This window comes from Polaromonas sp. 39-63-25, from assembly GCF_002278925.1.
Lineage (GTDB): Bacteria > Pseudomonadota > Gammaproteobacteria > Burkholderiales > Burkholderiaceae_C > Polaromonas.
Genome location: NZ_NCJH01000006.1, coordinates 226,612 through 453,102, shown reverse-complemented (window position 1 = coordinate 453,102; position 226,491 = coordinate 226,612). Strand labels below are relative to the sequence as shown.

Here is a 226,491-nt window from a genome sequence, read left to right as displayed (position 1 = left end):
AGGCAGAATTTGCCATATTTCTTCATGATTCTCCTGGGAGTTCTAGTTATCTCGCTGCTGCAATCTGAATTTCTTTTCAAGATATTTAAAAAAATCAGATTTTGCAGCAGCATCAATTAACAAAATTTCTTCTTCTTCTTCTTCTTCTTCTTCTTCTTCTTCTTCTTCTTCTTCTTCTTCTTTGTGATAGATGCAACCCCCATCCCTAAAAGCCATGCGAATTATTAATATGGATTTCTAATTTTATACAAGCAGGTCAAATCAACTGCAATGAATGCTCATTTTTGCAGTCAAATAAAAAAACGCCGCTTCTGCATATAAAAATTATTACGCATTTCGAATAGGTGAAAATTGTCAAAAAAATTATTCAAATTCAGTCTCGTTTTTGTCATCTGCCTGTTCACGGCAGCACTGATCATCACAGGGGCAAATAACTATCCCGGGTCGAAGCTGCTTTATATGCTTTTCTCGGTGGTCTTTTGGTTGATGCTGTTGAGTTCAATTGGGAAGCGCACGCATTACGGCTATCTCTTTTTATCTGTGGCGTTGTGGTTAGGTTTTTGGGGGAAAATAACCGCGCATTTGCTTCTTGACTATCCTTATTTGGAACCGACAGGTGGTTTTGACGGATCTTCAACTGCATGGAACAGCGTATTATGGGTTGCCATCTCGGCGAGTGCAGGTGTCATGCTTGGCAAATTATTACTTTCGCCCTTCCGGAAAAACTACTCCAGAGCGGTTACGGCAGATGAAGCGAAAGCACCAGTTTGGTACCCAGCTGCCAGGAGGTGGCTCTGGCCAGTCTCTTTATTCGGAATAATTGCTATTGCCGCATTGAATTTAATATTGGGAATACAGCAAATCGGCTTAGTTCCACGCACGATATTGCCTTGGCCGTTGAATGCATTAATCGCGTGGCAAGTGAGTATAGGCGGCGCCCTTCTGCTGACGATCCTGCTTTGGTGGGAGATATTGTTGAAGAAGGGAATTTCAGCGTCTATTTATGCGCTGCTTATTGAAGCAGTAACCTCCACGGGCAGCCTGTTAAGTCGGGGAATATATATTTTTCACACCATTCCACAGTTATTTGCATTATTTGAAAATAGGAAATTACTTGTAAAAGCGTCACGAATAAAACTTGCTGCGCTCTTTTTGGCATTCACCGCCCTGATGGTGATTTCCATATCTGGTGTTACGACCTTCCGTGCTTATATGTATCCGCATGCTGGTGGATTCACCACAGAAGAACAAAAACGAGTGACCCGCCTGGAAGTTGTTGAAGGTGGAATAGCTAGGGCAAAGAGGTTAATTTTAAAAGGGGAACCCCATGAGGGACATCTTCTTGAACTGTTTGCCGAGAAAGCTCAACTGGAACGACAAAAAAAGCAGTCCCGACTGGAGGTTCTCGAAGGCGGAATAGCGCGCGTAAAAAAACTAATCCTGCAAGGAGATCGACAGGAAGGGCATCTGCAAGATTTACTCACTGAAAAAGCGCAGCTAGAGAAGCTCTTATTAAAAGAAAATCTGCAAGAATTCTATTCTCATGAATGGCTTGCTGAGAAAACTCAATTGGAGCGTATTTTGTTGAGCGGAGGGCCACAGAAGAAACTTCTTGGTGAATGGCTTGCTGATCAAATACCACTTGAAAAAGTTCTATCAAAAAATGAAATCAAAAGTGATGATTTGGTAGTTCGAGACAAAGTTGTTAATGTCAAAAATGCTGCGCCGCCGCCTTCACCTCCTCCCAATCTGTTAGAAAGTAAAAGTAAGCTAATCAGCGAACTTTATTATCAAATCGGTACGGGCGCATTCTCACGCATACTGACTTTGGCCGTCGACCGATGGATTGGCTTGGAGGGCGTGATGGCTGTGCATGCATATCCAGACAAGAGCAGTAAATTACTACTCGATGCCGCCAAGGAAAAAAGAGAAATTGGCAAGACCACCAAATTTCAGGAAATCAGCAACTCGCATTACCGACGGATGGATTCCACCATCTGGCAATTCGCCAGCTTGCCGGGTGCTGCAGCCTTCTTTTATTTCAGTGGCTCACTGTGGGTGGTTGTGTTAGGTATGGCGATATTGGCTTTGATTTTGCAAGTCTGTGAGCAATTGATTTTTAAACTGACATCCAATCCCTTACTCTGCTCGATGTTCGGCTTGACCATGGCAAACACGATTACACAATTTGGCGTAACGCCTCGGCAAGACATTCCGTTTTACAGCATGATCTTCGGTTTTGTAATTCTGGTCTGGATGGCGCAATCCGACAAGGTAGCCGGGATGTACCTCAAACATGTAGCGAATCGTGGCAAACGGGGTTCGGTTTGAAAGAGGATATTTCAGCAAGATTTTTTCTGCATGCAACAAACGTGCATCACGGCGGCGGGGCGACATTGCTCCGCGCCCTGCTCGAAACTCGTCTCCCCCACCTGGCAGTCTCCGCGCAGCTGGATACAAGAATGGCCTTGCCGCCGGGTCTGGCGGAGAGCACCGACATCAGGCGAGTCAAGCCTTCGCTATGGCAACGCCTGCGCGCGGAGTGGTGGTTGGCCGGGGCCACATCGTCAAACGACACTGTTTTGTGCTTCGGTAACCTGCCGCCGCTCTTCAGGACGGCAGGCCGCGTCATTGTTCTGATTCAAAACAGGTACCTGATTGATGACGTCAGCCTGAAGGATTTCCCCCTCAAAGCCCGGCTAAGACTGCAAATTGAGCGCTGGTGGCTTTCTGCAAAGGCGGCAAACGCCTCTGCTTTTGTTGTGCAGACCCCCTCCATGAAAGCGATTTTGCGGGCCTCGGGCAAAGCACGTGGAAAGCCTGTTTACGTTTTGCCCTTTGTCAGTGTGAGCGACGGCTACCAGAGATCATTGACACCGCCTCAGCCCGTGACGGGAGTTAACAGCATATTTCTATATGTAGGCTCCGGAGAGCCGCACAAAAACCATCGCCAGCTGATTGAGGCTTGGTGCCTGCTGGCCCAGGAAGGTCTGTTCCCGGCCTTATGGCTGACGCTGGATGGTTATGCCAACGCCGACTTGTGCGCCTGGATTGCCCAAAAGGAGCTGGATTTCGGGTTAAATCTCCAAAATTTGGGGGGGCAATCTCATGAGCAGATTAAGCAACTTTATACTCAGGTACAAGCTTTGATCTTCCCATCGACCTTCGAATCTTTCGGACTTCCACTGATAGAGGCCCGGCAAGCCGGGCTTGCCGTCGTGGCGTCTGAGCTGGATTTCGTAAGAGACGTGCTCGATCCCGAGCAGGTCTTTGATCCCGAGTCTCCCGTATCCATTGCCAGGGCTGTGAAGCGATTTATGGGAGCAAGCGAAGAGGCCTTACCTCTGCTCAATGCCGCCGAATTTATGAAGAGCCTTTTGGAAAAGTGTGAATAGCGTGCGTATCCTGATTGTCAGTCAGTATTTCTGGCCCGAAGGCTTTCGCATCAACGACATTGTCAAGACACTGGTGGAAAAAGGCGTACGTGTCGACATATTGACCGGCAAGCCCAATTACCCGGAAGGGCGCATCACCGAGGGCTACCGCGCATGGGGCACACAGCTTGAATTCTGGGAGGGTGCGACGGTATTTCGTGTGCCGCTGTTTCCGCGCGGCGCGCGCAGCGCCTGGCGACTCGCTCTCAACTACTTGTCATTCATTTTTTCTGGCCTGATTTTTGGGCCGTGGCTGCTGCGCAAGCGGCAATACGACGTGGTGTTTGTCTACGGACTGTCACCCATACTGCTCGCCATTCCGGGCATTTTCCTGGCCCGATTGAAGCGGCGAAAACTTGTTCTGTGGGTGCAGGATCTCTGGCCCGACAGCCTGTCGGCCACGGGCTACATCCGTCACCCGCGTTTGCTCCGATGGGTTGAGCGGGTGGTCCGGTGGATTTATAGGCATTCGGATTTGATCCTGGTACAGTCCCGCGCATTCATTGCTGCCGTGTCCGCGCTTGCGCCGGGCAAGACCATCGTTTACTACCCCAACTCTGTAGATGCCACTTTCGGCGAGCCGCCAGACCCGCGTGTGGTTTTGCCTGAGGTAGCGGCACTGGAGACTGGTTTTCCAGTGGTGTTTGCGGGTAATGTTGGCGTGGCGCAGGCGATAGAAGTTATCGTGGAAGCAGCCGAGCTGCTGAAGTCCCTATCCGAAATTTCCTTTGTTGTATTCGGGCAGGGAAGCAGATGGGACTGGATGCGAGAGCAAGTTGTCATACGAGGGCTGACAAATCTGCATTTACCCGGGCGCTTTCCTGTAGAGACCATGCCCGGTCTAATGCAAAAGGCGGGGGCTTTGCTGGTGACCCTAGCCGATGAACCGATTTTTGCGGCCACGGTACCCAATAAGATACAGGCCTACATGGCTTCTGGCCGGCCAATTGTGGCCTGCCTCAATGGCGAGGGCGCACGCGTCGTGGAAGATGCACAGGCAGGAATCAGTGTTCGAGCCGAAGATGCAAAAGCACTGGCTGATGCCGTTTTAAGGCTCTACAGCATGTCACCCGCACAGCGCGGCGAGATGGGTGCCAATGGTCGGAGATACTTCAAGGCCCATTTTGACCACGACAAGTTGGTTCAGGAACTGATGGCGCACTTGCGCAGCATGTCGGCAACATACAAGGAAATGGAATGAAGGTATTGGTCTTTGGAGCCAGCGGAATGATCGGCAGCGCCATGTTTCGCGTGCTAAGTGAGAAGAAAGAATGGGATGTCTGGGGTACGCTGCGTTCTGACAATTTAAAGCGGTTTTTTCCAGAAGTTCTCGCCTCCAGGCTGATTTCGGGCGTGGATGTCGAAAAGCACGACGCACTGGTGCGGATTTTTGCGCTGGTGCAGCCAGATGTGGTGGTGAATTGCGTTGGGCTGACAAAACACCATCGAGAAGCCGAAGACCCGTTGCTGGCCATACCGTTGAACGCGCTGCTTCCGCATCGAATGGCCGATATGTGTGCGGCGACCGGGGCGCGACTGGTCCACGTGAGCACAGACTGCGTGTTTTCCGGCACAAGGGGCGGCTACGTCGAGGACGACGCGCCTGACGCGGTGGACGTTTATGGCAAGTCCAAGCACCTGGGTGAGGTGGATGACGCACACGCCATTACTTTGCGCACCTCAACCATCGGCCATGAATTGCAGAGTGCCTATGGATTGCTTGAATGGTTCCTGTCGCAGCAGGGTTCTTGCAAGGGGTTTAGCCGAGCCATTTTTTCCGGCCTGCCAAATGTTGTCTTTGCCCAGGTGGTGCGTGATGTTGTAATCCCCCGCCCTGAACTTTCCGGCCTTTTCCACGTCGGCGCGCAGCCGATCGGCAAGTATGATCTGCTGCAGCTGATCGCCAGGACCTACAACAAGTCCATCAACATTGAGATGGACGACAAGTTCGTTATTGACCGTTCACTGAACACGCAACGTTTCCAAAATGCGACGGGTTACATCGCTCCCGGTTGGAGCGAGCTGGTTGGCACAATGCATTCCTTTAATTGATAACACCACACCATGTTCGATAACAAAGTACTCATGATTACCGGTGGTACGGGCTCGTTTGGCAATGCCGTTCTCAAACGCTTTCTTTCGACGGCGGTACGCGAAATACGCATTTTCAGCCGTGATGAGAAGAAACAGGAAGAAATGCGCATTGCCCTGAGTAACGACAAGCTGAAGTTCTATATTGGCGATATCCGGAATTACGACAGTATTCATCAGGCCATGAAAGGCGTTGACTACGTTTTTCATGCTGCCGCGCTCAAGCAGGTGCCGTCGTGCGAGTTTTATCCGATGGAAGCGGTGCGGACCAACGTACTTGGCGCTGAAAATGTCATGAACGCCGCCATTGCGCATGCCGTGAAGCGGGTAGTGGTGCTCAGCACTGACAAGGCTGTTTATCCCATCAATGCCATGGGTGTTTCCAAGGCCATGATGGAAAAGCTCATGGTCGCGAAAGCGAGGATGCAGGACGAAGGCGAAACGGTTCTTTGTGCCACCCGCTACGGCAACGTGATGGCGTCGAGAGGTTCCGTCATTCCATTGTTTGTGTCGCAGCTGAAGACAGGCATGCCTTTGACCGTTACAGATGCCAATATGACCCGTTTTCTGATGTCGCTGGATGATTCCGTGGATCTGGTGCTTCACGCGTTTGAACACGGCAAGCAGGGCGACATTTTTGTGCAGAAGGCGCCGGCTTCAACGGTCGCAGATCTCGCACAGGCGCTGAAATCCCTTTTTGGAAAAGACAATCCCGTCCGGATTATCGGAACACGTCACGGCGAAAAACTTTATGAGACATTGGTATCTAGAGAAGAAATGGCGAAAGTCGATGATATGGGTGAGTACTACCGTATTCCTGCCGACAACCGAGATTTAAACTACGCCAAGTATTTCAGCGATGGCGAAGAGCGTATTTCCCACCTTGATGACTATACCTCGCACAATACCCGGCGACTGAATGTTGGAGAGGTCCAGGCGCTTTTGCAAAAACTTGAATTTATTGAGGAGGCGTTTCGTGTTTAAAGTGATGACGATAGTCGGGACACGTCCTGAGTTGATCAAAATGAGCCGCGTGATCGCGGCACTCGACAAGTACACCAACCATGTGCTGGTGCACACGGGCCAGAACTTTGACTATGAGCTGAATCAGATCTTCTTTGAAGACTTGCAGATTCGCAAGCCCGATCATTTTCTGGAGGCCGTCGGGGAGAACGCCGCGCAGACAATCGGGCAGATCATCATGAAGGCCGATGCGGTGCTGGAAAGCGAGCGTCCTGATGCCGTTATGCTGTACGGAGACACTAACTCATGTCTGGCGGTCATCGCCGCCAAGCGACGGAAAATTCCAGTGTTTCATATGGAGGCTGGCAATCGGTGCTTCGACCAGCGTGTTCCTGAAGAACTCAACCGAAAGGTGTTAGACCATCTGTCTGACATCAACATGGTTCTGACGGAGCACGCACGCCGCTACCTTATCGCTGAAGGGGTTCGGCCTGAAACGATCATCAAGACCGGCTCCCACATGCGCGAAGTCATCGATTTTTACATGCCAAAAATCGAAAAATCCGATGTCGTTTCACGTTTGAAGCTCAAGCCAAACGAATTCTTTCTTGTCAGTGCACACCGGGAAGAAAACGTGGATTCTCCTGATGCGCTGCGGGACCTTCTTGAAACCCTCAAGGAACTGGTCAAAAAATATGGCTTCCCGGTCATCGTCTCTACACATCCCCGGACACGCAAGCGCCTCGAAGAAGTTGGGTACGAAGGGCTCGACAAGCGAATCATTTTCGGGAAACCACTGGGATTTTTCGACTATATGAAACTGCAGACCGAGGCCTATTGCGTTCTCTCGGACAGCGGAACAATCACTGAAGAAACGTCGCTCCTGAACCTGTGCTCCATCACGCTTCGAAATGCGCATGAACGACCTGAAGGGATGGATGTGGGGACGCTGATCATGAGCGGACTCCGGAAGGATCGTGTGCTGGATGCCATTGAAATCGTGAAATCACAGTACAGCAAAGACCGGCGCCCGGTTTTGCCGATTGCTGACTATGAGAACCCTCATGTTTCTACCCAGATCGTCAGGGTTGTCACAAGCTACATCGACTACATCAACCGGGTGGTCTGGTCAAAAAAATAATAGACTCGCCGGTGGTCGGAACAAGGGTCTTCGGCGTGGAGTTTTTATGAAGCGCTTATTCGATTTGTGTTCGGCCCTGCTGGCTGGACTGGTTTTGCTGGTGCCTATTGCGCTGGTTGCTGTGCTTGTCCGGTTGACGTCAAAAGGGCCGGTGATTTATTGGTCCGACCGGTTCGGGCAGCACAACACGATATTCAGGATGCCAAAATTCAGAACTATGCAAGTGGATACGCCCGCAGTGGCAACGCATCTCCTGGCTGATCCAAAGCAGTTCCTCACTCCTCCCGGGTCTTTCCTGAGGCAATCAAGCCTTGATGAACTCCCGCAATTGTGGAGCATCCTGAAGGGCGACATGAGCCTCGTAGGCCCAAGGCCGGCCTTGTTTAATCAGCATGATCTTGTCGCCTTGCGCACGCAATTTGGTGTGCATGAATTGGTACCGGGGCTGACGGGTTGGGCGCAGATCAATGGTCGGGACGAATTGCCCATTCCGGATAAGGTGAAGCTGGATGTCGAGTATTTGCAGCGTCAGTCACTGTGGTTTGACATGCGTATTCTCTGGCGCACTTTTGTAAAAGTGCTGCGCCGGGACGGCGTGTCCCATTGAAAGCTACCCGCTAATGATTAAAAATCCTGGCATCCGCTTGGGGCTGGTGTGTTTGGTTGCCGCGTCGGTCGGGCTGTCTCTAGCCATTGTAAGTATCAGTAAGGTCTTGCTGGTGATTGCGGTTCTGGTTGTGCTTTTGAGGGGCGGACGGTGTGCTACGGACGTGGCGCCTCTGCAGAAGATGTGGACCCCGCGGCTGGCGACCTTCGTGGTATTTGTTTTTGCATTCAGCCTTCTTTGGACTACCGCACCCATGAACAGTGCGCTTGGCGCGGTTGGCAAGTATGGCAAATTTTTGGTGATTCCCGCTCTTCTGGTACTGATTCGAACGCGCCAAGAGGCTTTGTATGCCTTGGCCTTTTTCCTGGGTGCGCAAGTTTTTTTGCTTCTCAGCGCCTGGTTGCTCTATTTTCATGTCCCGGTTCCGTGGGCCACCGCAAACATGGCCAAGACCTCCTACGCGGTCTTTTCCAGCTATCTGGATCAGGGCATCATGAGCGCGGTGGTTTCTGCCGTTTTCTGGCATTTGAAAACGCTCGCTCCTACTCGACCGTTGTTTTTCGCGGCCATCGCTATATCTATCCTGGCGCTGGGAAACGTATTGATTGTTTTTTCGGGCCGTACGGGTTATCTCGTTGCAGTAACGATGGTGTCTCTGGCTATTTTCTGGGCTATGCCTGGAAGGTACCGCTTCGCTTCCGTATTCGTACCGCCACTGATAGTTCTGGTGGCCTTTTTCAGTTTTGACAAGGTGGCGCAGAGATTTTCGGTCATCAAGACGGAGATATCGGCTTATTCTTCCAAACCCGATCCGCTCAGTTCATCCGGCGTGAGATTAAATTTCTGGAAAACATCGGTTAGGGCGATTGCCGAAAAACCCTTGATGGGATCTGGTGCGGGTAGTTGGGTCACGGAGTTCAACAGAATTGAGCAATTAAAAAACCCCGCACATAAAAGTCTGGGTTCTTATTACTACTATGCGCACGGCAACCCTCACCAGGAATTTCTGCTATGGGGTGTGCAGTTGGGAGTGGGTGGAATTCTCCTCTTGTGCTCATTTTTTGGATCCATCTTGTTTGACCTACGCAAGATGGATCACCCTGTTGCCCGGGCAGGGCAGTCAGTGCTGCTTGCACTGATAGTGTCTTGCCTGTTCAACTCATCCCTGTACGATGCCTACATTGGTGATTTTTTCTGTGTATCGCTGGGCGTCCTGTTAGCTTACGGCTTTCATAGTCGTGAGGTATCACGGAGCAGCATCGCGGAGGGTGTGCAACACTTTAAATATGAAGATCGGTTGATAAAAACATGAAATCCGGGAAGCGAACCTGGGCATGGGCTCAGGGTGGGGTACGTCGAAAACGCTTTTTTCTCCAGCTTTTGTCGGACGATGCGCATGCGTAGCCAGGTTCTCAGTTGGTCGCGCGTGACCAAATGGTTACTGGTGATGTTGCTGGATGTCGTCATGGCCGTGACTGCCATGTGGATGGCGTTCTCGCTGCGGCTGGACACGCTGCACTGGCCCTCCGACATGCAGTGGGTGGCCTACGCTTTGGCACCTGTGCTTGCCGTTCCGGTTTTCATCAAATTTGGGCTTTACCGCGCCATTTTCAGGTACACCGGCCTCGCCGCTTTGGTAGCGACTGCGCAGGCGGCCGCAGTGTATGGGGTATTGCTCTTTGCGCTGCTTTTGTGGCAGCAATGGCCTGGCATACCGCGAACTATCGGTTTGTTGCAGCCGCTGATTTTTCTGGTCCTTGTGGGCATCAGTCGCGCACTGGCACGGTTCTGGTTGTCGGACCCCGGCCGCATGGCCCGCCAGATAGAAGGGCGTCTGCTGATCTATGGCGCGGGCAATGCTGGCGTTCAGACGGCCACTGCCATCGGTATCACCGGTCAGTACAAGCTGATTGGTTTCATTGATGATGATGCGTCCAAGATGAGGCGCAGTATCAATGGGGCCCCGGTATTTGGCCCAGCCGATATCTCGCAAATCGTGACCCGACATCAGGTCACTGACATCTTGCTGGCGCTGCCTCGTGCCTCCAGAGAGCGCCGCAATAGCATCATCGAAAGTCTGCGTGGTTTGCCTGTACATATTCGTACGTTACCTGCCTGGGCCGACCTCGCCAGTGGACGGGTGACGGTGCGTGATTTTCGTGAGCTGGATGTGGAAGACTTGCTGGGCCGCACGCCCGTACCGCCTGATACCGACCGGTTAGCGCGCGACCTGACCGGAAAGGTGGTTCTGGTTACGGGCGCGGGAGGCAGTATCGGTAGCGAGTTGTGCCGGCAGATAGTTCTACAGCGACCGCGTCAGTTGCTACTGCTGGATCACAGCGAGTTTGGTCTATACGCCATTCACCAGGAGCTTCAGGCCTTGTGCTCAGCCAGGGAGTTTTCAGAGCAATCACCAGTGGAGCTGGTCCCGCTGCTCGGGAGCGTCCTCAACTTTGCACGCATGTCCGCCCTGTGCTCACTTTACCGGCCTGCCATCGTCTACCATGCAGCCGCTTACAAACATGTGCCCATGGTGGAGAGTAATGCCGGTGAAGGTATTGCAAACAATGTGTTTGGCACGCTTAACATGGCCCGTGCCGCGCTGGAGAACACGGTTGCACGTTTCGTACTTATCTCGACCGATAAAGCGGTGCGTCCTACCAATGTCATGGGCGCCAGCAAGCGCATGGCAGAGTTGGTTCTCCAAGCGCTGGCGGAAGAGGGTGCACCGGTCTTCCTGGATGGCAGCCCCGGATCTGGTAGCTCTCAGGGCAACCAGACCTGCTTCACCATGGTTCGCTTTGGCAATGTGCTTGGTTCTAGCGGTAGTGTTGTGCCACTGTTTCGGCGTCAACTCGCTGATGGTGGCCCGCTGACGGTGACTCATGCCGAGGTTACGCGGTATTTCATGACCATTCCCGAGGCTGCTCAGCTGGTGCTTCAAGCGGGCGCCATGGCGGTGGGGGGAGATGTTTTTGTGCTCGACATGGGGACTCCTGTGAAGATACTGGATTTGGCTCGCCGCATGGTGGAGCTATCAGGCCTGACAGTGCGGGAGGACGGTGCGACTACGGGTGATATTGAGATCAGGATCACAGGTTTGCGGCCTGGTGAAAAACTCTACGAAGAATTGCTGATTGGCGACAACCCTGAGCCAACAGCACATCCCCGCATCATGAAAGCCCATGAACCTTGCCTGTCATGGGCTGACCTTACCCCGGAGTTGCGTGCTCTCTGGCTTGCCGCTCAGGTAAACGACGTCGATGCGATCAAGGGCACGCTCAAACGCCTTGTGCAGGGATACCTGCCGAGTTGATGCGTATTCGGAGATTTTGTTGTGCATGCGGCACAATTCAGGAATTTCCCTTCTTCTTTATTCAAGGCCCGCCGCAATGACGACCATCTCTTCCCCGGACCCCGACCTCTCCCACGTAGGCCCGCGCGACAAGGCCGAAATTCTGGCGCAGGCGCTGCCTTACATCCGCAAGTTCCACGGCAAGACGCTGGTCATCAAGTACGGCGGCAATGCCATGACGGACCCGGCCTTGCAGGCAGACTTTGCCGAGGACGTGGTGCTGCTCAAGCTGGTGGGCATGAACCCGGTGGTGGTGCATGGCGGCGGGCCGCAGATTGAAACGGCACTGAACCGTCTCGGCAAAAAGGGGCAATTCGTCCAGGGCATGCGCGTCACCGACGAGGAAACCATGGAAGTGGTGGAGTGGGTGCTGGCAGGCCAGGTGCAGCAGGACATCGTGGGCCTGATCAACCAGGCCGGCGGCAAGGCGGTGGGCCTGACGGGGCGCGACGGCGGCCTGATCCGGGCGCAGAAACTCAAGATGGTCGACAAGGACGACCCGGCCAAGGAGCACGACATCGGCTTTGTCGGCGACATTCTCAGCATCGACCCCAGTGTCGTCAAGGCGCTGCAGGACGATGCTTTCATTCCCGTGATCAGCCCGATCGGCTTTGGCGAGCACAATGAAAGCTACAACATCAACGCCGACGTGGTGGCGGGCAAGCTGGCCATTGTGCTGAAGGCAGAAAAGCTGGTGCTGCTGACAAACACCCCAGGTGTTCTCAACAAGGCCGGCGAGCTGCTGACCGATCTCAGCGCCCGCGAAATCGACGACCTGTTTGCCGACGGCACCATCTCCGGCGGCATGCTGCCCAAGATCGAGGGTGCGCTGGACGCGGCCAAAAGCGGCGTGAACTCGGTGCACATCATCGACGGCCGCGTGCCGCATGCCATGCTGCTGGAGATCCTGACCGATCAGGCCTACGGCACCATGATCCGATCGCATTAAAACGCGCCCATGAAGCTACTGCGCGTCTGCCATGCGTTGTTGCGCGGTGCTCGCAATCCTCATGTGCGTCAAGCACATTCCGATTGCTGCGCTCCGTGCGCCTAGCCTGACAGCCGCTCGCTACGCTTCCTGAACGCGTTTTCCAACTTTGATCGAGGCTTTATGAGATTGCTCCTCGTTGAAGACGACGTCATGCTGGCCAGCGGCATCAAGCTGGGGCTCAGCGACGCCGGTTACGCGGTCGACTGGGTCGGCAGTGCCGAGCGTGCCGAAGAGGTGTTGCAGGGCGAGAATTTTGACGCCGCCATCATCGACATCGGCCTGCCCAAAATCGACGGGCTGGAGCTCACGCGCCGGCTGCGCAGCCGCGGGCTGGCCATGCCGGTGCTGATCCTCACGGCGCGCGACGCCCTGGAGGACCGGGTGCAAGGCCTGGACCTGGGGGCGGACGACTACATGGTCAAACCCTTTGAACTGCCCGAGTTGCTGGCGCGCCTGCGTGCGCTGCTGCGCCGCTCGCAGGCGGCCACCAGCGCCATTTTGAGTTTTGGCGCACTGGAGCTCGACTCGGCGAACCGCCAGGCGCGCGCCAACGGCCAGCTGATCGATCTGGGACCGCGCGAATGGACGGTGATGGAGTATTTGCTGATTCACGCGCCCAAACCTGCCAGCAAGGAAAAACTGCTCGCCGCGCTGACCGGCTGGGACAAGGAAATCACCCCCAACGCGATCGAGGTCTACGTCTCGCGCCTGCGTGGCAAGCTGGAGCCGCACGGCATCGCACTGCGGTCCATTCGCGGCTTTGGTTACCGGCTGGAGCTGGTGGGCGGCGAGTCGCTGGACGCGCCGGTTGGGTAGACTGCCCTGATGCGTGAGAACACTGGCGCTGACCCGGCCAAGGCGGCTGTCGCGGAAAAAGCCGTTGCGTTGAGGGTGCCTGCGGCCATGAAGTCCGGGCTGCAGCGCCGCCTGCTGCTGCTGCTGCTGGCTCCCCTGAGCCTGTTTGCCTTGGTGAGCATTTACTTCGACTACGAGGCGGCGGGCAATGCCGCCCTGCAGCAGGACCAGCAACTGCGGCGCCTGGCGCCCCTGCTGGCCGACTCGGTGCTCGCGTCCGGCCGCACGGCCGACGACAGCCCGGTGATGTTGCTGGCGCCGCCGGTCGAGGAGTTCATCAAGGCGCGCACCGGGTTTGCCGGTTACCGGGTGTCGGATGCCGAGGGCCGTTTTCTGACCGGCGATGCCTGGATCAGCATGGTGGTGCCCACCACCCGCGAGCCCGAGTTTCACAGCATGGAGGAAAACGGCGTCACCTACCGGGTGGTGGCGCAACGTGTCAGAACCGCGGCGGGTGAGCTGATCCTGCAGCTGGCCGATGGTTCGGACGCCCGCCAGCAGTGGGTGCGCTCGGTGGTTTTCAAGGTGTTGCTGCCCAACCTGATTCTGGTGCTGGCCGCTGCCCTGGCCGTCAACTGGGCCGTCACCCGGGCCTTGCGGCCGTTGCTGGCGCTCAAGGAAGCGGTTGAGCGCCGGTCTCCGCGTGACCTCAGTGCCATCGACCCGCAGAGCACGCCGGGCGAAGTGCGGCCGCTGGTGGCCTCGCTGAACCGCCTGTTTGCGCTGGTCAACGACCAGGCCGAGGGTCAGCGCCGCTTTGTGGCCGATGCTGCGCACCAGCTGCGCACCCCGCTGGCGGGGCTGCAGGCCCAAGTGGAGGCCTGGGCGCAGGCGGCCATGGCGCCCGCGGCAGGCAGGCAACTGACCCTGTCGGCCGACAAGATCATGGCGCTGCGCAGCGCCACCCGGCGCACCTCGCAGCTGGCCAACCAGCTGCTGGCCCTTTCGCGGGCCGACGCCTCCCACATGGCGGGCCAGCCGGTGCATCGGGTGGACCTCAAGGACCTGTGCGAGTCGGTGCTGGCCCTGCACCTGGACGCGGCCTCTGCCAAAGGCATCGACTTGGGGCTGGAGGTGTATTTTGCCCAGGTCTCCGGCCACGAGTGGCTGCTGCGCGAACTGCTCGGCAACCTGGTGGACAACGCTGTCCGCTACACGGCGCCGGGCGGCACGGTCACGATACGCTGCGGCCCGCTGGAGGCGCAGGGCGCTGCGGGCGAGGCACTGGTTTTTCTCGAGGTGGAAGACGATGGGCCGGGCATCCCCGCCGCCGAGCGCGCCCGGGTGCTGGAACGGTTTTACCGGGTGCCCGGCACGGGCGGGGAGGGCAACGGGCTGGGGCTGGCGATTGCCGACGAGATCGCGCGCGTGCACCGGGCGCAGCTGATGCTGGAGGCCGCCGGCAGCCGGGATGGCGTCGCCTCGGGCCTGCGGGTGCGGCTGGTCATGCGTTCCCCGGCCTGAGAGGCCGGGCAAAAACCGCGCCGCGGCAGGGCCTGGCACACGGGTTTGCCCCTGACCGGCGTCGTCCGAAAGCCCCCTCTGGCTGTGCGAGAATCCAAAGCGTCGGCCCAGTTTTTGAAACATCTCTTACAACAACGCACTGCATGCCCTATGTCCGAGTTTGAGTCTGATGTGAGTCCCGAGCTCTCCACGCCGGCTGCGCCGCGCAAGCGCCCCAAGCCGGGCGAGCGCCGCGTGCAGATCCTGCAGGCGCTGGCGACCATGCTGGAGCAGCCCGGTTCGGAGCGCATCACCACCTCGGCCCTGGCGGCCCGGCTCGAGGTCAGCGAGGCGGCGCTGTACCGCCACTTTGCCAGCAAGGCCCAGATGTTTGAGGGCCTGATCGAGTTCATCGAGCAGACCGTGTTCACCCTGGTCAACCAGATCGCCGAACGCGAGACCGACCCGGCGCAGCGTACCCGCAGGCTGGTCATCATGCTGCTGCAGTTTGCCGAAAAAAACCCGGGCATGACGCGCGTCATGGCCGGCGACGCCCTGGTGTTCGAAAACGAACGCCTGCAGGAGCGCATGAACCAGTTTTTCGACAAGCTCGAGTCCAGCCTCAAGCAAAACCTGCGCGATGCGGCCGGGGCCGACGGCACCGCCACACCGACCGTCCAGGCGCAGGTCCAAGCTTCGGTCATTGTGGCCTTCATGATGGGCCGCCTGCAGCGCTTCTCGCGTTCAGGCTTCAAGCGCCTGCCGACCGAGCACCTCGACGCCAGCCTGGCCGTGGTGCTGGCTTAACTCACTTCCAAAAAGAGAGCAGCTTGCGCCCGCCCTCTAAGGGCTGGCGGCCGATTTCGTTCACAACGCTGGGGCACCGGCCAAGGGCTCAGGCGCCGTCCAGCTCGGCCTGCAGCTGCGCCAGCGCCGCCAGAACCCCGAGCCGGTGAATGCGGTCCAGCTGCCGGGCCACCAGTGCCAGCCATTGCGTGTTGCCCGGCAGGGCCTCGCCCCAGATCACCCGCAATGTGCCCAGCGCCTGCACGGTGGCTGCGGCATCGCCGGCATGGGCCAACGCCAGCGCCTGCAGTTCGCCGGCCATCGGGTCGTTCATCGCATAAGGTGTTCCCTGCTCATCGTGGCCGCGCACATAACGCATCCAGCCCGCTGCGGCAAACGCGAGGCGATCCACAGGCAGGCCGGCGCGCAGCGCGCCCAGCACCGAGGGCGGCCAGCGCTGCGGAATTTTTTGCGAGGAATCGGTGGCGATCTGGTGCACGCTGTGTTGCAGCGCGGGGTTGGCAAACCGTGCAAGCAGGGCGTCCCGGTAGCCCGCCCAGTCCGGGCGTGCCAGTTGCGGGCCGACTTCCTGCGTCATCAGGCCGTGGATGAAGCGCCGCACCGCCGGCTGTGTGATGCATTCGCCGATCACCGGCCAGCCGGCCACCGCGCCCAGACAGGCCATGGCCGTGTGGCTGCCGTTGAGCAGGCGCAGCTTGGCGTCCTCGAACGGGGCCACGTCGTCCACCACCGTCACGCCGGCGGCGGCCAGCACCTCGGCATCGCCCGGGTCGGCAAAGCGCCGTTCGATTACCCACTCCCAGAAGGCCTCGGTGCCCAGCGCCGCCTGGTCTGCCACGCCCAGCGCCTGCGCGGCGGCAGCCAGCCGCTGCGGCGTGGCCGCGGGGACGATGCGGTCCACCATGCTGTCGGGAAAAGCGCAGCGGCTGTTGATCCATTGCGCGAGCGCCGGGTTGTCCACCTGCGCCTTGTTGACACACAGCGCCTGCAGCTGGCGCCCGTTGTGCGCCAGGTTGTCGCAGGACGCCAGCGTCAGGCCCGGCAGGCCTGCGGCGTGGCGCGCCGCCAGCCCCTGCACCAACAGTTCGGCTAGTGCCGGCCCGTAGCCTTTTTCCGTGACGGTCAGCGTGACCCAGCGCGTGGCGGGCGCCGCCAGCGCCTGTACCACCCGGGCCGGCTCGCGCGCGGCCACGGCGGTCTGCCAGATCGCGCCGCCGACCTGCCATTGGCTGCCGGCGCGGCTGGCCACCTGCACCGCGTACAGGCCGTCCTGCGCGCTCAAGGCATCGGCCAGTTGCGTGCTGCGCATGGCCACGCCGAGCACGCCCCAGCGCGTGTCGCCGCGCTGCAGCAGCGCATCAAAAACCAGCGCCTGATGCGCGCGGTGGAAAGCGCCCAGCCCGAGGTGCACGACGCCGGGCGTGCCCTGGCGCGGGTAGGTCGGGACCGGGATGCCGCGCGTAGCGAGGACGGGCAGGCAGGCGCTGCCCAACCGGGGCGCCGCTTCAGCGGACTTCATGGTCATTTTGGCCTTCAGCCCAAACCAGATAAGCGCAGGCAGCTATCAATTTCATAGTTTCAGGTGGGCGGCGGTCGGAAGGCGTCAGTCGGGCAGCGACACCCCGACCTTGCGGCCCGCGGCCACGATCTCCTGCCAGGTCTGGGCATCGACCGCGATGCCACGGTCCTGCCGCTGCGCGCGATAGGCCCGCTCCGGGTCACCGGCGATCTGCACCGCGTCAAATCCCGGCGCCACTGGCCCGGCCTGGAGCCAGTCGACAAAAGCCAGCGCTTCCTGCTCAAACGTGGCCTGGATCGCTAGCCTGGCCGGGTCGATCAGGATGGTCAACATGCCGTTGATCACCGCGCGCACGGCCGGGTCGGTCGGCTTGTGCCAGGTGCCGCTGCCGGTCAGCGCGCCGCCCAGCAGTTCACAGGCCACGGCCATGCCGTAACCCTTGTGTTCGCCAAAGGCCAGCAGCGCGCCGAACAGGCCATTGCTCTGCGGCACCACGACCACGCCGGGGTCGGTGGTGGGCTGGCCGTGTTCGTCGATCAGCGTGCCGGGCTCCACGCGCCGGCCTTCGTTGTGGGCGACGCGCATTTTTCCTTGCGCCACGCGGCTGGTGGCGAAGTCCAGGACGAAAGGTGCACGTCCCGCCAACGGAATGCCGATGCAGCAGGGGTTGGTGCCGTAGCGGCCATCGGCACCGCCGAAAGGTGCGACCACCGGGCGCGACAGCACGTTGACAAAATGCAGCGACACCAGCCCCTGGGCCACGGCCATTTCGGCGAAGTGCCCGATGCGCCCCAGGTGGTGCGCGTTGGCCAATGTCATGATGCAGCTGCCATGGGTTTTGGCGCGTTCCATGCCCAGCGCCATGGCCTGCTGGCCGACGATCTGGCCGTAGCCGCGCTGGCCGTCCAGCGTGAGCAGCGAACCGGTGTCGAGCACCACCTTCACGCCGGTGTTGGGATGCAGGCCGCCCTCGAGCACCGCGTCCACATAACGCGGCAGCATGCCCACGCCGTGGGAGTCGTGGCCGCTCAGGTTGGCCAGTACCAGGTTGGCCGCCACGGCAGCGGCTTCATCGGCAGTGCTGCCGGCTGCTATTAAAACGGTAGCTACTTGCGCTTGCAGTGATTGGGCTGGGAGTGTTTTTTGCATATAAAAAGTAGCTGGATCACATCACGGCGCCGACTTGCCAGGGCACAAATTCGTTTTGCCCATAGCCGTGTTGCTCGCTTTTGGCCCATTTCCTGCACAGACACACCGCCGTCGATGATCTCGCCGCAGTTGATGTCCATGTCCTCCTCCTGGCGCTGCCACAGCGCCGAGTTGGTGGCGAGCTTGAGCGAAGGCGAGGGCGCGCAGCCATAGGCCGAGCCGCGTCCGGTGGTGAAGCAGATCAGGTTGGCGCCGCCGGCCACCTGGCCGGTGGCGCTGACCGGGTCGTAACCCGGCGTGTCCATGTAGACAAAGCCGTGTGCGCCCACGGGTTCGGCGTATTCGTACACCGCCTCGAGGTTGCTGGTACCGCCCTTGGCTACGGCGCCCAGCGACTTTTCGAGAATGGTCGTCAGACCACCGGCCTTGTTGCCGGGCGAGGGGTTGTTGTTCATCTCGCCTTCGTTGATGGCGGTGTAGTGCTCCCACCACTTGATGCGGGCGATCAGTTTTTCGGCGATGTCGGGGCGCACGGCGCGGCGTGTCAGCAGGTGCTCGGCGCCGTAAATTTCAGGGGTTTCGCTGAGGATGGCGGTGCCGCCATGCGCCACCAGCAGGTCCACCGCCGCGCCCAGCGCCGGATTCGCGCTGATGCCCGAATAACCGTCGGAGCCGCCGCATTGCAGGCCGATGGTGATGTGGGCCGCGCTGCAGGGTTCGCGTTTCACCGCATTGGCGCGCGGCAGCATCTCCTGGATCAGGGCAATCCCCTTGTCCACCGTCTTGCGCGTGCCGCCGGTGTCCTGGATGTTGAAGACGCGGAAGTTGTCGCCTTCGCGCAGCGCGCTGTGCGCCAGCCAGGCGTTGATCTGGTTGGCCTCGCAGCCCAGGCCCACCACCAGCACGCCGGCAAAGTTGGCATGGGTGGCGTAGCCGGCCAACGTGCGCTCCAGGATCTGCATACCCATGCCCTCGGTGGCCATGCCGCAGCCGGTGCCGTGCGTCAGCGCCACCACACCGTCCACGTTGGGAAAGTCCTTCAGCGCGGCCGGGTTGGTTTGCCGCGAAAAATGGTCGGCGATGGCACGCGCGGCAGTGGCCGAGCAGTTGACGCTGGACAGGATGCCGATGTAGTTGCGCGTGGCCACCCGGCCGTCGGCGCGCTTGATGCCCATGAAGGTCGCTTCGCGCCGAGGGGCGGCGGGTTTCACGTCGGCGCCAAAGGCATAGTCGCGCGCAAAGTCGCCTTTGTCGGGACCCATGTCGAGGTTGTGCGTGTGCACATGCTCACCGGGGGCAATCGCCTTGCTGGCAAAACCGATGATCTGGTTGTAGCGCCGCACAGGCTCGCCGGCCGCCAGTGTGCGTGTGGCGACCTTGTGGCCGGGCGGGATCAGGCCCTTGACGGTGATGTTTTCGACCTGGGTGCCGCCCACCAGCTGGGCGCGGGCAATCAGGACGTCGTCGGCGGGATGAAGGCGGATAAATGGGGTCATGGTGGGTTCGGGGCGATGGGCCGTCTCGGTGAAAAATTTCAGTAAACCATTTTTGGCAGCCAGAGCACCAGCTTCGGAAAATAGGTGATGACGGCCAGTGAGCCAAGCAGGGGTACCAGCCAGGGCAGGATGGCGATGGTGGTGCGCTCGACCGAGAGTTTGGCCACCCGTGCCAGCACAAACAGCACCATGCCCATGGGTGGATGCAGCAGGCCTATCATCAGGTTGAGCACCATCACCAGACCGAAGTGAACCAGGTCGATGCCCAGCTGCTGGCAGATCGGCACAAGAATCGGCACCAGGATGGTGATGGCGGCGGTGGGTTCGAGAAAGCAGCCGACAAACAGCATCAGCAGGTTGGCCAGCAGCAGGAACACCCAGGGCTCCTTGGTGAAACCAAGCACCCACTCGGAAATCGCCGCGGTGACGCCGGTGGCGGTGAGCATCCAGCCGAAGATGCTGGCCGCCGCCACGATGAACAGCACGGTGGCGGTGGTTTCCACCGTGTCCAGGCAGACCTTGACGAACATTTTCCAGTTCAGCGTGCGGTACCAGGCCAGGCCCAGCACCATGGCCCAGAGGCAGGCGGCAATGGCGCCTTCGGTGGGCGTGAAGATGCCGGTCGTCATGCCGCCTATCAGCAGCACCGGCGTCATGATGGGCAGCACGGCCTGGAAGTTGAAGAATTTGTCGGCGGCAAACAGCACGATCAGGCCGGCAAACACGGTGATCTGCGGCGGAAAGCCCGCCTTGGTGATCAGCAGCCAGAGCGCCAGCGGCCAGCCGGCCACCACCAGGGTTTCGACCAGCGCCTTGATCACGCGGGGCCACTCGAACTTGATGTCGGCGCCCCAGCCGTTCTTGTGGGCGAAGTAAGCCACGGTCAGCATCATCAGCACGCCCATCAGGATGCCCGGCAGGATGCCGGCCAGAAACAGCGCCCCGACGCTGACGTTGGCCATCATCCCGTAAATCACGAAGGGCAGGCTGGGCGGAATGATGGGCCCGAGCGTGGCCGATGCTGCGGTGACGCCGACGGCAAACTCTTTGCTGTAGCCGTGGTCGGTCATGGCCTTGATCTCGATGGTGCCCAGGCCGGCGGCGTCGGCAATCGCGGTGCCGCTCATGCCGGCGAACACCACCGAACCCACCACATTCACATGGCCCAGGCCGCCCTTGAGCCAGCCGACCAGCGCCAGCGCGTAGTTGTAGATGCGGTTGGTGATGCCGGCGTTGTTCATGAGGTTGCCGGCCAGGATGAAAAACGGAACCGCCAGCAACGGAAAGCTGTCGATGCCGCTGACCATGCGGTGGATCACCACGAAAGCCGGCAGGGTGCCCGTCCACCAGATGTAAACCAGGGCTGAACCCGCCATGGCGATGGCCACCGGAATGCCGCCACTCATGAGCAGCAGGAAAATGATTTTGAGCATGGTGTGTGGGTGTTATTTGTCGTCCATCGAGGACTCGGGACGTTCCAGGACGGAGTAGCCGCGCCGGTGGTGGAACAGCGCAATCTGGACGGAGCGGAAGGCCATGGCGGCGAAGCCCAGCAGGCAAATGCCGTAGACCCAGTTCATGGGCAGGTCGACCATGGTCATGCGCGAATTGCTGCCCAGCTTGAGCATCATCATCACCGTCAGCACGGCGGCTGCGGCGAAGAAGCCCGCGCGCAGCACATCGACGGCGGTGGCCATGACGCGTGCCATGGGCGTGGGCATGAATTTGTAGAAAAAATCCACCTGGATGTGGTTGTTCTTGACCACCCCTATGGTCGCGCCTGTGAAGACCACCGCGATCAGCAGGTAGCGTGCGATCTCCTCTGTCCAGGCGGCCGAGTCGTTGAGTACATAGCGGGTGAAGAACTGGTAGAACACCGTGGCGCCCAGGATCCAGAAGAAGCCCAGTGCCACCCAGGCTTCCAGTTTGGTGTCGGAAAGGTCCACGGCTTCGTCCTGCGCGTGAAACTGTCCGTCCGCCCCCATCACGGGGGCCATGTCGTCAATGGTTTCCATCTTGCGGGTTCCGATCGTCCTGAGCTTGTCGAAAGGCCGGGCTGCCGATGTGGCGGCAAGCCCGGCCCGGGGGGTGACTTCGGTGACTTACTTGATGGCGATGATGCGGTCCCAGTCTTTCTTGTCGAGCTTCATGGATTCGAAGGTGATGGCCTTGAGTACGCGCTGCTGGAAGTCGGCGCGGTCAACCGTCACCACGTTGTTGCCCTTTTTCTTGAACTCTTCCACCAGCTCGCCTTCACGCTTGCGGATGTCGTTGGTGGCCTTTTCGGCGGCTTCCTGCGTGATCTCGGCGAGCAGCTTCTGCTCGGCCGGCGACAGCCTGGCCATGGTGCTGGGTGAAATCACCGTGAGCAGCGCGTCGGAGATGTGGCCGGTCAGGATGATGTTCTTCTGCACTTCATAGAACTTCTTGGCTTCGATGGTGGGCAGCGGATTTTCCTGCGCATCCACGGTGCCGTTCTGCAGCGCCAGGTAGACCTCGGCAAACGCGATGGGTGTCGGGTTCGCGCCGCAGGCGCGCGGCAGCGCGGTGTAGGCCGGAGAATCGGGCACCCGCATCTTCAGGCCCTTCATCTGGTCGCAGTTGGTGAACAGCTTGTTGCTGGTGGCGTGGCGGGCGCCATAGTAGGTCAGCGCGGTCACCGTGTTGCCGGTGGCCTTCTTGTAGCCCTCGGCCAGTTCCCTGAAAACATCGCTCTTGCCGTACTTGACCACATGGTCCGCGTCGCGGAAGGTGAAGGGGTAGTAGCTGACAGCCAGGCGCGGATAGGAGTTGGAAGCAAAGGAGGCGCCGGTCAGGATGATGTCCACCGTGCCCAGTTGCAGGCCCTGGTTGATGTCGCTTTCCTTGCCCAGGCTGGAAGCCGGGAAGACCTGGATCTCGTACTTGCCGTTGGTGCGTTTCTTGAACTCGTCGGCCGCCCAGACCGACCACTTGTGGTAGGGCTCGGACGTTTCATAGACGTGCGCCCATTTCAGTTTGGTCTGCGCATGGGCCATGCCAAATGTGCCCAGGGTGCCCGCCATGATTGCGCAGCATGCTATTGTTTTTAGAGTGAATCGTTTTGTCATGTTGTCTCCTCGGTTAAAAGAAAGGGTCGAAAAGGTCAGTTGCCGGGCGCTTCCTTCAGCTTGTCTTCGCGCGGCGCCAGCTCGCGCTGAATCGGGAATGGGACTTGTCCATGTGGGCGTGCATGGCCGTGCGGGCGGCGGGGCCGTCGTGTGCGCAGATGGCGGCCAGGATCGCTTCGTGTTCGGCAATCGCCGATTGCCATGATTTCATCGTCTCGAAGTAGCCGGTCAGGCGCGTGAACAGCGGGCCGCGGCGGGAGTCCCAGAAACTCTGCACGGTTTCGATCAGCACCACGTTGCCGCAAGCCTCGACAATCGCGCTGTGGAAGGCCCGGTCGCCGTCCAGCGGCAACACGCCGCGGTTGGCGTCGGTGACCATCGTGTCAATGGCCGCGCGCATCGCGTCGATGTCCTTGCGCCTGGCCTGGAGAGCGGCCATTGAGGCGATCTCGCCCTCCACCACGCGGCGCGCGCGTATCAGTTCCAGGGGCCCCCATTCGGTCAGGGTGACCTGCGGCCCCTTGGAACGGCTGGCCCGCACCGACCGGTCCAGCACATACACGCCGGAGCCGGTGCGCACCTCGACCCAGCCTTCGACTTCCATGGCAATCAGTGCTTCCCGCACCGACGGCCGGCTCACACCGAGCTGTTTGGCCAGGTCGCGTTCTGCCGGCAGGCGTGTGCCGGCCGCAAACTCTCCCTTGCTGATCAGCGAGCGCAACTGCTCGGCGATCTGGCGGTAAAGGCGTTGCGGTTCGACGGTTTGCAGCGGCATTTTTCGGTACTGGGAGGGATTAAGGGTTAGCCAGAAGTGGACAAGTGGTCAGACCAATTGATAATCCCATGATTCCAGTCCTTCCGGCCATCCGGCTAAACCCTGTAATGTTTCCTGTCATGTTTTTCGTCCGCGTCCGTCCATGACCGCGCCCGTCACGATTGAGTCCGTCCGCCTGCGGCAGGTCAACCTGCCGCCCAAGGTCGTGCGCACCGACGCCATCCAGTCCTTTGTGACGCAGGAGACCCTGCTGCTCACCCTGCGCTGCAGCGACGGCGTGGAAGGCACCGGGTATGCCTACACCATTGGTACCGGCGGATCATCGGTCATGGCCTTGCTGCACGACCACCTGGCGCCGCGTCTGCTGGGCCGCAACCCGCTGCATGTGGAGGCGATCTGGAAAGACCTGTTTTTTCACACCCACGCCACGGCCGTGGGGGCCATCACCAGCCTGGCGCTGGCCTGCGTGGACACCGCCTTGTGGGACTGGCGCGCACGCCGCCAGGACTTGCCCCTGTGGCAACTGCTCGGTGGCGCGCAATCACGTGTCCCGGTGTACACCACCGAGGGCGGCTGGCTGCACCTGGGTGCCGACGAACTGGTGACGCAGACGCTGGCGGCCCAGGCCCAGGGTTTCCGGGGTGCGAAGATCAAGGTGGGACGGCCGCATGTCAGCGAGGACGTGGCGCGGCTGTCCGCCGTGCGGGATGCGGTAGGGCCGGGCTTCGACATCATGGTCGACGCGAACCAGGGCTTCAACCGCCCGGAAGCGGTGCGCCGGGCGGCTGCCTTTGCGGGGCTGGACCTGGCCTGGCTGGAGGAGCCCATGGCGGCCGAAGACGTGTCGGGGCACCGTCAGCTGCGCGCCCAGACGGCCATCCCGGTGGCCGTGGGTGAGTCGATGTACCACCTGAGCCAGTTCCGCGAATACCTGGAGCAGGGCGCCTGCAGCATTGTCCAGCCCGACGTGGCGCGGATTGGCGGCATCACGCCGTGGATCAAGGTGGCGCATCTGGCCGAAGGTTTTGGCGTGCCCGTGTGTCCGCATTTCCTGATGGAACTGCATGTGAGCCTGTGCGCTGCGGTGCCCAATGCGGCCTGGGTTGAATACATTCCGCAGCTGGACGACATCACGACCAGCCGCATCCGGGTCGAGGGCGGTTATGCCTGGCCGCCCGACACGCCGGGCCTGGGCATCGCGTGGGACTGGCCTGTCATCGAAAAACGGCAGCTTGCCGATACCACCCTGAATCAATAAACCAACCAAGGAAAACACATGAGACTTCAAGGGAAAACCGCACTGATCACCGCCGCCGGCCAGGGCATAGGCAAGGCCAGCGCGCTGGCCATGGCGGCAGAAGGCGCGCAGGTCTGGGCGACCGACGTCAATGCGAAGCTGCTGGACAGTTATGCGGGCATGCCCAATATCCACACCGTGGCGCTCGACGTGCTCGACAAGGCGGCGATCCGCAAAGTCATCGCTGACATGCCCGCGCTCGATGTGCTGTTCAACTGCGCGGGTTTTGTGCACGCCGGCACGGCCCTGCAGGCCACCGACGAAGAGTGGGAGTTCGCCTTCAACCTCAATGTGCGTTCGCAGTTCTGGACCATCCAGGCGGCGTTGCCGCGCATGCTCGCGAACAACGGCGGCAAGGGCAGCGGCAGCATCATCAACATGGCCAGCGTCGTCAGCATCAAGGGGCTGCCCAACCGCTTTGTGTATGGCGCATCCAAGGCGGCGGTGATCGGCCTGACCAAAAGCGTGGCGGCCGACTATGTGATGCAGGGCATACGCTGCAACTGCATCTGCCCCGGTACCGTCGATACGCCTTCGCTGCAGGACCGCATCAATGTGTTTGAGGACCCGGCGGAAGCACGCAGGAATTTCATTGCCCGCCAGCCCATGGGCCGGCTCGCGCAAGCCCACGAGATTGCACCGGTCGTGACCTTCCTGGCCAGCGACGAAGCGGCGTTTGTCACCGGCCAGCACTACAACATCGATGGCGGCATGACCATATGAATGAGCTCGACTTCCAGGGCCGGCACGCGGTGGTCACCGGTGGCGCCACCGGCCTGGGCTACGCCATTGCGCAGCGGCTGATCGAGTCCGGCGGCAACGTCACGCTGTGGGACCGCGACGAAGCGGCGGCAAGGCAGGCGGCCGCCGCGCTGGGTCCGCGGGCCTCGGCGGTGGCGGTGGACGTGTCGCAGCATGCCTCGGTGCGCGCCGCGGTCCAGGCGACGTTGTTGTTGGCTACCAAGGTCGATGCGCTGGTCAACAGCGCCGGCGTGACCGGCCCCAACGTCAAGCTCTGGGACTACCCGGTCGACGCGTGGGAGCAGGTGATGGCCGTCAACCTCAACGGCCTGTTCCTGTGCTGCCGTGAATGGGCACCGCACCTGCGCGCCAACAACTACGGCCGCATCGTCAACATCGCCTCGGTAGCCGGCAAGGACGGCAACCCGAATGCCAGCGCCTACAGTGCCAGCAAGGCGGGGGTGATTGCGCTGACCAAGTCGCTGGGCAAGGAACTCGCCGATACCGGCGTGCGCGTCAATTGCGTCACGCCGGCTGCCGTGAAGACCGCCATTTTTGACCAGATGACGCCGGAGCACATTGCCTTCATGCTGTCGAAAATACCGATGGGCCGCTTCGGCACGCCCGACGAGGTGGCGGCCATGGTGGTCTGGCTGTGCACCGAAGAGTGTTCGTTTTCGACCGGCGCGGTGTTCGATCTTTCGGGCGGCCGCTCCAGTTATTGAGCGCCCCATTTCCCTCTCTTTTTAAAAAGGAAAAACCATGAAACTCGTTCGTTACGGCAACCCTGGCAAGGAAAAACCAGGTCTCATTGATGCCGAGGGCAAACTGCGCGACCTGAGCGGCGTGATCACCGACATCGGCCCGGACCAGCTCGGTGATGCCGCGCTGGCCAAACTGCGCAAGCTCAAGACGGCGAACCTGCCGCTCGTCAAGGGTAAGCCGCGTCTGGGCAGCCCGGTCGCCGGTGTCGGCAAGTTCATCGCCATCGGCCTGAACTATGCCGACCACGCGGCCGAGTCGGGCCTGCCGATTCCGAAAGAGCCCATCGTGTTCATGAAGGCCACCACCTGCATCCAGGGGGCCAACGACCCGGTCATGCTGCCCAAGGGTTCGGTCAAGTCCGACTGGGAGGTCGAACTCGGCGTGGTCATCGGCACCCGCGCGCGTTATGTCTCGCAGAAGGATGCGCTCAATTTTGTGGCCGGCTACTGCACCATCAACGACGTCAGCGAGCGCGAGTACCAGATCGAGCGCGGCGGCACCTGGGACAAGGGCAAGGGCTGCGACACCTTCGGTCCGATCGGCCCCTGGCTGGTCACGCGCGACGATGTGCCGAACCCGCAAAAGCTGGCGATGTGGCTGGACCTCAATGGCCAGCGGGCGCAGACCGGCAGCACGAAAACCATGATTTTCGGCGTGGCCAAAATCATCAGTTATGTCAGCCAGTTCATGACGCTGATGCCGGGCGACGTGATCACCACCGGCACACCGCCCGGCGTGGGCATGGGCATGAAGCCGCCCCTGTTCCTGAAAAAGGGCGACGTCATGACCCTGGGCATTGAAGGCCTGGGCGAGCAGCGCCAGATGGTGGTTCCCTTCAAGCTTTGAACCAGCCGAGACGCTGCTGTAACAGGGTAAAAACAAGGGTTTACCCTTGGGTGACCTAGAAAAACTTCTCTAGATATCCCGGTCTCTGGCACGGGGGCATGGAAATGCTGCAAAATAGAACGGTCGTTCTTTTTTGTCTGGCTTTCCATGTCCGTTACCGAACTTCCTGTCAAGACAGCCCGCCCGGGTCCCCGGGAAAGTGGTCGTGCAGCGCATGCCGGCATGCAAAAAGGCCAGCAGACCAAGGCGGCCATCGTGGATGCCGCCCTCGGACTGGCCACGCAGATCGGGCTGGAGGGCCTGAGCATTGGCGCTCTGGCCGAAGTCATGCGCATGAGCAAGTCGGGCGTGTTTGCCCACTTTGGCTCGCGGGAAGAATTGCAGATCTCGGTCATCCGCGAGTATTTCGCGCGTTTTGAAGAAGAGGTTTTTTACCCCGCGCTGAAAGAGCCCAAAGGCCTGCCGCGTGTGCAGGCCCTGTTCGGCAACTGGATGAAACGCGTCGCGGTCGAGCTGCAGTCGGGCTGCATCTTCATCAGCGGTGCTGTCGAATTTGACGACCGGCCCGGCCCGGTGCGCGACGCGCTCGCCACCTCGGTGCAGACCTGGCTGGCGGCCATGTACCGTGCGGTGGTGTTGGCCAAGGAGGCCGGCCACCTGCGCGCGGACGCCGACGAGCGCCAGATCGCCTTCGAGATCCACGGCCTGATCCTGGCCCTGCATTACGAAGCCCGCTTCCTCAAGACGCCCGGTTCCATCGACCGGACATTGCGCGCCTTCCAGAGCATCCTGGCGCGTTACGGCAGCGACGCCGCCGGCGCGCTGGCGCCACCCATCACCTCTGCATCACTGACGGGCGGCAGCGCCCGGCCGGTGCCTGATTCTTCCGCTTCCTCCGCTTCTTCCGTTTAATCCCTTCCCATCTAAGGACCTTTCCATGCCTCAATACAACCCGCCACTGCGCGACATGCAGTTCGTCATGCACGAAGTGCTCAAGGTCACCGACGAGTTCAAGGCCCTGCCGAAACACGCCGATGTGGACGCGGACACCATCAACGCCGTGCTTGAGGAAGCCGGCAAGTTTGCCGCCGAAGTGACCTTTCCGCTGAACATCAGCGGCGACACGGAAGGCTGCAAGCTGGACCAGGCCACGCACGAGGTGACCCCGCCCAGGGGCTTCAAGGAAGCCTATGCCAAGTACGTCGAAGGCGGCTGGGCGGCGTTGTCCTGCGACCCCGAATACGGCGGCCAGGGCCTGCCCTTTGTCGTGAACCAGTGCGTCTACGAAATGCTGAACTCCGCCAACCAGGCCTGGACCATGTACCCCGGCCTGTCGCACGGCGCCTACGAGGCGCTGCATGCCCACGGCACGGACGCGCAGAAAAAGCTCTACCTGCCAAAATTGGTCAGCGGTGAGTGGACAGGCACCATGTGCCTGACCGAGCCGCATTGCGGCACCGACCTGGGCCTGCTGCGCACGAAAGCCGAGCCACAGGCAGACGGTACCTACAAACTCACCGGCAACAAGATTTTCATCAGCGCTGGCGAGCATGACATGACCGAAAACATCCTGCACCTGGTGCTGGCCCGCCTGCCCGATGCACCGCAGGGCAGCAAAGGCATCAGCCTGTTCCTGGTGCCGAAATTCAATGTCGGGGAAGACGGCGCCATCGGCTCGCGCAACGGCATTTACTGCGGCAGCCTGGAGCACAAGATGGGCATCCACGGCAACGCCACCGCGCAAATCGTGCTCGAGGGCGCCGTCGGCACCATGGTGGGCGCGCCCAACAAGGGCCTGGCCGCCATGTTCGTGATGATGAACGCCGCCCGCCTGGGCGTCGGCAACCAGTCGCTGGGCCTGACCGAAGTGGCCTACCAGAACGCGCTGGCCTACGCCAAGGACCGCATCCAGATGCGCAGCCTGTCGGGCGTGAAAGCCAAGGACAAGCCGGCCGACCCCATCATCGTGCACCCCGATGTACGCAAGATGCTGCTGACCGCCAAGGCCTATGCCGAGGGCGGCCGTGCGCTGGCGATCTACTGCACCATGCTGCTCGACAAGGAACTGCACCACCCCGACGAGAAGGTCCGCAAGGATTCCGGCGAAATCGTCGCGTTGCTCACGCCCATCGTGAAGGCCTTCCTGACCGACAACGGCCACATCGCCACCAACGCCTGTATGCAGGTTTTCGGTGGCCACGGTTTCATCAAGGAATGGGGCATGGAGCAGTTTGTGCGCGACAACCGCATCAACATGATTTACGAAGGCACCAACACCATCCAGTCGCTGGATCTGCTGGGCCGCAAGGTGCTGGGCAACAACGGCGCCACGCTGAAGAAATTCGGCAAGATCATTGGCGCCCTGATTGCCGAGGAAGGCGTCAACGAGAAGATGGCCGAGTTCATCAACCCGCTGGCCTACCTGGCCGACCAGATGACCAAGTTCACGACCGAACTGGGTTTCAAGGGCTTCCAGAACCCTGACGAAGTGGGCGCAGCGGCCGTGGACTACCTGCGCGTGGCCGGCCACCTGGTGTTTGGCTACTTCTGGGCGCGCATGGCGCAAACCGCGCTGCGCGAAATCGCCGCCGGCAATGCCGACCCCTTCTATCTGGCCAAGGTGCAGACGGCGCGCTTTTACTTCGCGAAGCTGTTCCCCGAGACCGCAACGCTGATGCGCACCGCACGCAGCGGCAGCAAGGCGCTGATGGATACGGACGCCGCGCTGGCCTGACCGGTTGACGTCTTTTTTTTGTATGCCTTTTAGCCCTGGAGCCCATATGTACCGTGCGCTGACAGCTATATTTTTGGGAGCGATGGCCGTCCCGGCCCTGGCCCAGATGACACCGGTCGGCCTGTGGCGCAACGTGGACGACAAGACCGGCGAGGCCAGGGCCGAGATCCGGATTGTCGAGAGCGCCGGTGTGCTCAGCGGCAGGATCGCCACGCGCCTGGGCAAGGACGTCAAGCCTGACGACGTCTGCGACAAGTGCAGCGATGACCGCAAGGACAAGCCGATTCTTGGCCTGGAGATCATCCGCGGCGCCCAAAAGGCCGAAGGCAAAGAGGTGTGGGAGGGCGGCAAGATCCTGGACCCCGAAAACGGCCGCAACTACACGCTGCGTCTGACGCCTGCCGAAGGCGGCAAAAAGCTTGAAGTTCGGGGCTCGTTCGGTCCCTTCGGCCGCACCCAGACCTGGGTCCGTATTCCGTAACCATCAACATCCGTTCTCCCTGAGCCTGTCGAAGGGGCTTCACGAAATCGCCCATGGTTTCGACCAGCTCAGCCCGAACGGAATAGAAAAGAAAGAGAAACCATGTCCCGCTTCCAAGTCAAAAAAGTCGCCGTGCTCGGTGCCGGCGTGATGGGTGCGCAGATCGCTGCCCATCTGGTCAACCTCAAGGTGCCGGTGGTGCTGTTTGACCTGCCCGCCAAAGAAGGGCCGAAAAACGGCATCGTCAGCCGCGCGATCGAAGGCCTGAAAAAGCTCAAGCCCGCACCGCTGGGCGTGCCCGAAGACGCGGCCCTGATCCAGCAGGCCAACTACGAGGAGCACATGGATGTTCTGAAGGAGTGCGACCTGATCATCGAGGCGATTGCCGAACGCATGGACTGGAAGACGGACCTGTACCACAAGATCGCGCCCTTCATCGGTGAAGGCGCCATCGTTGCGAGCAACACCTCGGGCCTGTCGATCACCAAACTCAGCGAGGCATTGCCGGAATCGATCAAGCCGCGTTTTTGCGGCATCCACTTCTTCAACCCGCCGCGTTACATGACGCTGGTCGAGCTGATCAACACCCCGACCACCGATCCCCGGGTGCTCGACGACCTCGAAGCCTTTGTGACCAGCGGCCTGGGCAAGGGCGTGATCCGCGCCCACGACACGCCCAACTTCGTGGCCAACCGCGTCGGCATCGCCGGCATGCTGGCGACGATGAAAGAGGTCGAGAACTTCGGCCTGACCTACGACGTGGTCGATGACCTGACCGGCAAGAAACTGGGCCGCGCCAGCAGCGGTACCTTCCGCACCGCCGACGTGGTGGGCCTGGACACCATGGCCCATGTCATCAAGACCCTGCAGGACAACCTGGACGAAAAGAGCGATCCGTTCTACCCCAGCTTCGGCACGCCCGAGGTGCTGAAAAAACTGCTGGAACTGGGCAACCTGGGCCAGAAGTCCAGGGCCGGTTTCTACAAGAAGGTGGGGCGCGACGTGTTGCGCTTCGAGCTGGACAGCGAGGAGTACGTGCCCGGCGGCCAGAAGGCCGACGAGGTGTACACCCGCATGCTCAAGCGGCCGGCAGCCGAGCGCCTGCGCCTGCTGCGCAACGCCGAAGGACCGCAGGGCCAGTTCCTCTGGGCCATCCTGCGCAACAGCTTTCACTATGCCGCCGTGCATCTGGCTACCATTGCCGACAACGCGCGCGATGTCGACCAGGCCATGCGCTGGGGCTTCGGCATGAAGCAAGGCCCGTTCGAGTTGTGGCAGGAAGCCGGCTGGCTGGCCGTCGCGACGATGATCCAGGAAGACATAGCCGCGGGCAAGGCGCTGTGCAAGGCGCCGCTGCCCGAGTGGGTGTTCAAGGGCCCGGTCGCCGAGGCCGGCGGCGTGCACACGGCGCAGGGCTCCTGGAGCGCTTCGGCCGGAAAGTTTGTGGCGCGCCGCGCGCTTCCCGTCTACGAGCGCCAGCACTTCCCTGAAAAACTGCTGGGCGAGGCACTGCCCGACTTCATGACCGCCGGCACGACGCTGCACGAAGACGATGCGATCCGTCTGTGGACGCTGGCCGGCGAACAGGGCGATGTGCTGATCGCCAGCATCAAGACCAAGATGCACGCCATCAGCCCCGATGTGGTCGAAGGCCTGGCGATGGGCGTGGACCTCGCCGAGAAAAGTTACAAGGGCCTGGTGATCTGGTCGAACGACGAGATGTTCTCGGCCGGTGCCGACCTGCAGGCCATGCTGCCGGCCTTCATGATGGCCGGTGTCTCGGCCGTGGAAGGCGCCGAGGCCGAGATGCAGAACGTGATGCTCAAGCTGCGTTATGCGGCGGTTCCCGTGGTGTCGGCCGTGCGCGGCCTGGCGCTGGGCGGCGGCTGCGAGATGGCGGTGTACTCGGCCAAACGCGTGGCCGCGATGGAAAGCTACATCGGTCTGGTCGAAGTCGGTGTGGGCCTGGTGCCCGGTGCCGGCGGCCTGACCTATATTGCGCGCCGCGCTGCGGAGAATGCGGCAACGTCCACCGGCAAGGACATCTTGCCTTTCCTGACCGAAGGCTTCACCGCTGCGGCCATGGCCAAGGTCGGCACCAGCGCCATCGAGAGCCGCAAGATCGGCTACCTGCTCGACAGCGATGTGATCGTGCCCCACAAGGACGAGCTGTTGTTTGTGGCGCTCAACGAAGCGCGCGCGCTGTTCACCTCCGGCTACCGCGCACCGCACAAGCGGCCTTTCCCGGTGGTCGGCCGCAGCGGCCTGGCCACCATCAAGGGCCAGCTGGTCAACATGCGCGACGGCGGCTTCATCAGCGCGCACGACTTCCACATTGCCAGCCTGATCGCCAACGTGGTCTGCGGCGGTGATGTCGATGCCGGTTCGCTGGTGACCGAGGAATACGTGATGACGCTGGAGCGCAAGGCCTTCTGTTCGTTGCTCGAGCACCCCAAGACCCAGGAGAGGATCATGGGAATGATGAGCACAGGCAAACCTCTTCGTAATTGATAAAGCTACTGCGAAGGCATCATGCGTCGTTGCAGCCCAGAATCAATCCTCACGTACAGAAGTACGTTCCGGTTGCTTCCGGGCGCCCGCGCCTAGCCTGATGCCTCCTCGCTACGCTTTTTCAATCACGAACCGCAACTTTATGACCACACACAACAACCCCAATCGCCTCGAACGCCAATTGAACCGGCTGTCCGACGTGCCGGCTTTTGCGCGCACCTGGTGCCGTGGCCTGGTGATGCACCGCGCCGTACCTTTCACCGGCACGGCGGGGTTGGACTTTCTGGAGATGACAGTCAGCAGGGTCGAGATCGGCGTCAAGAACGAGAAGAAGGTGCAGAACCACATTGGTGGCATCCATGCTTCGGCGATGAATCTGCTGGCGGAAACCGCCACCGGCATGGTGGTCGGCATGAATGTGCGTGATGACTGCACGCCGCTGGCCAAGGAACTGAAGATGGCGTTCAAAAAGCGCGCCACCGGCGCACTGCGCGCCGTGGCCACCTTGAGCGACGAGCAGCGCGCCGCCATGCAGGCCAGCGACAAGGGCGAAGTGACGGTGTCCGTCACTGTGACCGACGAGGCCGGGGTGAACCCGGTCGAATGCGAATTTGTCTGGGCCTGGATTCCCTCCGGCCCGCGTAAAAGTTAAACAGCGCAATCAATCGCTGAAGAATCAAAAAAGGAAAACATCATGGCCAAACAAGTCCAGGAAGCCTACATCGTCGCCGCCACGCGCACGCCCATCGGGCGCTCGCACCGGGGGTTTTTCCGCAACACCCGCCCCGATGAGCTGCTGGTGCGTGCGCTGCACGCTGCGCTCGCGCAGGTGCCCACGCTGGATCCCAAAGCGATCGAAGACCTCATTTGCGGCTGTGCGATTCCTGAAGGCCCGCAGGGCCTGAACATCGCGCGTATTGGCGCGGTGCTGGCCGGCCTGCCGACCAGCGTCGGCGGCATCACCGTCAACCGCTTTTGCGCGTCGGGTCTTTCCGCCATCCAGATGGCGGCCGACCGCATCCGTGTCGGCGAGGCCGATGTGATGATTGCCGCAGGCACCGAAAGCATGAGCATGGTGCCGATGTCGGGCAACTCGCCCTCACTGTCGCCAGCCATGTTTGCCAACGACGAGAACATCGGTATTGCCTACGGCATGGGTCTGACGGCGGAAAAGGTCGCGCAGCAATGGAAGGTCTCGCGCGAGGCGCAGGACCAGTTTGCGGTCGAGTCGCACCAGAAGGCGATCAAGGCGCAGCAGGCCGGCGAGTTCACCGCCGAGATCACGCCGGTCGAGGTCACCGACCGTTCGCCGGATCTGGAGAGCGGCGAAGTCATCAGCAAAACCCGCACCGTCAGCCTGGACGAAGGCCCGCGCCCCGACACCTCGCTCGAAGGCCTGGCCAAACTCAAGACAGTGTTCGCCGCGCGCGGCTCAGTCACGGCGGGCAACAGCTCGCAAACTTCGGACGGTGCCGGTGCGCTGATCCTGGCCAGTGAAAAAGCGGTCAAGGAACACGGCCTCAAGCCGCTCGCGCGTTTTGTCAGCTACGCCGCCAAGGGTGTGCCGCCGCACATCATGGGCATAGGCCCGATCGAGGCGATTCCCGCGGCCTTGCGTTATGCCGGCCTGCAGCAGGACGACATCGACTGGTTTGAACTGAACGAGGCTTTTGCCGCGCAGTCGCTGGCGGTCATCAACACGCTGGGCCTGAACGCCGCCAAAGTCAACCCGATGGGCGGCGCGATTGCGCTGGGCCATCCGCTGGGCGCCACCGGCGCGATTCGTGCCGCCACGGTGATCCATGCGCTGCACCGGCACCAGCTGAAGTACGGGATGGTGACCATGTGTGTGGGGATGGGGCAAGGCGCCGCCGGCATCTTCGAACGGGTGTAGTAGCGGCTACTGCGCGGGCGCATTGCGTCGTTGCAGCCCCAAGAAAATCCTCACGACCCTTTAGGTCGCTCCGGTTTTCTTCGGGCACCCGCGCCTCGCACTGCATCCCGCTCGCTACGCCGTAAAGGCATTGTGGTTTGTTGGAGGAAAAATCATGCAACAGCAGGTTCTGGAATCGGGCACTTCCCAACTCGCCCTGCGGGTTTACGAGGCCGGCACGCTTGCGCGGGCCAGCGTCGTCATTGGCGGCGCGATGGGCGTGCGGCAGGACTATTACGCGCCGTTTGCCGAGTGGTTGTCGGGCCAGGGCTTCCGGGTCACGACCTTTGACTACCGCGGTTCCGGGGAGTCGCTGCCGGGTACGCCGGATGGCTCGCTGCGCGGGTTCCAGGCCGATTTGTTCGACTGGGCCAGCGACTACGACGCGGTGGTGGCCTCGGCCAAGGCCGCCTTGCCGGATGCGCCGCTTTACCTGCTGGGCCACAGCCTGGGCGCGCAACTGCCGGGTTTTCTGAAAAACCAGCACCAGGTCGACGGCCTGGTCAGCATTGCCGCCGGCAGCGGTTACTGGCGCGACAACGCACCGCAACTCAAGCGCATGGTGCTGTACTTCTGGTACGTGCTGGTGCCGCTGGCCACACGCCTGTGCGGCTATTTCCCGGGACGCAAACTGAAGAAAGTCGGCGACCTGCCGGCCGGCGTGATGCTGCAGTGGCGAAAATGGTGCCTGAACCCGCTTTACAGCGTGGGCGCCGAAGGCGAAGGCGCGCGTCTGGCCTATGCGCAGGCCAGGTTTCCGGTGCAGGCGCTGTCCATCACCGACGATGAACTGATGACCTGGCGCGGCACGCAGAACCTGATCAACCTGTACAGCGGCGCCTCGCGCAGTTTTGAGCGCATCACGCCGGGCGAGCTGGGCGTCAAGCGCATCGGCCATTTCGGTTTTTTCAGGCAACAGTTCCGTCAGAACCTGTGGCCGCACACGGTGCAGATTCTGGAGCACATGCGCCAGGCCCGTCCGGTGGCTGGCGTCCCCGGCACGACTGCCTGAGACCGACGGCGGCGGCATACTCCGACCATGAGTTTTCATCCTTTTGATACCGCGGTGGCCCTGCAGGCGCAGGCCGACGGGACATTTCTCGGTCACACCAGCGCCGCCTATGCCAACATGGTCGGGCCCTTCGGCGGCGTCACGGCGGCGCAGGCCTTGAATGCCGTGCTGCAGCATCCGCAGCGCCTGGGGGATCCGATTTCGCTGACTGTCAACTTCGCCGCCGCGCTGGCGGACGGGCCGTTTACCGTGAGCGCTCGACCCGCGCGCACCAACCGCTCGACCCAGCACTGGGTGATCGAGATGCAACAGGACGGCGAGACGGTGCTGACCGGCACCGCCTTTTTCGGCCTGCGACGCGACACCTGGGGCACCGACGAACACGCCATGCCGGCCGTCGCGGCCCCCGCCGATGTCGCCCGGGCCGATGGCCCGACCCGGGTTGAGTGGGTCCAACGTTATGAGATGCGTTTTGCCGAGGGCGCGATTCCCACCGAATGGCACGGGGCCGACCAGGGCGCCAGCCGCACCCTGCTGTGGCTGCGCGACGACCCGCCCCGGCCGCTGGATTTCGCCTCGCTCACGGCGCTGTCGGATGTGTTTTATCCGCGCGTCTGGCGCCGCCGACCGCTGCTGGTGCCGGTAGGCACGGTGTCGATGACGGTGTATTACCATGCCGATACAGCCCTGCTGCAGGCCACCGGTAGCGGCTACCTGCTGGGGCAGACGCAGGCCCAGGCCTTTCGCAGCGGCTATTTCGACCAGACGGCGCAGTTGTGGAACGAGGCCGGTCAATTGCTGGTGACCACACACCAGGTCGTCTACTACAAGGAATGAGGGTGGCGCCCGCCATCATCCCCACAACCTCAGCAACAACACTTCAGGAATTCCAATGAGCGCATCCTCCCAAGACATCCTGGTCCATACCGACAACGCGGTGATGACCATCACACTGAACCGGGTCGAGAAGAAAAACTCCATCACCTCGGCCATGTACGCTGCCATGGCCGACGCGCTGGACGCTGCCCATGCCGATGCGGCCGTGCGCGTGGTGGTGATCCAGGGCCACGAAAGCATTTTTTCGGCCGGCAACGACATCGGTGATTTCCTCAATGGCCCGCCCGCCACCCACGAGTCGCCGGTGTTCCGCTTCCTGCGCGGCATCAGCACCTTCCCCAAGCCGCTGGTGGCTGCCGTGTGTGGGCCCGCGGTGGGCATAGGCACCACGCTGCTGCTGCACTGCGATCTGGTTTATGCCGGCGATAACGCTGCGTTTTCCATGCCTTTTGTGAACCTGGGCCTGTGCCCGGAAGCGGCGTCGAGCTTTCTGGCACCGCAGCTGATGGGTTACGCACGCGCGGCCGAGGCGCTGCTGCTGGGTGAACCCTTCATGGCCGAGTCGGCGCTCGAGATGGGCCTGATCAACCGCATCGTGCCACCCGCCGAAGCCAACGCGCTGGCGCAGCGCCAGGCGCAAAAACTCGCGGCCAAACCGCTGAGCTCGCTGGTGGAAACCAAGCGACTGATGAAAAAAGGCCAGGCCGGAATGGTGGCCGAGCGCATGGCCGAAGAAGGGGTGAGTTTTGGCCGCATGCTCAAGGAGCCGGCCGCCCGCGAAGCTTTCGGCGCCTTCATGCAAAAGCGCAAGCCGGATTTCTCCGGGGTTTGAGGCAAAACTGGGCTTGATCCCTTATCCAGCAAGCGCAGGCAGCTATAAATTGTGTAGCACTCAGGAGGCATCATGAGTTCAGTTCCCGGTCTCAAAGGCAAAACCCTGTTCATCACCGGCGCCTCGCGTGGCATCGGCCTGGCGATCGCCACCCGTGCCGCGGCCGACGGCGCCAACATCGTGATCCTGGCCAAAACCACCGACCCCAACCCCAAGCTGCCGGGCACGATTTACAGCGCGGCCGAAGCGGTGAAAGCTGCGGGCGGGCAGGCGCTGCCGCTGGCGGTGGATATCCGTGACGAAGAGGCCGTGGCGGCCGCAGTGGCCAAGGCGGTCGAGGCTTTCGGCGGCATCGACATCCTGGTCAACAACGCCAGCGCCATCAGCCTGACCGGCACCGAACACACGCCGATGAAGCGTTATGACCTGATGAACGGCATCAATGCGCGCGGCACCTACCTGTGCACCCAGGCTTGTCTGGCGGAGTTGAAGAAATCCGCGCTGGCCGGGCGCAAGCCGCAGGTACTCACCATGTCGCCGCCGCTGAGCATGAAGCAACACTGGTTCGAGAACCACACGGCCTACACCATGGCCAAGTACGGCATGAGCATGTGCACCCTGGGACATTCCGGGGAATTCAGGAAATACGGCATTGCCGTCAACAGCCTGTGGCCGCGCACCGCGATTGCCACGGCCGCCCTTCAGATGATTCCCGGTGTGGACCTGAAGCTGTGCCGCAAGCCGGAGATCCTTTCCGATGCGGCCCATCTGATCCTCACCAGCACGGGCATGCAAACCGGCAACTTTTATATTGACGACGAATTGCTGGCCGCGCATGGCGTGACGGACCTTGAGAAGTATTCGGTAACGCCGGGCACAAAGAATTTCATCCCTGATTTTTTCGTGGACTGAACCATGCCCTACATGCTTCTCATCCACGAACCCGTCGGCCAGCGCCTGACCCGCAGCCAGGCGGAAGGCGAGGCGGTGTACGGGCGCATGCTCAAGTTTGCCGACGAGCTGAAATCAGAAGGTGTGTTGCTGGGCGTGGAGTCGCTGGGCTCGCAGGACAACGCCGCCCGCGTGCGTGTGAGTGCCGGCAAGCCGCAGGTGCTGGATGGACCGTTTGCCGAAGCCAAGGAAATGGTGGGCGGCTTCTTTCTGGTGAACTGCGCAACCCGGGAGCAAGCCCTGGCGATTGCCGCCCGCTGCCCCGCCGCTGAATGGGCCACGCTGGAGGTTCGCGCCACCGGCCCTTGCTTCCTCTGAGCCCCGGCAGCAGCAGGTAAGGGTTTTTACCTGGTTCTGGCTTGTCGATTTCGCATCGGCTGCTTCGTCGTGTCAACAGGAGGCCAGGGATTCTGGCTGCCGTCCACAAGGAGTACCCCCATGCGATTCATGATCATTGTGAAGTCGACGCCCGAGTTCGAGGCCGAGACCACCCCGCAGACCCCCGACGAAAAACTGATGGCTGCCATGGCCGACTTCCACGAGGAGTTGGCCCAAGCCGGCGTGCTGCTCGATGCCAGTGGGCTGCAGCCCAGCCGCAAGGGCTGGCGCATCCATTACGACGGCCAGAAGCGCACCGTGATTGACGGTCCTTTCGCGGAAGCCAAGGAACTGATCGCCGGCTTCACCACCATCCAGGTGCGCAGCCGCGAGGAGGCGCTGGAGTGGTCGCGCCGTTTTCCCAATCCTGCCGGCGAAAACGCGCCGGCCGTGATCGAGGTTCGCCAGCTGTATGAACTGGACGACTTCGAGCCCAGCGAGCAGGTCGAGCGTTTCCGCGAGATGAACACGCCCAGCCAGAAGTAAGGAGCGCGCCATGATCAAAACCACCTTGCTCATCCTGCTGGGGCTGGTCGTGCTGGCCATCGCTGTCGTCGCGGTCATAGCTTTGCAACGACCCGACACTTTCCGTGTGTCTCGCAGCACCAGCATCGCTGCGCCGGCAGAAAAAATCTTCCCGCTGGTCAACGACGTCCGGGCCTTCAATACCTGGAACCCGTATGCGCTGAAAGCCCCGGAGATGAAAGGCAGCTACAGCGGCCCGTTCATCGGGCCCGGCGCCCACTACGACTTCGAAAGCAAAAAGTCAGGCAGCGGCAGCTTTGAAATCGTGCGGGCCATGGCGCCTTCGCAGGTACAGATGCGGCTCGACATGACCGCACCCTTCAAGACCAACAACCTGATCACCTTTTCGCTGACACCCGGAGGTCAGACCACACAGGTCACCTGGGCCATGGAAGGCCCCGCACCTTTTGTCTCCAGATTCATGGGTGTGATTTTCAACATGGACAAGATGATCGGTGCCGACTTCGAAGCCGGCCTTGCCAACCTCAAGGCCAAAGCAGAAAAAGCCTGAGAGCCGCCGCCTTATTGAAACCATCTTCAAAGGAGCAACCATGTCACGCCAGATTTTCGTCAACTTGCCCATCAAGAACATGGAAAGGAGCCAGGCCTTCTTCAAAAGCCTGGGCTTTTCCTTCAACCCGCAGTTCACCAACGAGCAGGGCGCCTGCATGGTGATCAGCGAGGACCACAACTACGTGATGTTGCTGGTCGAGCCCTTCTTTCAGGGCTTCACCAAGAAGCCGGTCGCCGATGCCACGAAGACCACCGAGGTGCTGGTCGCGCTGTCGTGCGGGAGCCGCGCCGAGGTGGACGAGATGGTGAGCAAGGCGCTGGCCGCCGGCGGCACCGCGCCCAATCCGTCGCAGGACCATGGCTTCATGTACAGCCATGGTTTCACCGACCTGGACGGCCACGTCTGGGAGGTGTTCTGGATGTCTAATTGAGCCCCCACGGTCGCTCACTGCGTGTAGCTCCCTGCCCCCCCGAGGGGGCCGCTGCGCCTGCGGGCCGGCAAAGCCGGACCCGCGGCCCCCTGCTTGATTGAATACCAGGCTTGCGCTCCACCTGAGCATCTGCTCTGCCGCTACTACCATTGATACATGCATTCCTCCACCCATGAGGCGATTTCTGCCGTCTGGCGCATCGAGTCCGCGAAAATCGTGGCCTCGGTGGCGCGTTTGGTGCGCGAGATCGGGCTGGCCGAGGAACTGGCGCAGGACGCGCTGGTTGCCGCGCTGGAAAGCTGGCCCGGCAAGGGTGTGCCGGACAATCCCGGCGCCTGGCTGATGCGGGTGGCCAAAAACCGTGCGCTGGACCACCTGCGGCACCGGAAGATGCAGGGCGAAAAGTTGGCGCAGATCGGCCATGAGCTGGAGGCGCAGGAAGCGCTGGTCGTGCCGGATTTCGTGGACGCGCTCGACGAGGCCCGGCAGGACGAGATCGGCGACGACCTGCTGCGTTTGATGTTCACCGCCTGCCACCCGGTGCTTTCCACCGAGGCACGGCTGGCGCTGACGCTCAAGCTGCTGGGCGGCCTGACCACCCATGAAATCGCCCGCGCTTTCCTGGTACCCGAGCCTACGATGGCCCAGCGCATCGTGCGTGCCAAGCGCACCCTGGCCGAGGCGCGCGTGCCTTTCGAAGTTCCGCGCGGCGATGAACTGGGCGCACGCCTGGCCTCGGTGCTGGAGGTGGTCTACCTGCTGTTCAACGAGGGTTACACCGCCACCGCCGGTGATCACTGGATGCGGCCTGCGCTGACCGACGAGGCGCTGCGCCTGGGCCGCATGCTGGCCGGCCTGGCAACGGACGAGTCCGAGGTGCAGGGTTTGCTGGCCCTGATGGAGTTGCAGGCCTCGCGCATGGCCGCCCGGGTGGATGCCGCCGGCCGGCCGATACTGCTGGCCGACCAGAACCGGGCGCGCTGGGACCATCTCCTGATCCGCAGGGGGCTGGCCGCTCTCGACATGGCGCTGGCGCTGGCCGAGTCGTCGGCCCGCGCCCTGGGACCCTATGCGCTGCAGGCGGCCATCGCCGCCTGTCATGCGCGCGCGCCGACTTCAGCAGAGACCGACTGGGTGCGTATTGCCGCCCTGTACGACGCGCTGGCCCAAACCGCACCATCGCCGGTGGTGGAACTGAACCGCGCCGTTGCGGTGAGCATGGCCTTCGGACCGGCAGCCGGGCTGGCCATCATCGATGTGCTGCGCGGCGACAAGGCCCTGCAGAACTACCAGTGGCTGCCCAGCGTGCGCGGCGACCTGCTCGCCAGGCTGGGGCGCAACGACGAGGCGCGCCATGAGTTTGAACGCGCCGCGGCGCTGGCGGGCAATCTGCGTGAGCGCGAATTGCTGCTCGAGCGTGCGCATCAACTGGACGGCAGCTGTTCGCCTGGTGCTGCCGGATAGACCTCGGACACGGTTGTGTGCTTGGAAAGTCCTGCCGGCCAGCGGGTTCCGTCGACACCTCCGCCAGGGGTAGGCGCCAGCCTACAAGCTGATCGGGCGGGCTGACAGGCCCCGGCCCACCCGCCTACCGGACAACAGCGCCGCAAGCTACTTGCGGCGGCTGCCTGCGCACGCAGTATCGAGTCATTGCATCACCACGGAAGGGTGGCCGCCATGACCAAGTTATCGATCGCGGGTTTCAATGCCATGCCTGAAGGGCGCAAACCACAGACGCTGCGCATCCCTGCGCCCCCACTGCGCCTGCCCAGGCACCTGCTGGAACATCTGGCCCGGCCGCTCAACAACGCGGACGATGTAGAGGCGCTGATGGCGCACATCCGGGTGGCCGAACAACGGGGTTTGCTCTGAGCGCGGCATGACTCAGGCGTCGAGCAGCGCGAGGTAGGCCCGGCGCGTTTCTGGTGCGACGGACGCCAGCACCTGCTCATAAGACGTCTTGTGTCGGACCAGCAGCCGGGCAGAGGCGACGGCCTTGGACTTGCAGAACCAGTGGCAGCTGTGCTGCATCAGGAAAACCTCGGCGGACAGGGTGAAGGCCTTGTTTTTGGGCGATTGTCCGGACGTGTTTTTCGCGGCGCGCGTGATGCCCTCGGCATGCACCAGCAGGACCTGGCGCAAGTCGAAGGTCGCAGCCGGAAAGAGCTTGTCGGCGTAAGGGAAGGCCAGGGAGAGCTTGCTCACGCGTGTCGCGGCGCCTTCCACCCGGGAGAACCCGGCCACGAAGTTGTTGAACTGCTCGCACAGCCTGGTTTCGGTGCTCGTCAACAGGTTCCAGATGCTTGCGCGGCGCTCCGGATCGTCCTCGCGAAGTGCACGCATGTAGCCTTCGGTCAGGCTTTCCATGAGTTTTTCGATCTGGTACTGGCCGAGATGGCTGCCCAGCAAGGCGATGCGCTTGCGTTCGTAGCCCGATTTGAGCGCATAAGCGCCGGCGGCGACGATCAGCGCCAGAAAGAAAATGTCCATCAATGCTTCAGTTTTGTTTTGGGGAGGTCCCCAGTGTAGTCAGCTGGGGTTGCGGGGTCGGACCGCAGCCAGTGTCTATTTTTACAAAGCAAGCGCTTGCTAAAAATAACGGCTTTTGTTATGGTCTGTTTCCATGGACAAAACACCTGTGCGCACCCGCCCTGCCGGCCGGGTCTTGGCCCTGCCAGCAGCGGTTGTAGCCGCCGCTGAAAAGCGGCCGCGTGGCCGGCCGCGCAAGACGCCCGGCGAACGCGACGACGGCAACCGGCGGGTGGAACTGGTCAACACCGCCGCGCGGCTGTTTCGCCGCAAGGGCTTTGACGGCACCAGCACGCGTGATATCGCGGCAGCCGTTGGCATGCACAGCGGCTCGCCTTTCTACCATTTCAAAAGCAAGGGCGCGCTGCTTTATGCGGTGATGGAGGAGGGCATGCGTTCGGCCATGGCCCGGCAGGCAGCGGCGCTGGAGGCGGCGGCGCCGTCTGCACCCGACGCGGCGGCTTTGCTGCACGTGTTGATCCGCAATCATTTCGACGTGCTGCTGGGCCCCGGCAGCGATTTCATTCCCGTGATGCTGTACGAGTCGCGTTCGATCACGGCCAGGCAACGTGCCTCGCTGGCCAGGCTGCAGGGCGACTACGAGTCGGTCTGGGCGCCGGTGCTGCAGGCCCTGAGCGACCAGGGCCGGCTGCAGGCCCCGGTGAAGCTGGCGCGGCTGCTGATTTTTGGTGCGCTGAACTGGTCGGCGCAGTGGTTTGACGCAAAAAAAGGGGCGTCGCTCGATGAACTGGCCGACGCGGCCATGGCACTGTTCATCGGCGACAACCGGACGCCCGCTACAAGGAAAGCCCGAGCATGACTTACCGTTCCGTCTTCAGCGCCGGCCTGTTTGCCGGCAAGGTGGTGGTGGTCACCGGTGGCGGCTCCGGCATAGGCCGCTGCACGGCGCATGAGCTGGCGGCCCTGGGCGCGCATGTCGTGCTGATCGGCCGCAAGCTCGAGAAGCTGTACGAGGTGGCCGGCGAGATTGTGGCCGCCGGCGGCCGCGCCAGCTTTCACCCCTGCGACATCCGCCAGGAAGCCGCCGTGCAGACGACGGTCGCGGCGATTGTGATCGCGCAGGGCCGCATCGACGCGCTGGTCAACAACGCGGGCGGGCAGTACATCGCGCCGCTGGAGAGCATCAGCGCCAAGGGCTGGGAAGCGGTCATCAACACCAACCTGACGGGCGGCTTTCTGATGGCGCGCGAGTGTTATCTGCAGTCCATGGCGGAGCACGGCGGCAGCATCGTCAACATCGTGGCCGACATCTGGGGCTCCATGCCGTCCATGGGCCACAGCGGTGCGGCGCGGGCCGGCATGGTCAGCTTCACCGAAACCGCTGCGGCCGAATGGGCGCACAGCGGCGTGCGGGTCAATGCGGTGGCGCCGGGTTACATCGCATCGAGCGGCATGGACCACTATCCGCCTGAGGCCGGGGAGATGCTGCGCGAGATGCGCACCACCGTGCCGCTGGGCCGCTTCGGCACCGAGGCGGAAACCTCGGCCGCCATTGTGTTTTTGCTGAGCCCGGCGGCCAGTTTCATCAGCGGCACCGTGTTGCGGGTGGATGGCGCGCGGCCACAGGTGCGCATGGGCTGGCCCATGCGCCTGCCAGATGACCAGGCGCAGCAGCGCGATGCCGTGAAACCTTTTGACGGTTTTCATCTGGCCACCACCCCGAAGGTGTTCCAGTCATGACTGTTTTCCAGTCGGCCTGGAACGCGCAGGGCAGCGTGGCCTTGCGGCGGCGCGACGCCATGCTCGCACGCATCGCGGCGCTGCGTGCGCTGGAAGCCCGTGCCGCACAGGCTTCGGCCAAATCGAAACCGGTGTTCGACAAGCGCGGCCAGCTGTTGCCGCGTGAACGGGTGGCGCTGCTGCTGGACCCGGGCGCGCCGTACTTGCCGTTGTGTTCGCTGGCGGGGTTCATGCAGGACCACAAGGACCCGGTGCTGTCCGTGCCCGGAGGCGGCATCGTGGCGGGCATCGGGTTCATCGAGGGCGCGCGCTGCATGGTGGTGGCCAGCGACTCGGGCATCGAGGCCGGCGCGATCCAGGCCATGGGGCTGGAGAAAATCCTGCGCGTGCAGGAGATCGCGCTGCAGAACAAGCTGCCCTTCATTCACCTGGTGGAGAGCGCCGGCGCCAACCTGATGCGTTACCGCGTCGAGGGGTTTGTCCACGGCGGCTCCCTGTTCCGCAACCTCGCGCGCCTGTCGGCGGCGGGTATTCCGGTCGTCACCGTGCAGCACGGCTCCGGCACGGCGGGCGGGGCCTACATGCCGGGGCTCAGTGATGTGGTGATCATGGTGCGCAACCGCTCGCGCGCCTTTCTGGCCGGACCGCCCCTGCTGATGGCCGCCACCGGCGAGGTCGCCACCGAAGAGGAACTGGGCGGCGCCGAGATGCACACCGGCGTGTCGGGCCTCGGTGAACAGCTGGCCGAGGATGACCGCCAGGCGCTGGGCCTGGCGCGCCAGGTCGTGGCCCGGACTGCATGGTCAAATCGACCTCCAGCCCAGGCAGGACGTGCGCAAGCAGCTATGGATTCAGTAGCAAGAGAGCCTTTGTTCCCGGCCGATGAGCTGCTCGGGCTGATGGCCGGCGATCTGCGCCAGCCGGTGGACATGCATGAAGTGATGGCCCGGCTGGTCGATGGCTCGGACTTTCTGCCCTTCAAGGCCTTGTACGGCGCCGCCACGGTGTGTGTGCAGGCGGCGATCGGCGGCCACGCGGTGGGCATCATCAGCAACAACGGCCCCATCGATGTGGCAGGCGCCAACAAGGCCACCCATTTCATCCAGCTGATGTGCCAGCTCGGCCATCCCATCGTCTACCTGCAGAACACCACCGGCTACATGGTCGGCAAGGACGCCGAGCAGGGCGGCATGATCAAACACGGCTCCAAGATGATCCAGGCGGTCACCAACGCCACGGTGCCGCAGATCACCATCCAGTGCGGCGCCTCGTTTGGTGCCGGCAACTACGGCATGTGCGGTCGCGGTTATGCGCCGCGCTTCCTGTTCAGCTGGCCGAGTGCCAAAACCGCGGTCATGGGCGGCGAGCAGGCAGCGCGCACCATGCAGATCGTGACGGAGGCCGCGATGGTGCGTAAAGGCATCCCAGTCGATGCGGCGCAGTCGCAGGCCCAGTTCGACAAGATCGTCGCCGTGTTCGAGGCGCAGGCCGATGCCTTCTACACCTCGGGCCTGCTGCTCGACGACGGTGTGATTGACCCGCGCGATACCCGGGCGGTGCTGGCGCAGTGCCTGGCGATGTGTGCCGAGGCCGACACCCGGCAACTGCAGCCCATGCAGTTTGGAGTCGCGCGAATGTAAAACCCCGCTTGTCATTGCGGGCTCGACCCGCAATCCATGCGGGCGCACCGTCATGGATCCCGGATCAGGTCCGGGATGACGACCCATAAAAGGAGACAAAAATGCAATACACCCACGAGCACCTCGAAATCCAGAAAACCCTCAAACGTTTTATCGACGCCGAGATCAACCCGCATGTGGACGAATGGGAGGCTGCCGAAATTTTCCCGGCCCATGAGGTGTTCAGGAAACTCGGCAAGCTGGGCCTGCTCGGTCTGACCAAGCCCGAGGAATACGGCGGCGCAGGACTCGACTACTCCTACGGCGTCGCCATGGCCGAGGCGCTGGGCCACATCGATTGCGGCGGCATCCCCATGGCCATCGGCGTGCAGACCGACATGTGCACGCCGGCGCTGGCGCGTTTCGGCAGCGACGAGCTCAAGCGCGAATTCCTCGCCCCGGCGATTGCGGGCGAAGCGGTTGGTTGTATAGGCGTGAGCGAGCCGGGCGCCGGCAGTGACGTGGCGTCCATCAAAAGCCATGCGCGCAAGGACGGTGGCGACTATGTGATCAGCGGCCAGAAGATGTGGATCACCAACAGCCTGCAGGCCGACTGGATGTGCATGCTGGTCAACACCGGCGACGGACCGCAGCACAAGAACAAAAGCCTGGTCATGGTGCCCATGCGCGAGAAGGGCAAGTTGCGCAAGGGCATTGAGGTCGGCAAGAAGATCAAGAAAATCGGCATGAATGCCAGCGACACCGGCCTGATTTATTTCGACGAGGTGCGTGTGCCGCAGCGCTACCTGATAGGCGCGGAAGGCTCGGGCTTCATGTACCAGATGATGCAGTTCCAGGAAGAGCGGCTCTGGTGCGCGGCCAGCTGCATCCAGTCGCTCACCAATTGCATTGACTGGACGGTGGAGTGGGCCCACGAACGCAAGCTGTTCGGCGCCACGCTGGCCGACCAGCAATGGGTGCAGTTCAAGCTGGCCGAGATGAAAACCGAGGTCGAGAGCCTGCGCGCCATGACCTACCGCGCCTGCGAACTCTATGTGCAGGGCCAGGACGTGACCGAGCTGGCCTCCATGGCCAAGCTCAAGGCCGGGCGGCTGAACCGCCTGGTGCCCGACACCTGTCTGCAGTTCTGGGGCGGCATGGGTTTCACCTGGGAAAACAAGGTGGCCCGCATGTTCCGCGATGGCCGGCTGGCCTCGATAGGCGGCGGTGCCGACGAAGTCATGATGGGCATCATCGCCAAGTACATGGGCCTGTCCAAAAGCAGCAAGAAACCCGCTGCCTGAGGATGAGCACGGCCATGAGCGACAAGCTGCAGATCACCCGCTCCGGTGAGGTCGAACACTGGACCCTGCACGATCCGGCCACGCGCAACGCACTGACCGACGAGGTGGTGGCGGCGCTGGCACAAGCCTGCGCACGCGCCGCGCAGGACAGGGCCTTGCGTTTTGTCGTGTTGCAGGGGAGCGGCGGTGCATTTTGTGCAGGCGGCAGTCTGGGTGGCTTTGCAAAGTCGATAGGGCAGGCCTTACCGCTCGGCCAAACCGATCCGCTGATTGCCATGAACGCAGGTTTTGGCCACCTGCTTGGCAAGCTGTGCGCCCTGCCGCAGATCCTCCTTGTGGCCGCAGACGGGCCGGCCATGGGTGGCGGGCTGGGGCTGCTGTGTTGCGGCGACTTCGCGCTGGCCAGTCCGAGCGCCGTGTTTGCCACGCCCGAGGTCACGCTGGGTGTGGTGCCTGCGCAGATTGCGCCTTTTGTACACAGGCGTCTGGGTGACAGGCTGGCACGGCAGCTGATGCTGTCCGGAGAAAAACTGGTCGCTCAGCAAGCCCTGGCACAAGGTCTTGTGGACGAGGTTGCCGACGATCTGCCGGCCGCCGTGGCGCGGCGCATCAGCGCGCTGCGCCGGGCGGCCCCGGGCGCCGTGGCCCACACCAAGGCTTTGCTTTACATGCTGAATCAGGCTCCAGCCCATGACCTGTCTGCGCAAGCTGCTATCAAATTTGCAGCAAACCTGCGCAGTCCCGAGGCCGCCGAAGGCCTCGCGGCCTTTGCCGAAAAACGCAAGCCCGGGTGGGCGGCATGAGCACCACAACCCCGACCATCAACATCAGCCGCCTGCTGATCGCCAACCGCGGCGAGATCGCCCGCCGCATCATGCGCACCGCGCACCGCATGGGCATGGCCACCGTGGCCGTGTATTCCGATGTCGACGCGCAGGCCCTGCACGTGCAGGAAGCGGGCAGTGCGGTGGCGCTGGGCGGCACGCTCTCAGCCGATTCCTATTTGCGCATCGACAAGTTGTTGGCTGCCGCCAAGGCGGCCGGCGCGGATGCGGTGCATCCCGGCTATGGTTTCCTGAGCGAAAACGCGGAGTTTGCCCAAGCTGTGCTCGACGCCGGCCTGACCTGGGTCGGGCCACCACCGGCGGCGATTCGCGCGCTGGGCAACAAGAGCAGTGCCAAGAATCTGGCGCTGCAGCAAAACGTGCCCTGCCTGAGCGGTTACCAGGGCCCGGACCAGTCCGACACCTGCTTGACGGCCGAGGCGGACAAACTGGGTTACCCGCTGATGGTGAAGGCCGCAGCAGGAGGCGGCGGCCGCGGCATGCGCCTGGTGCTGGAGCCGTCCCTGCTGCAGGCGGCCCTGCACAGCGCGCGCTCCGAAGCCCTGTCATCTTTTGGCAGCGACGAGTTGCTGCTCGAACGCGCGCTCCTGCGCCCGCGCCATGTCGAGGTGCAGGTGTTTGCCGATGCACATGGCCACTGCATTCACCTGGGCGAGCGTGACTGTTCGGTGCAGCGGCGTCACCAGAAACTGATTGAGGAGTCGCCGAGCCCGGCAGTGAACGCTGAGCTGCGTGAGCGCATGGGTGCGTGTGCGGTGGCGCTGGCGCAGGCGGCCGGCTACGTGGGCGCCGGCACGGTGGAGTTTCTGCTCGACGAGAACGGTGATTTTTTCCTCATGGAGATGAACACCCGGCTGCAGGTGGAGCACCCGGTCACCGAGGCGGTCACCGGCCTGGATCTGGTCGAGTGGCAGTTGCGCATCGCGCAGGGCGAGGTTTTGCCGCTGTGCCAGGACGACGTGGTTTTCCGCGGTCACGCCATCGAGGTGCGCCTGTGTGCCGAGGACGATGATTTTTCGCCGCATGCCGGGCGGGTGCAACACTTCAGTGAGCCGGCGCACGCGCGGTTTGACCATGCGCTGCAGGCTGGCGGCGAGGTCACGCCGTTTTACGACTCCATGCTCGGCAAGCTGATCGTGCATGGAGCCACGCGGGCGCAGGCCATGGACGGCCAGGTGGCCGCGCTGGCCGGCACGCAGGTGCTGGGGCTGCCGACCAACCGCGCTTTTCTGGCGGCGTGCCTGGCGCACCCGGTGTTCCGCGCCGGCCAGGCGCTGATTCCCTTTCTGGCCGAACATGGTGACGGCATCCGCCAGACCTTGCAGGACCAGCAAACGCAGGTGTTGTTGCCCGCCGTCCTGGGGCTGCACTTCCAGGGCGGCGCCGGCGCTGCGCAGTCCTTGCCCTGTCCGTTCGGCCAAGCCCTGCGCGTGCTGCACGGCGAACAGGTGCTGGCCATCACCGTGACGGAAACCGGCGCGGGCTGGCTGGAAGTTTCGTCAGGCGCGCACCGGCACACGGCCGCCTGTGTGCGTGGCAGCGACGGCCGGATGCGGGTCACGGTGGACGGCCTGAGCCGCACGGTGCAGGCCTGTCGGGTGGCCGGCGGGCGCTGGCATGTGCAGGTCGGTGCGGTCGATGTCTGGCTCAAGGACGCGAGTTTTGAGCCTGCGGCCGGAGTCGCCTCCAGCAGCCAGGCCATGGAACTCCGGGCGCCCTTCAATGGCAAGGTGATCGCGGTCAAGGTGAGCGCTGGCGAATCGGTGAAACGCGGCGACACCTTGCTGGTGATCGAGTCGATGAAACTCGAACATGCGGTGTGTGCGACGCGCGATGCGGTGGTGGCGGCCATGGCCGTGGAGCCCGGCCAGCAGACGGCGCCCGGCCAGGTCTTGTTGAGGTTTGAAGCATGAACCCTGACTCCACCGATCTCGACATGCTGGCCGACATCACCGCGTCGGTCCGGCGTTTCGCGCAGAACGACATCGCGCCGCATGTCAGCCAGTGGGATGACGCCGGCGAGTTTCCGCGTGCCCTTTACCACCAGGCGGCCGGGCTGGGCCTGCTGGCGCTGGGGTACCCCGAGGCCCTGGGCGGCAGCCCGGCGTCCTGGCGGCTGCGCAACGCGATGACGCTGGCGCTGTGCCGTCATGGCGGCAGCGGCGGTGTGCTGGCCAGCCTGTTTTCGCACAACATCGGTTTGCCACCGGTCTTGGCCCATGGCTCGGCGGCCTTGCAGCAGGCGGTGATTCCGCCGGTGCTGCGCGGCGAAAAAATTGCAGCACTGGCGATTACCGAACCGGGCGGCGGCTCGGATGTGGCGGCCTTGCGCACGACGGCGCGCCGTGACGGCGCCGACTATGTGATCGACGGCGAGAAAGTATTCATCACCTCCGGCATGCGCGCGGACTTCATCACGGTAGCGGTGCGCACCGGTGAGCCCGGCAGCAAAGGGGCAGGAGGCATCTCGATGATCCTCGTGCCCGGCGACAGCCCAGGCCTGTCGCGCACCCGGCTGGAAAAAATGGGCTGGTGGTGCTCGGACACCGCGCAGCTGCGTTTTGACGGCGTGCGGGTGCCGGCCAGCCATTTGCTGGGCGAAGAAGGGGGCGGGTTCAGGATCATCATGGGCAACTTCAACGGCGAGCGTTTGGCCATGTCGGCCGCGGCCCTGGGTTTTGCCCAGGCCTGTTACGACGAGGCCCTGGACTGGGCGCGCCAGCGCAAGACTTTCGGCAGCACGCTGGTCGACAAGCAGGTCATTCGCCACAAGCTGGTGGACATGCAGATGCGCATCGCCTCCACCCAGGCCTGGGTCGATGCGGTGGCCGACCGTGCCGATGCCGGCGACCAGGGCCCCGACTGGGTCGCCCATGTCTGCATGCTGAAGAACCACGCGACGCAGACCATGCAGTTCTGCGCCGACCAGGCGGTGCAGATCCTGGGCGGCATGGGCTTCATGCGCGGCACCAAAAGCGAACGCATCTACCGTGAGGTCAAGGTCATGATGATTGGCGGCGGCGCCGAGGAGATCATGAAGGACCTCGCTGCACGACAATTGGGCCTATGACCAGAAACACCACACCGCCCGCCGGCACCGTCGAATTCGAGCCCGAGTTCATCGCTGCCCTGAAAACACTTTTTGAAGAAAAAATTGTATTCAACCAGGCCCTGGGCCTGAAGGTGGTGTCGGTTCGTCCCGAAGGCGTTGTTGGCCGCATCGACATGCAGCCTTCGCTGGTGGGCCACTATGCCTACAACCGCATCCATGGCGGGGTCGTGAGCGCGGGGCTCGATGCGATGGCGGGGCTGGCCATCATGGCTGCGATCGGTGCACGCCACATGGATGAAACCCCGGCCCAGCGCATGCACCGCTTCTCGAAGCTGGGCACCATTGACCTGCGCGTGGACTACCTGCGTCCGGCCATCGGCGAGTTTTTTGAACTGCGCGCCGAGGTCATGCGCCTGGGTTCACGCGTCGCGTCCACCCGCATGGAGTTTCTCGGCGCGGACGGCAAGCTGCTGTCCACCGGCGCTGGCGCTTACATCGTGTCATGAAAAAAGCCGCCCGAAGGCGGCTTTTGACGAAAGGCTGTCCGCTTACCTGATGTAGTCGGACACCACTTTCCATTTTCCGTCGGTGATTTGCGACAGGCGCGAAGCATCGCTGCCCAGGCGCTTGGTGGGCGAGAAGCTGGCGGGTGCGCTGCCGAACATGTCGGGCGGAATGCTCATGGTGTCCATGACCTTGATGAAGCTTTCCGTCGTCAGGTTGGTTCCGGCTTTCTGTGCGGCTTTGGCAAAGGTGTCGATGATGTTGTAACCGTAGACCGAGAAAACGGTGGGGTCCTCATTGAACTTGGTCTTGTACTTGTTGGCCCAGAAACGGATGGGCTGCGAAGCTTCATCGAGGTAGGGGTTCTGGACCGTCATGGTGGCATAGAGGCCATTCATGGCCGGGCCGCCCAGCTTGTGGATCAGGTCGGTGTAAGACGCGCTGGAGCCCAGGAAGATCGGGTTGAAGCCGGTTTTGCGGGAGGTACCAATGGCGCCTATGGTTTCACGGATGATGGTGCCCAGCACCACCATCTCGCAGCCGGCCGCTTTCATCTTGGCGACCTGTGACGAGAAATCAGTCGCACCGCGCTTGTACGAGGTTTTTTCCGCAAACTCCATCCCGATGGTTTTCAGGCCGGCTTCCGCGCCCCGCACCACCTCCAGGCCGAACTCGTCGTCCTGGTACATGGTGCAGACCTTCTTGACGCCTTTTTCCTTGGCCAGCTTGGGCGTGGCGTTGCGGACCTGGTCATAGTAGGTAGCCGCAAAGGAATACTTGAGCTTGTGGAAGGGCTCGTACATTTCGCGCGCCGCGGTGATCGGGAAAAAATTGATCACGTTCTTTTCGAACTGGACCGGCATGGCGGCCAGATTCTGCGCCGTGCCGATGTGGCCGACCATCATGAAAATCTTGTCCTGGTTGACCAGTTTCTGCGCGGCCAGAACGGATTTTTTGGGGTCGTAGGCATCGTCTTCAACAATGATCTTGAGCTTGCGGCCGTTGATGCCTCCCTGCTCGTTGATCTCGTCGACCCGCAGCAGCATGCCCAGGCGCGCCTGCTTGCCAAACCCCGCGATGGGGCCGGACAGGTCCTGGATCGAACCCAGGGTGATCTCGGTCTTGCTCACGCCCTGCTGGGCTGCGGCGTAGCCGGTACTGAGCGCCAGAACGGCCAGTGCCAGGGTGGGTTTGAATTTCATGGATGTCTCCTGTAAAACGAGGGTGCTTGCAGCTTGGCATTCTTAACCTTCGCCCGCGCCTGTCAAGCTGGCGTATTCACTTAGGGGGCACCCCTGCCATTGCGGTTCGTGCCTCAAAAAAGAAAAAAGGCCGCCCGAAGGCGGCCTTGTCACATGCGCGACCCTGTCAGGGTTGTTCCTGATCCGGGCGCCGGTGCAGGTTTAGTCCTTGAACTGATCCGAACCAATCTTCCAGGTTCCGTTCTTCTGCAGCACGGGGCGCAGGCCATTGAATGCCACGTATTCGGACACCACTTTCCAGCGGCCCTCCTGCAACTGGGAAAGCCGCGAGAAGTTGTTGCCCAGGCGCTTGGTCGGGCTGAAGCTGGCCTCCGCGGTGCCGAACATGTCGCGCGGGATCACCATGGTGTCCATCGCCTTGATGAAGCTGTCAGTGCTGAGGTCGGTGCCGGCTTTCTGGGCGCCACGAATGAAGGCATCGACGGCGGCGTAACCATAAACCGAGAACACCGTCGGATCATCGTTGAACTTGGTCTTGTACTTGTTGGCCCAGAAGCGGACGGGCTGTTCAGCCGCGTCCAGGTAGGGGTGTTGCGAGGTCATGGTCGTGAACAGCCCGTCCATGGCCTTGCCGCCCAGCTTGTGGATCAGGTCGGTGTAGGCGGCGCTGGAGCCGAGAAAGAGGGGATTGAAGCCGGTCTTTCGCGACTCGCCAATCGTGCCTATGGTTTCGCGAATGATGGTGCCGAGCACCACCATCTGACAGCCAGAGGCCTTCATCTTCGCAACCTGCGAAGAGAAATCGGTCGCGCCGCGTTTGTAGGAGGTTTTTTCGGCGAACGCCATGCCTATGGTTTTGAGTCCGGTTTCGGCGCCGCGCAGCACTTCCTGGCCGAAATCGTCGTCCTGGTAAATGATGCAGACACTCTTGATGTTGCGGTCCTTCACCAGTTTGGGCGTGGCAATGCGGATCTGGTCATAGTAGGTGGCGGCAAACGCGTACTTGAGGCGGTTGAAAGGCTCGTACATCTCGCGCGCCGCGGTGATCGGGAAGAAGTTGATGACGTTCTTCTCGAACTGGACGGGCATGGCGGCCAGATTCTGCGCTGTGCCGATGTGACCGACCATCATGAAAATCTTGTCCTGGTTGACCAGTTTCTGCGCGGCCAGGATGGCCTTCTTGGGGTCGTACCCGGAGTCTTCGACCAGCAGCTTGATCTTGCGTCCATTGACGCCGCCCTGCTCGTTGAGTTCTTCCACGCGTAGCGTCATTCCCATGCGGATCTGCTTGCCGAAGCCGGCCAGCGGGCCGGACAGGTCCTGGATGGAGCCGAGGGTGATCTCGGTTTTGGTGACGCCCTGCTGGGCTGCGGCGTGGCCGGCACTGAGCGCCAGTAGGGCGAGTGCTGCTGTGGTTCTGAAATTCATTGAAGTCTCCGGTTTATAGGTGGGTCTATCGCTGGCACGTGTCAGGCGCGGGCACGCCTGGCATCCTGACGCCAGCAGTCAAATCAGGATGCCGTGGATGGGGGTGGGACTGTTTTCGGAAAAAATGGGCATGAGCAGGCCATCACCGCCAGGTTTGTCTTGCTGGCGACGGTTAAAAGGACGGGGGGAGCCTCTGCGAGGCGGTGTTTTCGGTCTAGCGGTACATCGCTTCGATGGTGTCGGCGTACTTTTTCTCGACCAGCTTGCGTTTGAGCTTCATGGTCGGTGTCAGTTCTTCGTCTTCCGCACTCAGCTGTGTTTCAAGCAGGAAGAACTTCTTGATCTGCTCGACACGTGCGAATTTCTTGTTGACCCGGTCCAGCTCGGCCTGGATCAGCTCCTGGACTTCCGCCGAACGCGTCAGGCTCTGGTAGTTGCTGAAGGGAACGTCGTGGTCCTGCGCATATTTTTCGACGTTCTCCTGGTCGATCATGATGATGGCGGTCAGGTAGGGACGTTTGTCGCCGATCACCACGGCATCGGTGATGTAGGGCGAGAACTTCAGTTCGTTCTCCAGTTCGCTGGGGGTCACGTTTTTGCCGCCGGCCGTGATGATGATGTCTTTCATGCGGTCAGTGATGCGGTAAAAACCTTCCTCGTCCACGAGACCGACGTCACCTGTGTGCAGCCAGCCGTCGGCATCGATGGTTTCTGCGGTCTTCTCCGGCAGGTTCAGGTAACCCATGAAGACATTGGTGCCGCGCACCAGGATTTCACCGGTCGCCGGGTCCAGCCTGACCTCGTTGTAACCGGCCGCCGGGCCGATGGAGCCGGGCTTGATGCGGCTGGCCGGCACACCGGTCGAGGCACCGCAGGTCTCTGTCATGCCCCAGACCTCCAGCATGGGCACACCGAGCGCCATATACCACTTGACCAGTTCCGGTGAGATCGGCGCGGCGCCGGTCACGCAGAAGCGGGCGCGGTGGATGCCTATGAGCTTGCGCGCGTTGTCCAGTGCGATCCACCGGGCGATGGTGAACTTCAGCTTGAGCCAGCTGCTGACCGGCTGGCCGGCCATGACCCGCTCCGCGATGTCGCTGCCCACGCCAATGCCCCAGGCGTAAGCGGCCTGCTGCAGGCGGCTGGCTTCCTTGAGCGCGATCATCACGCCCGAGTAGAACTTTTCCCAGACGCGCGGCACGGCAGTAAACACCGTGGGCGCGATTTCGCGCACATTCTCGGGAATGGTCTCGGGATTCTCGACAAAGTTGAGTTTGGCCCCCGTGTACATGGCGAAGTACTCGCCGCCCATGCGCTCGGCAATATGGCACAGCGGCAGGAAACACATGCGTTCGTCATTTTCGTCCTGTGCCACCAGGGTGTTGTAGCCGCGCGCGGTGAACACCAGGCCCCGGTGGCTGTGCATGGCCCCCTTCGGTTTTCCGGTGGTGCCGGATGTGTAGACCAGGATGGCGAGGTCTTCGGGCTTGCAGGCCTTGACGCGCTCCTCGACCGCACCGGGGTGCGCAGCAAGGTAGCTGCGGCCCAGTTCGCGCAGGCCGGCGAGACTGATGACATCCGCCTCGTCGAGGTCGCGCAGGCCTTCCATGTCAAACACCACAATCTTGCGCAGCCCGGGAAGCTGTGCCCGCACTTCCAGGGCCTTGTCGAGCTGCTCGTCATCCTCGACAAACAGAATGGTCGTGCGCGAGTCTTCGCACAGATAGTGCACCTGTGAAGCCGCATCGGTCGGGTAGATGCCATTGGCCACACCGCCGCAACTGAGCACGGCGAGGTCGGCCAGTACCCATTCGATCACCGTGTTCGAGAGGATGGAGGCGCATTCACCGGGCGCAAAACCAAGGCTGATCAGGCCACCGGCGATCTCGCGCACGGCTTCGCCGGTCTGGTTCCAGGACCAACTGCGCCAGATACCGAGCTTTTTCTGGCGCATCCAGACCTTGTCCTGGCGCTGCGCCACACCGTTCCAGAACAGTTCCGGAATGGTTTCGCCTTCGAGCACCACGCGGGTTTCAGGCTGGATGTGGGAAAGATCCCATAGGTTGCTCATACGTTTCTCCACAGGGCTGTCATCCCGGATCTGATCCGGGATCCATGCCTCGCGCGCAAATGCAGTTCGGGGGAGATGGATTGCGGATCAAGTCCGCAATGACACAAGCAGGAGGATGCAACTCGGAAGTACATATTGTTCAACGCCACGTTTTCTTTTTCTTCCAGCGCCGCTCGCTGCGCACACCGTCTTCCTTCATGCCCAGGTAGAACTCCTTGATGTCTTCCTTTTCCCGCAGGCGGGCACAGGTGTCTTCCATCACGATGCGGCCGTTTTCCAGCACATAGCCGTAGTCGGAGGCATTCAGGGCCATGTTGGCGTTCTGCTCGACCAGCAAAATGGTGGTGCCGCGTTCGCGGTTGATACGCACCACGATCTCGAAGATCTCCTTGGTCAGCTTGGGGCTGAGGCCCAGACTGGGTTCGTCCAGCAGGATCAGGTCGGGCGAGGCCATCAGCGCGCGCGAGATCGAGAGCATCTGCTGCTGGCCTCCCGAAAGCAGGCCGGCGTCCTGCAGCGCACGCTCGCGCAGGATGGGAAAGTAGCCGAAGACCACCTCGATGTCCCGCGCCACGCCATCGCGGTCCTTGCGGGTATAGGCGCCCATGAGCAGGTTGTCGCGCACGCTGAGCAGCGGGAAGACTTCGCGGCCTTCGGGCACATGGCTCAGGCCCTGCTGGACGATGTAGGCCGGGTCCTGCGCCGTGATGTTGCCGCCCTTGAATTCGATCGAACCCTTGCGCGGGTCGATGATGCCGGAAATGGTTTTCAGGATGGTGGTTTTGCCCGCACCATTGGAGCCCAGCACGGTCGCAATTTCGCCGCGGCGCACCTGCAGACTGACGCCGCGTATGGCCTTGATGGGGCCGTAGGAGCTTTCGACGTTGAGCAGCTTGAGCACGGGCTGGTCGCTCACAGGGGGTGGTACGGCGCTCATGCGTCCACCTCGCTTCGCAGGATGGGGGACTTGTGTTCGCGCCGCAGCGAGGACACATCATCGATGGAGCCGAGATAGGCCTCGATCACGCCGGGGTCGTTCTGCACCTCGCGTGGTGTGCCCATGGCCAGCACCTCGCCCTGGTTCATCGCGAGCACGCGGTCGGAGACCTTGGAGACCAGCGTCATGTCGTGCTCGACCATCAGCACCGTGATGCCCAGTTCGTTCTTGATGTCCTGGATCCAGAAGGCCATGTCGTCGGTTTCCTCCACATTGAGCCCCGAGGAAGGCTCGTCAAGCAGCAGCAGTTTGGGTTCGGTGCACAGGGCCCGGGCCAGCTCCACCACCTTGCGCACGCCGTAGGGCAGGCCGGCCACATAGGAGTCACGGTGGTGTTGCAGGTCCAGCAGGTCGATGATCTGCTCGGCCTTTTCACGCGCCTGAATTTCGGCTTCGCGCGTTTTCTTCGTGAAGAAAATTTCGCTCCACAAACCGGTCTGCCTGTGCGTGTGCCGGCCGATCAGCAGGTTGTGCAGCACGGTGGCATGCTCAAACAGCTCGATGTTCTGGAAGGTGCGTGCGATACCGAGTGCGGCGATCTTGTGCGGTGGCTGGTCGGTCAGTTTGGTGCCCATGTAGTCGATGTCGCCAGATGTCGGTGTGTAGATGCGGCTGATCAGGTTGAAGACGGTCGTCTTGCCGGCGCCATTGGGGCCGATCAGGGTGAACACCTCACCTTGTTTGACATCGAAGCTGACATTGTTCACAGCCAGGACGCCTCCAAAGCGAACACTGAGATTTTTTGCGGACAGCAGGGGCTGCATGGCGGATGGTTGTATGGCGCTCATTTCAGGCGATCCGACTTTTGAAAAGATTTCTGGCGCTTGAACATGCCCTTGCGGTAGAAGGGAAAGGTCTGCAGGTAGGTGCGTATCTTGAGCCAACGCCCATACAGGCCCAGGGGTTCAAACAGGACAAAACCAATCAGCACCAGGCCGTAGACCAGGCCCTGCAGGCCGGGCGCCTGCCCGATGAAGTCCGGCAGGTAGTCCTTGACCAGCGCAATGGCCTGCGGCATCGAGATCAGGAAGATGGCGCCAAGGAAAGCGCCGTGCACCGACCCCAGGCCGCCGACCACAATCATGAGCAGCAGGTCGATGGACTGCAGGATGTTGAACTGCTCAGGTGAGATGAACTGCAGCTTGTGGGCGTAGAGCGCCCCGGCAATGCCGGCCAGCGCGGCTGACAGCGCGAACGACAGGGTTTTGTAGCGGGCCAGATGGATGCCCATGCTTTGTGCCGAAATTTCCGAGTCGCGAATCGCCACGAAGGCGCGCCCGGTGGGCGACCGCAGCAGGTTCAGAATGGCCAACGTGGCGCCGATGGTAATCACCAGGCAAAGAAAATAGAACTCTTCGCCGCTGCCCAGCTTCCAGCCGAACAGGTCGGGTGCCTTGATATGGATGCCCGAGTTGCCGCCGGTGACAGACTCCCACCGCGCAAACACTTCTTCGACGATGAAACCGAAGGACAGTGTGGCAATGCCAAGGTAGATGCCCTTGACGCGCAGCGCCGGCAGCCCGACCACCAGGCCCACCGTGGCCGACAGGCCCGCCGCACAGGCCAGTGCAATCGGGAAGGGCACGCCGGCATTGGTCATGACCGCCTGGGTGTAGGCACCCACCCCGAGAAAGGCCGCGTGGCCCAGTGAAAACAGGCCGGTGAATCCGGCCAGCAGCATCAGGCCCAGGCCGGCGATGGCGTAGATCAGGATGAAGGTCAGCTGTGCCAGCCAGTACTCGGCGAAGAGCCAGGGCGCGGCGACCAGCAGCAACACCAGCGCGCTGTACCAGAAGATGTGGCCGCCGTGCTTGGCAAGATTGATGTCCTGCCCGTAATCGGTCTTGAAGATAAAGCGCATGAGTTATTTTTCTGATTGCAATGACAACGGGCGTGAGATCCCCAACTTCAAGCAGGGGCCGCGGAACCGGCTTTGCCGGGCCGCAGGCGCAGCGGCCCCCCCGGGGGGCAGCGTATTACACGAAGTGAAAAGCGTGGGGGTCATACCTTCTTCCGCAGTTTTTCGCCGAACAGCCCATTGGGTTTGACCATCAGCATGATCAGCACCACCACGTAGGCAGCGATGTCCTTGATGCCATCCGGCGCATAGAAACCGGCCAGCGATTCGACGATGCCGATGATCAGGCCACCGACGATCGCACCGGGCAGGCTGCCGAAGCCGCCGACCACCGCCGCCGGAAAAGCCTTCAGGCCGATGAAGCCCATGTTGGCGTGCACAAAGGTGATGGGCGCGAGCAGCAGGCCGGCGATGGCGGCCACAGCAGCCGCCAGGCCCCAGACCAGGCCGTTGAGCCGCTTGACCGGAATGCCCATGTAGTAGGCAGCCAGCTGGTTCTGTGACGACGCCTGCATGGCAATGCCCAGCTTGCTGTATTTGAACAATGCAAACAGCAGCAGGCACAACACGGCGGTGCTGCCGATGACGGCCATCTGTTCGACATTGAGGATCAGGGCGCCCTGTGCATTGGCATCGCCGCCGATCTGCCAGATCATGTCCTTGTAGGGCACGGGCAGTGTGTGGGTTTCAGTGCCTATGCCGGGAATCATGGTGATCAGCCCGCGCGCCACGTAGCCGACACCGATGGTCAGCATCACAATGGAAAAAGCCGGCTGGCCCAGGATGGGCCGTATCACCAGCCGCTCGAGCAGCACACCGAAGAGGGCCATGCCGGCGATGGCGCTGAGGATGGCCAGCCAGAAGGGGAAGCCCAGCATGGTCATGCAGGCCAGGCCGCCAAAGGCGCCCAGCATCATGAGTTCGCCCTGGGCGAAGCTCACCGTTTCGGTGGCCTTGTAAATCAGGACGAAACCCAGGGCGATCAGCCCGTAAATGCAGCCTTGCGCGATGCCGCTGATGATCAATTGCAATAACTGCACTTTTACTCCACAATAAATTTTTACAAAGCAGGCGCTTGGTAAAAATAAGCCATAGCCGGAAGGCGGGACAGGCCGCTTTTTTTTCTGACTCGAATCTGACGGGACTGATCATGAGCTGCATTCAATGAAAAAATCAATCCGGATTGGTGCCGGGTTGGGTTTCTACGGAGACGCATGGGAACCGGTGCTCGCAAGCATCGAACGCGGCGGGGTCCAGTACATCGCCAGCGACCATCTTGCGGAGCTCACTTTGGCCATCCTTCAAAAGGATCTGCAGCGCGACGCTTCCCTCGGCTACGCTAGGGACGTGGTGCCCATGCTCATGCATTTGTGGCCCGCGATGGTGCAGCGAAAAGTGCGCTTCATCTGCAACGCCGGCGGGCTCAATCCGGCCGGCGCGGCAGCCGCTGTTCGCGACGCTTTTGCAGCAAAAGGATGGACCGCGCGCGTCGCCGTTGTGACAGGTGATGAGGTCATGGGGCAGCTGTCCGGCCTGGCACCGGCACACATGTTTAATGGCGCGCCTTTCGATTCGGTGCGTGAGCGCATGGTGTTTGCCAATGCCTATCTCGGCGCGCGTCCCATCGTCTCCGCATTGCAGCAGGGTGCCGACATCGTGATCACCGGCCGTGTCGCCGATGCCGCCCTGTTCCTGGGACCGCTGGTGCACGAGTTCAACTGGAATCTCGGCGACGCAGGAGACACGGCGACACCGGCCGACCTGAACCGGCTGGCGCAAGGCCTGGCGGTCGGGCACCTGCTCGAATGTTCGGGCCAGGGCAGCGGCGGCAACTTCGGCAGCGCCGAAGCCTGGAAAGCCATTCCCGACCTGGCCCACATCGGCTACCCGATCGCCGAGGTCAGCGAAGACGGCGATGCGGTGATCATGAAGGCGCCGGGCACGGGCGGGCGCATCAACTTCGACACGGTGCGTCAGCAACTGCTGTATGAAGTGCACGACCCGCACCAGTATTTTTCGCCGGATGTGGTGCTGGACCTGTCCACGGTCCGGCTTGAGGACCTGGGCCAGGACCGGGTGCGTCTGACCGGCGCGACCGGCCACCCGCGCACGGACCAGTTGAAAGTCGTCGGCGGTTACCGCGACGGTTTCAAGGCCGAGGTGACCTGGGGCTTCAGCTGGCCCGATGCGTATGACAAGGCGCTGGCGGCCGTCGAGATGGTGAAGGCGCAACTGGCCGACAAGGGCGTGCCGTACGAGGCTTTGTTTGTCGAGTTCCCGGGCTTGAATTCAGCGCACGGTGCGCTGGCGCCCCTGCCCGATGCACAGGCGCTGGCCGGGCTCAACGAAGTCTGGGTGCGCATGGTGCTGCGCACGCGCGACAAAAAAGCCGCCGACGGTTTCGGGCGGCTGTTCCCGTGGATGGGACTCAGCGGGCCGGCTTACACCTGCGGTTTCCACGGCCTGCACAACACCAGCGAGCTGCTGGGCATCTGGCCGGCCCTGATCGATCGCAGCCTGGTCGAGCCCAACACCCGCGTGGAGCTGCTGCAGACATGACAACCCCCACTCAAAAAATCCAGCTTGTCAGGCTGGCCCACGCACGCAGCGGCGACAAGGCCGACTGGGTGGACTTCGGCCTGTTTGCCTGGAACGCGGCAGGTTACGCCGTGCTGGCGCGCGAGGTCACCGCGCAGCGTGTGGCAGAACACTTCGCACCCTGGCTGCCGGGTGAAGTCGAATGCTGGACCCTGCCCAACATCCTGGCGATCAAGCTGGTGCTGCACGACGCGCTGCAGGGCGGCGGTGCGCGCAATCTGCGGCTGGACAACCTGGGCAAGTCCATGGCGGCTGCCTTGTTGCGCATGGAGATTGATGTCAACGCCGACGAGCTGGCGGCGTGTCTCGCCGCGCCGCGCGTCGGCTGGTGGGGAGACACATGACAGTCCATATAGAGAAGGATGGCGAGGTGACCCTCGTCACCCTGGAGCGCCCCGAGGTGCGCAACGCGGTGGACGCTGAACATGCGCGTGCCTTGTATGAGGCCTTCCTGGCCTTCGATGCCGACAACAGCGCGAAAGTCGCGGTGTTCCACGGTGCGCACGGACATTACTGCGCCGGCTGGGATTTACAGTCCGGCGCGAAGATGCTGAACGAACCACAGGACGCCGGGCCGGATATGTTTGCCGCGCTGGATTTTCAGGCCGAAGACAGCCAGCCATTGGGCCCGATGGGTCCGTCCCGCCTGCTGCTGTCCAAACCGGTGATTGCCGCGGTCAGCGGCGCAGCCGTCGCCGGCGGCATGGAGCTGGCGCTGTGGTGCGACATGCGGGTGATGGAGGAAGACGCCTACTTCGGCGTTTATTGCCGCCGTTTCGGCGTGCCGCTGATTGACGGCGGCACGGTGCGCCTGCCGCGCTTGGTCGGCATGGGCCATGCCATGGACCTGATTCTGACCGGGCGCAAGGTGGAGGCGAAGGAGGCGCTGCAGATGGGCTTGTGCAACCGGGTCGTGTCCAAAGGCACGGCACGTGAGGCGGCGCTGTTGCTGGCGCGGCAGCTGGCGGCGTTCCCCCAGAAGACCATGCTGGCCGATCGCCAGAGTGCTTATACCCAGTGGGACCTGCCCATGCCGCAGGCGCTCAAGCAGGAATGGGACCGCGGCCGGGACTGCATCGGCGAGGGCCTGCAGGGCGCGGCCCGTTTTGCCGGCGGCCAGGGGCGGCACGGCAAGTTTTAATGATGAAATTGGCCTCCAGCCCTTGTCTGACGGGCGGAGGCAGCTATCACAACGATAGCGGCCGCGGCAACGACGACGGCGGCACGGGGCGCGGCTGGCCGGCGTCGTCGATCGCCACATAGGTCACGCTGGCCTCGGTCACCTTGATGTAGCTCCCCTGCGAGCCAAACCGTTCGGCATACACCTCGACCTTGACCGTCATCGAGGTACGGCCTATGCGCGTGAGTTCGGAGTAGAAGGACAGGATGTCGCCGACGCGAACCGGCTGCTTGAAGATGAATTCGTTGACCGCGACGGTGGCCATGCGGCCGCCGGCATAACGCGCCGGGATCACCGAGCCGGCCAGGTCGACCTGGGCCATGACCCAGCCGCCGAAAATGTCGCCGTTGGCATTGCAGTCCGCCGGCATCGGAATCACCTTGAGCACCAGTTCCTTGTCGAGAGGCAGTTTGACGTTCAGGGCTTGGGGGGGAAGGCCGGTTTCGTTGGACATAGGCACAATCGGTATTGAAAAATTGAAACAACAGGACAATTGTCTCCGATGCGCTCCCATGCCCCCGCCGCCGAAACGCCGCCCGCCCCCGGCGCACCTCCCCAACCTGCGCTGAACCGCTCCGACTGGGCGACCCTGCAGCGCCTGTTCCCCTACCTCTGGGACTACAAATGGCGCGTGATGGCCGCGCTGGCCTTCATGGTCGGCGCCAAACTCGCCAACGTCGGCGTGCCGCTGCTGCTGAAAAACCTGGTGGACGCGATGAGCTTCAAGCCGGGCGATGTGCAGGCCGTGCTGGTCGTGCCGGCCGCGCTGCTGGTCGGTTATGGGTTGCTGCGCCTGTCAACCTCGCTGTTTACCGAGCTGCGCGAGCTGGTGTTTGCCAAGGCCACCGAAGGCGCGGCGCGGCGCATTTCGCTGGAGGTGTTCCGGCATCTGCATGCGTTGAGCCTGCGTTTTCACCTGGAGCGCCAGACCGGCGGCATGACACGCGACATCGAGCGCGGCACCCGCGGTGTGCATTCGCTGATTTCCTATTCGCTGTACAGCATCATCCCGACACTGATCGAAGTCACGCTGGTGCTGACGTTGCTGGCGGTCAAATTCGACGTCTGGTTTGCGGGCATCACCATCATCGCGCTGGTGTTCTACATCAGCTTCACCGTGACGGTGACCGAATGGCGTACCAAGTTCCGCAAGGAAATGAACGAACTCGACTCCTCGGCGCACAGCCGCGCCATCGATTCGCTGCTGAACTACGAAACCGTCAAGTACTTCAACAACGAGGAGTTCGAGGCCCTGCGCTACGACGAAAACCTCAAGCGTTACCGTCGCGCCGCCGTCAAGAGCCAGACCACGCTGAGCCTGCTCAACACCGGCCAGCAGCTGATCATTGCCACCGGTCTGGTGGCCATGCTCTGGCGCGCGACCCAGGGCGTGGTGGACGGCCGCATGACGCTGGGCGACCTGGTCATGGTCAACGCCTTCATGATCCAGCTCTACATTCCGCTGGGCTTTCTGGGCGTGCTGTACCGCGAGATCAAGCAAAGCCTGACCGACCTGTCCAAGATGTTCAACCTGATGGAGCGCGAGCGCGAGATCGCCGACGAACCCGGCGCCCCGGCGCTGAGCCTGCAGGCCTCGCCGGAAGTACGTTTTGAAAACGTCAGTTTTGCCTATGAGCCGTCCCGGCCCATCCTGCACCACATCAGCTTCGTGATACCGCCGGGCAAGACGGTGGCTGTGGTTGGTTCGTCAGGCGCAGGCAAGTCCACGCTGGCACGCCTGCTGTTTCGCTTCTACGATGTCCAGCAGGGCCGCATCACCATCGCCGGCCAGGACATCCGCGAGGTGACGCAGGCCAGCCTGCGCCAGGCGATCGGCATCGTGCCGCAGGACACCGTGCTGTTCAACGACACGGTCGAATACAACATCGCCTATGGCCAGCCCGGCGCCAGCCGCGCCCAGGTGGAAGAGGCCGCGCGCGCGGCCCGCATCCATGACTTCATTGCCTCCACTCCCGCCGGTTACGCCACCATGGTCGGCGAGCGCGGCCTGAAACTGTCCGGCGGCGAGAAGCAGCGCGTGGCGATTGCCCGCACCCTGCTGAAGAACCCGCCCATCATGATTTTTGACGAAGCCACCTCGGCGCTGGACTCGGCCAATGAACGTGCGATCCAGGCCGAGCTGCGCAGCATCGCCGAAAACAAGACCACGCTGGTGGTGGCACACCGCTTGTCCACCGTGGTTGACGCCCATGAAATCCTGGTGATGGAAGCCGGCCAGATCATCGAGCGCGGCACCCACGCCGCCTTGCTGGCGCTGGGCGGGCGATATGCGTCTATGTGGGCGCTACAGCAGAGCTCCGAGTAATCCTTGAATGTTTTTGGCCTGCAGCCCAATAACTGCGGGCGCAAGCAGCTATTGTTTAGATAGCGAAAACAGAGGTTTCGTTAACGCATTGCAAAGCGCTCAGCTTGCCGTCGCCGGCCGGTTCCAGAATTGCTGTTCCCGTGGGATTCCCCGTAGGCTTCGGTCTGCTTTCAACTCGCATAATCGAAATCATGGAAACCAAATGGCTGGAAGATTTCGTCAGTCTCGCTGAAACCCGGAGCTTCAGCCGCTCGGCCACGCTGCGCCACGTGACGCAACCGGCGTTTTCACGCCGCATCCAGGCGCTCGAGGCCTGGGCAGGTACCGATCTGGTGGACCGGAGCTCCTACCCCACGCGCCTGACCCCTGCTGGCGAAACGCTGTACAGCCAGTCGCTGGAGATGCTGCAGGGCCTGCAGTCCACACGCGCCATGCTGCGCGGCCACAACTCGGCCGCGCATGACGTCATTGAATTCGCCGTGCCCCATTCGCTGGCCTTCACCTTTTTCCCGGCCTGGGTCAGCAGCCTGCGCGAGAAGTTCGGCCCCATCAAGAGCCGGCTGATTGCGCTCAACGTGCATGACGCGGTGCTGCGCCTGGTCGAGGGCAGCTGCGACCTGCTGATTGCCTATTACCATGACTCGCAGCCTTTCCAGCTCGATGCCGACCGTTACGAGATGATCAGCCTGGGGCAGGAAGTGCTGGCGCCTTTTGTGAAAGTCCAGGCCGACGGCACGCCCCTGTTCCGCTTGCCGGGTCGGGCCGGTCAGCCCCTGCCTTACCTGGGTTATGCCCCCGGGGCTTACCTGGGGCGCATGGTTGATCTGATCCTCAAGCAGTCGAGCACCGCCATCCACCTGGACCGGGTGTATGAGACCGACATGGCCGAGGGCCTCAAGGCCATGGCGCTGGAAGGCCACGGCATTGCGTTTTTGCCTTTCAGCGCCGTCAAGAAGGAGTTGCGGGCCAAAAAGCTGGTCAGTGCCGGCGAGGGACTGGAAATGACCATGGACCTGCGCGTCTACCGCGAGCGGCCGGCCGGCAAGACCGCTGCCAAAAGCCCGGCGCAGGCCCTGTGGCATTACCTCGAAAGCCAGGCCCAGCCGAAGACGTCCGGCAAACCGCGCCTTGGTAGCAACCCTTAGTGGTTATAAATAATATGCATAATGCTGCACCCAAACAGCATTGGCTTTTCACGAACCATAAATTTACAGTCCGTCACGTTCTGCCAAGGCGATTGGCGTGCTTCCCGGCGAGACCTGCGAAGGTCGGTGGGTTGGCACAAAGACTGCTTGTCAGGACATCCGTGTTCCATCGAATCAACGCACGCACTATCTTGGGGACTGCTTTTTGTTTGATCCGCTGATGGCTTTCAACCTTTCGGACCTTTCGGATTCTTCCCCGGTGTTGCCAGCCTCCTGCGCGTTGATCCCTTTATGGAACTGTCCAGTCCACCCGATGCCGTTTCCAGGGCTGGGGTAAACCTTGGGGTTCACCCCGGTACCCCCTCCTTAGAATGGTATTCACCAACCTTTTCATTTAACCCGAAGGAAACTCTCCATGAAACTCAAACTGGCCGCTTTATCCCTTGCCCTGCTTGCCAGCAGCGGCGCTTTTGCCCAGGCCACCGACACGCTCGCCAAAGTCAAGGCTTCCGGCGTGATCACCATGGGAGTTCGCGATTCCTCGGGCGCCCTGTCTTACACCCTGGGTGACGGCAAGTACGCCGGTTTTCACGTTGAAATCTGTCAGCGTGTCATTGCCGACGTTGAAAAAGCCGTGGGCCGCAAGCTCGAGATCAAGTACCTGCCCGTGACCTCGCAAAACCGCATCCCGCTGGTGCAAAACGGCACGGTGGACATCGAGTGCGGCTCGACCACCAACAACGCTACCCGCCTGAAAGACGTGTCTTTCCTGCCCACCACCTTCGTTGAAGAAGTGCGTATCGCCGTGAAAGCCAACTCCGGCATCACCTCGATTGCCCAGCTCAATGGCAAAAACGTGGCCACCACCACCGGCACAACGTCCGTTCAGACACTGCGCAAGAACGAGCGCGCCAAAGGCGTTGACTTCAAGGAAGTGTTCGGCAAGGACCACTCCGACAGCTTCCTGCTGCTCGAGTCCGGCCGTGCCGACGCCTTTGTGATGGACGGCGCCATCCTGGCCGGCAACATCGCCACTTCCAAGAACCCTGCCGATTTCAAGATCGTCGGCGAAGTGCTGAGCGTGGAGCCGATTGCCATCATGATCCGCAAGGATGACGCCGGCCTCAAGAAGATTGGTACCGACACCATCACCGGCATGATCAAGTCCGGCGACATGGCCAAAGCCTGGGACAAATGGTTCATGCAGCCTATCCCCCCGAAGAACAGCCGTGTCGGCCTGCCTGTCAGCGAAAGCACCAAGGCAGCCTGGGCCACCCCCAACGACAAGCCGATGGAAGACTACGCCAAGAAGTAATCCTGGCTTGAGCTGAACCTCAAACCCCGTCTGTGATCTTGCTGGCGGGGTTTGTTGTTTGGTGGCAGCCTTGGCGAACGCGATGCAGCGCCGGCTGCCGGTGGATAGATTGAAAAATTCCTGGCGGGAGAGAACATGAATTGGGATTGGCAGGTTTTTCTGAATGACGACGGCAGCGGCCGGACGTATCTGGAATGGATGTTCGAAGCCTGGGGCTGGACCCTGGCGGTGGCCGGCAGTTCCTGGGTGGTGGCCATGCTGGCCGGCGGCCTGATGGGCACGCTGCGCACCTTGCCCAACAGCCCGTGGCTGGTGCGGCTGGCCAATGTCTGGGTCGAGCTCTTTCGCAACGTGCCTTTGCTGGTGCAGATCTTCATCTGGTATTTCGTCGTTCCCAAGATGTTCCCTTTCATGCAGCAGGTACCGAGCTTTTTGCTGGTCGTGTTTGCACTGGGCTTTTTTACCTCGGCACGGATTGCCGAGCAGGTCCGCGCCGGCGTGCAGGCCCTGCCGCGTGGCCAGCGTTATGCCGGCATGGCCATGGGTTTCACGACAGCCCAGACTTACCGTTACGTGATCCTGCCCATGGCGTTTCGCATCATCATCCCGCCGCTGACCAGCGAGTCGATGAACCTGCTCAAGAACTCTTCTGTTGCCTTTGCCGTGTCCATTGCCGAGCTGACCATGTTTGCCATGCAGGCCCAGGAAGAAACCTCGCGCGGCGTGGAGGTCTACCTGGCCGTGACACTGCTTTATGCCGTTTCAGCCTTCGCGGTCAATCGCGTCATGGCTTTTGTCGAGAAAAAAGTCCAGATTCCGGGCTACATCGTGGCCGGCAGCCCCGTTGGGGGGCACTGACATGTTCGGTCTTGACATGAGCTTCCTGAACTGGGACATCATTTCCAAGTTCGTCATCAAGGGTTTCATTTTCAGTGTGGAGCTGACGGTGATCGCGACCATAGGTGGCATCCTGCTGGGCACCCTGCTGGCCCTGATGCGCCTGTCCGGCACCAAGGTGCTGACGATCCCCGCCACCTTCTACGTCAACGGCATGCGTTCGGTGCCGCTGGTCATGGTGATCCTGTGGTTTTACCTGCTGATGCCTGCCGCTTTTTTCGACATGATTCCCGGCGGCGCCAACAATCGCTCCGAAATCTCGGCCATCATCACCTTTATTGCGTTTGAAGCCGCCTATTTCAGCGAGATCATGCGCGCCGGCATCCAGTCGATTTCGCGCGGTCAGGTCAACGCCGGGCGCGCGCTGGGCATGACCTATGCGCAGAACATGCGCCTGATCGTGCTGCCGCAGGCCTTCCGCAACATGGTGCCGATTTTGCTGACGCAGACCATCATCCTGTTCCAGGACACCTCGCTGGTGTACGCCATTGGCGCCTACGACCTGCTCAAGGGCCTGACGACGGCCGGCAAGATCTATGGTCGCCCCGAAGAGGCCTACCTGCTGGCCGCCGTTGTCTATTTTGTGATCTGTTTTGGCTTGTCGTACGTCGTCAAGAAGCTGCAAAACAAGATCGCCATCATTCGCTAACAACCCATCGCACCCGCTCCCCGGAGAAACAAGATGATCGAACTCAAAGAAGTTTCCAAATGGTATGGCGCCGTGCAGGTGCTCAACAACTGCAGCACCAGCATCAAGAAGGGCGAGGTGGTCGTGGTCTGCGGCCCGTCCGGCTCGGGCAAATCGACGCTGATCAAGACGATCAACGCACTCGAGCCTTTCCAGAAGGGCGAGATCTACGTTGACGGCCAGGCCGTGCACGACCCCAAGACCGACCTGCCCAAGCTGCGCTCGCGCGTCGGCATGGTGTTCCAGAACTTCGAGCTGTTTCCGCACCTGAGCGTGACGGAAAACCTGACCCTGGCCCAGATCAAGGTGCTGGGCCGCAAGCCCGACGAAGCCAAGGCCCACGGCCTGAAATACCTGGACCGCGTGGGCCTGATGGCGCACAAGGACAAGTTTCCCGGTCAGCTCTCGGGCGGCCAGCAGCAGCGTGTGGCGATTGCCCGTGCGCTGAGCATGGACCCGATTGCCATGCTGTTCGACGAGCCGACCTCGGCGCTCGACCCCGAAATGGTCGGCGAGGTGCTCGACTGCATGATGGGCCTGGCCGTCGAGGGTATGACCATGATGGTGGTCACGCACGAGATGGGTTTTGCCCGCAAGGTCGGCAGCCGCGTGATTTTCATGGACGTGGGCGGCAAGATCCTCGAAGACTGCTCGAAGGACGAATTTTTCAGCCATCCCGAGAACCGCCAGGAGCGGACGCGGGACTTCCTCAACAAGATCCTGCAGCATTGAGCGCTACTGCGCGGGCGCACGGCGGCGTTGCGGGTCCCGATCAGGCCATCCTCACGTACCTGAAGTACGTTCCGGTGGCCTGACACCCGCGCCTTGCCCTGCTCCCGCTCGCTACGCGCCAGAGATGGCGGTGGGGGCAGGGGGCCGGAGATTTGGGACAATGGGGGCATGACTCAAATAACCATCACCCGTCCCGACGACTGGCATCTGCACGTGCGTGACGGTGACGCCCTGCGCACCGTGGTGCCGCACACCGCGGCGCAGTTTGGCCGCGCCATCATCATGCCCAACCTGCGCCCGCCGGTCACCACGGCCGCGCAGGCCATGGCTTACCGCGAGCGCATCCAGGCCGCCGTGCCCGCAGGCGTGGCCTTCGAGCCGCTGATGACCCTGTACCTGACCGACAACCTGCCGCCCGATGAAATCAAACGCGCCAGGGATGCCGGGGTTGTGGCGCTCAAGCTGTACCCGGCCGGTGCCACCACCAACAGCGACGCCGGTGTGACCGACCTGCGCAAGACTTACAGGACGCTGGAGGCCATGCAGCGCGAAGGCCTGCTGCTGCTGGTGCATGGCGAGGTGACGTCGCCCGAGATCGACCTGTTCGACCGCGAGGCGGTGTTCATCGATACCCAGCTGATCCCGCTGCGCCGCGACTTTCCGGAACTGAAAATCGTGTTCGAGCACATCACGACGAAGGAAGCCGCGCATTATGTGCGTGACGCCGGCCGCTTTCTGGGGGCCACACTCACGGCGCACCACCTGCTGTACAACCGCAACGCGATTTTTACCGGCGGCATCCGGCCGCATTATTACTGCCTGCCGGTGCTCAAGCGCGAGACCCATCGCCTGGCGCTGGTCGAAGCGGCGACCGGCGACAACCCCCGCTTCTTTCTTGGCACCGACAGCGCGCCGCACCCGGCGCATCTGAAGGAACACGCCACCGGCTGCGCCGGCTGCTACACCGCCCACGCGGCGATGGAGCTGTATGCCGAAGCCTTTGATGCCGTGGGCGCCATGGACAAGCTCGAAGCCTTCGCCAGCTTCAACGGGGCGGACTTCTACGGCCTGCCGCGCAACACCGGCACCATCACGCTGAAGAAGGAAAGCTGGATGCCGCCCGAGAGTTTTGCCTTCGGCGAAGCTGAACTCAAGCCGCTGCGCTCGGGCGAAGCGCTGGCCTGGAAACTTGTTGGCAATGGGAGCCCCTGATGGAAAGCAAACCCCGCGTTGCGTTGCTGATTGATGCCGACAATTCGCCGGCCTCCAAGATCGACCTGATCCTCAACGAACTGTCGACCTTCGGCGAGACCAACATCCGCCGTGCCTACGGCAACTGGAAAAAAAGCGAGCTCAAGGGCTGGGAAGAAGCGCTGCACGAACACGCCATCCGTCCCATGCAGCAGTTCGATTACACGAAGGGCAAAAACGCCAGCGACATGGCCATGGTGATCGACGCACTGGAGCTGCTCTACACCGACCGGCCCGACGCTTTCGGCATTGTCTCGTCCGACGCCGACTTCACCCCGCTGGTCATGCACCTGCGCGCCAAGGGGGCGGCGGTCTACGGCTTTGGCGCGCAGAAAACGCCTGAGCCCTTTGTCAACGCCTGCTCGCGTTTTCTCTACCTCGACAAGCTGCGCCCCATAACCGCGGCCGATGCGCCCGCTGGCGGCCGGGAAGACGCCGAAGCCGTGGCCACTGCGCCCCTGCGCGCCACACCGGCGCAGCTCAAGCAGGACGCCAAACTCGTCATGCTGCTGCGCAACGCCGTGCAGGCCGCCGCCGACGACGAGGGCTGGGCGCGCGTCGGTGCGGTCGGCACGCAAATCGCCAACCAGGCTTCGTTCGACCACCGCAACTACGGCTACGCCACGCTGACCAAGCTGCTGGTGGCCACGCAGCTGTTCGACATCGTCGACGAAGGCAAGTCCACGGTGATGGTGCGCGACAAGAGGCTGTCGCGGCCGGCTGCCAGGAACGGATGAGCGCTGACGCGCCAGCCGCAGCCTGGCCGGTGGACTGGAATCGCCCCTGGCTGGCGCCGTGGCGCGAACCCGGTGAACGCGTGGCTCAGGCCATCGCAGCCGGTGCCTTGTGTCATGAGGCCCTGAACCGCGAGCCGGCGGCGCCACGGCGTTTTGTGCCGCAGTCCGACTTGCCCGACGGGCAGGCCTACGAGCAGTTCATTTTTGAGACCGGCACCGTTCCGACACGCGACAACCTGCACGACTTTTTCAACGGGCTGTGCTGGATGCGTTTTCCGCTGACCAAGAAAAAGCTCAACCTGCTGCAGGCCGCAGAAATCGCCGCGGCCGGTGTGGCGCCTCTGCGCGGGCCGGTGCGTGACGCGCTGACGGTGTTCGACGAAAACGCGGCCTTCCTGTCGGCACCGCCCCCGCTGTGGGATGCGCTGGTGGATCGGGACTGGCAGCGCCTGTTTGTCGACTTGCGCCCGCTCTGGCAGCAGACGCAGCTGGTGCTGTTTGGCCATGCCTTGCTGGAGAAGCTGGTTTACCCACGAAAACCGATCACAGCCCATATCTACCGGGCGCAACCAGCTATGAATTCCATAGCGGAGCTGGATGCCTGGGTGGCCGCCGACCTGAGCGCGGACAAGCTCGCTGCCAAACCGTTTGTGCCCTTGCCGGTGCTCGGTGTGCCGCTCTGGTGGCCGGAAAACGAGAACTTTTCCTTTTATGATGACTCTTTCGTATTCCGCCCGCGCCGGTAAACAACACCAAGTAAAAAATCCTGCGCTTGATTTGGGCTGAACCCTCCCCATTTGCCCGCAACAGTCCCTTTTTTTTGCGGCACTTGTTTTTACCGACCTCTACGGAGCATCCATGAAGCGTATTTTTCTATTTGTCATGACCAACCTCGCCGTTGTGGTGGTGCTGGGCATTGTCGCCAGCCTGCTGGGCGTCAATCGCTACCTCACGCCGCAAGGGCTGAACCTGGGCATGCTGCTGGGCTTTGCCGCGGTCATCGGCTTTGGCGGCGCGATCATCTCGCTGCTGATCAGCAAGCCGGTGGCCAAGTGGAGTTCCGGTGTGCGCGTGATCAACGAACCGCAGAACGCCGACGAAGCCTGGATCGTCGAGACCGTGCGCAAGCTGGCGACCACCGCCGGCATCGGCATGCCCGAGGTGGGCATTTTCGAAGGTGCGCCCAACGCCTTTGCCACGGGGGCTTTCAAGAACTCGGCGCTGGTTGCCGTCTCCACCGGCCTGCTGCAGGGCATGACGCGTGAAGAGATCGAAGCCGTGCTCGGCCATGAGATCGCCCACGTGGCCAATGGCGACATGGTCACCATGACGCTGATCCAGGGCGTGATGAACACCTTCGTGGTGTTCCTCAGCCGCGTCATCGGTTATGCGGTGGACAGCTTTCTGCGCAAGGGCAGCGACAGCAACTCCGGCCCCGGCATCGGTTATTACGTCAGCACCATCGTGCTCGACATCGTGCTCGGTTTTGCCGCCGCCATCGTGGTTGCCTGGTTCTCGCGCCACCGCGAGTTCCGCGCCGACGCCGGTGCCGCGCAGCTGATGGGCCGCAAACAGCCCATGATCAACGCGCTGGCCCGCCTGGGCGGCATGGTGCCCGGCCAGTTGCCCAAGGCGGTGGAAGCCATGGGCATCACCGGCAGCATCGGCCAGCTGTTTGCCACGCACCCGCCGATTGAAGAGCGTATTGCCGCGCTGCAATCGGCCCAGCCCGGCCAGGTTTAAGCACCTCCGGACAACAAGAAAGCCGCTGCGGTTGCAGCGGCTTTTTTGCGCGCTCCAATTTTCCGCTGAAATGCCTTCTTTTTTCCTGTCATTGCGGGCTTGACCCGCAATCCATGCCTGCATGAATGAAGGTGGTTCGCGGTGCTTGGATCCCGGATCGAGTCCGGGATGACATAGTCACAGGATGCGGAGCGACACGTGTGAGGTAGATCTAGCCGGTGATGCTCAGCGCCACCGCCTCGGCCACCTCGATGCCATCCACGCCAGCCGACAAAATGCCGCCCGCGTAGCTGGCGCCTTCGCCCGCCGGATACAGGCCCCTGACGTTCAGGCTCTGGAAATCGTCGCCGCGCGTGATGCGCAGCGGTGACGAGGTGCGGGTTTCAACGCCGGTCAGCACGGCGTCAAACATGTCGAAGCCCTTGATCTTCTTGCCGAAGGCCGGCAGCGCCTCGCGCATGGCCGTGATGGCGTAGCCGGGCAGGGCGCTGGCCAGGTCGGTCATCAACACGCCGGGCTTGTAGGACGGCTCCACGTTGCCGAGCTGGGTGGACGCTTTGCCGGCCACAAAATCACCGACCAGCTGGCCCGGCGCCACGTAGCCGCCGCCGCCCAGCGTGAAGGCGTGTGACTCGAGCTGGCGCTGGAAGGTTATGCCGGCCAGCGGCCCGCCCGGGTAGTCGGCCGGGGTGATGCCGACCACGATGCCGGCGTTGGCGTTGCGCTCGTTGCGCGAGTACTGGCTCATGCCGTTGGTCACGACCCGGCCCACCTCGGAGGTGGCCGCGACCACGGTGCCGCCCGGGCACATGCAGAAGCTGTAGACCGAACGCCCATTGGCCGCATGGTGCACCAGCTTGTAGTCGGCCGCGCCCAGCAGCGGGTGGCCGGCGTGCTGGCCGAGCCGCGCGCGGTCGATCAGGCCCTGCGGGTGTTCGATGCGGAAACCTACTGAAAACGGCTTGGCCTCCATGTAGACGCCGCGCTCATGCAGCATCGCAAAGGTGTCGCGTGCGCTGTGGCCCAGCGCCAGCACCACATGGTCGGCGCGCAACTCGTAGCTGCTGCCGTCCTGCAGGTTCTGCACGGTCAGGCCGCGAATCTGCCCGCCCTCGATCAGCACATCGCTGACGCGCTGCTGGAAGCGGATCTCGCCGCCCAGCGCCGTGATCTGCTCGCGCATGTGTTCGACCACCTTGACCAGCTTGAAGGTGCCGATGTGTGGCTTGCTGACCAGCAGAATCTCTTCGGGCGCGCCGGCCTTGACGAACTCGGTCATGACCTTGCGGCCGAGGAAACGCGGGTCCTTGATCTGGCTCCAGAGCTTGCCGTCGGAAAATGTGCCGGCACCGCCCTCGCCAAACTGCACATTCGATTCGGGGTTCAGCACGCCCTTGCGCCACAGGCCCCAGGTGTCCTGGGTGCGCTCGCGCACTTTCTTGCCACGTTCCAGCACGATGGGTTTGAAACCCATCTGCGCCAGCAGCAGCGCCGCAAAAATGCCGCAGGGGCCGAAGCCGACAACGACGGGGCGCACAGCCGGCGCGCTGTCCACCCGTGCCACCAGGTGGTAGCTCTGGTCAGGCGCCGGGCGAATGTGGGGGTTGGTTTCAAACTGCCTGAGCAGTGTTTGCTCCAGTTCGGGGCTGGCAAGCTCGACGTCGGCGATGTAGACCAGCAGCAGCTTCTGCTTGCGTGCGTCGTAGCTGCGTTTGTAGATGCTGTGGCGCAGCAGCTCGGCAGGCTGGATGCCCAGCGTCTTGACAATCAGCGCGGGCAGCGCGTCTTCGGGGTGGTCAAGCGGCAGCTTGAGCTCGGTCAGGCGGATCATGGGGTGTTACCTCGTGGATCTGTATTTCGGATCTATGAAGCATTTTAAGCCCCCGGCGTAGATACCGCGGGCGCAAGCAGCTATCAAATCAGTAGCAATTGATTTGCCGGGATAATAGGGGGGTGAAGCACGCCAGACTGCCGCTGGTGCAAGGGTGGAAACACCGCACTGGAGGAAGGTCCGGACTGCATAGGGCAGCGTAGCAGCTAACAGCTGTCCACCGTGAGGTGAGGATCAGAGCTACAGAGACGAGCCGGTTAAGTCCGGGTGAAACGAGCAATCTCTACGCGCAGCAATACCAAGTAGGCACACGTTGACGGGGCCCCCGGAGTGTGCGGGTAGGTAGCACCGAGCCGTCTGGCGACAGACGGCCCAGATTAATGGCAGTCACGGGGCGGCGACCGCAAGGAAACCGTTCCGCACAAAATCCGGCCTATCGGCGGGCTTCACACTTTATTCAGATGGCGGGCAGCAGATGCGGGCCGCGCCGCGCGACCGAGTCGGCCCTGGCGTGAACAAACGGTCAGGCGGCCTGCATGGCTCCATTGATCTACTGCGGTATGGCTTCGAGATCCGGCTCAACGTAGCTGGCTCGTGCCGTTGGAGAAAACAGGACGTCCGCCGAGTAATGGGTGAGCATGACCTTGCTGTCACGTAACGCCTGGCTCTTCGCCAGGAACTCCTGGAAGGAAGCGCTCGGCGAGCGACCCATGAAGTGCCGAACGGCAAGCACCCAGGCCCGTGTCAGCGTTTCGTGAAACTTCCCTGGCGGAATGTTGTGCACCTGGAGGAAGGTGAGCAATGCGCCGCGCATCTTCTCCTGCGCCGAGGTCACATCGTTTTCGACGAGGTAAACATAAGCCAGGCGCAGATGGGCTTCGTGGTTGAACTGGGCCGGCATGAGCGCACAGGACTCGAACGCCGTGCGAAAGTCCCGGTCCTCTGGAGATGTGGCGTGATCTTTCATGGTGTGTGTTGTGTTGGTTGACTTTGACCGCTTGAACAGCGTTTGCACGCGGTGACGCAAACGCCCTACAAATTAAACAAGCCCTGTGCCTGAATCCGCTCCACATGCGCGAGCAGCGAACGTTTGGCCACCGGCCAGATGCGCGGGTCCACGTCGTCATAGGCTGATGCCACCCACTCGTCCATGCTGCCTTGCGGCTGCGCCTGCATCACGCCGATGATCTTGGCCTCGCGCCGGAGGCGGTGCGCCTTCAGTTGGGCGATGACGGTTCTGGCTTCTCCCAGCACATAACCGTGCGCCGGTGCGATGAAGTTTATGCCGTGTTCGTCGCAAACTGCGGCCAGCACATCGAGCGAATCGAGGTAGGCGTTCATGTTGCCGTCGGGCGGGTCCACCACCGTGGTGCTGCCGTTGAGGATGTGGTCGCCGCTGAACAGGATGCCGTCTTCGAGCATCACCAGGCACAGGTGGTTGGCGGCGTGGCCGGGGGTGTGGATGACCTTCAGGGTATGCATCATTTCGCCTTCGGGCCCTTGTCCTGCAAGCGCGAGCAGCTCCTGATTTCGTAGCGCCCGGTCAGGGGTGAAGGTGCTGGCCGCACGCGCCGTCGGCGCTGACGGCAGGCCCAGGATGGGGGGCGTGTTGCTGCACATGGCCTGCAGCGGTTTGGCGCCCGGCGAATGGTCGGCGTGTGAGTGGGTACACACAATCATGCGGATGTTGCCGCCCGCTGCGCGCCACAAACGCTGCAGGTGGTCGGTGTCGGCCGGGCCCGGGTCGATGGCGATGTAGCCGGTGGCCGGGTCGCCGACCAGGTAGCTGTTGGTACCCGGCCCGGTCATCACGCCGGGGTTGGGCGCGGTCAGGCGCATCAGGTTTTTCAGCAGGGCCACCGGCTGCGCGGTCTGCCAGTCCAGCGTGTGCACCATCTGCCCGTCGGGGCTGGTCAGGGCCAGTTCGCCATAAGGCCCCTCGTGCTCCATGTAGCGCGCTTCGGCGCCAGCCAGAAAACCGGCGCGCGGGCACGAGGTCCACAGCGGCTGCTCGGACGCGGCGCAGGCCTGCAGCACGGCGTCCACCGTCTCGAAATGCTGCAGGCGCTGCAGCGTGCGTATGGTCGGGAAGATGATGAAAAAGCTGCCGGCTTCATGCCGCGCCAGGGCATCGGCCGGCCGCACCCAGACCGGCTCGAACTGTTCGCTTTCGTCGGCCACTGGCTCCTGGCCTTCGGGCATGCGCGCCACCAGAAAGGGCACGTCAAAACGGCGCGGCAGGTCGCGGTCGGTGATCCAGTGCGCCAGCACAAACACCTGGTCGCCGGCCAGTGTCAGGCCGCGTTCGCGGCACTGCGCGGCAAACGGCGCCTTGCGGTCCAGCGCTGCAATGTCGGCGGTGGTGGCGTGGCTGCCATCAGCGTGGCGGGCCAGCAGCACGCCGAGTTCTTCAAAACTTTCGCGGATGGCGGCAATCGCCTGCGTCAGGTGCAGGTCGGTCTGCGTCGCGCGGCGGGTGGATTGCGCGTGCGCTGCCGCATCGGCCGCGTCGATGCCGCCGCCGGGGAACACGTAGGCGCCCGGCGCAAAACTGGCCGTCATCGAACGCCGTGTCATCAGGATTTCGATGCCCCTGGCGCTATCGCGCAGCAGCAGCACGGTGGCGGCAGGGCGGGTGGGCGCGGGTTCGCGCTGCGGGTAAAGGAGTTGGGTGGGTCGGACCATGGCCTGATTTTGCAGTGAAACGGCGGGCGGCGGCTGTGGCAGCCCATGGCGGGCCACGATTGGTAGCATGCTAAGTGTTAACCGCAATGGCGTTCTGGCGGCAGCGTGAGGATACTGGCCATCACTTTATTTGCAGGATGTGAATCATGAAGCAGTGGATTTCCAGAACCGCCCTGGCCATGACGGCCGCCACGCTGTGCGCCACCTCGATGAGCGCGATGGCCCAAACGTGGCCCGCGAAACAACCAATCAAGTTTGTCGCCGTATTCCCGCCCGGCGGCTCTGTCGACCAGGTCGCGCGCATTCTCGCCGTGCCGCTGTCGCAGCAGCTCGGCCAGAACATCATTGTCGAAAACAAGGGCGGCGCCTCGGGCTCCATCGGCACCGCCGCCGTGGCTGCCGCGCCGGCCGACGGCTACACCTTTGCCTTTGTGTTCGACACCCACGGCGTCAACCCCAGCCTGATTCCCGGCCTGCCGTTCGACACGCGCAAGGACCTGGCACCGGTCACGCTGATCGGCACCTCGGCCATGGTGCTCGCGACTTTTTCAGGCTCCGAGTACAAGACCTTTGGCGATGTGGTGGCTGCGGCCAAGGCCAAAAAGAATGTGAACTACGGCAGCATCGGTTCCGGCAGCCTGGGCCACCTGGCCATGTTGCTTCTCTCCAAAAGTGGCGGCATCGACTGGCAGCACGTCCCCTACAAAGGCGGCGGCCCGCTGATGAGCGACGCCGTGGCCGGCCATGTGCCGCTGGCCATCGGTTCGGTGTTTGTGACCAAGCCGCACATCGACAGCGGCCGCCTGCGTCCGCTGGCCGTGACGACCAGCAAACGCGCACCTGAACTGCCGAACGTACCGACAGTGGCCGAAAGCGGTTTTGCCGGCTTTGACGCACCCGCCTGGTGGGCCATCCTGGCTCCGGCCAAGACACCGCCCGAGGTCCTCAAACGCATGAACGAGGAAGTCAACAAGGCGCTGAAAAATCCCGAGATCGCCAAGAAGCTCAGCGCCCAGGGCATCGAGATCGTCGGCGGTTCTTCCGAGTCAGCCCGTGTCTTCATCGACAAGCAGATCGACACTTGGGCCAAGGTGGTGAAGGACAACGGGATCAAGGCGGATTGAGGGCTTGGTGCAAATAAGAAAAGGGCCTGCGGGCCTTTTTTTACGTCTGTGCCGGATGAAAGGGCACGCCTGACTGTAAGACCAAAGTTACCCATGTTGCGTGGAGGCTGCATGGTGTCGCCCCGACCATGCATGGGGATGAGATGTGCGTCGGGTACACACGGTTTTTATCGGTTTGAAGGCTATAGTGAAATCAGGCGTGCGCTCGGTCGGGTACCTGGTCTGGCAAGCAGAGGCAAGTCAAACAGGGTCGGCGGCTTTGTCGGATTGAATATACCTGCGCATGGATACAGCTATTGATGTAACTTCATGAATTCAAACGTGTTTTTCAACAAGCAGGTGCCATGTTATCTGACTGGTCGCCATGTTATTCCGCAGTTTTGCGGGATATATCAAAGTTAAACAGCATGGAAGCCACCGCTTGGACCGAGATCATGTCTGCCTTAGACGCACAAAGCGTTGAGACGTGTGTAGCGGCAGCTGAAAGGCTGCATGCGGAAGCTGACGCCGACGACGTTCCGAAGCTGCTGGCATTGTTAGAGACCGGCGATTTCTTTGCGCGCGAAGCCGCTGCTTGGCCGCTCGCCGAATTGGCCGGTCCGACTGTACTTGCTGAACTGCTCAAAGCGTATCAGCGCGGCTTCGACGAGGGTCACGACAACGATGGATTTACGGCCGCGCTGTTGGAAATTCCCGCTCTATTTCCCGACCAAGTGAGGGCATCGCTTGCAAGTTATATCGCAACAGCTGTGGAGCCCGCTCGGGGCCACGCGCTGTGGTTGCTGGAATTCTGCCAAGGGGAGGCGAAGCAATGAGCATGTTGTTTAACTGGTCGGCCAACACGGAACCACAACTGCAGGAAGCGGCTTCGCCGCAGAGGTTGCGGTCCGGTTGCCTTCAACGTTAAATTGCAATCATGGTTGTAGGCGCCATCAGGATATTGGGGTTGCTGTTTAGCGGTCCCATTTTTGCGTTTGTCGTGTTGGCCGTGGGTTGCGCTGGGCCTTGGCAGTTGCTGGGCGTCTGGTGTGGACACAACGCGCCACTCTCACTTATCGTATTTTCGGTAGCTGGTTGGCTTGTGGTCGTGGGTTCGGTAGCAGTCATCGCCGGACGGAAAAGAGCCAAATGAAAGTTTCTCAAATTGACCTCATTTGCGACCGTATGTATTTTGGCGGCGGGTCTTTCCAAGTCATGTTGGCGCGCAAGCAATTTAACTGGTCGGCCCAGAGGCGACGGCCTACGGCCCCGCCTGGCCTCCAACGGTAGCCGTCATGGACGAGATATCAAAGGATCAGGCTGAGTTCGTGCGCGAGGTGTTCCTGGTGCCGGAGGATTTCTCGCACACTGCAGCGTCATTGCTGACGGTCACAGGCCGGATCACTGAGCCGCACAGGATCACGTCGCTCTCTTTCCTCGATAGCCTGAAGGGGATGATGCGGACCTTGAGCATGCCATTCGACTTCGCGTACACGGAAGTGCATGGGCTGCACTGGCAGAGAATTCTGATGGCCGAACGGATTCGCTCCTTGGGGCACGAGAACGAAGCGGAACGCGAAGACGTTGCTCTCGCAAAGGCCAAAGCCAAGCTAAAGAAGTTCTTGGCCGAAGACGACGGCGCCGTGCTTCGCGAACAGCTACTTGCAAGGCTGCACCGCCTAGCGTCCAGCGAGGAATCGCTTGCTACCGCCCGCGAACTCACCCGGCAGGGCATTGTCCTGATGTGGAGTGCGTTCGAAGTGCTGGCTCGCGATATCTTCGTGCGGCTTCTGAACGAGAAGCCGCAACTGAGTGAGAGGCTCTTCGCGCATCCCAATACGAGGAAGCGTTTCAGCGGGGAGAAGGTCGATTGGCAGACCCTTGCGAGCTACTCATATGACCTATCCTCTAGCATGGGCACGCTGTTTGCTCAGCGGGCTGACCTCGACGACATTCAGACTATTCGCGAGACCTATGGAGCCCTTTTTCCTGATGCTGCGGAAATGGCGCGTGCGTTAGGCGACGAGCGGCTTTGGACACTGTTCCAAAAGCGCAACCTCATCGTGCACCGACGGGGTATCGTGGACCGCCAGTACTTGGACAAAACCGGGGCCCCTCAGCCAGTGGGAACCCAGCTCGTTGTCACTCCTGGAGACGTCGAGTCGCTCTTAGCTGCAGTGCTGCTCGCTGGCGAACAAATCATTGAGGTGGTGGCGAATGACGGTTAACAGGTCGTATATGGACTCCCCCACCAAGGCAAGAAACTGACCGATAGATGGGCTGTGTGGGAAGCGCCTGCAGTCGTGTATCCAGTATTCAGCGTGGGCTCTGCCGCCGTCACTGCAGGCCTTGCAGCAACTCCAAAGTCGGATACCCATCCGCCGGCAGGCTAAGGCTACGCTGGTAGAGACGTATGCCGCGCCGCGTGGCCGGACCCATCGTGCCGTCGGGCGTGCCGCTGTCGAAGCCGCGCGCGTTCAGCGCCGTCTGCAGCGCCAGCAACTGGCTGCGCGTTAGCGGTTGCAGATCACGCGGCCAGGCGGCCTGCACTGCGGGGCCACCGGCCAGTCCTTGCCCCAGCAGGCCGATGGCGAGCGCATAACTGGTCGAGTTGTTGTAGCGCAGGACGGTGCGGAAGTTGGGGCCGACCAGGAAGGCCGGCCCACGCGCGCCGGCCGGCAGAAGAAGGGCACTGTCGGCCAGGTCGGGCAGCGGCGCGCCGTCCATGGACTGCACGCCCTGGGCCGCCCAGGCCGAGGCCGGCTGGCGCACGTCGGCATCGGCGAGCGCGAGGTCGAATCCCGGTGGCAGGCGCACCTCCAGGCCCCAGGGCTGGCCGGCCTGCCAGCCGGAACGGGCCAGGAAGTTGGCGGTCGAGGCCATCACATCGGGCAGGCTGCCCCAGATGTCGCGCCGGCTGTCGCCATCGGCATCGACCGCATAGGCCAGAAAGTTCGTTGGCAGGAACTGCGTCTGGCCCATCGCGCCAGCCCACGAACCCAGCATCTGTGCGCGGTCTATGTCCCGGTTTTGAAGAATCTTGAGTGCTGCGAGCAGCTGGGTACGCGCCCAGGCCTCGCGCCGGCCTTCGAAGCCGAGCGTTGCCAGGGCGTCGATGGTCGGGATGTCGCCGGTATTGCTGCCGAAGTTGCTCTCCATGCCCCAGATCGCCACCAGGATTTCTGCCGGAACGCCGTAGCGCGCTGCGGCGGCATCGATGGCGGGTCGCGATTGCAGCAGCCTGTCCTGGCCGCGCACGATGCGCTGCGGCGACACCGCGCTGTCGAGGTAGTCCCAGACGGCGCGGGTGAACTCGGGCTGGGCGCTGTCCAGCTCGGTCACGCGCGGAATGAAGCGAACGCCATCGAAGGCGCTCTGCAGCGTCTCCTCGGTGATGCCTGCTGCGCGTGCGCTGGTGCTGAAGTCGGCGATCCAGCGTGCAAAGCGCTGATTGAGTTCTGCGTCATCGGGCGCGGCTTGCGCCGGACTGCCGCCTGCGGGCATGGCTTGAGCGATGGCCGAAGGCGCGGCAGTACCCGCCGCCAGCGCCAGGATTCCCACCAGGGTAGCCAACCGGGGACGGGAAGAAGCAAAAAAACGGGAGGATGTTCGCAGGGTTTTCATGTCGCCTTTTCTGGATGCGGGGGTGTAGGACGCGCCATGAAAAACGGATGTCCTGTTGCACCTTCAGCTATTCATGCTCCTCTGGCGAGACGCCCAGCGCCACCAGAAAGCGCGCCACCATGTTGTAGGTGGCGATCGCGCTTGTCAGTTCAACCAGCTCAGTCGTATCGAAATGTTTGCGCAAGGCCTCGAACACGTCGTCGCTGACCTTGACGTCCAGCGTCATCTGCGCCGCGTAACGAATCACCAGTTGCTCGACCGCGCCCAGCGCCGGATGCGCTGCCGAGGCGCGGGCATCGGCTTTCACCAGACTATTGAGGGCGTCGAGTTCGGCCTGGGTGCCGCCGGCGGCCAGAAAGTCCGGCGCGTGGTGTTTGTATTCATAGGCGGCACCGGTCAGCAGCGCGACCGTGCAGATGCCCAGCTCGCGCAGCTTGCGGCTGGTCGGCAGGCCGGTGCGTACCGCGCCCAGGTAGACGTTCCAGGCGCGCGCCAGCGGCTCGCTCCAGAGCAGGGCCTTGTCGAGGTTGATCAGGGTGCCGCCGCGGCGTTTCAGGATGGCCTCGACGAGGTCCTGGGGTTGGGGCTTGAGGGCGGGTGTCCAGTCGGGAATGCGCATGGTGGGTCTTTCCGGAAGTTGTGCAAGTGGGGGAAGGATGGGAAGGAGGGCGGCGCAGCCTCAGCGGATAATGCGCGGATGCTAATCCGATTTACCAAAATGCAGGGTGCGGGCAACGATTTTGTCATGCTCAACGAGACGCAGCAGCGCCTGAACCTGACGCCAGGCCAGTACCGCTTTCTGGCGGACCGCCACTTTGGCGTGGGCGCCGACCAGATCCTGTCGGTGCGGCCTGCGCCGGGCGAAGGTATAGATTTCGAATACGTGATCCACAACGCCGACGGCGGCGAGGTCGAGCAATGCGGCAACGGTGCACGCTGCTTCTTGCGCTTTGTGCGCGAGCAGGGCCTCACCGACAAGGACGTGGTCAGGGTCCGGACCCTGGCCGGCGTCATCGAGCCGCGCATGCAGCCGGACGGCCGCGTCACGGTGGACATGGGTGCGCCCATCTTCGACCTGGCGCGGGTGCCTTTTGATGCCACCGGTTTGACGCCCGAAACCGTACATTCATGGCAGAAATGGCCTCTGGCCCTTGAGGGGCGGGCGCTAGCAGCTCCTGTTTTTGTAGCAATTCTGTCCATGGGCAACCCGCATGCGGTGCAGCTGGTGGACGATGTGGAGACCGCACCGGTGCTGCAAGACGGCCCGTTGATCGAGAACCACGTGCGTTTCCCGCGCCGCGTCAACGCCGGCTTCATGCAGGTCATCTCGCGCAGCCGGATCGCCCTGCGTGTGTATGAACGCGGCGCCGGCGAAACCCTGGCCTGTGGCAGCGGGGCTTGCGCGGCGGTGGTCGCTGGCATACGCTTGGGCCTGCTGGATGCGCGCGTGGACGTGTTGACCCATGGCGGCACCCTGACCATCGAGTGGCAGGGCGGGCTGGACGCCGCGACCGCCCCAGTGCTGATGACCGGGCCGGCGACCACGGTGTTTGAAGCCGCCATCGACGTTCCCGACCACCTGTAGACTGACCGATACTGATTTACGGAAACCACAAGAACATGAATCCAAGCGAACACTCCATCCAGAACCCGATCACCGAAGACGACATCGCCAACTTCCTGGCCAACACGCCGGACTTTTTCGAACGCCATGCCGAGCTGCTGGCCACCGTGCAGCTGTCCAGCGGCCACGGCAGCCGGGCGGTGAGCCTGCAGGAGCGCCAGGCCGGCATGTTGCGCGACAAGATCAAGGTGCTGGAGTCCCGGGTTGTCGACATGATCCGCCACGGCCAGGAAAACGTGGGCATTGCCGACAAGCTGCAGCAGTGCACGCTGAACCTGCTGCTGACCGCCCATGCGCGCGACCTGCCCGACACCATCGTGCGCGAGATCCAGACGCAGTTCGCCGTGCCGCAGGCGGCCATCAAGGTCTGGCACGTCAACGGCATTTTTTCGATGGAAGACTTTTCAACAGGCGTCAGCGAAGACACGCAGACCTTTGCGTCCTCGCTGACCGCACCTTACTGCGGTGTCAATTCCGGTTTCGAGGCGGTCAGCTGGCTGCCCGATCCGGCGCAGGCCCTGTCGGTCGCGCTGATTCCGCTGCGTCCCGGCAAGTCGCCGCAGGCCTTCGGCATGCTGGTGCTGGCTTCACCCGACCCCGAGCGTTTCAGCGCCAGCATGGGCACCGACTTCCTCGAACGCATCGGCGAACTGGCCGGCGCGGCGCTGTCGCGCCTGCGCCCCATGGCCGACTAGCCCATAAGGCATGGCCGTGCCGGACGCCAGCGTTGACGGGACCGCGATGCCGGTTCCCGACAACGACCCGCTGGTCGAGCGTTACCTCGAACACGTACGGGTTGAAAAGCGGCTGGCGCAGCGCACCGTCGAGCTGTACGCGCTGGACCTGCAAAAACTGCAGGTCAACTGCCGGCAGGCCGGCGTGGCGCTGACCCAGGCGCAAAACATCCACATGCGGCGCTGGGTGGCCCAGATGCACAGCGGCGGGCGCAGCGGGCGTGGCATTGCGCTCATCCTCTCGGGCTGGCGCGGCTTTTACACCTGGCTGGGCCGCGAAGGCCTGGTCAGCAGCAACCCGGTGCAGGACCTGCGCGCGCCCAAGGCCGCCAAACCGCTGCCCAAGGCGCTGAGTGTTGATGAAGCGGTGCAGCTGGCCGCCTGGCGCAGCGACGGCACCGCTGGCGACGCGGCCCTGCAGGCCCGGGACCGCTGCATCACCGAACTGCTGTACGGCTGCGGCCTGCGTATCGGCGAGTTGACCGGGCTGGATGTCGTGGCCAGCAGCCAGGCGCGCGGCTGGATCGACATGCAGGCTGCCGAGGCGCATGTACTCGGCAAGGGGTCCAAGCGGCGCAGCGTGCCGGTGGGCAGCAAGGCCCTGGAGGCGCTGCAGGACTGGCTGGTACTGCGCAGCGCCTGGGCCAAAGAAGACGCGGCGCTGTTCATCAACCAGCGCGGCACCCGCCTGACGCCCCAACACATCCGGGTGCGGCTCAAGCAGCGCTCCCTGCAGGCCGGTCTGGCCACGCCGGTGCATCCGCACATGCTGCGGCATTCGTTTGCCAGCCATGTGCTGCAGTCCAGCGGCGACCTGCGTGCCGTGCAGGAACTGCTGGGCCACGCCAACATCACCACCACGCAGGTCTACACCCGGCTCGACTTCCAGCACCTGGCCAAGGTTTACGACGCCGCGCATCCGCGTGCGACGGTGGCGGGCCTCAAAACGGCTGGTAATACCAAGCCCTGAGCTTGCGGCTTCACGACTGGCAGCCTTCGACAAGCTCAGGGCGAACGGATAAAAAGAAGCGACCGCGCAGGCATCTCTTTTCAAGCAGGGGCCGCGGGTCCGGCTCCGCCGGCCCGCAGGCGCAGCGGCCCTCGGGGGGCGTCCTTCGACAGGCTCAGGACGAACGGGTATCAGCGAAAGTGGGGCGTTTTTCCCCTACCAGCAGGGGCCGCGGATCTGGCTCTGCCAGTCCGCAGGCGCAGCGCCCCCTCGGGGGGCAGCGCAGTACGCGAAGCGACAAGCGTGGGGGCTCTACTTGTAATCAGGCAACATGAACACCGCGCGCTTGCTTTCGGGCGGAATGCCGGTCAGCCGCTGGGCCAGGCGGCCCAGCACGATCTCGGCGGTCGGCCCCTGGCGCGGCACCAGCGCATAGGCCACGCGAATCTGGGCCGCGCAGTCCTCCGGCAGGCCTTTGTAGGGCATCAGGCAACGTGCCACGATGCGCGGGCCCAGCGTGGCAGCTTCTTCCGCGGAAAACGGGCCTTCCACCAGCATGCCAAAACGCTGCCCGGACAGGCGTGCAGCGCTGTCGATTTCGCGCGCGGTCGACAGCAGCCGCTCGGCCACACGCAGCGGCAACTCTTCGGCGGCCCGGCGCCCGAAATCGCGCCGCACCTGTTCGCTGTTGACCAGATCGATCATCAGCACCGCGCCCTGGTGCCTGAGCCGCTGCGAGCGTGCAATCATGCGCGCCATGCGTTCGACAAACACCTGCTCGTTGATCAGGCCGGTCGACGGGTCGACCCGGTCCAGCCCCTGGATCCTGCGCCTGTTCTCGCGGCGCTGCTGGCTGCGCAGGACCAGCACCACCAGCATCGCCGGCATCTGCAGCGCCATGCTGGCCAGCACCCCCTGCTCGGTGGCAAAACTCAGGGGCAGCCACTGCAGGTAGCGCGCAATGGCCAGCGACAGGCTCAGGGCAAACGGGGCGGCACTCAGCAGCAGCCATCCGCCAAAGCGGTCGCCGCGCCGCCAGGCCCAGAGATTGATCGCCAGCATCAACACCGGCACCAGCACCAGGAACGGCACCATCAGCGTGATGCGCAGCGCGCTGTCGGTCAGCGCCAGCGCGACCGAGAGGCCGGCGCCAGCCAGCGCGGCGGCCCACACCAGGAGGTTGAGCATGCGCGAGCGCTGCGCCAGCGACACCACGGTGGCATTGAGCAGCAGCAGCGACACCAGCATCCAGGTGGCCAGCACGGTCAGCGACCGATCTGTCCAGGCCGGTGAATCAGGCCACAGGTGCAGGCCGCCCACGCCGGTGATGGCCACCTGCGTCAGGCCGATCAGCGCGGAACACGCCGCATAGTAGAGGTAGGCCCGGTCCCGCAGCCAGAAAGCGCCGATCAGGCCGGCGGTGCAGCCCAGCAGCGCCAGGCCGAAATAAATCCCCAGGAACAGCGACACCTGCTGTTCGCTGCGCAGCACATGCCCGGAGCTGACAAAGCGGATGGGCGCACTGAACCCCTGGGCGTTGTCAATCCGCAGGATGTAATGCGTCGGGTCCTCGGCATTGAAGTTGACCACCAGCAAGGGGTGGCGATGCGGCGTGGGCCACAGGTTGACCGGCGTCAGGTCGCCGGCGCGCTGCTCTATCCACTGGCCGGCGCTGTCCAGCGTGTACAGCGATGCCCGGTCCAGCGCAGGGTAGGGAATTTCAAGCAGCCAGCGCTCCATGTCGGGCGCTGGCGGCACGATGAAACGGATCCAAAGCGACTGTCCGGGCAGCAAGGGATAGATGCCGCGCGCCGGGGTCTGCTGCCAGCCCAGGTCACGTTGATTGACGACCTGTTCGACCGCCAGTTGCGATTGCGGGTCTATCCAGTAGTCGCCCCAGTCGGCCAGCGCGACCGGCTGCTTCTCTGCGTCGAGGTCCAGCACCGTGCGGGACAGCGCGGGCAGGCTCAGGAGGGCCAGCACCAGGGCCAGTCCGAAGGCCGCCCACAGGCCGGCGCACGGACGAATCCATGCCTTGCTGCCTGCAAAATGCGCTGAAAAGACCTCAAAAAACATCAAGTGATTGTCGCAAATTTCCCGGAGGCCACTTTCGGGGGAGCCGCTGCCGCGACAATAGACGCATGAAATCAATACGGCTGAGAGAAGGCAAGGAGCGTTCGCTGCTGCGGCGCCATCCCTGGGTGTTTGACGGTGCGATTGCCCGCGGCGGGGCGGATGCTGGTGAAACGGTGCGGGTCGAGGGCCACGACGGGCAGTTCCTCGGCTGGGCGGCCTTCAGCCCGAGTTCGAAGATTCGCGCCCGCGTCTGGAGTTTTGTCGAGACCGAGTGTATCGACGCTTCGTTTTTTGTAGCGCGTATCGCTCGCGCTATAAGGGCCAGGAGCCGTTTTGACATACAAAGTGACGGAATGCGCCTGGTGCACGGCGAGTCCGATGGCTTGCCCGGCCTGGTGGTGGACCTGTATGCCGACACGCTGGTGGCACAGTTTTCGAGCTGCGGCGTCGAGCGCTGGAAAAGCGTGATCGTCGAAGCCCTGCTGGCCGAAACCGGACTCACGCGGCTTTACGAGCGCTCGGACGCCAGCGTACGTTCGCTCGAAGGCTTGCCGGAGGCGACGGGCTGGCTGGCCGGCAGTGGCGCCACCGACCTCGTCATCACCGAACACGGCTGGCAGCTGGGCCTGGACATCGCCACCGGCCACAAGACCGGCTTTTACCTGGACCAGCGCGACAGCCGCCGCAAGTTTGCCGAACATGCGCGCCGCCTGCAGTTCCAGAACGTGCTCAACTGTTACTGCTACACCGGGGGCTTCACGGTGGCGGCGCTGGCCGGCGGCGCAGCGCATGTCACGTCGATCGATTCGTCCGGACCGGCGATTGAAAAAGCTGCGGCCAATGTGGCGCTGAACGGTTTTGACGCCGCCCGCACCACCATGCTGGACGCCGATGTCAATGCCTCGATGCGGCAGTTCCACAAGGAAGGCCGGACCTTCGACGCCATCGTGCTGGACCCGCCCAAGTTTGCGCCCACCGCGGCCCATGCCGAACGTGCAGCACGTGCCTACAAGGACATCAACCGCATTGCGCTGTCCATCCTGGCGCCCGGCGGCGTGCTTTTCACGTATTCCTGCTCAGGCGGCATCAGCGCCGACCTGTTTCACAAGATCGTTGCGTCCGCCGGCACCGATGCGGGCGTCGATGCCTTCATCACCGAACGCCTGGGCGGTGCGCCCGACCACCCGATGACCGTCAGTTTCCCCGAGGGCGAGTACCTCAAGGGGCTGGTCTTGCTCAAAAAATAAAATTCATCATCAAAAATGGCCTCTGCCCTTATTGAATGGGCGCAGTCAGCTATTGATAACATAGCAAAAAAGAGGCGCAGGCGCTGGAATGCTTGACACGGCCTGTAAAGTGGTCCGGCAGGCCCCGTGTGGAGTCAATGTGCGCTTCAGGGCCTTGTGTTGACGACTAAACTCCCCACCTTCACGGGCCCACCGTTTCTCTTTCTCCTGTATTTTTCCCCGTATTTTTTTAGGCAGACACCATGAGTTTGATTCCCGTGACCATCCTGACCGGCTTTCTGGGCTCCGGCAAAACCACGCTGCTCAAGCGCATCCTGACCGAAGCCCACGGCCAGAAAATCGCCGTGATCGAAAACGAGTTCGGCGAGGAAAACATCGACAACGAGATCCTGGTCAACGACACCCAGGAAAACATCATCCAGATGAACAACGGCTGCATCTGCTGCTCGATCCGCGAGGATCTGCGCGAGACCCTGCAGCTGCTGGCTGCCAAGAAGCGCAAGGGCCTGCTGGATTTCGAGCGGGTGGTGATCGAGACCACCGGCCTGGCCGATCCCGGCCCGGTGGCGCAGACCTTTTTCATGGACGAGGAAATCGCCGAGCAGTACCTGCTCGACTCCATTCTGACCCTGGTCGATGCCAAACATGCGCCCACCCAGCTCAACGAGCGCCAGGAGGCGCGCCGCCAGGTCGGTTTTGCCGACCAGATCTTCATCAGCAAGGCCGATCTGGTGGCCGAGGACGAAGTCCAGGCGCTGATGCACCGCCTCAAACACATGAACCCGCGCGCGCCGCAGAAAGCCGTGCATTTTGGCGAGGTGGCGATTGCCGACGTGTTTGACCTGCGCGGCTTCAACCTCAATGCCAAACTCGACATCGATCCGGACTTCCTCAAGGCCGACGAGCACGACCATGCCGGCCATGACCACGCACACGGCGAGCATTGCGACCACCCGTCCCATGCGAAGGACGACAAACACGGCCATCACCACCATCACGATGACGACGTCAAGAGTTTTGTGTTCCGTTCGGAGCGTGCTTTTGATCCGGCGAAACTCGAGGACTTCCTGGGCGCCGTCGTCAATATCTACGGCCCGCGCATGTTGCGCTACAAGGGCGTACTGAACATGCAGGGTACCGAGCGCAAGGTGATTTTCCAGGGCGTGCACCAGCTGATGGGTAGCGACCTGGGACCAGCCTGGGGAGCGGACGAAACAAAGGTCAGCAAGATGGTCTTTATCGGCATCGATCTGCCGAAAGATATTTTTCTCCAGGGCCTGGAGCAGTGTCTGGTTTGAGGTAGGCTGTCCACACAATGCCTTGAAAGGCGGGAGGGCCTCATGATTGTCTCCATTCTCCAACGTTTAGGCGCGCGGGCCTCCCAGCGTCCCGGTGAGCCGCTACAATCGCGCGCCGACTCCCCTGGCCGGTCGTCTTCGGCGACTAGGCAGGGGGGGCGAGTCAGGGTAAGTACTGGCCTTGAAACGGCTGGTACGGCGGCGAACAAATCAGACAATCAGGTAAAAGACAAGGTTGGGCTGACGAAAGTCAGCCTGGCCCGGAGTCAGCATGGGGACCATCCCGAAGCTGCCTCCACGAGGAGACCCAGTGTGAAAGCTCAAGCGAAAAAGTCCAAGGTGGCGGTCAAGTCCGCAGGAAAAGCCACGTCAGCCGGCAAAGCCAAAGCCACGACCAAAGTGGCGGCCAAGCCAGCGGCTTCAAAAACCGCCGTGAAAAAGCCGGCCCTGGCCGCTTCCAAGGCCAAGGTGGCGGCCAAGCCCGTGGCTAAATCCAAAGTGAAAGTGGCGGCCAAACCCGTTGCCAAAGCCAAAGTGGTGGCCAAGCCCAAAGCGGCGCCCACCAAAAAAGCCGCTCCCGCTGCGAAAAAGCCTGTACCCGTTGCCAAAAGCCGTCCGGCGGTCAAGGCCGTCAAATCTGCCAAGCCCACCCCTATCGTTAAACCCGCGGTCAAAGCCGCCAAACCTGTCACCAAGCCGGCCCCGCCGTCCGTGAAGGGCAAGGCCTCCGCCAAACCTGAAGAAAAAGTCATTATCAAAACGATCACCAAAACGGCGGCAGGTCCCGCCGTGAAAACCCCGCCCAGCCCCGCCAGCATTGCTGCGGCGCCCGCACCGTTGCAGACACCGGCCCTGAAACCGGGGCGCCGCGCCTCCTTGCGCAATTCCTCTTTCGCTCCGCCTCCCGCGCCGATGATTCCGACCCACTCTCCCGACGCTGCGAAAGCCAGCTACTCCACCATTGCCGAGCGCGTGATCGCGCCGCCCCCGCATGTGGCGGCCAAAAAGGATCCCAAGCTCGCCAACAACTGGAAGACCAAGCCGGGTGAAGAGTTGACGGACGAAGAGGTCAAGGCTATGCCGGACTCGGAGTACATGAACGAAAAGCAGCTGGCCTTTTTCCGGCACAAGCTGTCCCTGCTCAAGCAGGACATCCATAACAGTGCCGGTGAAACCACCGAACATCTGCGGGAAGACACCGTGGTGGTGCCGGATCCGGCCGATCGTGCGACCATTGAAGAAGAACACGCCCTCGAGCTGCGTACGCGCGACCGTGAGCGCAAGCTGCTCAAGAAAATCGAGCAGTCGATCGCCCGCATTGACTCCGGCGACTACGGTTACTGCGACGAAACCGGGGAAGCCATCGGCGTGGGGCGCCTGATTGCCCGTCCGACGGCCAATTTGTCGCTGGAAGCACAGCAGCGTCGCGAGCTCAAGCAGAAAATGTTCGGCGACTGAGCTTTCCCGTTGCCCACTTCCTCCTGAACCACCGTTGATGGCCAAAGAAGACACCACACCTGGCTTGCTTTCAAAAGTCGTGAAGTTCGTCCGCAACCCTGCGACGAACTGGTCGGAACTTGAAGGCAAGGAGTCGGACCGGGAGGAAGCCCTGAGCAAGCAGATGCTCAAGGAGATGATTGAGCGAAAACGGCGCAACGATTTCGTGCGCAAGCGCGAATTCGACATGCTCCGGAAAATGCGCAAGCGGGAGGCCATGACTGGCCAGGACCCCGGTGCCCGGCCTTCATTCTTCCAGAGCAGCATGCCGTCCAAGCCTGACGACCGCGCCGTCACCCTGAAGAAAATCGACGAAATCGAGGCCCAGATGTCCATGCAATGGTGGAAAACCAAGCATGGAAGTGCGGCCGCTGGCGCCAGCGAGCCTTCTTCGCTTTCCCCGGCGACGACGGCCGGTCAGCCCAACCTCAGCACCCACGCCCCGCTGCTGGACAACGCGTTGCCGGCCAACTTTGCGTCCACGGCGCCTGATGCCCTGGCTGCGGCGCTGGCCAAAACCAGGGCTGCCGCTGTGTCGCCGCAGCCCGCACCGGCGCCCATGGCGGACCTGTCCGCCGGTGTGACCGCTACGCCGCCTGCTGCTGCACCCAAGCCAGCTGCATCCAGACCGGTCATTTCTGCAGCCTCCCGCGATGGTGAACCGTCGGGTTTTTCGGCGTCCAAATTTTCCGTGGTGGATGCCTCGGAGGTGGCGCACGACCCCGAACTGGAGGAGGCCTCCATCCGTTTTGCCAATGGCGACGATGCAGGCGCAGAAGCCGGGTTGCTCGAGACGCTGGGCCCCCAGGGAACCCGGGCCAGGCATGCTGACACCTGGCTCGCGTTGTTTGACCTGTACCGGGCCACCGGACAGCACGACAAGTTCGAAAACCTGGCCGTCGAGTTCGTCGGCCGTTTCGACCGTTCGGCCCCGCAGTGGTTTTCCATGCCCGAGATGGTGCAGCAGTTGTCCAATCCGGCCAGCTCAGCCGGTCCGGCCGCTGGCAACGGACCGGCTGCGGACTGGGTCTGCCCGTCAAAACTGGGCATCCAGACCGTGGCGGCGCTCAGCGCGGCCCTGGCCCGCGCTCCCATGCCCTGGCGACTTGACTGGAAGAACCTCAAAACGATTGATGAAAACGCCGTGGAACCCCTGTGCAAGGTGTTCAGCGGCTGGGCCGCACAACCCGTGCAGTTGCGTTTCATGGGGGAGACGCAATTGGAGCGGGTGTTGCAGGACGCGACCCCCTCAGGGGTGCGGGACACGTCCCAGGGATGGTGGCAACTGCGCATGGAGACCCTGCGGGTAACCCACCAGCCTGACGAGTTTGAGCTGACAGCCCTCGATTTTTGCGTGACATACGAGGTTTCGCCACCCGCCTGGGACAGTGCGCGCTGCGACTACAAGCCGCTGGAGCCGCGCGGCGCCGCTATGGCCGGGCAGGCCATCATTGGCGATGTCTACCGCGATTCGGTGCCGTCCAGCCTCAGCAGCACGATGGAGGGTGACACCGAGATGGGCGGGAACTCCCAGATGAGTCATCTGTATGCGGTCGAACTGTCTGGCCAGATCGAGGGAGATGCCATTGCCGTCCTCGACAAGCTTGAGGCCAAGCTGATGGGCGCAGACATCATGGTGATTTCGTGCGCAAAGCTGATTCGTGTTGATTTTTCTGCAGCCGGGACCCTGCTCAACTGGGTTTCCGCCCGGGAAGCCGAAAATCGCGCCGTGCAGTTCACCGATGTCAACCGTCTGGTGGCCGCATTCTTCAACGTGATCGGCATCACCGAACACGCCCGGGTCCTGACGCGCATCGACTAGGGCCTGTCCCCCATCCGCGAGGGGACCCAAAAAACGCCATCGTTGCCCTGCGCAACACGCAGTCTGTCTGCGCCGGGCAACCGGCAGGCAGCGCTGCAGGTGCCATAACCACCCAAGGGGCCTTCGAGGTCTCTTTTCTCCTTCACTCTCCCGCGTGGCGCCCGCGCCAACGCCAGCCCGGTTTGCTTCCGGCTTAAAGCAACACTTTCACTGGATCTTCTAAGTGCTTAATTTAGAACGATTTTTAATTGATGTCTGCTTGCAAAATCGTTTCTAAGTGCTTGATTTCATTGAAAAAATTTGTAGCAAACCACTTGCATGGCAAAACTTTCCTGCTAAAGTGGGAAAAAGTGCAATTTAGTGGTGAAAAGTGTTCTCTAAAGGTTTTTAACGGTGTTTCAAGGCGCGTCTTCTCTAGCTCTCGATACCAAGGGTCGGCTCTCCGTGCCAACCCGGCATCGTGACGTGCTCAGCGCCACCGCATCGAGCCAGCTGACCATCACCAAACACCCGCACGGCTGCCTCATGATATTCCCGCGCAACGAGTGGGAGAAATTCCGCGAACGCATTGCTTCGCTGCCGATGCAGGCACAGTGGTGGAAACGGATTTTCCTGGGCAACGCCATGGACGTCGACATGGATGCCGCCGGGCGCGTGCTGGTCTCTCCCGAATTGCGTAGCGCGGCAGGCATCAGCCGGGACACGGTGCTGCTTGGCATGGGCAGCTACTTCGAGCTGTGGGATGCGGCGACCTATGCGGCCCAGGAGGCCGAGCAGATGAAGGGCGAAATGCCCGATGTCTTCAGAGACTTTTCATTCTGAAAGACGACGGTGCAAGACACATGGACACACCGCACCGTCTTGTTGAACGAAGCAGTCGCAGCGCTTCAGATCAACCCGGACGGGCATTACATCGACGCGACCTTCGGGCGCGGCGGGCACTCGCGCCTCATTCTTTCGCAGCTGTCCGAGCTGGGGCGGCTCACCGCCTTCGACAAGGACCCGGAGGCCATTGCCGAGGCGAAGACCATCGCGGACCCGCGTTTTGCCATCCGCCACCAGGCCTTCAGTCATCTGGGCGAAATGCCGGCGGGCAGTGCGGCGGGCATCCTGCTGGACCTGGGCATCAGCTCGCCGCAGATCGACAATCCGGCGCGCGGGTTTTCCTTCCGCGGCGACGGGCCGCTGGACATGCGCATGGACAGCACGCGCGGCCAGAGCGTGGCCGAGTGGCTGGCCGATGCAGAGACGGACACCATAGCGGAGGTCATTCGTGAATATGGCGAAGAACGGTTTGCTGGGCAGATCGCAAAGGCGATTGATCGTCGCCGACAGGAACGGGGCCTTATTGCAACCACCGCTGAACTGGCCGAGGTCGTGGCTGGCGCGGTCAAAACCCGCGAGCCGGGCAAGGACCCTGCAACGCGCACATTTCAGGCTTTTCGGATTTTCATCAATGCCGAGCTTGAAGAGCTGCAACAGGCGCTAGAGGCCTCGCTCAAAGTACTGCAACCGGGAGGACGTTTGGTGGTGATCAGTTTCCATTCGCTGGAAGACCGCATCGTCAAGCAATTCATCGCCGAACATTCGCGCGAGGTGTTCGACCGCCGCGCGCCCTTTGCTGCGCCCAAGGCCATGCGGCTCAAGGCGCTGGAACGTGTCAAACCTGGCGCCGACGAAGTGGCGGCCAACCCGCGCTCGCGCAGCGCCGTGATGCGCGTCGCCGAAAGGACCGAGGTGCCGGTTCAGGTGAGCACTCAGCGTTACCCTGGGTTCTCAGCATGACACGCCTGAATCTGGTCCTGCTGGTGGCTGTACTGGTCAGCGCGCTGTACCTGGTGCGCACGCAGTACGAATCGCGCCGGCTGTTTGTCGAGCTCGAAAAAACGACGGCACTCAGCCGCCAGCTCGAGTCTGACAAGGAGCGCCTGCAGGTTGAAAAGCGCGCACAGGCCACGCCGCTGCGGGTGGAACAGATTTCCAGGGAGCGCCTGCAGATGCGCTCGGCCACACCGGCCATCACGCAGTACGTGACCTACAAGAACGCAGCAGTGGACGGGAGCCCGCCATGAGCAGGAGCGTGCGTTACACCTCCAGCCCCCTGCTGGCCAGCAAGACGCCGGTCTGGCGCAGCAAGCTGATCGTGGCCGGCATTGCGCTGGCCTTTGCCGGTCTGGCCGGCCGCGCCGCCTATGTGCAGGTGGTCGGCAACGATTTTTTTCAGCGCCAGGGCGAAGTGCGTTTTGCCCGCACGCTGGAGCTGCCGGCCAATCGCGGACGCATTCTGGACCGCAACGGCCTGATCCTCGCGTCCAGCGTGCCCGCGCCCAGCATCTGGGCCATCCCTGAAGACGTCGACGGCAGCAAGGCCCAGCTCGCCGAGCTGGCCAGGCTGCTGCAGATGCCCGTGGCCGAGCTCAACAAAAAGCTGTCGAACGAGGACAAGAGTTTTGTCTGGATCAAGCGGCAGGTGGATGCGTCTGTCGGCGAAAAAATACATGCACTCGGCATCAAGGGCATCTACCAGCGCAAGGAATACAGGCGCGAATACCCGGAAGGTGAAGCCGCTGCCCATGTGGTGGGTTTCACCAATGTGGAGGACCGGGGCCAGGAGGGCATGGAGCTGGCGTTCAACAAGGACCTGGCCGGCCACGCCGGCTCGCGCCGGGTGATCAAGGACCGCCTGGGTCGTGTCGTGGAAGACGTGCGCGAACAGGTGCCGCCGGTGGACGGCAAGGACCTGCAGCTGTCCATCGACAGCAAGATCCAGTTTTTTGCCTACCAGAAGCTGCGTGACGCGGTGCTGACCCACAAGGCCAAGGCCGGCAGCGTGGTGGTGCTCGACAGCATCAGCGGCGAGGTGCTGGCCCTGGCCAACTACCCCAGCTTTTCTCCCGACAAGCGCCAGAGCCTGAGCGGAGCGCAATTGAGAAACCGCGCACTGACCGACACGTTCGAGCCCGGCTCGACCATGAAGCCTTTTGTCGTGGCGCTGGCGCTGCAAAAAGGCCTCGTCCGTCCGGAGACGCAGATCCAGACCGCGCCGGGCCGCCTGACGATTGGCGGTTCGACCATCTCGGATGCGCACCCGCAAGGGCTGCTCACGGTCAATCAGGTGATCCAGAAGTCCAGCAACGTCGGCACGGTCAAGATGGCGATGCAGATGCAGCCGCGCGAGATGTGGGAGATGTTCACCCAGGTCGGTTTCGGGCAGAAGCCGCAAGTGCCTTTTCCGGGCGCCGTCAGCGGCCGGCTGCGCGCCTACAAGACCTGGCGGCCCATCGAACAGGCCACCATGAGTTATGGCTACGGCCTGTCCACCTCGCTGTTCCAGCTTGCGCACGCCTACAGCGTGTTTGCACGTGATGGCGACCTGGTGCCGGTGAGCATGCTCAAGAGTGCCGATCCCGCCGTCGGGGTGCGCGTGATCAGTGAAAAAAATGCCCTGGCCATGCGCAACATGTTGCACATGGTCACGGGGCCTGGCGGCACCGCGCACAAGGCACAGACCATGGGTTACTCAGTGGGCGGGAAAACCGGCACCGCGCACAAGCAGGAGGGCAAGGGTTACGCCGACAAGAAGTACCGCGGATTTTTTGTCGGCATTGCACCGACGGAAAAGCCGCGCATTGTCGTCGCAGTGATGATTGACGAGCCCAGCAACGGCAAATATTTTGGCGGCGATGTCGCGGCGCCTGTTTTCAGCGAGACCGTGCAGCAGACGCTGCGCATGCTGGGCCTGCCGCCCGACATGGCCGTTAAACCGCAGATCGTGACCAACCCGGTGGAGGAGTCGTTCTGATGGAGCGGCTGCACACCCCCGAGCAGGCCGCGCACTGGTTGCACCAGCGCGTGAGCGGCAGTCTCTGGACCGACAGCCGCAAGGTCGGTGCCGGGGATGGTTTTATTGCCTGGCCAGGTGCGGCCACCGACGCGCGCAAGTACGTGGCGGACGTTCTGGCCGCAGGTGCGCAGGCCTGCCTGGTGGAGCAGGCCGGAGCGGAGGCCTATGCCTTCAGCGACAGCCGTGTCGCGGCCTACAGCGGCCTGAAAACCGCGACAGCACCGATAGCCGCGGCCTATTTCGAGCACCCGAGCAAAAAGCTGGACGTGCTGGCCGTGACCGGCACCAACGGCAAGACCTCGACCGCCTGGTGGCTGGCCCAGGCCCTGGGCAAGCTGGGCCGGCGCTGCGGCGTGGTCGGCACGCTGGGCATCGGACAGCCCGAAGCCATGGTGTTCAACGGCCTGACGACGCCCGATCCGGTGCTGCTGCAGCAGCAGCTCAGGCGCTGGGTCGACGACGGTTTTTCAGCGTGTGCGCTGGAGGCATCGTCGATCGGCATTGCCGAGCACCGGCTGGACGCCACCGACATCCGCGTGGCGATTTTCACGAATTTCACCCAGGACCACCTCGACTACCACCAGACCATGCAAGCCTACTGGGACGCCAAGGCCCGGCTGTTTGGCTGGGCCGGCCTGAAGGCGGCGGTGATCAACATTGATGATCCGCACGGGGCGGCGCTGGCTGCGACCCTGCGCGAATCGGGTCTCGACGTCTGGACGGTGTCCTGCCTGGCGCCTGCGCGCCTGCAGGCCCAGGCCATCCACCACGGCCTGGATTTTCTGGGCTTTGATGTGGTGGAGGGTAATGAACGGCATCGGCTCTCGACCACGCTGGTCGGGCAGTACAACGTGTCCAACCTGCTGGGTGTGATGGCGGCCTTGCGCGCGCTTGGACTGCCTTTGTCGGATGTGGTCGAAGCCTGCGCTCACCTGTCGCCGGTGCCCGGGCGCATGGACTCGATTGCGGTGCCGGGCCGGCCCCTGGTGGTGGTGGACTATGCCCACACCCCCGATGCGCTCGAGAAGGTGCTGGGCGCGCTGCGGCCACTGGCCAGCGGACGTTCCGGACAGCTCTGGTGCGTTTTTGGCTGCGGCGGTGAGCGTGATGCCGGCAAGCGGCCGCTGATGGCGGCAGCGGCGGAAAAAGGGTCGGACAGGGTGGTGGTGACCAGTGACAACCCGCGCAGCGAAAACCCCGACGCCATCATCAGCCAGATCCTGCAGGGATTTGCCCGCCGCGATGCGGTGCAGGTTCAGGCAGACCGCGCCCGGGCGATCGCCCATGCGGTGGGCCAGGCGCAGGCCGGCGACGTGGTCCTGATTGCCGGCAAGGGCCATGAAAGTTACCAGGAAACCGCGGGTATCAAGCTGCCGTTCTCCGACAAGGCGCAGGCCGAAGCGGCGCTGGATCAGGGTGCGAGCCGCCATGCCGCGCCGGGAGGCCTCGCATGATGACCCTGCAACAGGCCCTGCAGTGGTTGCCGTCTGCCCGGCTGGTGGGCGACGGCACCCTGCGGTTCCAGCGCGTGCACACGGACACGCGCAGTCTGCAGCCCGGCGACCTGTTTGTGGCGCTCCAGGGTGAACGCTTTGATGCTCATGATTTTCTGGCGCAGGCGAAAAGCGCTGGCGCGGTGGCGGCCCTGGCGCAGCATGGCCTGAGTGCCGAACTCCCCGGCCTGCTGGTGGCCGATTCGAAGCAGGCGCTGGGCCAGCTTGCCGCAGGCTGGCGCGCGCAGTTCAGCCTGCCGCTGATCGCCGTGACCGGCAGCAATGGCAAGACCACGGTCACGCAAATGGTGGCGTCCATCCTGCGCGCGTGGAAGCAGGGCGGTGCTTTTGCGACCGAAGGAAACTTCAACAACGACATCGGCGTGCCCTTGACGCTGCTGCGTCTGCGTACCACCCACCAGGCCGGCGTGGTCGAACTGGGCATGAACCACCCCGGTGAAATAGCCAGCCTCGCCGCCATGACGCGGCCCACCGTGGCGTTGGTCAACAATGCGCAGCGCGAACACCTGGAGTTCATGGCTACGGTGGAAGCCGTCGCCCGCGAAAACGGCGCGGTCATCGCGGCGCTGCCGGCCTCGGGCGTCGCGGTGTTTCCGGCCGACGAGCTGTACACACCACTGTGGCGGGAACTCGCCGGGTCCCGCGCGGTGCTGACCTTTGCCGAGTCGGGCGAGGCCGACGTCACCGGCACCGCGCAATGGCTGGGCGGCGCCTGGCGGGTGTTGGCCGGCACGCCGCAGGGCGATCTCGACTTTTCGCTGCAGATCGCCGGCCGGCACAATGTCAAAAATGCCCTGGCCGCCACCGCCTGTGCCCTGGCGGCCGGCGCGCCGCTGGCGGCCATTTCTGCCGGGCTGTCGGCGTTTGTCCCGGTCAAGGGCCGCTCGCGCGCCCTCCAGCTCCAGGCGGCGGGCCACGCCCTCACGCTGATCGACGACAGCTACAACGCCAACCCGGATTCCGTGCGTGCGGCCATCGACGTGCTGGCCGAACTGCCCGGGCCGCGCCTGCTGGTGCTGGGCGACATGGGCGAGGTCGGCGATCAGGGGCCGGCTTTCCATGTCGAGGTCGGTGCCCATGCGCGTGAGCGCGGCATCGAGCAGGTGTTCACGCTGGGCGCGCAGTCCGCCGACGCTGCCAGCGCCTTCGGCGGCGGCCGGCATTTCGGCGACGACATCGAGGCCCTGAAGGCCGCCGTGATGGCTGCCTTGCCGGGCGTGTCCAGCGTGCTGGTCAAGGGTTCACGCTTCATGAAGATGGAGCGCGTGGTCCAGGCCATCGCGGCCGACGCACAACAACAAAAAGAGGAGAAGCCCCATGCTGCTTAGCCTGGCCCAGTGGCTGCAGACCATCTCGCCGGAATTTGGCTACTTCCGCGTGTTCCAGTACCTGACGTTTCGCGCGGTGATGGCCGCCATGACCGCCTTGCTGATCGGTTTGATTGCCGGCCCTTATGTGATTCGCCGTCTGATCAGCCTCAAGATCGGTCAGCCTATCCGCGAATATGCGATGCAGACCCACCTGAGCAAGAGCGGCACGCCGACCATGGGCGGCGTCCTGATCCTGCTGGCCATCGGCATTTCCACGCTGCTGTGGTTTGACCTGAGCAACCGTTTTGTCTGGATTGTGCTGATCGTCACGCTCGGGTTTGGCGCCATCGGCTGGGCCGACGACTGGCGCAAGGTGGTGCACAAGGATCCCGAAGGCATGCGCTCGCGGGAAAAATACTTCTGGCAATCGGTGATCGGCCTGCTCGCCGCGTTGTACCTGGTATTCAGCATTTCGGAAAGCTCCAACCTGCGGGTGCTGGAGCTGTTCATGAGCTGGGTGCAGTCCGGTTTTGACGTGAACCTGCCGCCCAAGGCCGGGCTGCAGCTGCCTTTCTTCAAGGAAATCAGTTACCCGCTCGGCGTGTTTGGTTTTGTGCTGCTCACCTACCTCGTGATTGTCGGTTCCAGCAATGCCGTGAACCTGACCGACGGGCTGGACGGTCTGGCGATCATGCCGGTCGTGATGGTTGGCTCGGCGCTCGGCGTGTTTGCCTATGTAACGGGCAGTGCCGTCTATTCGAAGTACCTGTTTTTCCCGCACATCCCGGGTGCGGGCGAGTTGCTGATTTTCTGCTCGGCCATGGCCGGTGCCGGCCTCGCCTTCCTGTGGTTCAACACCCATCCCGCGCAGGTCTTCATGGGCGACGTGGGCGCGCTGGCGCTGGGCGCCGCGCTGGGAACGATTGCGGTCATCGTGCGCCAGGAAATCGTGCTGGCCATCATGGGCGGCATCTTTGTTGTCGAAGCCATGTCAGTGATGCTGCAGGTGATCTATTTCAAATACACCCGCAGGCGTTTTGGTGAAGGCCGGCGGCTGTTCCGGATGGCGCCCCTGCACCATCATTTCGAGAAAAGCGGCTGGAAGGAAACGCAGGTGGTCGTGCGTTTCTGGATCATCACCATGCTGCTGTGCCTGGTTGGCCTGTCGACGTTGAAACTGCGATGAATACCAACGAATCCCCCAACCCCGGCAAAGCGCCAGATGGGCCCGAAGAGCCTCCAGTGGAGGTGACGCAGGCGCACGGACTGGTGCCTGCGTCGGCGCCGGATGCCATGCCCCTGGTGGAGTCGGCATCACCAGCCCCGGTGGCGGAAGCGGACTTGGCCCGCACCGGGGGGGCGGGCAAAGCGGGGGCACGGCCCCTGCCCGAGACCCTGACGGCCGCGCGTGATGCCGCTGCCTTTGTCGCGCAATTGTTTGCCGAGGTGAGTGCGCCGGAACAGGCCACGCCGATCCCCTCTGTGGTGCAAGTGCCATCGTCGACGGACGAAACCGTGCTGGGTGATGCTGAAAACGAGGCGCCTGCTGCCGTCGAGCCCGCGGGCGAGACGGTGGTGTCGGCGCTGCACGGCCAGCATGTCCTCATCCTGGGGCTGGGCGCTTCCGGGCTGGCCATGGCCCGCTGGTGTGTGCGTCAGGGCGCGCGTGTGACGGTGGCCGATACCCGCGAGACACCACCTCAACTGGCGAGCTTGCAAGCGGAGTTGCCGCAGGTCGATTTCCGCGCCGGCGCATTCGAGTCCGGTCTGGTCGAGGGCAAGGACATCCGCGCCGTCTTCAAGAGCCCGGGTCTGTCGCCTGCGGTGTTTGCCCCGGTCTGGCAGGCGGCACAGGCCATCGGCTTGTGGACAGGCGGGGAACTGGACCTGTTCGCCCGCGCATTGCGTGAGCTGCAGGCCGAACGCGCTTATGCCCCCCAGGTACTGGCGATCACCGGGACCAACGGCAAGACGACCACGACGGCGCTCACTGGCCAGTTGGTGGCCCACGGCGGCAAGACCGTGGCAGTGGCGGGCAACATCGGCCCCAACCTGCTGGACATGTTGGCCGGGCACCTCGATGCGGGAACCTTGCCCGAGGTCTGGGTGCTGGAGCTGTCGAGTTTCCAGCTCGACGGCGTGCAGGGCTTCGAGCCCACCGCAGCCGCGGTGTTGAACCTGACGCAGGACCATCTGGACTGGCACGGCAGCATGCAAGCCTACGGCGCGGCCAAGGCACGCATCTTCGGCAGCCAGGGCCTGCTGGTGCTCAATCGGGATGATCCGGCGGTGATGGCCATGCTGCCGGAGCCGGTGCGCCTGAAGCTGCAAAAGCCGAAGTGGCGCGAGTATGTGAGTTTTGGGCTGGAGGCCCCGCAGCGACCGGGTGACTATGGCATTGAAACCGTCAATGGCATGGCCTGGCTGGTGCGTGCTGCTGAGGCCGACGAAACCGTCAAGCGCCGCAAGGACGAAGAAGTGGTGCTGTACATCCAGCGCCTGATGCCGGTCGAAGCCCTGCGCATCCGTGGCCGCCACAACGCCACCAACGCGCTGGCCGCGCTGGCGCTGGCCGGCGCCGTGGGCGGCAACATGGCGTCCATGCTGCACGGCCTGCGTGAATACACCGGTGAGCCGCATCGCGTGACGCCGGTGGCGGTGGTGCGCGACGTCGAATACTTTGATGACAGCAAGGGCACCAACGTGGGTGCCACCGTGGCGGCATTGACCGGCCTGGGCGCCGAACGCAAGCTGGTGCTGATCGCCGGGGGCGAAGGCAAGGGGCAGGACTTTTCTCCATTGGCCGGACCCGTGCGCCAGCATGCCAGGGCGGTCGTGCTGATCGGGCGCGATGCGCCCCTGATCCGTGCTGCACTGGAAGGCACGGGCGTGCCCCTGCTGGATGCGGATTCCATGCAGGGCGCCGTAGAACTGGCGGCCCGGCAGGCGCAAACCGGCGATGCGGTGTTGATGTCGCCGGCCTGCGCGAGTTTTGACATGTTCGACAACTATGGGCATCGCGCCCAGGTGTTTTGCGACGCCGTCCAGGCGCTCGCGCAGGATGCGGGGGTGGTGTCATGACGGTGGCTGCCCGTCTTTCCGGCTGGTTCTCCAGTCTGGGCGGGGCCGCGCCCGAGGGCCTGCCGGTCCGGCTGGGCGGCCAGCGCCACTCGCGTTCCGAGTCGGCGCCGGTCCGCATGTCGGGCGTGGACCAGGCACTGATCTGGGTCACGGTGGCGCTGCTGGTCTGGGGCCTGGTCATGGTGTACTCCGCCTCCATCGCCATGCCGGACAACCCGAAGTTCTCGCGTTATGCACACACCCACTTCCTGCTGCGCCATGCGCTGTCGCTGGGGGTGGCCTTTGCGGTTGCCCTGCTGACTTTCCAGGTGCCGGTGGCGACCTGGGAAAAAATCGCACCCTGGCTGTTTGTGGCCTCGCTGGTGCTGCTGATGCTGGTGCTGATCCCCTTCATCGGCAAGGGCGTCAATGGCGCGCGCCGCTGGATCTCGCTGGGTTTCATGAACTTCCAGCCCTCGGAACTCGCGAAGTTTGCGGTGCTGCTGTACGCCGCCGACTACATGGTGCGCAAGATGGAGGTCAAGGAGCGCTTTTTCCGCGCCGTCATGCCCATGGCCGTGGCCATCGGCATCGTGGGCCTGCTGTTGCTGGCCGAGCCTGACATGGGCGCTTTCATGGTCATTTCGGTGATCGCGATGGGCATTCTTTTCCTCGGCGGTGTCAACGCCCGCATGTTTTTTGTCATCGCCACCGTGGTGGTGATCGCCTTTGCGCTCATGGTGATGCTCAGCGACTGGCGCCGCGAGCGCATTTTTGCCTACCTTGATCCCTGGAGCGACAAATACGCGCTGGGCAAGGGCTACCAGCTCTCGCATTCGCTGATTGCCTTCGGGCGCGGCGAAATTTTCGGCGTGGGCCTGGGCGGCAGCATCGAGAAACTGCACTGGCTGCCGGAAGCCCACACCGACTTCCTGCTGGCGGTGATCGGCGAGGAGTTCGGCTTGCTGGGTGTTCTCTGCGTGATCGGTGCCTTCATGTGGATGACGCGCCGCATCATGCATATCGGCCGCCAGTCGATTGCGCTGGACCGCCTGTTTGCCGGCCTGGTGGCCCAGGGTGTGGGCATCTGGATAGGCTTCCAGGCCTTCATCAACATGGGCGTGAACCTCGGCGCCTTGCCGACCAAGGGGCTGACCCTGCCGCTCATGAGTTACGGTGGCTCGGCGATTTTGATGAATCTGATTTCGCTGGCGGTTGTCCTGCGCATCGATTACGAAAACAGGTTACTCATGCGCGGAGGCCGCGCGTGAGTAAGCTGTTTCACCACAATCGATTCAGCGCGCAGCGCTGCGGCGCGCCAGCGCCGTTGATGCGGGGAGGGCGGCCGTGAGCAAATGCGCTCTCATCATGGCCGGCGGCACAGGCGGCCACATTTTCCCCGGGCTGGCCGTGGCCGAGGCGCTGCGTGAGCGCGGCTGGCGCGTGCACTGGCTGGGCGGCCGGGGAACGGCTGACCATCCGAGCATGGAGAGCCAGCTCGTGCCGCCGCGCGGTTTTCCCTTCGAGAGCATCGAGTTTTCGGGTGTGCGCGGCAAGGGGGTGGCCACGCTGGCCTTGCTGCCGCTGCGCCTGCTCAAGGCTTTCTGGCAAAGCATTGCGGTCGTGCGCCGCGTCAGGCCCGACGTGGTCGTCGGGCTGGGCGGCTACATTGCCTTTCCGGCCGGCATGATGAGTGTGCTGCTGGGCAAGCCGCTGGTGCTGCATGAGCAGAACTCGGTGGCCGGGCTGGTCAACAAGGTGCTGGCGGGTGTGGCCGACCGGGTGTTCACGGCTTTTCCGAATGTGCTGAAAAATGCGACATGGGTGGGCAACCCGCTGCGCCCGGCCTTCACGCAGCAGCCCGACCCGGCCGCCCGGTTTGCGGGCCGCAGCGGCCCGCTGAAATTGCTGGTGGTCGGTGGCAGCCTGGGCGCGCAGGCGTTGAACCGCATCGTGCCGCAGGCCCTGGCCCTGATTCCCGAGGCACAGCGACCCCAGGTCATTCACCAGAGTGGCGCCCGGCAAATCGAGGCGCTGCGCGAGAACTACCGCGCCGCCGGCGTGCAGGCCGAACTCACGCCCTTCATCAACGACACGGCCCGTGCTTTCGCCGAGGCCGACCTGGTGGTCTGCCGGGCCGGTGCCAGCACCGTGACCGAAATTGCCGCGATAGGCGCCGCGGCGCTGTTCGTGCCGTTTCCGGCTGCGGTGGACGACCACCAGACCACCAACGCCGCCTTTCTCGTGAACAACGGCGGCGGCTGGCTGGTGCAGCAGCGCGACCTGACACCCGGATTCCTGGCAGACATGCTACAGAAAACAGAGCGGCCTGCGCTATTGCAGCGGGCGCTTCAGGCCAAAAAGATGCAAAAAACAGATGCCACCGCCGACGTGGTGGCCGCCTGCGAGGAGCTGGCGACATGAAACACGCGATCAAACACATTCACTTCATCGGCCTGGGCGGCTCCGGCATGTCCGGCATTGCCGAGGTCCTGCATAACCTCGGTTACGTGATCTCCGGCTCCGACCTGGTAGGCAGTGCCACCTTGCGCCGCCTGGCCGGACTGGGCATCCAGACCTTTGTCGGCCATGCCGCGGAAAACCTGGTCAGCGTTGATGCGGTGGTCACCTCGACGGCGGTGAAGCCCGACAACCCCGAGGTGCTGGCGGCGCGCGAAAAACGCATTCCCGTGGTGCCGCGTGCGCTGATGCTGGCTGAACTGATGCGCCTGAAGCAGGGTATTGCGATTGCCGGCACGCATGGCAAGACCACCACCACCAGCCTGGTCGCCAGCGTGCTGGCCGAGGGCGGGCTGGATCCGACCTTTGTGATCGGTGGCCGGCTCAACAGTGCCGGTGCCAATGCCCGGCTGGGTTCGGGCGACTACATCGTGGTCGAGGCCGACGAGTCGGACGCCTCCTTCCTCAACCTGTTGCCGGTGATGGCGGTGGTGACCAACATCGATGCCGACCACATGGAGACCTATGGCCACGACTTCGGCAACCTGAAGAAGGCCTTCGTCGATTTCCTGCACCGCATGCCGTTTTATGGCACGGCGATTTTGTGCACCGACGATGCGGCCGTGCGCGAGATCGTGCCGCAGGTGTCCTGCCCCATCACCAGCTATGGTTTTGGCGAGGACGCCCAGGTCCGCGCCATCAACGTGAAGGCGGTCGGCGGGCAGATGCACTTCACGGTGCAGCGGCGCAACGGCGTGATTCTTGCCGACCTGCCGGTGGTGCTCAACCTGCCCGGCGAGCACAACGTGCTCAATGCGCTGTCGGCCATCGCGGTCGCGGTGGAGCTCAACATCCCCGACGCCGCGGTGCAGAAGGCGCTGGCCGAATTCAAGGGCGTGGGCCGGCGCTTCCAGCACTACGGCGACGTGCCGGCGCCTGCCGGCGGCAGTTTCACCGTGATTGATGACTACGGCCACCACCCGGTCGAGATGGCCGCCACGCTGGCGGCGGCGCGCGGTGCCTACCCGGGGCGGCGCCTGGTGCTGGCCTTCCAGCCGCACCGCTTCACCCGCACGCGGGACTGCTTCGAGGACTTTGTGAAAGTCATCGGCCAGGCCGACAGCGTGCTGCTGTCCGAGGTTTACGCCGCCGGCGAGGCGCCGATTGTGGCGGCCGACGGCCGTTCGCTGGCACGCGCGTTGCGGGTGGCCGGCAAGGTCGAGCCGGTGTTCGTCGACGACATCGAGGCCATGGCGCAGGCGATTGCCGACAACGCCCGGGGCGGCGATGTGGTGCTGTGCATGGGGGCCGGCACGATTGGTGCGGTGCCCGGCAAGGTGGTCGAGTTGCTACAAAAAACAGAGCGTTCTGCGCAGGAAGGAAAAGGGCTGTGAGCCTGAAAGACTCCCCATTTGGCAAGGTGGCGGTGCTGCTGGGCGGCCACTCGGCCGAGCGCGAGGTCTCCTTGATGTCGGGCCGCGGGGTGCTGGAGGCGCTGCGTTCGCGCGGCGTTGATGCCCACGCCTTCGACCCGGCAGAGCGCGACCTCGGCGAGCTCAAACGCGAGAACTTTGAGCGCTGCTTCATTGCGCTACACGGACGTTTTGGCGAAGACGGCACGGTGCAGGGCGCGCTTGAGCTGATGGGCATTCCCTACACCGGCTCTGGCGTGATGGCGTCGAGCATCGCCATCGACAAGGTCATGACCAAGCGCATCTGGCTGGCCGAGGGCCTGTCGACCCCGAAGTACCTGTTGCTGCGTCGCGGCGCCTTTGAGCGCCGGCAGGTGATCGCGGTCCCCGACGACCTGGGTCTGCCGCTGATCGTCAAGCCGGCGCGCGAGGGTTCGTCGATCGGCGTGGTCAAGGTGGCAGGGTATTCCGGCATGGTCGACGCGGTCGAACAGGCGGCGCAAATGGATGCCGACGTGTTGTGCGAACAGTTCATCAGCGGGGATGAAGTGACCTGCCCGGTGCTGGGCACGGGGAATGATGCGCGGGCCCTGCCGGTGATCCGCATCGTCGCGCCCGAGGGCAACTACGACTACCAGAACAAGTACTTCACCGACACCACGCAATACCTGGTGCCCTGCGGCCTGCCGGCGGGCGAGGAAGCGGCGATCCAGGCGCTGGTGCTCAAGGCCTACCGCCTGCTGGGTTGCCGCGGCTGGGGTCGTCTCGACGTGATGATTGACGGCAAAACCCGCCAGCCCTACCTGCTGGAAATCAACACCTCGCCCGGCATGACCGGCCATTCGCTGGTGCCGATGTCGGCACGCGCCGCCGGCATCAGTTATGAGGACCTCTGCCTGGACGTGCTGCGCACGGCCAGCCTGGACAACCCGAGAACGCAGGGAGGCGCTGCGTGAGCCAAACCCTGCCTGTCCCGCTGGACGTCAAGCTCATGAACACCACTTCGCTGGTGCTGGGGCTGGCGTTTGCGGGCATGCTGGTGACCTTCGGGGTGTCGTGGCTGCTGCAGCAGAACCTGTTTCGCCTCACGGCCATCCGGGTCGGCGGCGACCTGGGCCACAACAACGCGGTCACGCTGCGCGCCAATGTCGTGCCCAAGTTGACCGGCAATTTTTTCACCGTCGATCTGTTCCGGACACAGGCGGCGTTCGAGAGCGTGCCCTGGGTGCGCAAGGCGGTGGTGCAGCGCGAGTTTCCCAACCGGCTGCGGGTGGTGCTGCAGGAGCACCAGCCGATTGCCTTCTGGGGGCAGGAGGGCGACGCCCGCCTGGTCAACAGTTACGGCGAGGTGTTCGAGGCCAACCAGGGCGACGTCGAGGTCGACGACCTGCCGCTGCTCAACGGGCCGCAGGGCCAGGCTGTGCTGGTGCTGGCGGGCTACCGCAGGCTGGCTCCGGTGTTCGAAAAAATGGACACGCGGCTGGAACTGCTGGAGTTGACGGCCCGCGGCAGCTGGCGGGCCAGGCTCGAGGACGGTGTGCTTATCGAGCTGGGGCTGGGCTCCCTCGACGAGATCCACAACCGTGCCGAACGATTCGCCGCCACGCTGACGCAGGTGTCCAGCAGGTACGGCCGCAATCTCGAGTCGGCCGACCTGCGTTACAGCAATGGGTATGCGCTCAAGCTCAGGGGCGTCACCACCACGGTGTTGGGCGGCAAAGAGGACAGGAAAGCAAAAAGGTAAAGATATGGCGAAAGAATACAAAGATCTCGTGGTGGGGCTGGACATCGGGACCAGCAAGGTCATGGCGGTGGTGGCCGAAGTCCTGCCCGGTGGTGAGCTCAAGCTGGCCGGCCTGGGCATCGCCTACAGCAACGGGCTCAAGCGCGGCGTGGTGGTCAACATCGACGCCACGGTGCAGAGCATCCAGCAGGCGCTGAAAGAGGCCGAGCTGATGGCCGACTGCAAGATCGCGCGTGTCTACACCGGCATCACCGGCAGCCACATCCGCGGCATCAACTCCAGCGGCATGGTGGCGGTCAAGGACAAGGAAGTCACGCAGGCCGACGTGGCCCGCGTCATCGAGACCGCCAAGGCCATCAACATCTCCACCGACCAGCGCCTGCTGCTGGTCGAGCCGCAGGAGTTCGTGATCGACGGCCAGGACGTGCGCGAACCCATCGGCATGAGCGGCATCCGGCTGGAAGCCAAGGTGCACATCGTGACCGGTGCGCAAAGTGCGGCGGAAAACATCATCAAGTGCGTGCGCCGCTGCGGCCTCGAAGTGGACCAGCTGATGCTCAACCCGCTGGCCTCCAGCCTGTCGGTGCTCAGCCGCGACGAGCAGGAACTCGGTGTGGCGCTGGTCGACATCGGCGCCGGCACCACTGACGTGGCGATTTTCACCGGCGGCGCGATCCGCCACACGGCCGTGATCCCGATCGCCGGCGACCTGATCACCAGCGACATCGCCATGGCGCTGCGCACCCCGACCAAGGACGCCGAAGACATCAAGGTCGAGAGCGGTTTTGCCAAGCAGTTGCTGGCCGATCCGGACCAGCAGGTGGAGGTGCCGGGCCTGGGCGACCGCGGGCCGCGCATGCTGTCCAAACAGGCGCTGGCCGGCGTGATCGAGCCGCGCATCGAGGAAATCTTCTCGCTGGTGCAGCAGGTCATCCGCGAGTCCGGGTACGAAGAGGTGCTGTCGTCCGGCATCGTGATCACCGGCGGCAGTGCGGTCATGCCGGGCATGGTCGAACTCGGCGAGGACATTTTTCTCAAGCCGGTGCGGCGCGGCATTCCGCGTTATTCGAGTGCACTGTCGGACATGGTGGCCCAGCCGCGCGCGGCCACCGTCATGGGTCTGCTCGAGGAAGCCCGGCTGGCGCGCATGCGCGGGCACCGCGTTTCGCAAAAGGCAGGCAGTGTTCATAACGCTTTTGGCCGGGTCAAGGACTGGCTGGTGGGGAACTTCTGATGAAAAAATTTCCGGTTTTTATCTGGCGGAGTCCGCGGTGCAGCCACTCGGGGGGCGCCGATCCCCCTGCGTGACGGTTTTTCCCATCGAAAAGAAACTAATAAAAATTTTTGGCAACTGCAACATATGGATAGGAGGCTCACATGAGCATCGAAATGATTGAAATCGAAGAGTTCAACCAGGGCACGCAGATCAAGGTGATCGGCGTGGGCGGCGGCGGCGGCAATGCGGTCGAACACATGATCGAGCGCAACGTCCAGGGCGTGGAGTTCATCTGCGCCAACACCGACGCACAGGCACTCGGCCGCGGTAGCGCGCACAAGCAGATCCAGCTCGGCGGCAGCGGCCTGGGCGCAGGCAGCAAACCCGAGAAGGGCCGTGACGCGGCCGAGATGGCGGTGGACGACATCCGTGCCGCCATCGCCGGTGCGCACATGCTGTTCATCACCGCCGGCATGGGTGGCGGCACCGGCACCGGCGCCGCGCCGGTGATTGCGCGCATCGCGAAAGAAATGGGCATCCTCACCGTCGGTGTGGTGACCAAGCCTTTCGAGTTCGAGGGCGGGCGCCGCATGACCAATGCCGACCTCGGCCTGGCCGAACTCGAAGCCAATGTCGATTCGCTGATCGTGGTCCTCAACGAGAAGCTGCTCGAAGTGCTGGGCGACGACGTCACGCAGGACGAAGCCTTTGCGCACGCCAACGACGTGCTGAAAAACGCCGTCGGTGGCATTGCCGAGATCATCAACGTTCCTGGCCATGTCAACGTCGACTTCGAGGACGTGCGCACCGTGATGGGTGAGCCCGGCAAGGCCATGATGGGCACGGCCCGTGCCAACGGCCCGGACCGCGCACGCATCGCGGCCGAGCAGGCCGTGGCCTGCCCCCTGCTCGAAGGCATTGACCTGTCGGGCGCCAAGGGTGTGCTGGTGCTGATCAGCGCGGCCAAAGGTTCGCTGAAGCTCAACGAGTCCAAGCTCGCGATGAACACCATCCGCGCCTATGCTTCGCCTGACGCACATGTGATCTACGGCACGGCCTACGACGACGATCTCGGCGAAGACATCCGCGTCACGGTGGTCGCCACCGGCCTGAGCCGTCAGGGCATGCGCCGCCAGGCGCCTCCGCTGCAGGTGCTGCGTACCGGCACGGACAACATGCCGGTGCTCAACATGGCGGTCGGCGGCGCAACCGTCAGCGGGTCCCATCCGGGTGGCAGCAGCATGGGTTCGGCACAGACCGACTACGGCAACATGGCCGTCCCCAGCGTCTGGCGCACCAACCGCACGCAGGCGGCGGCCAAGGTTGATGCGCTGGCGTCGGGCGGTATGGACGACTTCGAGATTCCGGCTTTCCTGCGCAAGCAGGCGGATTGATCGGTGTAAAGCTACTGCGCAATCCGATCTTGCATCTGCGGTGCTCACCGTACCTGGGTACGGCTCCGCTCCTCAACGCAAGCTCGGGCTGCTCGCTACGCTTTCCATTCGATCAATCAGTGATTCGATCGCGGGACCGCTAATCACACAGGCCATGTGCGTCATTGCGCATGACCAGGTGCGTCTTGTCCGGCCCCAACCTAAAATAACGCCATGCTCGCCCAAAGAACCCTCAAATCCCTGACCAAGGCGGTGGGTGTGGGCCTGCACAGCGGTCAGCGGGTCGAGCTGACTTTGCGGCCGGCGGCGCCGGACACCGGCATTGTGTTTAGGCGCGTGGATCTGCCGCAACCGGTGGACATTCCCATTTCCGCGCAGGCGGTGACCGACACGCGCCTGGCTTCAACGATTTCAAGCGGCAGTGCCAAGGTGCACACGGTCGAGCACCTGATGTCGGCCTGCGCCGGCCTGGGCATCGACAACCTGTATGTGGACATCACGGCCGAAGAGGTGCCGATTCTCGACGGTTCGGCCTCCTCGTTTGTGTTTTTGCTGCAGTCGGCCGGCATTGAGCTGCAGGCAGCACCGAAACGTTTTATCCGCGTGCTCAAGCCGGTGGAGGTACGGGAAGGGCAGGGCGCCAGCGAGAAATGGGCGCGCCTGTCGCCCTACAACGGCTACAAGCTTGGGTTTGAAATCGACTTCGACCACCCTGCGGTGGATTCCACCGGCCAGCGTGTGGAGTTCGACATGGGCAGCGGCTCCTACAGCCGTGACATCGCGCGCGCGCGCACCTTCGGTTTTACCAAGGACGTGGAGATGATGCGCGCCAACGGGCTGGCGCTTGGTGGCGGCCTGGACAATGCCATCGTGATGGATGACTACAAGGTGCTCAACACTGACGGCCTGCGTTACAACGACGAGTTCGTCAAACACAAGATCCTCGATGCGATGGGCGACCTGTACCTGCTCGGCAAGCCGCTGCTGGCCGCCTACACGGCCTTCCGTTCCGGCCATGCGCTGAACAACAAGCTGCTGCGCGAGCTGCTGTCGCACGAAGATGCCTGGGAAGTCGTCACCTTCGACGATGAAAAAAAAGCGCCCCAGGGTTTTGCGACCCTGGCGCGGGCCTGGTAGCTGCCGGGCCGAACGCAGGAGGATGCATGCCGGTTTTTCGTGTCGCCATTTTCCTTTTGCTGTTCGCGGCCGGCGCGTCCTTTGCGCTGTATGCGATCACTTCCCAGGTCCGCTACAAGCGCGCGGGGCTCGCCATCCTCAAATGGACGCTGGTGGCCGCCTTCGTCTTTTTTGCCATCCTGATTGCAGACCGGGTGATCTGAGCCAGGCGCCTCAGTAATGCCGGCCGTCCTTGAAGGACGCGGTGGATTTACGCTGCAGCGTCGCGGCGCGCGCCAGGATGGCGGCGGAGCCTCCCACATGGGCATGGGTGATCGCCAGGCCCAGCGCGTCGGCGGCGTCCTTGCCCGGCAGTGACGGCAGTTTGAGCAATCTCATCACCATCTCCTGCACCTCGGGCTTGCCGGCCTTGCCGTAACCCGCCACCGCCTTTTTCATCTGCAGTGGTGTGTATTCGGCCACCTCGATGTTGCAGCTGACCAGGGCCGTGACACAGGCGCCGCGCGCCTGGCCCAGCATCAGGGTGGCCTGCGGGTTGACGTTGACAAACACGATCTCGCAGGCCGAGCTGTCGGGTGTGTAGCGGGCGGTGATTTCGCAGATGCCGTCGAACAACACCTTGAGCCGCGCTGGCAGGTTGCCGCGATCCAGGTGGGTGGTCTTGATGGTGCCGCTGGCGACATAGCTCAGCGCGTGGCCCTCCACGTCGATCACGCCGAAGCCGGTGATCTGCAGGCCCGGATCAATGCCAAGAATTCTCATGGGCCCCCACGCTTGTCACTTCGTGTACTACGCTGCCCCCCGAGGGGGCACTGCGCCTGCGGCCCGGCAAAGCCGGTTCCGCGGCCCTTGCGGCCCGGCAAAGCCGGTTCCGCGGCCCTGACTGATAAATACAAAATCTCGAAACGCAGACTCATAGGCCAAAATACCACCGAACCGAGTGGAAAAACACAGGCGCGGCAAAACACAGGGCGTCGACGCGGTCCAGCAGGCCACTGGCGCCGGTGACCGACCGGCCTTCGCTGCCCCAGTTGGTGATGCCGCGGTCGCGTTTGAGGGCTTTCATCACCAGGTGGCCGAGCGAGCCGGCCACGCAGGCGATCAGCGCCATGGCAACGGCCTGCGCCGGCTTGAAGGGCGTCAGGCCCGACATCAGGCCGCCGACAAACCCCCCGACCATCAGCCCGATCAGCCAGCTGCTCCAGTGAAAGCTCTGGCTGACCTGGGGCGCCGTGGGCGGGCGCGGCCACTTGCGCGCAGCCAGGTGCTGCACCAGCATGCCGGTCTGTACGACAAACACCAGAAAAAACACCAGGAAGGCGTTTTTGCCGCCGTAGCCCGGAAAGTCCAGCAGCAGCAGGGCCGGCACATGGCTGATGCCATAGACACAGACCATGATGCCCCACTGCAGCTTGGCATTGCGCTCCAGAAAGCGCTGCGGGTCGTTGGCCAGGGCGCTGACCACCGGGATCGCCAGGAACACATACACCGGGATGAACACGGTTACCAGGTCAAAGCGCTCGGTCATGACCAGCCAGAACTGGACCGGCAGCACCACAAAGAAGGCCAGCACCAGGCTGCGGTGGTCGCCGCGGCGGGTCGGCGACAGGGTGATGAATTCGCGCAGGGCGAAAAAAGCCACCAGTGCAAACAGCAAGGTGGCCATCGTCTCGCCCAGGGCCCAGCCGACCCAGAACACGGTACACATGATCCACGAGGTGTTGAGCAGGCTGCTGAACTCCTTGATGTCCTGCGTTCGGACCTCGTCCTCGCCGCTGTCGCGCAGTGACATGATGAGCGCCGCGATGCCGGCCACGATCAGCAGGCCGAACACCACGACAAACAGCAGGCCCACTTGATGGGAAGGGCTCAGGTTGCGCAGAAAGCTGCTCATCAGCTTTCCCTCAGCGCCAGCACGGCATCACGCGCACGCGCCAGGAAGGCGCCGCGGTCCTCTCCTTCCTGCAACGCCATGGGCGCACCGAAGGTGACCGAGCACAGGATGGGCACGGGCACCACTTCGCCCTTGGGCATGACGCGCTGCACGTTGTTGATCCACGCTGGCACCAGCACCACCTGCGGAAATTTCTGCGCGAGGTTGTACAGGCCCGACTTGAAGGCCTGCGGCTCTTCCTGGTGGCCGCGCGTACCCTCCGGAAACAGGATGATGGAGTCGCCGCTTTCGAGCGCATCGATCAGCGGCTCCAGCGGGTCCTGGTCGCCGGTCTTGGCGCGGTCCACGTAGATCGCGTTGAACACGGCCGTGGTGAGCCACTGCTTGAACGGCGTTTTGGTCCAGTAGTCCTTGGCGGCGATGGGCCGTGTGATGCTGCGCAGCTCGCTGGGCAGGGCGGCCCAGATCAACACCAGATCGGCGTGGCTCTGGTGGTTGGCGAAATAAATGCGCTGTTCGGCCTTGGGCGGGCAACCCTGCCAGCGTGCCTGTGCGCCTGTCAGCGCCCGGATCAGGCCCAGGAGAAACAGGCTCATGATTTTTGCGGATATGTTCACGGCACCTCCACCCCTCCCATGCGCGCGGCGATGGTGGAAGCGCGTGACGCGAGGTAGCCCGAGCCCGGACGCGTCTCGAAGTACTTGGGACGCGGCAGCATGACGGCCAGGCGCGCGGCCTCGTAGGCGCTGAGTTTGGCGGCGGGCTTGCGGAAATAGTGCTGGGCCGCGGCTTCGGCGCCGAACACGCCTTCGCCCCATTCAACATTGTTGAGGTAGATTTCCAGAATGCGCTGCTTGCTCAGCAGGGCTTCGAGCAGCAGGGTCAGCACCAGTTCCTGCCCTTTGCGCATCAGGGTGCGTTCGCCCGAGAGAAACAGGTTTTTGGCCAGCTGCTGGGTGATGGTGGAGCCGCCCACAATTTTGGGTGGTTTGGCGGCCCTGGCAGCGCCCGCCGGCGCGGCGCGGCTGGACAGCCTGCCGGCGGCCTTTTCGGCGCGCTGCTCGGCCTGGGTGTTTTTCTCCCAGGCCTTTTCGAGGGCTTCCAGGTCCACCCCTTCATGCTCGACAAAGGTGGCGTCTTCGGACGCGATGACCGCACGCTTGAGGTTGGCAGACAACTCGGCATAAGGCACCCACTGCTGGCGCCATTTGAGCTCGCCCTTTTCCGTGGCCAGGCGGTACGCTTCGGAGCGCTGAAAGGCGGTGGACTGCGGATCGACCACGGCCATCAGCGCGATGCGGCCGACAAAATAAAGCTGCAGCGCCACGGCGGCCAGCAGCACCAGCAGGATCCAGCGCAGCAAGGCTGTCATGGCGGGGCCTTTTGCTGTTGCTGCATTTCCTGGAGAACCTGGGCAGAAGGCGGGCGCACGCCGCGCCAGAACAGGAAGGACTCGGCGGCCTGCTCCACCAGCATGCCGAGACCGTCGCGCGGCACCGCGCCGTGCGCCCGTGCCCAGTCGGTAAACCCCTGGGCAGCCGCGCCGTACATCATGTCGTAGGCCAGCGCGCCGGGCTTGAGCAGGCGTGGCGCCAGCGTGATGGCCGCGCCGCTGAGGCTGCTTGCCGTGGCGTTGACAATCACATCAAAATCGGCCTCCAGCCCTTGCAGCTCCTGCGCTGTCAGCTCTGTTTTTTGTAGCAGTTGCTGCAGCGAGGGATGGCTGGTGTGGCGCGCCACCAGCAGGGCCGCGCGCGCGTGTGTGCGGTTGGCGACCACCAGGCGGCGCGGCCCGGCCGCCAGCAGCGGCCCCAGCACGCCCGCTGCGGCGCCACCGGCGCCAAGCAGCAGCAGGTCACGACCGGCGAGCCGGACGCCTGCATTGTTCTGGATGTCATTGACCAGGCCAATGCCGTCGGTGTTGTCGGCTTCGATGCGGCCGGCGTCGAACTTCAGCGTGTTGGCGGCCTGCGCCAGCTGGGCGCGTTCGGTGGCGCTGGTGGCCAGCTGGAAAGCCTCGAACTTGAAGGGCACGGTGACGTTGCAGCCGCGTCCGCCACTGGTGATCCATTGCTGCAGCGTCTCGGCGAAGTGGTCCAATGGTGCCAGCAGCTTGCGGTAATCCATGGCCTGGCCGGTCAGCTCGGCAAAACGCGCATGGATGGCGGGCGACTTGCTGTGTTCCACCGGGTTGCCGAGGACGCCATAGTGATCCATGGAGACGCTCATCGCTCGGTGAGCCTGGTTTCCAGTGTCTCGTCGCGAGTGAATCTGAAACGCGAGACCACCACGATCTGGTCGGCCTTGCGGCGCATGGCCTCGCTGAAACGGGCAAATGGGCCGGTGCTGCGCGCAATGCTTTGCGCGCGACGGTCCAGCGTCAGGTTGCCCGAGGTTTCGGCCACTTCGGTGGACAGGACGCGCCCGTCGTGGTTCACGGTGAGAATCATGGTGAGTTCACCATACAGCTTCTTGCCGGCCATTTCCGGGAAATTTACCGTGCCCTTTTCCTCGATCTTGCGGCGCAGCGTGTCGTAGTACACGGCATACACCTCCTCGCGGGTGGCGGGGCTGATGTAGCGCTTTTTGGGGCGCGCGTTTTCTTCGTTGATGCGCCGTTCGATTTCGGCCAGGATCTTGATCAGCTGTTTGCGCTTTTCCTCACGCTCGGTCTGGGCCGGGTCGGCGGACGCCACTTTCGGGTCAGGCGGCGGCATGGCCGCGAGCTGCTTCTTGATCTGTGCCAGCAGCATGGTCTGCTGCTCCTGCATGGTCTCGACCTTGCGCTGCGCATCTTCGCTGGCGTCGCCGAGTTCGGTCAACGCCGAAGGCGGCAGCGGGCTGGTGGCCCGGCCTTTTTCCGCCTCGCCACCGCCGGCCAGCGAGGCCTGGGCGATCGCCTTGGCCTGGTCCGGGCGTTCGCTGGACTTCGCGTTGACGAGGATCACCTCCAGCGGCGTGTCCTGAAAAATGCGGTTGAAACGTTCCGGATCGACAAAACGCACGGTCAGGAGGACCGCATGGACGGCGAGCGATACGCCCAGGGCGATTTGCAGGGTGCTGGGGGACTTCACAGGACTGGATTATCGGGGCTAAGCTGCCGCAGCGGCCGCGTCGTCGGCCGGCTCGTTCAGATCGACGGCGATGGAGATCGGACCGGCGGCGATTTCCGATTCGTTGTCTTCCTCGGCCACCTGCTCGGTGTCGGCTTCGTCCACCACGGCGTCCAGGCGTTCAATCACCGTGCTGTGGATGTCGAGCGTGATCTCGTCGATGTCGCCCAGCCGGATGCGCACCTTCGCGCCGCGCGGCAGCCCCTGGGCACCGGCGGCCGGCAACACCAGCGGCAGGTCGTCGGCGCGCACCAGGTTGTCCTTGAAGGCTGTCGCCGTGAGCTCGGTGATCTGGTTCTGCTGCAGGTATTTGAGCGTCCAGTAACGCTCGATGCCGGCCTGGAAACCGTTGTAGGCGCTGTAGGCACCATCAAAGCCCGAGATGATGGAAAACAGTTCCGCGTCTTTCGGCTTGAACGGGGCGGCCAGCGCGGCCGTGCGGCCGTGTTTGACGCAGGCGATGATCTGCCACTGGTTGACCAGATCGGTGTAGCGGCGCAGCGGCGATGTGGCCCAGGCGTAACTTTTGACGCCGATGCCGGCATGCGGCAGGGCTTTGGTGCCCATGCGCACCTTGACGCCCGGCAGCAGGCTGGCCTGGCTGCGGTAAATGCCGGGCACGCCATGCGTGGCCAGCCACTCGCCCCAGGTGCTGTTGGCCAGGATCATGGCCTCGGCGACGATCAGGTCCAGCGGCGCGCCGCGTTTGCGGATGCTGATGCTGACCGTCTCATTGCCTTCCGGCTCCTTGCCCGGGGCGATGTCGAGCGAGAAGTTGTAGTCGGGTCGGTTGAAGTTTTCCGGCTTGCCGCGCACCACTTCGCGCTGGGCCTTCAGGTGCATGGCCAGCCGGTGCAAAAAGGCCAGTTCCACGCCCCAGGTAACGCCAGCCGGGGGCGTGGCCTGAGCCGCTTCAAAGAAAGCTTCGTTGAAGGTTCCGTCGAGCTTGTCGTGGCGCAGGTTGCTCACGATGGGCACCTGCTCGAGCCGTGTCACCGACTCACGGATCGCCAGCGTGGCTTCGTCGAACGTCACATACAGCGACAGGGCCGGGCAGTTGCGCCCTTCCTGCAGCGTGTAGCTTTGCACCACCTCGTCGGGCAGCATGGTCAGCTTGTAACCCGGCATGTACACCGTGGACAGGCGCGCACGTCCCAAAGCGTCCACCGGACTGCCCGGCAACACCGCGAGGCCCGGCGCGGCGATGTGGATGCCCAGCGTGACCGTGCCATTGCCTCCCTGACTCGCCAGGCCCTGCACCGACAGCGCGTCGTCGATCTCGGTGGTGCTGGAGTCGTCGATGGAAAACGCCCGGACGTCCGCAAGCGGCAACTCGTCGCTGATGGCGGGGGCCTGCACGGCCGGAAAACCCGTGCCTTTCGGGAAGTTTTCAAACAGAAAACGTTTCCAGTGAAACTGGTAGGGCGAGGCAATCGCGCCGGATTGCTGCAGCAGGTCGAGCGGCGCCTTGTGCGCCGAGCGCGAGGCCTCCACCACCGCCTTGTATTCGGGGCTGTTCTTGTCGGGCTTGAACAGGATCTTGTAGAGCTGCTCGCGCACTGGCGCCGGGCACTGGCCCTGGACGAGTTCTTCGGCCCAGGCGCTGATTTGCGCGACGACCTGCTTTTTCTTCTCGATGGCCGCCAGCGCCTGCTGGAGGATCTCGACCGGCGCCTTGCGAAAGCGCCCTTTGCCGGCGCGGCGGAAATAATGCGGCGCCTCGAACAGGCGGAACAGGGCCGCGGCCTGCTGTTCGATGGAGGCCGGTTTGGCCGGGTCGGCGCTGAAGTAGTCGCGCGCCAGATCGGCAAAGCCGAATTCCTCGTCGCTCGCAAATTCCCAGGCCAGGTCCAGCTCGATCTCCGCGCTCAGGCGCTGGCCGGCGGCGACCAGCTCGGCCGGCGCGGGTTTTTCGAATTTCAGCAGCGCGTTGGCGGCCTTGACCTTGACGCGTTTGCCCGAGTCGAGCTCCACCTGCAGCGAGGTGTCCGCTTCGGACAAGATGCGGCCGGCCAGAAACTTGCCGGCCTCTTCAAACAATACAAACAAAACGACATCCTTTGGTTACTCTGGTACTGCAAACCGAACATCTCGCTACGTCCGAGCTGCGGTACTGGCTAGTGTAATCAGCCGCCCCGGGCCGGCCTCAGGCAAGTTCCAGGAAGTCCATCACCTCCGGCAGGTGGCGCTCGAAGTCGCTGATGGCGTGGTCGCCGCCTTCGAGCAGCCGGATGTGCGCGCCCGGGTAGCGGCCGGTCATTTCGCGCCAGTCCAGCACCTCATCGCCCTTGGCGATCACCGCAAAATAGTTTTCCGGTCGCGCGACGGGTCCCTGGGCCAGCGCGCGCAGTTCGTCGACAAACCGCGGCTCGAAGAAAAAGTGTTCGTTCGGGTCGTGCCAGGCGGTCTGTTCGCCGATGTACTTCGCCAGATCGCGCGCCGGATTCACCGCCGGGTTGAGCAACACGGCCTTGCAGGTGCAGGTTTCGGCCACATGCGTCGCATAAAAACCGCCCAGCGACGAACCCATCACTGCCATGGTGTCACGGGGCCAGCCGGCGATGCCCTGGCGCAGCTTTTCCATTGCTTCCCGCGGTGAAGGCGGCAGTTGCGGGCACCACCACACCACTCCGGGGTGGTGGCCTTGCATCCACGCTGCGACCTGCCGGGCTTTGGCGGACTGGGGGGAGGAGCGGAAGCCGTGGAGGTAGAGGAGGTGGGTGGTGGGCATGGGGCTATGGTAAATCCCTCTGTGTTCCTTTGCGTCCCTTTGTGGCGGCCGGTTGTCGTGGACTGTCTGGATGAAAAGTGGCTGCAGCCCTTTTCCCATAAGCGCAAGCAGCTATTGAATTAGTAGCGTTTCGAGGCACCGTTCGGGCTGAGCCTGTCGAAGCCGCCTTTTCCTCCTGCGTTGGCGCGGGTCTCGCCCCGGCGGGCGACTCACTTTCTCTTGCGTCGCCAAGAGAAAGTAAGCAAAGAGAAGGCGACCCGATGGTCTGGGTCCCTTCGCTTCGCTACGGGCAACCTGCGGTGCTCGCCGAAATCGGGGTCGAGCTCGAACTCGCTTCGCTCAGACAATCGCTCGCCCTGATCCGCTTTCGGCTGTGCTCCTCGGCCCAGCCCGACGGGTGGGGGGACAAATGCGGGATCGGGTGCGGGGAGACATGACGCGCGCAGCGCGTCATGTCGGATTCAACAGACTGTCAAGTTTGCACGCGGGTGCAGCACACGCGGCCAAATGAAGCTCCCCGCCATCGCCCAGCGGGGCGAGGAAGGGGCGGGGGGAGGGAGTGGGGAGTTGCGCCTACTGTCTACAGCGGTCCACCGGCGCAGCGTGATGCCGGGTTAACTTGAATTCGACAACGCCGCCAGCACCAGCTGGCAGATAATCCCTCCTCATGTCCGCCGTTTTCGACAAACCTTCCATTTTCCAGCGCGCCGCCCCGATGTTCCAGGGCTTCGACGGCCCGTTGGCGTTTGCCGTTTTCCTGCTGGCCAGCGCCGGTCTGATGATCATGTATTCGTCCGGCTTTGACCACGGCACCCGTTTCCTGGACCACGGCCGCAACATGCTGATTGCCGGGGGCATCATGTTTGTCGTGGCGCAGATCCCGCCGCAGCGCCTGATGGCGTTTGCCGTGCCCCTGTATGTGCTGGGCGTGGCTCTGCTGGTGGCCGTGGCGATTTTTGGCATCACCAAAAAGGGCGCCAAACGCTGGATCAACCTGGGCATCGTGATCCAGCCCAGCGAGATCCTGAAAATCGCCATGCCGCTGATGCTGGCCTGGTGGTTCCAGAAACGCGAAGGGCAACTGCGTCCGCTCGACTACCTGGTTGCCTGCCTGTTGCTGGTGGTGCCGGTGGGCCTGATCATGAAGCAACCCGACCTGGGCACCTCGCTGCTGGTGCTGGCGGCTGGCCTGGCGGTGATCTTTTTTGCCGGGTTGAGCTGGAAGCTGATTGCGCCGCCGGTGCTGCTCGGGTTGGCCGGCATTGTCCTGGTGGTCTGGTTCGAGCCGCAGCTGTGCGCCGACGGTGTGCGCTGGCCGGTGCTGCACGACTACCAGCAGCAGCGCATCTGCACGTTGCTCGACCCGACGCGGGACCCGCTGGGCAAGGGCTTTCACATCATCCAGGGCATGATTGCCATCGGCTCCGGCGGGATGTTCGGCAAGGGTTTCATGCAGGGCACGCAGACCCACCTGGAGTTCATCCCCGAACGCACCACCGACTTCATTTTTGCCGCCTACTCCGAGGAGTTCGGGCTGGTCGGCAACCTGGCCCTGATCGCCGGCTTCATTTTCCTGATCTTTCGCGGCCTGATCATTGCGCTGGAGGCGCCCACGCTGTTCGCCCGCCTGCTTGCCGGTGCGGTCACCATGATCTTTTTCACCTACGCCTTCGTCAACATGGGCATGGTCAGCGGCATCCTGCCGGTGGTCGGCGTGCCTTTGCCCTTCATCAGCTACGGCGGCACGGCCATGGTGACGCTGGGGCTGGCGGTGGGCATCCTGATGTCGATCTCCAAGGCCAAGAGGCTGGTGCAGTCATGAGCCTCCTGGCGAGGGGCCCCGCAAAGCGGGGATCGACAAGGCGAAGGACTGCGGGGACGCCGACACCCCAAACTATGCTCCTCGATCAAGCCGATGAGGCGTCGAGTTAAGGTGAGCATGCCCCTGTCCCCCAAGACGGTTTCCATCATCGGTATCGGCAACATGGGTGGCGCCATGGCGGCCAATCTCCTCTCCCGGGGCTGGGCCGTGCAGGTCTGCGACATCGATCCTGTCAAAGTCGCCAATTTGGAAGAAAAAGGGGCTTCAGCCCTTGCTGTACCTGCGCAGGCAGCTATCAATTCAGTAGCGTTCATCGTTTGTGTGGTGGATGCCGCGCAGACCGACGCCGTGTTGTTCGGCCCGGACGGCCTGGCGCGCATGCTGCAGCCGGGGCACACCGTGATCCTGTGCCCGACGATCTCGCCGCAGGATGTCGAGGCTGTTGCCGGCCGGCTGGCGACGCTGGGTGTGCACACGGTGGACGCGCCCATGTCGGGCGGTCCGGCGCGGGCGCGTGATGGCTCCATGAGCCTCATGGTGGCTTGCGCACCGGCCGTGTACGAACAGCAGGCAGACTTGCTGCAGGCGCTCTCAGGCAAGGTCTTTCGCATCAGCGACCACCCCGGTGACGGTGCCCGCACCAAGCTCGTCAACAACCTGCTGGCCGGCATCAACCTGGTCGGGGCGGCCGAGGTGCTGGCCCTGGCCGCGCGCCTGGGCCTGGACCCGGGGCGGACCCTGGAGGTCATCGAGCAGTCCAGCGGCCAGAGCTGGATAGGCTCCGACCGCATGCGCCGCGCCATCGCCGGCGACTATGCGCCGCGCGCGCATGTGACGCTGCTTGAAAAAGACACCCGCCTGGCTGTGGAAGCGGCCCGGGCCGCCGGTTTCGAGGGGCCACTCGGCGCACGCGCCAGCCAGGTGTTTGCGGACGCGCATCAGGCCGGGCTGGCTGCGCTCGATGACGCGGCCATTTTCAAATACCTTCAGGACCGGTAGCAGCCCGCTTGTTGCACGGTGTCACCCGATACCGGTTGCGCGCAGGCCGGCAGCGGAGTACAAGCAGTACTCCCGTTGATTCAACCCTGCTTTCAGCTGAAGGAGCATCACCATGGCCGGTAAATTCGAACTCAAGAAATCCAAAAACGACCAGTATTTCTTCTCCTTGCTGGCGGGCAATGGGCAGACCATTCTGGCCAGCGAGATGTACGACGCCAAGGCCAGCGCCCTCGCAGGCATTGAATCGGTCAAGAAAAATGCCGCGGACGACGCCAGGTATATGCGCCTGGACGGCAAGGACGGGTCGCCCTACTTCACCCTGCGCGCCGGCAACAACCAGGTGATCGGCCAGAGCCAGATGTACGCCAGCGCCGCCGCGCGCGACAACGGCATCGAATCGTGCAAAACCAACGGACCGGGTGCGGCGACCAGCGACCTGAGCGGCTGATCACCGCCTGAAGTGGCCGGTGTTTTGGGCGTCTTCCCGTCCCGGCCGGCAGAAGCCTTGCAGGGGCGGGGCCGGGTCAGACTGCCTACAATGACCGCATGACCTCACTCAAATCCTCGCCGGCCTCTGCCCGCAAGCCAGCTTTTAACGGCGCACGCGCCGCCCGTCCCAGCACCGACGCCACGTCGGAGCGGCTGGCGATTGCGCAAAAGCTGCTGCTGGCGCCTTTCGGGCTCACCGAGGCCCATTTGAGCCGGGCCCTGGGGGAAATCACCTCGCACGGCGTGGATGACGCCGACCTGTATTTCCAGTACACGCGCAGCGAAGGCTGGAGCCTGGAAGAAGGCATCGTCAAGACCGGCTCCTTCAGCATCGACCAGGGCGTGGGCGTACGCGCGGTCAGCGGCGAGAAAACCGCGTTTGCCTACTCCGACGACATCTCCGAGGCCTCGCTGCTCGACGCGGCGCGCACCGTGCGCACCATCTCGGCGGCCACCCGCGCCGGCCGCGTCAAGGTGCCGGTGCGCAAGGTCGCGCCGGGGCGCTCGCTGTACCGGGACATGGACCCGATCGCGACGCTGGACAGTACGGCCAAGGTCAAGCTGCTCGAGCGTGTGGAAAAACTCGCCAAGGCCAAAGACCCGCGCATCGTGCAGGTCATGGCCGGCCTGGCCAGCGAATACGACGTGGTGATGGTCGCGCGCGCCGACGGCACGCTGGCCGCTGACGTGCGGCCGCTGGTGCGCCTGTCGGTGACGGTGATTGCCGAGAAAAAGGTAGCTGGCGTGAGCCGCCGTGAGATGGGTTCGGGCGGCGGCGGCGGGCGTTTCGGCCTGGCTTATTTCGACGAGGCCCAGATCAACGAATACGTCAACGACGCGGTGACCGCTGCCCTGTCCAACCTCGAGGCGCGTCCCGCGCCGGCCGGCGAAATGACCGTGGTGCTTGGCCCCGGCTGGCCCGGCATCCTGCTGCACGAGGCAATTGGCCACGGGCTGGAGGGCGACTTCAACCGCAAGGGCTCGAGCGCGTTTTCCGGCCGTATCGGCCAGCGTGTGGCCGCCAAGGGCGTCACCGTGCTGGACGACGGCACGATTGCCGACCGGCGCGGCTCGCTCAACGTCGATGACGAGGGCCATGCCAGCCAGCGCAACGTGCTGATCGAGGACGGCATCCTCAAGGGCTACATCCAGGACTCGCTCAATGCGCGCCTGTCCGGCGTCAAGCCCACCGGCAACGGCCGCCGCGAAAGTTATGCCCATGTGCCCATGCCGCGCATGACCAACACCTACATGCTGGGCGGCGACAAGGCGCCGGAAGAAATTGTCGCCAGCATCAAGAAGGGCCTGTACGCCACCAACTTCGGTGGCGGCCAGGTCGACATCACCTCGGGCAAATTCGTGTTCTCGGCGAGCGAAGCCTTCTGGGTCGAAAACGGCAAGATCCTGTATCCGGTCAAGGGCGCGACGATTGTCGGCAACGGCCCGGATGCGCTGACCCGCGTCACCATGATGGGCAACGACATGCAGCTCGACAGCGGCGTCGGCACCTGCGGCAAGGAAGGCCAGAGCGTGCCGGTGGGCGTCGGCCAGCCCACGCTGCGCATCGACGGCCTGACCGTGGGCGGCACTGCCTGACGCCGAGGTAAACCATGAGCGAGGGACCCAACTCACGCCTGCCGATTGACCCGACCACGCTGCTTCCCAGCATCCAGAGTTTTGGCGAACTCAGCCATTTCCTGCGGTCGGCGATGGCCGACGAGGAGTCGCTGCAATTGGCCGACGGCATGGGCGGCCTGGCGGTGGGCATCGAAGCCGTGCTGTCAGGCCTGAAGCGCGAACCCGATCTGCAGGCGCTGGCCGTGCCGCTGATGGACCTGATGACCATTCTGCGCGAGCATCGTGCACTGGTGATTGGCCTCTCGCCGGCCTGGCGGGGCCTCTATGAATATGCGGCCTACCTGGCTGCGCTGAACAATTTTCGCGTGCTGATTGGCCAGTGGCTGCTGTCCGCCAGTCCCCAGGACAAGCCCGGCACGCCGCCGCCGCAAACCATCCGTTTTGAGGACTTCGAACTGGTCGGATGGCGGACGCTGGGCGAAGGCATGCTGCTGATCGACATGTATGAACAGCTCAGCGGCCGGGAAGCAGGCGAGTCCGGCTCGGCGGCGCTCGACGAGGCGCGGGTGGAGCGGGCCAGAACCTGGTGGGAACGCCTGCGCGGCTGAGGATGTTTGCCCCCACGGTCGCCCACTGCGTGTCGCTCCCTGCCCCCCGAGGGGGCCGCTGCGCCTGCGGGCCGGCAAAGCCGGACCCGCGGCCCCGGCTGGTGAAGAGTCGTTTCGCCCGCGCTGCGGCTTGTGCTACATTCCACCCATGACCTCCGCGAAATCTTATTTTGCTTACTTTTGGTTCTCAAGCGCCTCCGGCGGTAGAGAGATCCTCGCGTAAGCAGAAAAAGACGCAACAGATTCTTGAAAACCGCCGGACCTCCGGCGGTTTTTTTTTGCCCGTGCTATTTGCCGAATTGATTGTTGAACGTTCTAAAAGGAAGCCAGCCATGAATGCCAAAGCCAACCAAGCCAGCGATGCCTGGTATGCGAGTCCTGTCGACAAAACCAGTCAGACCGACGACGAACGCATCAAGGACATCACTGTGTTACCCCCGCCCGAGCATTTGATCCGCTTCTTCCCGATCAGCGGCACCCCTGTGGAGTCGCTGATCACCCAGACACGCAAGAACATCCACAACATCATGGCCGGCAAGGACGACCGCCTGCTGGTGGTGATCGGCCCGTGTTCCATCCACGATCCGGCGGCGGCGCTGGACTATGCGCGCCGCCTGGCCGAGCAGCGCAGGAAATACGCCGGCACGCTGGAGATCGTGATGCGTGTGTATTTCGAAAAACCGCGCACCACGGTAGGCTGGAAGGGCCTGATCAACGACCCTTACCTGGATGAAACCTACCGCATCGACGAAGGCCTGCGCATCGCGCGCCAGCTGCTGATCGACATCAACCGCCTGGGCCTGCCGGCCGGCAGCGAGTTCCTGGACGTGATCTCGCCGCAGTACATCGGTGACCTGATCGCCTGGGGCGCCATCGGCGCGCGCACGACGGAAAGCCAGGTGCACCGCGAACTGGCGTCCGGCCTGTCGGCGCCCATCGGCTTCAAGAACGGCACCGACGGCAACATCCGCATCGCCACCGACGCGATCCAGGCGGCCGCGCGCGGCCATCACTTCCTGTCGGTGCACAAGAACGGCCAGGTGGCGATCGTGCAGACCAGCGGGAACAAGGACTGTCATGTGATCCTGCGCGGCGGCAAGACGCCCAATTACGATGCGGCCAGCGTGGGTGCGGCCTGCAAGGAGCTGGAAGCGGCCAAACTGCCGGCCACGCTGATGGTCGACTGCAGCCATGCCAACAGCTCCAAGCAGCATGAGAAACAGCTCGACGTGGCACGCGACATTGCAGTCCAGGTGGCCGGGGGCTCGCACCAGGTCTTCGGCCTGATGGTCGAGAGCCACCTGCAGCCGGGGGCACAGAAATTCACGCCCGGCAAGGACGATGCCAAAAACCTGGAATACGGCAAAAGCATCACGGACGCCTGCCTGAGTTGGGAGGATTCGCTCAATTTGCTCGATGTGTTGTCCGACGCCGTCAAGGCCCGACGCGCGCGTTGACGCCGCGTCCTCCAATTGGGGGATGGCGTGCTAACAATTTGGTGCTAAATTTGGAACTTCTGGTTACACTTCCACCCCATGCCACGACAGCGGTTGTCACATGGAAGAACCGGTCGTCACGAAAGCACCATGTCTTCCGAGCAACCCCTTCTCTTTCTGGGTCTGGCTGGTTTCACGCCCGAGCAACGCGAGCGGCTCCATCTGCTGCTCGGCCAGTTGCCGCCCGGGGGCGCGGTGTGGCGTGTCGGCACGTTTGCAGAGGCCGATGCCTGGCTGGTTAGCGGGGAAAAATGCCGTCTGGTGGCCGCCGACACCCTGAAAATTCTGGCCGGCCTGCCCACCGAGCGCACCGTGCAGCTCGATCTGGACGAGGTCGACCGCCCGATCGCTTTCTCGCTGCCGCTGTCCTCCGACGATTTTGATCCCAAGCACACCTTCGACCTGGGTGTGGCTGCCAGCCTGTCCGGGGTGCTGCGGCATTTCGAGAGCTGGTTGCGGCCTTTGCGTTCCCAGTTTGTATTGGGCGGGCAACTGGTCGCGCGCGAGAACGAGTTGCTGCCCGGTATCTACCACGTCAGCCACAGGGGCCAGTTGCTGGCTGTGATGGATTTTCATGAGTGGCGCATCGGCATTTTGCGCAAGGCCGACCCGGTTGATTTCGAACTGGCCCTGTGGGACCGGCGCCCCCTGGAGGCGCACGACATCCCGAGTCATTTTCTGCGCAGCAACTTGACTCATTTGCGCTGGATTTACGCGCAGCGCACGGAGCGCGACGTGTTGCCTGCGCGCTATCGCAGCAAGCCGGTTTATTTTCGCCATGCGCCGGCCGTGCCCATGCGCTGGATCAGGGACTCGCAGCTGATCCTGTTGCGCGAGTTGTCGCAGGCAGCAGGGGACTTTGACGCCTTGCTGCGGCGCACCGGGCTGACGCAGGCCCAGCTGACGCGGGATCTGGCCAGCCTGTATTTCGCCGGCTCGATCACCACGACACCCGACAAGGCGGGAGCCGCCGCCTTCACGGACGGGGAGGACAGCCTCCCCGGAAAAAGCCGCAACGGGCCCGCACAGGCGCTGCCGGGCGCACCTGCGGGGCCGCCGACCCTGCCCGTGCGCAAGCATGACCTGACGGCGCCGGCGCAACTGGGCCGCAAATAAACCTGCGGGTGCCGCCGGCTCGGGTTTCAGCCGATTGCCTACCTGGGCGGCGGTGTTCATGCTGGTAGACAATCCCGATTCGATACCAAGGAAACCCATGCACAGCGAAGTCAGCGTCACTTTCAAAAACAGCCCGCCCCTGCGGATGGACCTCAATGAGGTTCAGCCCATGCCGCACGATGCGGCCAGGGCGTGGCTCGATGAGCAGTTCACCCAGATGGGCTGCGAGCCGCTGCGGCCCACCGGCAAGTTGCTGATGGCCGACAAGGTGCTGGTGGTGGCCCAGGCCGCCGGCCCGCAGCAGTTTGCCGATGCCGCCTGGGCCCAGGCCTTTGCGCGTGCAGCCAGCGCCTCGCTGGCCAAACCGGTGATTCACATCGATGTGCCGGCGATGGCAGTCAGCTACTGAACTTGTTGATGATTTTGGCCTGCAGCCCTTGAAGGGAAAGCGCGGACAGCTATCAAAAAGGTAGCAAATCAGCCAGCCTGCAGCGCCTCCAGCAGCCTGGCGTGAATGCCGCCAAATCCGCCGTTGCTCATGCACAGCAAATGGTCGCCGGGACGGGCGGCGGCCTTGACTTGCGCCAGCAGCTGGTCGAGGTTGTCGGCCACCTGCGCGCGCTCGCCCATGGGCGCCAGCGCGGCCCGGGCGTCCCAGTCCAGTCCGCCGGCATGGCAAAACGCCAGGTCGGCCTGCTCCAGGCTCCAGGGCAGTTGCGCTGTCATGGTGCCCAGCTTCATGGTGTTGCTGCGCGGCTCGAAGATGGCCAGAATGCGCTGGGCACCGCCCGTGCTGGCCAGCTGGCGGCGCAGTCCGTCGATGGTGGTGTGGATGGCGGTCGGGTGGTGCGCAAAGTCGTCGTACACGGTGATGTTGCCGCCGGCGCGCGCCACCGTGCCGCGTACCTCCATGCGCCGCCTGACGTTCTCGAAACTGCGCAAGGCCTCGGCAGCGGCCTGTGGCGCCACACCCACATGGTCGGCCGCGGCGATGGCGGCCAGCGCATTGAGCTGGTTGTGCATGCCACCGATGCCCCATTCAACACGCGCGACTTTTTGGCCGTCTCGAAACACGTCAAAAGCCGCGGGTTCCCCCTCGGCCGAGAAGCCTTCCGCCGCGGAGCCGCCGAAAAGTACCCGCTCACTCCAGCAGCCCTGAGCCAGCACGCGGGCCAGGCTGTCTTCGCGGGCGTTGACAACAATCCTGCCGGTGCCGGGCACGGTGCGCACCAGGTGATGGAACTGACGCTCGATCGCCGCCAGGTTGTCGAAGATGTCGGCGTGGTCGAACTCCAGATTGTTCAGGATGGCGGTGCGCGGCCGGTAGTGGACGAACTTGCTGCGCTTGTCAAAAAATGCGGTGTCGTATTCGTCGGCCTCGATCACAAAGGTGTTGCCGGTGCCCAGCCGGGCCGACACGCCGAAGTTCAGCGGTACGCCGCCGACCAGAAAGCCCGGCTGCAGGCCGGCGCACTCCAGAATCCAGGCCAGCATGGCCGTGGTGGTGGTTTTACCGTGGGTGCCCGCAACAGCCAGCACATGGCGCGGGCCGGTGGGGTGGTGCGTCGGGTGGTGCAACACATGGCCGGACAGCCACTGTGGACCGCTGGTGTAGGGAACGCCGGCGTCCAGGATGGCTTCCATCAGGGGGTATCTGGCTTGTCCGCTGGCGTCATGCGCGCGGGACACCACATTGCCAACCACGAACACATCGGGCGCGAAGGCCATCTGGTCGGCGCCATAACCTTCAATCAATTCAATCCCCAGCGCGCGCAATTGATCGCTCATGGGCGGGTAGACGCCCGTGTCGCAACCTGTGACCTTGTGCCCGGCCTCGCGGGCCAGCGCGGCCAGGCCGCCCATGAAGGTGCCGCAGATTCCCAGAATATGTATGTGCATGCAGTATTCTAGGAGGCAAGCGGCTGGCCGGAAGTTTGTAATGAAATACGGCTGCAGCCCAAACAGATCGTGCGCAGGCAGCTATTTATTTCATAGCGCGTCGGGGTCTGCGGGATTGCGGCGGGAGGGTGCGCTCCCGGTTTCATGCAACTTTACTGCCGGCGGGCGGGTCAACCCCATGCAGAATCATTGATGCGACCGCCGATTTGCTGGCGGCACATCGTCGAGAACCCCACCGTGAACCCCCACACCCTGAAACATGAAATTGCCGCCACCGCCGCAGCGCTGGTGGTGGAAGAAGGCCTGGAGTACGGCCCGGCCAAGCGCCGTGCCGTCAAGCAGATGGACCTGCCCGGCCGCAGTGAGCTGCCGGGCAACGACGAGGTCGAGGACGCGGTGCGCGAGTACATCGCGCTGTTCTGTGCCGATACCCAGCCGTTTGAGCTGGCCGCGCTGCGCGCGCTGGCCCTGACCTGGATGCAGCGCATGGCGCAGTTTCGACCCTACCTGGGCGGCGCCGTCTGGCACGGTACGGCCACGCGGCTGTCCGACATCTATATCCAGCTTTTCTGCGACGACCCGAAATCCGCCGAAATTGCGCTGATCGACCACGACGTGGATTACGAACCCCGTACCGTCACCGGTTTTACCGGCGACAGCGTCGAGGCCCTGAGCGTGCGCAGCCTGTGCAAACCGCTGCAGGAAACGGTGGGTGTGCATCTGATGGTGTACGACCACGATCACCTGCGGGGCGCGTTGCGGCCCGATGCCAAAGGCCGCAAGCCGCGTGGGGACCTGGCCGACGTGCAAAAATTGCTGATGACCAACCAGGAAACCGATTCATGAACCGCAGGCAGTTGATATTGGGAGGCACTGCTGCGGCCGCCGCTCTTGCCGGCGCCGGCGTGGCCTGGCGGCAGCTTCAGCCGCATGGCGCACCTGCCGCCGCGAGCGGGGAGGGCGCAACGCGCGACCCGTTCTGGGCGCAATCCTTTGACACGCCCGACGGTGCCAGCCTGGCGCTGGCCAGTTTTTCCGGCAAACCCCTGCTGGTCAATTTCTGGGCCACCTGGTGTCCGCCGTGTATCGAGGAGTTGCCTCTTCTTGATAGCTTCTATCAGGAAAACAAGGCTAAAAGCTGGCAAGTTCTGGGTTTGGCGGTGGATCAGCCCAGTGCCGTGCGGGCCTGGCTGCAGCGCAAACCCCTGGGTTTTCCGGTCGGCATGGCCGGTTTTTCGGGCACCGAGCTGAGTAAATCGCTGGGCAACCTCTCCGGCGGGCTGCCCTTCACCGTGGTGTTTGGGGCGTCCGGTCAATTGCTGCACCGTAAAAGCGGCAAGGTGACGCCCGAGGATCTGGCCCAATGGGTGCAGCTGGCCTGAGGCCGGGTTGAGCTGGGCCTTGTCAGGGGCCCGAAACAGGGCCGATATGGGGTAAAGTTCGGTCTTGCCCGGCGGCTGGCCGGGAAGGAGACAGCGTTTATGAGCGTACTGGTATTGCATGGGCCCAACCTGAATCTGCTGGGTACCCGGGAGCCGCAGGTCTACGGGGTGACCACGTTGGATCAAATTAACGAAGATTTGGTCAAATTCGCCGCAGATCGCGGCACATCGCTGCAAACTTTTCAGAGCAACCATGAGGGTGCGCTGGTTGACCGCATCCAGCAGGCACGTATCGACGGCACGCAGTTCATCGTCATCAACCCGGCGGCCTTCACGCATACCAGCGTGGCGATCCGCGATGCCCTGGCGGGGGTGGCCATTCCGTTTGTGGAGGTGCATCTTTCCAACGTCCACCGGCGCGAAGCCTTTCGCCACCACTCCTATTTTTCGGACGTGGCTGAAGCCGTGATGGCGGGTTTTGGGCCGGCCGGTTATCGCTATGCGGTAGACTTCGCCCTTTCGCGTCTGGCTAAAATAGCCTGAATTAATAAAATTAGCTGATTTTTAGGCGCCGAAGGGTGTAAAAAGCGGAATTTAGGCGCAAAGCAGCGCCGGCGTCCGCCAGTCACGCCGTCGGCAACATGAATGTCAGAGGTGCCGCATCGAGGTGCCCACCGTCGTTGGAGAAACCATGGATTTAAGAAAACTCAAGACACTGATTGACCTCGTTTCCGAGTCCAATGTGTCCGAACTGGAAATCACCGAGGCCGAAGGCAAGGTCCGTATCGTCAAGTCGGGCGGTGCGCCCACGGTGATGCAGGCTCCCGTGGCCATGATGCCCGCACCGGTGGCCGCGCCGGCGGCCGGCGTGCCGGCTGCGCCTGTCGAGGCCGCGGCACCCGCCGCGCCGGCCGGTCATGCGGTCAAGTCCCCGATGGTCGGCACCTTTTACCGCTCGTCCAGCCCCGGCGCCAAGGCCTACGTGGAAGTGGGCAGCCAGGTCAAGGAAGGCGAAACCATCTGCATCATCGAGGCCATGAAAATCCTCAACGAGATTGAAGCGGACAAATCCGGCACCATCACCCGCATCCTGTGCGAGAACGGTCAGGCGGTGGAGTACGGACAGCCGCTCTTCATGATCGAGTGACCGCCGCATGTTCAAAAAGATACTGATCGCCAACCGCGGCGAAATTGCGCTCCGCATCCAGCGCGCCTGCCGGGAACTCGGCGTCAAGGCGGTGATGGTGTATTCCGAGGCCGACCGCGAGGCCAAGTACATCAAGCTGGCCGACGAGTCGGTCTGCATCGGCCCGGCCCCTTCGGCGCTGAGTTACCTCAACATGCCGGCCATCATCTCGGCCGCCGAGGTGACGGACGCCGAGGCGATTCACCCCGGCTACGGTTTTCTGAGCGAAAACGCCGACTTTGCCGAACGGGTTGAAAAAAGCGGCTTCAAGTTCATTGGCCCGACGCCCGAATCCATACGCATCATGGGCGACAAGGTCTCGGCCAAGCAGACCATGATCAAGGCCGGCGTGCCCTGTGTGCCGGGCTCCGAAGGCGCCTTGCCCGACGATGCGGCGATCATCAAGCGCACGGCCAAACAGGTCGGCTACCCCGTCATCATCAAGGCCGCCGGTGGCGGTGGCGGACGCGGCATGCGGGTGGTGCACACCGAGGCGGCGCTGCTGCACGCGGTGCAGACCACCAAGGCCGAAGCGGGCGCTGCCTTTGGCAACCCCGAGGTCTACATGGAGAAATTCCTGCAGAACCCGCGCCATATTGAAATCCAGATCCTCGCCGACCAGCACAAAAATGCGGTCTGGCTCGGTGAGCGTGACTGCTCCATGCAACGCCGTCACCAGAAGGTGATTGAAGAGGCGCCGGCCCCGGGCATTCCGCGCAAGATCATCGAGCGCATCGGCGAGCGCTGCGTCGCGGCCGTCAAGAAGATCGGCTACCGCGGCGCCGGAACCTTCGAGTTCCTGTATGAAAACGGCGAGTTCTACTTCATCGAGATGAACACCCGGGTCCAGGTCGAGCACCCGGTGACCGAGTGGGTCACCGGCGTGGATATCGTCCGGTCGCAGATCCAGATCGCGGCCGGCGAAAAACTGCCATTCACGCAGCGCCAGATCGAAATCAAGGGCCATGCGATCGAATGCCGCATCAACGCGGAAGACCCGTATAAGTTTGTGCCGTCGCCAGGGCGCATCACCACCTGGCACATGCCGGGCGGACCGGGTGTGCGGGTGGACTCGCACATCTACACAAACTACTTTGTGCCGCCGAATTACGACTCGATGGTCGGCAAGATCATTGTGCACGGCGATACCCGCGAGCAGGCGCTGGCCCGCATGCGCACCGCGCTGGCCGAAACCGTGGTCGAGGGCATCAACACCAACATTGCGCTGCACCGCGAACTGATGGTGGATGCCAAGTTCATGGACGGCGGCACCAACATCCACTACCTTGAAGAGTGGTTGTCGCAACGTGACAGGTGAACATATGGCCCCCACGGTCGCCCACTTCGTGTGGCTCCCTGCCCCCCGAGGGGGCCGCTGCGCCTGCGGACTGGCAAAGCCAGATCCGCGGCCCCTGCTTGAAAGAGATGCGGGTAACAATGCGATCGAGACTTTCTGCTGGCTAACGAATGATGTTTGAATTGATCTTGTTGGCCCCGGTGGACAGCGTGGAAACGCTGAGCGAGGCGCTCGATGCGCTCGACGCACTCAGTGTGTCGGTTGAAGATGCCGATGCACAGACGCCGGCCGAGCAGGCCCTGTTTGGCGAGCCCGGCATGCCGCCGCCCAAGGCCGGCTGGGAGCGTTCGCGTGTGGTGTCGCTTTTTTCGGATGAAGCCGGCGCGCGTGACGCAGCAACTGTGTTGTCCGCGCAGGACTTTTTTGCCGGCTGCCAGTTGGTAGCCATTCAGGCCGTGCCCGAGCAGGATTGGGTGCGGCTGACGCAGTCGCAATTCACGCCGGTGGAGATCACCCCCGAGTTCTGGATTGTCCCGACCTGGCACGAGCCGCCAGCGCAGGCCCGGCAGGTGATCCGCCTGGACCCGGGACTGGCTTTTGGCACGGGCACGCACCCGACCACGCGCATGTGTTTGCGCTGGATTGCTGGACAGGGTGCTGCCGGCAAGTCGCTGGGTCGCGTGCTGGACTACGGCTGCGGCTCCGGCATTCTCGCCATTGGTGCGGCCAAGTTCGGTGCCTCCAGCATCGACGCGGTCGATATCGACGAGGCGGCCGTGCAGTCCACGCTGGCCAATGCCGAGGCGAACCATGTCAGCCTGACCACGGGCCTGCCCGACAAGGCCGAAGGCATTTACCAGACCGTGCTGGCCAACATCCTGGCCACACCGCTCAAAGTGCTGGCTCCCCTGCTGTGCGCGCGTGTTGCCTCCGGTGGCGCGCTGGTACTGGCCGGCATTCTCGAGCGGCAGGCCGACGAGCTCAAGGCCGCGTATGCGCCGTACTGCCAGCTGCAGGTGACGGACCAGGAAGACGGCTGGATACTGATGACCGCCCGGTTCTGAGCGGGCGCGCGCCTCATCCCGCCCCGTATACGCCCCGTACAATAAGGCGCTAAATGAGCCTGATTACGCGCTGTTCCGCCTGCGGCACGATGTTCAAAGTCGTGGCCGACCAACTCAAGATTTCCCAGGGCTGGGTGCGCTGCGGGCACTGCTCCGAAGTTTTTGACGCAGCAGCCAACCTGCAGCCCTACGCACCCCAGTCAACGGCTTCGCCCACAGACGCTCCGGTTTCCACCCCGCAGGACGCGCTGCCCGATATGCACGAGGGCACTGGTCACGCGGCGTCCGTCGCTCCCATGCTGGTGGCGCCTTCTGCAGAGCCGGAGGTCGCCTGGCCAGATCCCGAGCCGCAGGAAGAGGCCGCACCGGTTGCCGTGTCTGCATCGGTGCCGGAAGTCCAGGTGTTGCCGTCGCCAGACCTCGCCGCCGATGTGTTTGTCTTTTCGGTGAGCCCGGAACCATCGGACTTTTCCGGAGCGGCGGAACCCGCAGCGCGAGCGGGTTATACGGAAAGTACCTTCGGTGAATCGGAGACGGCTGTCCCCGACCCTGTTCACGAGGTGTCGTTTGTGCGCGATGCCAGGCGCGATGCGTTCTGGCGCCGGCCTGCACTGCGCGTGGCGCTGGGATTGGCGGCATCGGTGCTGCTGGCCGCCCTGCTGCTGCAGGTTGCCCTGTTCCAGAGAAATACGCTGGCCGTGTCGCAGCCCTGGCTTCGTCCCGCCCTGGACACGCTGTGCGCCTCACTGCAGTGCGAGATCCGTCCGCCGCAGCAGATTGAAGCGGTGGTGATCGAGAGCTCAACCTTCAACAAGCTGGCCCCCGACGCCTACCGGCTCAAGGTGGTGATCAGGAACGCAGGGGCGATTTCGTTGGCCCTGCCGTCGCTGGAGCTGACGCTGACCGACACCCAGGACCAGGCGCAGCTGCGGCGTGTGCTGAGCCCGGCCGAACTGGGCGCCACCGCTCCCACGCTGGCAGCCGGCGCCGAATTTTCCGGCGTGCTTGCCATCAGAGTTTTGAATTCCCCACCCGACGCCAGCGCGTCTCAACCGCCCTCCGCGCGGCCTTCCGCGCCCCTGCGGATTGCCGGCTACCGGGTCCTTGCTTTTTATCCCTGACTAGGGCCTGCTCACACTATTTATGCAAGATGCGTTGCGAGTTAAAAAGGTCATGCGCGAGGCGCAAAACGCAGCCGGGCTGGCGCCCGGCAAGGCTTTGCAACGCTGCGCATGGCCTTTTTGGCCGCAACCCGGAGGGAACGTGGTGAAAACAGCACCACTCGTTGTTGCACTCCTAGCCCAGCCGCCCAGGCTGAGCGTCGTCGCGCGCCTAGATTGGCGCTGTTTTCACCACGTTCGCACTTGTATAAATAGTGTGAACAGGCCCTAATCGAGATCTCCATGCCTGCTGTAATTTGTGGTTCCCTGGCCTTTGACACCATCATGACGTTTGAGGGCCGTTTTGCCGAGCAGATCCTGCCCGACCAGCTGCATATCCTCAATGTGTCCTTCCTGGTGCCCGCCCTGCGCCGGGAGTTTGGCGGTTGCGCCGGCAACATTGCCTACAGCCTGCAGCAGCTGGGCGGAACGCCCTTGCCCATGGCGACTGTGGGTACCGATGGTGCCGAGTATGTGGCGCGCCTGAACACCTTGGGCATCAGCACTGAGTTTGTCCGGGAGGTGGGCGACACCTATACCGCCCAAGCCATGATCATGACGGACCGCGACAACAACCAGATCACCGCCTTCCATCCGGGGGCGATGGGCCAGGCGCACACGACCAAAATCGCGCCGCGCGCCGATATCAGCATCGGCATCATCTCGCCGGACGGACGCGACGCCATGCTGCAGCATGCCGAGCAGTTCAAGGCCGCCGGCATTCCTTTTGTGTTCGATCCGGGCCAGGGCCTGCCCATGTTTGACGGCAAGGACCTGGCCCATTTTGTCGAGCTGGCGAGCTGGGTCACGGTCAACGACTACGAAGCCAAGCTGCTGTGCGACCGGACCGGCCTGTCCTGCGCCGAGATATCGAAGCGGGTGCAGGGCCTGGTGGTCACGCTGGGCGCGCACGGTTGCGAGGTCTGGGTGGACGGCGACAAGACGCTGGTCGCGCCTGTGGTGGCTGCGGAAGTCGTGGACCCCACCGGTTGCGGCGACGCTTTTCGCGGAGCCCTGCTGTTCGGCCTCGAAAAAGGCTGGCCGCTGGTGCGCTGCGCCGAACTGGGTAACCGCGTCGGTGCCCACAAGATTGCTTTCCGCGGCGGACAGAACTACACACTCACGACCGCTCAGACCGGCCTGTAAGCGCAGATTAAGAGTAAAAAAGGCTTCCAGCCCTTTCCGGGCGGGCGCAATCAGCTACTGAATTTATAGCAACTGGGGCGCCCTCACGGGGCCGACTGCCCTGAAGAAGGTGCAGTTGGTGCCTCGCACCACACCCTGAAAGTAAAAAAGCCCGGCATCTTGCGATGTCGGGCTTCAGGCCAAGTGCCTTACTGCTTACGGTTTGCTGGCTGTCGGAAACGGCCAAGCAGCTTGCGGGTTCAGAGTTGTCTGAGCCGCAGGGGCAGCCGGAGCAGCAGGAGCTTTGGCAGCGGGTTTTTTCGCGGCTTTCTTCGCAGCGGGTTTTTTCGCTGCTTTCTTGGCTGCTGGCTTTTTGGCAGCGGGTTTCTTCGCAGCAGCTTTCTTCGCTGGCGCTTTTTTCGCTACTTTTTTCGCCGCAGGCTTTTTCGCTGCTGCTTTTTTAGCAGCAGGCTTTTTCGCCGCTACTTTTTTGGCCGGGGCTTTTTTCGCTGGCGCTTTTTTCGCAGGAGCTTTTTTAGCTGCTACTTTTTTCGCTGGCGCTTTTTTGGCCGGGGCTTTTTTCGCTGCTACTTTTTTCGCAGGCGCTTTTTTAGCCGCTACTTTTTTCGCAGGGGCTTTCTTCGGAGCAGCTTTTTTAGCCGCAGTTTTTTTCGCAGTTGCCATAGTTTTCTCCTTGATCACATTGCAAAGATCACTTCACGTCTAGGAGTACGCGAAGCGATTCACGGCGTTGGGCTGTCGGCGAACCGGGCCCAGCGCCGCGAACACGGGAGCAAAGCCCAACGCGCGCACTTCTGAGGTGCGGTCACTGGTCAATGCAAGTCTGGAAATCATTGTTGTGTCGGCTTGTCTGTCAGTCCCAGGAGAGAGCGCCACCGGACTGGTACTCGATCACACGGGTTTCGAAAAAGTTGCGTTCCTTTTTCAGGTCGATCATTTCGCTCATCCAGGGGAACGGGTTTTCCTCGTTCGGGAACAGCGTCTCCAGGCCGATCTGCGTGGCCCGGCGGTTGGCGATGTAGCGCAGGTAACCCTTGAACATGGAGGCGTTGAGGCCCAGCACGCCGCGCGGCATGGTGTCCTCGGCGTAGCGGTATTCGAGCTCGACCGCCTTCATGAACAGGGCCTTGATCTCGGCCTTGAACTCGGCGGTCCACAGCAGCGGATTCTCGAGCTTGAGCTGGTTGATCAGGTCGATGCCGAAGTTGCAGTGCATGGACTCGTCGCGCAGGATGTACTGGTACTGCTCGGCGGCACCGGTCATCTTGTTCTGGCGGCCCAGTGCCAGGATCTGCGTGAAGCCGACATAGAAGAACAGGCCTTCCATCAGGCAGGCAAAAACGATCAGCGACTTCAGCAGGGTCTGGTCCGCTTCCTGGGTGCCGGTCTTGAAGTTGGGGTCCGAGATGGCGTCGATGAAAGGAATCAGGAACTGGTCCTTGTCCCGGATCGACTGCACTTCGTTGTAGGCGTTGAAGATCTCGCTTTCGTCCAGGCCCAGCGATTCGGTGATGTACTGGTAGGCGTGGGTGTGAATGGCTTCTTCAAACGCCTGGCGCAGCAGAAACTGGCGGCACTCGGGGGCCGTGATGTGCCGGTAAGTGCCCAGCACGATGTTGTTGGCGGCCAGCGAGTCGGCGGTGACGAAGAAACCGAGGTTGCGCTTGACCAGGCGGCGCTCGTCTTCCGTCAGGCCGTTCGGGTCTTTCCAGAGCGCGATGTCGCGCGTCATGTTCACTTCCTGCGGCATCCAGTGGTTGGCGCAGCTGGCCAGGTATTTTTCCCAGGCCCATTTGTACTTGAACGGAACCAGCTGGTTCACGTCGGTCTGGCCGTTGATGATGCGTTTGTCGGCGGCTTTGACGCGATGGGCGGTGGGTGCCACGGTGGCCGGTGCTGCACGCCCGCCCGAGGAAGTCAGGGCGCTGTCGTCGAGCATGCGGGCTGCAGCATGGGGCTGCAAAGAAAGAGGCGGAAGTTCCATCGAGCGGCCTTCAGGAAGGGCGCTGGCAAGAGGTTTTTGCAACGATGGTTTAGCTTCTTCGTCCCAAGTCAACATAGATGTTTCCAATAAGTTGGATTATGAAAGCAGCGATACAAAATGAAAAGTGTTCATTCACATCGCTCTGAATTAGTGTTGCTCAATTACATCGAATCAGGCACCGGATTTTTCCAGCGCCGTGATCCGTTTTTTATTGGCAGGCCTCACATCCTGGATCGTCGATCGCGCAAAACTTGATGTCCGTCGCAGGTGACGCATTCATCTGCGCCTGCGCTGTGGCTGCTGCCGCATCGAGTGCGTTCATGCTACCGGTGTCATCGGTGTTGCCGGAAGCGACCGCATTCATCTTGCCGGCTTTCACGGTGGACTTTTCTGCATGCGTCGCGCTCATGGTGCGCAGGTAGTAGGTGGTCTTCAGGCCGCGCAGCCATGCGAGCTTGTAGGTGTCGTCGAGCTTCTTGCCCGAGGCGCCGGCCATGTAGATGTTGAGCGACTGCGCCTGGTCAATCCATTTCTGGCGGCGTGACGCGGCCTCGACCAGCCAGGTGGCGTCGACCTCGAACGCCGTGGCGTACAGGGCCTTGATGTCCTGCGGCACGCGGTCGATGGGGCGCAGCGAGCCATCAAAGTGTTTGAGGTCCACCACCATCACGTCGTCCCACAAACCCAGGCGCTTGAGGTCGCGCACCAGGTAGTGGTTGATGACCGTGAATTCGCCGGACAGGTTGGACTTGACCGAGAGGTTGCCGAAGCAGGGCTCGATGCAGGCGTCCACGCCGATGATGTTGGAGATGGTGGCGGTCGGTGCGATGGCCACGCAGTTGGAGTTGCGCATGCCGTCGGCTGCGATTTTCTGGCGCAGCGCGTCCCAGTCCAGCGTGGCCGAGCGATCCACTTCCAGATACCCACCACGCTGTTTGGTCAGCAGGTCCAGCGTGTCCAGCGGCAGGATGCCCTGGTCCCAGAGCGAGCCCTTGTAGCTGGTGTATTTGCCGCGCTCTTTGGCGAGCTCGGTGGAGGCCCAGTAGGCGTGGTAGCAGACCGCTTCCATGGATTTGTCGGCGAACTCGACGGCCGCATCCGAGGCGTAGGGAATGCGCAGCTCGTACAGGCAGTCCTGGAAGCCCATGATGCCCAGGCCGACGGGACGGTGGCGCATGTTGGAGTCGCGGGCCTTCTTGACCGCGTAGTAATTGATGTCGATCACGTTGTCCAGCATGCGCATGGCCGTGGTGATGGTCTTCTTGAGCTTGTCGTGGTCGACGGCGCCGTCTTTCAGGTGCTGGACCAGGTTCACCGAACCGAGGTTGCAGACCGCGGTTTCGGTGTCGCTGGTATTGAGCGTGATTTCGGTGCACAGGTTGGACGAATGAACGACACCCACGTGCTGCTGCGGCGAACGCACATTGCAGGCGTCCTTGAAGGTGATCCAGGGATGGCCGGTCTCGAACAGCATCGAGAGCATCTTGCGCCACATGTCGATGGCCTGCAGCTTGCGGGCGGGCTTGATTTCGCCGCGCTCGGCCTTGGCTTCGTAGGCGGTGTAGGCTTTTTCGAACTCGATGCCGAACTTGTCGTGCAGGTCAGGCGTGTCCGATGGCGAGAACAGCGTCCAGCTGCCTTTTTCCATCACGCGGCGCATGAACAGGTCGGGAATCCAGTTGGCGGTGTTCATGTCGTGCGTGCGGCGGCGGTCGTCGCCGGTGTTCTTGCGCAACTCCAGGAACTCCTCGATGTCCAGGTGCCAGGTTTCCAGGTAGGCGCAGACCGCGCCCTTGCGTTTGCCGCCCTGGTTGACCGCCACGGCGGTGTCGTTGACCACTTTGAGGAAAGGAACGACGCCTTGCGACTCCCCGTTGGTGCCCTTGATGTGGGCGCCGAGTGCGCGCACCGGTGTCCAGTCGTTGCCCAGCCCGCCGGCGAACTTCGACAGCAGCGCGTTTTCCTTGATGGCGTCGTAGATGCCGCCCAGGTCGTCGGCGACCGTGGTCAGGTAGCAGGACGACAGCTGCGAACGCAGCGTGCCCGCGTTGAACAGAGTCGGCGTGCTCGACATGAAGTCGAAGGAGGACATGATTTCGTAGAACTCGATGGCGCGGGCTTCGCGGTCGATTTCGTCGAGCGACAGGCCCATGGCCACACGCATGAAGAAAGCCTGGGGCAGCTCGATGCGCTGCTTGCGCACATGCAGGAAGTAGCGGTCAAACAGGGTCTGCAGGCCGAGGTAGTCGAATTTCAGGTCGCGCTCGGGCTTGAGTGCGGCGCCCAGGCGCTCCAGGTCAAACTGCTGCAGTCTTTCATCGAGCAGTTCGTTTTGCACACCCTTGGCGATGAACTGGGGAAAGTACTCCGCGTACCGGGTGCCCATGTCTTCCTGGGTGACTTCCTCGCCCAGCACTTCGCGGCGTATCGTGTGCAGCAGCAGGCGCGCGGTGGCGTAGGTGTAGTCCGGGTCTTTTTCGATCAGGGTGCGGGCCGCCAGGATGGATGCCTTGTAGACCTCGTCGATCGGCACACCGTCGTACAGGTTGCGCATGGTTTCCTGCACGATGGGGTCGGGCTTGATCTCGGCGCCCAGGCCGGCGCAGGAGGCTTCAATCAGCGCCTGCAGCTTGCCGATGTCCAGGGTGACTTTTTTGCCGCCGTCCAGAACGTGCAGCTGTGGCGCCTGGGTGGCGGGCGTCTGCGGCTGGCGTGCGCGTTCCTGGGTGCGCTTTTCGCGGTACAGCACATAGGCGCGGGCGATCTCGTGGTGGCCGCCGCGCATCAGGCCGAGCTCGACCTGGTCCTGCACGTCTTCTATATGGAAGGTGCCGCCGCCCGGGCGTGAGCGCATCAGGGCGCGCATGACGGCCTGCGTCAGGCCGTCCACGGTTTCGCGCACGCTGGCGGAGGCAGCGCCCTGGGTGCCGTGCACCGCGAGGAAAGCCTTCATCATCGCCACGGCGATTTTGTTCGGCTCAAACGGAACCACGGCGCCGTTGCGGCGGATGATCTGGTAGTGGGCCAGGGAACTGGCGTGGGCGCTGCTGGCAGGGGACTGGTGTGCGGCAGGCACACCGGCGGGAGTGGGGGCTGCGTGTTGGGCTGTTTGCATGGTTTCCTCGTTGTGCTTTGTTGTTGGTGAGTTCGATGTGATTCAGGACAGGAAGAAGGGCTGACGTTGCCTGTGGCTGGCTTGGTGGCGGGCTTTCCTTGGGGCTGTTGGGCACCTGAATCCATCCATCGGTATTGGGGCTAAGACACTATACCTAGGGTCTGGAGTGATTTCAAGCACTACAGGTAGTGTATCGACCTTGAATCGCTTCGTCACAGCCCGCTTACTTTTTGTGGCTTTTTTTTGCGGGAAAAAATGCACAAGCCTGGGTCCTCATGGACGCCCCGAAGCTGGGCATCCATCGGCCGGATGTGTGCCGATCACGTGTTCATGCGGCTTGCAAGGCGATCAGTGATTCCGATGGTCGCGGATGTTCACCGTCGGCGACCAGGCTGGCACCGCCAGGGCCATCAGGGGCTTGCGGGAAAACACTTAGCCGGCAAGCCCAGCGAATCCTGCAGCCGTGACCACTCGAAGCCGGGTCCCGGGTCCTGCTTGCGGCCGAGTGCAATGTGCTCATGGCCAGCCAGGTACGCGATCGGGTAGTGGCGCAGCAGCGCCGCGCAGACGCTGGCCAGGGTTTCGTACTGGGCGGGTTCGAACAGCCCGCCTTCCAGGCCTTCAAGCTCGATGCCAATCGAGTCGTCATTGCAGTTGCTTTTTCCGCGGTAGCCGGACTCGCCCGCATGCCAGGCGCGCGCATCACAGCTGACAAATTGCCAGAGTTCGCCGGATCGGGTGATGAAAAAATGGGAAGACACCTGCAAACCGCGTATCGACTGAAAATAGGGATGGGCGTCCCAGTCCAGCTGGTTGGTGAACAGGCGTTGCACCTGGCCATTGCCAAATTCGCCCGGCGGCAGGCTGATGGAGTGGATGACGATCAGGTCGATGCAAGCCGACGCAGGCCGCGGACCGAAGTTCGGCGAGGCCTGCGCCCTGGCGTAGCGGTACCAGCCTTGCTGCCAGAGTGCAGGCGTCGCCTCACGAGGGTTCATCGGCCGCTTCATCGCCCTGGGGCGTCACGATGTTCAGGCGGGCAATCCGGTAACGGATCTGGCGCAGGCTGATGCCCAGCTTGGCAGCTGCGGCCGTTCGGTTGAAGCCGGTTTCCTGCAGGACCTTGGACAGGATGCTGCGCTCCTGCCCGTCAAGAAAGTCCTGCAGGTTTTCCGGCACGGCGACATATTCGGCCGGCGGCGACTCGAGGTGCAGGTCGCCACCTTCGCCGAGAGCCATGGCCCGGTGCAACAGGTTCTCGAGTTCCCTGACGTTGCCGTGGAAGGGATGTTGCTGCAGGGTGGCCAGGACCTGGCCGGAGAGGTCCGGCATGTGAAAGCCCGACTCCCGGCAAATCCTTCCGAGCAGGTCCCGACACAGGGCGGGCAGGTCCTCGCGGCGCTCACGCAGCGGCGGAACACTGATTTCAATGACGTTGAGCCGGTAGTACAAATCCTGGCGGAACGTGCCGGCGGCCACTGCAGCGGCCAGATCCTTGTGGGTGGCGCTGACCACGCGTACATCGACTGTGTCCTCCTGGGTGGAGCCCAGCGGACGGACGACCCGCTCCTGGATGGAACGCAGCAGCTTGGACTGCATCGCCAGCGGCAGGTCGCCGATCTCGTCCAGAAAAAGGGTGCCGCCTTTGGCCGACTGAAAATAACCGAGCCTGTCCTGTGCCGAGCCGGTGTAGGCGCCTTTGCGGGCTCCGAAAAATTCGGCTTCCAGCAGGTTTTCCGGGATGGCGCCACAGTTGACGGCGACAAAAGGGCCTGTCGCGCGATGGCTGCAATCGTGCACGGCCCGCGCTACTAATTCCTTTCCAGTGCCGGACTCGCCCTGGATCAGTACCGGTGCCATGCTGCTGGCGACCTTGACGATACGGGCCTTGACCGCCTGCATCACGGCCGATTCGCCGACCAGGCGCTGCAGTGTCAGTGATGCATCCGCCGGCCGGCCGCCCTTGGATGCGGCTGGTCCGTCCTCGCTGCCGGACCTGCTGCGCTCCTGGACGGCCGTGCTGCTCGCCGGGCCCTGGATGGCCGACGCCACCACGCCGCGAAACTGCTTGAGGTCCACCGGCTTGGTCAGGTAGTCAAAGGCGCCGGCCTTCAGCGCTTCCACTGCATTTTCGGCGGACCCATGCGCGGTGATGACCACGCAGCGTTCGGGACGCTGCTGGGTGACCATCTCCCGCAGCAGTTCCAGGCCCAGCCCGTCGGGCAGGCGCATGTCGGTGATCACGGCATCAAAGCGTCTTTGCTGCAGATGGGCGCGTGCCTGCGCCAGGTCGGCAGCGGCCTCGACCCGGTAGCCTTCGCGCAGCAGGGTCAGCTCGTAGAGGGTGCGCAGGTCGGGCTCATCGTCAATCACCAGTATGTGCGCTTGCGTCGGGAGAGTCATGGTGTCCCCTGGATGTCAGACCACATTGTGTCAAAACCCGTCTGGGACGAAGCTTCCGCGGCGACGGCTGGCCGGAAGATAACAAAAAACTCGTTGCCTTCCACCGTGTTGTGGATGGCCCGCTGGTAGCCTATGAGTGCACCATGCCGTTCGCAGAGCTCCCTGCAGATATACAGGCCCAGTCCGCTGGAGCGGCTCTCCGAGGAGAAAAACGGCTCGAACAGATGCGACTGCACCGTTTTTTCGAGCGGTTGTCCGTCGCTCCAGACCGACAGTCGGGGTTGTCCGGCGGCGGTGATTTCGGTGGTGACCTGTATCGCATCGCCTGCGGCGCTGGCATAACGCAGTGCGTTGTCCAGCAGGTTGACCATCAGTCGCCGCAGGTGCTCGCCCTCGAACAGCACGGCAATGCGTCCGGCGCCTGCACGCAGACGCAAGCGCTGGCCCGATGCCGTTTGCTGTGTCCAGTCCGAGCAGATGTGCTGCACCGTGTCATCGAGCGGCAGGGCGCTTGTGAGCACCTGGGGTGCCTGCTCCTGAACGCGGGAGATGTTGAGGATTTCCTCGACGATCCTGGCAAGCCGCTGTGCGTTCTGGCTGACCATGCCTGTGAGCTGTCGCTGCCCGGGGTCCTGCAGGTCTTCCTCCAGCAGGGCATTGGCTTGCGTGATGGCCGCCAGCGGGTTCCTGATCTCATGGGCCACCGCGGCCGACATGCGCCCCATCGCCGCCATTTTTTCGGTGCGCACCCTGGCTTCCATTTCCCGCAGGTCTTCCAGGAACATCACGCACAGACTCTCGTGCGAACCGTCGCGCGAGGCGGCCAGCCGGGTACGCGCCTGCAGGCGACGGGCATGGCGCGATGCATGCTCCAGGCTCACATCGGCCTGCTGTGGCTTGCGCTGCTCGAACGTCAGCTGCGCCAGCGCCGCCAGCGGTTGCCAAGCCGCTTCGGCAGCCAGCACAAAGGGGGCGGCGCGCGCCACGTCCCGGGTGGCCAGCAAACGCAGGGAGGCCGGGTTGGCCGCACGCACGATGCCGTTCGTATCGATCACCAGCACGCCGTCGACCAGCGTGTCGATCACCAGTTCATTGACCTGGGTCTGCATGCGTGCGGCCGAGTGGCTGCGTTCGGCCCGCTTTTGTTCCCGCGACAGGCGCAGGGCCAGCTGGTTGGCCAGCAGGGCAATGATGAAAAAGCCCGAACCGCTCAGGCCGGCCTGCAGGAAGCGCGCCGTGGCGTCGCCCGGCAATTGCAATGAGGCCCACCAGGCATCGGCCAGCAGCAGCAGCGCCACGCTGGCGGCGGTACCGAGGGCCAGCAGGATGGGGCCCAGCACGGAAGCCAGCAGCACCGGCAGCGCGAACAGCGCCGTGTAGTTGATCGATCCCGACTGCAGGAAATTGAGCGCCGAAAACGCCAGTACGTCGACGCCGACCGTGGAGAGCCATTGGGCATCGAAGGTGCTGCCCGGGGGTTTCGGACGGGCCCAGACACGGACTGCGAGCGCCGCAACAAAATAGGTCACGCACAGTGCGATCATGGGCTTGCTGACGGGCTGGCCCAGGACATAAATGGAGGCTTGCAAGGCAAGCAGCACGGTGGCCAGTGTCACGCGGGCCGCCATGAATGCCCGCCACAGCCGGCCGAAGGACTCGCCGCCGGCGTCCGATTCCCAGGCGCCGGATTTCTCTACCGGTCCAAACCAGGAATTCCCGGAGTCCGGAGCCGCCCTGGTCATCAACCCTCGGCTTGGCGACGGTGCGCGTCGCTGCAGTAAAACCCGTTGCCGCCGGGCAGCGCGTCCGAACGGGGCAGGTGCACGTCGCAGACGGCGCATGCAACAACTTCGGTGGCCGGCTTGCCGGGGCGGCCGGCCGGCGGCGCGGGTGGCCTGTCCTGCTGTCCGGTGCGCCGGTTGCTTCGCCAGAGCCAGAGGACCACCAGCGCCAGGACAATCACCAACAGGTATTTCATACGCGCTTCAAAATGACTTCAAGGACAAAACGCGAGCCCACATAGCCGAGCAGCAACAGGCCTGAGCCCAGATACAGCACCCGCACCGCCTGCCGCCCGCGCCAGCCCAGGCGCGCCCGGCCGATCAGCAGGCCGGCGAAGGTGATCCAGGCCAGCACCGAGAAAATGGTCTTGTGGTTCCATTGTCCGGCCAGGCCCGGGCCGTACAGGGTTTCGGCAAACAGCCAGCCCACCAGCAGCGTGGCGGTCAGCAGCACAAAACCGGCCTGCACGAAACGAAAGGTCAGCCGTTCCAGGGTCAGCAGGGGCACGCCGGTGTCGGGCTGCGTGGCGGAACGGATGGAGCGCTCGGAGCGGTTCATCAGCCAGCCATGCACCACGGCGGCGGCAAACAGGCCGTAGGACGCAATGCCCAGCGCCCAGTGCAAAGGCAGCCAGGGCGAGGCAATCACGTGGTAGCTGGTGCCGGGAAACACCAGCGCCAGCAGGACGGCGGCGCTGCCCAGGCCGGCCAGCGTCCAGCGTGCCTTGAGCTGCGGAAACAGCCGGCTTTCCACCGCGTAAACGCTCAGTACCAGCCAGACGGTCATGGACAGGGCCGGTGCAAACCCGAACCGTGGCGGGTCGCCGAGCAGTCCTTCAGCCAGGGCGAGCGCGTGCAGCAGCCAGGCCAGCAGGAGCACGCCACGCGTGGTGGTTTCGCTCAGACGCGCAGAGGCCAGCGCCAGGATGGCATAGGCCAGAGCGGCACCAATGGCCGTGGCCAGACCCCACCAGGCGCTCAAAGTTAAAATGGAGGGTAGGGATACCATCTTGCGATGATATCCCCCCCAAAGAACCGTGCTTGCGACTTTCACCGCACACGGCTCACGCACGACCACTGGCTACACAGCGTCATCAGGTTGCATAACCTTCGACTACTTCGCCAGATTAAAGTCTCCCGTGCTGGAGACCGGCTTGATAACCTTCAAACCTAGGGCGTGGACACGCCTGTGACAGATCGGATGTAACAGCATCCGATTGGAGAGAGCATCACTTCCTCCTAGCTGCCGATACACGATATGGTGGTCGTGCATGTTTTCATCAGCCATGTCTATTTCCTGCCCACAGAGAGCGCAAATACCACCTTGGTCGAACCACAGGGAGGCCCGTTGAATGCTCCAGATGGCGTCACCCATCCTTTGCACCCGTAGCTTCTCCCCATAGGCAACCCAATCCGGGTGGAAAGGGTTGTAATCCCCCTTCACTTTGACGTGACGAACAATTTTCATGTCCGCCAAGGAATACAGCGGGAGCGGTATTCGTTCGTTATTCCCGGCCAAGTCATCTTGCAACCCCGCGAACCGACGGCGTGAGCCGCACTGCTTCCAGTAATGGGCATACACCCAACTCCCGGATTTGCGGGGATGTCTGCGCAAACCCCAGCGCGTTAACCTCCAGTAAATCAGGTGGTCAACGTCGTTGAAGGTCTGCTTTGCGACCGTCCCTTTGTGATACTGAGCCCAGCCTTTCAGGACTGGATTCAAGCGCTGTATGAGCGTTTCCGTTGGAACCGATAGCGACGTGGCGATGATCTCCTTTACCTTGCCATAAAACGTTTTCACGTTCTTCTGGCTCGGTTTGATGAGTAGCTTGCCTCCGTATTTTCGGAAGTTCCACCCCAGAAAATCAAAACCTTGGTCAATATGCACAATGCGTGTCTTTTCCTCGGACAGCGTCAGTCCCCGTTCGCGCAGGAACTTCACTATCCACGGTTGGATCACAGTTTGAAGCAGCTCTTTCGAGCTACCTGTCACTACAAAATCGTCTGCATATCGCACCAAGTGCACCTTCCCCTTCTGTGCATTGCCCGTGCCCAGCTCTTCCCGAAGGAATTGCGCAAGCCCCGTTTCCAGCCCATTGAGGGTGATGTTCGCTAATGTCGGCGAAATGATGCCGCCCTGAGGCGTGCCATCATCCGTGCGCAGGAGCTGACCTTTGTCCACTACTCCTGATTTCAACCATTTGGCGAGCATCCCCTTGTTCATGTGAACCCGGTTCAGCAGCCACTCGTGGTTGATGTTGTCAAAGAACCCAGAGATATCCGCATCCAGCACCCATTGAGCCGAGGCCTTCTGGGATAGGGATACAAACAACTGGCTGCGCGCGTCGTGTGTTGATCGTCCTTTCCGGAACCCATACGAGTTCGGATCAGACGCACATTCCACAGCGGGTTCCAGCGCAAGCAAGTAAAGTGCTTGCATGGCTCTGTCCTTCATGGTCGGTATACCCAGCGGGCGTTCCTTTCCATTGGCCTTCGGGATATAGACCCGCCTGAGGGGGCGAGCCCGGTACCCTTTGGGGGTCAGACAACTAATCGCATTCCATTTCTTTGTTGGCGTGTCCCAAAGTTCGCAATCGACGCCACTCGTTCGCTTCCCTTTGTTCTCAGTTACTTTCCTGACCGCCAATGCCTTGGCTTGCCAGGATCGAATCAGGCTCCTTGTGAGTCTTGCGACTCTTCGAAAGTCCTTCTTCGTTTCCGCCTGCGCTATGCGCATCTGCGCCTTCCCTACGAACAGCATGACCGCCTTCCAATCAATGGAATGCCAACCACCTGATTCGTCCAGAGACGCAGCATCGTTTCCGATGTGTTCCATACCATTCTCCAGTTTGGTTTGACCCGTTGAAGACGGCACTGACCCAGAGGGTCAGATACCCTCTGGGTCGTTGATAAAGTCGCAACGGCTTTACGCTGTCGCACCCTGAGCAAGTCAGCCAGCTTTCGCTGCGAGGTAGAACCCCTATACCGCCCATTACAGACGGCCATTCGCTTTTTGCTCAATCCTCTACCCCCTCCACCATTGCCCTTGATTGCTCGCGGGTTTGCCAGTTCCTTGCGGACTGGCGATGAATGGGGCTTACCTCGTTTCCCTCCGTGCCCAGTCTGGCGGCTGCCAGACAGAAGGGGTTAGGGACTCTCTATCCGCCGGAAGTCGTTTTAGGGAACGATGCGAAGTCCATGACCTGCGCATCCTGACTTCGTGCCTTTTGGCCGCAGCTCCTCCCTTGCGGGAGAACTAAGGCGTAAGCTGCTTACTGTTAACGACGGTTCGAACGAGAGTTCACATTACATTTCCCATGCCCTTTACCCCAGCAATCCACCCGCGTCCTAGTCGTGGGATTGGGACTGACTCGCATCAGCCTTATGTGCTTTCGCACGGATTGTTTAACCGTAGCTCCGCACCCCCGGATTGCTCCAGACGCACGTACAGTTGAGGTCACGCCGTTCCAGACGTGGTTTTGATGGAAAACAAGACACAGAGAGCGGTTGCGCTCTCACACCAGCACTTACTTGTACAAACTAGTTTGCAACAAGGTGTAGCAAGGCCTTTCCTCTCGGAAATTTGTCTCTAATTGGCAACGAAGTTACGTCCCTTGAGGACGTAAATCACCATTACCGCACCCTGAGAGTGCGGGCTGGAGCAGCCAAATTAGAGCCATTTGGCTGCTACAAAGTTAGCCCTTTTTAGGGGGCGGAATGGAGCCTCCTGAGAGGGAAACCATTCACTGATATAGTCGGTTTCAAGAACCGAATGAGGCGACTTCGAGTCGCACCATGGCTACAGTTTAGCTTCTGCGCCAGACGCCTGGTCCTTCTTTCACTTCCTTTTCGCTCCAGCTGTGGAGCTTATTCATGGCCTCTGCCCTCACCGACAAACTATCCCGCCTCGTCCAGGAAATGCGAGGCCAGGCCCGCATCACCGAATCCAATGTGCAGGACATGTTGCGCGAGGTGCGCATGGCGCTGCTCGAAGCCGACGTGGCCCTGCCCGTGGTGCGCGACTTCATCGCCCGCGTCAAGGAGAAGGCGCTGGGCCAGGAAGTGATGAGTTCGCTGTCGCCGGGGCAGGTGCTGGTCAGCATCGTCAACCGGGAGCTGGCCACCACCATGGGCGAGGGCGTCAGCGACATCAACCTGGCGGCCCAGCCGCCGGCGGTGATCCTGATGGCCGGTTTGCAAGGCGCGGGCAAGACCACGACCACCGCCAAGCTGGCCAAACACCTGATCGAAAAACGCAAGAAGAAGGTGCTGACGGTATCGGGCGACGTATACCGCCCGGCGGCCATCGAACAGCTCAAGACCGTGACGAAGCAGGCCGGCGCCGAATGGTTTCCAAGCACAGCTGACCAGAAGCCGGTGGACATCGCGCTGGCCGCGCTCGATTACGCGCGCAAGCATTTTTTCGACGTGCTGCTGGTCGACACCGCCGGCCGCCTGGCCATCGACGAAGCACTGATGGCCGAGATCAAGGCTCTGCATGCGGCGCTGAACCCGGTTGAAACCCTGTTTGTCGTGGACGCGATGCAGGGCCAGGACGCGATCAACACGGCCAAAGCCTTCAAGGAAGCGCTGCCGCTGACCGGCATCATCCTGACCAAGACCGACGGCGACTCGCGCGGCGGTGCTGCATTGAGCGTTCGGCAGATCACCGGCGCACCGATCAAGTTCTCGGGCACCAGCGAAAAAATCGACGGGCTGGAAGTCTTCGATGCCCAGCGCCACGCGGGCCGCATTCTCGGCATGGGCGATATTGTCGCGCTGGTCGAGCAGGTCACGGCCGGGGTGGACATGGCTGCGGCACAAAAACTTGCCGCCAAGATGAAGTCGGGCAGCGGTTTTGACCTCAACGACTTTTTGAGTCAGCTGCAACAGATGAAAAGCATGGGCGGCCTGTCCAGCCTGCTCGACAAGCTGCCGGCGCAGATGGCGGCCAAGGCCGGCCAGGTGGACATGGACAAGGCTGAACGCGACATCAAGCGCAAGGAAGGCATCATCCAGAGCATGACGCCGCTGGAGCGCCGCAAGCCCGAACTCATCAAGGCCACGCGCAAGCGCCGCATTGCCGCGGGCTCAGGGGTGCAGGTTCAGGAGGTCAACCGCCTGCTCAACGAGTTCGAGCAGATGCAGACCATGATGAAGAAGATGAAGGGCGGCGGCATGATGAAAATGATGAAGCGCATGGGCGGCATGAAGGGTATGCCGAAGTTCTGAGTTGTACCTCGGATCTGTATAAAAACAGCCTTTAGCCCAATAAATACGGGCGCCACCAGCTATGAAATAGATAGCGTATGGCGCCCGTTTGTTTGCACGGGCCTAAATGGCCCTGAGCCGTGGCCGCACCTGCTGGCTGGCATGCATCCAGGCGCGGCGCAAGACCGCCGGTGATTTTGTTTCTTCGGGAATCAGCAGGTAATTGTTGGTGCGCATGGCTGTTCCGACGCCGACCTTGCTGGTCAGCACGGTCATCGGGATGGCCAGCAGCAAGGGCAGGCCGACCGGCAGCAGCCAGACCAGCGCGCTGGCATCAATCAGCGTGATGCCGGCGGCCAGCAGCACAATCACTGCGCTCATGGGCGCGAGCTGTTGCAGCGCAATGCGCCACGGCACCGCCGCTGCTTCACGCGGCGGCGATTTCCACTCCAGCTTGAGCCCGGTCAACGCGACCAGCACGAACAGCGAGTGCGCCAGCATGCGGATGGGTGCCTGCAGCAGGGCGATCAGTGTTTCCAGCAGCGCACTGCGCAGCAGGCTGGCGGTGCCGCCGTAGGCTTGCTGCTGGCGGTTGATCAGCACTGCCGCAATGCCCAGGAGGCGCGGCAAAAACAGCATGGACAAGGTCCATGCCCACAAGGTCAGCAGTTCGCCAGGCAGTAGCGTCCAGTCGCTGACCATGGGTGTGCCAGAGAGCCACAGCGCCGTGCCCAGGGTCAGGAAACACAGCCACAACGGAGCCGAGAGGTAGGCCATGGCGCCCGTGCCGAACATCGAGCGATGCACAGGGTGAATGCCGGGCTCGGCAATCAGGCGCGAGTTCTGCAGGTTGCCCTGGCACCAGCGGCGGTCACGCTGCAGTTCGGCCAGCAGGTCGGGCGGCTGCTGTTCGTAGCTGCCCACCAGGTCGGCCACCAGCCAGACGTGGTACCCGGCGCGGCGCATCAGCGCGGCTTCGACGAAGTCGTGCGACATGATGCTGCCCGACATGCCGCCCGTGCCCTTGATATGCGCCAGCGCGCAGTGCTGCATGAAAGGCTCGATCCGGATGATGGCGTTGTGGCCCCAGTAGTGCGACTCGCCCATCTGCCAGAACTGCATGCCCAGCGTGAAGAGGCGGCCCGTCACGCGCGAGGCGAACTGCTGCGCCCGCGCATGCAGCGTGACATGGCCGATGGCCTGGGTGGCTGTCTGGATGATGCCGGCTGTCGGGTTGGCTTCCATCAGCTTGACCATGGCCACCAGACAGTCGCCGCTCATCACGCTGTCGGCATCGAGTACCACCATGTAGCGGTAGTCCTTGCCCCAGCGGCGGCAGAAGTCGGCCACGTTGCCGGCCTTGCGGTCGGTGCGGCGCTTGCGCAGGCGGTAGTAGACCTCGATCCGGGGCTGGTCGGGCTGGGCGGCCAACTGGGTGCGCAGCTCTTCCCAGGCGGCGCGTTCGGCCTTCTGGGTGGCTGGGTTGCTGGTGTCGGACAGCACAAACACGTCGAAGGCTTTCACATGGCCGGTCGCAGCGACGGATTCACAGGTGGCGCGCAGGCCCGCGAAAACGGTGCGCACATCCTCGTTGCAGATCGGCATGATGATCGCCGTCCTCGTTGCGTCGTCCAGCGCATGGTGCTGTACGTTTTTCGCCGACAGGGCATGTTTGTCGCCGCGTATCGTCACGTAAAAACCCATCATCGCCGTCATGAAGCCGGTGACCACCCAGGCGGACAGCAGCGCAAAAAGCACGAGCTGGCCGTACTGCAGCCAGGCGCTGTCGTAGTCGGGCTGCATGTCGGCAAACAGGCTGGTGGCCAGCACGGTGCTGAGCACCGTCAGCAGCACGAAGACGGCGCGGCGCCGAGCAGCGGCCTGTTGCCAGGGGGCGCGTGCCGGGAGCGGGGCAGGATGGGCCGGCCTGGACCGCGCCAGGCCTAGTGCCGCCGTGCCCAGGCTGTTCCAGAAGCCGCGCCAGGGGCGCGGCACCATCGAGCCACGGTGCAGCGGCGGCGCCGTGACCGAGTTCGGATGACGTTCTTCGCGCAGCAGGCTGCGGGGGGTCAGGGTGTGATCAGGTTGGTCCATGTTTCGGTCAGTGTGTGGTTGTCATGTTGGAGAAAGGCGCGCAGCTCGATGGGCTGGGCGTTCTGGTGGGCAGGGGGGGCAAGGCGCTGCACGCGCAGGTTCATGCGCCATGTGCCTGTGGCCGGGTTGCGGTAAGCGATGCTTTCGACGACGCGTGCGTTGCTGCTGGCCGTGCTGATGGCCTCGACCTTGGCGCCTTCGGGCAATGCGTCCAGGGCCGGCCCCGCAAAGTCGATGACAAACTGTGTCTGCTGGCCCAGGGCCTCGGCGCTGAGCTTGCTGTAGCCGGTGCCACGGCGCGACTGGGTGACCCAGCCGTTGGGCGGCCGTTGCTGGTTCTTGCCCTGCCAGCCAATTTGCCACGCGAGGTTCAGTGACTCGCCCGGGGCGGGCATGTTTTCCGGCACCCAGTAGGCCGCCACGTTGTCATGGGTTTCGTCAGGTGTCGCAAACTGCAGCAGCTCGACCCGGCCGGCGCCCCAGTCGCCCAGCGGGGTCACCCATGCGCTGGGCCGCAGCTCATAACGGGCTTCGGTGTCTTCATAGTTGCTGAAGGCGCGGTCACGCTGCATAAGGCCGAAGCCCTTGAGGCTTTTCATGCTGAAAGAGGTCACCAGTGGGGAAGCCGGGTTCTGCAGCGGACGCCACAACCATTCGCCTTCCCCGGTGGCAACCATCAGGCCGTCCGAGTCATGGACTTCGGGGCGGAAGTCGCCCGCGCGCGGCTGGTTTTCACCGAAGAAAAACATGCTGGTCAGCGGCGCCACACCCAGGGTGGCGACCCGCGGGCCGGCGCCTGCGCGCATGAAGAGACGGGCGTGTACTTCGGTGACGGTCTCTTCACCAGGACGAATCTCAAAGCGGTAGGCGCCCGTCATGCGCGCCGAATCCAGCAGGGCGTAGACCGTGACCTGCTTCGCGCCGGGGGCCGGTTTTTCGAGCCAGAAATCGGTGAAGCGCGGAAACTCTTCCTGCTTGGCGCCTGTGGGGTCCACCGCCAGGCCGCGGGCCGACAGGCCGTAACGCTGGCCGGCACCGAGGGCGCGGAAGTAGCTGGCGCCCAGAAAGGCAATCAACTCATCCTTGTAGGCGGGCGAATTGAGTGCGGTGTGGAGGCGGAATCCGGCATGGCCGATATCGCCCCAGCGCGTCGGGTTCAGCTGGTTCTTGCCGTAGCTGAAGTCGTCGGCGCTGTAACGCAGGAGCTTGTTGCCCTGGGCAGACAACTCGTGAATGTGAACCGCTTCGGTCTGCCGGCCCACATGGAAGAACTTGGCTTCGTAGGGCAACTGGTCGGCGCGCCACAAGGCCTTGTCGTCCTTGAAACGGATGTCGCGCAGGCCGTCGTAATCCAGGGCCGCCAGTTCGGCGGGAACAACGGCAAGCGGTTGCTGGTAAGGGGTTTGCGCGCGTTGTTGCGCCAGGGCGGCCACGTCGTCCAGGGTCCAGGCATGGGCACTGGACAGTGCGGCACACAGGCCCAGGAGGGCCAAAAAACGTGCGGGCCGTGCGTGCAGGAAAAGCGCGGTGAAACGGGGGAAAACAGCTTGCATGGGTTGACTGGGGCAAACCCTGTGCCAACCTGGAAAAGTTGTTTTAAATCAACGGCTTGAAGTGATTTCACGGGTGAATCGTGAATCCTGACCAGAAAAGAGGCGGCTGGACCCCTGTTTTTGTCGCCTTCGGGCGACAACTATCGCCCACCTGATGAAATTAGTGTTTGGAATCAGGGCCTTGGCCCTGTCGCTCCTCGGCGACAGGATCAGAAGAGGAATTCGCCGGGTCGGTTTTGAAGTGGCCCGGCGTCAGGTTGTGCTTTTGCAGCAGGCGGTAAAACTCGGTGCGGTTGCGGTCTGCCAGCCGGGCGGCGTCGGCCACGTTGCCGTCGGTCAGTTTGAGCAGGCCGACCAGGTACTCATGCTCGAAACGCTGGCGCGCATCGGCCAGGGTGAGCACCTGCACACTTGGAGAGCGTAGCGCGCGTTGAATCAGGGTCAGGGGAATCAGGGGTGTGCTGGCCAGCGCGCACACCTGTTCGACCACGTTGTAGAGCTGACGCACGTTGCCCGGCCAGGCGGCCGTGTTCAGGGCCTTGATGGCTTCCGGCGCAAAGCCGCTCAGGCGTTTGCCGTATTTTTCAGAGAGCTTGAGGAGAAAATGATTGGCCAGCAGCGCGATGTCTTCGCGCCGTTCGGACAGGGGGGGCAGTGTCAGCGTGACCACATTGAGCCGGTAATACAGGTCGGTGCGGAACTGGCCTTCGGCCATGGCCGCGTCGAGGTCCCTGTGGGTTGCCGAGAGAATGCGCACATCGACCGGGATGGACTGGCTGGACCCCAGCGGCCGGACGGTGCGCTCCTGCAGCACCCGCAGCAGCTTGACCTGCAGGGCCAGCGGCATGTCACCGATTTCATCGAGCAGCAGGGTGCCGCCTTCGGCGGCCTGGAACAGTCCCTTGTGGTTGGCCGAAGCGTCGGTGAAAGCCCCTTTGACGTGGCCAAAAAGTTCGGATTCGAGCAGGGCTTCGGGAATGGCGCCGCAGTTCACGGCAATGAACGGCCGGGCGGCACGGGGGCTGGCCTGGTGAATGGCCTGGGCCAGCAGTTCCTTGCCGGTGCCGCTTTCGCCGCGCAACATCACGCTGGCGTCCGACTGGGCGACCATGCGCGCCTCGGCCAGGGTTTCGGCCATGCGGCTGGAGCGGCTGATGAAACCGCTTTGCCAGGCCGGCGACTGGCCGGCGGGCACCGCCGGCACCGGTGCGCTCAGCGACAGGGCCTGCGCGATTTTGTCGAGCAGGCCTTTGCCGTCAAACGGCTTGGTCAGGTAGGTGAACACGCCGCGTTCGGTGGCTTCCACTGCATCGGGAATCGTGCCGTGGGCCGTCAGCAGAATCACCGGCAGCGAGGGGTGCTGGCTGCGGATCTCGTCAAACAGTGCCAGGCCGTCCTTGCCGGGCAGGCGCACATCGCTGAGCACCAGTTGCGGGCGCTCGATCTCGAGCTGGGTCAGGGCCGCTTCGGCCGAACTCACCGCGCTGACGCGGTAGCCGGCCGCGCTCAGCCGCATGGTCAGCAGGCGCAGCATGTCGGCGTCGTCGTCGACGACCAGCAGGTGGGCATTGGCGGCTGTCATGGGCCCGGTGGCCGGGTGCGGCCGCGTGGCGACGATGCCGGGGCCGCCGGGGGGCGACTGCTCAGGCTGCGTTCGATTTCCTTGAGGGCGTCGAGTTTGTCCTGGGTCTGTTCGAGACGGCGCTGCAGATCGCGCAGTTGCTGGTTCTGCCGGTCCAGCTGGTCTTCGGCCCGCCGTTGCTCGGAAAAACGTGCGGCCAGCAGGCGCGCCAGGGCGTGCAGCGGCCGGGCTTCCTCGCTGTTGTTGGCCAGGGCGCGCTGCAGCAGTTCCTGGGCGCGCACCAGATCAGGAAGCTGCCGGGTCTGGCTCAGCGAGAGTGCCAGGCGCAGCTGGTCGCCCGCTGACACGGCGTTGCCCAGCCGGGTGATTTCCTGGGCCAGTTCGGGGCCGGGCAGGCCGCGCAGCCGGTCAGCGTAGGCCAGCAGTGGCGTGACGGCGTCTGCCTCCGAAGACGCAGCGTTTGCCGGCGGTGGCGGCGCTCCAGGGGCTGGATTCGTCGCGGTCGCCATGCCTGGCCCGGCCGGAGAAGGGGCAGGCACGGTGCAGCCGGCAGCCAGGCTGAGGGCCAGCGCCCAGGGCAGGGTGCGGCAGAAGACGGGGCCGAAGGCCTCAAGACTTGAAAGCATGGGGAAGTTCTATCCTGAAATGGGCACCCGGGCCGTCCGGCAGCAGCTGCACCCGGCCCCCATGGGCAGCAATGTACTCGTGGACGATGGACAGGCCAATGCCGCTGCCCCGGACCACTTGCGGTGGCTGCCGTTCGCCGCGGTAAAAGGGTTCAAAAATGCGTGCCTGGTCGTCGTAGGCGATGCCTGGGCCTTCGTCGTCCATGTCGATGTGAACGACGTCGGTCAACTGGCTCAGCCGGATGCGTATTCTGCCCCCGGCCGGAGAAAACCGGATGGCGTTGGACAGCAGGTTGGCGATGGCGGTTCCGAGCTTGTCGCGGTCTACCTCGGCCTGCAGGGCCGGACCCTCGACGCTGACCTGCAGATCGCGCGCGCGCCACTGCAGGCGCTGGCCTTCCACCTGTTCTTCAATGAGCTGCAGCAGGTCGGTTTTTTCCCGGCGCAGCTGGCGTGCCTCAAACGCTGCGGCGTTGAAGCGCAGCAGGTCCTCGATCTGGCCCTGCAGCAAGCCGGTGTTGTGGCGCAGGATTTTGGCCACTTCCCGCTGGTTGGCGCTGAGCTCGCCGGCCACGCCGTCTTCGAGCAGCGACACGCCCTCGCGCAGCGAAGCCAGCGGGGTTTTGAGTTCGTGCGAGACATGGCGCAAAAACCGCGACTTGTCGGCGTCCAGTTCCACCAGCCGCAGCCGCAGCCATTCCAGCCGCTGTCCGACCAGCTGCAAGTCGGCCGGGCCGTCGATGCGGATGGCCTCGTCCAAACGATTTTCGCCCAGGCCGATGATGGCTTTTTCCAGGCGGTTGAGCGGACGCGTGAGCCAGATGCCGAATGCCAGCGCCATCAGCACGGCCAGGCCGATCGCGCCCAGCACCTGTTGTGTCAATTGCCGGCGGCGGTCTTCCAGCGTGTCGAGCAGGCTGCGGTTTTGCCTGGCAATGGTTTGCCGGACCTGCTGCGCAATGGCCGCGTTGATGCGGTCCAGCTCGCGGAATTCCTGCGCGACCTGCCTGTCCCTGTCGAGTGCGGTATCGGGCGAGCCGGACAGCAGCGCGGTGACGGCCTGCAGGTGTTTCTTCCAGTCGGTGACCAGGGCAGCGGGCACATTCTGCGGGCCCAGCCGTGTCAGCACGGTTCTGGCATCGGCGGCGGCCTCGTCGAAGCGCTGGCGCAGCACGCGGTCGGACAGCACCAGCGACTGGCGGGCCGTGCGTTCCATCGTCACGCTGCGTTCGTTCAGGGACTGGGCGGCCGCACTGAGGTCGAGCGCGCGTACCGCGCCGTCGCGGCTTTGCATCGTGAGTTGCTCCAGCGTGAACACGGCGCGCAGCGAGGCGGCGGCCAGCAGGCCGGCAATCAGCAAAAAGGCGGCCACCAGCAGCTGGCGGAAGGAAACGCGCTCAAGCATGGGAGGTCCTTGCCGGCGGGGGTGCTGCGCGTGGTTTCAAACGCTCAGTGCGGGCTCTTCGTGGTGCAGAACTTCTCCGCGCAGGGAGCGTTGCGAGGCTTCGGTGATGGTCACGTCCACCATCTGGCCGATCAGGCGCGGCTGGCCTCTGAAGTTGACGACGCGGTTGCATTCGGTGCGACCCATCAGCTCGGTCGCATCCTTGCGGGATGCCCCTTCGACCAGGATGCGTTGCACCGTGCCCTGGCGGCTGGCGCTGATGGCGCGTACGCTGTCGTCGAGGGCGGCCTGCAGGCGCTGCAGGCGCGCGAGCTTGACCTCGTGCGGCGTGTCATCTAGCAGATTGGCCGCGGGTGTGCCCGGCCGCGGGCTGAAGATGAAGCTGAACGAGGTGTCGTAACCGACGTCGTCGATCAGCTTCATCATCTTGCTGAAGTCGTCCTCGGTCTCGCCGGGAAAACCGACGATGAAGTCGCTGCTCATGGCCAGGTCGGGGCGGATCGCGCGCAGCTTGCGGATGGTGGATTTGTATTCCATCGCGGTGTAGCCGCGTTTCATGGCCATCAGGATGCGGTCCGAGCCGTGCTGCACCGGCAGGTGCAGGTGGTTCACCAGCTTGGGCAGTTTGCCGTAGGCGTCGATCAGGCGCTGCGTGAACTCGTTGGGGTGGCTGGTGACATAACGGATGCGTTCGATGCCGGGAATGTCGGAGACGTATTCGAGCAGGGTGGCGAAATCGGCGACGTCGGCGGTGCCGCCCATCGGTCCGCGGTAGGCGTTGACGTTCTGTCCCAGCAGCGTCACCTCTCGCACGCCCTGGTCGGCCAGGCCCGCCACTTCGACCAGCACGTCCTCGAACGGGCGTGAAACTTCCTCGCCGCGCGTGTAGGGCACCACGCAGTAGCTGCAGTATTTGGAGCAGCCTTCCATGATGCTGACAAAGGCGCTGGGGCCTTCCACGCGGGCGGGCGGCAGGTGGTCGAACTTCTCAATCTCGGGAAAGCTGATGTCCACCTGCGATTTGCCCAGGCTGATGCGTCTGGCCAGCAGGTCGGGCAGGCGGTGCAGGGTCTGCGGGCCGAACACCACATCGACATACGGCGCGCGTTCGATGATGGCGTCGCCCTCCTGGCTGGCCACGCAGCCGCCGACGCCGATCAGCACGCCCTTTTTCTTCAGGTGCTTGACCCGCCCGAGGTCGCTGAAGACCTTTTCCTGCGCCTTTTCGCGCACCGAGCAGGTGTTGAACAGGATCAGGTCGGCCTCGTCCACATTGCTGGTGGGCTCGTAACCCTGGGCGGCGTGCAGCACGTCGGACATCTTGTCCGAGTCGTACTCGTTCATCTGGCAGCCGAAGGTTTTGATGAAGACTTTTTTGCTCATGAATTTGCTATCGAATTAGGAGCTGCTGGCGCCCGTGAAATAAGGGCTGAAGGCTGATTCTGCTTGCAAAAAAGCAGGGTTACTGCTTGTAGCTCGGCAACTGGTTGTAAGGCGTCTTGCCGTCGTCCTGGGGCGCGGTTTCAGCTTCCGAGCTGAAGATGAAATTGCGCGAGGACAGGCCGGCGCGTTTTTCCTTGGCTTCCTCGGCGGTCAGCACCCAGACCTCATACACCAGGCCGGCGCTGTCGCGGGTGTAATTGACCAGCAACTCCTGGCCCAGCAGGGTGCCCGACAACACAAAGTTGTTGTTGGCGTTGCGGATGCGTGCACCGGGAGACAGGCGGTCGGCCTTGCCGTTCAGGCTGATGTCGGGCGGTGCGCGGACCACCAGCAGGCCGCGCAGGGCGGCCTTGGGGAAATTGCGGACGCTGGGGACTTCGTCGGTCTGGGCCAGCGCCGGCGTGGCGAACAGGCTCGCCAGCGTCATCAGGACGGCGATCAGCGCGGCCGGCAGGGCCAGAGGCAGGGAGGGCATGCAGCGTTTCATGGTTTATGTCCAGAGGCTGTGAAGTAACAAAGCCCCAGAGGATCAGACCTCTGGGGCTCCGCGAAACCGTGGTGGTGATAGGTGGACTTGAACCACCGACATCAGCATTATGAATGCTGCGCTCTAACCAACTGAGCTATATCACCGCGCGTCGCAGATTATAGCCAAACTTGAACGGACTTTGGCCGGCGGTGATGGTTTTCCGCCGGGGCGCTCCATGATAGAACGCGCGCCCCAGTGGGCAGCGAGCGACCGTGGGGGCTCACTGATGCTTGAACACCGGCTTGCGCTTGTTGACAAAAGCGTCCATGCCTTCCTTCTGGTCCTCGGTTGCAAAGGTCGCGTGAAACAGGCGCCGCTCGAACATGATGCCGTCGGCCAGTGTGCCTTCCCAGGCGCGGTTCACGGCTTCCTTGGCGGCCATCACGGCAATCTGTCCGTAGTCGCAGATCTGCAGCGCGGCACCCAGCGCTTCCTCCATGAGTTTGTCCAGCGGCACGACGCGGCTGACGAGCCCGCTGCGTTCGGCTTCCACGGCATCCATCATGCGGCCGGTCAGCACCAGGTCCATGGCCTTGGCTTTGCCGACGGCGCGCGGCAGGCGTTGCGTGCCGCCCGAACCGGGGATGATGCCCAGCTTGATTTCAGGCTGGCCGAATCTGGCGTTGTCCGCGGCAATGATGAAGTCGCACATCATGGCCAGCTCGCAGCCGCCGCCGAGTGCAAAGCCGCTGACGGCGGCGATCACCGGCTTGCGGATGCTGCGGATCTGCTCCCAGTTGCGCGTGATGTAGTCGCCCTTGTAGACGTCGGCAAAGCTGTAGCTCGCCATCGCGCCGATGTCGGCGCCGGCTGCAAAGGCTTTTTCGCTGCCGGTCAGGATCATGCAGCCGATGTTGTCGTCCGCGTCGAACGCCTTGAGCGCGGCGCCCAGCTCGTCCATCAGCTGATCGTTGAGCGCATTGAGTTGCTTGGGCCGGTTCAGGGTGACGATGGCCACTCGGCCTTCGGTGCGGGTCTGGATCAATTCATAAGTCATGGCGGGTTCCTTTGAGGCTGAATCATGCCACGATCTTTTTGCATGGACAGCGCGCCGTGAGGTGGAAAAGCAAGGGAAAACATTAACCGACCTCACGGTCGGTTAATGCTAGATTCGACACAGGAGATGCTTATGACCGATGTCCCTTCCGAACCTGCCGTGCTGTTGTCCACACGGGGCGCCGTGGCGCTCGTGACGCTGAACCGCCCGCAGGCCCTGAACAGCTTTACCCGCCAGATGCACCAGCAGCTCTGGACGGCGCTGGACGCAGTGGAGGCCGATCCAGCGCTGCGTGCCCTCGTGATCACCGGCGCCGGCCGCGGATTCTGCGCCGGTGCCGATCTGGCCGAGTTCGACTTTGCGCCCGGCCCCAACCTTGTCGAACGTGCCGATCCCGGGCCCATCATCGACCAGGCCTTCAACCCGACGGTGCGGCGCCTGCAGAAGCTGCGCGTGCCGACGATTGCCGCCGTGAACGGCGTGGCCGCTGGTGCGGGGGCCTCGCTGGCCATGACCTGCGACCTGGCGATTGCCGCGCCGGGCGCCAGCTTCATCCAGGCCTTCAGCAAGATCGGCCTGGTGCCCGATGCAGGCGGCTCCTGGTTTCTGGTCAAGCGCCTGGGCCTGGCGCGGGCTCTGGGACTGGCCATGCTGGGCGACAAGCTCAGCGCGAAGGACGCGAAAGAGTGGGGAATGATCTGGGACGTGGCCGCCGAGGGCGAAGACTGCCTGGACAAGGCCATGGCGCTGGCCGCACGCCTGGCCGTCATGCCGACCCGCGCCCTTGTCGAAACGCGGCGCCTGCTCAGCGAAGGCGCCAGCCGGGGCCTGGATGCCCAGCTGGATCAGGAACGGGACACCCAGTCGGCGCTGGGCCGCAGCCACGATTACATCGAAGGCGTGATGGCCTTCCTCGAGAAGCGCCCGCCAGCGTTCAGGGGCAACTAGATGGATGCCCAGCAACTGGCCCAGGCTGTGGGCGAATCCATGTTTGCCGCCGACAGTGCCTCGCGCGACTTCATGCAGATGGAGCTGGTGTCCTGCGCGCCGGGCCGCGCCGTCATGCGCATGGCCGTGCGTGAGCCCATGCTCAATGGCCACAAGATCTGCCACGGCGGACTGATTTTCACGCTGGCCGACTCGACTTTTGCCTTTGCCTGCAACAGCTACAACAAGGTCGCGGTGGCGGCGGGCTGCAGCATCGAGTTCCTCAAACCCGGCCAGCTCGGCGACGTGTTGACCTGCGAAGGGGTGGAGCAGACGCTGCAGGGCCGGCACGGCATTTACGACATGATGGTCAGCAACCAGCGCGGTGAGGTGGTGGCGATGTTCCGTGGCAAGAGCGCTCAGATTGCAGGTACCGTCATTCCGGTGACCGGCGCGGAGGCCGCATGAAAAGTTTTCCACTCGAGCCGATTGAAAAGGCCAGCCTTGACGAGCTGCGCGCCCTGCAGCTCAAGCGCCTGCAGTCCACGCTGCAGCATGCGTACCGGCATTCCCCGGTGTACAAGGCCAAGTTCGATGCTGCGGGCGTGCATCCGGGGGACTGCAAGTCGCTGGCCGACCTGGCGAAGTTTCCCTTCACCACCAAACACGACCTGCGCGCCAGCTACCCCTTCGGCATGTTCGCGGTGCCGCGCGAGCAGTGTGTGCGTATTCACGCGTCCAGCGGCACCACCGGCAAACCGACCGTGGTGGCTTACACAAGAAATGACGTGGACATGTGGGCCGGCTGTGTCGCCCGCAGCATACGCGCGGCCGGTGCGCGCCCCGGCGACCTGGTGCACATCAGCTACGGCTACGGCCTGTTCACCGGCGGGCTGGGCGCGCACTACGGTGCCGAGAAACTGGGCCTGACCGTGGTGCCGTTTGGCGGCGGGCAGACCGAACGGCAGGTGCAGCTGATCACCGATTTCAGGCCCGACATCATCATGGTCACACCCAGCTACATGCTGGCGATCGCCGACGAGTTTGAAAAGCAGGGACTGTCCGCCGCCGACGCCAGCCTGCGCACCGGCATCTTCGGTGCCGAACCCTGGACCAACGACATGCGCCTTGCGATTGAAAAACGCATGGGCATCGATGCCGTGGACATCTATGGCCTGAGCGAGGTCATCGGTCCGGGCGTGGCCAGCGAGTGTGTGGAAACCAAGGACGGCCCGACCATCTGGGAGGACCATTTCTATCCAGAGATCATCGATCCCGTCAGCGGTGAACTGCTGCCCGACGGCGAGATCGGCGAGCTGGTGTTCACCAGCCTGAGCAAGGAAGCGCTGCCCATCATCCGCTACCGCACACGCGACCTCACGCGCCTGTTGCCCGGCACAGCGCGCAGCATGCGCCGCATGGAGAAGATCACGGGCCGCAGCGACGACATGATGATTGTGCGCGGCGTGAACGTATTTCCAACGCAGATTGAGGAGCTGATTCTCAAGCGCCATGAGCTTGCGCCGCATTACCAGTGCATTCTGACCCGCGAGGGCAACATGGACAGCCTGCGTGTGGCGGTGGAGACCCGCCCCGGCCTGGCGCCCGACAGCCCGTCCGCGCAGGCAGCGGCCCATGTGCTGCAGCATGAGATCAAGGCCTACATTGGGACCAGTGTGGACATCGAGTTGCGCGCCGAGGGCGGTGTGGAGCGCAGCCTGGGCAAGGCCAAACGGGTGCTGGATCGCCGGAACTGAGCGCCCTCTGTTTCCGGGTTTTTCCGGGGTAAGCACCCTCGACGTTGTACTGTTTTGGTTTTAGACTGACTTAACAACTAGTTACAGGAGGTTGCCATGCCCGACAAGCAAGTGATTTATCACAAGACACAGAAGGGGACGGAGGCGATTGCAGACCGGCATTCAGGCCTGGCCCCCCGACTGCGCTCCCTGTTGATCATGGTTGATGGCAAAAGAACCTACGGAGAACTGACCACCATGGCCGCAGCGCTGGGTGATCCGGAGCGTCTTTCAGAACTTGAAACCGGGGGCCTGGTCGAGCCGGCAGTGGTCGAGGAAAAAACCATGCCGGCGGCGCTGGAGCCGGCAGGCGCCCCGCAGCTGCCGATCGCGGCCACGGCCGCAGCGCCGCAGCGCGCGGCCAACCTGGCGCAGGCGCAGCGTTTCTCCTCGCATTTGCTCGAGCACCTGCTGGGCCCGATGGCCGAGCCGCTGTGTATCAAGATCGAGGGTGCGCGCGACCTCGCCGATTTTGTCACCGTGATCAAGCGGGCCCGCGAGCTTGTTCGCGAGATCAAGGGCAGTGCCGAAGCCGAGCGTTTTGTAGCCCAGATCGAGGCGCAGATGCCTGCTGGCTGAACCCCGGGTTCAGGCGGCGGACACGAGCCACTTTTTGAGCAGCGTTGCGTCCTTGGCCAGCAATCGCCAGGTGGTTGTGTCTGGCGGCATCGTCAACTCGAGCCGAAGCAGGCGCTTGTCGCGCGCGACCAGCGCCGTGATCTTTTTGCTGGGGCCTGCGTAAAACGGCAACTCGTCGACCTTGCCCAGGCGCCAGCCCGGGTTGGACGGCGGGGCCGATTTCCGGCTCTTGCCGGTCACAGGGGTTTCAATGCCCAGCCACTCATCGCCGGCGGCAAAACCGGCACGTTCGGCCGCACCGCCGCGCAATACTGTCTTGATCTGGATGCCGCCCGTTTCCTGCACCCGCAGGCCCAGCGCCTGCGCCAGTTGCGCCGGCTCCTCGAGCACGGCGACGCCGTGGCGCTGCAGCAGGTCTTTCAGCGGCAGCTCGCCCGTGCCATGCACCCAGCTGGCGATTTCCGTCGCGTACGAGCGACCGCCGATCTCCAGCAGCGCGGCGGCGACATCCGCTTCGCTCATCGCGCCGCCGCGGCAACGCAGCCACAGGCTGCGCATCACGTCGTCCAGGGTGGCCGGTATGGCGCTCTTGCTTTCGGCGCGCAGGCTCAGGTCAAGACACAAGGCGACCAAGGCGCCCTTGGTGTAGTAGCTGACCGTGGCATTCGGCGTGTTTTCATCCTGGCGGTAATACTTGACCCAGGCGTCAAAACTGGCCTGGGCCACCGACTGCACCAGCCGCCCCGGGGTCTGCATGACCTGGTTGATGGTCCTGTTCAGGAGTTTCAGATAAGCCGCTTCGTCGATCAGGCCGGCGCGGCACAGGATCAGGTCGTCGTAATAACTGGTGAAGCCTTCAAAAAACCAGAGCAGCTGCGTGTAATTTTCACTGCCGTAGTCGTAGCTGCCGAACTCGGCGGGGCGCAGGCGCTTGACGTTCCAGGTGTGGAAATATTCATGGCTGATCAGCCCGCGCAGCGTGGTGTACCCCTCGGGCAGCTTGCTGCTGCCCAGGCGCGGCAAGTCCTGGCGCTTGCAGATCAGCGCGGTGGAATTGCGGTGCTCCAGCCCGCCGTAGCCGTCGTCCACGGCGTTGAGCATGAAAACGTAATGTTTGTGCGGCGGCTTTTTGCCGCCGTGCCAGAAGCGTATTTGTGCTTCGCAGATCTTCCGGGTATCGGCAAGCAGCCGCTCACCGTCAAAGCTGGCCGTGGCGCCGGCCACCACAAAGCGGTGCGGCACACCGCAGGCGACAAAAGCGCCGCTCCAGAAGCTTCCCATCTCGACCGGGCAATCCACCAGTTCGTCGTAGTCGGCGGCCAGATAGCTGCCGAAACCCTGTTTGTCGACCTTCAGCGGACTCAGGCCGGTGGCCACGGACCAGCCGGTGATGGCTGGCGCGGCCATCACTTCAAGCCGGTGCGGTGCCTTGTCCTGGCCGTCGACCCGCAGGCATAGGGAGCTGCCGTTGAAGAAGCCGCGACCGGCGTCCAGCGAGGCGGTGCGTACCGAGCTGTCGTTGGCATAGACCTCGTAGACCAGCACCAGCGGCTTGTCCGCGTTGCAGCGGATCTGCCAGCTGCATTTGTCGAGCTGCGCGATCTGGCCTGCAGGCAGCGCCCGGGCGCCTTGCCGCGCCCGCAGGCCCTGCAGGTTTTTCGAGAACTCGCGCACCAGGTAACTGCCGGGAATCCACACCGGCAGCGCCACCCGCTGCAGCGCGGCGGGCTCGGCAATGGTCAGGGTGACCCGAAACAGATGGGCATGGAGGTCGGCGATCTCGACGCGGTAATGGACTCCGCCGGAAGGTGTTCCGGAGGGTTTGGCAGAAGGTTTGGGCATAGGCTCAAAGAATACCGCATCGGGCGGAGCGTGGCCTGGCGCGCTGGCAGCTGGATGCTGGTTTGTTGCTACTGAAAACAGAGCAGTTAGCGACCGCCTGCAAAGGGCAGGAGCCCTTTTTTATGCATGAACGCAGGCGGCACGGACCGGGTTTACTGGGCCTTGGCGTCGGTCAGGTATTTCTCGACCTGCTGGGCGCTGATGGCGCCGGGCACACGTGAGCCGTCGGCAAAAATCAGCGTCGGCGTGCCGGTGATGCGGTGTTTTTTGCCGAATTCGATATTGCGCGCCAGCGCGCCGGCGTCACAACTGGCATTGGCCACCGGCTGGTCACGCACCATCAGGTCCTGCCAGGCCTTGGCCTTGTCCTTGGCACACCAGATGTTTTTGGACTTTTCCGTCGAATCCGCACTCAGGATGGGATACAGGAACATGTAGACGGTCACGTCGCTGACCTTTTGCATGTCGCGTTCAAAACGCTTGCAATAGCCGCAATTCGGGTCTTCAAACACCGCCACCTTGCGCTTGCCGTTGCCGCGCACAATGGTGAAGGCGTCCTTCAGCGGAAGCGCATCAAACGACACGGCGTTGAGCTTGTCGACGCGTTCTTCCGTCAGGTTGCGCCTGACCTTGGTGTCGATCAGGTTGCCCTGGATCAGGTAGTTGCCTTCGGCATCGGTGTAGAAAATATCGCTGCCGTTGACGCGCACTTCATACAGGCCGGCCATGGGCGTTTTGTTGATCTCGTCAATCCTGGGCAGGTTCGGCAGGCGCTCGGCCAGGTTCTTGCGGATGGCCGCTTCCTGCGCAAAGGCGCCAAGGCTCAGGGCCAGCAGTGTGCCGGTCATGATGGTTTTGAACAGTGTCATTGTTTTCCAGTCTGTGTGATTAACCCTCACGCCTTTCACAGCGTGTCTTGCCGTATCTTGCGCCGCCTCGCCCTGGGGCCGCTCACCCCGGCCGGTGCGGCGGCGAACCCATGGCCTGGCGCGTGACCCATTCTTTCAGCGGTCCGCTGCGTGCAAAGCCCTTCATGCCCCAATTGCGCAAAGCCTGCCAGCGCGCGTCGTTTTGCGCGAACAGACTGTGCAGTCCATCCGTCACCGCGCCCATGGCCGCCACATCGGCTTTGCGCGAACGTTCATAACGCCGCAACAGCTTTTCGTCGCCCAGACCGCGCCAGTATTCGCGCCCGTGAATCACGGCCGCGAGTCCGGCCGCATCGGCCAGGCCCAGGTTCAGGCCCTGGCCCGCCAGCGGATGCACGGCATGGGCGGCGTCCCCCGCCAGCGCCCAGCCCGGACCGACCCAGCGTTCGGCCCGTGACAGCGCCAATGGCCAGCCCGACAGGCTGCTCGCCAGCTGCAGACAACCTGCTTCGGCGCCGCAGACGGTTTGCACCGCCGCGGAAAACTCTTCCGGGGTCAACTTCTCCAGCGCGGCTGCGCGCTCCACAGAGACAGACCAGACCAGCGCCAGAGAGTTCCCGTCGGTGCCGCCAATCGGCAAAAGACCCAGAATTTCGCCGTTGTGGAACCACTGACGGGCCACACCCCGGTGCGCCACGTCGCTCTGCAGACGGGCGGCCATGGCTTTTTGCGGATAGGGCTTGACGATCCATTGCACGCCGAACTCGTTGCGGCTGGAGCTTTTCTGGCCTTCGCAGATCACCGTGAGCGCGGCCTTGACAGGCGCCTCAACGGTTTCTATCTGCGGCTGGTAATGCACGGCTTCGGCCAACTGCTGCTCCAGGGCTGGTACATCGACGATCCAGGCCAGGGCCGCGTCGGCAGTGCCTTGCGGGGCTGCAAAATCGAGCCGGCCCCCGTCGTCGCCCCAGACCTGCATTTCCAGCACCGGCGTGGCTGCAGGGGCATCGGGCCAGGCCCTCAGCGAAGTCAGCAGTTGCCGCGAGGCGCTGTTCAGGGCGTAGGCCCGCACATCTTGCGGGACAGCGGCTTCCGCCGGGTTGCCGGCCGGCGCGGGCCGGGCGACCAACGCTACGTGCAGGCGCTCGCGTGCCAGCAGCAGCGCCAGCGTACGGCCGACCACACCGCCACCGCGGATACACACATCAAAAGGCTTGGACATGGCTCATTTTAGAAGGCAGGGCAAAATCGTCCCCGGACAGTGCATCTTGAACTGAATTTTTGAAGGGTTTGACACGTGCGTGAATCAATGAGCGAAACATCGGACCCCGCGCCCGGCGACGTCGGGGCGGTCATTACCGGGCTGTGGGTTTATCCCGTCAAGTCCTGCGCCGGGGTGCAGGTGCAGGAGGCGATATTGACCGAAACGGGGCTCGAATTTGACCGGGCCTGGATGGTGGTGGATGAACATGGCGCCTTCCTGACGCAGCGTGAGCTGCCTCGCATGGCGCTGATCCAGCCCCAGCTCAAGACCCACGACATGGTCCTGCGCGCACCGGGCATGCTGGCGCTGCATATTGCGCTCGACCAGGTGCAGGAGCCGGTGCGTGTGACGATCTGGGACGACGAGGTCAAGGCTTACGACATGGGGCCCATCGCGGCCCAGTGGTTCAGTGATTTCCTCGGCGTGAAGGCGCGGCTGGTACGTTTTGATCCCGAGGAAAAGCGCGCGTCCAGCCGGCAATGGACCGGTGACGTGGAGGCTCTCAACCAGTTCAGCGACGGCTACCCGTTGCTGGTGCTCAGCGAAGCTTCGTTGGCAGGGTTGAATGAAAAACTGCAGGCCGCGGGCGCTACGGCTGTCGGCATGGCGCGTTTCAGGCCCAACATCGTGCTGGGCGACCTGTCAGGCGACAACGGGCTCGCGCCGCATGATGAAGACCGCCTTGAGCTGCTGCAGATTGCCACGGAACAGGGCGTGGTGCAACTCAAGCTGGTCAAGCCCTGTCCGCGCTGCCCGATACCCAATATCGACCCGGTCACAGCCTTGAGCAGCCCCGAAGTCGGCGACGCCCTGCAGACCTACCGGCAGGACCCGCGCCTCAAGGGAGCGGTGAGTTTTGGCATGAATGCCATCGTGCTGCAGGGCAACGACCACCTGCTCAGGGTGGGGCAGAGCGTCACGGCCAACTACAACTTCGGGTAATTCCGGACGGGCTTGCTATCGAGGTCGCGGTTGCTGTCATCCCTGGAATCCCCATCCAGCGGCATGGGCCGGGTCAGCTCGGGTTCCAGGAAACGGATGGGCCGGCGTGTGCGCGCCGCCATGCTGTCGAGCAGGTGGGCCAGTGCGTGCGAGAGTTCCGGCCCGTCTGCCAGCTTTTCGCTGAGCAGCACGCCGGCGACGTGAAACTGCAGGACAACGTCGGGCTGGAGTCCTTTGAGCGGCATCAGTCCCGCGGCGATCAGCCGCGCGGCCATTTCATTGACCGGCTCACGCGATGACACGCCTTCCAGGATCATTCCGAATCTGGCTTCATCCACCCGTCCGACGGTGTCGACATCCCGCAGGATGCGACGCAACTTGATCACGCTGCGCAGCAGGCTTTGTTCGGCCACGGCTGTGCCGTAGGTGCGCTTGACATAATCGTAGTTGGCCAGCTCCACATAAACCACGGCAGCCGGTTCCCCGTGGCGCATGGCGCGAGAGACCACCCGGTGAAGCCGGTCGTTGAACAGATGCGGGGTCAGCAGGCCGGTCAGCGCATCCTGGGTTGCCATGGCCTGCTCCCTGGCTTCCATGCTGTGGCGCTCGCGTGAGCGCAGGTTCAACGCGACCAGCAGCAAAGGCACCTGGAGGGTCAGGCCGGCCAGGAGCCCGTATTGCGATAGCGATGAGACCGGAAGCAGGCCCATGGTGCTGGCCAGCATCAGCAGGGCAGCCAGCGCCAATGGCATGAAGGCCGCAAGTACCCAGAACCCCACCATGTCCCTGCCTTTCCAGACGATGATGGCTCTGCGCATGCCCAGCACCACAACCGCAATCACATAGGTGCCAGCAATGATGACACCGGTGCCGCGTTCCACCATGGCATAAGTGATTGCCAGCGGCAGGCTGGCCGCGCCAAGCCAGTACGCGAGCGGCTCAAACCACTTTTGGCCGGCGCCGGGGCCACACAAGTGATGCACGACCATGGGCGCCGTGCCACCCACCAGAATGCTCAGGCAGCCCGGTGCCAGGTCGGCCCAGACACCGGAATCGCTCCACAACAAATGGCTGGCCACGCCAGTCCAGGCGGCCGCCACCAGGGTCATGACCGACACATACAGGGCATACCAGCCGTAGGCGCGGTCGCGGTAGACCAGGCTCTGGGTGGCACCGGCAACAATCAGCAAAAGCAGGGCGCCCAGCACCACACCTGTGGACAGAGCCTCGACCTGCTGGCGATGACTGCGGACTTTGCCGGAGATGGCCTTGATCGGGATGTTGACACGTGTCGCATGCTGGATGCGAACATACACGTCGTGGACGCTGCCGCTCCTCAATGCCAGCTGGAATTGCGGATAGCGGCCAGGCTCCGGCCAGAGGGAAACGGCGACGGTGTCGCCAGCCGTCTGGCCGATCCAGTCGCCTGTGGGGCTCCGCTGGAAGACGGTGACCAGGTCCAGCAGGGGCAGGGGAAACTGCAGCACCCAATCTTGCCGCGAGTCGGCTGATTTCATGAAGCGATAGTGTTGCCACAGCGCGGCCTGGGAGCCCAGCGCGTAAACAGTATGGGCTTGCGCGGGACTCATGGGCGGACGGGTTTTGCTGGACGCCAGCTGAGTGATGGTGGCCTGGGCGCCGCTGTCGATCCAGGTCAGGCCACTGGTCTGCAGGTCTGTGACGGGACGCTGATCGTCGAGAATGACGATGGGCTGGGCAAAACTGGCGGCGCCGAGCAAACCGGACAGAACCGCCAGCAACAGGGCTGCCAGAAAGCCGATCGCGTATCGCATACACTTCACAGCCTGTTTTTGAAGGTTTTTCATGAGCCTGAAGTGCGGTATTGTAGGCTGGCCCAGCTCGGTAAATCGACCCTGTTCAACGCCTTGACCCAGGCGGGCATTGCAGCGTAAAACTACCCCGGCAGGTTGTACGATCTGAACAGGCCAAGGGCCTCAAGCACTTCCTGGAACTCGCAAAGCTCAGGCGACAAAACCAGGACAAAGGCACCCCTCGAAAACGCATCAACTGGATCAGACCATCATGGAAGAGAGGCTGTTTTTTTGGGACTTGCCGGCCCCGGGTGGCATGCCGAAACAACTGGTCCTCAAGGGGCAAATGCACGCCGCCGGACTTCGCTTATCCACTGCTACTTCATCAATTCAGTCGAACAAGGATTTATATGGATTTTCTGGGTCTTTTTGAAAAGTACTGGCCATTTATGGCTCTGGCGCTTTGGTTTTCGTACAAGTGGTGGAACTCAAAAAGAGTTATCGCCATGCTGCCGGAACTCAGGAAGAGCGGCGCGACCTTTGTTGATGTCAGGTCAGCCGGGGAGTTCGCAAATGGGAACGCCCCTGGAACAATCAACATTCCCCTGCAGGAGTTGGGTAGCAGGCTCGGTGAGATACCCAAGTCCACCCCGGTTGTTCTTTGCTGTGCCAGTGGGACACGAAGTGGAATGGCAAAACTGATGCTGAGGAAGAAGGGCTACCGGAACGTTCACAACGTCGGGACCTGGAGCAAGTTGTTGGGCTGATCTGCTTTTTCGAAGCCGCAAAGGCCCCCGATCTCCGGGGATGCGTCCAGCGGGTGCGAGCGTGCTAAGTAGCCAGGATTTGCTGGTCAGTACAATCGGCACCAGTTACCCCCAAGGCAAAACGAAGACAAAAAATTGGGGAATTCGGGCATTTCAAGCCCGGTTCCCCGGTCAGTCAGGCCGGTTGCGCATTGCGCTCTTATCGGGCACTTCCATGTTGCCTGCGTCAGGCGCAATCGTGCAAAAGGGGTTTGATTTATAAGGAAATTTCATGAAATGTGGCATCGTGGGCTTGCCCAACGTCGGTAAATCGACCCTGTTCAACGCCTTGACCAAGGCGGGTATCGCGGCTGAAAACTATCCTTTTTGCACGATTGAACCCAACGTTGGCATCGTGGAGGTGCCCGATCCGCGGCTGGCGGCGCTGGCGGCCATCGTCAAGCCCGAGAAGATCCAGTCCGCGATTGTCGAGTTTGTCGACATCGCCGGCCTGGTGGCGGGCGCCAGCACCGGCGAGGGCCTGGGCAACAAGTTTCTGGCGCATATCCGCGAGACCGATGCGATTGTGAACGTGGTGCGCTGCTTTGAGGACGACAACGTGATCCACGTCGCCGGCAAGGTGGATCCGATTTCCGACATCGAGGTGATCCAGACCGAGCTGTGCCTGGCCGATCTGGCAGCGGTTGAAAAAGCCCTGCACCGCGTAACGAAAACCGCGCGCTCGGGCGACAAGGAGTCGATCAAGCTGGTGGCGATTCTGGAGAAATGCCAGGCCGCCCTCAACGAAGCCAAACCCGTGCGCACGCTGGAGTTCAGCAAGGAAGAGCTGCCACTGCTCAAGCAGTTTTTCCTGATCACCGCCAAGCCGGCCATGTTCGTCGGCAATGTGGCTGAAGACGGCTTTGAAAACAACCCCTTCCTGGACAAGCTGCGCGCCTACGCGGCCAGCCAGAATGCGCCTGTTGTTGCCATCTGCGCCAAGATGGAAGCCGAAATGGCCGACATGGAGGAAGAGGATAAAAAAATGTTCCTCGCCGAGATCGGCCAGGAAGAGCCCGGGCTGAACCGCCTGATCCGCGCGGCCTACAAGCTGCTGGGCCTGCAGACCTACTTCACAGCCGGTGTGAAAGAGGTGCGCGCCTGGACCATCCATGTCGGCGACACTGGCCCGCAGGCGGCCGGCGTGATTCACACCGATTTTGAAAAAGGCTATATCCGCGCCCAGACGATTGCCTTTGACGACTTCATCACCTACCAGGGTGAGCAGGGCGCCAAGGATGCGGGCAAGATGCGCAGCGAAGGCAAGGAATACGTCGTCAAGGATGGCGACGTGATGAATTTCCTGTTCAGCAGCTAGATGAGTACACCCCTGCCTGGGCTCACTGCGTGTAGCCCATCCTCCCCTTGCAGGGGACGCCTCCTGTCGCCCGGCGGAGCCGGTTCGACGGTGGCGCTTGAAAGGACCGAGCAGATCGCATGACAGAACCCGTCCGCCTCGCCAAACACCTGGCCCAGATGCTCAACTGCTCACGCCGAGAAGCCGAGCAGTACATCGAAGGCGGCTGGGTGCGCGTTGATGGTGTGGTTGTGGAAGAGCCGCAGCACCGCGTGCTGGACCAGAAAGTCGAACTTGACCCGGACGCCAGCCTGCTGGCGCTGACGCCGGTGACGCTGTTGCTCAACAAGCCGCCCGGCTACGAGGCCGGCCTGGATGCAGGGAGCAAGCGCCCTGCCAACCCGGCTGCGCAGCTGTTGGTGGTGGCCAATCAGGCGAAAGACGACCGTTCGGGCATCCGGCCCCTGAAAAAACATGTCAGCGCATTGACGCTGGCGACACCGCTCGCCACCCCGGCCGGCGGCTTGGTGGTCTTCACGCAGGACTGGCGCGTGGCGCGCAAGCTCAGCGAGGACGCGTCGGTCATGGAGCACGAGGTCATCGTGGACGTGACCGGCACCATGACGCCGGGCGGCCTGCAGCGGCTCAACCGCATCGACCATGGTTTCACCTTCAACGGGGTGTTGTTGCCGCCGGCGAAAGTGAGCTGGCAAAACGAGACCCGTCTGCGTTTTGCGCTCAAGGGCGAACGCCCCGGGCAAATTGCCTTCATGTGTGAAAGCGTCGGGCTCACGGTGCAGGCGATGAAGCGCATCCGTGTCGGGCGGGTGTCCATGAGCAGCCTGCCGGTCGGGCAGTGGCGCTATCTGCAGCCGCACGAGCGGTTCTAGCCGCCCAGAAACTTGAAGTTGCCCGGAAAGGCCCAGACCAGTGCGCCTGTCATCGTCACGTACCGGGCGAATTTTCCAATGGCCATGTAGGCCACACAGGGCCAGAACGGAAATTTGAGCCAGCCCGCTACTGCGCACAGCGGGTCACCGACCCCGGGCAGCCAGGCCAGCAGGCAGGCTTTGGGTCCCAGTTTTTCCAACCAGCGAATGGCCCGGCTGTGGTGTGAGGAGTGCGAATACTTGTCCACCACCTTGTGGGCGCCATAGCCGAACCACCAGTCGAGCGCGCCGCCCAGCGTGTTGCCCGCCGTGGCCACCAGCACGGCCGGCCAGAACAGGTGCGGGCTGAGCTTGACGAGGCCGAAGACCACCGGCTCGGAACCCAGCGGCAACAGGGTAGCGGAGATGAACGAGACCACAAACACCGTGCTCAACCCGTACTCGGGCAGAGCCAGGGCTTCAATCAGGTGTTGTATCCAGAGTTCCATCTGGTGCGAGTATAGGCAGTGCGCCCGCGTCCTGGCCCGAAAGCGGGCTTGCGCACCCCGTTTTCAGATTTCAATTGCTGAAATTTTGGGCAGTTACAATCGTGCCTCGTTTTTGAGCATCCACACCGCCTTCCATTCCCATGAACATCGGCCCCTACGTTTTGGCGAACAACCTGTTTGCCGCGCCGATGGCGGGTGTCACCGACCGGCCATTCCGGCGTCTGTGCAAGGCGGGGGGAGCGGGTTACGCGGTCAGTGAAATGGTCACTTCGCGGCGCGACCTGTGGGACACCCTGAAGACCTCGCGCCGTGCCAACCACGATGGCGAGGTGGCGCCGATTGCGGTGCAGATTGCCGGCACCGACGCGCAGATGATGGCCGAGGCCGCCGCCTACAACATTGACCGCGGCGCGCAGATCATCGACATCAACATGGGCTGCCCGGCCAAGAAGGTCTGCAACAAGTGGGCCGGCTCCGCCCTGATGCAGGACGAGCCGCTGGCACTGGCCATCGTTCAGGCCGTGGTGGCTGCCTGCGCGCCGCGCGGTGTTCCCGTGACCCTGAAAATGCGCACCGGCTGGGCCGAATCGCACAAAAATGCCGTCGCGCTGGCCCGTGTCTTTGAGGATGCGGGTGTGCAGATGCTCACCGTGCACGGCCGCACGCGTGAGCAGGGCTACAAGGGCCAGGCCGAGTACGACACGATTGCCGCCGTCAAGGCCGCGGTGGCCATTCCGGTGGTCGCCAACGGCGACATCGACACACCGGAAAAAGCCCGCGATGTGCTGGCCTGTACCGGCGCCGACGCGCTGATGGTCGGCCGCGCCGCCCAGGGCCGGCCCTGGATTTTTCGCGAAATCGCGCATTTCCTGGCGACCGGCACGCATCTTGCGCCGCCGCTGGTGGCCGAGGTCAAACGCCTGCTGCTCGATCACCTGCTGGACCACTATGAGCTGTATGGCGACTTCAGCGGCGTGAGGTCGGCGCGCAAGCACATCGGCTGGTATGTCAGGACGCTGCCGGGCGGCGAGGCTTTCCGCAGCCGCATGAACCTGCTGGAAGACAGCCAGGCGCAGTGGCAGGCAGTGGCGGACTTTTTTGACGGGCTTGGCCTGCGCATGGACCGCATGCCTGTGGTGGGTGCCGGCATGGCGCAGCCGGCAGTCGGCGACAATGCAGAACAGAAAAAGAAGGAGGGGGAGCCCGCATGAGCAAGAAACACATAGAAGAATGTGTACGCACCAGCCTGGAAGGTTATTTCAAGGACTTGCGCGGCACGGAACCGGACGGCATGTACGACATGATGGTGCGTGTGGTCGAAAAGCCACTGCTGGAGGTGGTGATGCAGCATGCCGACCACAACCAGTCACGCGCCGCCGAATGGCTGGGCCTGAACCGCAACACCCTGCGCAAAAAACTCGTTGAACACAAACTGATCAAGTGACCCCAAGTGACCCGGCCGTCGCACCCCATCCCAAGAAACCAAAGAAACGCATGAACGCCCTGATTTCCGTCTCCGACAAAACCGGCATTGTTGACTTCGCACGCGCGCTGCACGCCCTCGGCATCAAGCTGATCTCCACCGGCGGCACCGCCAAACTGCTGGCCGACGAAAAGCTGCCTGTGACCGAGGTCGCAGAGCTGACGGGTTTCCCCGAGATGCTCGATGGCCGCGTCAAGACCCTGCACCCGATGGTGCACGGCGGCCTGTTGGCGCGCCGCGATGTGCCCGAACACATGGCTGCGCTGAAAACCCATGGTATCGGCACCATCGACCTGCTGGTCGTCAACCTCTACCCGTTCGAGGCCACCGTCGCCAAGGCCGGCTGCACGCTGGAAGACGCGATTGAAAACATCGACATCGGCGGGCCGGCCATGGTACGTTCGGCCGCCAAGAACTGGAAAGATGTCGGTGTGCTGACTGACGCATCGCAGTACGCCGGCGTGCTTGAGGAGCTCAAGTCGACCGGCAAGCTGGCCGATGCCACCAAATTCGCCCTGTCGGTGGCTGCGTTCAACCGCATCAGCCAGTACGACGGCGCCATCAGCGACTACCTCTCGGGCCTCCAGCCCGACGGCACGCACAGCCTGTTTCCCGGCCAGGCCAATGGCCGCTTCATCAAGGTGCAGGAACTGCGGTACGGCGAAAACTCGCACCAGCAGGCCGCGCTGTACCGCGACCTGTACCCGGCGCCGGGCTCGTTGGTCACGGCCAGGCAGTTGCAGGGCAAGGGGCTCTCCTACAACAACATCGCCGATGCCGATGCCGCCTGGGAGTGCGTCAAGAGTTTTAACGGGCCGGCCTGTGTCATCGTCAAACACGCCAACCCCTGCGGTGTGGCCATAGGCGCCGACGCGCTGGAAGCCTACAGCAAGGCCTTCAAGACCGACCCGACCTCGGCCTTCGGTGGCATCATTGCGCTGAACTGCACGCTCGACGGAGCGGCGGCGCAGCAGATCTCCAAACAGTTTGTCGAGGTGCTGATGGCTCCGGCCTTCACGCCCGAAGCACTCGAAGTGTTCAAGACCAAGGTCAATGTGCGGATTTTGCAGATTGACCTGCCGCCGGGTGGCGACACGGCGTGGCAACAGGGCCGCAACCTGATGGACATCAAGCGCGTCGGCTCCGGCCTGCTGATGCAGACCGCCGACAACCACGAACTGGCGCTGGCCGACATCAAGGTGGTCAGCAAGCTGCAGCCGACGCCGGCCCAGCTGCAGGACCTGCTGTTTGCCTGGAAGGTCGCCAAATACGTCAAGTCCAACGCCATCGTGTTTTGCGCCGATGGCATGACCATGGGCGTCGGCGCCGGACAGATGAGCCGCCTGGACTCGGCACGTATTGCCAGCATCAAGGCCGGGCATGCCGGCCTGTCGCTCAAGGGCACGGTCGTTGCGAGCGACGCTTTCTTTCCTTTCCGCGACGGTCTCGACGTGGTGGTCGATGCAGGCGCGAACTGCGTGATCCAGCCGGGCGGCAGCATGCGTGATCAGGAAGTGATTGATGCGGCCGACGAACGCGGCGTGGTGATGGTACTCAGCGGCGTGCGGCACTTCCGGCATTGATACCGGTTTTTTATTAATAAAAGTGCCTGCATCCCTTACTCCACGGGCGCGGACAGCTATCTAATTGATAGCAATCGGGGCGCCTGCCCGGGGTTGGACGGGCCGAAGCCTGTTCTTTGGCCGGCTTGCGCGGCGTTCAGCGTGCAGCAAAAAATCGGGCCGCAGCCTCGACGGTCTCGGCGATGTCGGCCGCCGAATGCGCCGAACTGACAAAGCCGGCTTCATACAGCGCCGGCGCGTAATACACGCCCTGATCCAGCATCGCATGGAAGAAGCGGTTGAAGGCGGGGCTGTCGGTCGTCATCACCGTGGCGTAGTTCTGCGGCAGTTTGTCCAGCAGGAAAAAACCGAACATGCCGCCTTCGCTGTCGCCGCAAAAAGCAACGCCGGATTGGGTCGCGGCCTGGGTGAGGCCGCTGACCAGGCTGCGGGTGCGCTCGCCGAGCGCTTCATAAAAGCCGGGTTTTTGCAGCTCGCGCAGGGTCGCCAGGCCACAGGCCGTGGCCACCGGGTTGCCCGACAGCGTGCCGGCCTGGTAGACCGAGCCCAGCGGTGCCAGCAGTTCCATCACGGCGCGTGTGCCACCGAAGGCGGCCATCGGCATGCCGCCGCCTATGACTTTGCCCAGCGCGGTCATGTCGGGTTTGAAGCCGGGAATGCTCTGGGCATACAGGCTTTGTGCGCCACCCAAGGCGACGCGAAAGCCGGTCATGACTTCGTCGAACACCAGCAGCGCGCCGTATTGCGTGCAGAGTTCGCGGCAACGCTTCATGAACGGCACACTGGCGCGCACAAAGTTCATGTTGCCGGCAATCGGCTCGATCATCAGGCAGGCCAGGTCCTTGCCGTGCACTGAAAAAGCTTCCTCGAGCTGGGCGATGTGGTTGTACTCAAGGACCAGCGTGTGTTGCACAACTTCAGGCGGCACGCCGGCGCTGGTCGGGCTGCCAAAAGTGGCCAGGCCCGAGCCGGCTTTCACCAGCAGCGCGTCGGAGTGACCGTGGTAACAGCCCTCGAACTTGATGATCTTGCTGCGCCCGGTGGCGCCACGCGCCAGCCGGATCACGCTCATGGTTGCTTCCGTGCCAGAGCTCACCAGGCGCAGCATCTCGATGGACGGCACGAGCTTGACGATCTCTTCGGCCAGCTCCACTTCGCGCTCGGTCGGTGCGCCATAGGAGAAACCCTCGAGCACGGCCTTCTGCACCGCCTCGACGACGGCGGGGTGTCCGTGGCCCAGGATCATCGGGCCCCAGGAGCCGATGTAGTCGATGTAGCGCTGACCGTCGGCATCCCAGAAATGGGCGCCCTGGGCTCGTTGCACGAATCGTGGGGTGCCGCCGACGGCCTTGAAGGCGCGTACCGGCGAATTGACGCCGCCGGGAATCAGCTTTTTGGCGCGCTCGAACAGTGCTGCATTGCGGGACGTGTCGGGACTAGTGTTTGGTGCCATTGGTGGGTAGGTCAAAAGGGGGCAAGGGGGGCAGCGGAGCGTCCGGATCGCTGCCTTCGTCGTCAGCGTCCGTGGTGTCGTCGTCGGCCTGGGCCCAGAACAGCCGGTCAGGCACGATATTGCCCATGCCGGGGTGAAAGCCGGCGTCCAGGCTATGGTCGAGGTAGGTCAGGGCCTCGGCCGTGGCGGCCTGCAGGTTGTGGCCGTTGGCCAGCAGTGCCGTCAGGGCGGCCGTCAGCGTGTCGCCGGCGCCGGCAAACACCGCCTCGAAACGCTCGAATTTTTCGCTGTAGAGGATGGCCTGCGGTGTGGCCAGCACGTTGTCAATGAACTGGTCCGGCAGGGGCACGCCGGTCACCAGCGTGTACGGCACTCCGAACTCGGAAGCGGCCTTGGCGATATCACGTGCCGACGGACTCTTGTCGCCGGTCCAGTCCGGCAGCAACCAGCGCCACAGGCTGCTGTGGTTGCCCACCAGCACGGTGGTTTGCGGCAGCATCAGTTCGCGAAAGGCGTCGAGGTAGCTGTCGATCGCTTCTTCTTCCCACCATGACAGGTTGGGCATGTAGGCAATCAGCGGCACATCGGCATAGTCCGACGCAATTTCCGCGATCGCGCTGATGGTTTCCGGGCTCCCGACAAAACCTACCTTGATGGCGGCGACCGGCATGTCTTCCAGTGCCGTGCGGGCCTGCTCGGTGACCGCCTCGTCGTCAAAGGAAACATGATCGAAAATCTCGGCCGTATCACGCACATAGGCGCCGGTGACGACCGCCAGGGCGTGGGCTCCGGCGGATGCAATGGCGCTGATGTCCGCCGTCAGGCCGCCAGCGCCGCTGGGGTCATTGGCGTTGAAGCTCATCACGCAGGCGGGAGAGGTTTCGCTGTCCTCTGTTTCCATTTGCGGGCTGTCCAGAGGAGTGGGGGTGGGGTTTGCCATAGGGCTGGAATTTTGCCTCGTAAGCGAATAAGCAACGCCGCCTCGATACAATTGTTGCATTCTATTCGAAGGCAACTTAAGCTGTGACTCAATCAATGACCTGGATGTGTTTAATTTGTGGGTGGATTTATGACGAAGCAACCGGCGCGCCGGAACACGGCATAGCGGCGGGAACGCCTTGGGCCGAGGTCCCGATGAATTGGACCTGTCCTGAATGCGGTGCGCGCAAGGAAGACTTTGAAATGGTTCAAATCTGAATGGCCGCGCCAGGTGTCTAAACAAAAACGCGCGATGGGCGGTGCCGGGCCGGCGGCGCGGTACAAGGAGCACAGTCAGTGAGTATTACCAGTTCGGGGCTCAAGGTCTTGGTCATCGACGACAGCAACACGATCCGGCGCAGTGCGGAGATCTTCCTGAAGCAGGGCGGCCATGAGGTGTTGCTGGCGGAGGACGGTTTTGACGCGCTCTCCAAAGTCAACGACTACCTGCCCGACCTGATCTTCTGCGACATCCTGATGCCACGTCTGGACGGTTATCAGACCTGCGCCATCATCAAGCGCAACCCTAAATTTTCCAATGTGCCGATTGTGATGCTGTCTTCCAAGGACGGTGTTTTCGACAAGGCAAGAGGCAGGATGGTCGGCTCGCAGGACTACCTGACCAAACCATTTACCAAAGACCAGTTGCTGCACACCGTTCAGGAACTGGGCAGCGCAAAACAAGGAGTAGCGTAATGGCGATTAAAAAAATTCTGATTGTGGATGACTCTAAAACAGAGTTGATGTTCATGACCGACCTGCTGGTCAAAAATGGTTTTGCCGTGAAAACCGCTGAGAACGCGGAAGACGCCTTTCGTCGGCTGGCCGAGGACAAGCCTGACCTGATCCTGATGGACGTGGTGATGCCCGGGCAAAATGGTTTCCAGCTCACGCGCGCCATTACCCGGGACCCTCTGTACGCGGACGTGCCCATCATCATGTGTACCAGCAAAAATCAGGAAACCGACCGCGTCTGGGGCATGCGCCAGGGCGCCAAGGACTACATCACCAAGCCGGTGGATGCCGACGACCTGATGGCCAAAATCAAGGCGCTGGGCTGATTCCGCACCGATCCCGCTAAAGCATGGCCAATCGACAAGCACTTAGAGAACTGCAAAGCCGTCTTGCCGACAGGCTGAAGGCGGCCAAGACACAGGGTGTTTCGGCGTCCTGGCTGGCTGTTGAAGCAGGGGGGGGGAAATACCTCTTCCCCCTGAATCAGTCCGGAGAAATTTTCCCCTGGGTCAGTGCGCAGAATGTGCCCTACACGCAAGCCTGGTTTGCCGGTGTGGCCAATCTGCGTGGCGGCCTGTACGGTGTGGTTGATCTGGCGAGTTTTGTGACCGGCAAAATGCCGCCGGCGCGCAGTGAGCTGGCACGCACCGAGTCCCGTCTGGTTGCGCTCAACAGCGCTCTGGAGATCAATTGCGCCTTGCAGATCGACAAGCTGGCCGGTCTGCGCAACCCGGAAGCATTCACGGACTTCGCCGAAAGATCACCCGACGCGCCGGAGTTTTTCGGCCACAGCTATGTGGACGCGAACGGTGTGCATTGGCAGGAAATCAACCTGCAGTTGCTGGCGCAACAAGCCCATTTTTTGACCATCAGCGCCTAGCGCTATTACGTTTTTTTCCCAGGAAGGCCTCACCATGTCTGTCATTCAGAAGCTGTTCAAAACAAAGCCTGCCCCCCCCGAGGACAGCATGGATGGTGTCTCTCTGGACATGTCGGTCGATCCCCTTGCAACGGGGGCCATGGACGCTTCGGGTTCGGCCTCCATGGCGCGCCTGGGCGACGGTGACGGTCCTGAAAGTCAGTCCGCCGAGGACGTTTCCGAAAATGTTGAAAAGCTGGCCTTGCCTGTCCTGGGCCGAAGGTCCATGGGTGAGCACCAGCGGATCCTGGTGATCTTGCTCGCTTTTGCGGTCGTGGTGCTCGGTTCCGTGACTTTTGTCGCACTGAACCAGGCGGACAGGGTCGCGCAGCAGGTGGCTGCCACCGGACAATCGCTGATGCAGTCGCAGCGGCTTGCGAAGTCCGTGTCTCAGGCGCTGGTGGGCAGTGCCCAGGCTTTTCCGGACGTGCGCGAGAGTTCGGACGTGCTGGCAAAAACCGTGCGGGGCCTGAGGTCGGGCGATGAGTCCCTGCGACTGGAGCCGGTCGCTGTTACCCTGCAGCCAGATGTCGACACCGTGACGCCGCTGATGGAGCGTGCCGAGAAAAATGCATCAACTGTGATGGCCCAGCAGGCGATTTTGACGCAAGTGGGCAACGCGCTGCGTACCATCAACCGGCAGTCCTCGGATCTGCTTGAAATCGCCGAGACGGTGTCTTCGCTCAAGCTCCAGCAGAACGCGGCACCCGCAGAAATTTCTGCGGCCGGCCAGCTCGTGATGTTGACCCAGCGTATCGGTAAATCCGCCAACGAATTTCTGACGATGGAAGGCGTGAGCCCCGAAGCCGTGTTCCTGCTGGGCAAGGATTTGAACTCGTTCAAGGAAATTGCGCAGGGCCTGCAGGAGGGCAGTCCCGAGCTCCGCCTGACGGGTTCCAAGGACCCGCAAACCCGCGAACGGCTCGAGGCGCTGATGGCGCTGTATGAGCAGACCCGCGTGCAGGCCGGCGCAATTCTCGGCAACTTGCAGGGTCTGGTGTCGGCTCGTGAGGCCCAGGCGTCGATCATTGCTGACAGCGAGCCCTTGCGTCGGGGTCTGGAAGATATCCAGGGCAAGCTGTCGTCGCAAACTGGTCTGGGTGCCGGGGCCTTGACGACGCTGGCTATTGCGGCTGCCTTTGCGCTTCTTTGTGCTGCAGGTCTGGCTCGTTTGCAGGTGCTGGATAGCCGGCAGCGCCAGGGTGTTGCTGAAAATCAGCGGCTCGAAGCCAAAGGCCAGGAACAGGACGCCAAGCGCGTCAATGACGCCAATCAGGCCGCCATTTTGCGATTGATGAACGAGTTGCAGACAGTGGCTGAAGGTGACCTGACCCAGGAGGCGACGGTGACTGAGGACATCACCGGCGCCATTGCGGACTCGGTGAACTACACGGTGGAAGAGTTGCGGCAACTGGTGGGCAGTGTGCAGAACACGGTGACCCGGGTGGCGCAAACCACGGCCCAGGTGGAAAGCACCTCGACCGAGTTGCTGGCAGCGTCCACGGAACAGCTGCGGGAAATTCGCGAAACCGGCCAGTCGGTGCTCGACATGGCCACCCGAATCAACCAGGTGTCCAGCCAGGCCCAGGAATCTTCCCAGGTGGCACGGCAATCGCTGACCGCCGCCGAAACGGGTTTGCAGGCGGTGCAAAACGCCATCGGCGGCATGAACTCCATCCGCGACCAGATCCAGGAAACCTCCAAGCGGATCAAGCGGCTCGGTGAGTCGTCCCAGGAGATTGGCGAGATCACCGAACTGATTTCGGACATTACCGAACAGACCAACGTGCTGGCGCTCAACGCGGCCATTCAGGCCGCGTCCGCTGGTGAAGCCGGACGCGGATTCTCGGTGGTTGCCGAGGAGGTGCAACGACTGGCTGAGCGTTCCGCAGATGCGACGCGCCAGATTTCTGCGCTGGTGAAAGCCATTCAGACCGACACGCAGGATGCGGTGGGCGCCATGGAGCGTTCCACGCAGGGTGTGGTCGAAGGGGCCAAGCTGTCGGACAGCGCCGGTACCGCACTGTCCGAGATTGACATGGTGTCACGCCGGCTGGCTGACCTGATTGAGCAGATCTCTGCCTCGACTTCCCGAGAAGCAGAATCGGCCAACGTGTTGGCCGGCAACATCCAGCACATTTTTGCGGTGACCGAGCAAACCGGAGAAGGTACACGATCCACGGCGCAGCAGGTGCGTGATTTGTCCCGCATGGCCGAAGAACTCAGGCAGTCCGTCTCGCGATTCAAGATCGCCTGATGCATCGCTGATTTTTTCCTGCCCGTGACCTCCGATTTCTGAACCGGCCTGCTATCTATGCAATTGAACGCTCCGAATTCATCTCCTGCCGAACTCGACCTGGCCGTGAATGATCTGGGTCCATTGGCGTGGGTGCTGGACGAACTTCGAAAATCCCTGGACGGCGCTGCCAAGGCCCTGAAGCGTTTTGTGCGTGATGCCGAATTGGCACGAGGCTCCGACCTCGCGGCCCTTGACGCGAGCCAGCTGCGCATTGCGCGCCAGCAGTTGCACCAGGCCGTGGGTGCGCTGGAAATGGTTGGTTTGGGTGCGCCCGCGCTGGTACTGCGCGCGATGGAGGCAGCTGTGCAGCGGTTTGTGCAGCGGCCTGAGCAGTGCAATCAGGAGGCGGCGGCGAAGGTCGAACAGGCCAGCTTCGCCTTGACCGAATATCTCGAAGGAGTGCTGGCCGACAAGCCGGTGTCTGCCATTTCGCTGTTCCCCCAGTACCGTGATGTGCAGGGGCTGGTCGGTGCGGATCGCATCCATCCGGCAGATCTCTGGATGTACGAATGGCGCTGGATGGACCCGGCGCTGGCGGTCACCGTCAGTGCGGGCGCTTACGATGATGCGTCGAGGCAGTCGCTGGACCAGTTGGTCCTGAAAATCATGCGCACGGGCGACCCGCAGGCAGCGCAGAGTTTCAGGGATATGTGCCTGGGGTTTGCCCAGGCCGAGCCTGCGGGCGAGCCCAGGGCGTTCTGGAAAATCGCAGCCGGCTATTTTGAAGCGCTGTCCCATGGTTTGCTGAAGGTTGATCTCTACGTCAAACGCGCTGCATCGCGCGTGCTTCTGCAATATGCGTCCTTTGCCAAGGGCGGCACCGATGCGTCGGACAGGCTGGCCCAGGATCTGCTGTTTTTTTGCTCACAGGCCGTGGCGATCCGTGCCGCCGATACGCCTGTTCTGTCGGCCATTCGCGCCAGCTACGGTCTGGCCCGGTTCAAGCCGGTTGACTACGAGGCGGTCCAGTTTGGCCGTTTCGACCCCGCGTTGCTCGCGCAGGCCCGCAAACGGATTGTTTCGGCCAAGGAAACCTGGTCCTCGCTGACGGCGGGGGACGTGAGCAAGTTCAAGACGGTGGCTGACCAGTTCAGTCTGGTGACCGATTCGCTGGTCAAGCTGCATCCGCCCAGCGAGCCACTGGCCGCCGCGCTGTCGCAGGTGATTGAAGCGACGGTTCGCTCCGGCCAGGCGCCTCCGATAGAACTGGCGCTTGAGGTAGCCACGGCCGTGCTCTACCTGGAGGCCGCTTTTGACGATCTCGATCCCGCCGACCCGCAATTGGCGATCCGAACGGCCCGGCTGGCCCAGCGGCTCGACAGCGCGCTAAGCGGTGGCCAGGCGCAGCCGCTTGAATCATGGATGGAAGAGTTGTACCGCCGCGTCAGCGACAAACAAACCATGGGCAGTGTCGTCGGCGAACTGCGCATTTCCCTGAGCGAACTTGAAAAATCGCTGGATGTGTTCTTCCGCAACCCGCAGGAAAAAGCAGCACTGGTCGCGGTTCCCGGCCAGCTCTCGCAGATGCGTGGTGTGTTGTCGGTGCTGGGGCTGGACCAGGCTTCCCAGGCGGTTCTGCGCATGCGCGAGAGCGTCGAGCAGATGCTGGTGACTGAGGTGGACGATCAGCTGGCGCGCTCTTCCGGTACCTTCGAGCAGCTGGGCAACAACCTGGGTGCATTGAGCTTTTTGATTGACATGCTCAATTACCAGCCGACGCTGGCGAAAAAACTTTTTGTGTACGACGATGTCAAGGGCGAGCTCAAGCCCCTGATGGGTCGTATCCACACCGCTCAGGATGCCGCTGCGGCGGTAACCGTCAACAGCGAGTTGTCCCAGGAAGTGCTGTCCGTCGTTCAGGATGCCCGGGCTGGCGATTCTGCCGAAAGTCTGAGCGTCAAACTCGATGTTCTGGCCACCCGTGCGGCGCTGGCTGATCAGCCAGCGCTTGCCCAGACTGCCCGCGATGCTGCTCTGGCCGTTGCCGGGCAGGGCCCGCAGTCCAATGCGGGTTCTCTCGCCAGTTTGGTGGAGGTTGCCGCGCCGGCTGTTGTGCCAGTGGCCGCGGCTACAGGTTCGGCCACCGGCGCCGACGATTTTGAGGAAGACGACTTGCGCGATATCTTCCTGGAGGAAGCGCGCGAGGTCGCCGGCCATGCGCAGGCTGCACTTGCCGCCCTGGCCACTGATCCAGGAGATATCGGCGAACTGACGATATTGCGCCGGGCCTTCCACACGCTCAAAGGCAGTTCGCGCATGGTCGGACTCAACGAATTTGGCGAAGCCGCTTGGGCCATGGAGCAAATGCTCAATGGCTGGCTGGCTGAGCAAAAACCTTCCAATGAAGAATTTCGCACGCTGTGCGTGCAGGCCATGGACGGATTTGCTGCCTGGATCGAGGACATTGCCTCCGGCTGTGAGACTCCCTGGACGTCCTCCGCATTTCGTGCCAGTGCCGATGCGATGCGGGAAGAGGCGCGCTTCAGCCCGATCCAGCAACCTGCCGTGCAGCAGGCGCCTGCTGCAGCGAGTGAGGCCTCGCCCGTTGTGCAAAGGCAGGACGTGACCTCGTTGCCAGTGGAGCAGGGCACGGATCTGGATTTCGACTTCGTGTTGGATGTGGAGCCCGCCGCGCCGGTCGCTGAGGCGCCTGCCGCACCGGTCGCGCCAGCGCTGGCCGATATACAGGGTATTGACTTCGACAGCCTGGCCGCCTTGTCGGGGCCCGTTGCAGACGCGCCGATCGCAGCGCAGGCTGCTCCTTCAGAGATCGTGTTTGAGATGGACTTCGCTGATCCGGCGCCCGCTGAACAGGCCGAACCGCTGGAATTGTCGGCCAGTGATTTCGACGTGCATTTTCTGGGTCAACCTGCCGTGGAAGAAGAACCTGTTCAAACTCCGGCGGCTCAGCCCGAATCTGCGGCGCTGCGGGACCCAGACGATTTTGTCTTTGCCATGCCGGAGCACAGTGAGATCCAGTCGACAGCGCCTGCGCAGGAAGAGGTGCCGACCGCATCGCTCGAGAATCCTTCCGATGAAACGGCATCCGGCGAAACGGCTGGGGATGAACAGATCAAGGTGATCGGGTCGTTGCGTATTGGCATTCCGCTCTACAACGTGTATCTCAATGAAGCTGACGAATGGTCGCGCAGGCTGGTCACCGAGGTCACGGAATGGACGATGGAGCGCGACCGCCCCATCGGCGACTCCACGCTGGCGCTAACGCATTCGTTGGCGGGAAGTTCTGCGACGGTTGGATTCGAAGCCCTGTCTGAAATGGCGCGAGCGCTGGAGAACGCCCTGCAGCAGACACAAATCCAGCATGGGCAAGTCAGCGGCCGGCACAACAAGTTGTTCATCGATGCTGCCGAAGACATCCGGCGGCTGCTGCATCAGTTTGCAGCCGGCTTTCTCAAACAGCCGGATCCCGGGATTCTTCAGGCATTGCGGGACATTGATTTTGCCGACGAAGCCAGTGCGGCTTCCATGGTCGTCCCCAGTTCCGAGGCTGCTGAGATCCCCGTTGCATCGCAGCAACCAGTTCCCGCGGCGGTTCCTCCGGCAGCGCCAGTGCCGCCTGCTGGCGTTTCGCTCACGGGCACGGTAGTTCCCGCACAGGAACGCTCCCTCTCGGTGACTGTCAAGGTCATTCCCGCTGCACCTGTTGTGGCTGCACCAAGCGCGGTTCCGGTGGCGCCTGCCATTCCCGCGGCGGTGGTTGCGGCACCTGTTGCCGCGGCCGCATCGTTTGCGTCTGCAGCGTTCAGTGAAGATATGGACGACGAGATCGACGCGGTCGACGTGATCGATCCTGACCTGTTCCCCATTTTCGAAGAAGAAGGTGCCGAGTTGATGCCTCAATTGGGCGGCGCTCTGCGGCAGTGGTCAGCCCGTCCCGACAACCATGGTGCACGCAGCGAAGTGTTGCGGGCTCTGCACACCCTCAAGGGCAGTGCACGTCTGGCGGGCGCCATGCGGCTTGGCGAGATGGCCCACCGCATCGAGTCGGATATCGAGCATATGGGTTCCGATGCCGCCGCCTCGCAGGATTTTGACGCGCTGCTGACCACTTTTGACGCGATGCAGGCCAATTTTGAGGCCCTGCGCCACCCGGGCGAAACGGCCCAGGCGCTGGAACCGCTGGCGCCACTGTCAGCTGCCGCGGTCGAGGAGGCGGGGACCCCGGCAACGGATGCCCAGGACACGGCCGCAGCGTCGCCGTCCGTGCCCGCCGTTTCCGCCGAGCCGGGTTCGCGCAAAGTCATGATGTCCATGGCCCAGGCCACGGCACTGCAACCTTTGCGTCCGGCGGCCTCGGGTTCCATACGCGTGCGTTCGCAGCTGCTGGACCGCATGGTCAATCAGGCCGGTGAGGTGATGATCACCCGGTCGCGCCTGGAAGCCGAGCTGAACCAGTTGCGAGGCTCGCTCAACGACTTGAGCGGCAACTTGAACCGTTTGCGTACGCAGCTGCGTGACGTGGAAATGCACTCTGAAACGCAGATGCAGTCGCGCCTGCAACAGGCCAAGGAAGCGCAGCTCGGCTTTGACCCGCTGGAATTCGACCGTTTCACGCGCGTGCAGGAACTGACCCGCATGATGGCCGAGTCGGTCAACGACGTGGCGACCGTGCAGCGTACCTTGCAGCGTACGGTGGAGGCCACCGAGGACGATCTGATTGCCCAGGCGCGCCAGACGCGCGAATTGCAGCGCGACCTGTTGCGCACCCGCATGGTGGAGTTTGAAGGTATTTCCGAGCGCCTGTACCGCGTGGTGCGCCAGGCCTCGAAGGAAACCGGCAAGCAGGTCCGGCTGGATCTGCAGGGCGGCACGATCGAGATGGACCGCGGCATGCTCGATCGCATGACGCCGGCGTTCGAACACTTGCTGCGTAACTGCGTGGCCCACGGCATTGAAGATATGCAGGCCCGCACCAACGCGGGCAAGGACCCCAGTGGCCTCATCACCGTCAGCCTGCAGCAGTCGGGCAATGACGTGTCGGTCGAATTCCGCGATGACGGCGCCGGTCTCAATCTGGAGCGTATCCGGGAGAAGGCGATTGCCTCCGGCCTGCTGGCTCCGGGCCAGCAGATCGGTGACGACGAAGCGGCCAACATGATTTTCATGCCCGGCTTCAGTACGGCGTCGCACGTGACCGAACTTTCCGGCCGGGGTATCGGTATGGACGTGGTGCGCTCCGAGGTCAACGCACTGGGCGGCCGCATTGAAACCAGCACTGTTGCCGGCAAGGGCACCAACTTCAAGCTGGTGCTGCCCCTGACCACGGCGGTGACGCAGGTGGTGATGTTGCGCGCTGGCGGCTCTTCCGTCGGTGTGCCCGCCAACGTGGTTGAAACCGTGCGCCGGATTTCGGCGAAGGATTTGCAGCAGGCCTACAACAGCGGCGTGCTCGATGTCGCCGGCGAAGCGGTTCCGTTTTTCTGGTCAGGCGCCTTGCTGCAGGTCTCCCGCATGAGCAGCGAGCCCCAGGGCAAAACCGCACCGGTGGTCATTTTCCGAAGCGCCGCGCAGCGGCTGGCCCTGCACGTTGACGAGGTGCTGGGCAACCAGGAGGTGGTGGTTAAAAACCTCGGCCCGCAGCTTTCCCGCCTGCCGGGTCTGGCGGGCATGTCGGTGCTGGCCTCGGGCGCCGTTGTCCTGATTTACAACCCCGTTGCACTCGCATCTGTTTACGGGCAGCAGGCCCGCGCCTGGAGTTCCGACAGCGCCGAGCCGCACATGCTCGAGCAATCCGGCGCTGGCGACGAGCGCGGTTTGTCCGTCTCCTCGCCTGTCCCAGTGACACCGCAGATTCCGCTGATTCTGGTGGTCGATGATTCGATCACGGTGCGGCGCGTGACCCAGCGTCTGCTGCAGCGTGAGGGTTATCGCGTCTCCATGGCCGCGGACGGCTTGCAGGCGCTCGAACGCCTGCAGGAGGAGCGTCCCACGGTGGTTCTGTCCGACATTGAAATGCCACGCATGGACGGATTTGACCTGGCGCGCAACATCCGCGGCGATGCCCGTCTGAGCGATTTGCCGATCATCATGATCACCTCGCGTATTGCCGAGAAGCACCGCGAACACGCCAAGGAACTCGGGGTTGACCACTACCTGGGCAAACCTTATGCCGAAGACGAGTTGCTCAGCCTGATTCGCCACTATTGCAGCGCAGAAGCCGCAGTTTCATAAAGAAATTGGCGTCCAGCCCTTTCTGGACAAGCGCTTCAAGCTATGAAAATAGGAGCGTTTATTCCGTGGCTGTTTTTTTGACAGGCGCGTAGCGTTGCAGGGTCAGCGCCCGCGCCTCGTCATGCTGCACGACGGGAAGCGGGTAGTTCTCTCCCAGCCGGACACCCGCGGCGGCCAGCGCCACGGGCTTGGCCAGCCAGGGGCTGTGCAGGTCGGTGCCGGTCAGACCGGCCAACTGCGGCAGGTACTTGCGGATGAACTTCCCGTCGGCGTCGAACTTTTCGCTCTGGCTGGTCGGGTTGAAGATGCGGAAGTAGGGTTGCGCGTCGCAGCCGCTGCTGGCGGCCCATTGCCAGCCGCCGTTGTTGGCTGACAAGTCGAAGTCGTTGAGTTTTTCGGCGAAATATCGTTCGCCCCAGCGCCAGTCCAGCCCCAAGTCTTTCACCAGAAAACTGGCGGTGACCATGCGCAGGCGATTGTGCATGTACCCGGTCTGGTTGATCTGGGCCATGGCGGCATCGACCAGCGGGTAGCCGGTCCGGCCTTCACACCAGGCCCGAAACAATGCCTCGGCAGCAGGCCCCTGTTCCCAGGCAATGGCATCGTACGCGGGTTTGAAGGAACGCTCCGCCACATGCGGGAAGTTGCTCAGGATCTGCGCATAAAAATCGCGCCAGATCAGCTCGCTGAGCCAGACCGCCGCACCCGGGCTGCCCTGCTCCTGCAGGCGGAGGGCAGTGCCCGCCAGCCGGCGGATGGAGACCGTGCCAAAACGCAGGTGCACCCCCAGATAACTCGGTCCCTTGACTGCAGGGAAGTCACGCGTGGCGTGGTACTGATCGATACGCGCCATGAAATCGTCAAACAGGCGTGAGCCGCCGGGGCTGCCTGTGGAAATCTTCAGTTCGGCGAGGTTGGTCGGCGCAAACCCAATGTCTTCCAGTGCGGGCACGCCGGTGCGGCAGTCCGCCGGCAGGGTGGCCAGAGCGGCACCGTGGTTCTGCACCGGGTAGGGTCGCAGGTAAAAATCGTCGACTTTCCTGAGCCAGGCATTTTTGTAGGGCGTGAATACGCTGTACGGTGTGCCGCCCAGGGTCAGCACCTCCCTGCGCTCGAAGATCACATGGTCCTTGAAGCTGTGAAATGCCTTGCCGTCCCCCGCCAGCGCCTCGCCGACCCGCGCGTCGCGTGCCAGCGATCCGGGCTCGTCATCATGGTTGGCAAAAACGGCTTCGGCGGCCAGCTTCTGTGCCATCGCAGGCACGACCTCGTTCGCCCCGCCGTGCTGCACGATCAGTCCGGCATGGGACACGCCATGGTGGCGGCCCAGCTCCGCCAGTTGCCTGTCCAGGTCCACCAGTGACTCGCGGATGAACTCCACACGGCGGTCGGCACGCGGCAGGGCGTCCAGGATGGCCTGGTCAAACACGAAAACGCAAAAGACCTGGTGGCAGGCCTTGAGTGCGTGGTACAGCGCCGCGTTGTCGTCACTGCGCAGGTCGCGTCTGAACCACATCAGGCCCTTGTCGTATTTTTTATTATTCATGTTCCTGGACCAGTGATGGATGTGGCAGATGCTGCAGGGATGGCGCACGGAGGTGGCGCAACAGGCCGGTGGTTTTTCTTCCAGCGCGCACCGCCAGCGCGTAAAATTGCGTCATGGCACTGGATTCTGCACCGATCAACCTGACCCATCACTTCCTGATTGCCATGCCCGGGCTGGATGATGAGGCTTTCGCAAGAAGCGTCGTCTACATGTGCGAGCACAGTGATCGCGGCGCGCTGGGACTGGTGATCAACAAGCCCAGCGACATCAATCTCCAGGGCCTGTTCGACAAGGTGGCCTTGCCCCTGAGGCGCAACGACCTGACCGATTCCCTGGTGTTCCAGGGCGGGCCGGTGCAGACCGAGCGTGGTTTTGTGCTCCATGAATGCATGCTCGAAGGCAGCGAAACGGTGTACGCGTCGACCATGACCATCCCCGGTGGGCTGGAGATGACCACCTCCAAGGATGTGCTGGAAGCCCTCTCCACGGGCGCCGGGCCCCGCAAGGTGTTTGTTTCCCTGGGGTATTCGGCTTGGGGCGAAGGGCAGCTGGAGTCCGAAATTTCCGACAACAGCTGGCTCACCGTGGAGGCGGACCTCTCGCTGATTTTCGACACACCGGTCGAGCAGCGTTACGACAAGGCGCTGATGCTGCTTGGCCTGCAGAGCTGGATGCTGTCGCCTGAGGCAGGGCACGCATGAGTGCAGTGGCTCCGCCTGCCATGGCCGCTGACCTGCAAACATTTCTGGCTTTCGATTTTGGCGTCAAGCGCACCGGTGTCGCCACCGGCAACCGGCTGACGCGTACGGCGACACCGCAAGGCAGCATCGCCGCCGAGGGTGACGCCCGTTTCGCGGCGATCGCCCTGAAAATCCGGGAGTGGCAACCCGACGCCCTGGTGGTGGGGATTCCTTTCCATCCCGACGGCGCCAGCCACGACAACACCGCACGCGCCCGGAAATTCGCCCGCCAGTTGCGCGGGCGTTTCGGTCTGCAGGTGTTTGAGGTTGACGAGCGCTACAGCACCACCGAAGCGCTGTCGCAGGGTGCGCCTGATGCGGACGCAGCGTCTGCCTGCATAATCCTCGAGCAGTTTTTAAGGAGTTTTTCATGACCAGCCTGACCCTGGACGCCGAGGCCTTGTACCGCGAAGTCCTGCGCGGCATGCAGCAGCTGCTGGCGACCTATGACCGCCCGCCGCGGCTGGTAGGTGTGGCTTCCGGCGGCGTCTGGCTGGCCGAACGCCTGCGCGCCGACCTGGGCCTAGCTGACGACATCGGTACCTTGTCCTCGGCGATGCACCGTGACGATTTTTCCCAGCGCGGCCTGTCGGCCAGCGGCCAGACGGTGCTGCCTTTTGATGTCAACGGCGCCCACCTCATCGTGCTCGACGACGTGCTCTACACCGGGCGCACCATTCGTGCCATTCTCAACGAGGTGTTTGATTACGGCCGGCCAGCCAGCGTCAAGCTTGTGGTGCTGGTGGACCGTGGTGACAGGGAACTGCCGATACAGGCCGACTTTGCGGCTGCCCGGGTGGCCCTGCCGGCGTCCCAGTCGCTGGCACTGGCGCGCAGTGACGACGGCCGGTTCAGCTTCCAGGTGCAGGGGGTGACACCATGACCACCTGCCCCGACGGTTTTCCCGTCAGTATTCCTGCTGTCCCGCGAAAGGCCTGATTGTGTTGTACCGACGAAACCCGCAACTCAACAAGAATGGTGAGCTGATTCACCTGCTGTCCATTGAAGGTCTGCCCAAAGCGACGCTGACCCACATCCTCGATACCGCGGCCAGCTTTGTCAGCGTCAGCGACCGCGAGGTCAAAAAGGTCCCGCTGCTGCGCGGCAAGAGTGTCTTCAACCTCTTCTTTGAAAACTCCACCCGCACCCGCACGACCTTCGAAATCGCGGCGACGCGGCTGTCGGCCGATGTGATCAACCTTGATATTGCGCGCTCGTCGGCCTCCAAAGGCGAGTCGCTGCTCGATACGATCTCCAACCTGAGCGCGATGGCGGCAGACCTGTTCGTGGTGCGCCACAGCGAATCGGGTGCGCCTTACCTGATCGCGCAACACGTCGCACCACACGTGCATGTGATCAACGCCGGCGACGGCCGCCATGCACACCCGACGCAGGGGCTGCTGGACATGTACACCATCCGCCACTACAAGAAGGACTTCAGCAACCTCACCGTGGCGATCGTCGGCGATGTGCTGCACTCGCGTGTGGCCCGCTCCGACATCCATGCGCTGACCACGCTGGGTTGCCCCGAGGTACGAGTGGTAGGTCCGAAAACCCTGGTGCCTGCCGACATGGCGCAAATGGGGGTGCGCGTCTGCCACACCCTGGAAGAGGGCATCAAGGGGGCCGACGTGATCATCATGCTCAGGCTGCAGAACGAACGCATGTCCGGCGCCCTGTTGCCCAGCAGCCATGAGTTTTTCAAGAGCTTCGGCCTGACCAACGAGAAGCTCAAGCATGCCAAACCCGATGCCATCGTCATGCATCCCGGCCCGATCAACCGCGGCGTCGAAATCGATTCCGCCGTGGTTGATGGCGCACAAAGCGTGATCCTGCCGCAGGTCACTTTCGGCATCGCCGTGCGCATGGCGGTGATGAGCATTGTTGCCGGGAACGAAGCATGAACATGAGCCCCCACGCTTGTCGCTTCGCGTACTGCGCTGCCCCCCGAGGAGGCCGCTGCGCCTGCGGCCCGGCGAAGCCGGTTCCGCGGCCCCTGCTTGGATTGAAGAGCCTCCATGCATGCCTCTGCATGTGTCGCGTTGCGCCTTTTCTGGAAGCTACACAATGAAGATACTGATCAAGAACGGTCGGGTGATTGATCCGGCTTCCGGCCTCGACGAAGTGGGCGATGTGGCGATTGCCGCCGGGCGCATTCTGTCGCTGAAAACCACGGTTGCAGATTTCACGCCGAACCGCACGATTGATGCCACGGGCTGCATTGTTGCGCCGGGCCTGATCGACCTGTCGGCGCGCCTGCGCGAACCGGGCTACGAACATGAGGGCATGCTCGAAAGCGAACTGGCGGCAGCCGTCGCCGGCGGCGTCACCAGCCTGGTCTGTCCGCCCGACACCGACCCGGTGCTCGATGAGCCCGGCCTGGTCGAGATGCTCAAGTTCCGTGCAGAAAAATTGCACCAGTCGCGCGTGTTTCCGCTGGGCGCGTTGACGCGGGCCCTGCAGGGGGAAGCATTGACGGAAATGGTCGAACTGACGGAGGCCGGCTGTGTCGGCTTCAGCCAGGCCGAGGTGCCGCTGGCCAACACCCAGGTGTTGCTGCGCGCCCTGCAATATGCTGCCAGCTTTGGCTACACCGTCTGGCTGCGTCCGCAGGACAGCTGGCTGGGCGGGGGCGTGGCCGCGAGCGGTGCGCTGGCGACCCGGCTGGGCCTGAGCGGTGTGCCGGTGGCGGCCGAGACCATCGCGCTGCACACGCTGTTCGAGCTGATGCGTGCCACTGGCGCGCGAGTGCATGTCTGCCGCATCAGCAGCGCGGCCGGCGTGGCCTTGCTGGCCAAGGCCAAGGCCGATGGCCTGGCTGTGACGGCGGACGTCAGCATCAACAGCCTGCATCTGACGGACACCGATATTGGCTACTTCGACAGCCGCATGCGCCTGAACCCGCCGCTGCGCCAGCAGCGTGACCGCGATGCCTTGCGTCAGGCGCTGGCCGACGGCGTCATCGACGCGCTGGTGTCCGACCACACACCGGTGGAGGCCGATGCGAAGACTCTGCCTTTTGCCGAGGCTGAACCGGGTGCCACCGGGCTGGAACTGTTGCTGGGCCTGGCCTGCAAATGGGGTACGGACAGCGGGGTGGGCCTGTCCCGCGCGCTGGCGGTGCTTACCAGTGAGCCGGCCCGCGTCCTGGGCGGCGCACTGGGGACCTTTCAGGCCAGTGCCGGGCAACTGGTCAAGGGTGGCGTGGCCGATGTCTGTGTGTTCAACGCGCAGACCGAATGGACGGTGCAGCCTGACACCTTGCGCAGCCAGGGCAAACACACGCCGTTTTCCGGCTACCAGCTGCCGGCTCGCGTGTGCTGGACGCTGGTGGGCGGGCAAGTCGCATACGAGGCCTGAACGGCATGCAGGCCGTCTGGCGCCTGTTGCGCGCCCTGGCGCATATCGCGGTCGGCATGTGGACCATCCTGACGCTGTTTCCCCGGCTCGGGCAGCCGGCGAAAGAAGCCAGGGTCCAGGTCTGGGCCATGGCCATGTTGAAGATCGTCGGCATCGAGCTGGTGGTCAGGGGGTCACCCGTGGCAGAGGGGCCGGCCCTCCTTGTGGCCAACCACCTTTCCTGGCTGGACATCGTGGTGCTGCATGCCTCGCGTTACTGCCGTTTTGTTTCCAAGTCGGATATCAAGCACTGGCCGCTGGTCGGTACGCTGGCCGGCGGTGCCGGCACCCTGTACATAGAGCGGGAGTCCAGGCGGGATGCCCACCGCGTGGTGCACCACATGACCCGGCAGCTCAAGCTCGGGGACGTGCTCGCCGTGTTCCCCGAGGGAACGACGGGCGACAGCACCCGCCTCAAGCCCTTTCATGCCAACCTGCTGCAGGCGGCGATTGCGGCGGACGCACCTGTGCAACCGGTGGCCCTGCGCTTTGTGGACGCCGATACGGGGCAGACCTGTTTTGCGCCGCGTTACATCGACGACGATTCGATTTTCGTGTCGATCTGGGAAACCCTGAACGTGCGGCATCTTCGCGCCGAGGTCACCTTCGGGGAGCTCCAGCCCTGCGATGGCCGGGACCGGCGTACCTGGGCTGCCGATCTGCAGCGCGAAGTGGAGCGCCTGCTGCGCGAGGATTCTTAATCTGAGGCGGCAGCGGACACGTGTTCGTCGCGCTGGAACGTCACGACGTGGTCGACTTCGGCGCGAATGCCAATCCATTCACCGAGTGCATGGTCGTGGTGTGAAGGCACATGCGCCATCACGGTTTCGCCGGTTTGCAACTGCAGGGTGTAGAGAAATTCCGAGCCGCGAAAAGCCTTGCGCAGGATTTGCGCTTTCACCGGCGCTGAATCGTCATGCACGATGTCGTCGGCGCGCAGCAACACGTCGCAGATGCCGTCGGGGTAGGCGCTGGGCAGGGGGCACTCCAGCAAACCGCTGAGGTCTCCCAGTGCCGTGTGGACCACCACGTTGTGGTCCCGCTGTGTCAGCTGGGCGTGGGTGAACACGCCGTGGCCGATGAATTCGGCCACAAAACGGGTCGCGGGCCGGTGGTACAGCTCGTAAGCCTCATCCCACTGGTGTAGCTGGCCCTCATGCATGACGCCGATACGGTCGCCGATGGCAAAGGCTTCGAGCTGGTCGTGGGTGACAAACAGCGCCGTGGCGCCGGCCAGCTTCAGGATGGCGCGCACCTCATGCGCCAGGCGTTCGCGCAAATCCACATCGAGGTTGGAAAAAGGCTCGTCCAGCAACAGCAGGCGCGGCCGGGGGGCCAGCGCGCGCGCCAGCGCCACACGTTGCTGCTGCCCGCCTGACAGTTCATGCGGGTAGCGTTTCTGGGCCTTGCCCAGACCGACCATGTCCAGCACTTCGCTGACACGCTGCTGGCGCTCCGCCGGTTTGAGGTGCGTCAACCCGAAGGCCACGTTGTGGCCCACGTCGAGGTGCGGGAACAGGGCGTAGTCCTGAAACACCATGCCGATACGCCGCTGTTCGGCAGGCACATGTTGCTTGCCGCTGCTGACGATTTCCTGTGCCAGCGAGATGCTGCCGGCTTGGGCCTGCTCCAGGCCGGCGACGGCCCGCAGCAAGGTGGTTTTTCCGCAGCCGGAGGGCCCGATCAGCACACCAATCTCTCCGGTGCGCAGTCCCAGGGACACGCCGCCGACGGCCGGGCTGGAGCGGCCCGCGTAATGCACCACCAGGTGGGAAAGTTCCAGGAACATGGGTGCAATTGTAGATGCTTACAATTCTCATTTGCACTCGCCTGATATGCGGCCCGCCGTCTGCATCAGGTATCCGCCATGCGGCGTGAGCAGAGGCTTTTTTTCGGGACTTCATGCTTCGTCGCTTTTTTTCATCCGTGCCCCTGTTCCTGCTGATGGTGGTGCTCACGCTGCCGGTGCTGGCGGTGATGCTGTCGTGGTTTGAACTCGACAGCCAGTCCCTGCCCATCCTGCGGGAGATGCTGCGAACCGTCCTGCCGGAATACGCCTTCACGTCGCTGCTGCTGTGTTTGTCCGTAGCGGGGGGCGTTGCGCTGATCGGCATGGGCACGGCCTGTGCGGTGACGCTGTTCGAGTTTCCGGGGCGGCGGTTTTTTGCCTGGGCGCTGCTCCTGCCACTGGCCATGCCGGCCTACGTGGTGGCCTATGCGTACACCGACTTCCTGCAATACGCCGGGCCCCTGCAAAGCTGGCTGCGCGCGAGCTTTGGCTGGCAGGGGCGTCTGCTGCCTGAAATTCGCAGCCTGGGCGGGGCGGTGCTGGTTTTCACGGTCACGCTGTACCCCTACGTCTATCTGCTGGCCCGCACCGCGCTGTCCGAGCGGGCCGTGCATTTGATGGAAGCCGCCCGCTTGCTCGGCGCACCGCTGGAGCGCCGCATTCGGGAGGTGGCCCTGCCGCTGGCCCGTCCTGCCGTGGCGGCGGGTGTGGCGCTGGCCTTGATGGAGACGCTGGCCGACTTCGGCGTGTCCAGCTATTTCGGGATCCAGACCTTCACCGCCGGCATCTACAAGGCCTGGCTGGCCATGGACAACCGGCTGGCGGCAGCGCAGCTGGCCACGGTCTTGTTGCTGGTGGTGGCTGTGCTGCTGAGAATCGAACACCATGCGCAAAAACGCATGCGTTTTGCCGGCAGCCGCGGTGGCCGCGCCGGGGCTGCCGACGCTGCGCCCACGCCCTTGCACGGCCTGCGGGCCGGTTTGGCGTGGGCCTTGTGTGCACTGCCCATCACACTCGGGTTTGTGCTGCCCGTGCTGTTCATGCTGCGCCCCCTGGTGGCCGGCTGGAGCGAGTTGCCGTGGACGCAGTTTGTGCGCTGGTCCCTCAACAGCGTGAGCCTGGCCGGCTTGAGCGCTGTGCTGGCCACCGGTGTGGCACTCAGCCTGAGCTTTGCGCTGCGCCGCCAGCCCCACTGGCTGACACGCTTCGCTGCGCAACTGGCAAGCCTGGGTTATGCCGTGCCCGGCGCCGTGATTGTGGTCGGCCTGCTGCTGCCCGTGGGCTGGCTGCAGGCCGTGGCCCCGCAAACCTCCGCGGGGTACTGGATCACGGGGACGGCGCTGGGCATTGTCTGGGCTTACCTGGTGCGTTTCACCGCCGTGGCGTTGCAGTCCGTGCAAAGCGGCTACTCGCGCATACCGGCCAGTTTCGACGACAGTGCGCGCATGCTGGGTACCACCGGTGCAGCACTGATGGCGAGAGTGCACTGGCCACTGCTCAAACGGTCGGTCGGGGCGGCTGCCCTGCTGGTGTTTGTCGATGTGATGAAGGAATTGCCGGCCACGCTGGTGCTGCGTCCCTTCAACAGCGACACGCTGGCCGTGGTGACCTACCAGCTGGCCCGCGACGAACGCCTGGGCGAGGCAGCGCTGCCGGCGCTGGTCCTGGTACTGGTCGGTCTGTTTCCGGTCCTGCTGCTGGGCCGCTCGCTGCGCGCGCGTTAGGCCGCCTGCGCTTCAGGCACTGTCCCGTTCAGCTTGGGGTGTAGGCAGGCACCTACGCCCATCGCCCGCGTGTGCCTACCTGACGCTGCAGGCAGTACTTTTACAGTGAATTTCCCTGTCACATGGCCTAGCAGCCGCGTGACACACATTCACCAAAGGAGTCACCATGAACCAGGATCGCATCGAGGGGAACTGGACGCAGTTCAAGGGCAAGGTCAAGGAGCAGTGGGGCAAGCTCACCGATGACGACCTCGACATCATTGCCGGCAAGCGCGACCAGTTGCTGGGCCGCATCCAGGAGCGGCACGGCATTGCCGAGGACGAGGCTGAAAAACAGCTGGCGGCCTTTCAGGAACGCAACCCAACCGGTTTTTTTGAGCGTTATTGACGTTATGGCGTGCCGGCCGATCTTCAGCCCCGGACCCGCTTGGAAAAATACATCACTTCATCGAAAAGGAAATCACCCATGAAATCGAAACTGATCATGCTCACGCTCGCCGTGTCCTGTGCCTTCGCCGGAAACGCCATGGCACTGACCAAGGACGAATACAAAGCGCAGAAAGACCGCGTTGAGTCTGACTACAAGGCCAGCCGGGACAAATGCAAGTCCCTGACGGCCAACGCCAGGGATATCTGCCAGGCCGAAGCCAAGGGCGCGGAAAAAGTCGCCAAAGCCGAACTTGAAGCCCAGTACAAACCCAGCCCTCGCCAGGAGCAACAGGTGGCAGAGGCCAAGGCCGATGCCGCTTACGACATCGCCAAGGAAAAATGCGATGACTTGAACGGCAATGCAAAGGATGTCTGTGTGAAAGACGCCAAAGCCGCCCGCACGACAGCCAGAGCCGATGCCAAGGTCAGCAAGGTCAGTTCCGAGGCCAACAAGGACAAGGCCGGCGCCATGGCAGATGCCAAAAAAGACGCATCTGCTGACAAAAATGATGCCCAGTACAAGGCTGCGAAGGAGCGTTGCGATGCCATGACCGGCAATGCCAAGGATGCCTGCCAGAACGATGCCAGGGCAAAATTCGGCATGAAATAAGCCAGACGAAGGGTTTTTTTCCGGCGCCAGACCCCCGGCCTGCCCTGCAGGACCGGGGGTTTGTTTTTGGGATTTACAAGGAATTGGCCTTGAGCCCTTGCTGATCAAGCGTTGTTAGCTATCTTTATAGTAGCAATTGGGCAATGCGCGGGCCGGCCGTGGGTATACGGCGTGACAAGCCCGTGCCAGCGCAGGAATTGCTTAAAATCAGTGCATCCAAGGACAAACGCATGCACATCGACAAAGAGTTAGACACCCGCGGCCTGAATTGCCCCCTGCCCATCCTGAAGGCCAAAAAGGCCCTGGCCGAGATGAGCAGCGGCCAGTTGCTACGGGTGGTTTCGACCGACCCCGGCTCGACGCGCGACTTCATGGCGTTTGCCAAGCAGACCGGCAACGAGCTGGTGGAGCAGCAGGCCGAAGGCGGCGACTTCACCCACGTGCTCAAGCGCCGCTGAATATCAGTGAATCGCAGTCAAGCGCTCAATGCGGTTTTCTGCGTTCCTGGCCCGACCAGCCGATCTGCAGGTTTTCCAGGTAGTTTCTGAAATGGGCGCCCACTTCAGGGTGCTGCAGGGCCAGCTCGACGGTGGCCTCGAGGAAACCTTCCTTGCTGCCGCAGTCATACCGTTTGCCGGCGTACTGAAAAGCGTAGACGCTCTCTTCACCCATCAGGCCGGCAATGCCATCGGTCAGCTGAATCTCTCCACCAACGCCGGTAGGCTGGCTGCGTATGTGCCGGAACACGGCAGGCGTCAGGATGTAGCGTCCTGCCACCCCCATGCGTGAGGGCGCCACTTCCGGCGCTGGCTTTTCCACCATCTTGTTGACTTTCATCAGGCCGTCGACCGCAGGCTCGGTGGCCACGATGCCGTAGCGCCGGGTGTGCTCCAGCGGCACTTCCTGCACCGCCAGAATCGATTGCTGGACTTGCTCGAATCGGGCGGCCATCTGCGCCAGGACCGGGGGCTCGCCCACCATCAGATCATCGGCCAGCAACACTGCAAAAGGTTCATCGCCGACCAGGTGTTCTGCGCATAGCACCGCATGGCCCAAACCCAGCGAGCGCGGCTGGCGTACATAGGAAAAATCCATGTCGCCAGGGTTCATCGAGCGGACGATTTCCAGCAGATGGTGCTTCTTGGCGGCTTCAAGTTCGGTCTCTAGTTCATAGGCAGTATCGAAGTGGTCTTCGATGGCCCGTTTATTGCGTCCTGTAACAAAAATCATGTGGCGTATGCCCGCCGCGTAGGCTTCTTCGACCGCGTACTGGATCAGCGGCTTGTCCACAACGGGCAGCATTTCCTTGGGCTGAGCTTTGGTAGCGGGCAAAAACCGTGTTCCGAGGCCTGCGACGGGGAAAACCGCCTTCTTTAAAGTTGTGACTTTTTTCATTTACTTGGCTTGGGAATGGAACTAGAGTGTTGCGTTACTGACACAGAGTCAGAAGCATGACGAAAAAGAATAACAGCAAACAGGACACGACGTGGACATCTTACTTCTTGATGCATTGGTTCCAGAAGCCATGGCCTGGCTCGAAACCCGGCATAACGTGCAATACCGTCCCGAACTCGCGGACGACATGGTGGTGTTGCGCAAGGCGGCTTACAAAAGCCGCGGCATCGTGTTCCCGCGTCAAACGGTGGTGACCCGCGAGTTTCTTGACTTCATGCCCAAGCTCAAGGCCGTCGGCCGCCTGCATGTGGGCACCGACAACACCGACCTGGAGGCCTGCAAGGAGCGCGGTATCAAGGTCATCCACGCCAGCAGCGCCAATGTGCGCTCCAATGCCGAGTACCTGCTGAGCAGCCTGCTGCTGCTGTACCGTCGGGGTGTGGTGGCGGCCCTGATGGGGCGCCGCCATCCCAGCACCCAGATGGGTCGCGAGTTGCACGGCAGCACGGTGGGCATCCTCGGGCTGGCCCCGACCGCGCACACGCTGGCCGGCATGCTCACGGGCCTGGGCGTGCGCCTGATCGGTTATGACCCTGCGGTTCACCATACCGCGCCGATCTGGGAGCGTCTGCGCATCCAGCCGGTGACCCTGACCGAACTGGTCAGCCAGGCGGATGCGGTGTCGGTCCAGATGCTTTATGCCGAGCGCTTCCGAAGCTTTGTCAACGAGAAGCTGCTGGCCGCCTGCAAGCACGGCCAGTTGTGGGTGGGTATCAGCCGCAGCGCACTGTTTGATGAAAACGCATTGGCTGCCGCCTTGTGTGATGGCCGCATCGAAGCCTGCATTCTGGACGGCGCCGAGAGCAACTTCACGGCTGCCGGCTCACCCGTCCAGGGATTGAGGAACCTGTTCATCACGCCCCGCCTGGGGTCCCATACCCGGGAAGCGCGCCTTCGCTCCAGCTGGTATGTGGCGCACCGCATGCATGAAGCCATCACGGCCGGGCAACAACGGGGACCGGATTCCCTGCCCAGCGCGCCGATGGACTTCGGGCTGCCCGGCGCCGAGTCACCTTCGCAATGGTCCGAACCGGAGTTCGAGGCACGTTAGGACGTGGCCCCCACGTTCGCTCACTGCGTGTAGCTTTCTGCCCCCCAAGGGGGCCGCTGCGCCTGCGGGCCGGCAAAGCCGGACCCGCGGCCCCTGCTTGAACGGATCCTCCTCGTTCGGTGTTAGTTGAGCCTGGCCAGCTGCTCGCGAAGTTTTTCCAGCGTGGCGGTGAAGTCCGTCAGCCGCTTGCGCTCCTGCTCCAGCACGGCCGGTGGCACCTTGGCCACAAAGGCCTCGTTGGCGAGTTTGGCCTGGACCTTGACCAGCTCGCCTTCAAGGCGGGCAATCTCCTTGCCTATGCGCGCCTTCTCGGCGGCGACATCCACTTCCATGTGCAGGCAGACTCTCGCCTCGCCCACCACGGCCACAGGCGCGGCCTGCGCCGCCGCAGCCCATTCGGTTTCGCTTTCAAATACCCTGACCTCGCTGAGCTTGGCCAGCGCCTTGATCACAGGCGCGGACTGGCGCATGAAAGCGTGGTCGCCGACCACGAAGAGCGGCAGCCGCGCGGCGGGCGACACCTTCATTTCGCCGCGCAGGTTGCGGCAGGCATCGACCAGGGTTTTGAGCTTGGTCACGTGCGCTTCCGCCAGTGCATCGATCTTGCCGGGCTGGCTTTGCGGGTAAGCGGCCTGGCCAATGTAATCGCCCTTTTTCAGGCCGGCGACCGGTGCGACTTTTTGCCAGAGCTCTTCGGTGATGAAAGGAATCACCGGGTGCGCCAGGCGCAGGATGGCCTCCAGCGTGCGGATCAGCGTGCGGCGGGTGGCGCGCTGCTCGGCGGGACTGCCGTTCTGGATCTGCACCTTGGCAATTTCCAGGTACCAGTCGCAGAACTCGTCCCAGACAAACTGGTAAATGCGGCCGGCCACGTTGTCGAGGCGGTATTCGGCAAAACCTTTGGCCACGTCGGCTTCCACGCGCTGCAGGGTCGATGAAATCCAGCGGTCCGCCTGCGAGAACGTCATGTAGTTGTGGAACTCGCCACCGGGCGCGCACTGCTCCTTGGTGTGCTCGCTCAGTCCGCAATCCTGGCCTTCGCAGTTCATCAGCGTGAAACGTGTGGCGTTCCAGAGCTTGTTGCAGAAGTTGCGGTAGCCCTCGCAGCGTTTGCTGTCGAAGTTGATGCTGCGGCCCAGGCTGGCCAGCGAGGCAAAGGTGAAACGCAGGGCATCGGCGCCGTAGGCCGGAATGCCCGTCGGGAATTCTTTCTCGGTGTTCTTGCGCACAGCAGGTGCGGTTTCGGGCTTGCGCAGGCCCTGCGAGCGTTTGTCCAGCAGCGGCGGCAGTGCTATGCCGTCGATCAGGTCCACCGGGTCCAGCACATTGCCTTCGGACTTGCTCATCTTCTTGCCCTGCGCGTCTTTCACCAAGCCGTGGATATACACATGGTGGAAGGGCACCTGGCCGGTGAAGTGCGTCGTCATCATGATCATCCGGGCGACCCAGAAGAAGATGATGTCGTAACCGGTCACCAGCACGCTGGACGGCAGGAAGAGGTCCAGCTCTTTGGTCTTCTCGGGCCAGCCCAGCGAGGAGAAGGGCACCAGCGCCGAGGAGTACCAGGTGTCGAGCACGTCTTCATCCCGGCGCAGGGTCTTGCCCGGCGCCTGGGCTTGCGCCGCAGCTTCGTTTTCCGCGACGTAGACCTTGCCGTCCTCGTCGTACCAGGCCGGAATCTGGTGGCCCCACCAGAGCTGGCGCGAGATGCACCAGTCCTGGATGTTGCCCATCCACTGGTTGTAGGTGTTGACCCATTGTTCGGGCACAAACTTCACCGCACCGCTCTCCACCGCATCGATGGCTTTTTGCGCAATCGACTTGCCGGTCGGGTCCTTGTCGCTGACCTTGGTCATGGCGACAAACCACTGGTCGGTCAGCATGGGTTCGATCACCTGGCCGGTGCGGGCGCAACGCGGCACCATCAGTTTGTGTTTCTTGACTTCGACCAGGTGGCCCAGCGCTTCGAGGTCGGCCACCACGGCTTTACGCGCCACAAAGCGGTCCAGTCCGCGGTACTTCTCGGGCGCGTTGTCGTTGATGGCCGCGTCCAGCGTGAGCACACCGATGATGGGCAACTGGTGGCGCTGGCCGACCGCGTAGTCGTTGGCATCGTGCGCCGGCGTGACTTTCACCACGCCGGTGCCGAAGGCCTTGTCCACGTAGTCGTCGGCAATCACCGGGATGTCGCGGTCGCATAGCGGCAGCTTCACGAGCTTGCCGATCAGGTGCTGGTAGCGTTCGTCGTCGGGGTGCACCATCAAGGCCACGTCGCCCAGCATGGTTTCAGGACGCGTTGTCGCCACGGTCAGCGAACCGCTTCCGTCGGCCAGCGGGTAGGCGATGTGCCAGAGAAAACCGTCTTCCTCTTCGCTTTCAACTTCCAGGTCCGATACAGCGGATTTGAGAATCGGGTCCCAGTTGACCAGGCGTTTGCCGCGGTAGATCAGGCCCTGCTCGTAGAGCTGCACAAAGGTCGAGGTGACGACCTTGGACATCTTGGGGTCCATGGTGAAGTATTCGTGTTTCCAGGACACCGAGTCGCCCATGCGGCGCATCTGGCGCGTGATGGTGGTGCCGGACTCTTCCTTCCACTCCCAGACCTTCTCGGCAAACTTCTCGCGGCCCAGGTCGTGCCGGCTTTGGCCTTCGCCTTGCAGCTTGCGTTCGACCACGATTTGCGTGGCGATGCCCGCATGGTCGGTGCCTGGCACCCACAGCGTGTTGTCGCCCTTCATGCGGTGGTAACGCGTGAGCGAGTCCATGATGGTCTGGTTGAAAGCGTGGCCCATGTGCAGGGTGCCGGTCACATTGGGCGGCGGCAGCTGGATGGAAAACGAGGGCTTGGCCGCGTCCAGCGTCGGTTCGTACATGCCGCTGCCTTCCCAGAGCGGGGCCCACTGGCGTTCAATCGCTGCGGGTTCGAAGGACTTGGCCAGGCTGTCCAGGCCGGGCGTGGGCACGGTCACCCGGGGTGTTGGGGTGTCGGCAGGAGCGGGGCTGGCGGGCGTGGGGGTGGCAGAGGCGGTCATGGGGCAATGAAAAACGGCATCGCCTAGTGCAGTGTTGCATGCTGGATGGAACAAATAAAGATGATGGATTTTGGGTCAGGGCTAGGCGCAAACCACAGCGATACCCCGGGTATCGCGCGGATTTGCAACGCCGCCATGGCGCAAAAGACGCATTTTTATGTTCCAGATAGCGTGCAACACTGCACTAGATGCCGCCTTGGGTTGGAGGTACTGCCCCGATTTTATTCGACTCGCTGCACCGGCGGGGCCGGGGCCCTCATTGAGCCCGCGCCGCGTCAGGCGGTGTCGATCTGCCTGGCCGCGGCGATACAGGCCTGTAGCAGCGGCGTGTCGCCCAGCTGGTTGGCCAGGATCAGGATCAACCGGGCGTTGAGCAGTTCGGACTGCTCGCGGCTCAGGCCCTGGTGGGCGTCGAGCAGGCATTCGTAAAACGCATCCGCATCCTGGAAATTGGGGGCGGTCTTGATGGCGGCTTCGGTTTTCATGGGAGATCTTTCCGGATTCAGCGCAGGCCGAGGGTTTTTTCGACAGCCGCGACCAATTGGCCGTCCACGGCCTCGCCAGTGGCGGCCAGGTAGCCGTCGGGCCGCACCAGGGCCCAGGCGTGGCCAAACACATGGCAGGCGCCCTGCAAATGGCCGGTGCCCCGGGCATTGATGTCGCGCACATGTTCGCGCGCCTGCGCGCGGTCGTCCGGGCCCAGCACCTGCACGCTGCGCATCGGGGCGTGCCCGGCGAGCTGCCGCAGGCGCTGCAGGCCGGCGGCCGGCACTTCGCCGAACACCAGCACCAGCAGGTCGCCGTCTGCCCACTGCAGCAGGTCGTTGACAGCACCTTGTGAACCATCTGCCCAGCGGAAGGCCACGTTCTGCACCGACTGCCCGCCGGTGTTGTCGCAGATGGACGAACGTGTGTAGGTGTTGGCCACCGCCATGCGGCCGGTGTTCACCAGCGAGCGCGCAAACGGGTACTGCCTGGCCAGGCCGATGGCCGCCGTGCGAAAGCAGCGCTCCATGCCGTCTGCCGGTCGCAGGAAGCGTGCGGTGCGGTTGGTCACCTGCACGTTCTGCTGGGCGGCTTCGAGCCGCTCCGCGTTGTAGCTCTCCAGCAGTGTCGCGCTGGCACGGCCGCGCAGCACGGCGGCCAGCTTCCAGGCGAGATTGTCGGCATCGGCCACGCCGGTGTTGCCACCGCGCGCGCCGAAGGGGCTGACTATTTTTGCGGTGTCGCCCATGAAAAACACGCGGCCCACACGCAGCTTGTCCAGGCAGCGGCTGCGGTAGGCGTAGGGCCCCACCCAGACGATCTCGACCTCGACGTCCTTGCCGAACTGGCGCTGCAGGCGTTCGCGCACCACGTCTTCGCGGCTCACGTCGTCGGGATCGGCATTGGGCGCCATCTGGTAGTCGATGCGCCAGACGTCGTCGGCCATCAGGTGCTGCCAGACCGCGCGGTTTTCGTTGAACGGCGCCTCGATCCAGGTGTGGCGTTCGACCGGCGGATGTTTGGAAAAGCGCACGTCGGCGATGCACCAGCGGTCATCGCCGCGTTTGTTCTGCATGGTGGCGCCCACCCAGTCGTGAAAGGGCGTGTGTGAGCCGGAAGCATCGATCACATGCTCGGCCTCGATCTGGTAGCTGCCCGCAGGTGTTTCCACCGTCAGCGTGGCGACATCGGCGTTCTGCGTGAAGGCGGTGACACGCGACTTCCAGCGCAGGTCCACATGGCCGAGTTCGTAGATGCGTTCGACCAGGTAGCCCTCGATGTAGAACTGCTGGATGTTGATGAAGGGCGGCTGGGTCGAGAGGTTGAAGTTGCTCTGCTGGCGCAGGTCGAAGGAATAGACCTCGTCGTCACCCGCAAAGGTGCGGCCCACGCTCCACTGCACGCCCTTGGCGGCAATACGCTCGTAGATGCCGAGGCGGTGAAAGACCTCCAGCGACTTCTGCGTGTAGCAGATGCCGCGCGACGAGGCGCCCTTGACGCCCACGGTGTTGTCTTCATCCAGCAGCACGGCCTCGACGCCATAGCGTGCCAGCGCGCAGGCCAGGCTCAGGCCGGTAATGCCGCCGCCGACGATGACGATGGGATGGCGCTTGATTTGTTTTGAGTTGAGCTCGGGCGGAGCCACGAAAGGGTATTCAGGCAGGGCGTAACCCGTGCCCTGGGTGAACTCATAACCGTTGGTGAACGCCGTCTGGGCGTAGGCAGGTGGTGTCTCCAGCATGGCGTGTCTCGCTCCCGGCATTGATCTGTGTTCAGTGTTTTTCGGGCCTGGCCCTTGTCGGTCGGGCGCAGGCAGCTATCAAAATAATAGTAAGCAGGGCGCGTCAGGCGGTGGCTTTGCCGCCGAACTCCGGCCTGTCGTTTTGCTGCGGTTTGAGGGCTTCGGCTGCGATGCCGGCCGCCTTGTCCTTGCGCCACTGCTGCTTGCGTGCCGTCCATTCCGCCAGGCGGGCGTGGGCGGTCTTGCTTTCCTCCAGCATCTCGAACTCGTCGGCCAGTTGCGCCGTCAGCTCCAGACGCACGCCGTTCGGGTCGAAGAAATAAATGCTCTTGAAGATGTGGTGGTCGGTCACGCCCAGCACTTCGATGCCGTCGGCTTCGAGGCGCGCTTTCATCGCTTCCAGGTCGGCCACGGTGTCGACGCGAAACGAGATGTGGTTGACCCACAGCGGCGTGTTCGGCGAGGGCAGGGCCGCCTCGTCATTGCCGAGGTCGAAAAAAGCGATGAAGGAGCCGTCCTTCAGGCGGAAGAAGAAGTGGGTGTAGGGGCAGTACTCGCCGGTGCTCGGAACGTAGTCGCTCTGGATGATGTGGTACAGCGGCAGGCCGAGGATGTCCTCGTAGAAATGCCGGGTTTCCTCGGCGTCTTTGGCGCGGTAGGCGTAGTGGTGCAGTTGCTGCACCGCCGCGGGCGCCGGCAACGGCGAGGTGGCGGGGCGCAGGGTGGGGGCGGTCATCTGGGCAGCCATGGCGATCTCCGGATTGGGTGGGTTCGGGTGTTTGCGTGCCTTGGGTGAGCAAGGCTTCAAATTCACCTATTCATAATGCGTTTACTATAACGTAACTCTTCGGACCTGCCAAGTGACAGCCTGTCGGTTGGCATGAAGTTGTTGAGAATAATTATCAATTGCAATTGATCCATAGCTTTTTTCTTTTGTTCAAATTGATCCTGGCAATTAGACGCAGCACCTTAATGGGACTATCGTGTTCTCGGCCTTGACGATGGCGTTCAGGGCAAGCACAGTTTTTACCAACCACGAAGGAGATTTCCATGGCTGCTCTCAAAGGCTCCAGGACGGAAGAAAACCTGAAGGCCGCATTTGCCGGCGAATCCCAGGCCAACCGCCGTTATCTGTATTTCGCGAACAAGGCCGACGTCGAAGGCCAACCCGATGTCGCAGCGCTGTTCCGCTCCACCGCGGAAGGCGAAACCGGCCACGCGCACGGTCACCTCGAATGGCTGGAGCAGTGCGGCGACCCGGCCACTGGCATGCCTTTTGGCGGCACGCGCGAGAACCTCGCCTCGGCTGTGGCCGGCGAGACCCACGAGTACACCGACATGTACCCCGGCATGGCCAAAACCGCACGTGACGAAGGTCACGACGAAGTGGCGGACTGGTTCGAGACGCTGGCCAAAGCCGAGCGTTCGCATGCGAACCGCTACACCAAGGCCCTGGCTGAATTGGTGGACTAATTCACCCCCTCGCTACGCCCCGGGAGGTGTAGCGATTTATGAAAGGGTTTGCAGCAAGCCCTTTCATAAATCCCACGACAAGAAGAGGCAAGCCATGGCTACAGAAGGCAATCTGCAGGCACCCACGCGTCACGCGATCGACTGGAAAAACCCGGACTATTACAACGAGGAGGCAACCTTCCACGAGATGGAGCGCATCTTCGACATCTGCCATGGTTGCCGCCGCTGTGTGAGTCTGTGCGGCGCCTTTCCCACGCTGTTCGACCTGGTCGATGAAAGCAGCACCGGCGAGGTCGATGGGGTGGACAGGAAGGACTACATGTTGGTGGTCGACCAGTGTTACATGTGCGACCTCTGCTACATGACCAAGTGCCCTTATGTGCCGCCGCACGAGTTCAACCTGGACTTTCCGCACACCATGCTGCGCGCCAAGGCCATCAAGTTCAAGAAGGGCGAGGTGGGCCTGGGCGAAAGGTTTCTGTCCTCCACCGATGTGCATGGCCAGTTTGCCGGCATTCCCATCGTGGTCCAGGTGGCCAATGCGGTCAATAAAACGAAGCCAGCCCGCGCTGTGATGGAAAAAGTGCTGGGCGTCGATAAAAACGCCTGGCTGCCCGAACTGGCGACGAAAAAATTCCGTTCCGGCGCGCCCGAGTCGCCGCCGCACGCGGTGAAAGACGGTGCCAAGACGCCCGGCAAGGTGGTGATTTATTCGACCTGCTACATCAACTACAACGAGCCCGGCATCGGCCACGACCTGCTCAAGGTGCTGGACCACAACGAAGTGCCTTATGTGCTGGTCGAAAAAGAAAAATGCTGCGGCATGCCCAAGCTGGAGCTCGGCGACCTCGATTCGGTCAATGAGAGCAAGGAAGCCAACATCCCGGTGTTGGCCAAATACGCGCGGGACGGCTTTGCCATCCTGAGCGCCGTGCCGAGCTGCACGCTGATGTTCAAACAGGAAATCCCGCTGATGTACCCCGGCGACGCCGAGGTGCACCTGGTCAAGGAACACATGTGGGACCCGTTCGAGTACCTGATGGCACGCAAGCGCGACGGCCTGCTCAAGACCGGGTTTCCGGTGCCGCTGGGCAAGATCAGCTACCAGATTCCCTGCCACGGCCGGGTGCAGAACATCGGCAAGAAAACCGAGGAAATGCTCAAGATGGTGCCTGGCACCAGCGTGCACACGCACGAACGCTGTTCGGGCCACGCCGGCACCTTCGGCGTGAAGGTGCCCTACCACCAGCAGGCCATGAAAATCGGCAAACCGCTGTTCAAGGCCATGGCCAGCCACAAGGACGGCGGCCTGCCCGACGTGATCAGCAGCGACTGCCCGCTGGGCGGTCATCACATTGCGCAGGGCTTTGACGTCAACCAGCTCGGCGCACCGCCACAAAAACACCCGCTGACCCTGGTCCGCACCGCTTACGGGCTGAAGTAGCCAGCAAGGAGCCCATATGCAAGTCACCGGAAAAATCACCGCGGGCAACCTCATGACCCTGGAGGCCTACAGCAAGTACCGCAAGGAAAACAAGGCCGCCATCATGGCGCACCGCCGCTTGCGCAGCGTGCGCCTGGGGGAACACATCAACGTGCAGTTCGAAAGCGAAACCAGCATCCGTTACCAGATCCAGGAAATGTTGCGTATCGAAAAGATCTTCGAGGAAGAAGGCATCAACCAGGAGATCGAGGCTTATGCGCCCTTGATGCCTGACGGCAGCAACTGGAAGGCCACCGTGATGCTGGAGTACCCCGACGTCAACGAGCGCAAGCGCGAGCTCGCCCGGCTGATCGGCGTGGAAGACCGCCTGTTTGTCGAAGTCGAAGGCCACCCGCGGGTATATGCGATTGCCGATGAGGACATGGCCAGGGAAAACGACGAGAAAACCTCGGCCGTGCATTTTGTGCGTTTTGAGCTCAGCCCGGCCATGTGCGCCGCGGTCAAGGCGGGTGCCGGCGTCAAGCTCGGGTGCGACCACACCCACTACCCGGCGCATGTGGCGATTCCTGCCGAATCGCTGGCGTCGCTGGCCAGCGACCTGCGCTGAGCCGGGCTTTTGGGGCGTTGCGCCGCCCGGCTGCGGCTGGCTGTCGTAAAGTCGGGACTGGCTTTACTTCACCCCCAGGGACCATGCTGTTTTTACTTTCGCCGGCGAAGTCGCTGGATTTCGCCACGCCGCCGCACGTCGCCGCGCATACCGCACCGCTGTTCATCAAGCAGTCCACCGAGCTGATCAAGGTGCTCAGGGAGAAAACCCCGGCCCAGGTCAGCGAGCTGATGTCACTGTCGGACACGCTGGCCGGCCTCAATGTGGCGCGTTACCAGGCCTGGTCGCCGAAGTTCAGCGTCAAAAATGCCAAGCAGGCCGTGCTGGCCTTCAATGGCGATGTCTACGAGGGGCTGGACGCCAAAAGCCTGCCGGCCGCGGACCTCGACTGGGCGCAGGCACACCTGTGCATTCTGAGCGGCCTGTACGGCGTGCTGCGTCCGCTGGACCTGATGCAACCCTACCGCCTGGAGATGGGCACGCGGCTGGCCACGGCGCAGGGCAGCAACCTTTACCAGTTCTGGGGCGAGCAGATTGCCGACTACCTCAATGCGCGTGCGGCCGCCGACACTTCGCCGGTCATCGTCAACCTGGCCAGTGAGGAGTATTTCAAGGCGGTGGACCGCCGGGCCCTCAAGCCGCGCGTGGTCAGCTGCGTCTTCGAGGAATTCAAGGGCGGCAAGTACAAGATCATCAGCTTTCATGCCAAACGCGCGCGCGGCCTGATGGTGCGTTACGCGATCGACAGGAAGCTGGCCACCGTCAGGAAGCTCGAGGGCTTCGACGCCGAAGGTTACCGTTTTGCACCGGCGGTGTCCGGGCCCGACCGGCTGGTGTTTCGCCGCCAGCAGGCCGGCTGAGTCCTGTGTCCACCATGCGCGACTACGAGGTCCAGCCCCAGCATGTGACGCCCGAGGTGCAGGCCTGGGTGCGTGCCCAGGCCGCCCTGGGCCACACGGCGCCCACCATCCTGAAGGCCCTGCGCAAGTCGGGCTGGCTGGCGGACGTGGCACGCGAGGTGATGGCCGAGACCCTGCAAGCGCCTTCCGGCGTGCCGGTGCCGCGGCCTGCCATCGGTGCGGCGCTGCGGCTGGACGCCGGCGACCGGCAGGTCGATGTGCTGATGCAGATGAGCCAGCCGCACATCGTGCTGTTCGGCAACCTGCTCAGTGACGACGAATGTGACGCGCTGATGCAGGCCGCCAGGCCGCGCCTGTCGCGTTCGCTGACCGTGGCGGTCAAGACCGGTGGCGAGGAACTCAATGACGACCGCACCAGCCGCGGCATGTTTTTCACGCGCGGCGAAAACGAGCTGGTCAGCCGCATCGAGGCGCGTATCGCCCGGCTGCTGGACTGGCCGCTGGAAAACGGCGAAGGCCTGCAGGTGCTGCAGTACCTGCCGGGCGCCGAGTACAAGCCGCACCACGATTATTTCGATCCCGCCGAGCCCGGCACGGCGTCCATCCTGGAGCGCGGCGGCCAGCGGGTGGGCACCCTGATTCTTTACCTGGGCGAGCCCGAAGCCGGCGGCGCCACGGTGTTTCCCGACATCGGGCTGGAAGTGGTGCCGCAGCGCGGTCATGCGGTTTTTTTCAGCTACGACCAGCCCGATGCCTCCACGCTGACCTTGCATGGCGGCGCGCCGGTGCTGGTCGGCGAAAAATGGGTGGCCACCAAATGGCTGCGCGAACATGAATTTGTTTAACACCCCTGTTGAGGCTCACTTCGTGTAGCCTACTCTCCCCTTGCAGGGGACGGCCCCTGCGGCCTGGCAAAGCCAGTTCCGCGGCCCCTGCTGGGGGCATCCGTCTACCGCGTTCCGGCAGAGGTGGACATAATCACCAGATGAAAATAAAAGCAAACGGCATAAACATCGAAGTCGAGGATTCGGGTCCCGGCAGCGGCGCGAAGCCGCGTCCGGCGGTGCTGCTGATCATGGGCCTGGGCATGCAACTGGTGGCCTGGCCACCGGCCATGATGCAGGCGCTGGTCGACGCCGGTTACCGCGTGATCCGCCTGGACAACCGCGACATCGGCCTGTCGCAGAAGTTCGACCACCTGGGCCAGCCCAACCTGGTCTGGGAAAGCCTCAAGTACAAGCTGGGCCTTCCCGTGAAGTCGCCCTATTCGCTGCACGACATGGCGGCCGATGCGCTGGCCGTGCTTGACGCGCTGCAGATCAACAAGGCGCATGTGGTCGGTGTCAGCATGGGCGGCATGATTGCGCAGCGCGTGGCGCTGGCCGCGCCGGCGCGTGTGCTGAGCCTGACCAGCATCATGAGCTCCAGCGGCGCGCGCGGCCTGCCGCAGGCCGAACCGCATGTCCTGCGGGTGCTGCTGAGCCGGCCGGCCGGCAAGGACCTGTCCTCCATCGTGGATCATTACGTCAAGCTGTTCAAGGCCATCGGCAGCCCGGGGTTTCCGGTGGACGACGCGGAACTGCGCTCGCGCATCCTGGCGGCCTCCGAACGGAGCTTTCATCCGGCCGGCGTGACGCGCCAGATGATGGCCATCGTCGCCGACGGCCGCCGTGCCGCGGAACTGGCGGCCCTGCGTTTGCCGGCCCTGGTGGTGCACGGCAAGGCCGACCCGCTGGTGCCGTTTGCCTGCGGCGAGGACACGGCGCGGCGCATTCAAGGCGCCCGGCTGATAGGCATTGAAGGCATGGGCCACGACCTGCCCGACGGTGTGGTCCAGCGTCTGCTGGAGCCACTGATTCCCCACCTTGATGCCGTACAGGCCACACCATGAATACCCCCGACCAGTCCCAACTGGGCAAGCCGACGCCCTACATCGACCAGTACGACGCTTCGCTGCTGTTTCCCATCCCCCGCGCCGTCAAGCGCGAGGAGCTGGGCCTGGGCGAGAACCTGCCTTTTTTCGGGGCCGACATGTGGACCGTGTTCGAGCTGAGCTGGCTGAACCTGCGCGGCAAGCCGCAGGTGGCGCTGGCCCACATCACCGTGCCCTGCGAGTCGCCGAACATTGTCGAGAGCAAGTCCTTCAAGCTCTACCTCAACAGCTTCAACAACACGCGTTTTGCGGATGCACGCGAAGTGCGCGAGCGCATCCGCGCCGACCTCAACGCCGCGGTCGGTGCCGGCGTGGGCGTCAAGACGCTGGGGCCTGAGCTGTTCGACCAGGAGCCCGTGCATGAACTCGACGGCCTGAACCTGGACCGGCTCGACGTGGAGTGCCAGCATTACACACCGGCGCCCGAGCTGCTGTTTGCCGACCATGAAGAGCCACCGGTCACCGAAACCCTGGTGTCCAACCTGCTGAAAAGCAACTGCCTGGTCACCGGCCAGCCGGACTGGGGCAGCGTGCAGATCATTTATTCGGGCGCGCCGATCGACCAGGAAGGCCTGCTGCAGTACATCGTGAGTTTTCGCAACCACAACGAGTTTCACGAACAGTGTGTCGAGCGCATCTTCATGGACATCTGGACGCGCTGCCGGCCGCTCAAGCTGTCGGTGTACGCGCGTTACACACGGCGCGGCGGGCTGGACATCAACCCGTTCCGCACGAGTTATCCGCAGGCCTTGCCGCCGAATATCCGCACGGCGCGGCAGTAGGCTTGGGGGCTGTCATTGCGGACCTGATCCGCAATCCATGCCACGTTAACTCGTCACCCCCGCGTCATGCCGCGATGGATCCCGGATCGAGTCCGGGATGACAATATCTGTCACTTTTGCTATGTAATCAATAGCTGCTTGCGCCCGCCCACTATGGGCTAGAGCCCGATTTCCTTGAAACTCTGGAGCGGTGACAGGCCTGCGAACCCGCCTGCGCGTTTTTCCTTCATGGCCGTCACGGCCTCACGCACATGCTGGTTGCTCCAGATCGCGCCCTGCAGCCAGCCCATTTGTTTGAGCGCGTCGTCCACCGAATGGTCACGCGTGTAGTGGATGGCCTGCTTGGTGCCCCAGATGGCCACCGGCGGCTTGCTGGCAATTTCCTTCGCGCACAACAGCGCGCCGGCCAGCAGGGCTTCGGGCGAATCGAACACCTCGTTGACCAGGCCGTAACCCAGCGCCCTGGCTGCGCCGAGCCGGCGTCCGGTGTAGGCCAGCTCCTTGACCACGGCCAGCGGCACCAGCTTGGGCAGGCGCTGCAGCGTGCCGACATCGGCGACCATGCCGATGTTGATTTCCTGGATGCAGAAAAATGCATCGCTTGTCGCGTAACGCAGGCAGCAGGCGGTCACCATGTCCACCGCGCCGCCTATGCAGCCGCCCTGGATGGCGGCGATCACCGGGATGCGCAGGGTCTCGAGTTTGGTGAAGGTGGCCTGCATGTCGGCCAGCATGTCGAAAATGGCGGCGCGGCCTTCGGGGCTCTGGTCGTCCATCGCAATGGCGCCGCTGAAGGTCTCCAGCGCCATGCCGGCGCTGAAATGTTTGCCGGTGCTGGAGATCACCAGCACACGCGCATCGCCGGCCTTGTGGATGTGGGTGAGCACCTCATCGAGCTCGCGCCAGAAGGTCGGGTGCATGGTGTTCATCGCCTCGGGGCGATTGAGCACCAGGTGGGCGATGTGGTCGGTGGTGGAAAGGGTGAAGCAGGTCAGTGGGTTCATGCCTGTCACTGTAATTCAGTGCACCAGTTCCAGCCAGTCACACCTGAGACGGCCGCGGGTATGGGCGCGCGCCCGCCAGCGCACATACAGCTGCGGCGCAAGCATGCCGAGCAGGCACAAGGGGTAGGCCAGCGGGATGTCCAGCGCAAAGGCCGGCAACCAGCCGACCCAGCCCATGACCCACAGCGTCAGCACGGCGTCCCAGAGCTGGTGCTCCAGCGGATGGCTGCCTTGATGGTCCAGGTGCCACTGCTTGATGCGCTGCAGCCCCGCCAGGGTAGGGTGCCAGCTTTCCGGGGAAGTTGAAGGGTGCGCCATAAAGCCTCCGTGCAGAGGCTTCAATGTAAGTTTCAAGAAAGCTTGTGTCAACGCCCCCGGTCTGTTGCGGCCCGGCGGGGTGAACAGGCCCTACTTGGCAGCCGCGATGGCTTTGGCCAGGTCTGTGGTTTCTTCACAGCTGCCGCAGATGGCCTGCAGCTTGGCAAGCTGGGCTTCGGCCTGGGCTTTCTGGCCGGTCTTCAAGTAGGCAATGCCCGAGTATTCCAGCGCGCCGCGGTGTTTCGGATCCAGCGTCAGCGCCTTGTTGTAGGCGGCAAAGGCCTCGTCGTATTTGCCCAGCCAGCGGTTCGAATAACCGAGGTAGTTGTAGGCGTCGGCGTTTTTCGGGTTCTGCGCGACGACTTTGCTGAAGCTGCTGGCAGCCTCGGCCCATTTTTTGGCTTCCAGGGCTTTTTTGCCGGTGGCAAAGTCGTCAAGGCGTGCGTTTTCCACAGGGGTGGCCTGGAAGTCGGCGGCCAGTGCAGCGCCGGCCAGGACGAAGCCCAGGATGGGCAGGGCGAGGAATTGGCGAAGGGTCAGTGTGTTCATGTCGGGCTCCTTTGAAATATCGGTTGTTGACGTGCGCTGTGATTCAGCACCTAGGACAAACGAGGGAAACCGCGAAACGGATGCAAGGCGGATTGAAATTATTTGTCATCGGGCCACGGCAATCTGCAAACGAGGAAACGGTCACAAGCGTTCCAGGCTTCGAATCCGTACTTTTCAGTTCACCACAATTTCGCGCAATTGCCGCTGAACACCACGGGTCCACTCGGGGCGGCAACTGCCGCATTCGTTTCCAGCGTCACCACCAGCTTGCCGACCTTGGACAGCAGTTTCTCGGAGGTGTCGGGAAGCATGGATACCGCCGAGCCGCTGGTGGGCACGGACCCCAATGCAAAGGCCGGACCGCTGGCCGGCACCGCCCACAGCACCAGCGTGCCCCCAGCCGGCGGCGTGATCGGGCCGATGACCTTGACCGTCATGGTTCTGCCGTGGCGCAGCGAGCTGACCAGCAGCTTGCCGTTGCCCTGGGCATCGGTCAGCAGGCCCACATAACTCTGCGGCAGTTTTTCGCCGGTGCGCATGGCGATCTGGTCGCTGGACATGAAGAGGCCCGGTGCCATCACAAACAAAACGCTGGCAGCCATCACACCGGCGGCGAGGCCACCTAAACCAAAGCCCGCGGGTTTGAGCCAGCCCAGCCAGCCGGCTTTGGCCTGCGCTGCGTGTGGCGGCCTGGCCGTTTGCGTGCGCGCCGCGATCGCGGTCCACACCCTGGGCGAGGGTTGGTGCACCGGCACCGACACAGCGAGCTGGCCCAGCCGCGACTCCCACTGCGTGACGCGCACGCGCACATCGGCGCGGTCGCGCTGCAGGCGTTCAAAGCGGCGGCGCGCGCCGCCTGTCAGCGTGCCGAGTACATACGATGACGCCAGGTGTTCGAGCAGGTCGGGGCTGGTATATCTCATGCCACCACCCCCTGCGCGGCCAGGCAGCCCTTGAGCTTTTCGAGCCCGCGCCGTATCCAGGCTTTCACCGAGCCCAGCGGCGCGCCCATTTGCGCGGCCACTTCGGTATGGCTCAAGCCCTGGTAATACGCCAGGGCCAGGCTTTGCCGGTAGCTGCCGTCGAGCGCACTCATGCAGCCTTCGATGTGCAGGGCCTGGCTGGCCTGTTCAAGCAAGTGCATGGCGCTGGGCACCGGGTTGCCAACGGACTGGACATCGTCTTCATCGACGTCGCCCGACTCGGGCAGCTCGCTTTCTCGGCGGCGTGTGCGGACGCGCAAGGCGTCCAGCGCCTTGTTGCGCACGATGGCGATCAGCCATGTCATGGCTTGAATGGTTTGCCCGCCTACCTCGCTGCGGTAGCTGCCGGCACTTTTCCAGATACTCACATACGCCTCTTGCAGCACATCTTCGGCCGCCTGTCCTTGACCCAATATACGAACGGCAACCCCGAACAGATGCAGGTGCGTCCGTTCATAGACTTCGGCGAAGCAGGCGTGGTCGCCCTGCGCCGCAGCTGCAATCAACGCTTCCAGGCTGGGGGTGTCCGGTTTCATGCGGCTGAGTATAGGGAGTTCTGCCATGGCGGCAAGCACCCGGTTTGGCGAAAAAAAGTCTGGATTCCTGCATCCGGTTGGTCAAACGCAACGTTTGTCACGGATAGGCAGGGCGGCCACATGTCATGGCGCCGAGCCACATTTCCGGTCGGCCGGCTTGTCCGTCTGCACATTCACTTTTTTCAGGAGATTGTCATGACATCTGTTCTCGCAACACCGCTTTCCGGCTCCGGCATGGTTCTGGCGGTGCATTGTGCGGGCTTGCTCGGCGCTTGCGCTTCCCCACGGGCTGGGCCCGCAGAGGCACGCCCGCCCGTGTCCGCCGCGCTCGGCGTCACCAGCGAACAGCGCCTCCACACCGAAGGCGGCAATGCCCAAGCGCGCGGCTGCACAGCTCAGGCTGACGCGGGCAAGCGCATCAAGGAAGGCTGCGCCGCAGACTTTGTTTTCTTCACCGCCACTTTCCCCTGATATCGGTATGTCTGCACTCAAAAATTTATTCACCCCGGGAAAGCGTTCAAAGTCCGCACCCGCCGGGCCGGAGACTGCGCCTGTCAAGATGAACCTTGAGGAGCGCATGGAGTTCCGGCGCGAGATGTTGTATGAAGCCATCAGGATCACCATGCAGGCCCACGGCATCCTGTCGGCAAGCTACCGCTTCCGCGTGGTGCGCAACGACAGGCGCGGCCACATGTACTCCGTGATGATGGATCTGTCCACCGACTTCATGCACAACCGCAAGGGCTGTCCCGCGCAACTGGTCGCCCTGGGCATGGCCATCGGCAAAAATGCAGCCGCGCGTTATGGCATCCTGGTGAGCGGCGTGTACTGGCGAGTCAACGACCAGATACAGGGGTTCGAGCCCAGCCGGCCGGACGCTGAGTTCGGTGCCGACGCCACGGCGCCGGCCCTGCCGCCGCCGCGCCCCCGGCATGAGCGTGCAGGGGCCGAGGAGTTGGCGGCCTTCGAGGCCGCCTGGCAGAAAGAGAAAGCCCAGGAGTTGCGCCTTCGTGACCGCGTTTATGCGTCCGATCTTGCGCCGCTGGGGGATCTGGCAGAAGGCGTTAGCCGGCGTTAACAGGGGGCTAAATCCGGCGCCGTCGCGGCACCACGCCCAGTTGCAGGGTGGTCTTGCCGGGTGCGGCGCTCACAGTGGTTTGCTGCGGCGCGGTGTCCGGCGGCTGACGGTTTGCGCTTGCAAAAAAGCTATCGGCAGCTGGCCTGCACCTGTTTGAAGTCCAGATGCCCTTGCAGGATCTTTTCAATCGCATCCTGCTCCAGCGTCGTCATGCCGCCTTCCGTCGCTTCATGCAGGATCTCCGCGGACGTTGCCCGTGTCTGGATTCTGGCCTTGATGACTGGTGAGGCGACGAGCAGCTCGTACACCCCCATGCGTCCCTTGTAGCCGCTATGGTCACAGGTCGGACATCCGACCGCCGAATAAAGCGTCAGCGTTCCATCGCTGCCTCCATAACGTGAGCGCCAGCGACCGGCGACATCGGATGGGTTCCGCTTCACATCGCGGCAGTATTCATGCGCGAGCGCGTCGATTTCCTCGGGTGCAGCAAGATGCGGCCTGCGGCAGGTCGTGCACAGGCGGCGCACGAGGCGCTGCCCTACAACGCCCAGCAGCGCATCGGAGAAGTTGAAGGGGTCGAGTCCGAAATCCAGCAGCCGCACGATGCTTTCGACAGCGCTGTTGGTGTGCATCGTCGAAAGCACGAGGTGGCCCGTGAGCGAAGCGGCGATCACCGTGCGGGCCGTCTCCGGATCACGCGTCTCTCCCACCATGATCACGTCCGGATCGGCCCGCAGGAAGCTGCGCAGCACCTCGGGAAAGGTCAGGCCGAGCTTCGGGTTGACCTGGACTTGGCACAGACCGTCCTGGCTGATCTCGATCGGATCCTCGACCGTCCAGATCTTGCGCTGGGGCGTATTGATCTGGCTGAGCAGCGAATGCAGCGTCGTGGTCTTGCCCGACCCGGTGGGCCCACAGACGAACAGCAGGCCGAAAGACCTGTTCGAGATCGCCTTCAGCTCTGCAAGGTCGCGAGGCGACAGCGCGAGCTGGTCCATGGACATGGCGCGTGGTGCCGCGAGGATGCGCATGACCACGTCCTCCATGCCGTTCGCCGTGGGCATCATGATCACGCGCAACTCCATGGTCCGGGGACCGAAATCCTCGAAGCGGATCCGGCCGTCTTGCGGCCGCCTATGCTCCGAAATGTCGAGTTCGCTCATGATCTTGAGGCGCGAGACCAGTGCGGCGCGGAAGTTCGACGGAATGTCAATGTACGGTGCCAGGACACCGTCGACACGGAACCGGACCCGGCTCGGCAGGCCGCCTGCCCGCGATTCGATATGGATGTCCGAGGCGCCCTGGTCATAGGCGTCCATGATCATCTTGTTGACCAGCCGCACGAGCGTATTGTCCGACTCGGTGACATCTTCCTCCTTGGTTCGCTCCACGGTCAGGCTCTCTTTTCCAAGCTTCACGACCAGCTGAGCGATCTTCTCGCTATCGATTGCGCTGTCATAAAACTGCGCGATGGCCGCCTGCAGATCTTCTCGCGCCGCCATGACTGGATCGACCTTGAGTCCGGTGAAAAATTCGAGCTCGTGCAGTGCCTCCCACGACAGGGGATTCTCGATGCCTACCGCGATTCTCTTGTCCGTGCGATACAGGGGCATCACGAGGTACTTGCGCGCGAGGTCGGGGGAGACGGCCTTGATGGCGTTCGGGTCGTACTGAAACCTCGCCAGGTTCACAGAGGGCACACCGAGCTGGCCGACCAGCACCTTGCGGATCGCCTCGCGGGTCACCGCTCCCATCTCGACAAGAATCTCGCCGAGCAGCTTGTGGCGGTCAACGGCCTGTTGGCCGAGCGCGGTATCGAGCTGCTGCTGGGTAACGAGTTTGTCCTGGATCAGAACCTCTCCGAGCTTGCGACGCGGCATGGTGGCCTGTTGCCTGAGGGCGACTTCAAGATCCTCGCGCGTCACAAAGCCGGCCTCGGCGAGGTAGTCGCCGATCTTCTTGGTCTTGAGCAATTGCTGCATTCGCAACCCTGCTTCCAGGGCTTCTCCTGAAAGCGCATGGTTGTTGATCAGAGCCTGCCCAAGGGGCTCTTCGATGCGGTAGGTCGCCACCAGTTCGGCCGGGACAAACCATCGCAGAACCTCTTCTGCATAGTCGGCGACAAAAAGGAACAAGCCCGACCTGCGGGGAAGAACGGACACCACGTCGACTTCGAGAACGGAGCCGTCCTTGAATACGACCATGCACGCGCCCTTTTCGTCCGAAGGTTTGGCCTCGATGGCGCCGGGGGGAACCGCGAGCGGGATGCGCTCAAGCGCAACCGTGCGGGCAAGACTCAAGCTGCGGAAGGACTGAAAAGTCAGCAGGCGGCATGGCCCCGCTTCCGGCTGGAATTCGACCACGCCGGCGTCGAAGTCGATCCGAAGGACCGTGCCGAAAAGCTTGTTTCCGTCTGCCAGCGTGACCAGGCCGCGCTCAGGTTCTGAGTCTGCGCCGGGGTCGATGATCCGCATGTGGTGCGGCGCGGGCCAATTCAAGCCGGTCGGCGCGCGCGGTGATGCAGGGGGCGGGGTGGGGAGCCTGTCGGCAGCAGGAAGAGGCATTTTCATTTTCTCCGGTCATTGTCGGGATTCGGACCGCCTGCAGGCAGGCACGACTTCCTGTACCTGGGTTTCCCTCAGGCGCCTGCGCCGCCGCCTGCAGGCGCGGGACTGACGCTGACGCGGTTGCGGCCGGCCGACTTGGCCGAGTACAGCGCTGCATCGGCGGCGGCGATCAGGTCGTCGCTGGTGCGGCCGTTGCGCGGAAAAGTCGCAACGCCGAAGGAGGCGGTCACCGCGATCTGTGCGGCGCCAAAGGTGACTGGCGCGGCCGCCAGTGCCAAACGCAGCTGCTCGGCACGCTCGACGGCGTTTTCTGTGGATGTCCCGGGCAGAACCAGCAGGAACTCCTCGCCGCCGTAGCGGCAGCAGATGTCGCTGCCGCGCGCGTGGCGTTTCATCAGCGCGCCGAAGACCCGCAATACCTCGTCCCCGGCAAGATGACCGTGGGCGTCATTGACCCGTTTGAAATGGTCGAGATCACCCATGATCACGCTGACGGGATGCCCCTGGCGCTCAGCCAGAATCAGTTCGCGGGCGAACATTTCCTCCAGGTAACGGCGGTTGTAGAGGCCGGTCAGCGAATCATGCACGGACTGATCGCGAAGTTGTTCCTGCAGTCTCTGCAGTTCCAGCTCGGCGTGCTTGCGTTCGGTGATGTCGCTGCCGATGGCAATGACAAGCACACCCTGCGAGGTTTCAGTTCTGGTCGCTGTCACTGCATAGTCCCGGATCCCGCGCAAGGCGCTGACCCGCACCTCGATGGCGGCCTCGCCCTGCTGGAAAACGGCCTGGATTTTCTCTTTGGCTCTGGCCCGATCCCCCTCATGCACGATGGAAAAAATGTTGGCCTGCGACATTTCTGCATTCGACCGGCCCAGCAGCCTCCTGAGCCTGATGTTCCAGTGGATAAATCGTCCTGTGCTGTCGAAAACGCAGAATATGTCCGGCAGGCTGGCGATCAGCTTGTTGGAGAAGGCGCGTTCATCGCGGATCTGCTTCTCGGCCTGCTTGCGTTCGGTGATGTCGCGGAAATGCCAGACCCGCCCATAGTAGGTGCCGTCCGCGCCTGTCATTGGCGCGGAGTAGCGGTCCAGGATTCTGCCGTCCTTGAGTGCGAGTTCCTCGCGGCTTTCCTCTGTGACGTGTTCGTACAGATAGACGACGCGGGCAAGGAAGGCCTCCGGGTCCTGCACCTGGGCGACGACCTGCTGCAGCACCGGCTCGTCCACGCCAGCTGCCACCACATCTGGCGCAAGCGCCCATAAATTGATGAAGCGGCGGTTGTAGGAAATGATTTTCCCCTGCGCATCGACCACCAGGATCGCGTCCTGCGAAACCTCCTGCTGCGTGGCCAGGATGGTGTTCTTGAATGCCAGGGCCTGTTCGGCCTGCCGACGACCGCTGATGTCGAGAATCACGGCAATGGTTTGGAGCGTTCCGCCGGATGCCATGAGACTGCCGTGAACTTCGATGTCCACTTCGGTGCCATTCTTGCGCAGCCCCCCGATCGTGAGGGTAAGTTGGTTCATTTCACCACCGAGCAGCTTGCGAAAACGTTCTGCCACGAGCGGGCGATCAGACTCGATGGTGAGATCGAGCGGTCCCAGTTGCCGCACTTCTTCGGCGCTGTAGCCGAAGATTTCATTGAATTTGCCATTGGAGTAGCTGAACTTCCCGTCTTCGACAATGACAATGCCGGTCAAAGATTGGTTCGCCAGTCCGTGGAATTTTTCCTC

Annotated in this window: 205 protein-coding genes, 1 tRNA gene, 1 other RNA gene and 1 pseudogene (2 of these 208 cut by a window edge); 137 read left to right on the top strand and 71 right to left on the bottom strand. The window is 62.9% G+C overall.

Annotated elements, in window-relative coordinates; genetic code table 11:
- The 14 genes from B7X65_RS08640 to slmA form a co-directional block, all read left to right on the top strand.
- Nucleotides 1–120, top strand: partial view of a hypothetical protein gene (locus tag B7X65_RS08640; RefSeq protein WP_293593880.1) — the 3' portion only. 1,668 nt of this gene lie to the left of the window's left edge; 120 of the gene's 1,788 nt are visible here — the last part of the coding sequence; the start codon falls outside the window, past its left edge; its stop codon occupies nt 118–120.
- A 231-nt stretch (nt 121–351) separates the two neighbouring features.
- Complete coding sequence (locus tag B7X65_RS08635; protein ID WP_293593879.1) at nt 352–2,331, top strand: hypothetical protein; 1,980 nt, start codon at nt 352–354, stop codon at nt 2,329–2,331.
- Nucleotides 2,328–3,395 carry a glycosyltransferase gene (locus B7X65_RS08630; RefSeq protein WP_293593878.1) on the top strand — a complete coding sequence of 356 codons (1,068 nt, stop codon included), beginning with the start codon at nt 2,328–2,330 and terminating at the stop codon, nt 3,393–3,395. Before B7X65_RS08635 ends, B7X65_RS08630 begins: the two co-directional genes overlap by 4 nt.
- A gap of 1 nt (nt 3,396) precedes the next feature.
- Nucleotides 3,397–4,635, top strand: coding sequence for a glycosyltransferase family 4 protein (locus B7X65_RS08625; RefSeq protein WP_293593877.1), 1,239 nt, complete (start codon nt 3,397–3,399; stop codon nt 4,633–4,635).
- Nucleotides 4,632–5,486 (top strand): SDR family oxidoreductase, encoded by an 855-nt coding sequence (locus tag B7X65_RS08620; protein ID WP_293593876.1) that lies wholly within the window; start codon nt 4,632–4,634, stop codon nt 5,484–5,486. The genes B7X65_RS08625 and B7X65_RS08620 overlap by 4 nt, the downstream gene beginning before the upstream one ends.
- Before the next feature lie 12 nt (nt 5,487–5,498).
- Nucleotides 5,499–6,509 (top strand): polysaccharide biosynthesis protein, encoded by a 1,011-nt coding sequence (locus B7X65_RS08615; protein WP_293593875.1) that lies wholly within the window; start codon nt 5,499–5,501, stop codon nt 6,507–6,509.
- The gene (wecB, locus tag B7X65_RS08610; RefSeq protein WP_293593874.1) at nt 6,502–7,629 is read left to right on the top strand and encodes a non-hydrolyzing UDP-N-acetylglucosamine 2-epimerase; all 1,128 of its coding nucleotides are present in this window, start codon (nt 6,502–6,504) and stop codon (nt 7,627–7,629) included. Before B7X65_RS08615 ends, wecB begins: the two co-directional genes overlap by 8 nt.
- A 46-nt stretch (nt 7,630–7,675) precedes the next feature.
- A complete protein-coding gene (locus B7X65_RS08605) occupies nt 7,676–8,236 on the top strand; it encodes a sugar transferase (RefSeq protein ID WP_293593873.1) in 561 nt (186 codons plus the stop codon).
- A 13-nt stretch (nt 8,237–8,249) separates the two neighbouring features.
- A complete protein-coding gene (locus B7X65_RS08600; protein ID WP_293593872.1) occupies nt 8,250–9,548 on the top strand; it encodes an O-antigen ligase family protein in 1,299 nt (432 codons plus the stop codon).
- Between the two features lie 84 nt (nt 9,549–9,632).
- Nucleotides 9,633–11,552 (top strand): nucleoside-diphosphate sugar epimerase/dehydratase, encoded by a 1,920-nt coding sequence (locus tag B7X65_RS08595; RefSeq protein WP_293593871.1) that lies wholly within the window; start codon nt 9,633–9,635, stop codon nt 11,550–11,552.
- Between the two features lie 76 nt (nt 11,553–11,628).
- Nucleotides 11,629–12,540, top strand: coding sequence for an acetylglutamate kinase (gene argB, locus B7X65_RS08590; RefSeq protein ID WP_293593870.1), 912 nt, complete (start codon nt 11,629–11,631; stop codon nt 12,538–12,540).
- Between the two features lie 162 nt (nt 12,541–12,702).
- Nucleotides 12,703–13,398: a response regulator transcription factor gene (locus tag B7X65_RS08585; RefSeq protein ID WP_293593869.1), complete on the top strand. Its 696-nt coding sequence runs from the start codon at nt 12,703–12,705 to the stop codon at nt 13,396–13,398.
- A gap of 87 nt (nt 13,399–13,485) precedes the next feature.
- Nucleotides 13,486–14,901, top strand: coding sequence for a sensor histidine kinase (locus tag B7X65_RS08580; protein ID WP_293594104.1), 1,416 nt, complete (start codon nt 13,486–13,488; stop codon nt 14,899–14,901).
- Nucleotides 14,902–15,051: 150 nt separating this feature from the next.
- Nucleotides 15,052–15,687, top strand: a complete 636-nt coding sequence (gene slmA, locus B7X65_RS08575; protein WP_293593868.1) for a nucleoid occlusion factor SlmA — start codon at nt 15,052–15,054, stop codon at nt 15,685–15,687.
- A gap of 88 nt (nt 15,688–15,775) precedes the next feature.
- Here slmA and B7X65_RS08570 read toward each other — a convergent pair whose 3' ends face one another.
- The 7 genes and pseudogenes from B7X65_RS08570 to B7X65_RS08540 form a co-directional block, all read right to left on the bottom strand.
- Entirely contained in the window at nt 15,776–17,212 is a 1,437-nt protein-coding gene (locus B7X65_RS08570; RefSeq protein ID WP_293593867.1) for a mannitol dehydrogenase family protein, read from the bottom strand.
- Between the two features lie 78 nt (nt 17,213–17,290).
- Nucleotides 17,291–18,355, bottom strand: coding sequence for a malate/lactate/ureidoglycolate dehydrogenase (locus B7X65_RS08565; RefSeq protein ID WP_293593866.1), 1,065 nt, complete (start codon nt 18,353–18,355; stop codon nt 17,291–17,293).
- 16 nt (nt 18,356–18,371) lie between these two features.
- Nucleotides 18,372–19,851, bottom strand: a pseudogene (locus B7X65_RS08560) (altronate dehydratase family protein).
- A gap of 38 nt (nt 19,852–19,889) precedes the next feature.
- Entirely contained in the window at nt 19,890–21,284 is a 1,395-nt protein-coding gene (locus B7X65_RS08555; protein WP_293593865.1) for a TRAP transporter large permease, read from the bottom strand.
- 12 nt (nt 21,285–21,296) lie between these two features.
- Complete coding sequence (locus tag B7X65_RS08550) at nt 21,297–21,866, bottom strand: TRAP transporter small permease (protein WP_293593864.1); 570 nt, start codon at nt 21,864–21,866, stop codon at nt 21,297–21,299.
- Between the two features lie 87 nt (nt 21,867–21,953).
- Nucleotides 21,954–22,940, bottom strand: a complete 987-nt coding sequence (locus B7X65_RS08545) for a sialic acid TRAP transporter substrate-binding protein SiaP (RefSeq protein WP_293593863.1) — start codon at nt 22,938–22,940, stop codon at nt 21,954–21,956.
- Nucleotides 22,941–22,995: 55 nt separating this feature from the next.
- Nucleotides 22,996–23,715, bottom strand: coding sequence for a FadR/GntR family transcriptional regulator (locus tag B7X65_RS08540; protein WP_293593862.1), 720 nt, complete (start codon nt 23,713–23,715; stop codon nt 22,996–22,998).
- A gap of 142 nt (nt 23,716–23,857) precedes the next feature.
- Here B7X65_RS08540 and B7X65_RS08535 point away from each other — a divergent pair, with 142 nt between their 5' ends.
- From B7X65_RS08535 to B7X65_RS08440, 20 genes are all read left to right on the top strand, one after another.
- On the top strand, nt 23,858–24,973 hold the full coding sequence (locus B7X65_RS08535; RefSeq protein ID WP_293593861.1) for a mandelate racemase/muconate lactonizing enzyme family protein: 1,116 nt from the start codon (nt 23,858–23,860) through the stop codon (nt 24,971–24,973).
- 18 nt (nt 24,974–24,991) lie between these two features.
- Nucleotides 24,992–25,735 (top strand): SDR family oxidoreductase, encoded by a 744-nt coding sequence (locus tag B7X65_RS08530; protein WP_293593860.1) that lies wholly within the window; start codon nt 24,992–24,994, stop codon nt 25,733–25,735.
- A complete protein-coding gene (locus B7X65_RS08525) occupies nt 25,732–26,478 on the top strand; it encodes an SDR family NAD(P)-dependent oxidoreductase (protein WP_293593859.1) in 747 nt (248 codons plus the stop codon). Before B7X65_RS08530 ends, B7X65_RS08525 begins: the two co-directional genes overlap by 4 nt.
- Nucleotides 26,479–26,515: 37 nt before the next feature.
- Nucleotides 26,516–27,364, top strand: coding sequence for a fumarylacetoacetate hydrolase family protein (locus B7X65_RS08520; protein WP_293593858.1), 849 nt, complete (start codon nt 26,516–26,518; stop codon nt 27,362–27,364).
- A 147-nt stretch (nt 27,365–27,511) separates the two neighbouring features.
- Nucleotides 27,512–28,276: a TetR/AcrR family transcriptional regulator gene (locus tag B7X65_RS08515; protein ID WP_293593857.1), complete on the top strand. Its 765-nt coding sequence runs from the start codon at nt 27,512–27,514 to the stop codon at nt 28,274–28,276.
- A gap of 25 nt (nt 28,277–28,301) precedes the next feature.
- Entirely contained in the window at nt 28,302–30,098 is a 1,797-nt protein-coding gene (locus tag B7X65_RS08510) for an acyl-CoA dehydrogenase C-terminal domain-containing protein (protein WP_293593856.1), read from the top strand.
- 46 nt (nt 30,099–30,144) lie between these two features.
- Entirely contained in the window at nt 30,145–30,579 is a 435-nt protein-coding gene (locus B7X65_RS08505; protein WP_293593855.1) for a DUF2147 domain-containing protein, read from the top strand.
- Between the two features lie 102 nt (nt 30,580–30,681).
- The gene (locus B7X65_RS08500; RefSeq protein ID WP_293593854.1) at nt 30,682–33,090 is read left to right on the top strand and encodes a 3-hydroxyacyl-CoA dehydrogenase/enoyl-CoA hydratase family protein; all 2,409 of its coding nucleotides are present in this window, start codon (nt 30,682–30,684) and stop codon (nt 33,088–33,090) included.
- Nucleotides 33,091–33,232: 142 nt separating this feature from the next.
- Nucleotides 33,233–33,742 carry a DUF4442 domain-containing protein gene (locus tag B7X65_RS08495; protein ID WP_293593853.1) on the top strand — a complete coding sequence of 170 codons (510 nt, stop codon included), beginning with the start codon at nt 33,233–33,235 and terminating at the stop codon, nt 33,740–33,742.
- Between the two features lie 42 nt (nt 33,743–33,784).
- The gene (locus B7X65_RS08490) at nt 33,785–34,984 is read left to right on the top strand and encodes an acetyl-CoA C-acyltransferase (RefSeq protein WP_293593852.1); all 1,200 of its coding nucleotides are present in this window, start codon (nt 33,785–33,787) and stop codon (nt 34,982–34,984) included.
- 154 nt (nt 34,985–35,138) lie between these two features.
- Nucleotides 35,139–36,035 carry an alpha/beta fold hydrolase gene (locus B7X65_RS08485; protein ID WP_293593851.1) on the top strand — a complete coding sequence of 299 codons (897 nt, stop codon included), beginning with the start codon at nt 35,139–35,141 and terminating at the stop codon, nt 36,033–36,035.
- Between the two features lie 27 nt (nt 36,036–36,062).
- Nucleotides 36,063–36,872 carry a thioesterase family protein gene (locus B7X65_RS08480; RefSeq protein WP_293593850.1) on the top strand — a complete coding sequence of 270 codons (810 nt, stop codon included), beginning with the start codon at nt 36,063–36,065 and terminating at the stop codon, nt 36,870–36,872.
- A gap of 55 nt (nt 36,873–36,927) precedes the next feature.
- On the top strand, nt 36,928–37,704 hold the full coding sequence (locus tag B7X65_RS08475) for an enoyl-CoA hydratase (RefSeq protein ID WP_293593849.1): 777 nt from the start codon (nt 36,928–36,930) through the stop codon (nt 37,702–37,704).
- Between the two features lie 72 nt (nt 37,705–37,776).
- A complete protein-coding gene (locus B7X65_RS08470; protein WP_293593848.1) occupies nt 37,777–38,616 on the top strand; it encodes an NAD(P)-dependent oxidoreductase in 840 nt (279 codons plus the stop codon).
- Nucleotides 38,617–38,619: 3 nt separating this feature from the next.
- Nucleotides 38,620–38,973, top strand: a complete 354-nt coding sequence (locus tag B7X65_RS08465) for a YciI family protein (protein WP_293593847.1) — start codon at nt 38,620–38,622, stop codon at nt 38,971–38,973.
- Between the two features lie 120 nt (nt 38,974–39,093).
- On the top strand, nt 39,094–39,519 hold the full coding sequence (locus B7X65_RS08460; RefSeq protein ID WP_293593846.1) for a YciI family protein: 426 nt from the start codon (nt 39,094–39,096) through the stop codon (nt 39,517–39,519).
- A gap of 10 nt (nt 39,520–39,529) precedes the next feature.
- Complete coding sequence (locus B7X65_RS08455; RefSeq protein WP_293593845.1) at nt 39,530–40,069, top strand: SRPBCC family protein; 540 nt, start codon at nt 39,530–39,532, stop codon at nt 40,067–40,069.
- 40 nt (nt 40,070–40,109) lie between these two features.
- Complete coding sequence (locus tag B7X65_RS08450) at nt 40,110–40,502, top strand: VOC family protein (RefSeq protein ID WP_293593844.1); 393 nt, start codon at nt 40,110–40,112, stop codon at nt 40,500–40,502.
- A gap of 156 nt (nt 40,503–40,658) precedes the next feature.
- The gene (locus tag B7X65_RS08445) at nt 40,659–41,966 is read left to right on the top strand and encodes an RNA polymerase sigma factor (protein WP_293593843.1); all 1,308 of its coding nucleotides are present in this window, start codon (nt 40,659–40,661) and stop codon (nt 41,964–41,966) included.
- Between the two features lie 213 nt (nt 41,967–42,179).
- Nucleotides 42,180–42,374 carry a hypothetical protein gene (locus B7X65_RS08440; RefSeq protein ID WP_293593842.1) on the top strand — a complete coding sequence of 65 codons (195 nt, stop codon included), beginning with the start codon at nt 42,180–42,182 and terminating at the stop codon, nt 42,372–42,374.
- Between the two features lie 12 nt (nt 42,375–42,386).
- Here the strand turns inward: B7X65_RS08440 and B7X65_RS08435 are convergent, their stop codons facing one another.
- Nucleotides 42,387–42,992, bottom strand: coding sequence for a hypothetical protein (locus B7X65_RS08435; protein ID WP_293593841.1), 606 nt, complete (start codon nt 42,990–42,992; stop codon nt 42,387–42,389).
- Between the two features lie 133 nt (nt 42,993–43,125).
- Between B7X65_RS08435 and B7X65_RS08430 the strand changes: the two genes are divergently transcribed.
- From B7X65_RS08430 to B7X65_RS08395, 8 genes are all read left to right on the top strand, one after another.
- Nucleotides 43,126–43,851: a TetR/AcrR family transcriptional regulator gene (locus B7X65_RS08430; protein WP_293593840.1), complete on the top strand. Its 726-nt coding sequence runs from the start codon at nt 43,126–43,128 to the stop codon at nt 43,849–43,851.
- The gene (locus B7X65_RS08425; RefSeq protein WP_293593839.1) at nt 43,848–44,732 is read left to right on the top strand and encodes an SDR family oxidoreductase; all 885 of its coding nucleotides are present in this window, start codon (nt 43,848–43,850) and stop codon (nt 44,730–44,732) included. The genes B7X65_RS08430 and B7X65_RS08425 overlap by 4 nt, the downstream gene beginning before the upstream one ends.
- Nucleotides 44,729–46,372: a carboxyl transferase domain-containing protein gene (locus tag B7X65_RS08420; protein ID WP_293593838.1), complete on the top strand. Its 1,644-nt coding sequence runs from the start codon at nt 44,729–44,731 to the stop codon at nt 46,370–46,372. The genes B7X65_RS08425 and B7X65_RS08420 overlap by 4 nt, the downstream gene beginning before the upstream one ends.
- A 101-nt stretch (nt 46,373–46,473) precedes the next feature.
- The gene (locus B7X65_RS08415) at nt 46,474–47,655 is read left to right on the top strand and encodes an acyl-CoA dehydrogenase family protein (protein ID WP_293593837.1); all 1,182 of its coding nucleotides are present in this window, start codon (nt 46,474–46,476) and stop codon (nt 47,653–47,655) included.
- A gap of 14 nt (nt 47,656–47,669) precedes the next feature.
- The gene (locus B7X65_RS08410; RefSeq protein WP_293593836.1) at nt 47,670–48,458 is read left to right on the top strand and encodes an enoyl-CoA hydratase-related protein; all 789 of its coding nucleotides are present in this window, start codon (nt 47,670–47,672) and stop codon (nt 48,456–48,458) included.
- Nucleotides 48,455–50,413 (top strand): biotin carboxylase N-terminal domain-containing protein, encoded by a 1,959-nt coding sequence (locus B7X65_RS08405; protein ID WP_293593835.1) that lies wholly within the window; start codon nt 48,455–48,457, stop codon nt 50,411–50,413. The genes B7X65_RS08410 and B7X65_RS08405 overlap by 4 nt, the downstream gene beginning before the upstream one ends.
- Nucleotides 50,410–51,570 (top strand): acyl-CoA dehydrogenase family protein, encoded by a 1,161-nt coding sequence (locus B7X65_RS08400; protein WP_293593834.1) that lies wholly within the window; start codon nt 50,410–50,412, stop codon nt 51,568–51,570. Before B7X65_RS08405 ends, B7X65_RS08400 begins: the two co-directional genes overlap by 4 nt.
- Nucleotides 51,567–52,058: a thioesterase family protein gene (locus B7X65_RS08395; RefSeq protein WP_293593833.1), complete on the top strand. Its 492-nt coding sequence runs from the start codon at nt 51,567–51,569 to the stop codon at nt 52,056–52,058. Before B7X65_RS08400 ends, B7X65_RS08395 begins: the two co-directional genes overlap by 4 nt.
- A gap of 42 nt (nt 52,059–52,100) precedes the next feature.
- On the opposite strand, the gene B7X65_RS08390 is transcribed toward B7X65_RS08395, so the two are convergent.
- The 7 genes from B7X65_RS08390 to B7X65_RS08360 form a co-directional block, all read right to left on the bottom strand.
- Complete coding sequence (locus B7X65_RS08390; RefSeq protein WP_293593832.1) at nt 52,101–53,258, bottom strand: ABC transporter substrate-binding protein; 1,158 nt, start codon at nt 53,256–53,258, stop codon at nt 52,101–52,103.
- A gap of 201 nt (nt 53,259–53,459) precedes the next feature.
- Nucleotides 53,460–54,686 carry an ABC transporter substrate-binding protein gene (locus tag B7X65_RS08385; protein WP_293593831.1) on the bottom strand — a complete coding sequence of 409 codons (1,227 nt, stop codon included), beginning with the start codon at nt 54,684–54,686 and terminating at the stop codon, nt 53,460–53,462.
- A gap of 214 nt (nt 54,687–54,900) precedes the next feature.
- A complete protein-coding gene (locus tag B7X65_RS08380) occupies nt 54,901–56,757 on the bottom strand; it encodes a long-chain fatty acid--CoA ligase (RefSeq protein WP_293593830.1) in 1,857 nt (618 codons plus the stop codon).
- A 139-nt stretch (nt 56,758–56,896) separates the two neighbouring features.
- A complete protein-coding gene (locus B7X65_RS08375) occupies nt 56,897–57,694 on the bottom strand; it encodes an ABC transporter ATP-binding protein (protein ID WP_293593829.1) in 798 nt (265 codons plus the stop codon).
- Nucleotides 57,691–58,542, bottom strand: a complete 852-nt coding sequence (locus B7X65_RS08370; RefSeq protein ID WP_293593828.1) for an ABC transporter ATP-binding protein — start codon at nt 58,540–58,542, stop codon at nt 57,691–57,693. Before B7X65_RS08370 ends, B7X65_RS08375 begins: the two co-directional genes overlap by 4 nt.
- Nucleotides 58,539–59,615 carry a branched-chain amino acid ABC transporter permease gene (locus tag B7X65_RS08365; protein WP_293593827.1) on the bottom strand — a complete coding sequence of 359 codons (1,077 nt, stop codon included), beginning with the start codon at nt 59,613–59,615 and terminating at the stop codon, nt 58,539–58,541. The genes B7X65_RS08370 and B7X65_RS08365 overlap by 4 nt, the downstream gene beginning before the upstream one ends.
- Nucleotides 59,616–59,755: 140 nt before the next feature.
- Nucleotides 59,756–60,652 (bottom strand): branched-chain amino acid ABC transporter permease, encoded by an 897-nt coding sequence (locus tag B7X65_RS08360; RefSeq protein WP_293593826.1) that lies wholly within the window; start codon nt 60,650–60,652, stop codon nt 59,756–59,758.
- A gap of 124 nt (nt 60,653–60,776) precedes the next feature.
- On the opposite strand from B7X65_RS08360, the gene B7X65_RS08355 reads away from it, so the two are divergent.
- The 3 genes from B7X65_RS08355 to B7X65_RS08345 are packed head-to-tail and all read left to right on the top strand — an operon-like array spanning nt 60,777 to nt 63,351.
- Entirely contained in the window at nt 60,777–62,171 is a 1,395-nt protein-coding gene (locus B7X65_RS08355) for an acyclic terpene utilization AtuA family protein (protein WP_293593825.1), read from the top strand.
- Nucleotides 62,168–62,554: a hypothetical protein gene (locus B7X65_RS08350; protein ID WP_293593824.1), complete on the top strand. Its 387-nt coding sequence runs from the start codon at nt 62,168–62,170 to the stop codon at nt 62,552–62,554. The genes B7X65_RS08355 and B7X65_RS08350 overlap by 4 nt, the downstream gene beginning before the upstream one ends.
- Entirely contained in the window at nt 62,551–63,351 is an 801-nt protein-coding gene (locus B7X65_RS08345) for a crotonase/enoyl-CoA hydratase family protein (protein ID WP_293593823.1), read from the top strand. The genes B7X65_RS08350 and B7X65_RS08345 overlap by 4 nt, the downstream gene beginning before the upstream one ends.
- 46 nt (nt 63,352–63,397) lie before the next feature.
- Here B7X65_RS08345 and B7X65_RS08340 read toward each other — a convergent pair whose 3' ends face one another.
- A complete protein-coding gene (locus B7X65_RS08340; RefSeq protein ID WP_293593822.1) occupies nt 63,398–63,844 on the bottom strand; it encodes an acyl-CoA thioesterase in 447 nt (148 codons plus the stop codon).
- A gap of 48 nt (nt 63,845–63,892) precedes the next feature.
- On the opposite strand from B7X65_RS08340, the gene B7X65_RS08335 reads away from it, so the two are divergent.
- The 10 genes from B7X65_RS08335 to htpX all read left to right on the top strand — a co-directional run bounded on the left by B7X65_RS08335 (nt 63,893) and on the right by htpX (nt 74,224).
- Nucleotides 63,893–65,716, top strand: coding sequence for an ABC transporter ATP-binding protein/permease (locus tag B7X65_RS08335; RefSeq protein ID WP_293593821.1), 1,824 nt, complete (start codon nt 63,893–63,895; stop codon nt 65,714–65,716).
- A gap of 191 nt (nt 65,717–65,907) precedes the next feature.
- Nucleotides 65,908–66,861, top strand: a complete 954-nt coding sequence (locus B7X65_RS08330) for a LysR family transcriptional regulator (RefSeq protein WP_293593820.1) — start codon at nt 65,908–65,910, stop codon at nt 66,859–66,861.
- A gap of 415 nt (nt 66,862–67,276) precedes the next feature.
- Complete coding sequence (locus B7X65_RS08325; protein WP_293593819.1) at nt 67,277–68,176, top strand: amino acid ABC transporter substrate-binding protein; 900 nt, start codon at nt 67,277–67,279, stop codon at nt 68,174–68,176.
- Between the two features lie 135 nt (nt 68,177–68,311).
- The gene (locus B7X65_RS08320) at nt 68,312–69,034 is read left to right on the top strand and encodes an amino acid ABC transporter permease (protein WP_293593818.1); all 723 of its coding nucleotides are present in this window, start codon (nt 68,312–68,314) and stop codon (nt 69,032–69,034) included.
- Between the two features lies 1 nt (nt 69,035).
- On the top strand, nt 69,036–69,722 hold the full coding sequence (locus B7X65_RS08315; protein WP_293593817.1) for an amino acid ABC transporter permease: 687 nt from the start codon (nt 69,036–69,038) through the stop codon (nt 69,720–69,722).
- Nucleotides 69,723–69,755: 33 nt separating this feature from the next.
- Nucleotides 69,756–70,493 carry an amino acid ABC transporter ATP-binding protein gene (locus tag B7X65_RS08310; protein ID WP_293593816.1) on the top strand — a complete coding sequence of 246 codons (738 nt, stop codon included), beginning with the start codon at nt 69,756–69,758 and terminating at the stop codon, nt 70,491–70,493.
- Between the two features lie 168 nt (nt 70,494–70,661).
- Nucleotides 70,662–71,705 carry a dihydroorotase gene (pyrC, locus tag B7X65_RS08305; protein WP_293593815.1) on the top strand — a complete coding sequence of 348 codons (1,044 nt, stop codon included), beginning with the start codon at nt 70,662–70,664 and terminating at the stop codon, nt 71,703–71,705.
- Nucleotides 71,705–72,481: an NYN domain-containing protein gene (locus B7X65_RS08300; protein WP_293593814.1), complete on the top strand. Its 777-nt coding sequence runs from the start codon at nt 71,705–71,707 to the stop codon at nt 72,479–72,481. Before pyrC ends, B7X65_RS08300 begins: the two co-directional genes overlap by 1 nt.
- Nucleotides 72,478–73,227 (top strand): DUF3025 domain-containing protein, encoded by a 750-nt coding sequence (locus B7X65_RS08295; protein WP_293593813.1) that lies wholly within the window; start codon nt 72,478–72,480, stop codon nt 73,225–73,227. Before B7X65_RS08300 ends, B7X65_RS08295 begins: the two co-directional genes overlap by 4 nt.
- A gap of 112 nt (nt 73,228–73,339) precedes the next feature.
- On the top strand, nt 73,340–74,224 hold the full coding sequence (gene htpX / locus B7X65_RS08290) for a protease HtpX (RefSeq protein ID WP_293593812.1): 885 nt from the start codon (nt 73,340–73,342) through the stop codon (nt 74,222–74,224).
- Between the two features lie 211 nt (nt 74,225–74,435).
- Here the strand turns inward: htpX and B7X65_RS08285 are convergent, their stop codons facing one another.
- A complete protein-coding gene (locus tag B7X65_RS08285; protein WP_293593811.1) occupies nt 74,436–76,055 on the bottom strand; it encodes an NAD(P)/FAD-dependent oxidoreductase in 1,620 nt (539 codons plus the stop codon).
- A gap of 124 nt (nt 76,056–76,179) precedes the next feature.
- Between B7X65_RS08285 and rnpB the strand changes: the two genes are divergently transcribed.
- Nucleotides 76,180–76,507: RNase P RNA component class A (rnpB, locus tag B7X65_RS08280), an RNA gene on the top strand.
- 98 nt (nt 76,508–76,605) lie between these two features.
- On the opposite strand, the gene B7X65_RS08275 is transcribed toward rnpB, so the two are convergent.
- Together B7X65_RS08275 and B7X65_RS08270 are read right to left on the bottom strand one after the other, a co-directional pair.
- Entirely contained in the window at nt 76,606–77,022 is a 417-nt protein-coding gene (locus tag B7X65_RS08275) for a hypothetical protein (RefSeq protein ID WP_293593810.1), read from the bottom strand.
- 65 nt (nt 77,023–77,087) lie between these two features.
- Nucleotides 77,088–78,740 carry an MBL fold metallo-hydrolase gene (locus B7X65_RS08270; RefSeq protein WP_293593809.1) on the bottom strand — a complete coding sequence of 551 codons (1,653 nt, stop codon included), beginning with the start codon at nt 78,738–78,740 and terminating at the stop codon, nt 77,088–77,090.
- Between the two features lie 146 nt (nt 78,741–78,886).
- On the opposite strand from B7X65_RS08270, the gene B7X65_RS08265 reads away from it, so the two are divergent.
- The 3 genes from B7X65_RS08265 (at nt 78,887) to B7X65_RS08255 (ending at nt 82,071) form a co-directional block, all read left to right on the top strand.
- Nucleotides 78,887–79,864 carry a tripartite tricarboxylate transporter substrate binding protein gene (locus tag B7X65_RS08265; protein ID WP_293593808.1) on the top strand — a complete coding sequence of 326 codons (978 nt, stop codon included), beginning with the start codon at nt 78,887–78,889 and terminating at the stop codon, nt 79,862–79,864.
- Between the two features lie 407 nt (nt 79,865–80,271).
- Entirely contained in the window at nt 80,272–80,679 is a 408-nt protein-coding gene (locus B7X65_RS08260; protein WP_293593807.1) for a hypothetical protein, read from the top strand.
- A gap of 459 nt (nt 80,680–81,138) precedes the next feature.
- On the top strand, nt 81,139–82,071 hold the full coding sequence (locus B7X65_RS08255) for a hypothetical protein (protein ID WP_293593806.1): 933 nt from the start codon (nt 81,139–81,141) through the stop codon (nt 82,069–82,071).
- Nucleotides 82,072–82,180: 109 nt separating this feature from the next.
- On the opposite strand, the gene B7X65_RS08250 is transcribed toward B7X65_RS08255, so the two are convergent.
- The gene (locus tag B7X65_RS08250) at nt 82,181–83,347 is read right to left on the bottom strand and encodes a lytic murein transglycosylase (protein WP_293594103.1); all 1,167 of its coding nucleotides are present in this window, start codon (nt 83,345–83,347) and stop codon (nt 82,181–82,183) included.
- Between the two features lie 187 nt (nt 83,348–83,534).
- Entirely contained in the window at nt 83,535–84,086 is a 552-nt protein-coding gene (locus B7X65_RS08245) for a carboxymuconolactone decarboxylase family protein (RefSeq protein WP_293593805.1), read from the bottom strand.
- Between the two features lie 78 nt (nt 84,087–84,164).
- On the opposite strand from B7X65_RS08245, the gene dapF reads away from it, so the two are divergent.
- The 3 genes from dapF to B7X65_RS08230 are packed head-to-tail and all read left to right on the top strand — an operon-like array spanning nt 84,165 to nt 86,795.
- Complete coding sequence (gene dapF, locus B7X65_RS08240; protein ID WP_293593804.1) at nt 84,165–85,052, top strand: diaminopimelate epimerase; 888 nt, start codon at nt 84,165–84,167, stop codon at nt 85,050–85,052.
- 35 nt (nt 85,053–85,087) lie between these two features.
- On the top strand, nt 85,088–85,786 hold the full coding sequence (locus B7X65_RS08235; RefSeq protein WP_293593803.1) for a DUF484 family protein: 699 nt from the start codon (nt 85,088–85,090) through the stop codon (nt 85,784–85,786).
- Nucleotides 85,787–85,796: 10 nt separating this feature from the next.
- Entirely contained in the window at nt 85,797–86,795 is a 999-nt protein-coding gene (locus B7X65_RS08230; RefSeq protein ID WP_293593802.1) for a tyrosine recombinase XerC, read from the top strand.
- A 291-nt stretch (nt 86,796–87,086) separates the two neighbouring features.
- Here the strand turns inward: B7X65_RS08230 and B7X65_RS08225 are convergent, their stop codons facing one another.
- Entirely contained in the window at nt 87,087–88,850 is a 1,764-nt protein-coding gene (locus B7X65_RS08225) for a 7TM diverse intracellular signaling domain-containing protein (protein ID WP_293593801.1), read from the bottom strand.
- Nucleotides 88,851–88,915: 65 nt separating this feature from the next.
- On the opposite strand from B7X65_RS08225, the gene B7X65_RS08220 reads away from it, so the two are divergent.
- From B7X65_RS08220 to B7X65_RS08120, 21 genes are all read left to right on the top strand, one after another.
- Nucleotides 88,916–90,097, top strand: a complete 1,182-nt coding sequence (locus tag B7X65_RS08220) for a class I SAM-dependent methyltransferase (protein ID WP_293593800.1) — start codon at nt 88,916–88,918, stop codon at nt 90,095–90,097.
- A gap of 242 nt (nt 90,098–90,339) precedes the next feature.
- Nucleotides 90,340–91,395, top strand: coding sequence for a GTP-binding protein (locus B7X65_RS08215; protein ID WP_293593799.1), 1,056 nt, complete (start codon nt 90,340–90,342; stop codon nt 91,393–91,395).
- Nucleotides 91,396–91,707: 312 nt separating this feature from the next.
- Nucleotides 91,708–92,853, top strand: a complete 1,146-nt coding sequence (dksA, locus tag B7X65_RS08210) for an RNA polymerase-binding protein DksA (protein ID WP_293593798.1) — start codon at nt 91,708–91,710, stop codon at nt 92,851–92,853.
- Nucleotides 92,854–92,890: 37 nt separating this feature from the next.
- Complete coding sequence (locus B7X65_RS08205) at nt 92,891–94,714, top strand: STAS domain-containing protein (RefSeq protein WP_293593797.1); 1,824 nt, start codon at nt 92,891–92,893, stop codon at nt 94,712–94,714.
- 393 nt (nt 94,715–95,107) lie between these two features.
- Nucleotides 95,108–95,536: a division/cell wall cluster transcriptional repressor MraZ gene (gene mraZ / locus B7X65_RS08200; RefSeq protein WP_096664631.1), complete on the top strand. Its 429-nt coding sequence runs from the start codon at nt 95,108–95,110 to the stop codon at nt 95,534–95,536.
- Between the two features lie 9 nt (nt 95,537–95,545).
- Nucleotides 95,546–96,499, top strand: coding sequence for a 16S rRNA (cytosine(1402)-N(4))-methyltransferase RsmH (rsmH, locus tag B7X65_RS08195; RefSeq protein ID WP_293593796.1), 954 nt, complete (start codon nt 95,546–95,548; stop codon nt 96,497–96,499).
- Nucleotides 96,496–96,786 (top strand): cell division protein FtsL, encoded by a 291-nt coding sequence (gene ftsL, locus B7X65_RS08190; protein ID WP_293593795.1) that lies wholly within the window; start codon nt 96,496–96,498, stop codon nt 96,784–96,786. Before rsmH ends, ftsL begins: the two co-directional genes overlap by 4 nt.
- Nucleotides 96,783–98,516 (top strand): penicillin-binding protein 2, encoded by a 1,734-nt coding sequence (locus B7X65_RS08185; RefSeq protein ID WP_293593794.1) that lies wholly within the window; start codon nt 96,783–96,785, stop codon nt 98,514–98,516. Before ftsL ends, B7X65_RS08185 begins: the two co-directional genes overlap by 4 nt.
- Nucleotides 98,516–100,012 (top strand): UDP-N-acetylmuramoyl-L-alanyl-D-glutamate--2,6-diaminopimelate ligase, encoded by a 1,497-nt coding sequence (locus tag B7X65_RS08180; protein WP_293593793.1) that lies wholly within the window; start codon nt 98,516–98,518, stop codon nt 100,010–100,012. Before B7X65_RS08185 ends, B7X65_RS08180 begins: the two co-directional genes overlap by 1 nt.
- A complete protein-coding gene (gene murF / locus B7X65_RS08175) occupies nt 100,009–101,400 on the top strand; it encodes a UDP-N-acetylmuramoyl-tripeptide--D-alanyl-D-alanine ligase (protein WP_293593792.1) in 1,392 nt (463 codons plus the stop codon). Before B7X65_RS08180 ends, murF begins: the two co-directional genes overlap by 4 nt.
- Nucleotides 101,390–102,568, top strand: coding sequence for a phospho-N-acetylmuramoyl-pentapeptide-transferase (gene mraY / locus B7X65_RS08170; protein WP_293593791.1), 1,179 nt, complete (start codon nt 101,390–101,392; stop codon nt 102,566–102,568). Before murF ends, mraY begins: the two co-directional genes overlap by 11 nt.
- Nucleotides 102,565–104,463 (top strand): UDP-N-acetylmuramoyl-L-alanine--D-glutamate ligase, encoded by a 1,899-nt coding sequence (gene murD / locus B7X65_RS08165; protein WP_293593790.1) that lies wholly within the window; start codon nt 102,565–102,567, stop codon nt 104,461–104,463. The genes mraY and murD overlap by 4 nt, the downstream gene beginning before the upstream one ends.
- Nucleotides 104,460–105,713 carry a putative lipid II flippase FtsW gene (ftsW, locus tag B7X65_RS08160; RefSeq protein ID WP_293593789.1) on the top strand — a complete coding sequence of 418 codons (1,254 nt, stop codon included), beginning with the start codon at nt 104,460–104,462 and terminating at the stop codon, nt 105,711–105,713. Before murD ends, ftsW begins: the two co-directional genes overlap by 4 nt.
- A 97-nt stretch (nt 105,714–105,810) precedes the next feature.
- Nucleotides 105,811–106,866: an undecaprenyldiphospho-muramoylpentapeptide beta-N-acetylglucosaminyltransferase gene (murG, locus tag B7X65_RS08155; RefSeq protein ID WP_293594102.1), complete on the top strand. Its 1,056-nt coding sequence runs from the start codon at nt 105,811–105,813 to the stop codon at nt 106,864–106,866.
- Nucleotides 106,863–108,296, top strand: a complete 1,434-nt coding sequence (murC, locus tag B7X65_RS08150; RefSeq protein ID WP_293593788.1) for a UDP-N-acetylmuramate--L-alanine ligase — start codon at nt 106,863–106,865, stop codon at nt 108,294–108,296. Before murG ends, murC begins: the two co-directional genes overlap by 4 nt.
- A complete protein-coding gene (locus B7X65_RS08145) occupies nt 108,293–109,270 on the top strand; it encodes a D-alanine--D-alanine ligase (protein ID WP_293593787.1) in 978 nt (325 codons plus the stop codon). Before murC ends, B7X65_RS08145 begins: the two co-directional genes overlap by 4 nt.
- Nucleotides 109,267–110,058: a cell division protein FtsQ/DivIB gene (locus tag B7X65_RS08140; RefSeq protein ID WP_293593786.1), complete on the top strand. Its 792-nt coding sequence runs from the start codon at nt 109,267–109,269 to the stop codon at nt 110,056–110,058. The genes B7X65_RS08145 and B7X65_RS08140 overlap by 4 nt, the downstream gene beginning before the upstream one ends.
- A gap of 4 nt (nt 110,059–110,062) precedes the next feature.
- Nucleotides 110,063–111,292 carry a cell division protein FtsA gene (gene ftsA / locus B7X65_RS08135; protein ID WP_293593785.1) on the top strand — a complete coding sequence of 410 codons (1,230 nt, stop codon included), beginning with the start codon at nt 110,063–110,065 and terminating at the stop codon, nt 111,290–111,292.
- Between the two features lie 143 nt (nt 111,293–111,435).
- Nucleotides 111,436–112,668: a cell division protein FtsZ gene (gene ftsZ, locus B7X65_RS08130; RefSeq protein ID WP_293593784.1), complete on the top strand. Its 1,233-nt coding sequence runs from the start codon at nt 111,436–111,438 to the stop codon at nt 112,666–112,668.
- Between the two features lie 213 nt (nt 112,669–112,881).
- On the top strand, nt 112,882–113,805 hold the full coding sequence (lpxC, locus tag B7X65_RS08125) for a UDP-3-O-acyl-N-acetylglucosamine deacetylase (protein ID WP_096699882.1): 924 nt from the start codon (nt 112,882–112,884) through the stop codon (nt 113,803–113,805).
- Between the two features lie 26 nt (nt 113,806–113,831).
- Complete coding sequence (locus B7X65_RS08120; protein WP_293593783.1) at nt 113,832–114,008, top strand: hypothetical protein; 177 nt, start codon at nt 113,832–113,834, stop codon at nt 114,006–114,008.
- Nucleotides 114,009–114,018: 10 nt separating this feature from the next.
- Here the strand turns inward: B7X65_RS08120 and ruvC are convergent, their stop codons facing one another.
- The 8 genes from ruvC to B7X65_RS08080 form a co-directional block, all read right to left on the bottom strand.
- A complete protein-coding gene (gene ruvC / locus B7X65_RS08115) occupies nt 114,019–114,567 on the bottom strand; it encodes a crossover junction endodeoxyribonuclease RuvC (RefSeq protein WP_293593782.1) in 549 nt (182 codons plus the stop codon).
- Nucleotides 114,568–114,718: 151 nt separating this feature from the next.
- Nucleotides 114,719–115,699, bottom strand: a complete 981-nt coding sequence (locus tag B7X65_RS08110) for a phosphatidate cytidylyltransferase (protein WP_293593781.1) — start codon at nt 115,697–115,699, stop codon at nt 114,719–114,721.
- On the bottom strand, nt 115,699–116,295 hold the full coding sequence (locus B7X65_RS08105) for a 1-acyl-sn-glycerol-3-phosphate acyltransferase (RefSeq protein WP_293593780.1): 597 nt from the start codon (nt 116,293–116,295) through the stop codon (nt 115,699–115,701). The genes B7X65_RS08110 and B7X65_RS08105 overlap by 1 nt, the downstream gene beginning before the upstream one ends.
- Nucleotides 116,296–116,312: 17 nt before the next feature.
- A complete protein-coding gene (locus tag B7X65_RS08100) occupies nt 116,313–117,071 on the bottom strand; it encodes a transglycosylase domain-containing protein (RefSeq protein ID WP_293593779.1) in 759 nt (252 codons plus the stop codon).
- On the bottom strand, nt 117,068–117,928 hold the full coding sequence (gene aroE, locus B7X65_RS08095) for a shikimate dehydrogenase (protein WP_293593778.1): 861 nt from the start codon (nt 117,926–117,928) through the stop codon (nt 117,068–117,070). Before aroE ends, B7X65_RS08100 begins: the two co-directional genes overlap by 4 nt.
- Complete coding sequence (locus B7X65_RS08090) at nt 117,925–118,773, bottom strand: energy transducer TonB (protein ID WP_293593777.1); 849 nt, start codon at nt 118,771–118,773, stop codon at nt 117,925–117,927. Before B7X65_RS08090 ends, aroE begins: the two co-directional genes overlap by 4 nt.
- Nucleotides 118,774–118,791: 18 nt before the next feature.
- A complete protein-coding gene (locus B7X65_RS08085) occupies nt 118,792–120,861 on the bottom strand; it encodes an RNB domain-containing ribonuclease (protein ID WP_293593776.1) in 2,070 nt (689 codons plus the stop codon).
- 97 nt (nt 120,862–120,958) lie between these two features.
- Entirely contained in the window at nt 120,959–121,543 is a 585-nt protein-coding gene (locus tag B7X65_RS08080) for a YqiA/YcfP family alpha/beta fold hydrolase (RefSeq protein ID WP_293593775.1), read from the bottom strand.
- Nucleotides 121,544–122,210: 667 nt separating this feature from the next.
- On the opposite strand from B7X65_RS08080, the gene rodA reads away from it, so the two are divergent.
- The 8 genes from rodA (at nt 122,211) to B7X65_RS08040 (ending at nt 130,060) form a co-directional block, all read left to right on the top strand.
- Nucleotides 122,211–123,365: a rod shape-determining protein RodA gene (gene rodA, locus B7X65_RS08075; protein WP_293593774.1), complete on the top strand. Its 1,155-nt coding sequence runs from the start codon at nt 122,211–122,213 to the stop codon at nt 123,363–123,365.
- Between the two features lie 117 nt (nt 123,366–123,482).
- The gene (locus B7X65_RS08070; protein WP_293593773.1) at nt 123,483–124,364 is read left to right on the top strand and encodes an NAD(P)-dependent oxidoreductase; all 882 of its coding nucleotides are present in this window, start codon (nt 123,483–123,485) and stop codon (nt 124,362–124,364) included.
- Between the two features lie 112 nt (nt 124,365–124,476).
- Nucleotides 124,477–124,812: a YegP family protein gene (locus B7X65_RS08065; protein WP_293593772.1), complete on the top strand. Its 336-nt coding sequence runs from the start codon at nt 124,477–124,479 to the stop codon at nt 124,810–124,812.
- A gap of 98 nt (nt 124,813–124,910) precedes the next feature.
- Complete coding sequence (tldD, locus tag B7X65_RS08060; protein ID WP_293593771.1) at nt 124,911–126,449, top strand: metalloprotease TldD; 1,539 nt, start codon at nt 124,911–124,913, stop codon at nt 126,447–126,449.
- 14 nt (nt 126,450–126,463) lie between these two features.
- The gene (locus B7X65_RS08055) at nt 126,464–127,039 is read left to right on the top strand and encodes a hypothetical protein (RefSeq protein ID WP_293593770.1); all 576 of its coding nucleotides are present in this window, start codon (nt 126,464–126,466) and stop codon (nt 127,037–127,039) included.
- A gap of 332 nt (nt 127,040–127,371) precedes the next feature.
- The gene (locus B7X65_RS08050) at nt 127,372–128,496 is read left to right on the top strand and encodes a 3-deoxy-7-phosphoheptulonate synthase (RefSeq protein WP_293593769.1); all 1,125 of its coding nucleotides are present in this window, start codon (nt 127,372–127,374) and stop codon (nt 128,494–128,496) included.
- Between the two features lie 129 nt (nt 128,497–128,625).
- Complete coding sequence (locus B7X65_RS08045) at nt 128,626–129,651, top strand: hypothetical protein (protein WP_293593768.1); 1,026 nt, start codon at nt 128,626–128,628, stop codon at nt 129,649–129,651.
- A gap of 97 nt (nt 129,652–129,748) precedes the next feature.
- On the top strand, nt 129,749–130,060 hold the full coding sequence (locus tag B7X65_RS08040) for a hypothetical protein (RefSeq protein ID WP_293593767.1): 312 nt from the start codon (nt 129,749–129,751) through the stop codon (nt 130,058–130,060).
- A gap of 68 nt (nt 130,061–130,128) precedes the next feature.
- On the opposite strand, the gene mpl is transcribed toward B7X65_RS08040, so the two are convergent.
- Nucleotides 130,129–131,550, bottom strand: coding sequence for a UDP-N-acetylmuramate:L-alanyl-gamma-D-glutamyl-meso-diaminopimelate ligase (gene mpl, locus B7X65_RS08035; RefSeq protein ID WP_293593766.1), 1,422 nt, complete (start codon nt 131,548–131,550; stop codon nt 130,129–130,131).
- 192 nt (nt 131,551–131,742) lie between these two features.
- Here mpl and B7X65_RS08030 point away from each other — a divergent pair, with 192 nt between their 5' ends.
- The 8 genes from B7X65_RS08030 to B7X65_RS07995 all read left to right on the top strand — a co-directional run bounded on the left by B7X65_RS08030 (nt 131,743) and on the right by B7X65_RS07995 (nt 138,785).
- Nucleotides 131,743–132,396: a hypothetical protein gene (locus B7X65_RS08030; protein ID WP_293593765.1), complete on the top strand. Its 654-nt coding sequence runs from the start codon at nt 131,743–131,745 to the stop codon at nt 132,394–132,396.
- Nucleotides 132,393–132,932: a TlpA disulfide reductase family protein gene (locus B7X65_RS08025; protein ID WP_293593764.1), complete on the top strand. Its 540-nt coding sequence runs from the start codon at nt 132,393–132,395 to the stop codon at nt 132,930–132,932. The genes B7X65_RS08030 and B7X65_RS08025 overlap by 4 nt, the downstream gene beginning before the upstream one ends.
- Nucleotides 132,933–133,031: 99 nt before the next feature.
- Nucleotides 133,032–133,475: a type II 3-dehydroquinate dehydratase gene (gene aroQ / locus B7X65_RS08020; protein ID WP_293593763.1), complete on the top strand. Its 444-nt coding sequence runs from the start codon at nt 133,032–133,034 to the stop codon at nt 133,473–133,475.
- A 148-nt stretch (nt 133,476–133,623) separates the two neighbouring features.
- Entirely contained in the window at nt 133,624–134,079 is a 456-nt protein-coding gene (gene accB / locus B7X65_RS08015; protein ID WP_293593762.1) for an acetyl-CoA carboxylase biotin carboxyl carrier protein, read from the top strand.
- A 7-nt stretch (nt 134,080–134,086) separates the two neighbouring features.
- Nucleotides 134,087–135,436 (top strand): acetyl-CoA carboxylase biotin carboxylase subunit, encoded by a 1,350-nt coding sequence (accC, locus tag B7X65_RS08010; protein ID WP_293593761.1) that lies wholly within the window; start codon nt 134,087–134,089, stop codon nt 135,434–135,436.
- Nucleotides 135,437–135,588: 152 nt separating this feature from the next.
- Entirely contained in the window at nt 135,589–136,479 is an 891-nt protein-coding gene (prmA, locus tag B7X65_RS08005; protein WP_293593760.1) for a 50S ribosomal protein L11 methyltransferase, read from the top strand.
- Between the two features lie 53 nt (nt 136,480–136,532).
- Nucleotides 136,533–137,600, top strand: a complete 1,068-nt coding sequence (locus B7X65_RS08000; protein WP_293593759.1) for a DUF3426 domain-containing protein — start codon at nt 136,533–136,535, stop codon at nt 137,598–137,600.
- Between the two features lie 282 nt (nt 137,601–137,882).
- Nucleotides 137,883–138,785, top strand: coding sequence for a carbohydrate kinase family protein (locus tag B7X65_RS07995; RefSeq protein ID WP_293593758.1), 903 nt, complete (start codon nt 137,883–137,885; stop codon nt 138,783–138,785).
- Between the two features lie 195 nt (nt 138,786–138,980).
- Here the strand turns inward: B7X65_RS07995 and B7X65_RS07990 are convergent, their stop codons facing one another.
- From B7X65_RS07990 to ltrA, 9 genes are all read right to left on the bottom strand, one after another.
- Entirely contained in the window at nt 138,981–139,448 is a 468-nt protein-coding gene (locus B7X65_RS07990) for a histone H1-like DNA-binding protein (RefSeq protein ID WP_096664495.1), read from the bottom strand.
- Nucleotides 139,449–139,638: 190 nt separating this feature from the next.
- A complete protein-coding gene (locus tag B7X65_RS07985; protein ID WP_293593757.1) occupies nt 139,639–140,844 on the bottom strand; it encodes a ribonucleotide-diphosphate reductase subunit beta in 1,206 nt (401 codons plus the stop codon).
- Between the two features lie 133 nt (nt 140,845–140,977).
- Entirely contained in the window at nt 140,978–143,884 is a 2,907-nt protein-coding gene (locus B7X65_RS07980) for a ribonucleoside-diphosphate reductase subunit alpha (RefSeq protein WP_293593756.1), read from the bottom strand.
- Between the two features lie 410 nt (nt 143,885–144,294).
- On the bottom strand, nt 144,295–144,882 hold the full coding sequence (gene ampD, locus B7X65_RS07975; RefSeq protein WP_293593755.1) for a 1,6-anhydro-N-acetylmuramyl-L-alanine amidase AmpD: 588 nt from the start codon (nt 144,880–144,882) through the stop codon (nt 144,295–144,297).
- Entirely contained in the window at nt 144,869–146,287 is a 1,419-nt protein-coding gene (locus B7X65_RS07970; protein ID WP_293593754.1) for a sigma-54 dependent transcriptional regulator, read from the bottom strand. The genes ampD and B7X65_RS07970 overlap by 14 nt, the downstream gene beginning before the upstream one ends.
- The gene (locus B7X65_RS07965) at nt 146,284–148,029 is read right to left on the bottom strand and encodes an ATP-binding protein (protein ID WP_293593753.1); all 1,746 of its coding nucleotides are present in this window, start codon (nt 148,027–148,029) and stop codon (nt 146,284–146,286) included. Before B7X65_RS07965 ends, B7X65_RS07970 begins: the two co-directional genes overlap by 4 nt.
- Complete coding sequence (locus B7X65_RS07960) at nt 148,029–148,265, bottom strand: PP0621 family protein (protein ID WP_293593752.1); 237 nt, start codon at nt 148,263–148,265, stop codon at nt 148,029–148,031. The genes B7X65_RS07965 and B7X65_RS07960 overlap by 1 nt, the downstream gene beginning before the upstream one ends.
- Nucleotides 148,262–149,077 (bottom strand): cytochrome c biogenesis protein CcsA, encoded by an 816-nt coding sequence (gene ccsA / locus B7X65_RS07955; protein ID WP_293593751.1) that lies wholly within the window; start codon nt 149,075–149,077, stop codon nt 148,262–148,264. Before ccsA ends, B7X65_RS07960 begins: the two co-directional genes overlap by 4 nt.
- A 105-nt stretch (nt 149,078–149,182) precedes the next feature.
- Nucleotides 149,183–150,904 carry a group II intron reverse transcriptase/maturase gene (gene ltrA / locus B7X65_RS07950; protein ID WP_293593750.1) on the bottom strand — a complete coding sequence of 574 codons (1,722 nt, stop codon included), beginning with the start codon at nt 150,902–150,904 and terminating at the stop codon, nt 149,183–149,185.
- Nucleotides 150,905–151,941: 1,037 nt separating this feature from the next.
- Here ltrA and ffh point away from each other — a divergent pair.
- The gene (gene ffh, locus B7X65_RS07945; protein WP_293593749.1) at nt 151,942–153,300 is read left to right on the top strand and encodes a signal recognition particle protein; all 1,359 of its coding nucleotides are present in this window, start codon (nt 151,942–151,944) and stop codon (nt 153,298–153,300) included.
- 102 nt (nt 153,301–153,402) lie between these two features.
- Here the strand turns inward: ffh and mdoH are convergent, their stop codons facing one another.
- From mdoH to B7X65_RS07900, 9 genes are all read right to left on the bottom strand, one after another.
- Entirely contained in the window at nt 153,403–155,373 is a 1,971-nt protein-coding gene (gene mdoH, locus B7X65_RS07940) for a glucans biosynthesis glucosyltransferase MdoH (RefSeq protein WP_293593748.1), read from the bottom strand.
- Nucleotides 155,349–156,926 (bottom strand): glucan biosynthesis protein G, encoded by a 1,578-nt coding sequence (locus B7X65_RS07935; RefSeq protein WP_293593747.1) that lies wholly within the window; start codon nt 156,924–156,926, stop codon nt 155,349–155,351. Before B7X65_RS07935 ends, mdoH begins: the two co-directional genes overlap by 25 nt.
- A 160-nt stretch (nt 156,927–157,086) precedes the next feature.
- Nucleotides 157,087–158,508 carry a sigma 54-interacting transcriptional regulator gene (locus tag B7X65_RS07930; RefSeq protein WP_293593746.1) on the bottom strand — a complete coding sequence of 474 codons (1,422 nt, stop codon included), beginning with the start codon at nt 158,506–158,508 and terminating at the stop codon, nt 157,087–157,089.
- Complete coding sequence (locus tag B7X65_RS07925) at nt 158,505–159,134, bottom strand: hypothetical protein (protein ID WP_293593745.1); 630 nt, start codon at nt 159,132–159,134, stop codon at nt 158,505–158,507. Before B7X65_RS07925 ends, B7X65_RS07930 begins: the two co-directional genes overlap by 4 nt.
- Nucleotides 159,118–160,539 carry an ATP-binding protein gene (locus B7X65_RS07920; RefSeq protein WP_293593744.1) on the bottom strand — a complete coding sequence of 474 codons (1,422 nt, stop codon included), beginning with the start codon at nt 160,537–160,539 and terminating at the stop codon, nt 159,118–159,120. Before B7X65_RS07920 ends, B7X65_RS07925 begins: the two co-directional genes overlap by 17 nt.
- 36 nt (nt 160,540–160,575) lie before the next feature.
- Nucleotides 160,576–161,922 carry a tRNA (N6-isopentenyl adenosine(37)-C2)-methylthiotransferase MiaB gene (miaB, locus tag B7X65_RS07915; protein ID WP_293593743.1) on the bottom strand — a complete coding sequence of 449 codons (1,347 nt, stop codon included), beginning with the start codon at nt 161,920–161,922 and terminating at the stop codon, nt 160,576–160,578.
- A 79-nt stretch (nt 161,923–162,001) separates the two neighbouring features.
- Nucleotides 162,002–162,457, bottom strand: a complete 456-nt coding sequence (locus B7X65_RS07910) for a hypothetical protein (protein ID WP_293593742.1) — start codon at nt 162,455–162,457, stop codon at nt 162,002–162,004.
- 81 nt (nt 162,458–162,538) lie between these two features.
- Nucleotides 162,539–162,615 (bottom strand) — tRNA-Met (locus tag B7X65_RS07905).
- Between the two features lie 116 nt (nt 162,616–162,731).
- Nucleotides 162,732–163,508: an enoyl-CoA hydratase gene (locus tag B7X65_RS07900; RefSeq protein WP_293593741.1), complete on the bottom strand. Its 777-nt coding sequence runs from the start codon at nt 163,506–163,508 to the stop codon at nt 162,732–162,734.
- Nucleotides 163,509–163,640: 132 nt separating this feature from the next.
- On the opposite strand from B7X65_RS07900, the gene B7X65_RS07895 reads away from it, so the two are divergent.
- The 4 genes from B7X65_RS07895 (at nt 163,641) to B7X65_RS07880 (ending at nt 166,810) form a co-directional block, all read left to right on the top strand.
- Entirely contained in the window at nt 163,641–164,456 is an 816-nt protein-coding gene (locus B7X65_RS07895; protein WP_293593740.1) for an enoyl-CoA hydratase-related protein, read from the top strand.
- Entirely contained in the window at nt 164,457–164,903 is a 447-nt protein-coding gene (paaI, locus tag B7X65_RS07890; RefSeq protein ID WP_293593739.1) for a hydroxyphenylacetyl-CoA thioesterase PaaI, read from the top strand. It abuts the gene before it with no gap.
- Nucleotides 164,900–166,192 (top strand): phenylacetate--CoA ligase PaaK, encoded by a 1,293-nt coding sequence (paaK, locus tag B7X65_RS07885; protein ID WP_293593738.1) that lies wholly within the window; start codon nt 164,900–164,902, stop codon nt 166,190–166,192. The genes paaI and paaK overlap by 4 nt, the downstream gene beginning before the upstream one ends.
- A 96-nt stretch (nt 166,193–166,288) precedes the next feature.
- Complete coding sequence (locus B7X65_RS07880) at nt 166,289–166,810, top strand: hypothetical protein (protein ID WP_293593737.1); 522 nt, start codon at nt 166,289–166,291, stop codon at nt 166,808–166,810.
- A 9-nt stretch (nt 166,811–166,819) separates the two neighbouring features.
- On the opposite strand, the gene B7X65_RS07875 is transcribed toward B7X65_RS07880, so the two are convergent.
- The 3 genes from B7X65_RS07875 to B7X65_RS07865 form a co-directional block, all read right to left on the bottom strand.
- The gene (locus B7X65_RS07875) at nt 166,820–168,652 is read right to left on the bottom strand and encodes a peptidase M61 (RefSeq protein ID WP_293593736.1); all 1,833 of its coding nucleotides are present in this window, start codon (nt 168,650–168,652) and stop codon (nt 166,820–166,822) included.
- Between the two features lie 152 nt (nt 168,653–168,804).
- Nucleotides 168,805–169,521, bottom strand: a complete 717-nt coding sequence (locus B7X65_RS07870; RefSeq protein WP_293593735.1) for a DsbC family protein — start codon at nt 169,519–169,521, stop codon at nt 168,805–168,807.
- Between the two features lie 82 nt (nt 169,522–169,603).
- Nucleotides 169,604–170,743 carry an FAD-dependent monooxygenase gene (locus B7X65_RS07865; protein ID WP_293593734.1) on the bottom strand — a complete coding sequence of 380 codons (1,140 nt, stop codon included), beginning with the start codon at nt 170,741–170,743 and terminating at the stop codon, nt 169,604–169,606.
- A gap of 87 nt (nt 170,744–170,830) precedes the next feature.
- Here B7X65_RS07865 and B7X65_RS07860 point away from each other — a divergent pair, with 87 nt between their 5' ends.
- Complete coding sequence (locus B7X65_RS07860; protein WP_293593733.1) at nt 170,831–171,727, top strand: MOSC N-terminal beta barrel domain-containing protein; 897 nt, start codon at nt 170,831–170,833, stop codon at nt 171,725–171,727.
- Here B7X65_RS07860 and B7X65_RS07855 read toward each other — a convergent pair.
- Nucleotides 171,712–173,520 (bottom strand): 7TM diverse intracellular signaling domain-containing protein, encoded by a 1,809-nt coding sequence (locus B7X65_RS07855; RefSeq protein WP_293593732.1) that lies wholly within the window; start codon nt 173,518–173,520, stop codon nt 171,712–171,714. The two genes, B7X65_RS07860 and B7X65_RS07855, sit on opposite strands and share 16 nt — an antisense overlap.
- A 389-nt stretch (nt 173,521–173,909) precedes the next feature.
- Between B7X65_RS07855 and B7X65_RS07850 the strand changes: the two genes are divergently transcribed.
- The 3 genes from B7X65_RS07850 to B7X65_RS07840 all read left to right on the top strand — a co-directional run bounded on the left by B7X65_RS07850 (nt 173,910) and on the right by B7X65_RS07840 (nt 176,492).
- Nucleotides 173,910–174,266 carry a rhodanese-like domain-containing protein gene (locus B7X65_RS07850; protein ID WP_293593731.1) on the top strand — a complete coding sequence of 119 codons (357 nt, stop codon included), beginning with the start codon at nt 173,910–173,912 and terminating at the stop codon, nt 174,264–174,266.
- A 271-nt stretch (nt 174,267–174,537) separates the two neighbouring features.
- Nucleotides 174,538–175,623, top strand: coding sequence for a redox-regulated ATPase YchF (gene ychF / locus B7X65_RS07845; RefSeq protein WP_293593730.1), 1,086 nt, complete (start codon nt 174,538–174,540; stop codon nt 175,621–175,623).
- 119 nt (nt 175,624–175,742) lie between these two features.
- On the top strand, nt 175,743–176,492 hold the full coding sequence (locus B7X65_RS07840; protein ID WP_293593729.1) for an rRNA pseudouridine synthase: 750 nt from the start codon (nt 175,743–175,745) through the stop codon (nt 176,490–176,492).
- Here B7X65_RS07840 and B7X65_RS07835 read toward each other — a convergent pair.
- Entirely contained in the window at nt 176,489–176,980 is a 492-nt protein-coding gene (locus B7X65_RS07835) for a YqaA family protein (protein WP_293593728.1), read from the bottom strand. The two genes, B7X65_RS07840 and B7X65_RS07835, sit on opposite strands and share 4 nt — an antisense overlap.
- Before the next feature lie 140 nt (nt 176,981–177,120).
- Here B7X65_RS07835 and dusB point away from each other — a divergent pair, with 140 nt between their 5' ends.
- From dusB to purH, 3 genes are read left to right on the top strand one after another with little or no spacing between them, the layout of a single operon-like run.
- Nucleotides 177,121–178,191 (top strand): tRNA dihydrouridine synthase DusB, encoded by a 1,071-nt coding sequence (dusB, locus tag B7X65_RS07830; RefSeq protein ID WP_293593727.1) that lies wholly within the window; start codon nt 177,121–177,123, stop codon nt 178,189–178,191.
- Complete coding sequence (locus B7X65_RS07825) at nt 178,188–178,424, top strand: Fis family transcriptional regulator (protein WP_293593726.1); 237 nt, start codon at nt 178,188–178,190, stop codon at nt 178,422–178,424. Before dusB ends, B7X65_RS07825 begins: the two co-directional genes overlap by 4 nt.
- A gap of 50 nt (nt 178,425–178,474) precedes the next feature.
- Nucleotides 178,475–180,046 carry a bifunctional phosphoribosylaminoimidazolecarboxamide formyltransferase/IMP cyclohydrolase gene (purH, locus tag B7X65_RS07820; protein ID WP_293593725.1) on the top strand — a complete coding sequence of 524 codons (1,572 nt, stop codon included), beginning with the start codon at nt 178,475–178,477 and terminating at the stop codon, nt 180,044–180,046.
- Nucleotides 180,047–180,182: 136 nt separating this feature from the next.
- Here purH and hemL read toward each other — a convergent pair whose 3' ends face one another.
- Together hemL and B7X65_RS07810 are read right to left on the bottom strand one after the other, a co-directional pair.
- Nucleotides 180,183–181,499, bottom strand: coding sequence for a glutamate-1-semialdehyde 2,1-aminomutase (gene hemL, locus B7X65_RS07815; protein WP_293593724.1), 1,317 nt, complete (start codon nt 181,497–181,499; stop codon nt 180,183–180,185).
- The gene (locus B7X65_RS07810) at nt 181,483–182,400 is read right to left on the bottom strand and encodes a bifunctional hydroxymethylpyrimidine kinase/phosphomethylpyrimidine kinase (protein WP_293593723.1); all 918 of its coding nucleotides are present in this window, start codon (nt 182,398–182,400) and stop codon (nt 181,483–181,485) included. Before B7X65_RS07810 ends, hemL begins: the two co-directional genes overlap by 17 nt.
- Before the next feature lie 122 nt (nt 182,401–182,522).
- Between B7X65_RS07810 and B7X65_RS07805 the strand changes: the two genes are divergently transcribed.
- The 6 genes from B7X65_RS07805 to B7X65_RS07780 all read left to right on the top strand — a co-directional run bounded on the left by B7X65_RS07805 (nt 182,523) and on the right by B7X65_RS07780 (nt 192,622).
- Complete coding sequence (locus B7X65_RS07805) at nt 182,523–182,696, top strand: rubredoxin (protein ID WP_293593722.1); 174 nt, start codon at nt 182,523–182,525, stop codon at nt 182,694–182,696.
- Nucleotides 182,697–182,774: 78 nt separating this feature from the next.
- Nucleotides 182,775–183,173, top strand: coding sequence for a response regulator (locus B7X65_RS07800; RefSeq protein ID WP_096699843.1), 399 nt, complete (start codon nt 182,775–182,777; stop codon nt 183,171–183,173).
- Nucleotides 183,173–183,538, top strand: a complete 366-nt coding sequence (locus B7X65_RS07795; protein ID WP_293593721.1) for a response regulator — start codon at nt 183,173–183,175, stop codon at nt 183,536–183,538. The genes B7X65_RS07800 and B7X65_RS07795 overlap by 1 nt, the downstream gene beginning before the upstream one ends.
- A 23-nt stretch (nt 183,539–183,561) precedes the next feature.
- Nucleotides 183,562–184,092 carry a chemotaxis protein CheW gene (locus tag B7X65_RS07790; protein WP_293593720.1) on the top strand — a complete coding sequence of 177 codons (531 nt, stop codon included), beginning with the start codon at nt 183,562–183,564 and terminating at the stop codon, nt 184,090–184,092.
- Nucleotides 184,093–184,126: 34 nt separating this feature from the next.
- Complete coding sequence (locus tag B7X65_RS07785; RefSeq protein WP_293593719.1) at nt 184,127–186,388, top strand: methyl-accepting chemotaxis protein; 2,262 nt, start codon at nt 184,127–184,129, stop codon at nt 186,386–186,388.
- A gap of 57 nt (nt 186,389–186,445) precedes the next feature.
- On the top strand, nt 186,446–192,622 hold the full coding sequence (locus B7X65_RS07780) for an Hpt domain-containing protein (protein WP_293593718.1): 6,177 nt from the start codon (nt 186,446–186,448) through the stop codon (nt 192,620–192,622).
- Between the two features lie 58 nt (nt 192,623–192,680).
- Here the strand turns inward: B7X65_RS07780 and B7X65_RS07775 are convergent, their stop codons facing one another.
- Together B7X65_RS07775 and B7X65_RS07770 are read right to left on the bottom strand one after the other, a co-directional pair.
- Nucleotides 192,681–194,168 (bottom strand): deoxyribodipyrimidine photo-lyase, encoded by a 1,488-nt coding sequence (locus tag B7X65_RS07775; protein ID WP_293593717.1) that lies wholly within the window; start codon nt 194,166–194,168, stop codon nt 192,681–192,683.
- Complete coding sequence (locus B7X65_RS07770) at nt 194,161–194,283, bottom strand: hypothetical protein (protein ID WP_293593716.1); 123 nt, start codon at nt 194,281–194,283, stop codon at nt 194,161–194,163. Before B7X65_RS07770 ends, B7X65_RS07775 begins: the two co-directional genes overlap by 8 nt.
- Between B7X65_RS07770 and B7X65_RS07765 the strand changes: the two genes are divergently transcribed.
- From B7X65_RS07765 to B7X65_RS07740, 6 genes are all read left to right on the top strand, one after another.
- Nucleotides 194,282–194,869: a YqgE/AlgH family protein gene (locus B7X65_RS07765; protein WP_293593715.1), complete on the top strand. Its 588-nt coding sequence runs from the start codon at nt 194,282–194,284 to the stop codon at nt 194,867–194,869. The genes B7X65_RS07770 and B7X65_RS07765 overlap by 2 nt on opposite strands.
- A complete protein-coding gene (ruvX, locus tag B7X65_RS07760) occupies nt 194,866–195,282 on the top strand; it encodes a Holliday junction resolvase RuvX (RefSeq protein WP_293593714.1) in 417 nt (138 codons plus the stop codon). The genes B7X65_RS07765 and ruvX overlap by 4 nt, the downstream gene beginning before the upstream one ends.
- On the top strand, nt 195,279–195,791 hold the full coding sequence (gene pyrR / locus B7X65_RS07755; RefSeq protein ID WP_293593713.1) for a bifunctional pyr operon transcriptional regulator/uracil phosphoribosyltransferase PyrR: 513 nt from the start codon (nt 195,279–195,281) through the stop codon (nt 195,789–195,791). The genes ruvX and pyrR overlap by 4 nt, the downstream gene beginning before the upstream one ends.
- A 58-nt stretch (nt 195,792–195,849) precedes the next feature.
- The gene (locus tag B7X65_RS07750) at nt 195,850–196,812 is read left to right on the top strand and encodes an aspartate carbamoyltransferase catalytic subunit (RefSeq protein ID WP_293593712.1); all 963 of its coding nucleotides are present in this window, start codon (nt 195,850–195,852) and stop codon (nt 196,810–196,812) included.
- A gap of 163 nt (nt 196,813–196,975) precedes the next feature.
- Entirely contained in the window at nt 196,976–198,268 is a 1,293-nt protein-coding gene (locus B7X65_RS07745) for a dihydroorotase (protein WP_293593711.1), read from the top strand.
- A 5-nt stretch (nt 198,269–198,273) separates the two neighbouring features.
- On the top strand, nt 198,274–199,008 hold the full coding sequence (locus B7X65_RS07740) for a 1-acyl-sn-glycerol-3-phosphate acyltransferase (protein ID WP_293593710.1): 735 nt from the start codon (nt 198,274–198,276) through the stop codon (nt 199,006–199,008).
- Here the strand turns inward: B7X65_RS07740 and B7X65_RS07735 are convergent.
- A complete protein-coding gene (locus B7X65_RS07735; RefSeq protein WP_293593709.1) occupies nt 199,005–200,096 on the bottom strand; it encodes an ABC transporter ATP-binding protein in 1,092 nt (363 codons plus the stop codon). The genes B7X65_RS07740 and B7X65_RS07735 overlap by 4 nt on opposite strands.
- A gap of 113 nt (nt 200,097–200,209) precedes the next feature.
- Between B7X65_RS07735 and B7X65_RS07730 the strand changes: the two genes are divergently transcribed.
- The 4 genes from B7X65_RS07730 (at nt 200,210) to B7X65_RS07715 (ending at nt 203,317) form a co-directional block, all read left to right on the top strand.
- On the top strand, nt 200,210–201,820 hold the full coding sequence (locus B7X65_RS07730; RefSeq protein WP_293593708.1) for an iron ABC transporter permease: 1,611 nt from the start codon (nt 200,210–200,212) through the stop codon (nt 201,818–201,820).
- Nucleotides 201,821–201,986: 166 nt separating this feature from the next.
- Nucleotides 201,987–202,208, top strand: coding sequence for a CsbD family protein (locus B7X65_RS07725; RefSeq protein ID WP_293593707.1), 222 nt, complete (start codon nt 201,987–201,989; stop codon nt 202,206–202,208).
- Nucleotides 202,209–202,286: 78 nt separating this feature from the next.
- Nucleotides 202,287–202,859 carry a hypothetical protein gene (locus tag B7X65_RS07720; RefSeq protein WP_293593706.1) on the top strand — a complete coding sequence of 191 codons (573 nt, stop codon included), beginning with the start codon at nt 202,287–202,289 and terminating at the stop codon, nt 202,857–202,859.
- Between the two features lie 230 nt (nt 202,860–203,089).
- Nucleotides 203,090–203,317, top strand: a complete 228-nt coding sequence (locus B7X65_RS07715; RefSeq protein ID WP_096671316.1) for a sulfurtransferase TusA family protein — start codon at nt 203,090–203,092, stop codon at nt 203,315–203,317.
- Nucleotides 203,318–203,342: 25 nt separating this feature from the next.
- Here the strand turns inward: B7X65_RS07715 and galU are convergent, their stop codons facing one another.
- A complete protein-coding gene (galU, locus tag B7X65_RS07710; protein WP_293593705.1) occupies nt 203,343–204,254 on the bottom strand; it encodes a UTP--glucose-1-phosphate uridylyltransferase GalU in 912 nt (303 codons plus the stop codon).
- Nucleotides 204,255–204,345: 91 nt separating this feature from the next.
- Between galU and B7X65_RS07705 the strand changes: the two genes are divergently transcribed.
- On the top strand, nt 204,346–205,365 hold the full coding sequence (locus tag B7X65_RS07705; protein ID WP_293593704.1) for an NAD(P)-dependent oxidoreductase: 1,020 nt from the start codon (nt 204,346–204,348) through the stop codon (nt 205,363–205,365).
- 122 nt (nt 205,366–205,487) lie between these two features.
- Here the strand turns inward: B7X65_RS07705 and B7X65_RS07700 are convergent, their stop codons facing one another.
- The 4 genes from B7X65_RS07700 to B7X65_RS07685 all read right to left on the bottom strand — a co-directional run bounded on the left by B7X65_RS07700 (nt 205,488) and on the right by B7X65_RS07685 (nt 211,372).
- Entirely contained in the window at nt 205,488–208,397 is a 2,910-nt protein-coding gene (locus tag B7X65_RS07700; RefSeq protein ID WP_293593703.1) for a valine--tRNA ligase, read from the bottom strand.
- Nucleotides 208,398–208,672: 275 nt separating this feature from the next.
- A complete protein-coding gene (locus tag B7X65_RS07695; protein ID WP_293593702.1) occupies nt 208,673–208,882 on the bottom strand; it encodes a DUF2783 domain-containing protein in 210 nt (69 codons plus the stop codon).
- A 17-nt stretch (nt 208,883–208,899) separates the two neighbouring features.
- Entirely contained in the window at nt 208,900–210,624 is a 1,725-nt protein-coding gene (locus B7X65_RS07690; protein WP_293593701.1) for an FAD-dependent oxidoreductase, read from the bottom strand.
- Nucleotides 210,625–210,727: 103 nt separating this feature from the next.
- Nucleotides 210,728–211,372, bottom strand: coding sequence for a VOC family protein (locus tag B7X65_RS07685; RefSeq protein ID WP_293593700.1), 645 nt, complete (start codon nt 211,370–211,372; stop codon nt 210,728–210,730).
- Nucleotides 211,373–211,674: 302 nt separating this feature from the next.
- On the opposite strand from B7X65_RS07685, the gene B7X65_RS07680 reads away from it, so the two are divergent.
- The 7 genes from B7X65_RS07680 (at nt 211,675) to queF (ending at nt 217,723) form a co-directional block, all read left to right on the top strand.
- Complete coding sequence (locus B7X65_RS07680; protein ID WP_096671699.1) at nt 211,675–212,097, top strand: rubrerythrin family protein; 423 nt, start codon at nt 211,675–211,677, stop codon at nt 212,095–212,097.
- 94 nt (nt 212,098–212,191) lie between these two features.
- Nucleotides 212,192–213,541, top strand: coding sequence for a heterodisulfide reductase-related iron-sulfur binding cluster (locus B7X65_RS07675; RefSeq protein ID WP_293593699.1), 1,350 nt, complete (start codon nt 212,192–212,194; stop codon nt 213,539–213,541).
- Between the two features lie 16 nt (nt 213,542–213,557).
- Nucleotides 213,558–214,148, top strand: a complete 591-nt coding sequence (locus B7X65_RS07670; protein WP_293593698.1) for a DUF3501 family protein — start codon at nt 213,558–213,560, stop codon at nt 214,146–214,148.
- An 83-nt stretch (nt 214,149–214,231) separates the two neighbouring features.
- Nucleotides 214,232–215,008 (top strand): peroxide stress protein YaaA, encoded by a 777-nt coding sequence (yaaA, locus tag B7X65_RS07665; protein ID WP_293593697.1) that lies wholly within the window; start codon nt 214,232–214,234, stop codon nt 215,006–215,008.
- Between the two features lie 14 nt (nt 215,009–215,022).
- Nucleotides 215,023–215,853: a 2OG-Fe(II) oxygenase gene (locus B7X65_RS07660; protein ID WP_293593696.1), complete on the top strand. Its 831-nt coding sequence runs from the start codon at nt 215,023–215,025 to the stop codon at nt 215,851–215,853.
- A gap of 140 nt (nt 215,854–215,993) precedes the next feature.
- The gene (locus B7X65_RS07655; protein ID WP_293593695.1) at nt 215,994–216,899 is read left to right on the top strand and encodes an alpha/beta hydrolase; all 906 of its coding nucleotides are present in this window, start codon (nt 215,994–215,996) and stop codon (nt 216,897–216,899) included.
- Nucleotides 216,896–217,723, top strand: coding sequence for an NADPH-dependent 7-cyano-7-deazaguanine reductase QueF (queF, locus tag B7X65_RS07650; RefSeq protein WP_293593694.1), 828 nt, complete (start codon nt 216,896–216,898; stop codon nt 217,721–217,723). The genes B7X65_RS07655 and queF overlap by 4 nt, the downstream gene beginning before the upstream one ends.
- 158 nt (nt 217,724–217,881) lie before the next feature.
- Here the strand turns inward: queF and B7X65_RS07645 are convergent, their stop codons facing one another.
- From B7X65_RS07645 to B7X65_RS07625, 5 genes are all read right to left on the bottom strand, one after another.
- Complete coding sequence (locus B7X65_RS07645; protein WP_293593693.1) at nt 217,882–218,727, bottom strand: enoyl-CoA hydratase-related protein; 846 nt, start codon at nt 218,725–218,727, stop codon at nt 217,882–217,884.
- 15 nt (nt 218,728–218,742) lie between these two features.
- The gene (locus tag B7X65_RS07640) at nt 218,743–219,045 is read right to left on the bottom strand and encodes a hypothetical protein (protein WP_293593692.1); all 303 of its coding nucleotides are present in this window, start codon (nt 219,043–219,045) and stop codon (nt 218,743–218,745) included.
- Nucleotides 219,046–219,135: 90 nt separating this feature from the next.
- The gene (locus tag B7X65_RS07635) at nt 219,136–219,594 is read right to left on the bottom strand and encodes a tetratricopeptide repeat protein (RefSeq protein ID WP_293593691.1); all 459 of its coding nucleotides are present in this window, start codon (nt 219,592–219,594) and stop codon (nt 219,136–219,138) included.
- Between the two features lie 179 nt (nt 219,595–219,773).
- On the bottom strand, nt 219,774–220,517 hold the full coding sequence (locus B7X65_RS07630) for an anti-sigma factor (RefSeq protein WP_293593690.1): 744 nt from the start codon (nt 220,515–220,517) through the stop codon (nt 219,774–219,776).
- Nucleotides 220,514–221,113, bottom strand: coding sequence for a sigma-70 family RNA polymerase sigma factor (locus tag B7X65_RS07625; RefSeq protein ID WP_293593689.1), 600 nt, complete (start codon nt 221,111–221,113; stop codon nt 220,514–220,516). Before B7X65_RS07625 ends, B7X65_RS07630 begins: the two co-directional genes overlap by 4 nt.
- A 195-nt stretch (nt 221,114–221,308) precedes the next feature.
- On the opposite strand from B7X65_RS07625, the gene B7X65_RS07620 reads away from it, so the two are divergent.
- Nucleotides 221,309–221,584, top strand: a complete 276-nt coding sequence (locus B7X65_RS07620; protein WP_293593688.1) for a hypothetical protein — start codon at nt 221,309–221,311, stop codon at nt 221,582–221,584.
- Between the two features lie 7 nt (nt 221,585–221,591).
- Nucleotides 221,592–222,191, top strand: coding sequence for a hypothetical protein (locus B7X65_RS07615; RefSeq protein ID WP_293593687.1), 600 nt, complete (start codon nt 221,592–221,594; stop codon nt 222,189–222,191).
- A 128-nt stretch (nt 222,192–222,319) separates the two neighbouring features.
- Here the strand turns inward: B7X65_RS07615 and B7X65_RS07610 are convergent, their stop codons facing one another.
- Both B7X65_RS07610 and B7X65_RS07605 read right to left on the bottom strand, forming a co-directional pair.
- A complete protein-coding gene (locus B7X65_RS07610; protein WP_293593686.1) occupies nt 222,320–224,761 on the bottom strand; it encodes a type II/IV secretion system protein in 2,442 nt (813 codons plus the stop codon).
- A gap of 68 nt (nt 224,762–224,829) precedes the next feature.
- Nucleotides 224,830–226,491: the 3' portion of a sensor domain-containing diguanylate cyclase gene (locus B7X65_RS07605; RefSeq protein WP_293593685.1), read on the bottom strand. It continues 243 nt past the right edge of the window; 1,662 of the gene's 1,905 nt are visible here — the last part of the coding sequence; its start codon lies beyond the right edge, outside the window; the stop codon is at nt 224,830–224,832.

Excerpts from the sequence above, each read along its gene's own strand:
- B7X65_RS07895 (WP_293593740.1), top strand. The coding sequence starts at position 163,641 with ATGACCGATGTCCCTTCCGAACCTGCCGTGCTGTTGTCCACACGGGGC.
- B7X65_RS08365 (WP_293593827.1), bottom strand. The coding sequence starts at position 59,615 with ATGCGCTTTATCTTCAAGACCGATTACGGGCAGGACATCAATCTTGCC.
- B7X65_RS07765 (WP_293593715.1), top strand. The coding sequence starts at position 194,282 with ATGGCACTGGATTCTGCACCGATCAACCTGACCCATCACTTCCTGATT.
- B7X65_RS08340 (WP_293593822.1), bottom strand. The coding sequence starts at position 63,844 with ATGTCCAACGAAACCGGCCTTCCCCCCCAAGCCCTGAACGTCAAACTG.
- purH (WP_293593725.1), top strand. The coding sequence starts at position 178,475 with ATGAACGCCCTGATTTCCGTCTCCGACAAAACCGGCATTGTTGACTTC.
- B7X65_RS07645 (WP_293593693.1), bottom strand. The coding sequence starts at position 218,727 with ATGAACCCACTGACCTGCTTCACCCTTTCCACCACCGACCACATCGCC.
- ftsW (WP_293593789.1), top strand. The coding sequence starts at position 104,460 with ATGACGGTGGCTGCCCGTCTTTCCGGCTGGTTCTCCAGTCTGGGCGGG.
- B7X65_RS08615 (WP_293593875.1), top strand. The coding sequence starts at position 5,499 with ATGTTCGATAACAAAGTACTCATGATTACCGGTGGTACGGGCTCGTTT.
- B7X65_RS08215 (WP_293593799.1), top strand. The coding sequence starts at position 90,340 with ATGAGTTTGATTCCCGTGACCATCCTGACCGGCTTTCTGGGCTCCGGC.
- B7X65_RS08300 (WP_293593814.1), top strand. The coding sequence starts at position 71,705 with ATGGAAAGCAAACCCCGCGTTGCGTTGCTGATTGATGCCGACAATTCG.
- B7X65_RS07615 (WP_293593687.1), top strand. The coding sequence starts at position 221,592 with ATGTCTGCACTCAAAAATTTATTCACCCCGGGAAAGCGTTCAAAGTCC.
- B7X65_RS08440 (WP_293593842.1), top strand. The coding sequence starts at position 42,180 with ATGACCAAGTTATCGATCGCGGGTTTCAATGCCATGCCTGAAGGGCGC.
- prmA (WP_293593760.1), top strand. The coding sequence starts at position 135,589 with ATGTTTGAATTGATCTTGTTGGCCCCGGTGGACAGCGTGGAAACGCTG.
- B7X65_RS08350 (WP_293593824.1), top strand. The coding sequence starts at position 62,168 with ATGACAACCCCCACTCAAAAAATCCAGCTTGTCAGGCTGGCCCACGCA.
- B7X65_RS07770 (WP_293593716.1), bottom strand. The coding sequence starts at position 194,283 with ATGACGCAATTTTACGCGCTGGCGGTGCGCGCTGGAAGAAAAACCACC.
- tldD (WP_293593771.1), top strand. The coding sequence starts at position 124,911 with ATGACCTCACTCAAATCCTCGCCGGCCTCTGCCCGCAAGCCAGCTTTT.
- B7X65_RS08310 (WP_293593816.1), top strand. The coding sequence starts at position 69,756 with ATGATCGAACTCAAAGAAGTTTCCAAATGGTATGGCGCCGTGCAGGTG.
- B7X65_RS08540 (WP_293593862.1), bottom strand. The coding sequence starts at position 23,715 with ATGCCGCTGCAAACCGTCGAACCGCAACGCCTTTACCGCCAGATCGCC.
- B7X65_RS07610 (WP_293593686.1), bottom strand. The coding sequence starts at position 224,761 with ATGAAAATGCCTCTTCCTGCTGCCGACAGGCTCCCCACCCCGCCCCCT.
- B7X65_RS08425 (WP_293593839.1), top strand. The coding sequence starts at position 43,848 with ATGACTTACCGTTCCGTCTTCAGCGCCGGCCTGTTTGCCGGCAAGGTG.
- B7X65_RS08405 (WP_293593835.1), top strand. The coding sequence starts at position 48,455 with ATGAGCACCACAACCCCGACCATCAACATCAGCCGCCTGCTGATCGCC.
- B7X65_RS08260 (WP_293593807.1), top strand. The coding sequence starts at position 80,272 with ATGGAAGCCACCGCTTGGACCGAGATCATGTCTGCCTTAGACGCACAA.
- B7X65_RS07680 (WP_096671699.1), top strand. The coding sequence starts at position 211,675 with ATGGCTGCTCTCAAAGGCTCCAGGACGGAAGAAAACCTGAAGGCCGCA.
- B7X65_RS07775 (WP_293593717.1), bottom strand. The coding sequence starts at position 194,168 with ATGAATAATAAAAAATACGACAAGGGCCTGATGTGGTTCAGACGCGAC.
- B7X65_RS07730 (WP_293593708.1), top strand. The coding sequence starts at position 200,210 with ATGCTTCGTCGCTTTTTTTCATCCGTGCCCCTGTTCCTGCTGATGGTG.
- B7X65_RS07925 (WP_293593745.1), bottom strand. The coding sequence starts at position 159,134 with ATGCTTTCAAGTCTTGAGGCCTTCGGCCCCGTCTTCTGCCGCACCCTG.
- B7X65_RS08410 (WP_293593836.1), top strand. The coding sequence starts at position 47,670 with ATGAGCGACAAGCTGCAGATCACCCGCTCCGGTGAGGTCGAACACTGG.
- B7X65_RS07985 (WP_293593757.1), bottom strand. The coding sequence starts at position 140,844 with ATGTTGACTTGGGACGAAGAAGCTAAACCATCGTTGCAAAAACCTCTT.
- B7X65_RS07965 (WP_293593753.1), bottom strand. The coding sequence starts at position 148,029 with ATGACCAGGGCGGCTCCGGACTCCGGGAATTCCTGGTTTGGACCGGTA.
- B7X65_RS07810 (WP_293593723.1), bottom strand. The coding sequence starts at position 182,400 with ATGGAAACAGAGGACAGCGAAACCTCTCCCGCCTGCGTGATGAGCTTC.
- B7X65_RS07840 (WP_293593729.1), top strand. The coding sequence starts at position 175,743 with ATGACAGAACCCGTCCGCCTCGCCAAACACCTGGCCCAGATGCTCAAC.
- B7X65_RS07870 (WP_293593735.1), bottom strand. The coding sequence starts at position 169,521 with ATGACACTGTTCAAAACCATCATGACCGGCACACTGCTGGCCCTGAGC.
- B7X65_RS07825 (WP_293593726.1), top strand. The coding sequence starts at position 178,188 with ATGAGCAAGAAACACATAGAAGAATGTGTACGCACCAGCCTGGAAGGT.
- B7X65_RS08555 (WP_293593865.1), bottom strand. The coding sequence starts at position 21,284 with ATGCTCAAAATCATTTTCCTGCTGCTCATGAGTGGCGGCATTCCGGTG.
- B7X65_RS08370 (WP_293593828.1), bottom strand. The coding sequence starts at position 58,542 with ATGAGCGCCATACAACCATCCGCCATGCAGCCCCTGCTGTCCGCAAAA.
- B7X65_RS07715 (WP_096671316.1), top strand. The coding sequence starts at position 203,090 with ATGCACATCGACAAAGAGTTAGACACCCGCGGCCTGAATTGCCCCCTG.
- yaaA (WP_293593697.1), top strand. The coding sequence starts at position 214,232 with ATGCTGTTTTTACTTTCGCCGGCGAAGTCGCTGGATTTCGCCACGCCG.
- B7X65_RS08230 (WP_293593802.1), top strand. The coding sequence starts at position 85,797 with ATGGCCGTGCCGGACGCCAGCGTTGACGGGACCGCGATGCCGGTTCCC.
- ruvX (WP_293593714.1), top strand. The coding sequence starts at position 194,866 with ATGAGTGCAGTGGCTCCGCCTGCCATGGCCGCTGACCTGCAAACATTT.
- B7X65_RS08385 (WP_293593831.1), bottom strand. The coding sequence starts at position 54,686 with ATGAATTTCAGAACCACAGCAGCACTCGCCCTACTGGCGCTCAGTGCC.
- B7X65_RS07875 (WP_293593736.1), bottom strand. The coding sequence starts at position 168,652 with ATGCCCAAACCTTCTGCCAAACCCTCCGGAACACCTTCCGGCGGAGTC.
- B7X65_RS08030 (WP_293593765.1), top strand. The coding sequence starts at position 131,743 with ATGCGACCGCCGATTTGCTGGCGGCACATCGTCGAGAACCCCACCGTG.
- B7X65_RS08235 (WP_293593803.1), top strand. The coding sequence starts at position 85,088 with ATGAATCCAAGCGAACACTCCATCCAGAACCCGATCACCGAAGACGAC.
- murF (WP_293593792.1), top strand. The coding sequence starts at position 100,009 with ATGATGACCCTGCAACAGGCCCTGCAGTGGTTGCCGTCTGCCCGGCTG.
- B7X65_RS08415 (WP_293593837.1), top strand. The coding sequence starts at position 46,474 with ATGCAATACACCCACGAGCACCTCGAAATCCAGAAAACCCTCAAACGT.
- mraY (WP_293593791.1), top strand. The coding sequence starts at position 101,390 with ATGCTGCTTAGCCTGGCCCAGTGGCTGCAGACCATCTCGCCGGAATTT.
- B7X65_RS08080 (WP_293593775.1), bottom strand. The coding sequence starts at position 121,543 with ATGCCCACCACCCACCTCCTCTACCTCCACGGCTTCCGCTCCTCCCCC.
- B7X65_RS07795 (WP_293593721.1), top strand. The coding sequence starts at position 183,173 with ATGGCGATTAAAAAAATTCTGATTGTGGATGACTCTAAAACAGAGTTG.
- B7X65_RS08595 (WP_293593871.1), top strand. The coding sequence starts at position 9,633 with ATGCGTAGCCAGGTTCTCAGTTGGTCGCGCGTGACCAAATGGTTACTG.
- B7X65_RS07740 (WP_293593710.1), top strand. The coding sequence starts at position 198,274 with ATGCAGGCCGTCTGGCGCCTGTTGCGCGCCCTGGCGCATATCGCGGTC.
- B7X65_RS07735 (WP_293593709.1), bottom strand. The coding sequence starts at position 200,096 with ATGTTCCTGGAACTTTCCCACCTGGTGGTGCATTACGCGGGCCGCTCC.
- htpX (WP_293593812.1), top strand. The coding sequence starts at position 73,340 with ATGAAGCGTATTTTTCTATTTGTCATGACCAACCTCGCCGTTGTGGTG.
- B7X65_RS07835 (WP_293593728.1), bottom strand. The coding sequence starts at position 176,980 with ATGGAACTCTGGATACAACACCTGATTGAAGCCCTGGCTCTGCCCGAG.
- B7X65_RS07745 (WP_293593711.1), top strand. The coding sequence starts at position 196,976 with ATGAAGATACTGATCAAGAACGGTCGGGTGATTGATCCGGCTTCCGGC.
- B7X65_RS08570 (WP_293593867.1), bottom strand. The coding sequence starts at position 17,212 with ATGACCATGAAGTCCGCTGAAGCGGCGCCCCGGTTGGGCAGCGCCTGC.
- B7X65_RS08480 (WP_293593850.1), top strand. The coding sequence starts at position 36,063 with ATGAGTTTTCATCCTTTTGATACCGCGGTGGCCCTGCAGGCGCAGGCC.
- B7X65_RS07990 (WP_096664495.1), bottom strand. The coding sequence starts at position 139,448 with ATGGCAACTGCGAAAAAAACTGCGGCTAAAAAAGCTGCTCCGAAGAAA.
- aroQ (WP_293593763.1), top strand. The coding sequence starts at position 133,032 with ATGAGCGTACTGGTATTGCATGGGCCCAACCTGAATCTGCTGGGTACC.
- B7X65_RS08275 (WP_293593810.1), bottom strand. The coding sequence starts at position 77,022 with ATGAAAGATCACGCCACATCTCCAGAGGACCGGGACTTTCGCACGGCG.
- murC (WP_293593788.1), top strand. The coding sequence starts at position 106,863 with ATGAAACACGCGATCAAACACATTCACTTCATCGGCCTGGGCGGCTCC.
- B7X65_RS08180 (WP_293593793.1), top strand. The coding sequence starts at position 98,516 with ATGGAGCGGCTGCACACCCCCGAGCAGGCCGCGCACTGGTTGCACCAG.
- B7X65_RS08325 (WP_293593819.1), top strand. The coding sequence starts at position 67,277 with ATGAAACTCAAACTGGCCGCTTTATCCCTTGCCCTGCTTGCCAGCAGC.
- dusB (WP_293593727.1), top strand. The coding sequence starts at position 177,121 with ATGAACATCGGCCCCTACGTTTTGGCGAACAACCTGTTTGCCGCGCCG.
- B7X65_RS07900 (WP_293593741.1), bottom strand. The coding sequence starts at position 163,508 with ATGACTTATGAATTGATCCAGACCCGCACCGAAGGCCGAGTGGCCATC.
- B7X65_RS08065 (WP_293593772.1), top strand. The coding sequence starts at position 124,477 with ATGGCCGGTAAATTCGAACTCAAGAAATCCAAAAACGACCAGTATTTC.
- accB (WP_293593762.1), top strand. The coding sequence starts at position 133,624 with ATGGATTTAAGAAAACTCAAGACACTGATTGACCTCGTTTCCGAGTCC.
- B7X65_RS08295 (WP_293593813.1), top strand. The coding sequence starts at position 72,478 with ATGAGCGCTGACGCGCCAGCCGCAGCCTGGCCGGTGGACTGGAATCGC.
- B7X65_RS07625 (WP_293593689.1), bottom strand. The coding sequence starts at position 221,113 with ATGAAACCGGACACCCCCAGCCTGGAAGCGTTGATTGCAGCTGCGGCG.
- B7X65_RS07935 (WP_293593747.1), bottom strand. The coding sequence starts at position 156,926 with ATGCAAGCTGTTTTCCCCCGTTTCACCGCGCTTTTCCTGCACGCACGG.
- galU (WP_293593705.1), bottom strand. The coding sequence starts at position 204,254 with ATGAAAAAAGTCACAACTTTAAAGAAGGCGGTTTTCCCCGTCGCAGGC.
- B7X65_RS08455 (WP_293593845.1), top strand. The coding sequence starts at position 39,530 with ATGATCAAAACCACCTTGCTCATCCTGCTGGGGCTGGTCGTGCTGGCC.
- dapF (WP_293593804.1), top strand. The coding sequence starts at position 84,165 with ATGCTAATCCGATTTACCAAAATGCAGGGTGCGGGCAACGATTTTGTC.
- B7X65_RS08450 (WP_293593844.1), top strand. The coding sequence starts at position 40,110 with ATGTCACGCCAGATTTTCGTCAACTTGCCCATCAAGAACATGGAAAGG.
- aroE (WP_293593778.1), bottom strand. The coding sequence starts at position 117,928 with ATGAGCGTCTCCATGGATCACTATGGCGTCCTCGGCAACCCGGTGGAA.
- B7X65_RS08285 (WP_293593811.1), bottom strand. The coding sequence starts at position 76,055 with ATGATCCGCCTGACCGAGCTCAAGCTGCCGCTTGACCACCCCGAAGAC.
- B7X65_RS08475 (WP_293593849.1), top strand. The coding sequence starts at position 36,928 with ATGAGCGCATCCTCCCAAGACATCCTGGTCCATACCGACAACGCGGTG.
- queF (WP_293593694.1), top strand. The coding sequence starts at position 216,896 with ATGAATACCCCCGACCAGTCCCAACTGGGCAAGCCGACGCCCTACATC.
- B7X65_RS07635 (WP_293593691.1), bottom strand. The coding sequence starts at position 219,594 with ATGAACACACTGACCCTTCGCCAATTCCTCGCCCTGCCCATCCTGGGC.
- B7X65_RS08250 (WP_293594103.1), bottom strand. The coding sequence starts at position 83,347 with ATGCCCGCAGGCGGCAGTCCGGCGCAAGCCGCGCCCGATGACGCAGAA.
- ampD (WP_293593755.1), bottom strand. The coding sequence starts at position 144,882 with ATGAACCCTCGTGAGGCGACGCCTGCACTCTGGCAGCAAGGCTGGTAC.
- hemL (WP_293593724.1), bottom strand. The coding sequence starts at position 181,499 with ATGGCACCAAACACTAGTCCCGACACGTCCCGCAATGCAGCACTGTTC.
- B7X65_RS07960 (WP_293593752.1), bottom strand. The coding sequence starts at position 148,265 with ATGAAATACCTGTTGGTGATTGTCCTGGCGCTGGTGGTCCTCTGGCTC.
- B7X65_RS08605 (WP_293593873.1), top strand. The coding sequence starts at position 7,676 with ATGAAGCGCTTATTCGATTTGTGTTCGGCCCTGCTGGCTGGACTGGTT.
- B7X65_RS08225 (WP_293593801.1), bottom strand. The coding sequence starts at position 88,850 with ATGTTTTTTGAGGTCTTTTCAGCGCATTTTGCAGGCAGCAAGGCATGG.
- murG (WP_293594102.1), top strand. The coding sequence starts at position 105,811 with ATGGCCGGCGGCACAGGCGGCCACATTTTCCCCGGGCTGGCCGTGGCC.
- B7X65_RS07700 (WP_293593703.1), bottom strand. The coding sequence starts at position 208,397 with ATGACCGCCTCTGCCACCCCCACGCCCGCCAGCCCCGCTCCTGCCGAC.
- B7X65_RS08565 (WP_293593866.1), bottom strand. The coding sequence starts at position 18,355 with ATGCAAAAAACACTCCCAGCCCAATCACTGCAAGCGCAAGTAGCTACC.
- B7X65_RS07980 (WP_293593756.1), bottom strand. The coding sequence starts at position 143,884 with ATGCAAACAGCCCAACACGCAGCCCCCACTCCCGCCGGTGTGCCTGCC.
- B7X65_RS08550 (WP_293593864.1), bottom strand. The coding sequence starts at position 21,866 with ATGGAAACCATTGACGACATGGCCCCCGTGATGGGGGCGGACGGACAG.
- B7X65_RS07910 (WP_293593742.1), bottom strand. The coding sequence starts at position 162,457 with ATGCCCTCCCTGCCTCTGGCCCTGCCGGCCGCGCTGATCGCCGTCCTG.
- B7X65_RS07660 (WP_293593696.1), top strand. The coding sequence starts at position 215,023 with ATGCGCGACTACGAGGTCCAGCCCCAGCATGTGACGCCCGAGGTGCAG.
- ruvC (WP_293593782.1), bottom strand. The coding sequence starts at position 114,567 with ATGAGAATTCTTGGCATTGATCCGGGCCTGCAGATCACCGGCTTCGGC.
- B7X65_RS08050 (WP_293593769.1), top strand. The coding sequence starts at position 127,372 with ATGAATGCCAAAGCCAACCAAGCCAGCGATGCCTGGTATGCGAGTCCT.
- B7X65_RS08585 (WP_293593869.1), top strand. The coding sequence starts at position 12,703 with ATGAGATTGCTCCTCGTTGAAGACGACGTCATGCTGGCCAGCGGCATC.
- B7X65_RS08335 (WP_293593821.1), top strand. The coding sequence starts at position 63,893 with ATGCGCTCCCATGCCCCCGCCGCCGAAACGCCGCCCGCCCCCGGCGCA.
- B7X65_RS07865 (WP_293593734.1), bottom strand. The coding sequence starts at position 170,743 with ATGTCCAAGCCTTTTGATGTGTGTATCCGCGGTGGCGGTGTGGTCGGC.
- paaK (WP_293593738.1), top strand. The coding sequence starts at position 164,900 with ATGAAAAGTTTTCCACTCGAGCCGATTGAAAAGGCCAGCCTTGACGAG.
- B7X65_RS08505 (WP_293593855.1), top strand. The coding sequence starts at position 30,145 with ATGTACCGTGCGCTGACAGCTATATTTTTGGGAGCGATGGCCGTCCCG.
- B7X65_RS08600 (WP_293593872.1), top strand. The coding sequence starts at position 8,250 with ATGATTAAAAATCCTGGCATCCGCTTGGGGCTGGTGTGTTTGGTTGCC.
- B7X65_RS08025 (WP_293593764.1), top strand. The coding sequence starts at position 132,393 with ATGAACCGCAGGCAGTTGATATTGGGAGGCACTGCTGCGGCCGCCGCT.
- B7X65_RS07920 (WP_293593744.1), bottom strand. The coding sequence starts at position 160,539 with ATGCTTGAGCGCGTTTCCTTCCGCCAGCTGCTGGTGGCCGCCTTTTTG.
- B7X65_RS08345 (WP_293593823.1), top strand. The coding sequence starts at position 62,551 with ATGACAGTCCATATAGAGAAGGATGGCGAGGTGACCCTCGTCACCCTG.
- B7X65_RS08445 (WP_293593843.1), top strand. The coding sequence starts at position 40,659 with ATGCATTCCTCCACCCATGAGGCGATTTCTGCCGTCTGGCGCATCGAG.
- rodA (WP_293593774.1), top strand. The coding sequence starts at position 122,211 with ATGTCCGCCGTTTTCGACAAACCTTCCATTTTCCAGCGCGCCGCCCCG.
- ychF (WP_293593730.1), top strand. The coding sequence starts at position 174,538 with ATGAAATGTGGCATCGTGGGCTTGCCCAACGTCGGTAAATCGACCCTG.
- B7X65_RS08580 (WP_293594104.1), top strand. The coding sequence starts at position 13,486 with ATGAAGTCCGGGCTGCAGCGCCGCCTGCTGCTGCTGCTGCTGGCTCCC.
- mpl (WP_293593766.1), bottom strand. The coding sequence starts at position 131,550 with ATGCACATACATATTCTGGGAATCTGCGGCACCTTCATGGGCGGCCTG.
- B7X65_RS08395 (WP_293593833.1), top strand. The coding sequence starts at position 51,567 with ATGACCAGAAACACCACACCGCCCGCCGGCACCGTCGAATTCGAGCCC.
- ftsA (WP_293593785.1), top strand. The coding sequence starts at position 110,063 with ATGGCGAAAGAATACAAAGATCTCGTGGTGGGGCTGGACATCGGGACC.
- B7X65_RS07630 (WP_293593690.1), bottom strand. The coding sequence starts at position 220,517 with ATGAGATATACCAGCCCCGACCTGCTCGAACACCTGGCGTCATCGTAT.
- B7X65_RS08515 (WP_293593857.1), top strand. The coding sequence starts at position 27,512 with ATGTCCGTTACCGAACTTCCTGTCAAGACAGCCCGCCCGGGTCCCCGG.
- B7X65_RS07780 (WP_293593718.1), top strand. The coding sequence starts at position 186,446 with ATGCAATTGAACGCTCCGAATTCATCTCCTGCCGAACTCGACCTGGCC.
- miaB (WP_293593743.1), bottom strand. The coding sequence starts at position 161,922 with ATGAGCAAAAAAGTCTTCATCAAAACCTTCGGCTGCCAGATGAACGAG.
- B7X65_RS08510 (WP_293593856.1), top strand. The coding sequence starts at position 28,302 with ATGCCTCAATACAACCCGCCACTGCGCGACATGCAGTTCGTCATGCAC.
- B7X65_RS08495 (WP_293593853.1), top strand. The coding sequence starts at position 33,233 with ATGACCACACACAACAACCCCAATCGCCTCGAACGCCAATTGAACCGG.
- B7X65_RS07995 (WP_293593758.1), top strand. The coding sequence starts at position 137,883 with ATGCCTGCTGTAATTTGTGGTTCCCTGGCCTTTGACACCATCATGACG.
- B7X65_RS08470 (WP_293593848.1), top strand. The coding sequence starts at position 37,777 with ATGAGTTCAGTTCCCGGTCTCAAAGGCAAAACCCTGTTCATCACCGGC.
- B7X65_RS08545 (WP_293593863.1), bottom strand. The coding sequence starts at position 22,940 with ATGACAAAACGATTCACTCTAAAAACAATAGCATGCTGCGCAATCATG.
- B7X65_RS08265 (WP_293593808.1), top strand. The coding sequence starts at position 78,887 with ATGAAGCAGTGGATTTCCAGAACCGCCCTGGCCATGACGGCCGCCACG.
- B7X65_RS08270 (WP_293593809.1), bottom strand. The coding sequence starts at position 78,740 with ATGGTCCGACCCACCCAACTCCTTTACCCGCAGCGCGAACCCGCGCCC.
- B7X65_RS08315 (WP_293593817.1), top strand. The coding sequence starts at position 69,036 with ATGTTCGGTCTTGACATGAGCTTCCTGAACTGGGACATCATTTCCAAG.
- B7X65_RS07690 (WP_293593701.1), bottom strand. The coding sequence starts at position 210,624 with ATGCTGGAGACACCACCTGCCTACGCCCAGACGGCGTTCACCAACGGT.
- argB (WP_293593870.1), top strand. The coding sequence starts at position 11,629 with ATGACGACCATCTCTTCCCCGGACCCCGACCTCTCCCACGTAGGCCCG.
- B7X65_RS07790 (WP_293593720.1), top strand. The coding sequence starts at position 183,562 with ATGGCCAATCGACAAGCACTTAGAGAACTGCAAAGCCGTCTTGCCGAC.
- paaI (WP_293593739.1), top strand. The coding sequence starts at position 164,457 with ATGGATGCCCAGCAACTGGCCCAGGCTGTGGGCGAATCCATGTTTGCC.
- B7X65_RS08220 (WP_293593800.1), top strand. The coding sequence starts at position 88,916 with ATGAAATCAATACGGCTGAGAGAAGGCAAGGAGCGTTCGCTGCTGCGG.
- pyrC (WP_293593815.1), top strand. The coding sequence starts at position 70,662 with ATGACTCAAATAACCATCACCCGTCCCGACGACTGGCATCTGCACGTG.
- B7X65_RS08110 (WP_293593781.1), bottom strand. The coding sequence starts at position 115,699 with ATGAGCAGCTTTCTGCGCAACCTGAGCCCTTCCCATCAAGTGGGCCTG.
- B7X65_RS08040 (WP_293593767.1), top strand. The coding sequence starts at position 129,749 with ATGCACAGCGAAGTCAGCGTCACTTTCAAAAACAGCCCGCCCCTGCGG.
- B7X65_RS07850 (WP_293593731.1), top strand. The coding sequence starts at position 173,910 with ATGGATTTTCTGGGTCTTTTTGAAAAGTACTGGCCATTTATGGCTCTG.
- B7X65_RS07620 (WP_293593688.1), top strand. The coding sequence starts at position 221,309 with ATGACATCTGTTCTCGCAACACCGCTTTCCGGCTCCGGCATGGTTCTG.
- B7X65_RS07970 (WP_293593754.1), bottom strand. The coding sequence starts at position 146,287 with ATGACTCTCCCGACGCAAGCGCACATACTGGTGATTGACGATGAGCCC.
- B7X65_RS07675 (WP_293593699.1), top strand. The coding sequence starts at position 212,192 with ATGGCTACAGAAGGCAATCTGCAGGCACCCACGCGTCACGCGATCGAC.
- mdoH (WP_293593748.1), bottom strand. The coding sequence starts at position 155,373 with ATGGACCAACCTGATCACACCCTGACCCCCCGCAGCCTGCTGCGCGAA.
- B7X65_RS08525 (WP_293593859.1), top strand. The coding sequence starts at position 25,732 with ATGAATGAGCTCGACTTCCAGGGCCGGCACGCGGTGGTCACCGGTGGC.
- B7X65_RS08100 (WP_293593779.1), bottom strand. The coding sequence starts at position 117,071 with ATGACAGCCTTGCTGCGCTGGATCCTGCTGGTGCTGCTGGCCGCCGTG.
- B7X65_RS07640 (WP_293593692.1), bottom strand. The coding sequence starts at position 219,045 with ATGGCGCACCCTTCAACTTCCCCGGAAAGCTGGCACCCTACCCTGGCG.
- B7X65_RS08490 (WP_293593852.1), top strand. The coding sequence starts at position 33,785 with ATGGCCAAACAAGTCCAGGAAGCCTACATCGTCGCCGCCACGCGCACG.
- B7X65_RS08255 (WP_293593806.1), top strand. The coding sequence starts at position 81,139 with ATGGACGAGATATCAAAGGATCAGGCTGAGTTCGTGCGCGAGGTGTTC.
- B7X65_RS08185 (WP_293593794.1), top strand. The coding sequence starts at position 96,783 with ATGAGCAGGAGCGTGCGTTACACCTCCAGCCCCCTGCTGGCCAGCAAG.
- B7X65_RS07785 (WP_293593719.1), top strand. The coding sequence starts at position 184,127 with ATGTCTGTCATTCAGAAGCTGTTCAAAACAAAGCCTGCCCCCCCCGAG.
- B7X65_RS07725 (WP_293593707.1), top strand. The coding sequence starts at position 201,987 with ATGAACCAGGATCGCATCGAGGGGAACTGGACGCAGTTCAAGGGCAAG.
- B7X65_RS08530 (WP_293593860.1), top strand. The coding sequence starts at position 24,992 with ATGAGACTTCAAGGGAAAACCGCACTGATCACCGCCGCCGGCCAGGGC.
- B7X65_RS08205 (WP_293593797.1), top strand. The coding sequence starts at position 92,891 with ATGGCCAAAGAAGACACCACACCTGGCTTGCTTTCAAAAGTCGTGAAG.
- B7X65_RS08435 (WP_293593841.1), bottom strand. The coding sequence starts at position 42,992 with ATGGACATTTTCTTTCTGGCGCTGATCGTCGCCGCCGGCGCTTATGCG.
- B7X65_RS08245 (WP_293593805.1), bottom strand. The coding sequence starts at position 84,086 with ATGCGCATTCCCGACTGGACACCCGCCCTCAAGCCCCAACCCCAGGAC.
- B7X65_RS07720 (WP_293593706.1), top strand. The coding sequence starts at position 202,287 with ATGAAATCGAAACTGATCATGCTCACGCTCGCCGTGTCCTGTGCCTTC.
- B7X65_RS08520 (WP_293593858.1), top strand. The coding sequence starts at position 26,516 with ATGAAACTCGTTCGTTACGGCAACCCTGGCAAGGAAAAACCAGGTCTC.
- B7X65_RS08070 (WP_293593773.1), top strand. The coding sequence starts at position 123,483 with ATGCCCCTGTCCCCCAAGACGGTTTCCATCATCGGTATCGGCAACATG.
- B7X65_RS08000 (WP_293593759.1), top strand. The coding sequence starts at position 136,533 with ATGAGCCTGATTACGCGCTGTTCCGCCTGCGGCACGATGTTCAAAGTC.
- B7X65_RS08320 (WP_293593818.1), top strand. The coding sequence starts at position 68,312 with ATGAATTGGGATTGGCAGGTTTTTCTGAATGACGACGGCAGCGGCCGG.
- B7X65_RS08500 (WP_293593854.1), top strand. The coding sequence starts at position 30,682 with ATGTCCCGCTTCCAAGTCAAAAAAGTCGCCGTGCTCGGTGCCGGCGTG.
- ltrA (WP_293593750.1), bottom strand. The coding sequence starts at position 150,904 with ATGGAACACATCGGAAACGATGCTGCGTCTCTGGACGAATCAGGTGGT.
- B7X65_RS08465 (WP_293593847.1), top strand. The coding sequence starts at position 38,620 with ATGCCCTACATGCTTCTCATCCACGAACCCGTCGGCCAGCGCCTGACC.
- B7X65_RS07855 (WP_293593732.1), bottom strand. The coding sequence starts at position 173,520 with ATGCGATACGCGATCGGCTTTCTGGCAGCCCTGTTGCTGGCGGTTCTG.
- B7X65_RS08120 (WP_293593783.1), top strand. The coding sequence starts at position 113,832 with ATGCCGGTTTTTCGTGTCGCCATTTTCCTTTTGCTGTTCGCGGCCGGC.
- B7X65_RS07880 (WP_293593737.1), top strand. The coding sequence starts at position 166,289 with ATGCCCGACAAGCAAGTGATTTATCACAAGACACAGAAGGGGACGGAG.
- ffh (WP_293593749.1), top strand. The coding sequence starts at position 151,942 with ATGGCCTCTGCCCTCACCGACAAACTATCCCGCCTCGTCCAGGAAATG.
- B7X65_RS07860 (WP_293593733.1), top strand. The coding sequence starts at position 170,831 with ATGAGCGAAACATCGGACCCCGCGCCCGGCGACGTCGGGGCGGTCATT.
- B7X65_RS07670 (WP_293593698.1), top strand. The coding sequence starts at position 213,558 with ATGCAAGTCACCGGAAAAATCACCGCGGGCAACCTCATGACCCTGGAG.
- ftsL (WP_293593795.1), top strand. The coding sequence starts at position 96,496 with ATGACACGCCTGAATCTGGTCCTGCTGGTGGCTGTACTGGTCAGCGCG.
- B7X65_RS08400 (WP_293593834.1), top strand. The coding sequence starts at position 50,410 with ATGAACCCTGACTCCACCGATCTCGACATGCTGGCCGACATCACCGCG.
- ftsZ (WP_293593784.1), top strand. The coding sequence starts at position 111,436 with ATGAGCATCGAAATGATTGAAATCGAAGAGTTCAACCAGGGCACGCAG.
- B7X65_RS08620 (WP_293593876.1), top strand. The coding sequence starts at position 4,632 with ATGAAGGTATTGGTCTTTGGAGCCAGCGGAATGATCGGCAGCGCCATG.
- lpxC (WP_096699882.1), top strand. The coding sequence starts at position 112,882 with ATGCTCGCCCAAAGAACCCTCAAATCCCTGACCAAGGCGGTGGGTGTG.
- B7X65_RS08355 (WP_293593825.1), top strand. The coding sequence starts at position 60,777 with ATGAAAAAATCAATCCGGATTGGTGCCGGGTTGGGTTTCTACGGAGAC.
- B7X65_RS08420 (WP_293593838.1), top strand. The coding sequence starts at position 44,729 with ATGACTGTTTTCCAGTCGGCCTGGAACGCGCAGGGCAGCGTGGCCTTG.
- slmA (WP_293593868.1), top strand. The coding sequence starts at position 15,052 with ATGTCCGAGTTTGAGTCTGATGTGAGTCCCGAGCTCTCCACGCCGGCT.
- murD (WP_293593790.1), top strand. The coding sequence starts at position 102,565 with ATGAATACCAACGAATCCCCCAACCCCGGCAAAGCGCCAGATGGGCCC.
- B7X65_RS07655 (WP_293593695.1), top strand. The coding sequence starts at position 215,994 with ATGAAAATAAAAGCAAACGGCATAAACATCGAAGTCGAGGATTCGGGT.
- B7X65_RS08430 (WP_293593840.1), top strand. The coding sequence starts at position 43,126 with ATGGACAAAACACCTGTGCGCACCCGCCCTGCCGGCCGGGTCTTGGCC.
- B7X65_RS08485 (WP_293593851.1), top strand. The coding sequence starts at position 35,139 with ATGCAACAGCAGGTTCTGGAATCGGGCACTTCCCAACTCGCCCTGCGG.
- accC (WP_293593761.1), top strand. The coding sequence starts at position 134,087 with ATGTTCAAAAAGATACTGATCGCCAACCGCGGCGAAATTGCGCTCCGC.
- B7X65_RS08535 (WP_293593861.1), top strand. The coding sequence starts at position 23,858 with ATGACCGCGCCCGTCACGATTGAGTCCGTCCGCCTGCGGCAGGTCAAC.
- B7X65_RS08375 (WP_293593829.1), bottom strand. The coding sequence starts at position 57,694 with ATGAGCGCCGTACCACCCCCTGTGAGCGACCAGCCCGTGCTCAAGCTG.
- B7X65_RS07930 (WP_293593746.1), bottom strand. The coding sequence starts at position 158,508 with ATGACAGCCGCCAATGCCCACCTGCTGGTCGTCGACGACGACGCCGAC.
- B7X65_RS08045 (WP_293593768.1), top strand. The coding sequence starts at position 128,626 with ATGTCTTCCGAGCAACCCCTTCTCTTTCTGGGTCTGGCTGGTTTCACG.
- pyrR (WP_293593713.1), top strand. The coding sequence starts at position 195,279 with ATGACCAGCCTGACCCTGGACGCCGAGGCCTTGTACCGCGAAGTCCTG.
- B7X65_RS08380 (WP_293593830.1), bottom strand. The coding sequence starts at position 56,757 with ATGAGCAACCTATGGGATCTTTCCCACATCCAGCCTGAAACCCGCGTG.
- B7X65_RS07685 (WP_293593700.1), bottom strand. The coding sequence starts at position 211,372 with ATGGCTGCCCAGATGACCGCCCCCACCCTGCGCCCCGCCACCTCGCCG.
- ccsA (WP_293593751.1), bottom strand. The coding sequence starts at position 149,077 with ATGGTATCCCTACCCTCCATTTTAACTTTGAGCGCCTGGTGGGGTCTG.
- B7X65_RS08390 (WP_293593832.1), bottom strand. The coding sequence starts at position 53,258 with ATGAAATTCAAACCCACCCTGGCACTGGCCGTTCTGGCGCTCAGTACC.
- B7X65_RS08105 (WP_293593780.1), bottom strand. The coding sequence starts at position 116,295 with ATGAGCCTGTTTCTCCTGGGCCTGATCCGGGCGCTGACAGGCGCACAG.
- B7X65_RS08055 (WP_293593770.1), top strand. The coding sequence starts at position 126,464 with ATGAGCGAGGGACCCAACTCACGCCTGCCGATTGACCCGACCACGCTG.
- B7X65_RS07695 (WP_293593702.1), bottom strand. The coding sequence starts at position 208,882 with ATGAAAACCGAAGCCGCCATCAAGACCGCCCCCAATTTCCAGGATGCG.
- B7X65_RS08330 (WP_293593820.1), top strand. The coding sequence starts at position 65,908 with ATGGAAACCAAATGGCTGGAAGATTTCGTCAGTCTCGCTGAAACCCGG.
- B7X65_RS08460 (WP_293593846.1), top strand. The coding sequence starts at position 39,094 with ATGCGATTCATGATCATTGTGAAGTCGACGCCCGAGTTCGAGGCCGAG.